At 42.4% G+C, this 168,319-nt stretch carries 131 protein-coding genes, 2 tRNA genes, 3 rRNA genes and 1 pseudogene; 58 read left to right on the top strand and 79 right to left on the bottom strand.

Features of this window, described 5'->3' with window-relative positions:
• Positions 1 to 249 precede the first annotated feature (249 nt).
• From nadD to AC1DO4_RS14945, 3 genes are all read right to left on the bottom strand, one after another.
• On the bottom strand, positions 250 to 822 hold the full coding sequence (gene nadD, locus AC1DO4_RS14935; protein ID WP_477417139.1) for a nicotinate (nicotinamide) nucleotide adenylyltransferase: 573 nt from the start codon (positions 820 to 822) through the stop codon (positions 250 to 252).
• A gap of 93 nt (positions 823 to 915) precedes the next feature.
• A complete protein-coding gene (gene gmk, locus AC1DO4_RS14940) occupies positions 916 to 1,497 on the bottom strand; it encodes a guanylate kinase (protein ID WP_477417141.1) in 582 nt (193 codons plus the stop codon).
• Between the two features lie 90 nt (positions 1,498 to 1,587).
• Complete coding sequence (locus AC1DO4_RS14945) at positions 1,588 to 2,463, bottom strand: YicC/YloC family endoribonuclease (protein ID WP_477417143.1); 876 nt, start codon at positions 2,461 to 2,463, stop codon at positions 1,588 to 1,590.
• A 923-nt stretch (positions 2,464 to 3,386) separates the two neighbouring features.
• Between AC1DO4_RS14945 and AC1DO4_RS14950 the strand changes: the two genes are divergently transcribed.
• The 7 genes from AC1DO4_RS14950 (at position 3,387) to AC1DO4_RS14980 (ending at position 15,036) form a co-directional block, all read left to right on the top strand.
• Entirely contained in the window at positions 3,387 to 6,653 is a 3,267-nt protein-coding gene (locus AC1DO4_RS14950) for a SusC/RagA family TonB-linked outer membrane protein (RefSeq protein ID WP_477417145.1), read from the top strand.
• A gap of 50 nt (positions 6,654 to 6,703) precedes the next feature.
• Positions 6,704 to 8,587 carry a RagB/SusD family nutrient uptake outer membrane protein gene (locus tag AC1DO4_RS14955; protein ID WP_477417148.1) on the top strand — a complete coding sequence of 628 codons (1,884 nt, stop codon included), beginning with the start codon at positions 6,704 to 6,706 and terminating at the stop codon, positions 8,585 to 8,587.
• A 34-nt stretch (positions 8,588 to 8,621) separates the two neighbouring features.
• Positions 8,622 to 9,863: a DUF4959 domain-containing protein gene (locus AC1DO4_RS14960; protein ID WP_477417150.1), complete on the top strand. Its 1,242-nt coding sequence runs from the start codon at positions 8,622 to 8,624 to the stop codon at positions 9,861 to 9,863.
• A gap of 26 nt (positions 9,864 to 9,889) precedes the next feature.
• Positions 9,890 to 11,110 (top strand): DUF4998 domain-containing protein, encoded by a 1,221-nt coding sequence (locus tag AC1DO4_RS14965; protein ID WP_477417152.1) that lies wholly within the window; start codon positions 9,890 to 9,892, stop codon positions 11,108 to 11,110.
• Positions 11,111 to 11,197: 87 nt separating this feature from the next.
• The gene (locus AC1DO4_RS14970; RefSeq protein ID WP_477417154.1) at positions 11,198 to 12,361 is read left to right on the top strand and encodes a family 20 glycosylhydrolase; all 1,164 of its coding nucleotides are present in this window, start codon (positions 11,198 to 11,200) and stop codon (positions 12,359 to 12,361) included.
• A gap of 75 nt (positions 12,362 to 12,436) precedes the next feature.
• Complete coding sequence (locus AC1DO4_RS14975) at positions 12,437 to 13,810, top strand: alpha-L-fucosidase (RefSeq protein WP_477417156.1); 1,374 nt, start codon at positions 12,437 to 12,439, stop codon at positions 13,808 to 13,810.
• A gap of 449 nt (positions 13,811 to 14,259) precedes the next feature.
• Entirely contained in the window at positions 14,260 to 15,036 is a 777-nt protein-coding gene (locus tag AC1DO4_RS14980) for a hypothetical protein (RefSeq protein WP_477417158.1), read from the top strand.
• Between the two features lie 14 nt (positions 15,037 to 15,050).
• Here the strand turns inward: AC1DO4_RS14980 and rnc are convergent, their stop codons facing one another.
• The 3 genes from rnc to AC1DO4_RS14995 are packed head-to-tail and all read right to left on the bottom strand — an operon-like array spanning position 15,051 to position 17,296.
• On the bottom strand, positions 15,051 to 15,776 hold the full coding sequence (gene rnc, locus AC1DO4_RS14985; protein ID WP_477401985.1) for a ribonuclease III: 726 nt from the start codon (positions 15,774 to 15,776) through the stop codon (positions 15,051 to 15,053).
• A 10-nt stretch (positions 15,777 to 15,786) separates the two neighbouring features.
• Entirely contained in the window at positions 15,787 to 17,040 is a 1,254-nt protein-coding gene (gene fabF, locus AC1DO4_RS14990) for a beta-ketoacyl-ACP synthase II (RefSeq protein WP_477401986.1), read from the bottom strand.
• Positions 17,041 to 17,059: 19 nt separating this feature from the next.
• Entirely contained in the window at positions 17,060 to 17,296 is a 237-nt protein-coding gene (locus AC1DO4_RS14995) for an acyl carrier protein (protein ID WP_031266521.1), read from the bottom strand.
• A 147-nt stretch (positions 17,297 to 17,443) separates the two neighbouring features.
• Between AC1DO4_RS14995 and AC1DO4_RS15000 the strand changes: the two genes are divergently transcribed.
• Positions 17,444 to 17,869: an IPExxxVDY family protein gene (locus tag AC1DO4_RS15000; RefSeq protein WP_477417160.1), complete on the top strand. Its 426-nt coding sequence runs from the start codon at positions 17,444 to 17,446 to the stop codon at positions 17,867 to 17,869.
• Positions 17,870 to 17,935: 66 nt separating this feature from the next.
• The gene (pyk, locus tag AC1DO4_RS15005) at positions 17,936 to 19,372 is read left to right on the top strand and encodes a pyruvate kinase (protein WP_477417162.1); all 1,437 of its coding nucleotides are present in this window, start codon (positions 17,936 to 17,938) and stop codon (positions 19,370 to 19,372) included.
• Positions 19,373 to 19,468: 96 nt separating this feature from the next.
• Here pyk and AC1DO4_RS15010 read toward each other — a convergent pair whose 3' ends face one another.
• The 3 genes from AC1DO4_RS15010 to AC1DO4_RS15020 form a co-directional block, all read right to left on the bottom strand.
• A complete protein-coding gene (locus AC1DO4_RS15010; protein ID WP_477417163.1) occupies positions 19,469 to 19,942 on the bottom strand; it encodes a CAP domain-containing protein in 474 nt (157 codons plus the stop codon).
• 14 nt (positions 19,943 to 19,956) lie between these two features.
• Positions 19,957 to 20,814, bottom strand: coding sequence for a response regulator transcription factor (locus tag AC1DO4_RS15015; RefSeq protein ID WP_477417165.1), 858 nt, complete (start codon positions 20,812 to 20,814; stop codon positions 19,957 to 19,959).
• 250 nt (positions 20,815 to 21,064) lie between these two features.
• The gene (locus AC1DO4_RS15020; RefSeq protein ID WP_477417167.1) at positions 21,065 to 21,937 is read right to left on the bottom strand and encodes a hypothetical protein; all 873 of its coding nucleotides are present in this window, start codon (positions 21,935 to 21,937) and stop codon (positions 21,065 to 21,067) included.
• 324 nt (positions 21,938 to 22,261) lie between these two features.
• Between AC1DO4_RS15020 and AC1DO4_RS15025 the strand changes: the two genes are divergently transcribed.
• The gene (locus tag AC1DO4_RS15025) at positions 22,262 to 22,948 is read left to right on the top strand and encodes a hypothetical protein (RefSeq protein ID WP_477417169.1); all 687 of its coding nucleotides are present in this window, start codon (positions 22,262 to 22,264) and stop codon (positions 22,946 to 22,948) included.
• Positions 22,949 to 23,071: 123 nt separating this feature from the next.
• Here the strand turns inward: AC1DO4_RS15025 and cysS are convergent, their stop codons facing one another.
• From cysS to mutL, 5 genes are all read right to left on the bottom strand, one after another.
• A complete protein-coding gene (gene cysS, locus AC1DO4_RS15030; protein ID WP_477417171.1) occupies positions 23,072 to 24,535 on the bottom strand; it encodes a cysteine--tRNA ligase in 1,464 nt (487 codons plus the stop codon).
• A 199-nt stretch (positions 24,536 to 24,734) separates the two neighbouring features.
• Entirely contained in the window at positions 24,735 to 25,850 is a 1,116-nt protein-coding gene (locus AC1DO4_RS15035) for an endonuclease/exonuclease/phosphatase family protein (protein WP_477417173.1), read from the bottom strand.
• Positions 25,840 to 26,715, bottom strand: coding sequence for a rhomboid family intramembrane serine protease (locus AC1DO4_RS15040; RefSeq protein WP_477417175.1), 876 nt, complete (start codon positions 26,713 to 26,715; stop codon positions 25,840 to 25,842). Before AC1DO4_RS15040 ends, AC1DO4_RS15035 begins: the two co-directional genes overlap by 11 nt.
• 35 nt (positions 26,716 to 26,750) lie before the next feature.
• Positions 26,751 to 27,467: a rhomboid family intramembrane serine protease gene (locus AC1DO4_RS15045; RefSeq protein ID WP_477417178.1), complete on the bottom strand. Its 717-nt coding sequence runs from the start codon at positions 27,465 to 27,467 to the stop codon at positions 26,751 to 26,753.
• Between the two features lie 21 nt (positions 27,468 to 27,488).
• A complete protein-coding gene (gene mutL, locus AC1DO4_RS15050) occupies positions 27,489 to 29,348 on the bottom strand; it encodes a DNA mismatch repair endonuclease MutL (protein WP_477417180.1) in 1,860 nt (619 codons plus the stop codon).
• Positions 29,349 to 29,582: 234 nt separating this feature from the next.
• Between mutL and AC1DO4_RS15055 the strand changes: the two genes are divergently transcribed.
• The 5 genes from AC1DO4_RS15055 to AC1DO4_RS15075 all read left to right on the top strand — a co-directional run bounded on the left by AC1DO4_RS15055 (position 29,583) and on the right by AC1DO4_RS15075 (position 37,694).
• Positions 29,583 to 31,214 carry an amidohydrolase gene (locus AC1DO4_RS15055; RefSeq protein ID WP_477417182.1) on the top strand — a complete coding sequence of 544 codons (1,632 nt, stop codon included), beginning with the start codon at positions 29,583 to 29,585 and terminating at the stop codon, positions 31,212 to 31,214.
• Complete coding sequence (locus AC1DO4_RS15060; RefSeq protein ID WP_477417184.1) at positions 31,201 to 33,018, top strand: serine hydrolase domain-containing protein; 1,818 nt, start codon at positions 31,201 to 31,203, stop codon at positions 33,016 to 33,018. Before AC1DO4_RS15055 ends, AC1DO4_RS15060 begins: the two co-directional genes overlap by 14 nt.
• Before the next feature lie 602 nt (positions 33,019 to 33,620).
• Positions 33,621 to 34,187, top strand: coding sequence for a peroxiredoxin family protein (locus AC1DO4_RS15065; RefSeq protein WP_477417186.1), 567 nt, complete (start codon positions 33,621 to 33,623; stop codon positions 34,185 to 34,187).
• 13 nt (positions 34,188 to 34,200) lie between these two features.
• Positions 34,201 to 36,387 (top strand): response regulator, encoded by a 2,187-nt coding sequence (locus tag AC1DO4_RS15070; RefSeq protein ID WP_477417188.1) that lies wholly within the window; start codon positions 34,201 to 34,203, stop codon positions 36,385 to 36,387.
• Between the two features lie 506 nt (positions 36,388 to 36,893).
• Positions 36,894 to 37,694 carry a helix-turn-helix domain-containing protein gene (locus tag AC1DO4_RS15075; protein ID WP_477417190.1) on the top strand — a complete coding sequence of 267 codons (801 nt, stop codon included), beginning with the start codon at positions 36,894 to 36,896 and terminating at the stop codon, positions 37,692 to 37,694.
• 163 nt (positions 37,695 to 37,857) lie between these two features.
• Here AC1DO4_RS15075 and AC1DO4_RS15080 read toward each other — a convergent pair whose 3' ends face one another.
• The 3 genes and pseudogenes from AC1DO4_RS15080 to AC1DO4_RS15090 all read right to left on the bottom strand — a co-directional run bounded on the left by AC1DO4_RS15080 (position 37,858) and on the right by AC1DO4_RS15090 (position 40,693).
• Entirely contained in the window at positions 37,858 to 38,784 is a 927-nt protein-coding gene (locus AC1DO4_RS15080; protein ID WP_477417192.1) for a KilA-N domain-containing protein, read from the bottom strand.
• A gap of 157 nt (positions 38,785 to 38,941) precedes the next feature.
• Positions 38,942 to 39,891: pseudogene (locus AC1DO4_RS15085) on the bottom strand (IS1595 family transposase).
• Between the two features lie 388 nt (positions 39,892 to 40,279).
• Positions 40,280 to 40,693, bottom strand: coding sequence for a hypothetical protein (locus AC1DO4_RS15090; RefSeq protein ID WP_477417195.1), 414 nt, complete (start codon positions 40,691 to 40,693; stop codon positions 40,280 to 40,282).
• A gap of 275 nt (positions 40,694 to 40,968) precedes the next feature.
• Between AC1DO4_RS15090 and AC1DO4_RS15095 the strand changes: the two genes are divergently transcribed.
• Positions 40,969 to 41,352, top strand: a complete 384-nt coding sequence (locus tag AC1DO4_RS15095) for a VOC family protein (protein ID WP_477417197.1) — start codon at positions 40,969 to 40,971, stop codon at positions 41,350 to 41,352.
• 75 nt (positions 41,353 to 41,427) lie between these two features.
• Positions 41,428 to 41,994: a hypothetical protein gene (locus tag AC1DO4_RS15100; protein WP_477417199.1), complete on the top strand. Its 567-nt coding sequence runs from the start codon at positions 41,428 to 41,430 to the stop codon at positions 41,992 to 41,994.
• 5 nt (positions 41,995 to 41,999) lie between these two features.
• On the opposite strand, the gene AC1DO4_RS15105 is transcribed toward AC1DO4_RS15100, so the two are convergent.
• Positions 42,000 to 42,422, bottom strand: coding sequence for a VOC family protein (locus AC1DO4_RS15105; protein WP_477417201.1), 423 nt, complete (start codon positions 42,420 to 42,422; stop codon positions 42,000 to 42,002).
• A gap of 122 nt (positions 42,423 to 42,544) precedes the next feature.
• Here AC1DO4_RS15105 and bshA point away from each other — a divergent pair, with 122 nt between their 5' ends.
• Complete coding sequence (gene bshA, locus AC1DO4_RS15110) at positions 42,545 to 43,684, top strand: N-acetyl-alpha-D-glucosaminyl L-malate synthase BshA (RefSeq protein ID WP_477417203.1); 1,140 nt, start codon at positions 42,545 to 42,547, stop codon at positions 43,682 to 43,684.
• A 260-nt stretch (positions 43,685 to 43,944) separates the two neighbouring features.
• Here the strand turns inward: bshA and AC1DO4_RS15115 are convergent, their stop codons facing one another.
• From AC1DO4_RS15115 to AC1DO4_RS15125, 3 genes are read right to left on the bottom strand one after another with little or no spacing between them, the layout of a single operon-like run.
• Positions 43,945 to 44,169 carry a hypothetical protein gene (locus AC1DO4_RS15115; protein ID WP_477417205.1) on the bottom strand — a complete coding sequence of 75 codons (225 nt, stop codon included), beginning with the start codon at positions 44,167 to 44,169 and terminating at the stop codon, positions 43,945 to 43,947.
• Positions 44,170 to 44,183: 14 nt separating this feature from the next.
• Positions 44,184 to 44,579, bottom strand: coding sequence for a DUF5615 family PIN-like protein (locus AC1DO4_RS15120; protein WP_477417207.1), 396 nt, complete (start codon positions 44,577 to 44,579; stop codon positions 44,184 to 44,186).
• Positions 44,579 to 45,226, bottom strand: a complete 648-nt coding sequence (locus tag AC1DO4_RS15125; RefSeq protein WP_477417209.1) for a DUF433 domain-containing protein — start codon at positions 45,224 to 45,226, stop codon at positions 44,579 to 44,581. Before AC1DO4_RS15125 ends, AC1DO4_RS15120 begins: the two co-directional genes overlap by 1 nt.
• A gap of 631 nt (positions 45,227 to 45,857) precedes the next feature.
• Here AC1DO4_RS15125 and rpiB point away from each other — a divergent pair.
• From rpiB to AC1DO4_RS15145, 4 genes are all read left to right on the top strand, one after another.
• Entirely contained in the window at positions 45,858 to 46,292 is a 435-nt protein-coding gene (rpiB, locus tag AC1DO4_RS15130) for a ribose 5-phosphate isomerase B (protein ID WP_477417211.1), read from the top strand.
• A 172-nt stretch (positions 46,293 to 46,464) separates the two neighbouring features.
• The gene (locus AC1DO4_RS15135) at positions 46,465 to 48,015 is read left to right on the top strand and encodes a M28 family peptidase (RefSeq protein WP_477417213.1); all 1,551 of its coding nucleotides are present in this window, start codon (positions 46,465 to 46,467) and stop codon (positions 48,013 to 48,015) included.
• A 129-nt stretch (positions 48,016 to 48,144) separates the two neighbouring features.
• A complete protein-coding gene (locus tag AC1DO4_RS15140) occupies positions 48,145 to 49,530 on the top strand; it encodes a LutB/LldF family L-lactate oxidation iron-sulfur protein (protein ID WP_477417215.1) in 1,386 nt (461 codons plus the stop codon).
• Between the two features lie 18 nt (positions 49,531 to 49,548).
• Complete coding sequence (locus AC1DO4_RS15145; RefSeq protein ID WP_477417217.1) at positions 49,549 to 50,070, top strand: dihydrofolate reductase family protein; 522 nt, start codon at positions 49,549 to 49,551, stop codon at positions 50,068 to 50,070.
• A 52-nt stretch (positions 50,071 to 50,122) separates the two neighbouring features.
• On the opposite strand, the gene AC1DO4_RS15150 is transcribed toward AC1DO4_RS15145, so the two are convergent.
• A complete protein-coding gene (locus AC1DO4_RS15150) occupies positions 50,123 to 50,728 on the bottom strand; it encodes an HAD family hydrolase (protein WP_477417219.1) in 606 nt (201 codons plus the stop codon).
• A gap of 72 nt (positions 50,729 to 50,800) precedes the next feature.
• On the opposite strand from AC1DO4_RS15150, the gene AC1DO4_RS15155 reads away from it, so the two are divergent.
• Entirely contained in the window at positions 50,801 to 50,983 is a 183-nt protein-coding gene (locus AC1DO4_RS15155) for a hypothetical protein (protein WP_477417221.1), read from the top strand.
• A gap of 82 nt (positions 50,984 to 51,065) precedes the next feature.
• On the opposite strand, the gene AC1DO4_RS15160 is transcribed toward AC1DO4_RS15155, so the two are convergent.
• From AC1DO4_RS15160 to thrA, 4 genes are all read right to left on the bottom strand, one after another.
• Complete coding sequence (locus tag AC1DO4_RS15160; RefSeq protein WP_477417223.1) at positions 51,066 to 51,437, bottom strand: hypothetical protein; 372 nt, start codon at positions 51,435 to 51,437, stop codon at positions 51,066 to 51,068.
• A gap of 100 nt (positions 51,438 to 51,537) precedes the next feature.
• Positions 51,538 to 52,848: a threonine synthase gene (gene thrC, locus AC1DO4_RS15165; protein ID WP_477417225.1), complete on the bottom strand. Its 1,311-nt coding sequence runs from the start codon at positions 52,846 to 52,848 to the stop codon at positions 51,538 to 51,540.
• A gap of 146 nt (positions 52,849 to 52,994) precedes the next feature.
• Positions 52,995 to 53,984, bottom strand: a complete 990-nt coding sequence (locus AC1DO4_RS15170) for a homoserine kinase (RefSeq protein ID WP_477417227.1) — start codon at positions 53,982 to 53,984, stop codon at positions 52,995 to 52,997.
• An 82-nt stretch (positions 53,985 to 54,066) separates the two neighbouring features.
• Positions 54,067 to 56,517, bottom strand: a complete 2,451-nt coding sequence (gene thrA, locus AC1DO4_RS15175; RefSeq protein WP_477417381.1) for a bifunctional aspartate kinase/homoserine dehydrogenase I — start codon at positions 56,515 to 56,517, stop codon at positions 54,067 to 54,069.
• Positions 56,518 to 56,772: 255 nt separating this feature from the next.
• On the opposite strand from thrA, the gene rsgA reads away from it, so the two are divergent.
• Positions 56,773 to 57,693, top strand: a complete 921-nt coding sequence (gene rsgA, locus AC1DO4_RS15180; RefSeq protein ID WP_477417229.1) for a ribosome small subunit-dependent GTPase A — start codon at positions 56,773 to 56,775, stop codon at positions 57,691 to 57,693.
• A gap of 21 nt (positions 57,694 to 57,714) precedes the next feature.
• Here rsgA and AC1DO4_RS15185 read toward each other — a convergent pair whose 3' ends face one another.
• The 7 genes from AC1DO4_RS15185 to dtd form a co-directional block, all read right to left on the bottom strand.
• Positions 57,715 to 58,923 carry a serine hydrolase domain-containing protein gene (locus AC1DO4_RS15185; protein ID WP_477417231.1) on the bottom strand — a complete coding sequence of 403 codons (1,209 nt, stop codon included), beginning with the start codon at positions 58,921 to 58,923 and terminating at the stop codon, positions 57,715 to 57,717.
• 81 nt (positions 58,924 to 59,004) lie between these two features.
• On the bottom strand, positions 59,005 to 59,805 hold the full coding sequence (locus AC1DO4_RS15190; protein ID WP_477417233.1) for a helix-turn-helix domain-containing protein: 801 nt from the start codon (positions 59,803 to 59,805) through the stop codon (positions 59,005 to 59,007).
• Positions 59,806 to 59,906: 101 nt separating this feature from the next.
• Positions 59,907 to 62,297: a hypothetical protein gene (locus AC1DO4_RS15195; RefSeq protein WP_477417235.1), complete on the bottom strand. Its 2,391-nt coding sequence runs from the start codon at positions 62,295 to 62,297 to the stop codon at positions 59,907 to 59,909.
• Positions 62,260 to 63,303, bottom strand: a complete 1,044-nt coding sequence (locus tag AC1DO4_RS15200; protein ID WP_477417237.1) for a hypothetical protein — start codon at positions 63,301 to 63,303, stop codon at positions 62,260 to 62,262. The genes AC1DO4_RS15195 and AC1DO4_RS15200 overlap by 38 nt, the downstream gene beginning before the upstream one ends.
• Positions 63,304 to 63,352: 49 nt before the next feature.
• Positions 63,353 to 64,588, bottom strand: a complete 1,236-nt coding sequence (locus tag AC1DO4_RS15205; RefSeq protein ID WP_477417239.1) for a cystathionine gamma-synthase family protein — start codon at positions 64,586 to 64,588, stop codon at positions 63,353 to 63,355.
• A 187-nt stretch (positions 64,589 to 64,775) separates the two neighbouring features.
• A complete protein-coding gene (locus tag AC1DO4_RS15210) occupies positions 64,776 to 65,150 on the bottom strand; it encodes a GxxExxY protein (protein WP_477417241.1) in 375 nt (124 codons plus the stop codon).
• 138 nt (positions 65,151 to 65,288) lie between these two features.
• Entirely contained in the window at positions 65,289 to 65,741 is a 453-nt protein-coding gene (dtd, locus tag AC1DO4_RS15215; protein WP_477417243.1) for a D-aminoacyl-tRNA deacylase, read from the bottom strand.
• Positions 65,742 to 66,119: 378 nt separating this feature from the next.
• On the opposite strand from dtd, the gene AC1DO4_RS15220 reads away from it, so the two are divergent.
• Positions 66,120 to 66,446 carry a nucleotide pyrophosphohydrolase gene (locus AC1DO4_RS15220; RefSeq protein WP_091156906.1) on the top strand — a complete coding sequence of 109 codons (327 nt, stop codon included), beginning with the start codon at positions 66,120 to 66,122 and terminating at the stop codon, positions 66,444 to 66,446.
• 120 nt (positions 66,447 to 66,566) lie between these two features.
• Positions 66,567 to 67,421 (top strand): DUF4349 domain-containing protein, encoded by an 855-nt coding sequence (locus AC1DO4_RS15225; protein ID WP_477417245.1) that lies wholly within the window; start codon positions 66,567 to 66,569, stop codon positions 67,419 to 67,421.
• A gap of 47 nt (positions 67,422 to 67,468) precedes the next feature.
• Here the strand turns inward: AC1DO4_RS15225 and AC1DO4_RS15230 are convergent, their stop codons facing one another.
• The 10 genes from AC1DO4_RS15230 to AC1DO4_RS15275 all read right to left on the bottom strand — a co-directional run bounded on the left by AC1DO4_RS15230 (position 67,469) and on the right by AC1DO4_RS15275 (position 79,017).
• Positions 67,469 to 68,221, bottom strand: coding sequence for a 2-phosphosulfolactate phosphatase (locus tag AC1DO4_RS15230; protein ID WP_477417247.1), 753 nt, complete (start codon positions 68,219 to 68,221; stop codon positions 67,469 to 67,471).
• A 67-nt stretch (positions 68,222 to 68,288) separates the two neighbouring features.
• Positions 68,289 to 69,371 (bottom strand): glycine cleavage system aminomethyltransferase GcvT, encoded by a 1,083-nt coding sequence (gene gcvT / locus AC1DO4_RS15235; protein WP_477417249.1) that lies wholly within the window; start codon positions 69,369 to 69,371, stop codon positions 68,289 to 68,291.
• 59 nt (positions 69,372 to 69,430) lie between these two features.
• Positions 69,431 to 70,678: a glycosyltransferase family 4 protein gene (locus AC1DO4_RS15240; protein ID WP_477417251.1), complete on the bottom strand. Its 1,248-nt coding sequence runs from the start codon at positions 70,676 to 70,678 to the stop codon at positions 69,431 to 69,433.
• A gap of 55 nt (positions 70,679 to 70,733) precedes the next feature.
• Positions 70,734 to 71,330, bottom strand: coding sequence for a ribonuclease HII (locus tag AC1DO4_RS15245; RefSeq protein ID WP_477417383.1), 597 nt, complete (start codon positions 71,328 to 71,330; stop codon positions 70,734 to 70,736).
• Between the two features lie 288 nt (positions 71,331 to 71,618).
• Complete coding sequence (locus AC1DO4_RS15250; RefSeq protein WP_477417253.1) at positions 71,619 to 72,857, bottom strand: PP2C family protein-serine/threonine phosphatase; 1,239 nt, start codon at positions 72,855 to 72,857, stop codon at positions 71,619 to 71,621.
• 38 nt (positions 72,858 to 72,895) lie between these two features.
• The gene (locus tag AC1DO4_RS15255; protein ID WP_477417255.1) at positions 72,896 to 74,095 is read right to left on the bottom strand and encodes an ABC transporter permease; all 1,200 of its coding nucleotides are present in this window, start codon (positions 74,093 to 74,095) and stop codon (positions 72,896 to 72,898) included.
• Between the two features lie 91 nt (positions 74,096 to 74,186).
• Complete coding sequence (locus tag AC1DO4_RS15260) at positions 74,187 to 75,317, bottom strand: glycosyltransferase family 2 protein (RefSeq protein WP_477417257.1); 1,131 nt, start codon at positions 75,315 to 75,317, stop codon at positions 74,187 to 74,189.
• A complete protein-coding gene (locus AC1DO4_RS15265) occupies positions 75,301 to 76,275 on the bottom strand; it encodes a hypothetical protein (RefSeq protein WP_477417259.1) in 975 nt (324 codons plus the stop codon). The genes AC1DO4_RS15260 and AC1DO4_RS15265 overlap by 17 nt, the downstream gene beginning before the upstream one ends.
• A 79-nt stretch (positions 76,276 to 76,354) precedes the next feature.
• A complete protein-coding gene (locus tag AC1DO4_RS15270) occupies positions 76,355 to 77,200 on the bottom strand; it encodes a dienelactone hydrolase family protein (RefSeq protein ID WP_477417261.1) in 846 nt (281 codons plus the stop codon).
• A gap of 221 nt (positions 77,201 to 77,421) precedes the next feature.
• Positions 77,422 to 79,017 (bottom strand): alpha-amylase family glycosyl hydrolase, encoded by a 1,596-nt coding sequence (locus AC1DO4_RS15275; RefSeq protein WP_477417263.1) that lies wholly within the window; start codon positions 79,015 to 79,017, stop codon positions 77,422 to 77,424.
• A 286-nt stretch (positions 79,018 to 79,303) separates the two neighbouring features.
• Here AC1DO4_RS15275 and AC1DO4_RS15280 point away from each other — a divergent pair, with 286 nt between their 5' ends.
• The 5 genes from AC1DO4_RS15280 to AC1DO4_RS15300 all read left to right on the top strand — a co-directional run bounded on the left by AC1DO4_RS15280 (position 79,304) and on the right by AC1DO4_RS15300 (position 85,037).
• The gene (locus AC1DO4_RS15280; protein ID WP_477417265.1) at positions 79,304 to 80,422 is read left to right on the top strand and encodes an alcohol dehydrogenase catalytic domain-containing protein; all 1,119 of its coding nucleotides are present in this window, start codon (positions 79,304 to 79,306) and stop codon (positions 80,420 to 80,422) included.
• 4 nt (positions 80,423 to 80,426) lie between these two features.
• Positions 80,427 to 81,224 (top strand): alpha/beta hydrolase, encoded by a 798-nt coding sequence (locus tag AC1DO4_RS15285; RefSeq protein ID WP_477417267.1) that lies wholly within the window; start codon positions 80,427 to 80,429, stop codon positions 81,222 to 81,224.
• Positions 81,225 to 81,651: 427 nt separating this feature from the next.
• Positions 81,652 to 82,104 (top strand): GreA/GreB family elongation factor, encoded by a 453-nt coding sequence (locus AC1DO4_RS15290; protein WP_477417269.1) that lies wholly within the window; start codon positions 81,652 to 81,654, stop codon positions 82,102 to 82,104.
• Positions 82,105 to 82,368: 264 nt separating this feature from the next.
• Positions 82,369 to 83,700, top strand: a complete 1,332-nt coding sequence (locus tag AC1DO4_RS15295; RefSeq protein WP_477417271.1) for a serine hydrolase domain-containing protein — start codon at positions 82,369 to 82,371, stop codon at positions 83,698 to 83,700.
• A gap of 947 nt (positions 83,701 to 84,647) precedes the next feature.
• Positions 84,648 to 85,037, top strand: coding sequence for an RNA recognition motif domain-containing protein (locus AC1DO4_RS15300; RefSeq protein ID WP_477401358.1), 390 nt, complete (start codon positions 84,648 to 84,650; stop codon positions 85,035 to 85,037).
• Positions 85,038 to 85,134: 97 nt separating this feature from the next.
• Here AC1DO4_RS15300 and AC1DO4_RS15305 read toward each other — a convergent pair whose 3' ends face one another.
• Positions 85,135 to 86,340, bottom strand: a complete 1,206-nt coding sequence (locus AC1DO4_RS15305) for a GAF domain-containing sensor histidine kinase (RefSeq protein ID WP_477417273.1) — start codon at positions 86,338 to 86,340, stop codon at positions 85,135 to 85,137.
• A gap of 206 nt (positions 86,341 to 86,546) precedes the next feature.
• Between AC1DO4_RS15305 and AC1DO4_RS15310 the strand changes: the two genes are divergently transcribed.
• The 3 genes from AC1DO4_RS15310 to AC1DO4_RS15320 are packed head-to-tail and all read left to right on the top strand — an operon-like array spanning position 86,547 to position 90,325.
• Positions 86,547 to 87,191, top strand: coding sequence for a (2Fe-2S)-binding protein (locus AC1DO4_RS15310; protein ID WP_477417275.1), 645 nt, complete (start codon positions 86,547 to 86,549; stop codon positions 87,189 to 87,191).
• Positions 87,188 to 88,168: an FAD binding domain-containing protein gene (locus AC1DO4_RS15315; RefSeq protein ID WP_477417277.1), complete on the top strand. Its 981-nt coding sequence runs from the start codon at positions 87,188 to 87,190 to the stop codon at positions 88,166 to 88,168. The genes AC1DO4_RS15310 and AC1DO4_RS15315 overlap by 4 nt, the downstream gene beginning before the upstream one ends.
• Before the next feature lie 6 nt (positions 88,169 to 88,174).
• Complete coding sequence (locus tag AC1DO4_RS15320) at positions 88,175 to 90,325, top strand: xanthine dehydrogenase family protein molybdopterin-binding subunit (protein WP_477417279.1); 2,151 nt, start codon at positions 88,175 to 88,177, stop codon at positions 90,323 to 90,325.
• A gap of 186 nt (positions 90,326 to 90,511) precedes the next feature.
• Here the strand turns inward: AC1DO4_RS15320 and AC1DO4_RS15325 are convergent, their stop codons facing one another.
• The 3 genes from AC1DO4_RS15325 to AC1DO4_RS15335 form a co-directional block, all read right to left on the bottom strand.
• Entirely contained in the window at positions 90,512 to 91,504 is a 993-nt protein-coding gene (locus AC1DO4_RS15325; RefSeq protein ID WP_477417281.1) for a glycoside hydrolase family 43 protein, read from the bottom strand.
• A 9-nt stretch (positions 91,505 to 91,513) separates the two neighbouring features.
• Entirely contained in the window at positions 91,514 to 92,740 is a 1,227-nt protein-coding gene (locus tag AC1DO4_RS15330; RefSeq protein WP_477401349.1) for a DEAD/DEAH box helicase, read from the bottom strand.
• Positions 92,741 to 92,946: 206 nt separating this feature from the next.
• The gene (locus AC1DO4_RS15335) at positions 92,947 to 93,375 is read right to left on the bottom strand and encodes a CBS domain-containing protein (protein ID WP_477417283.1); all 429 of its coding nucleotides are present in this window, start codon (positions 93,373 to 93,375) and stop codon (positions 92,947 to 92,949) included.
• Between the two features lie 504 nt (positions 93,376 to 93,879).
• Between AC1DO4_RS15335 and AC1DO4_RS15340 the strand changes: the two genes are divergently transcribed.
• The 7 genes from AC1DO4_RS15340 to AC1DO4_RS15370 all read left to right on the top strand — a co-directional run bounded on the left by AC1DO4_RS15340 (position 93,880) and on the right by AC1DO4_RS15370 (position 101,780).
• Positions 93,880 to 94,842: a hypothetical protein gene (locus AC1DO4_RS15340; RefSeq protein ID WP_477417285.1), complete on the top strand. Its 963-nt coding sequence runs from the start codon at positions 93,880 to 93,882 to the stop codon at positions 94,840 to 94,842.
• Positions 94,843 to 95,064: 222 nt separating this feature from the next.
• Positions 95,065 to 95,727, top strand: coding sequence for a 3-keto-disaccharide hydrolase (locus AC1DO4_RS15345; protein ID WP_477417287.1), 663 nt, complete (start codon positions 95,065 to 95,067; stop codon positions 95,725 to 95,727).
• 126 nt (positions 95,728 to 95,853) lie between these two features.
• Positions 95,854 to 97,590: a GMC family oxidoreductase gene (locus AC1DO4_RS15350; protein ID WP_477401343.1), complete on the top strand. Its 1,737-nt coding sequence runs from the start codon at positions 95,854 to 95,856 to the stop codon at positions 97,588 to 97,590.
• 21 nt (positions 97,591 to 97,611) lie between these two features.
• Positions 97,612 to 98,250 (top strand): gluconate 2-dehydrogenase subunit 3 family protein, encoded by a 639-nt coding sequence (locus AC1DO4_RS15355; protein WP_477417289.1) that lies wholly within the window; start codon positions 97,612 to 97,614, stop codon positions 98,248 to 98,250.
• A gap of 173 nt (positions 98,251 to 98,423) precedes the next feature.
• Positions 98,424 to 99,233, top strand: a complete 810-nt coding sequence (locus tag AC1DO4_RS15360) for a serine hydrolase domain-containing protein (RefSeq protein WP_477417291.1) — start codon at positions 98,424 to 98,426, stop codon at positions 99,231 to 99,233.
• A complete protein-coding gene (locus AC1DO4_RS15365) occupies positions 99,230 to 100,120 on the top strand; it encodes a hypothetical protein (RefSeq protein WP_477417293.1) in 891 nt (296 codons plus the stop codon). Before AC1DO4_RS15360 ends, AC1DO4_RS15365 begins: the two co-directional genes overlap by 4 nt.
• Positions 100,121 to 100,319: 199 nt before the next feature.
• Complete coding sequence (locus AC1DO4_RS15370; protein ID WP_477417295.1) at positions 100,320 to 101,780, top strand: serine hydrolase; 1,461 nt, start codon at positions 100,320 to 100,322, stop codon at positions 101,778 to 101,780.
• A gap of 62 nt (positions 101,781 to 101,842) precedes the next feature.
• On the opposite strand, the gene AC1DO4_RS15375 is transcribed toward AC1DO4_RS15370, so the two are convergent.
• The gene (locus tag AC1DO4_RS15375) at positions 101,843 to 104,341 is read right to left on the bottom strand and encodes a M1 family aminopeptidase (RefSeq protein ID WP_477417297.1); all 2,499 of its coding nucleotides are present in this window, start codon (positions 104,339 to 104,341) and stop codon (positions 101,843 to 101,845) included.
• A gap of 494 nt (positions 104,342 to 104,835) precedes the next feature.
• On the opposite strand from AC1DO4_RS15375, the gene AC1DO4_RS15380 reads away from it, so the two are divergent.
• Positions 104,836 to 105,639: a carbon-nitrogen hydrolase family protein gene (locus tag AC1DO4_RS15380; RefSeq protein WP_477417299.1), complete on the top strand. Its 804-nt coding sequence runs from the start codon at positions 104,836 to 104,838 to the stop codon at positions 105,637 to 105,639.
• Here the strand turns inward: AC1DO4_RS15380 and AC1DO4_RS15385 are convergent.
• Positions 105,617 to 107,482, bottom strand: coding sequence for an LTA synthase family protein (locus AC1DO4_RS15385; RefSeq protein ID WP_477417301.1), 1,866 nt, complete (start codon positions 107,480 to 107,482; stop codon positions 105,617 to 105,619). The two genes, AC1DO4_RS15380 and AC1DO4_RS15385, sit on opposite strands and share 23 nt — an antisense overlap.
• 212 nt (positions 107,483 to 107,694) lie before the next feature.
• On the opposite strand from AC1DO4_RS15385, the gene AC1DO4_RS15390 reads away from it, so the two are divergent.
• Entirely contained in the window at positions 107,695 to 109,497 is a 1,803-nt protein-coding gene (locus AC1DO4_RS15390; protein ID WP_477417303.1) for a M61 family metallopeptidase, read from the top strand.
• A gap of 90 nt (positions 109,498 to 109,587) precedes the next feature.
• Here the strand turns inward: AC1DO4_RS15390 and AC1DO4_RS15395 are convergent, their stop codons facing one another.
• Together AC1DO4_RS15395 and AC1DO4_RS15400 are read right to left on the bottom strand one after the other, a co-directional pair.
• Positions 109,588 to 110,793: an aminotransferase class V-fold PLP-dependent enzyme gene (locus AC1DO4_RS15395; RefSeq protein ID WP_477417305.1), complete on the bottom strand. Its 1,206-nt coding sequence runs from the start codon at positions 110,791 to 110,793 to the stop codon at positions 109,588 to 109,590.
• A gap of 96 nt (positions 110,794 to 110,889) precedes the next feature.
• On the bottom strand, positions 110,890 to 111,351 hold the full coding sequence (locus AC1DO4_RS15400; RefSeq protein WP_477417307.1) for a GNAT family N-acetyltransferase: 462 nt from the start codon (positions 111,349 to 111,351) through the stop codon (positions 110,890 to 110,892).
• A gap of 92 nt (positions 111,352 to 111,443) precedes the next feature.
• Here AC1DO4_RS15400 and AC1DO4_RS15405 point away from each other — a divergent pair, with 92 nt between their 5' ends.
• Positions 111,444 to 112,886 (top strand): aminotransferase-like domain-containing protein, encoded by a 1,443-nt coding sequence (locus AC1DO4_RS15405; protein ID WP_477417309.1) that lies wholly within the window; start codon positions 111,444 to 111,446, stop codon positions 112,884 to 112,886.
• A gap of 152 nt (positions 112,887 to 113,038) precedes the next feature.
• Positions 113,039 to 114,262 carry an MFS transporter gene (locus tag AC1DO4_RS15410; RefSeq protein ID WP_477417311.1) on the top strand — a complete coding sequence of 408 codons (1,224 nt, stop codon included), beginning with the start codon at positions 113,039 to 113,041 and terminating at the stop codon, positions 114,260 to 114,262.
• A 540-nt stretch (positions 114,263 to 114,802) separates the two neighbouring features.
• Here the strand turns inward: AC1DO4_RS15410 and AC1DO4_RS15415 are convergent.
• The 4 genes from AC1DO4_RS15415 to AC1DO4_RS15430 all read right to left on the bottom strand — a co-directional run bounded on the left by AC1DO4_RS15415 (position 114,803) and on the right by AC1DO4_RS15430 (position 119,593).
• A complete protein-coding gene (locus AC1DO4_RS15415) occupies positions 114,803 to 115,405 on the bottom strand; it encodes a PepSY domain-containing protein (protein ID WP_477417313.1) in 603 nt (200 codons plus the stop codon).
• On the bottom strand, positions 115,299 to 116,006 hold the full coding sequence (locus AC1DO4_RS15420) for a PepSY-associated TM helix domain-containing protein (RefSeq protein WP_477417315.1): 708 nt from the start codon (positions 116,004 to 116,006) through the stop codon (positions 115,299 to 115,301). The genes AC1DO4_RS15415 and AC1DO4_RS15420 overlap by 107 nt, the downstream gene beginning before the upstream one ends.
• A complete protein-coding gene (locus AC1DO4_RS15425) occupies positions 116,006 to 118,468 on the bottom strand; it encodes a TonB-dependent siderophore receptor (protein ID WP_477417317.1) in 2,463 nt (820 codons plus the stop codon). The genes AC1DO4_RS15420 and AC1DO4_RS15425 overlap by 1 nt, the downstream gene beginning before the upstream one ends.
• A 324-nt stretch (positions 118,469 to 118,792) precedes the next feature.
• Positions 118,793 to 119,593 carry an MBL fold metallo-hydrolase gene (locus tag AC1DO4_RS15430; protein WP_477417319.1) on the bottom strand — a complete coding sequence of 267 codons (801 nt, stop codon included), beginning with the start codon at positions 119,591 to 119,593 and terminating at the stop codon, positions 118,793 to 118,795.
• Between the two features lie 9 nt (positions 119,594 to 119,602).
• Here AC1DO4_RS15430 and AC1DO4_RS15435 point away from each other — a divergent pair, with 9 nt between their 5' ends.
• Positions 119,603 to 119,842 carry a hypothetical protein gene (locus tag AC1DO4_RS15435; RefSeq protein ID WP_477417321.1) on the top strand — a complete coding sequence of 80 codons (240 nt, stop codon included), beginning with the start codon at positions 119,603 to 119,605 and terminating at the stop codon, positions 119,840 to 119,842.
• On the opposite strand, the gene hmpA is transcribed toward AC1DO4_RS15435, so the two are convergent.
• Positions 119,834 to 121,045 carry an NO-inducible flavohemoprotein gene (gene hmpA / locus AC1DO4_RS15440; RefSeq protein WP_477417323.1) on the bottom strand — a complete coding sequence of 404 codons (1,212 nt, stop codon included), beginning with the start codon at positions 121,043 to 121,045 and terminating at the stop codon, positions 119,834 to 119,836. The two genes, AC1DO4_RS15435 and hmpA, sit on opposite strands and share 9 nt — an antisense overlap.
• Before the next feature lie 542 nt (positions 121,046 to 121,587).
• On the opposite strand from hmpA, the gene AC1DO4_RS15445 reads away from it, so the two are divergent.
• The gene (locus AC1DO4_RS15445; RefSeq protein WP_477417325.1) at positions 121,588 to 122,025 is read left to right on the top strand and encodes an RrF2 family transcriptional regulator; all 438 of its coding nucleotides are present in this window, start codon (positions 121,588 to 121,590) and stop codon (positions 122,023 to 122,025) included.
• A gap of 166 nt (positions 122,026 to 122,191) precedes the next feature.
• Here AC1DO4_RS15445 and AC1DO4_RS15450 read toward each other — a convergent pair whose 3' ends face one another.
• The 4 genes from AC1DO4_RS15450 to AC1DO4_RS15465 all read right to left on the bottom strand — a co-directional run bounded on the left by AC1DO4_RS15450 (position 122,192) and on the right by AC1DO4_RS15465 (position 125,321).
• Complete coding sequence (locus AC1DO4_RS15450) at positions 122,192 to 122,914, bottom strand: hypothetical protein (protein ID WP_477417327.1); 723 nt, start codon at positions 122,912 to 122,914, stop codon at positions 122,192 to 122,194.
• Between the two features lie 71 nt (positions 122,915 to 122,985).
• Positions 122,986 to 123,294 (bottom strand): 2Fe-2S iron-sulfur cluster-binding protein, encoded by a 309-nt coding sequence (locus AC1DO4_RS15455; RefSeq protein ID WP_477417329.1) that lies wholly within the window; start codon positions 123,292 to 123,294, stop codon positions 122,986 to 122,988.
• 2 nt (positions 123,295 to 123,296) lie between these two features.
• Positions 123,297 to 124,349 carry an NAD(P)/FAD-dependent oxidoreductase gene (locus AC1DO4_RS15460; protein ID WP_477417331.1) on the bottom strand — a complete coding sequence of 351 codons (1,053 nt, stop codon included), beginning with the start codon at positions 124,347 to 124,349 and terminating at the stop codon, positions 123,297 to 123,299.
• A gap of 72 nt (positions 124,350 to 124,421) precedes the next feature.
• Entirely contained in the window at positions 124,422 to 125,321 is a 900-nt protein-coding gene (locus AC1DO4_RS15465) for a LysR substrate-binding domain-containing protein (RefSeq protein WP_477417333.1), read from the bottom strand.
• A 176-nt stretch (positions 125,322 to 125,497) separates the two neighbouring features.
• On the opposite strand from AC1DO4_RS15465, the gene AC1DO4_RS15470 reads away from it, so the two are divergent.
• From AC1DO4_RS15470 to AC1DO4_RS15480, 3 genes are read left to right on the top strand one after another with little or no spacing between them, the layout of a single operon-like run.
• The gene (locus AC1DO4_RS15470) at positions 125,498 to 127,048 is read left to right on the top strand and encodes an NAD(P)/FAD-dependent oxidoreductase (protein WP_477417335.1); all 1,551 of its coding nucleotides are present in this window, start codon (positions 125,498 to 125,500) and stop codon (positions 127,046 to 127,048) included.
• The gene (locus tag AC1DO4_RS15475; protein WP_477417337.1) at positions 127,045 to 127,533 is read left to right on the top strand and encodes a DinB family protein; all 489 of its coding nucleotides are present in this window, start codon (positions 127,045 to 127,047) and stop codon (positions 127,531 to 127,533) included. Before AC1DO4_RS15470 ends, AC1DO4_RS15475 begins: the two co-directional genes overlap by 4 nt.
• A 30-nt stretch (positions 127,534 to 127,563) precedes the next feature.
• Positions 127,564 to 127,926, top strand: coding sequence for a CoA-binding protein (locus tag AC1DO4_RS15480; RefSeq protein WP_477407640.1), 363 nt, complete (start codon positions 127,564 to 127,566; stop codon positions 127,924 to 127,926).
• Between the two features lie 58 nt (positions 127,927 to 127,984).
• On the opposite strand, the gene AC1DO4_RS15485 is transcribed toward AC1DO4_RS15480, so the two are convergent.
• Positions 127,985 to 129,364 (bottom strand): methyltransferase RsmF C-terminal domain-like protein, encoded by a 1,380-nt coding sequence (locus AC1DO4_RS15485; protein ID WP_477417339.1) that lies wholly within the window; start codon positions 129,362 to 129,364, stop codon positions 127,985 to 127,987.
• Between the two features lie 128 nt (positions 129,365 to 129,492).
• Between AC1DO4_RS15485 and AC1DO4_RS15490 the strand changes: the two genes are divergently transcribed.
• The 7 genes from AC1DO4_RS15490 to AC1DO4_RS15520 all read left to right on the top strand — a co-directional run bounded on the left by AC1DO4_RS15490 (position 129,493) and on the right by AC1DO4_RS15520 (position 137,084).
• On the top strand, positions 129,493 to 129,759 hold the full coding sequence (locus AC1DO4_RS15490; protein WP_477417341.1) for a hypothetical protein: 267 nt from the start codon (positions 129,493 to 129,495) through the stop codon (positions 129,757 to 129,759).
• Positions 129,760 to 130,117: 358 nt separating this feature from the next.
• A 16S ribosomal RNA gene (locus AC1DO4_RS15495) occupies positions 130,118 to 131,639 on the top strand.
• Positions 131,640 to 131,957: 318 nt separating this feature from the next.
• Positions 131,958 to 132,032: transfer RNA gene (locus tag AC1DO4_RS15500), tRNA-Ile, on the top strand.
• Positions 132,033 to 132,145: 113 nt separating this feature from the next.
• Positions 132,146 to 132,222 (top strand) — tRNA-Ala (locus tag AC1DO4_RS15505).
• 278 nt (positions 132,223 to 132,500) lie between these two features.
• Positions 132,501 to 135,380 (top strand): 23S ribosomal RNA (locus tag AC1DO4_RS15510).
• A 241-nt stretch (positions 135,381 to 135,621) separates the two neighbouring features.
• A 5S ribosomal RNA gene (rrf, locus tag AC1DO4_RS15515) occupies positions 135,622 to 135,733 on the top strand.
• Together the 16S, 23S and 5S rRNA genes with 2 tRNA genes alongside form the textbook arrangement of a ribosomal RNA operon.
• Before the next feature lie 559 nt (positions 135,734 to 136,292).
• Complete coding sequence (locus tag AC1DO4_RS15520; protein ID WP_477417343.1) at positions 136,293 to 137,084, top strand: glycine-rich domain-containing protein; 792 nt, start codon at positions 136,293 to 136,295, stop codon at positions 137,082 to 137,084.
• 516 nt (positions 137,085 to 137,600) lie between these two features.
• On the opposite strand, the gene kwaB is transcribed toward AC1DO4_RS15520, so the two are convergent.
• The 8 genes from kwaB to AC1DO4_RS15560 form a co-directional block, all read right to left on the bottom strand.
• Positions 137,601 to 138,566, bottom strand: a complete 966-nt coding sequence (gene kwaB / locus AC1DO4_RS15525; protein ID WP_477417345.1) for an anti-phage protein KwaB — start codon at positions 138,564 to 138,566, stop codon at positions 137,601 to 137,603.
• A 14-nt stretch (positions 138,567 to 138,580) separates the two neighbouring features.
• Entirely contained in the window at positions 138,581 to 139,132 is a 552-nt protein-coding gene (gene kwaA / locus AC1DO4_RS15530) for an anti-phage protein KwaA (RefSeq protein ID WP_477417347.1), read from the bottom strand.
• Between the two features lie 75 nt (positions 139,133 to 139,207).
• Positions 139,208 to 142,060, bottom strand: coding sequence for a type I restriction endonuclease subunit R (locus AC1DO4_RS15535; RefSeq protein WP_477417349.1), 2,853 nt, complete (start codon positions 142,058 to 142,060; stop codon positions 139,208 to 139,210).
• Between the two features lie 8 nt (positions 142,061 to 142,068).
• Complete coding sequence (locus AC1DO4_RS15540) at positions 142,069 to 142,794, bottom strand: hypothetical protein (RefSeq protein WP_477417351.1); 726 nt, start codon at positions 142,792 to 142,794, stop codon at positions 142,069 to 142,071.
• Between the two features lie 19 nt (positions 142,795 to 142,813).
• Positions 142,814 to 144,064, bottom strand: coding sequence for a restriction endonuclease subunit S (locus tag AC1DO4_RS15545; RefSeq protein ID WP_477417353.1), 1,251 nt, complete (start codon positions 144,062 to 144,064; stop codon positions 142,814 to 142,816).
• The gene (locus tag AC1DO4_RS15550; protein WP_477417355.1) at positions 144,064 to 145,650 is read right to left on the bottom strand and encodes a type I restriction-modification system subunit M; all 1,587 of its coding nucleotides are present in this window, start codon (positions 145,648 to 145,650) and stop codon (positions 144,064 to 144,066) included. Before AC1DO4_RS15550 ends, AC1DO4_RS15545 begins: the two co-directional genes overlap by 1 nt.
• Positions 145,651 to 146,213: 563 nt before the next feature.
• Positions 146,214 to 148,055 (bottom strand): DNA topoisomerase 3, encoded by a 1,842-nt coding sequence (locus AC1DO4_RS15555; RefSeq protein WP_477406149.1) that lies wholly within the window; start codon positions 148,053 to 148,055, stop codon positions 146,214 to 146,216.
• 45 nt (positions 148,056 to 148,100) lie between these two features.
• Positions 148,101 to 148,298, bottom strand: a complete 198-nt coding sequence (locus AC1DO4_RS15560; protein ID WP_477417357.1) for a hypothetical protein — start codon at positions 148,296 to 148,298, stop codon at positions 148,101 to 148,103.
• Positions 148,299 to 148,857: 559 nt separating this feature from the next.
• On the opposite strand from AC1DO4_RS15560, the gene AC1DO4_RS15565 reads away from it, so the two are divergent.
• Positions 148,858 to 149,742: a universal stress protein gene (locus AC1DO4_RS15565; RefSeq protein WP_477417359.1), complete on the top strand. Its 885-nt coding sequence runs from the start codon at positions 148,858 to 148,860 to the stop codon at positions 149,740 to 149,742.
• Between the two features lie 15 nt (positions 149,743 to 149,757).
• Here the strand turns inward: AC1DO4_RS15565 and AC1DO4_RS15570 are convergent, their stop codons facing one another.
• From AC1DO4_RS15570 to AC1DO4_RS15615, 10 genes are all read right to left on the bottom strand, one after another.
• The gene (locus tag AC1DO4_RS15570; protein ID WP_477417361.1) at positions 149,758 to 150,621 is read right to left on the bottom strand and encodes a universal stress protein; all 864 of its coding nucleotides are present in this window, start codon (positions 150,619 to 150,621) and stop codon (positions 149,758 to 149,760) included.
• A gap of 190 nt (positions 150,622 to 150,811) precedes the next feature.
• Positions 150,812 to 151,186, bottom strand: coding sequence for a response regulator (locus AC1DO4_RS15575; RefSeq protein WP_477417364.1), 375 nt, complete (start codon positions 151,184 to 151,186; stop codon positions 150,812 to 150,814).
• Positions 151,187 to 151,311: 125 nt separating this feature from the next.
• A complete protein-coding gene (locus AC1DO4_RS15580; RefSeq protein WP_477417366.1) occupies positions 151,312 to 154,740 on the bottom strand; it encodes a GH92 family glycosyl hydrolase in 3,429 nt (1,142 codons plus the stop codon).
• A gap of 2 nt (positions 154,741 to 154,742) precedes the next feature.
• Positions 154,743 to 155,870: an acyltransferase family protein gene (locus AC1DO4_RS15585; protein ID WP_477417368.1), complete on the bottom strand. Its 1,128-nt coding sequence runs from the start codon at positions 155,868 to 155,870 to the stop codon at positions 154,743 to 154,745.
• 9 nt (positions 155,871 to 155,879) lie between these two features.
• Positions 155,880 to 158,801 carry a beta-galactosidase gene (locus AC1DO4_RS15590; RefSeq protein WP_477417370.1) on the bottom strand — a complete coding sequence of 974 codons (2,922 nt, stop codon included), beginning with the start codon at positions 158,799 to 158,801 and terminating at the stop codon, positions 155,880 to 155,882.
• A 219-nt stretch (positions 158,802 to 159,020) separates the two neighbouring features.
• Positions 159,021 to 161,219, bottom strand: coding sequence for an alpha-N-acetylglucosaminidase (locus AC1DO4_RS15595; RefSeq protein WP_477417372.1), 2,199 nt, complete (start codon positions 161,217 to 161,219; stop codon positions 159,021 to 159,023).
• 113 nt (positions 161,220 to 161,332) lie between these two features.
• Positions 161,333 to 162,808 carry a RagB/SusD family nutrient uptake outer membrane protein gene (locus AC1DO4_RS15600; protein ID WP_477417374.1) on the bottom strand — a complete coding sequence of 492 codons (1,476 nt, stop codon included), beginning with the start codon at positions 162,806 to 162,808 and terminating at the stop codon, positions 161,333 to 161,335.
• Between the two features lie 4 nt (positions 162,809 to 162,812).
• Positions 162,813 to 166,181, bottom strand: a complete 3,369-nt coding sequence (locus tag AC1DO4_RS15605) for a TonB-dependent receptor (RefSeq protein WP_477417376.1) — start codon at positions 166,179 to 166,181, stop codon at positions 162,813 to 162,815.
• 189 nt (positions 166,182 to 166,370) lie between these two features.
• A complete protein-coding gene (locus AC1DO4_RS15610) occupies positions 166,371 to 167,462 on the bottom strand; it encodes a FecR family protein (RefSeq protein WP_477417378.1) in 1,092 nt (363 codons plus the stop codon).
• A gap of 116 nt (positions 167,463 to 167,578) precedes the next feature.
• On the bottom strand, positions 167,579 to 168,112 hold the full coding sequence (locus AC1DO4_RS15615) for an RNA polymerase sigma-70 factor (RefSeq protein WP_477417380.1): 534 nt from the start codon (positions 168,110 to 168,112) through the stop codon (positions 167,579 to 167,581).
• Positions 168,113 to 168,319 lie beyond the last annotated feature (207 nt).

Below are 168,319 nucleotides of genomic sequence, written 5' to 3' on the forward strand. Positions count from 1 at the left end.
AGGTGAAAAGGTGAAAGGTGAAAGGTGAAAGGTGAAAGGTGAAAGGTGAAAGGTGAAAGGTGAAAGGTGAAAGGTGAAAGGTGAAAGGTGAAAGGTGAAAGGTGAAAGGTGAAAGGTGAAAGGTGAAAGGTGAAAGGTGAAAGGTGAAAGGTGAAAGGTGAAAGGTGAAAGGGCATTATGTTAAGTTGGCTTTCCAATCCAAGTGACTGGTGAAGTTTAAGGAAAGCCTTTTACCCTTAACCTTTCGCCTTACCTATACAAACTCTTGCTCTCAATAAATTTCAAAACCGGGTCTGGTACAAAATATTGAACGTTCTTTTTTTCGGCGATGGATTTGCGAATGAAGGTAGCGGATAACTCCATGAGCGGGGTCATGGTTATGGTTACGGATGGGTGATTGGCCAGCTCGGCGTTTTCATAACCGGGACGGGGGTAAACAAAGATGCGGTAATCGCGCAGGATGAGCTTATAATTTTTCCACTTGTGCAGGGTGCCCAGGTTATCGGATCCCATGATGAGGGCAAACTCATGTTCAGGATATTTTTCTTTCAGGTGGGTTAGCGTATCAATTGTATATGATGGCTGCGGTAGTCTCAATTCTACATCGCTTACAGTAATATTGGTAGCATTATCAGTAGCCAGGCGTGCCATCTCAAGCCTGTCGTAAGTGTTAATCAGGTCGCCATATTTTTTTAGCGGGTTTTGCGGCGATACCACAAGCCAAACCTTGTCTAAGGTTGTATGGTTGGCCATGTAATTAGCAATGATAAGATGCCCTATATGTATGGGATTAAATGAACCGAACAGTAAGCCTATCTTCATTTCAGTTTGCCCCCTACCCCCTAAAGGGGAATGAATAAATTATAATTTTTATGACTATGTAAACCCTGACTAAATAAACTTTAGTACTCCCCTTTAGGGGGTTGGGGGGCTAATAAAATCCTTAACTAACATCTCAGCTTCTTTACAAGCCGTTTCAAGATCGTAATTTTTGAGGATAATATCAAATAGGGGGGCGTATTTTAGTTCTTTTTCGGCTTTTGCAAAACGTTCTCGCAGTTTTTCTTCACTATCGGTGCCACGACTCGTTAATCGCTCTATCAAAACCTCTAATGATGGGGGTTGCACAAATATGGCAAGTGCCTGCCCGTCATATTTACGTTTAAGGTGAAGGCCGCCTTCAACGTCTATATCAAAAATAACAGTTTTGCCCTTTGCCCAGATGCGTTCAATTTCGGCACGCAGGGTGCCATAAAACGTGGCTGTGTAAACTTCTTCAAATTCCACAAATTGCTTTTTGGCAATACGGTGTGTAAACTCTGCCAGGCTAATAAAGTAATAATCTTTACCGTCTTCTTCATCGCCGCGCGCCTGGCGTGTAGTTGCCGAAATAGAAAACTCCAGTTGGGGAATTATACTGAGCAAATGATGTACTATAGTAGTTTTACCTGCACCGGATGGGGCCGAAAATATGATGAGTTTACCTTCTTGGGTCATTAGTTTATTAGTTCATTAGTTCATTGGTGTTTGGCGGTGCACAGTCACCAGCTTGCTACTAATGAACTAATGAACCAGTGAACCAATAAACTATAATACGTTTAACAGTTGTTCTTTAATCTTTTCCAATTCTTCTTTCATGCCTACAACCAGTTTCTGGATATTGGCATCATTGGCTTTTGAGCCAAGTGTATTAATCTCTCTACCTATTTCCTGAGAGATGAAACCCAGCTTTTTGCCATTGGCATCGGCGTTTTTAAGTGTTTCGATAAAGTATTCGCAATGGGTTTTAAGCCTTATTTTTTCTTCGGTAATATCCAGCTTATCAATGTAATAGATCAGTTCCTGCTCAAAACGGTTTTGGTCAATCGCTTCGCGGCTGGCAGCTTCGGCTAAAAATGTGTTCAGCCTTTCGCGGATCAACGGGATACGTTTTGGGTCTTCTAACTCAACAAGCTCCAGGTTTTTAAGAATGATATTGATACGGTACTTTACATCATTCTCCAATACATTTCCCTCATCGGCCCTAAATTGCTGGAAAGCAGCCAGGGCCTGCTGAAATGTTTTTTCTACCAGTTTCCATTCATCTTCTGATACTGTTTCTTCATCATATTTTACAACTTCGGGCAGGCCCAAAGCAAGCTGTAACAGATTTGAAGTTGGCTCGTTAAGTTCCTGGCTTACATCTTTAAGCTGCTGATAATAGTGTTTTAACAAAACCTTATCAATACCGGCTGCTTTAACAGAAGCATTTACCTGCTCAACATTAATAGATAGGTTTACTTTGCCGCGCTCTATCATTTTGCTGCAATCATTACGCAGCTGAAATTCTTTTTCTGAAAATATTTTGGGCAAACGGAGTGAAAGTTCAAGAAACTTGCTATTCAGGGATTTGATCTCAACGGTATATTTTGTATTACCCGAATCAAAACTGGCAATTCCATACCCTGTCATGGATTTTATCATGCGCAAAGATAGGGTTTTAGTCGGAAAGTTGGAAAGTGGAAATCGTGGGAGTATTTTAAATCCAGGCTATAAGCTGGGATTTTTAATAGGCAATTTTCGAGAGAAGGGCATGCTTATGGCGAACTCATCCACGCCGAACCACAACGGCTGACTATGGAAAAGGTTTCCTGGCGCCAAGTAAAGAGGATTTTAACAAGCCGCCCCGTGTGTAAAAGTTATCAAACAAAAATAATCGGCAAGGACCGGCAAAGGGCCCCTAAAGACAAAAAGCGAAATGATATAATTTCGCTGCCCCCAAGGCCTATGTGGCATGTAACAGATAGTAGCCATTAGTTAGTGCACAAATTATAAAAAGTCGTTTCGGGCACCAAAGCGTTTGCTGAAGTTGAAATTAGGTTGACTTTTCAAAGATCTAAATAAGACGAAGTTATGTCAAAAATTGGCATAATGCGATGAAAAATCACCGTTGTGGCCTTGTAATTCACAAAAAATTCACAATAGCTTATTCTCTATTTGATTTTTTAAAAACATTAATTATGTTTGTGTGCGAACACGCAAATATATAAACTATTAAAGCACTTAAAACCGAATTACATTTGGCCTTAGGTCAGTAACGCGGGCTAATGTATTGCAACTACTTAAACGTGGCTGTACTGTGTTATTTCGATCTAATCATAGGTAATTTACAGCCTGCAGGGCACATTTGTACGTGATAGCAAGCCTGATAACGGTGCAGCAGTCGATTCAAACGGATTTTGAACGCTTATTTTATATTAAATAAGCGGCTTGGGAAGCTAATTTTTTTACTTTTTTGTGTGTGCGGACACATTTAATACTTTGGCATACTCCGCTAAAAAGCTTGGTATAAGCAGGGCCTTTAAATTATAAAACAATAAAAACAATCAACTATAAAACTATTTTTTATGAGAAAATTCTACGATGCATGCAGACGCCTTTGGGTGTTAAAAATTCCTAACTGTACATTGACGGCCATTGGTGCGCTGTTTTTTGTTTTTGTAGGATTAGGATCTGTTAACCGTGCGGCCGCGCAAACTAAGGTAACCGTTATTGGTACCGTTGTTGATTCATTAGGCGTGCCTGTTATTGGCGCCAACATAGCGCCGGTTAACACAAAAGGTAACAGCACAGTAACAGATGGCAATGGTAAATTCTTGCTTGATGCGGCAGCAGGTACAATTTTAAAGATCAGCTATGTGGGTTTTGTAAGTAAGCAGGTCACGGTATCAGCTAATCAAAAGGTAATCAGAATAGTATTATCTGAAACTAAAAGCCAGTTTGATGATGTGGTTGTAACCGCTTATAACCGCAAGCAAACACGCGAAGCGGTTGTAGGTTCTGTTACTACAGTTAAACCGGGCAATTTAAAAATACCGGCAAGTAACCTTACCAATGCGCTGGCGGGGCAGGTAGCGGGGGTTATCGCTTATACACCGAGCGGGCAGCCGGGGCAGGATAACGCCCAGTTCTTTATAAGAGGGGTAACAACCTTTGGCTATAAACAAGATCCACTTATCCTGATAGATAATGTTGAGCTTACATCAAATGATCTGGCAAGGTTAAATGTCGACGATATTGAAAGCTTCTCGGTATTGAAAGACGCCAGTGCTACCGCTTTATACGGCGCACGCGGTGGTAATGGCGTAATTTTAGTTAAAACAAAAGAAGGTAAAGCCGGAAAGGCACAAATTAATTTCAGGCTCGAAAACTCCGCCTCACAATCTGTAAAAACGCTTGAACTTGCAGACCCGATTACCTATATGCGGCTTTATAACGAGGCCACCCAAACCCGCGATCCGTTAAGCCCGCTGCTGTATAGTGAAAATAAAATCATTAATACCCAGGCCACTATTAACCATACGCCAGGCAGCAACCAATATGTATACCCCGCAGTAAACTGGGTGGATATGCTGTTTAAAAAACGTGCCAGTACCCAACGCGGGAATTTAAGTATCCAGGGCGGGGGCGGTGTTGCCCGCTATTACGTGGCCGGATCATTTAGCAACGATGGCGGTATATTAAGAACCGACATCAGAAACAATAACAACAACAACGTTAACTTTAAAAATTACCAGTTACGGTCAAACGTAAACATCAACGTTTCTGATAAAACGGAACTCATCGTTCGTTTATCAGGTACATTTAATGATTACAACGGCCCCTTAACCAGCGATGGTAGTTTACAAACGCAGCTTTTTAACCTGGCATCACATACAAGTCCTGTTGATTTTCCGGCATATTATCCGCCCGACTCTGCCAATGTACATACCCAGCATATTTTATTCGGCAATGTAGCATCTGCATCAAACGGGGACGGCGCCAGCAAGTATCTTAACCCTTATGCAGAGCTGCTTAAAGGGCACCAAAGGTATTCGGAGTCAAGAATGCTGGCGCAGCTGGAGCTAAATCAAAACCTGGATTTTGTTACCCAGGGTTTAAACTTTCACGCCATTATGAGTACCAACAGGTATGCCTACTTCAGGTCGTACCTAAACTACGCTCCCTTTTATTATACAGCAACAAATTACGATAAAACAAGTAACACCTATCAGCTGCAATGGATCAATAACTTGCCTACCGGTAATAATGTTGCGCGCGAATATCTTGCCTATTCGCCACTCGAAAGTTTGAATTCCAGCTTTATGTACCTACAGGGCGTGCTTGATTATTCGCATACATTTGCCAAAAACCACAATGTAAGCGCCGCTTTAATAGGCACCGAGCAACAAACAATTAATGGCAATGCCAGCAGTTCAACGTTGCTTACTTCTTTGCCTTTCCGCAACCAAACGCTGGCAGGCAGGGCAACCTATTCATTCAAAAGCAGGTACTTTCTTGAATTTAACTTTGGCTACAACGGATCGGAGCGTTTTTCTGAAAACCACCGGTTTGGATTTTTCCCAACTGTTGGCGGTTCATGGATCGTTTCTGACGAAAAATTCTGGGGCGACTTATACAATGTTGTCGACCGCTTTAAATTGCGTGCAAGCTATGGTTTAGTAGGTAATGATGCAATAAGCAACAGGCGCTTCTTTTATTTATCCGATGTAAATTTAAACGGTGGTAACCCAGGCTCTTTTGGTTTAACCAATAGCTATTATCGTCCTGGTGTAAGCATTAACAATTACGAGAATGATGATGTAACCTGGGAAACATCAAAGCAAATAAACCTGGGTGTGGAGTTTACACTGCTCAAAAAAATTAATGTTATTACCGAGGTTTATAAAAACAACAAAGACAATATTCTGCAAAACCGCGCCTCAATTCCGGCAACAATGGGGCTTGAAGCCGGCATAGCAGCTAATATAGGTAAGGTAGAGTCAAAAGGGATTGATATTTCATTAGATGGAAAACAATATCTCGGAAAAGATTTGTCTATACAGATGAGAGGGAACTTTACTTATTCTGCCAACAGGTATACACAATTTGAGCAGCCCGATTATAAAGAAGCATACAGGTTTGAAGTTGGCCAACCGGTTAACCGCTATTATGGCCTTGTTGCCGAAAGGTTGTTTGTTGATGACAAAGAGGCCGCAAATTCTCCTTCACAGCTTTTTGCCTCTGGCGGAGTGCAGCCTAAGGGCGGGGATATTAAATACCGCGACCTGAACCGTGATGGAAAAATTGACTATGCCGACGTAGCGTTTATCGGCAACCCGGTAATACCACAAATTGTATACGGGTTTGGTTTATCGGCTACCTATAAAAACTTTGATCTTTCGGGATTTTTCCAGGGGCAGGCTAAAGTATCTTTTTTTATTAACCCGGCTACAACATCACCCTTTGTAAAAAGCCCCGAAACACAATACACCGGGAATACCCAACTGCTTAAAGCCTATGCAGACGATCACTGGTCTGAGGACAATCAAAACCTTTATGCTTTATATCCAAGGCTTGGGGCCGATGCCAACTCCATCCAAAACAACCTGCAAACCAGCACCTGGTGGATGCGCGACGGCAGTTTCCTGCGACTTAAATCGGTTGAGTTTGGCTACACCATGCCCAAACGGATAGCAAAAGCGTTGCGTGTTAAAAATGCCAGGATATATTTCAATGGATTGAACCTGTTAACCTGGAGCCCATTCAAATTATGGGATCCTGAGCTTGGCGGCAATGGCTTTGCCTACCCTATACAAAAGGTTTTTAACCTTGGGATAAACGTCAATTTATAACATTAACTGAATATACTTCAAATATGAGATCATATTATAAATATCTGTTCATGGCAATTTTAGCAATATCTTGCGTGTCATGTAAAAAGTACCTTGATGTTACGCCTGATAACGTTGGTACCATAGATTACGCTTTCAGGAATCGTAATGAGGCCGAAAACTATCTGTTTACCTGTTACTCCACATTACAAAATATGGTATACCCTCAAAACAATCCGGGTTTTACCACTTCTTCAGAAATTATTTTCCCCAACGATCTTTCAGATTATTATGGCATCGACCCTGTAGGTTTTAACCTGATAAGAGGATCGCAGAGCAGTCAAAATGTAGGTCTCAATTACTGGAATGGTTATAATGGCGGCCAGCCAATGTTTGTAGCATTAAGAAGGTGTAACATTATGCTGGAGAATATTGACAAGCCGGTTGATTTAACAGCAGGTGAAAAGAAGAGATGGATAGCCGAAATAAAATTTTTAAAAGCCTATTATCACTTTGTTTTATTCAGGTTATACGGTGCCGTACCTATAATAGATGTAAACCTGCCGATAAACAGTTCGGCAGAAGAGGTAAAAGTTAAACGGGCCCCTGCTGACTCGGTGGTGAACTATATGGTAAGATTACTTGACCAGGCTGCACCGGATTTGCCGGTGATAATACAAAACCAGGAAAAAGAACTGGGGCGTATTACCCAGCCAATAGCGCTTGCCGTAAAGGCGCAGATACTTACCACCGCCGCAAGCCCGCTGTTTAACGGCAACCCCGACTATGTGAACATAAAAAATAAAGATGGCCAAAAGCTTTTTTCCGCTTCATATGATGCTGCCAAGTGGGATAAAGCCGCAGCCGCAACGCTTGCCGCTATTACGGCTTGCGAAGCAAATGGTAGCGCTTTGCATAAGTTTATACCGCCTGCCAATGTAGGCACACTGTCCGATTCGTTAAAAACAGTGCTCGACCTGCAAACTACTATCACCGAAAAATGGGACCTGAATACAGAGGTGATCTGGGCGTTGAACCCGTATTTTCCGAGCCAAACCTATTGCTTTCCACGGTTAACGGCTAAAGCCGCCGCCAGCCCTGACCTGCCGGGAACATTCGCGGTGCCTATTTCTGAACAGGAGTTGTTTTACACCAATAAAGGTATCCCTATAAATGAAGATAATACCTGGGATTATGCCAATCGTTATGAGTTAAGGACCGGCGATGACGCCAACAGGTTTTATATAGGTAACGGGTACGAAACAGTTAAAGCACACTTTAATCGCGAGCCCAGGTTTTATTCGTCAATAGGTTTTGATGGCGGTATTTGGTTTGGCAATGGCCAGGTAAATCAGGAAAGCCTGTACTATATCCAGGATCGTGGCAGCAGTTCGTTTGCAGGGCCAACCGATAATATCAGGATAAATATAACCGGTTACTTCCCCAAAAAACTGGTGAATTATTTATCTGTTTATGACGAAGGCTACAACATGGTTAATTACAGGATGCCATTGATCAGGTTGGCGGGCCTATACCTGCAATATGCCGAGGTTTTAAACGAACAGGGCAAATCGTACACACAAGTTGTTCCATATCTTGATAAGGTTAGGGCCAGGGCAGGTTTGCCGGGCGTTGTTGAGGCCTGGAGCAAGTATTCAAAAAATCCTTCAAAATTTACTACCCAGGACGGTTTAAGGCAAATTATACACCAGGAAACAAGGATAGAACTGGCATTTGAATGTGAACCGGGCTGGGACCTGCGCCGCTGGAAAGAACTGCAAAGCATATTAAGTAAACCGCTGCAGGGGTGGAACATATTTGAATCGTCGTCAATAAACTATTACCGCCCAAGAAACCTGGTTATCCCTGTTTTCAATGTCAGGAATTATTTGTGGCCAATTGCCGGCGACGACTTAATCGTCAACAGTAATCTTGTTCAAAATTTAAACTGGTAATTACAAAAATATAACGATCATATAATTAAACAATATGAAAAATATTAAAAATCGTTCATTCCTGCTTCTCATAGGTATGGTAATGATAAGCATAATTTCGTGTAAAAGGAGCGATGGTGACCGGGTGCCGGTTTCTACTGATAAAACGAAGCCGGGTGTAATCACCAATTTAAAAGTTGATAATTACAATGGTGGTGCATACATCACATATACTTTGCCTAAATCAGAAAACATACTTTACGTGCTGGCTAAGTATCAGATCAGGAATGGGGTATCAAGAGAAACAAAATCATCGTATTATTCCGATACAGTTACTGTAGAGGGCTTTGCCAAAGAGGCAGATTATGAGGTTACTTTATATACGGTAAGCCGGGCAAATGTTTCGTCAGACCCGGTGAAGGTTACTGTTCATCCCAAAATTCCGCCCTACATATCAATTAAGGCCGCTACCACCATTGGCGCCGACTTTGGGGGGGTTAACGTTAAGGCCTTAAATCCCTTAAAAAAGGACATAGGAATAATAGTTACCGCTTATGACAAATCTACCAATTCAATGGAGATTCAGGACCAGCACTATACCAGGTCTGATACCATTAACTATTCCGTAAGGGGGTTCAGTACCGATCCCCGTAATTTCGGAGTTTACATTACTGATAAATACGGTAATATATCAGATACCATTAAGCAAAGTATTAGCCCCTTGTTTGAGGCGTTGTTAGACAAAAGCAAGTTCAGCCCATATAATTTATCATCAGATACCCCTATTGGTTATGGCTGGGCGCTTCCAAACCTATGGAATGGCGTTACTGATGGCAGCGCAGCCGGCTGGCATACCGAACCGGGCCATAATCCGCCCTTTATATGTACGTTTAATGTTGGGGTTTCCTATAAGTTAAGCCGTTTTATTTTATGGGAAAGACCGGATGCCGGATCTGATCTGTATGCTTTTGGCCATGGTAACCCCAAAATATTTACTTTGTGGGGTTCAAATGTGGCGCAGCCAAAAGATGCACAGCTTCCTCTTTCATCAGCGGTTGGTACCGTTGTAGGCGATTGGATTAACATCGGAAACTTTACCTATCCTAACCCTCCTTCGGGTTTGCCCCCACAGGCCCACAACGCTGCTGATAATGCATTTGTAATGGAAGGTGTAAATTTTAACATTTCGCTGGCCGCGCCCCCGGTTCATTTTATACGCCTGGCTGTAGGGCTTACCTGGTCGGGCGGTAACATTGCCCACGCAATGGAAATTTCACTTTACGGAAACCAGCAATAGCTATTTAATTATTGAAAATAGAAAACATGAAAAAGCTTATACATATATTATTGGGCTGTTTACTGGTAGCCGGATTTGGATGCCGGAAAAGTAATTACGCCACCGATTACAAGGATTTTTACGATGGTCACGAAATTGTATACACCGGCGCCGTTGGATTTGCCATTGTGCAGCCGGGTAACTTAGAACTGGGACTTAAATGGAAAGCCAGCCCCGACCCGAGCATAACCAGGTACGTGGTTTATTATAACAGCGGGGCCGACTCGCAGGTTGTAAACATTACCGGCAAGCAGGATACCATCAGGACCGTTATTAAAAACTTAGCTGAATATACCTACTCGTTTACCATTTACTCGTATGATGCCCGGGGTAATAAGTCCATCCCCTATGAGGTTAATAACGCTAAGGTTTATGGGCCGCTTTATGCAGCAACACTGTTAAACAGGGGGTATGATGCTGTAACCCCTTATGTGCTAAATGATAATGGATCCTTAACCCTAAACTTTATTACGCCCGATACCATCAACATTAAAACAGTAATTAACTACACAAACGGCGCAGGGCTTGCCGCCGCCGCCGTGCTTAAGCCAGATCAAAGCGCCATAACCCTGCCCAGCTACAAAGCCGGAACGGAGATTAACTACAAATCATATTACATTCCCCAGCGTACTTCGATAGATACATTCGCTGTAGCGCAGTTTGATGTTTTTCCGAAAATATACACTTATGTGGAGTGCGATAAATCGTTATTTAAAGATGACGCTTCGCTGCCAAATGATGTTTATGCCGCTTATGGCACCAGTTTAAGTAAACTATGGGACGGAAGCGTAGGGCCACAGGCATATCCAAATATTTTCCATACCGATGAAGACCACGGCATACCCCATACATTTACTTTTGACATGGGGAAAGTATATAACAACCTGGCGAGAGTGGAAGAAACCGGGCGCGCCGGATACCATAACCCGGCAGATTTTGAGGTGTGGGGCATTGCTGATATTGCAAACGCCGCTACAACTTTGCAGGCAAATAATTCGGGATGGAAAGCAGAAATGATTTCAAAAGGGTGGACTTTGCTTAAAGAATGCGTGCGTAGCGATGACGGAAATAATCCGGTTCGGTTTGATTTGAACAGTAATCCGCCAGCTGTGCGCTATATACGGATAAGGGTTGTTAAAACTGTTGATTTTGCCGATAACCCACAGGGTAGTAACTGGAGCGAGCTAACTTTTTGGAATAAACAATAAAAGCATACCGGGCAAAATGACTTCGCTTTTATTTTAGTGGAGCATTTGGCCTGGTCTCTTTCACATTTTGCTAATCATATCTGCTTCATGAAATACAATTTAAACGCGCGACAGCCGGTAAAGGCAGTCTTAGTTATTGCTATGCTATTACTGGGCCTCAACGTTACAGCTCAGCAAAAAAAACAAACGGATTATAATCAGCTGCCGGTGAAGGCGCTGCTTTTAACAGTGCCTGACGCTAAGGATGTACCTATGTTTTGTGATTTTATCCGCGACGCGCTGCCTAAGGAAGGCGTTAATACGCTGGTATTACGAATAAGGTATAAATATAAATTTAAAAGCCATCCGGAGCTTGCAGATCAGGGTGCATTATCTGAGCCGGAGCTAAAAGCTATTGTAAAGGCTTGCCGGGATGTGGGCATACGCTTTATTCCTAAAATGAACCTGCTTGGCCACCAGTCCGAGGATGAAAAAATTCTTCCATTGCTTGCTGCATATCCCCAGTTTGATGAGTCCCCGCAGCTAAATCCGCCCCATCCCTGGAAACCCGTTTATACCATGTATGATTTTTATACCAAAAGTGTGTGCCCAAATCATCCCGACCTGTTAAAGGTAGTATTTTCTTTAATGGACGAACTCATAGATGTGTGTGGGGCCGATTCTTTTCATGTGGGCCTTGATGAAGTATGGATAATAGGCGATGACAGGTGCCCCCGGTGTGCCGGACTTGATAAAGCGGAGATTTTTGCCGCCTATGTAAACAAATTACACGATCACCTGAAAAGCAGGGGCTGCCAGATGTGGATGTGGAGCGACAGGTTAATAGACGGAAAGACCACCGGTTTACTTGCCTGGCAGGCAAGCATGAACAATACCTTCAGGGCCATTGATCTGATTGCTAAGGATATTATGATCTGCGATTGGAAATATGAAGACGCCCCGCCAACCCCTGCTTATTTTTCTATTAAGGGGTTTAATGTTTTGCCATCCTCATGCAATAAGCCAGAGGTGGCCATAGCCCAGCTTAACCAGGTATTGGATATACGCAAAAATGGCTCACGTGCCGAATATTCGCATGTACTGTCAAACAGGATGCAGGGTATGTTCCATACCATGTGGGGAAACTCCAGGGATTTTATACAGGCTTATTACGGGAAAGATAAAGACAGGGACGGAAGTGTAACAACATTCAAAACGCTTTTTAAAGAAATAAGGACGCGGGATAACAATACCGGCTTAAACAATAATTAAATACTTTTTATCATATCGCTTTTTATCTAACTAGGCAATTAATCAGTTTAATAAACGAACTAAAAACTAAAATTCATGCTCAGGAAACCACATGCGCGTAAAGTGCAATTAATGTTATTAAGTTTACTCTTAACGGCTTCTGTTACCTACGGACAGAAGTCAATAAGTAATGAAACGCCAGCTCATAAAACGAAAAGAATGGAATGGTGGACGGATGCCCGTTTTGGGATGTTTATTCACTGGGGCTTGTATGCTTTACCTTCAAGGCACGAATGGATGAAAAGCAACGAACATTTGACCAATGAGCAATATCAAAAATACTTTGATGCTTTTAATCCCGATCAGTTTAATCCGAAAGCCTGGGCCAGGCAAGCTAAAGCCGCCGGTATGAAATATGTCGTGCTAACAACCAAGCATCACGAGGGCTTTTGCTTGTTTGATAGTAAATATACCGATTATAAAGCCACCAATACCGCCGCAAAACGCGACCTGGTAAAGGAATATGTGGACGCTTTCAGAGCGGAGGGGTTAAAAGTTGGATTTTACTATTCACTGCTTGATTGGCATAGCCCCGACTATGCAATTGATAACTGGCACCCCCTTAAGCCGGCAACAGGCGGCGATACCGCTTTTAACAGGCTGAATAAAAACCGTGATATGGCAAATTACAGGCAGTATTTACGCAACCAGGTTACCGAGCTGCTTACCAACTATGGTAAAATAGATATATTATGGTTTGATTTCTCCGACGGGACAAAGGAAGTTCATGGCAAGAGCAAAGATGATTGGGGATCTGTTGAATTGCTTAAACTGGTCAAAAAGCTGCAACCCGGTATTTTAATTAACAACCGTTTAGGATTGGACGAGTACAAAGACGGAGCAGATTTTGTAACGCCGGAGCAGGTAAGTGCAAGCGAATTAGTGAAGTACAAAAATCAGTTATGGGAAACCTGTCAAACATTCTCAGGTTCATGGGGATATTTCAGGGACGAGAATACCTGGAAAACAAACCGGCAGCTGCTTGATCTATTAATTACATCGGTAAGCAATGGTGGTAATCTTATTTTAAATGTAGGGCCAACAGCCCGTGGTGAATTTGATTACCGGGCTACTAAAGCCCTGGATAGTTTAGCCCTGTGGATGCATGCAAACAATAAGGCTATTTATGGTTGCACATCTGCACCCGAGGTGTTCAAAGTTCCGGCGGATACCAAACTCACTTACAATGCGGCTGCAAAAAAGCTATATGTACATTTATATAAATATCCGTCAGATGGTTTTTTATCCCTGCCCGGTTATAAGGACAAAGTGAAATACGCGCAGTTTTTGCATGATAATTCCGAACTGATATGCAGACAATCGGGCAGTAACCCCAACGACCTGGAACTAAAGGTTCCGGCAAAAAAACCTTTAATGGAAATACCGGTGATAGAACTGTTTCTTGAGTAAACTTTGTTGAAAGAGACCTCAATCAACGCTAAATGTTACTAATGATTGTAACCGGACATGAAGGTAAAAGCTTCCGCGATGAATAGGTAAAATTCATTATCGGGTATTATCTTCTTTATTCCCGCCCTTGCAGGTGTATCATCACAGGCTAAGTTTAACAAAACCACAAGGCCAGGCCCTGCGCCGGGCTTGTGGTTTTACAGCAGGGTAACCAAAACTTTCGCTGTTCAAAAGCGCCCGGCTCCGAATTATTAAGTATATTGCAGGAAGCAGAGCGGCCGCTGACAGCGGGCACTACGCTTAATCGAAGCATCAATGTAATAATTCCTTTTGGCGTCCGCAGCCTTCGGCTGTTCTAAGGTCGGCTACATCTGACTACTACTACCTTTAACACTTTTTCACATTTAGTTTAAAATACTCTGGCTATCTTTGCGTTTACAATAGTATTAATGCGTATTCGTTTTTCCCTGCAGTTACTCGTTTGCTTTTGCTTTGTTTTAAATGCATCAGCCCAGGAATTTACCCTTAAGGGTGTTACCTCTAAAAAGAACACACCCGAACGTGTGGGCCAGGTAATGATCAAAAATTTAAAAACCAATGCTTTGATCATGAGCGATGATCTGGGTTGGTTCACGATAAAGGCGTCGGCAGGGGATACACTGCTTTTTTCGAAAGAAAAATATACTCCGCAAAAAATAGAGGTGTTGAATAACAGCGATATGCCGGTGTATATGCAACCCCAGATTGTTTTGAACGAGGTTAAAATTACCGGCCAAACCAAACGGCAGGAGGTGAATGAAATTATGAGCGATTATCGTAAACAGGGTACATTTTACAATGGCAAGCCCCCGGTAACTTCGTTTATAACCAATCCCTTGACAGGCATCTATGAACTTTTTGGCAAAACCCCTAACCGGGCAAAGCGTTTTGCCCAGTTTTCAAAAGGCGAAGTGGAACAGGCAGAAATTAACAGGCGATATAATGTTGCTTTTGTAAGGCAAATTACCAAATTGCAATCGGATACACTGGCGCAGCGGTTCATGAATTATTATACGCCAACATTTGATGACCTGAAGGGCTGGAATGATTACGACCTGATAAAACACACCCAGAAATCATTTGAATACTACAATAATAGTAGCGAGAAAGATAAATTGGAGCTGCTTAATTCGCCAACATTCATCAAGCCCGATTCAACAAAGCTGTCCGCACCAGGGAAACATTAACAAATAGGTTGTTTTTAGATACTCAAGGCTTCGCAGGCTTTTTCGGCCGCGAGTTTTTCGGCATTCTTTTTACTAAATTCTTTGCCAGATCCCATTACATCGCCATCAACCAGCGCTTGCACTGTAAAAAGTTTGGCGTTTTCGCCTTCCTGATTGGTTACCAGTTCAAAAGTAATATCGCGGCCATGGCGCTGGCACCATTCGATTAATTTACTTTTAAAGTTAGTTTCGGTTTGCTCCAGCTTATGAATATCAATATGCGATTTGATGATGTGGTTTATCAGGAAGCGCTTGGTAAAATCATAGCCCTTATCCAAATAAACAGCACCAATTAAGGCTTCAAAAGCATCACCAAGTAATGATCCCTGCCTGCTGGAGTTCAGCATGCGGTTATCATACTCTATTAGTTTATCAAAGCCCAGCTTGCGGCCAAGCTGGTTAAGGTTATTACGGCTCACAATTTTTGAGCGCAGCTCCGTTAAAAAGCCCTCATCTTCATAAGGGTAAAGTTTAAAAAGCACTTCTGCAACAACGCTGCCCAGCACTGCATCGCCCAAAAACTCCAGGCGCTCGTTACTGTTCTTTACACCCTTTTTTACGTTTTGAGCTACGGATTTATGCCGGAATGCCAAACGGTATAACGACAAATTGCCCGGCACAAAACCGAGCAAATTATTTAAAACCTTAACGTATTTTCTATTGGGCGATATATAAAGCTTGTAAAACCGACTTATAGGCATTAAACCACAATTAATCTTCGTATTTCTTAAATATAACAGAAGCATTATGGCCCCCGAAACCAAACCCATTGCTTTGAACTATATTAATTTCACGGTGTTGTGCTTTATTAAAGGTGAAATTAATTTTAGGATCAAAAGAAGGATCATCGGCAAAATGGTTAATAGTAGGGGGTATTATACCATTCTTTAAAGCCAGTATAGAGGCAATAGCTTCAACTGCACCGGCAGCGCCAAGTAAGTGGCCTGTCATTGATTTGGTTGAGCTGATATTTATACGATAAATATCATCGCCAAAAACATCTTGTATAGCCTTAATTTCCTGCGGATCGCCAATAGGTGTTGATGTTCCGTGAACATTTACATAGTCAATATCTGCAGGAGTAAGGTTAGCATCTTCCAGGGCTGCACGCATAACAAGCGCTGCGCCAAGCCCATCCGGATGTGGAGCAGTCATATGGTAGGCATCAGCACTCATGCCGCCGCCTATCATTTCGGCATAAATTTTAGCGCCACGGGCCTTTGCATGCTCCAGTTCTTCTAAAATTATGGTACCTGCGCCTTCGCCGGCTACAAAACCGTCTCTGTCCAGATCAAACGGACGCGATGCCGTTGCCGGATCGTCGTTACGGGTTGATAAGGCATGCATGGCGTTAAAGCCGCCGATACCTGCTTCGTTGATAATGGCTTCAGAACCTCCGCTTATAAACATATTAGCTTTACCCAAACGGATATAGTTGAATGAATCAATAAGCGAATTATTTGATGATGCACAGGCAGAAACAGTTGAAAAATTTGGCCCGCGCAATCCGTATTTGATAGAAATATGGCCAGGGGCAATATCAGCAATCATTTTAGGGATAAAGAAGGGGTTGAAACGTGGTGTTCCATCGCCTTTGGCAAAGTTTACAACTTCATCCAAAAACGTTTTTAAACCGCCAATACCTGATCCCCAGATAACCCCGATGCGGCTGGTATCTAATTTGCTAAAATCCAACCCGGCATCTTTTACAGCTTCTTCTGTTGAGAAAAGCGCGTATTGAACAAACGGATCTAATTTACGGGCATCTTTACGACCCAAAAAACCATCCGCATCAAAGCCCTTCACTTCGCATGCGAACTTAGTTTTGAAATGTGTGGTATCAAAACTTTTGATAAAGGCAGCGCCACTTACCCCATTGATCAAACCATTCCAATATTCAGAAACGGTATTACCAATTGGAGTAAGTGCTCCAAGCCCGGTTACTACAACTCTTTTGAACTCCATTTAATCCAGTTAGGGAGTCTTATTTAACGTTTTTTTCAAGGTAAGCAACAGCCTGACCTACAGTACCGATAGTTTCAGCCTGATCGTCAGGAATAGCCACGTTAAATTCTTTTTCAAACTCCATGATCAATTCCACGGTGTCTAACGAGTCGGCACCAAGGTCATTGGTGAAACTCGCTTCTGGTGTAACTTCACTTTCGTCAACACCCAGTTTTTCTACGATAATAGCTTTTACTCTTGAAGCGATATCAGACATAGTCTTTATAGTTTAATGATTAATAAAAATTCAGTGCAAAGAAAAATAAATTCTGTCAATAATCAAATCTAAAACTTTTACAATATAATTCGATAACAAAATTTTATTCGAACGGTTTCGATTTGTATTTTTGACGGTGTAAAAGTAATGATTTTGAACAGGAAATTTTTAAAGTTTGAGATCGATTTTGATTTTGTACTGATTGCGGTAACAACTTCATTAAAAGATTACCGTGCATGTTATCTTATCAATAAGTTTTTAAATTTTAATTTTATTAAAACGGAGGATCTGGCTGTTGATATTCATCAGGGAAGCGAGCCTGTTTTATTTTCAAAATACCATTATAGCTGGGAAACTACCGAAACTGATTTTTATTTTATTGCGAATAAAGGCTCTGAGGGCTATTTAGTGCCCGAAATTAAGAGTGCCGATTATTTTTTAATGATCAGGAATTATATTGATGATAATGACCTTGACAACCTGATATCAACCTTAAATAAAATCCCTGAAATTGTTGCCGCCGTAAAGATTGATCCGAAAAAAATAAAATCACGGGAAAATCTGTTATTTTAGCGCAAAATTTTAAAAGTGTTGGTATTACACCTAATGTGAATACGTAGCCAGTTTAAACAGAACAATATGAAATTATATTATAATCGTACTAAGATTGTTGCCACCATGGGCCCGGCATCAGCTAAAAAAGAAGTTTTATTAGCCATGATAAAAGCCGGAGTAAACGTTTGTCGCCTTAATTTTTCGCACGGACGCCCGGAAGACCACAAAGCTGTTATTGATACCATACGAGAGATTAACGAAGAATATAAAACCAATGTTGGCATATTGGCCGATTTACAAGGCCCCAAAATTCGTATTGGTTTGGTAAAAGATGGCGGTATTCACTTAGTTAACGGAACACATATTAAAATTACTACCCAGGAATGTATTGGTAATGATGAGCAGATCTACATTACTTATGATACCTTCCCGCAGGATGTACAGGCAGACGAAATTATTTTGCTTGATGATGGCAAGTTGCAGTTAAGGGTTCTTGAAACCAACAGACTGGATACAGTTATATGCGAAGTTGTACACGGCGGTATTTTAACATCACGTAAAGGCGTTAACCTGCCAAACACCAAAGTATCTATCCCAAGCTTAACCGAAGAAGATTTGATCAACCTGCAGTTTGCATTAAAATATGATGTGGAATGGATAGGCTTATCGTTTGTGCGCACCGGCCAGGATATTATTGAACTAAAACAGATTATTGCCCAAAGCGGGAAAGCCGCAAGGGTTATAGCCAAGGTTGAAAAACCCGAAGCCATTGATAATATAGATGAAATTATTGCCGCAACAGATGGTGTAATGGTAGCCCGTGGCGATCTTGGAGTTGAAATGCCTTTGGAAGAAGTTCCATTGCTTCAAAAAATGATTGCCCGTAAATGCCGTGCAGCCTCAAAACCGGTAATTGTTGCAACCCAGATGCTGGAGTCAATGATAACTACCCCCCGCCCTACGCGTGCCGAGGTTAACGATGTAGCCAACTCTGTACTGGATGGAGCTGATGCAGTGATGCTAAGCGGTGAAACATCTGTTGGCGAGTTCCCGGTGATAGTTATTGAAACAATGGCCAAAATTGTGCGTAACGTTGAAGAATTGGGTTATAACTTTAATTCATCTAAAGAAGTAAATTCTGATCCTGCCTCACCTGATTACCTGAGCAATACGGTTTGCGAGTCGGCAGTGCATCTTGCACAAAATAGTAACGCGGTAGGTATTGTATCTATGACAACTTCCGGGTACACCGCATTCCAGATCTCGAGTCACAGGCCCAAAGCAAGTACTTACATATTTACCGCCAACAAGCAATTGTTAAACGCGCTTAGCCTGGTGTGGGGTGTTCGGTCTTTCTATTATGATAAGCTGGAAAGTACTGATAATACTATAAGCGATGTAAACAACATTCTTAAAGCGGCAGAACTGATTAAAATAGGCGATGTGGTAATAAACACGGCTGCAGTGCCTATTATTAAACAAGGTAAAACCAATATGCTTAAAGTGAGCGTTATTGAATAATTAATAAGCTTTTAGCTTAATATAAAAAGCGGGTTATGCTAAGGCATGATCCGCTTTTTTGCTCTTTTCAAAAGCAACAGTTAGCCCGGCACCTGGTTACCTGCCAAACTCCTGCACCCAAATAGTATTATATCTTGCTGCTCCAAAATCTACGTATATGCTATCCATCATGGCTTTGCAATGATCTTCGCTTTTTTTCCAGGCATCCATCACCTGCTTTACGTTGTTGTAGCCGGTGCCAATATTCTCGCCTGTATACGTACCCGTGTAGCCTGCCTCAATAGCCCTTTGTATGGGCGATGATCCGCTGGGTGATATGTGGTTAAAATAATTATTAACAAACATATCCTTTGCGTGTGCAGCAGCGGCGGCTTCCAGATTATTGTTCCATTTAACCGGAGGGACGGGCGACATATAAACAGTACCACAGGTGCAGCCTGTGCTTCTTAGTTCATTAACAGCTGCCAGCATTTCGGCATGTACATCGTCAATAGCTATGTTGTCTTTTTTGCAGCTACCCAAAGCAAGGCAAAGCAAAATGTAAAATGCAATGTTTTTTTTTGCAGGCATACTTCTACCAGTAGTTAAAAATCAAAATTGTAAGATGTTTTGCCCTTGTTTAAAAGAACATATTTACTTGGAGAAATTTTGAAGTAGCTGCTAAAGGAGGATGAAAAGTAGGCGCATGAACTAAACCCTACCTGGTAAGCAATTTCAGAAATATTATGATCGGTGCTGATTAGCAAACCGGCGGCTTTCCTGAGGCGTGTAACGCGAATAAATTCCTTAACGGACAGGCCGGTTATTGCTTTTATTTTACGATAAGTTTGAGCCCGGCTCATGCCAATTGCTCTTGCAAAATCGTCGGCTTCAAAGGCCGTATTGCTAATGTTTTGTTCAATAACCTCATATGTTGTTTTTAAAAGCACTTCATCATTATCTTTTAGTCCGGATTTGTTTTGCAGCGCGTAATGCTCATTTGTAAATTTATTTAATAATATCTTTCTTGTTTTTATCAGGTTACTAACCCGGGCTTTTAAAATGTTAAAACTAAAAGGCTTTACCATGTAATCATCTGCCCCGTTCTCCAGTCCGTTAATTAAACCTTCATCATGATCACCGAACCCGGTTATTAATACAATAGGTATGTGAGATGTACGCAGGTCTTCCTTTAACAGCTTGCACAGATTAACGCCGTTAATCCCGGGCAACTGTATATCACTTATTATTACATCTGGTATGTTCCTGATGGTTTTTTCGAACCCGATTACACCATTTTGTGAATCAATAGTACGGTAATCATTCTTAAATTCATCTTTTATTACCATTCGCATATCATAGTTGTCTTCAATAATATGCACCAGGGGTTTTACCTCGTTGCAAGGTGTATTCCCACAAGGATCGTAACGCAATTGTGTCCGCGTGTTAATTTGATGAAACATAAATAGGTTTTACAAAGCAGAACGCTTTTATATTTTATAAAGCTAATCATAATTTTTTATAGGTATTACAGCAGCTTTCGTGAAATTTATTATTTAAATGGCCGTTGGCTTGCTATGATATGCAGAACTTTAGGGATAAAATAAAGTTTTACCTGCTTGGCATAGTTGCATCAATGAGGGTAAAAAAAAGGCAAAAAAAACAGCGATAGAGTTTACTCATCGCTGTTTTTAATATAATTAAGCTTAGTCCTTATTCGTTTTCAATAGCCGAAAACACTTCAAGCAGAATATTCCATTTTTTTGATTGATCAATTTCCCATATGCGCACATAGTTGTAGTTACTCACTACATTGCCTTTTGTAATGCGTGCATGGCCATAGCTGTAGGCCAGGTCATTGCTTGTAGAACGACCCGCGTCAATGGTTTCGGCAGATATGCTGATGGCCTGGTTATTTATAAATTTCATGATCACATCTGGTCCGGTCATTGGTTCAAACCCAGGGAAATAGTAACGGCCTTCGGGACTCAAAAACTCTTTATAACTGGCCAATGCCGATAGCGTTAGCGAGTGATTGAATATTTTATCGGTATTTACTATAACACTTTTTGCTGTGAAGGGATCTTTGCTCGGCTCAGATTTTGAGGAGGCATCAGGGTCTTTAAAATCAGTAATGGCCTTTTCTTCCGGTTCGGGGTGTTGTATCCCAAGGTCAATTAATAGTTTTAATTTATTATTATCATCAACATCGGCACGCCAGATGGAAACATAATCACCATAAACCTTATCGTCATCAGTTTTCCCATTTTGGTAAATATATGGCCCGGCTGTAAACGCAAGATCGCCATTGGCAGATATGCGGGCAAATTTTGGAAGCCAACTCAGTTTGCCGGGCTGCTTATCAATGCTATTATAAAAATCGACGATTTTCACAGCATCCGGTTTAAATACAATACCGTCGGAAGCGGCAACTGCCAAAAAACCATCCTTTATTCCTTTACGCTCAACTAATTTATTAAAGTCTTCTTCGGCAGTAACAACCTTACTTACTTTAACCGGTGACGACTGCGCTAAAGCAAAAAAGCTATAGCTCATAAATGTGGCGGCTAATAATATTTTCTTCATGTTTTAATAAGATTTTGGTAGGGCAATTTAGTAATAAATTTTAAGTCGGTAATGCAATGTAAATTGCCGCAAAATATGAATAGTTTTATACTATTACCTGTTTTTGTGTTTAATATGAAACGAAAACGATTATATTTAATTGTGGCCGGATGAGTTTAATAAAATAAAATTCGTGTTCATCATGTTGATTTGTTGTGTAGTTTTACAGGTGTTTAGCCACGTAAAGCAGCCGGTTGTTGCCCGTTGAAGTATACAAGCCAATAATATGCATAATGTTTTGTTTAAAAAATGCGATATGCTATTAGCGTATAAAATTACCTTATTATGAAGATATCCCTTTTTAGTTTTTGTGTAGCAGGCTTGTTGGTGAATTGTTTTTTTGCAAATGCACAAACGCAGATGTTAAACGATAACCAGGGCAAGCCCGTTATGGAACAACTTTATATTGATGTTGAAGGTAGCCCATACCTCGCCGCAAACTGGTTTCCGGGTACCGTTAGCCTGGTTAGCGGCAAAACTATGCTGGCAAAACTCAAATATGACCTGATAAAGGATGAACTTTTATTTCAAAGCCCCAGGGATTCATTGGCCCTGGCCTTTGTTGAGCCTGTTAAAAGTTTCCGGTTTGATACGTTTGGAATACCGGAAAGCAATCTTTTGCCTTTAATATTCAGTAATGGCTACCCGGCTGTTGATGAGCAAACACCAGCATCATTTTACCAGGTAATTGCTGATGGTAAGGTCAAAGTGTTAAAACGTTACAAAAAGGTGATTCACTCAGACCAGGTTTTTAACTCAGCAACAGTAACAAAAACTTTTGCGTTAAAGGATGCTGTTTATTACTTGTTAAAGGATAATAAACTTGCTAAGTTTAAGCCAGTGCAAAAAAATGTAATGGCTGCCTTAAGTGATAAAGGGGAGAATGTTCGGGCGTTTATTATAAGTAATAAAATTGATTTCAAAAGTGATAGAGACCTGGCTCGGCTGTTTAATTATTACAACTCTTTGTAGGTAGCGTTAGGGGTTAAGAAAATATTCCTTTTGTTCCTTGCTTCACTATGTCGCAAACAGCAATCAAAAGTAGAGGCGAAGACAAATATTTATCCTCGCCTCTTAATCCCTTGGTTCTATGTATCAGCTTTTGCTCCAGAGTGTGCCATCTTTACTATCCTTTAGCTGAAATCCAACTTTTGATAACCCCTCGCGGATCTTGTCGCTTGTGGCATAGTCTTTACTGGCTTTAGCTTCATTCCTGAGTTCAACTATCAGGTTCAATACCTTTGGCAGATCATCGTTATCGGCCTGCTCATCCTTTAAGCCCAATACATCCAATACAAAGGTGTGCATGAGGTTTTTTAGCAGCTGCAGGTTTGCTTCATTTATCTTCATTTTACCATCATTTACCGAATTGATGATCCGCGATGCCTCAAATAGTTCGGCAATTAATACCGGGCTATTAAAATCATCATTCATGGCCGCGTAGCAGCGTTGCAATAGCGGTTCAATTTCAATTTCGGTACCGGCAGATACCTTTAAGCCATTTAGCAGGGCATAGGCATTCATCAAGCGCCTGAAACCTTTTTCAGAGGCCTCCATAGCCTCATTTCCAAAATCAAGCGTGCTGCGATAATGAGCCTGCAGCATAAAAAACCTAACGGTCATGGGGCTATAGCCTTTATTCAGGATAGAGTTTTCGCCGCTAAAAAGTTCATGCGGTAAAAAACTATTGCCTAATGATTTTGACATTTTTTGGCCGTTAACGGTAAGCATATTGGTATGCACCCAGTAATTGGCCGGGTTTTTACCACAGCAGGCTACGTGCTGAGCTATCTCGTTGGTATGGTGAGTGGGTACAAGGTCAAGGCCGCCCCCATGGATATCAAACTGATCTCCTAAATATTTCTGGCTCATGGCCGAGCATTCTAAATGCCAGCCCGGGAAGCCTACACCCCATGGCGAAGGCCACTTCATCAGGTGCTCGGGTTTGGCTTTTATCCACAGGGCAAAATCAAGCTTGCCATGTTTTTCCTGTTGACCGCCCAGTGTACGGGTGTTGTTCATCAGATCTTCTAAATTGCGGCCGCTTAATACACCATAATCCCTGGTTTTGTTATACTTTTCAACGTCGAAATAAACTGAGCCATCCACCTCGTAGGCATATCCTTTTTCAAGTATCACCTTTACCATCTCAATCTGCTCAACAATATGGCCGGTAGCTGTTGGCTCAATACTTGGCGGCAGTGTATTGAGTATCTGCATTACTTCATGAAAACCTACTGTGTACTTTTGTACAATTTCCATAGGCTCCAGTTGGGCAAGTTTTGCCTTTTTTGATATTTTATCTTCTCCTTCGTCTCCGGCATCCCCCTCCAAGTGGCCGGCATCGGTTACATTACGCACATAACGTACCTTGTAGCCCAGGTGATTGAGGTAACGGAACATCAGATCGAAAGATATATAGGTACGGCAGTTACCCAAATGTACATCGCTGTATACAGTGGGACCACACACGTACATGCCCACATGTGGGGCATTAAGTGCTTTAAATTCTTCTTTTTTGCGGGATAAAGTGTTGTAAACAAACAAATTTTGTTTCATGAGGGCAAACTTACGATTTTTTCAATTTTAAGCTAATGTCGGCCATCTGAATATTAAAGCTTACAACTATATGATAGTTGCCGAAAAAGAGAATTACCGGTGCAGCAAATGCGTAAAAGTATACTGAGGCTGATAGCCGATGCACGGTTTGGGCTAATCGCAAACATAAACCCGGTCGATGCTTTTTTGCATACTTTTACTAATTCAATATTAAATCGCTACGAAGCGGAAAATGGTCTGATAATTTTTTTTCTATGATCTGGTATGATGCCACATCAAATTGTGGGCTTACCATAATATAATCTATCTGGTAGTTAGGAAAATCGCCATTATAGGTGCGCCCAAAACCCGATCCCTTTTCGCGGAAAGCATTTTTGAGCCCTTTTGCCATTTGGTTTACAGCGAAGGATGTGGGCGTATCATTAAAATCGCCGGATATAATGTAGGGGTAAGGGCACAGTGCGGCATGGGCTTTAACTTTAAAAACCTGCTCACTGCGTTTTATAAATGCTATTTTTAATTTACCACCCAGCCTTCTGGTTGATTGCATATCCGTTTTTCCTTTTTTTGATACACTATCCAGGTATTTATAATCCGAGGGGTTAAATTTTATGGATTGCAAATGAACACTGTAAACTCTGAAAATCTTTTCGCCTTTTTTTACATCGATATATAAACATTGGTTTGATGAGGTTTTATCGTTAGACAAGCGGATCATTCCCTTAGCTATTATAGGGAATTTTGAAAAAATGGCCATGCCAATGCTTTCCTGGTTACTAATAGTGAACGGCTCAAAATAAAAGTTGTTAACCCCTAAAATTTTAACAATAGAATCGCGCATATCATATTGGCCCTTGTTGCGGGTAAAAAACTCCTGGAAGCCGATAACATCAGGCTGCTGACTGGTAATGAGGGCTAATATTTCATGCTTGGTAGAGGCATCGTTTTTTGCCCCATATCGTTTAAAATTATGAACATTATAGGTCATGATACGCACAGCATTAGACCCGGGCACAGGCGTATAGGATGAGCCGGAATGGAAGCCAATATTGTTGTTTAGTGTACCCCAGCCAATTAGTATAGTTGCCAGCGAAAATGCTAACTGCAAGCGCCTGCGCAGCAGCCAGTAAACCATAAGGATAACATTAAGTAACAGCAGAGGTGGATAGGCCAACCCGAAAAAGGCAATTATCCAGATTTTTTGAGGGTTGACGTATGGCGCAAAATAGCTGATAACTAAAGCAAAACAAAGAAGCAGGTTTATCCATAAAATAACTTTATCAATAAAACTTAACCTGCTTTTTTTATTTTTCATTCTTGCTTGCGCGAGCTAAAGTTTCTTTCTCCTGTCTGCTCAGGCTATCAACACCCGATTGTGAAATTTTATCTAATATACGGTCAATTTCGTCCTGACGGGGATACTCTATGCTGTTTTTTCCGGTAATATTATGTACTACCTTTAATTTTGACTTTGATTTGAATAAACTGGCTATCCATGTAATCCAATCATGCCCCTTTTGAAGCTGTTTAACGTAGATGAACCCAAACAATGCCCCGCCCAGGTGAGCTATTTCGCCGCCCGCGTTTGGACCAACGGTGCCCAAAAAGTCAATCACCAGGATAACGAATACCAGCCATTTTAATTTTACCGGGCCAATAAACATTAATGATATAGCGTAGTTAGGTAATAAAGTAGCTGTAGCTACAACAATGGCCATAACGCTGGCCGATGCACCAACTATTGTACTGCCTACGGCCGCATGTATATTGGTAAACGCTGGTAAAAAATTTAAGCATAGTAGATAGGCCAAGGCGCCGGCCAGGCCCCCCATAATATATAACCCTATAGTACGTTTGTTGCCCAGGTACTCTTCAAATATTTGGCCCATCCAATATAGCCACAACATATTAAACAGGATATGCAATATGCCGGCATGCATGAACATGTAGGTTAAGGGTGTCCAAAAATGGGTTAATAGTTTTGGGAAATAGGCAGGAAGCAGCAGGTATTCATTACTGTAAAAAAGTATTAGGCTATTACCAAATCCCGCAAAAAGCTGCTCAACAACAGCTGTTGCATATACAGCCAGGAAAACAATTACATTGATGCCAATGAGCAGGTTGAGCTTATTGCCCGACCGCAGCATTTTATAGTGGAGATTTTGCCAAAGGGTGCTCATAAAAATGTACCGTTATTTATTGATAACTCTTGTTGTTAATATAAATTGTTGGGTCGTTCCATTCGCCAAACTTTTAATATAATATAGCCAAATAATGCCCCACCAAGGTGCGCGAAATGAGCAACAGAGTCCCCTGCAAACTGCCCAAACCCGCTAAATAATTCTATTAGTATATAGCCTGTAACCAAATATTTGGCTTTAACCGGTACGGGAATAAATAGTATCATCATTTCCACATTGGGGAATAGGAACCCAAAGGCAAGTAATAGTCCAAATATTGAGCCAGATGCACCTAAAGTTGCCCCAGTGTATATTTCTTTTAACTTGTTAAAACCCTCCATGTTAACATATGGCGAAAGATCGCCGTTGGCAATAGTAAAAGTGCCTATTACTCCGTGTACTTCAATGGCCTGTACCAGCATTTGTAAGGCCAAAGCACCAATACCTGTTATAAAATAGTATTGCAAAAAGCGCTTGGAACCCATGGTATACTCCAGGGTTGGGCCAAAAATGTACAAGGCAAACATATTGAAAAAAATATGTGAAATATTGAAATGCATAAACATGTAAGTAATAATTTGCCATGGATGAAATAAAGGCGAATTAAAATAAAACGCCGATAGTAATGTAACCAGGTCTATTCCGAGTCTGGCAAATACAAACGTTCCTATAAAAAATAAAACATTAATGATCAACAGGTTTTTTACAACCGGCGTAATATTTGAAAATGGTGATTGACTGTATTGGTTCATAGTATAATTAAAGCCCCTGAGCTATTTTTCAAAGCGTTCCATTAATTCGGTCATTGTAAAGGTACTGATTACGGGCTTACCGTTCAATGCCTGGTTGGGCATTTGGCAGGCAAAAAGCTGGTCAATCAGCTGGTTCATTTCCTCTAATGATAATTTGGTTCCTGTTTTAATAGCAGCGTTGCGTGCTAATGACCTTGCCAGGTTATCCCGCTTATCTACTTTTAAAATGGCCAAATTGTTTTTAAAGCCTTCTAACAAATGCTCAAGCAGTTCATGCTCGTCTACATTGTTTAGTTCGGCGGGTACACCTTCAACAACCACCGTGTTTTTACCAAACTCGCGGATATCGAACCCAAGCGCTTTTATGTCGGGCAAAAGTTCCCTTAATAACTCAAAATCGCTTCCGTTTAATGTTACCGATTGCGGAAACAGGCTTTGCTGGCTCACCCCGGAGTGATTTTGCAATTGCTGTAAAAAACGCTCGTACAAAATGCGCTCATGTGCTGCCTGCTGCCCTATCAGCATAAAGCCCGATTTAATTTGTGAAAGGATGAACCTGTTATGGATCTGAAACAATTGCCGCTCGCTTGGCTTACTTACTTCCTGCTCATCAACTGCAATACTTTTTTCTTCGTGCATCTGTTGTTGCAGGCTGGTTTCCTTTTTGCTGATTTCGTACAGCGTATCCCAATTGCCTGGAATAGGGCTGCTCTTGTAATTGCCACTATCTCGTAAAAACGGGTRCTGCTCGCGGGATGTTTTTTTCTCGGCAGCAAAAGGGTTAAAATCAGGGTTGAAAGATATGGTAGGTGCAACTATCTCCTCAAATGGTTTTAGGGTGATGAGGTGCTCGATGCTGTTCTCCTGGTCAAAATCCAAACTGGGGGTAATATTGTATCTGCCCAAAGAACGTTTTACTGCTGAGCGGATAATGGCGTAAATGGCCTTTTCGTCCTGGTATTTAACCTCGGTTTTAGTAGGGTGTACATTAATATCAATTTTTGATGGATCAATATCGATGAACAACACGTAAAAAGGGTAACAATCATCAGGCAATAACTCCTCGAATGCTGTAAGCACGGCATGGTTTAGGTAAGCATCGCGGATAAAACGGTAGTTCACAAAAAAGAACTGCTCGCCCCTTGTTTTGCGCGCAAACTCGGGCTTGCCCACAAAACCGCGTAAATTGATGATGGTAGTATCCTCTTCAACCGGTACCAGTCTTTGGTTATAATTATTTCCGAATAAATGAACAATGCGTTGTTTAAGCGCGGCGCCCGGCAAATGATAAACTTCCTGCCCGTCATGATGCAGGGTAAAAAATATCTTAGGATTGGCTAAGGCTACCCGTTGAAATTCGTCGATGATATGGCGCATCTCTACCGGGTTGCTTTTTAAAAAGTTACGGCGGGCCGGGGTATTATAAAATAAGTTTTTTATAGAGATGGATGTACCGGTATCAGCAGAGCATGCTTCCTGGCTTATCACTTCTGATCCTTCAATAAAAATGCAAGTACCCAGCTCATCCTCGTGGCGGCGGGTTTTTAGTTCAACCTGGGCAATGGCGGCTATGGATGCCATCGCCTCGCCTCTGAAACCCATGGTGCGGATGGCGAACAAATCTTCGGCCTTACGTATTTTTGAGGTTGCATGGCGCTCAAAGCACATACGGGCATCGGTAATGCTCATGCCGCAGCCATCATCAATTACCTGTATCAATGATTTTCCGGCATCTTTTATAATGAGCTGTATTTTGCCGGCCCCGGCATCGATGGCGTTTTCAACTAATTCTTTTACCGCAGATGCAGGTCGTTGCACCACCTCGCCGGCGGCAATCTGGTTGGCAACGGCGTCTGGTAAAAGCTGTATAATATCTGACATTTAAAAAAATTCCCTTCAATTTCGTTTTCGATGCTAAATTAAATATTTGAAGGCATAACTTTATGATTTGATAATTGTATATGTATAGTATCGAGTAGTTAGTATCAAGTATCAAGATTTTGGTTCATGGAAAGCCTTAGCTTTGCAAAATAACTGAAATTTAATTTGGGCCCTGTAGCGTAGTGCAATTTGCTGCGTTTGAATTTTACTACTTGATACTAAAAGCTAAAATCTATGAAGAAATTATTGCCGGCGCTGCTACTTTTGGTCGCAGCCTGCAAACAAAAAGAGTACAATGCCGATCTTTTAATAAAAAATGCCGTTGTTTATACCGTCGACAGCGCCTTTACCACTGCTAATGCATTTGTGGTAAACCATGGTAAAATTGTAGCCGTTGGCAATGCCGATACACTGGAACAAAAATACCTGGCCCATGAGGTGATTGATGTTCAGGGGGCTGCCATTTACCCCGGTTTTATTGATGCACATGCCCACTTTTATGAATATGGCGTTGGCTTACAGGAAGTGAACCTTGATGGAACCAAAAGCTGGAACGAGGTTGTGGATTCGGTGGGAGCTTACTCCGCCCGTAACACCGATGGTTGGATCATTGGTCGTGGCTGGGATCAAAACGATTGGACAAAAAAACAATTTCCGGATAAAGCCAGGCTCGATAGCATGTTCCCGGTAAGGCCGGTGATACTTAGCCGTGTTGACGGGCATGCGATAATTGCCAACCAGGCAGCTTTAAATATTGCCGGGGTAAAACCCGGCCAAACCATTAATGGCGGCGAAATTGAAACCATCAATGGTAAACTTACGGGTATATTGGTTGATAATGCTATGGGTATTGTTACGCGCAAAATACCCGAACCAACCGCCCCTATTGTGGAGAACGCGTTGTTATCGGCACAGAAAAACTGTTTCGCGGTTGGACTGACAACGGTTGATGATTGTGGATTGCCCTATACCATGATCAGCACCATTGCCGATCTGCAGCATAAGGGATTATTAAAAATGCGTATGTACGTAATGCTTGCCGACAGGCAGGAGAATTACGACTATCTATTTAAACGGGGCGTGTTTAAAACCCCCGGCCTTAATGTAAGGGGATTTAAGGTTTATGCGGATGGCGCTTTGGGCTCAAGAGGCGCATGCCTGTTAAAACCTTATGCGGATAAAAAAAACTGGATCGGCTTTTTGTTGAGCAGCCAGACCCACTTCGGGGAGGTGGCCAAAAAGATTGCTGCAAAAGGTTTCCAGATGTCTACCCATGCTATTGGCGACTCGGCCAACCGGGTGATCCTGAAAATTTACGCCTCGGTTTTGAAAGGGAAAAATGACTTGAGGTGGAGGGTTGAACACGCGCAGGTAATAGCCCCCGAAGATGTTAAATACTTTGGCGATAATAACATTATCCCATCTGTACAGCCTACACATGCTACATCAGATATGTATTGGGCGGGTAAACGTTTAGGTGCCGAAAGGCTAAAATCTGCCTATGCTTACAAAACATTATTAAAGCAGAACGGCTGGATCCCTTTAGGAACAGATTTCCCGGTAGAGAATATTAACCCCATGTATACGTTTTATGCTGCGGTGGAGCGGAAGGATCTGAAGGGTTTCCCTGCGGGCGGCTTTCAGTCAGAGAATGCTTTAAGCAGGACAGAAGCTTTAAAAGGTATGACCATTTGGGCCGCTAAAGCCAATTTCGAAGAAAAGGAAAAGGGCAGTATCGAACCTGGTAAATATGCCGACTTTGTGATATTGGATAAGGATATCATGAAAGTAAGGGGAGCCGAACTGCCAACTGTTAAAGTGATTAAAACCTATATAAACGGAGTAAAAGTATATGATAAAAAATAAATGGGGTTGTGTTTCCTTAGTGTTGTTGGGGTTTGCATTATTTAATACGGCTTGTGCGCAAAACCCGCCCCTTACTGGTAAAAATTATGTTGCAGAGGAAAGATTGGTTCAAAATTCTACCGTTCTGCTCAACAATGCCCAATACATCATTCCACTGCAAAAACTGGAAGACCTTAAAATAGCCAGCGTTCATTTTACCAACCAATATGCTGCAACCTTTGATAGCCTGTTAAATAAATATACCAGGGTACAGGCTTTTGACGGTAACGGCTACACAGGGAATAAAACATTTAATGACCTGGCTGCCGATCTTAAATGGTACAATACCATTATACTACAGGTAAATGACGCCGATTTGAGCAACCAGCAGCTGATAGATTTTATCAACACCAATCAAAAAATAAAGAACGTAATAGTGGCCGCATTTGGCTATGGCCCAATGTTGACCAGGCTGAATAATGTTACTGTACCCGTGATATGGGCAGAGCGGGTAACATCTGTTTCGGCGTCCTATGCGGCCCAGGCAATATTTGGAGGAGTCCCCATTACCCAAAAGTTAACCAAAACATATTCGCCGGTTTATAGCAAGGGGATGGGATTTGTTTCCGATAAAATAAGGCTGCAATACAGCGTGCCCGAGGATGCCGGCATTAATTCTGATAATTTACTGGAGATTGACCGGATAGCGCGGGAGGCCATGACCCAGCGCGCTACACCTGGTTGCGTGGTGTTGGTTGCCAAAGATGGCAAGGTAATATTTAACAAAGCTTATGGTTACCATACCTATGAAAATGCCGTGCCCGATAAGCTGACGGATATATTCGACCTGGCATCCATGACCAAGGTTTCGGCTACTACGGTTGAAGCTATGCAACTGGTTGATCAGGGTAAATTAAGTATAGAAAGTACATTAGGCGATTATATTCCGCTTGCCCGCAGGAGTAATAAAAACAACATCAAGGTACGCGAGATCCTGCTGCACCAGGCAGGACTGATACCGGATATTCAGTCTTTTGAAAGGGTGCAGCCATCAGATCATAGTACCGATTCGTCAGCGGCTTATCCAACCAAAGTATCAGAGCATTACTTTTTGCGGAAAGACTACTATAAGGATGTTATGCTGCCTGAGATGCTAAACTCCCCAATAAAAACACCTGGGCAATATGTATATAGTGATGTAAGCATGCTGTTTATGCAGGAAGTGGTAGAAAGCATTACTTCCATCCCCGAAAATGTTTATGTGCAGCAGCAGTTTTACACACCCCTGGGAATGCAAACCGCGGGTTTTTTACCCTTGTACAGGTTCAGCCCGGGGCAGATAGTGCCTACTGAAAACGACCAGGAGTATCGTCAAAGCCTGCTGGATGGTTATGTGCATGACCCTACCGCGGCCCTTAAAGGCGGGGTGGCCGGGCATGCGGGTTTATTTGCCAGCGCCAATGACGTAGCCATACTGTACCAGATGCTGCTGAACAAGGGTGCCTATGGCGGAGTGCAATACTTTAAGCCCGAGGTGGTTGACCTGTTCACTTCAAAACAATCGCCGGTTAGCAGGCGGGGGTTGGGTTTTGACAGGTGGGACCCGATTGCCGACAGGCATTACCCTTCAAAACTGGCATCGCCGCAGGCCTATGGCCATACCGGTTTTACAGGCACCTGTGTTTGGGTTGATCCTAAGTACAACCTGGTTTATATATTCCTGAGTAACAGGGTACATCCAAACGTGAGCAGTAAATTGGGCAGCCTCAACATACGGCCAAGGATCCAGGATGTGGTTTATGAGGCGATAGGAAAGGGGATGTAGGGATTTCGATTTTTAATTTGGACCCCGGCAAGATCTTGTCAGCACCATGCAAAAAGGACGTGAAAAACATATCCTTATAAATACCCTCGGGGCTGCTTGTGAAGTTATTTCCATATCCGTTCATTCCCCTTTCCACTACCTTTAACGCCCATACCGGGAGAATAGTAAAAGATTGGATAAGTTTTGTAAAGCCACAGCTTATTATTATACACTTTTATACAACATTTATACAACAAGTTTACAGTTTTGTAATAGGTATTGACGGGTAAAGAGTTAAATTACATATTTGACAAGCTTTAGTTAATAGTGAGGGGGATTAGGTGCAGATCTAATTCCTCTCCTTATCCACTTTTATCCCCTCCAGAGCGAAGGCCAACAATTTCGCATAGACTCAACCCTTATTTCCTAATCTGAAATTGAACATTCCAATTCCAAAATGAAGGATTGTTTTGTACCTCCCGATGCTGCTCAGAGTAATATCTAAATCTGAATATCATAATTCCAAAATGAAGAATTTAATGATTACAACCTTTTAATAATATATCCGTACTAATACGGAAAGAAAGGCTGAGATGAAGAAGTGGATAGTCATAATTTGGTTAATGATCCTTCTTTCCGCGGTGGGTGTATTGTTTTGGTATAACGAATGGGTGTACCAATTACCCACTCCTGTACCTAAAAACTACAAAGCGGTTAGTCAGGGTAAGTTTATTAAATTAAGCGGGCCATTAAACAGTTACCATAGTAAACCTCTTTTTCTCCATTTCTTTAATCCGGAGTGCCCCTGCTCAAGATTTAATATTAAAACGTTCAGATCGCTGGTAAAGCAATATGGCAGCGAGGTAGATTTTGTAGTGATTGTGATGAGCAAAAAAACCTTTACTGTTGAAGCTATACAGGATAAATTTAATTTAAATATACCTGTTTTGTCCGATACGACTATAGCCACTACCTGCGGGGTTTATTCTACGCCGCAGGCGGTCCTGTTAGATGCACAGCACAAATTATATTACAGAGGAAATTATAACAGCAGCCGATATTGTACCGACGAAAAAACAAGTTACGCCAAAATAGCAATAAAAGGCCTGCTGCATGATAACGCTAAAATGCTTTTCGACCAGCTGGCATTACGGGCTTATGGCTGTCAGCTGCCGCATTGCACCAATTAATAAGTATTTAATTATGAACAACTATCCTGAGGCTGCTAATAACCCGGTTCATGATTTTCTTTTTGAAGTAAAAGAAAGATCAGATGGTTTAATGAATTACTTTCTGATAAGTTATTTTTTAGGAGGACTGGTATTTGCCTGGTACTATGATACCTGGCTGATAGCAATTGGGGTGGGCGGGCTTTCGCTACTTGCCTATTATTCTGTAAAAATAGCCTTGCCGGATTCCAGCCTGTACCAGTACGTATTAAGTGTGGTATTAGGTATTTTTATGGCCCAGTTTATTTACCAGATGCATGGGCTGTTTGAGATGCATTTTGTTGCTTTTATCAGCAGCGCCATACTTATTACCTACCAAAAGTGGCGACTGCAGATTCCCATTGTAATTGTAGTGGTTTTGCATCATGCAATCTTCAGTTACCTGCAGAACACCGGCTTTACCAAAATTTATTTCAGCCGGCTGGATTATTTTGATTTACAGACTTTTATTATCCATATTCTGCTGGCCGCTGTGATATTTTTTATTTGCGGATTGTGGGCATATCAACTCAAAAAATATAACGAAATACAGAAACGGAATGAAGAAGCCCTTGAAGATTCCAATCATCAATTAAGAAAATTTAACCTGGAGCTTGAAAAGGCCCGCAATGATGCCGACCAGGCCAACCAGGCTAAGAGCATATTCCTGGCTACCATGAGTCATGAAATTCGCACCCCTATGAACGGGGTGATAGGGATGTCGGCCCTGTTGGGAGAAACCCCCTTAACAGAAGAGCAGCGGATGTTTAACGAAACCATTAGTACCTGTGGTGAAACATTGATAAATGTGATTAATGACATTTTAGATTTTTCCAAAATCGAATCCGGTAAACTGGAGCTCGAAACAGATGATTTTGATTTGCGGAAATGCATCGAAGACGCGCTCGATATTTTTGGCACCAAAGCCGCCAAAACCGGACTAAACCTTGTTTATCAAATACGGGATAATGTACCCTTGCAAATTGTGGGAGATAATTTACGGTTAAGGCAAATTTTAACCAACCTGGTGGGCAACGCCATGAAGTTTACAGAGCGGGGCCAAGTTTGTTTATTTGTTCATTTGGAAAAAACGGGGTTAGATGGACAAATGGAATTAAGGTTTGATATACAGGATACCGGCATTGGTATACCGCAAGATAAATTAAACCGCTTGTTTAAAGCATTTTCGCAGGTGGATTCATCCACTACACGTAAGTATGGTGGCACGGGCTTAGGCCTGGCTATCTCCGAAAAACTGGTTGGTTTAATGGGCGGACAGATCAGCGTAATAAGTAAGCCTGGCCATGGGTCTACTTTTTCGTTTACGCTTAATACCCGTGCCGCAACACGGGTACAGATACCTTATACCCTGTATAGCATGGCCGAGCAGGAAGGTAAGACGATACTGGTGGTTGATGATAACGAGACCAACTTAACCATTTTGAAACACCAGTTTGAACATTGGAAGTTAAAGCCGCTATTAGCCGGCAGCGGCGAAGAGGCCCTGGCTATCTTATCAGCAAACGCGGATACCGACCTGGTTATTACCAATATGCAAATGCCCGGTATGGATGGGGCGATGCTGGCAGCGCGCATCCGCGAAAAATATCAGCACATTCCCATTATCCTGTTGAGCTCTATTGGCGAAGAATTTAAAAACGATTTGCGTAAACGTTTTGTTTCAATTTTAACCAAGCCGATTAAACAACATATATTAAGCAAACAGATTCTTAATGCATTACAGCATTACACTCCGCTGCAGGAGGAAACGTTTGTACATAATAAACTGTCGCCTGATTTTTGCGAACAGTTTCCGTTTACTATACTGATTGCAGAAGATAACCAAATGAATCAGCATGTGATTATGTATATTTTGCATAAAATGGGCTACCAACCCGACCTGGTTAAAAACGGGCAAGAGGCTGTTGAAGCTGCCAATCAAAAGGATTATAGCTTGATTTTGATGGATATGCAAATGCCGGTTATGGATGGGCTGGAGGCAACCCGGATTATTCGCCGGACAGTGGTAAAGCAGCCTGTTATTATTGCCCTGACGGCCAATGCGCTGGAGGGAGAAAAAGAAAGATGTTTGAAAGCGGGAATGGATGATTATATCAGTAAGCCTGTTAAACCGGAAGAGCTGATGAATAAGTTTGAAAAATGGTATGTAACCGCGAATTGAACGAAATGTGCGATGTGCAGGTAGGTGCTGTTGAGGGCTTCACCGTTTAGAAATTTAAATGTATATATAATTTTAGATGTACGGGAGCTTGACTCAATCTTACAGTGAATTGTAAAATTTTGCGAAACTGAAATGATGTTTCAGCATGGCGGCGAGCCGACTCACCCCGACATCGCTGCGCTTGTCACCCCTCTCTCCGCTTCGCGCATAGAGGGGATTTGAAAAATCAATAAAAATGTTTTAAACCCTCTTTCCAACGAAGTTGAAGAGAGGGTCGGCCAGCGAAGCGTAGCCGGGGTGAGTCGTTGCCAACCTGCAAAGCCGGTTGCCTGGTTTAAACCCGACACGTCATCACTGTTTTTTTCAGGTATTACCCTGTTAGCAATAACCCGTGAGAAGGGATGCTAAAAGACAATTGTCAATCTAAAAATCAAAAATTAACCTTAATTTTAAAGTAATAAAGCTGAACAGACGAAGCCCTCAACGAAGTTAATCCGAAATCAAAAATGCGCTACTACACCATCCCTCCACCCGATATGTTAAAACCTTATGTGAGGTTTTTTTGGGTGCTGGAGCATGAGCTTACAGCGGATGAGCCGGAATATGTTTACCGGTCTATAGCCGATGGCTGTACCGAGATGGTGTTTCATTACCGCGCCACCTTTGATGAGCTAACGGATAGGGGCCAGAATGCAGGTCCATCGGGTATTCAATTTCAATCAAGCAGGTACAGGAGGTTTGTAACCAGGCAGAGTTTTGGCATTTTTGGCGCCTATATTTATCCATTCGCTGTACCCCGCTTTTTCCGCATTCCCAGTAGTGATACCAGTAACCTTGCCCTGGATTATGATACATTTTTAGGCAGGCCCGGCCGCGAACTGGAGGAGCAGATGATGCTTGCCCGGGATAACTATCAACGGGTACGGATTTTAAGCGATTTTTTAACAGACAGGTTGCAACGCAACACCCCGAAAGACGACCGCGTAGTTACCGCTATAAGGCAGATAATCCATTCCAATCAAAACAAAACTGTTGCACAGCTGGCTGATGCATTTAACCTATCGGTAAGGCAGTTCGACAGGCGGTTTAAGGAATATGCCGGTTTTAGCCCCAAAACTTACCTGCGCCTGGTGCGCCTGCATGATGCTATACAACAATACAGCAGCAACAAATCATTAACACAAATAGCGCTCGACTGCGGATACTATGATCAATCGCATTTTATACATGATGTAAAGGCTTTTACCGGCTATCATCCCGGCTTTTATTTTTCGGGGAAAGCGGAAGGGTTTATAAGTTTAAAGTGAAAATTAAAAAGGGGGCATCCTCAGCCTGTCGACATAACACTTGCAATAAATCCGAAAAGGCGAAGCTTTCTTTAATACCCCTCAAAAATAATGGTAACTATATATGAGTTGGGACAAAGGTTTTAGAGTAATAAAAAATCCATTTTTCTAAATGGATAGAATGTTATTTATCAGGTAAAGAGCCATCGTCTAATGATGGACTAATTTTATCAGTGTCAATTTTTTTTATATCGATATTTTTATACTTATCTATATTGGGGCTATCAACTAAAATATCTTGAATGGCCTTGCTCTTTGATAGGGATTTTATTTGCTCTATTGCCGCTTGTTTAAGCATCTGTATCCTATCATACTGGCTTATCTTATTTCTAATAAGTTCAGCATTCAACGGTTCTAAATTGGCTATTAATATTAATTGGTGCGTAGTCGCATAGTCTCGTATGTTATGAGATTTTTTCACAAGTTCAGGATTTTTTGCATTCCATTCCTTTGCCGTTGTATTGAATACTACCTTATTTAGTACCTCTGCTTCATTGGCATAAAGTATACCCATTTTTGCTGGTGGCAAGTTACTTAGAGGAACTAACACATCGAGTATCGCATCGGTTTGTATTCGCCAATTTGCCTTTGATAGAAATCTTCTAAAATCCCAAACCTGTTCTATTCCGCTTGCTTCTCGTTTTTTTAGATTTTTAAATTCTGTAATCAACAGCAATTTAAACTCCGGGCTTATATAAGTACCAAATTCAAAAGCTATATCTACATGAGCCCATGTCCCACTACCATACCTACCAGTTTTAGCGTAAACACCGGTTGCGTTAGTAGCTTCAACCCATTTTTTTATGGATAAAAAATAATTACCAGATCCAACGTTTTCTTTAATTCCCCGGAATTCCGGGGAATTAAAATTTGGGTTGTTATATTGCTCCCAAACACCTAAAAAGTCAACTGTGGTTTTACTATTTAACCATCTTTCTAAAAGTTTATTCCCATCTTCAATATTAGAAACCATTTCCGTTAAGCTAATATAATCCTCGTCGTTTTGATTGACTATGGTAATGGTTGTGCCGTTTATATTAATTTTACTCATTATTTTTTGTTTAGGTTATTTTCGTCTTTTTTAGTAGGAATTTTAGTATTCACTGCAATATTTATCATCTGTTCGAGCGTTCAGTCAAACTTTACTTTTTCTTCATATTTTTCAGCCCTGGGTTTAGGGCTTTTTTCTTTTTTATCCTTTGCCATATTTATTTTTTTGTTGGTTTATCGATTAGTTTAGCATATGTTAAACGTGTGTTACTAACGTTTTTAACCGCATCTTCAAAGCGTGTAACGTCTTTAATTTGGCGGGTGTTATACCTGTATCCAAATTCATCACAATAGCGGTGCAAGTGTTTAGGAGATACTTGATAATAGATACCATAAATACCCCTTTTTTGCTGGCTGAAGAAACACTCTATTGTGTTAGTGTGCATTGCACCCCTTACGTATTTTTTTGCACGTGGTTAAGTGTTTCGTGGTTATAAGAATGTTTCAGGCTACCATACATAGTTGAACTATCGGTTATGATTAATGACTGCTCGGTAACGTTTGATTGTATCAATGGTAACACATCTGCAAACTTCACGCTATTGGCTTTTAAAACCGCTGTACGTACATTTCTGCTTTCACGACCTACCAAAGCCACAACACTTGCTTTGCTGAAATATTGCCCACCTGTAGCCCTTAATTCTTTACGCTTTGCATTGCTTTTGTTTTTAGTAGCACCGCCAACATAAGTTTCATCGATCTCAACTGTGCCATCTAATTGCTCTTGATTGTTATTGTGAACATTCAGCATTTCACGAATACGGTGTAAAACAAACCATGCAGTTTTTTGAGTAATGTTTAAATCACGTGATAACTGTAAAGATGAAATACCTTTTTTTTGAGCAGTACATAAATACATTGCGGCAAACCATGTACGTAAAGAAATCTTTGTGTTTTCAAAGATAGTGCCGGTTGTAACAGTGAATTTTTTATGGCATTCTTTTGCTTTGCATTTGAAACCCCTGTTAGTTACATAAGCACCAACATTGCCACAGTGAGGACAAGCAGGAGTTTCACCCCAACGTGAAGCGGCCAAATAATTTACGCATGTTTCTTCCTCTTTGAAGAAATCTAACACTTGTAACAGGCTTTTGAATTGAGTTTGCATTGCTTTATCGTTTTGTTATACAAATATACATGTCCCAATATCTACCTAATTTATTTGAAAATAGTTTTGCATTTTTTTAAATAAAAAACGCTTAATCCTTGCAAAAATGATAGATTAAGCGTATATTAGTATGAATAAAAAAACAGGATGGACAGTACTTTGCCTGAACGCTTCTCTGTCCTAATCAATGCCCTCACAGCAAGTTTACCTGTCTTTTTATTAACATCGGTGCGTTGTAGTCCGTTACACTACTGCTAAGCTTGAAAGCGCCAACTTTCAATTTTTTAGACTAATGAGATCCGCTTCGCCCGCACTAACATTAACATCTTTTTTATTAGGATAGCGATTTCGCTATCCTTTTTTGTTTTACATTTAAATGCATTTCAATTTACAATATATATTTTTCCCTTAGTTTAAAAGTTGCAAATTGACCGTCTATTTTTGTTCTTTCAAATTCTCCATTTTCACCACATGCGCCATTTAAAGCCGGTGACAAAGAGCCCATTAGGTTTGATGAAGTATCCAATTCAGGATATTCAGCAATAACTCTCTTTAGTATTTCTGAACTGGTTAATGGTTCGTCGGAGTTTGATAAAATGTGTTTTATTTTCGCAATCCAGCCATTATCCTTTGACCTTGTTTTCTTAAAAGTAAAGTCAAATCGACCCTTTGAGCCATCCTCCGTTACTGTATACTGCTTAATAATAGCCTGTATATCAGATATTTTTTTCTTATATCCATCTATTTCATTTTGTAAGGCTGCTATTACCATTCTTTTTTGCTCATCCGATAAGCTTTGCATATCCTATTGCGTTTTGTTAATCAAATATAGCGCAATCCGATTGTAAAAACAATAGCGCAACAAATTAATTTTCAATAAAAAACAAAAAAGGCAGGTACCACGATGGTACCTGCCAAAATAAATTTTTCAAGGGCTAATTTAGGGGCTGTCCCAAGTGGTATATAGTTACCAAAATAATTGACAGTTAAAAATCGAAAATCCTAAATTAAAAGATGTCCGGTTTTTACAATTTTGCTTATACCCGGCGCCCTACATTTGTTTAAAAACAAACCGAAATGGAAACAGTAAAAAACCTCCCCGAAAATTACCAGCGTATTATGCCTTACCTTATTATAAAGGATGGGGCTAAATTTATTGAGTTTATGCAAAATGTTTTTGATGCCACCGAGCAGCATAAACACATGCGCGATGAAACAACCATTATGCATGCCGAGGTAAATATCAAGGGCAGCACCATTATGTTTGCCGATTGTACCGATACCTATGCCCAACAAAATGCCGGACTGTTTATTTACGTAGATAGCTGCGACGAAACCTACCAAAAAGCCCTTGATAACGGTGCCGAAAGTGTTATGCCACCAGCCGATCAGCCCTATGGTCGTAGCGCCGGGGTTAAAGACCCGTTTGGAAATACCTGGTGGGTTACTAATGTGCTGTAGTTGGCATAAATTAATTGAACAAAATATTTTTATGGAAATTAAGGCATAACTGCATCTTGTATTAAATTTAATTTTATGATGATGAAATTTAGCTACCCTATATTTAAAAAAGGGCTTGCATCTATACTGCTTTGCTTAAGTACTGTGCTTGCTATAGCGCAAACAGATACGGTTTACCGGCACTTACCGGATGCAAGGGAGCGAACCCCCTTGTATGTAATAAATAACCATATTATTGGCAGCGGCCTAAACATTAACCCTAATGATATTGAGGCCATCAGCGTTTTTAAGGGCACGGAAAATATTCCGCCGCAGTTCAGGAACCTTTCTAAAGATGGAATTTTATTCATAAACCTTAAAAAAGGAATTGAAATAAAAACGCGATCGTTTAAAGAAATTAAGGAATGGCTGGATATAAAGGAAGACGTTAGGTTTGCTGTAGATGGTTTTTATGTAGATGACATGAACCTGGTGGTAGCCACATCAGCCATTTGCCAGTTGGAAGTGATCAAAAAGCAGCAGCAAAACAAATCAGTCCCCGATGTGATCAACATCTGGACGCTTGAACCCGGTGCAAGAAAAGGTCCTGTGCCGGGAGCGCCGCATCCTACAGGTAAACCGGGCGAGATCTTTATCAGGTAAACAAACTACAATACCTGGTTAAACTCCAGTCGTTCGCCATCCGGCCCGGTGATGTTAAAATATTTGCAGCCGTTTTTCCAGAATTGAAGAAAAACCGGAGCCGGTTCTATCACATTAAAACCGGCTTCGGATATTATTTTAAAAGCCTCGTCGATATCGCTTACATCAAAAGCCACATGATCTATATGGCCGTTGCCGCGGGCTTTTATCCCGGCCAGGTCTGCTTGGGGTAGTTGGTACAGTTCCATGATCATATTGCCGCGCTGCATCATAACGCAGGTGCCGGTACCGCCCTTATCTTTAAATGGGGCCTCCATTACATTGCCGAAGCCGAGCCTGCTGTAAAATTGTTGCGAGGCGGATAGATCCGTTACCGGTATGCCTATGTGCTGTATGGCGTTGATGGTTAAATTAATAGCGTTATTCATAGTAGGTAGCATTTGCTGATAATTAGTTTATAGAAGTAACCTAACGAAGTTAAATGATTTTACACAGTGTTAACACATTTGCCATAAATTGCTGTTAAACTTGCATCGAAAATCAACTATAAATGAAGATCGGAATTGTTTGTTACCCAACCTTTGGCGGAAGCGGGGTTGTTGCTACTGAACTTGGTAAAGCCCTTGCAGATCGCGGTCACCAGGTACATTTTGTTACCTATAACCAGCCGGCAAGGTTAGATCTCTTTTCCGAAAACCTGTTTTACCACGAGGTATCGGTAAATAACTATCCCTTGTTTGATTTTCCACCCTATGAGCTGGCGCTGGCCAGCAGGCTGGTTGATGTGGTACGCTTTGAAAAGCTGGATGTGCTGCACGTACACTATGCTATTCCGCATGCTTCGGCGGCGTTTATGGCCAAGCAGATCCTCATGACTTACGGCATATATATCCCTGTAGTTACCACCCTGCACGGTACGGATATTACGCTGGTTGGTAAAGACCATACCTTTAAACCGGTGGTTACCTTCTCTATCAATAAATCCGACGGTGTAACCGCTGTATCCGAAAACCTGCGTGAAGACACCTATAAGTTTTTTGAGATCGAGAACGATATTAAGGTGATCCCTAACTTTATCGATCTGAACCGTTTCAGTCTTAAAGCCAAAGATCATTTCAAAAGAGCAATAGCGCCGTTCGGCGAAAAAATATTGGTACATACCTCCAACTTCCGCAAGGTAAAACGTACCGAGGATGTGGTGAAAATATTTGCCAAGGTTATTAAAACTATCCCATCAAAGCTCCTCATGGTAGGCGATGGACCGGAACGCTCTGGCTGCGAGCAATTGTGCCGCGACCTTGGTGTTACCGATAATGTACGCTTTTTGGGTAAACAGGATGCCATTGAAGAGATCCTGTCGGTAGCCGACCTGTTCCTGATGCCATCGCAATCAGAAAGTTTTGGTTTGGCAGCCTTAGAGGCTATGGCCTGCAAGGTACCCGTAATAAGCAGTAACGCCGGCGGTTTGCCCGAGCTGAATGTTGACGGTGAAACCGGTTTCCTGCGGGATGTGGGCGATGTAGAAGGTATGGGCGAAAGAGCGATCTATATCCTCGAAGATGAAGCCCGCCTGGAAACTTTTAAAGAAAACGCCCTTGCCCGCGCCAAACTGTTCGACCTGGCTACTATACTTCCGCTTTACGAAAACTACTACATGGAAGTGATTGAAAAATGTAAGGATAAGGTATAACCTCCCAAGGTATTAATGTAACCCTCATTGAGAATATATGCCAGTCCATCTGGAAAAAAAGTAATGAAATGTATGGATGCTGCAACCGCCTCATGACCGTCACGAGGTACGAAGCAATCGCGAACGGTATAGAGCCTCTATTTGGGACTAAATTTACTTTGTGGTAACTGATAACATTGGCCCGCTCTTGGCCGCGGGAGGCCAGACACTTTTGCCTTGATAGGAGACTATATACCTGTTAGATCATGGGGATATCAAGATTACTTCTTAATCATTACGTATTTTGAATATTCGTGACCATTAGGGCATTTAAAATGCACTACCAAATTTCTACCGTCATTAGCAGTAGGGGGCACGAAGTCGCCAAGCAAGCCACATTTAGGACATGGTTCCGCATCAAAGCTTTTCGGCTTTACAGAGGCTTTCATTATTGAATGAAAGATGTTAGATGCCTCTTGCGGTGTTTTTTTATCTTGCTTTGCCATTGATTACAAGGTTATTAAAACTCTTTTCTTTCTACACCTTGTTTGTTTATCTCGTAAAGAAACGGTCGTTCTTCTTCATCGCAAATTTCTAACACTTTGTGCCAATGTTGAATCATTAGTTGAACAAGTGACCAAAGGGTAGTTTTTTTGCCTTGTTTTATCCAAAACAACCCTATATTATATTCTTTAATAGCATTATAAAGGTGTCGTTGAGTCCTAAAATCGGCATCATAAGTTATAAGTATTCCATTACTTTGAACAAACTCTAAAACCGTTGCGTCAGCTATGCCGGTTTTACCGAGCAAGCTAATAGAAGTGATTTCAAATTGAACGTTCGATGCAATTGGAGCAAGAATTTTTAACCCCTCTACTATTTTATTAGGTACATTCTCGTCAAAAACGATATACATTAAGCGCTTCGTTTAAAGTAAAGAATGGCATCTTCCACCTGATCGATATGTAAATTATACAACATACATATCGTTTCCTTACTTTCACCGCCTTCTATAAATCCGTTTATAATTTCAGCTTTTATACTTGTTCCTATTATTGTTGGTTGGCCAAACTGCAACTTAGGGTCAATAACTACTTTTTTTGCCTCTGTTGGAAAATATTTAGCAGCAATATCATCTCCATTAAATTCTATTTTTGAAAGAAATGGTGCAAGAATAGGTTTTAAGGAAAATTGTTTTTTGTTGTCTGCCTTAATTAAGTTTTCTAAATACTCATACCATATCCCCTTTTTTCCGTCAGTATGAATTTTCCTTGCGAAAGGATAAAGAGTTTTTAAGTCATTAGATATTTTTGCATGAGCTTTTTTTATTTCTTGAGCACTTACCGAAAGCTCCCTTAAATGATAAAAGGTGTAAAACTCAATAAGTGTGTAAAAATTTATAGCCTTATTGCCTTTTATACCAAAAGTGTACCCATCCCAAAACTCTCTCATCCAATAACTAACTTTCGAGTATGGTAAATTTAAAATATTGGATATATCACGAGCGGTATAAATACCTTCGCCCACTTTTGGCAATATGTTAATGATTTTTTTATCGGTCATGGCTAAACAAATATATATTTAAACGTTGATTTCTCACATAAAGGTACAAAATTGCAACAATTTGATTATCAATTATTTGTACATGATTGTTTCAAATAATTTTGGTTTGACACAAAATTTACATCTTTGTTATAACAAATAAATGGAGGATGAAAACATTCAAAAACATATTCGACTTTCAAGTGGAGCAACAGCGTTGGGGCAATACGCCCGCTTGCTCTTGCCGTGGAAATGACTTTGATGTTTTTTAGTTTTCAACGTCACCTCCCAACATGATCTAACACGTATATAGTCTCCTCTTGTTACAAAAGTGTCCAAAGACAAGCCCTGCAGTCGCACAACCCCGCATTGTTTTGCCCGTTTTCGCCCGAAGCTGCTCTGCTGATACATTAGGGAAAATGAAAGCCTTTGATTCCTAATAAATAAACAGACGGTCATTGCAATGATGGATAGTTTATATGAATTTTAAAATCTTTTTATTTAAAATAATCTGCATATCTGCACATTTGAAATCTGCACATCTGCATCATTGTAACAATCTTCTTATTTAAAATAATCTGCACACCTGCATAGCTGAAACCTGCGCATCTGTCATCCTAATTTTGCACATTTGCAAAAACTATTTTGTACAATGAAAGAAGGGCTTAAAATTGCCATTGGTGCCGATCATGCCGGCTTTGATTATAAACAGGCTTTATCAGCAGATATTCCTGCAGATCAGCTAACAGATTTTGGGACTTATTCAAACACCTCTGTTGATTATCCCGATTTTGCACACCCCGTAGCATCGGCAGTGGAAAGCGGTGAGTGCGACCTGGGCGTATTGGTTTGCGGCAGCGCCAACGGTGTTGCTATAACCGCCAACAAGCACCAGGGAATCCGCGCTGCCATTTGCTGGAACGAGGAACTGGCTGTACTGGCCCGGAGCCATAATAATGCCAACATAGTATGTATCCCGGCCCGTTTTATCAGCATTGATGAAGCCAAAAAAATAATAAATGCATTTTTTAACACCAGCTTTGAAGGCGGCAGGCACGGCACAAGGGTAGGGAAGATGGCTTGTTGATTTCGGACAAAGGAATAAGGAGCAAGGAATAAGGACAGGAGAAAAAGCTAAGGCAGAAGACCTAAAGACGACATACCCCCTCCCCAATGACTACTGACTAATGACCATTGACCGTTGACCACTCACCATTGACCGTTGACTAAAAAGAAACTGACTAAATTAATTATCATACATGAAGAAAATTACATTACTTACGTTTTCTGCAGCTATTGCGGTAAGTGCCTGTGCACAGCAAAACCCTACTGCAATGAAGTACGCGAAGCTGATCAGCGCCGAGGATGCTAAAAGGCACCTGAGCATTTTAGCATCAGATGAATTTGAAGGCCGCGAAACCGGGAAACCCGGTGCCGAAAAGGCAGCCAATTACATTGCCGCCGAGTTTAAAAAATTAGGCTTACAGGCACCTGTAAAAGGCTCGTACTTTTATGATGTACCGTTAGAGCAAAGTGTTTTAAAAGTATCGGCATTTACTGTTAATGGAAAATCATTTGTATTAGGACAGGATTTCTTTCCGAATGGAACAGTTCCGGATAATAGCATCAAAGCCGGTGATGTTGTATTTGTTGGTTTTGGTACCGATAGCGAACTGGGAACTACTGATTTGACAGGCAAAGTTGTGCTATGGATCAACGAGGATAAACCAGTGGCGGGTAAGGCTGCAAATACAGCTGTACGCATGAGTACGGCACGCCTGCAGGTGTTAAAAAACCTGCAAAGCAAAAATCCTTCAATTATTTTGGCGGCTAATGGCGAACTGTCGAGTTTACTTAAGCGTTTTGGTAAAAGTATTGCAAGCCCGCGCTTAACCATTAAGGAAGGTCCTGCCGCTTCTAAAGCTGTGGGTGTATTACATATAAGCACCGCTATTGCTGATGAGTTAGTAAAATCAACCGGTAAAACTTATGCTGATTTAAAAGCTGCAGCTGCAACTACTCCGGTGGTAACCGCTAAAGCAGATTTTGTAGCTGATTACGCCAATGACCATACCGATGTTAAAGCGGTTGATGTATTAGGATATATGCCCGGTACCGATTTGAAAGATGAAGTACTGGTATTTTCGGCCCATTATGATCACATCGGTTTAGAAACCGACCCCAATGCAAAAGACAAAATAAATAACGGCGCCGATGACGATGGATCTGGTACTACCGGGATTCTTGAAATTGCCCGTGCATTTTCACAGGCCAAAAAAGATGGTCACGGTCCGCGCCGCAGTGTTTTATTTTTAGGCAATGTGGGCGAAGAAAAAGGCCTGTTAGGTTCTGAATACTATACCGATCATCCGGTGTATCCATTGGCTAATACAATTACCGACCTGAATGTTGACATGATAGGTCGTGTGGGTGAAGAGTATGTTGGCAAACCCGATTCTGCAAATTATGTATATTCAATAGGTTCGGCCATGTTGAGCAAAGACCTGCATGATATTGGCGAAAAAGCGAATGATACCTACACTAAACTTAAACTGGATTACAAATATGATGACCCTAATGATCCTAACAGGTTTTACTATCGCAGCGATCATTACAACTTTGCTAAACACGGTGTACCAATTATATTTTACTTCAACGGTGTGCATGCGGATTACCATCAGCCAGGCGATGAGGTAAGTAAGATCAACTTCCCGTTATTGGCAAAACGTGCGCAGCTTGTATTTTATACTGGCTGGGAATTAGCCAACAGGGATAAAAAACCAGCGCTCGACGTGGTGCCTTCTAAATAAGGTGAATGGTTGATTGAGTTTGACCAAAAGACGAATATTAATGCAGGGGGCGCAAATTTGCGCCCCTTTTTTGTAGTATATAAGATGCAGATATGCGTCTCCTACAAAAAAAAGCCTAAATTCGCATATATGGGTAGCACTGCCGAAGAGTTCTTGGTTGCCTCGGAAGAAAAGGCATTTGATGTTGATCACCGCCGTATTATCAATAACAGTATTGATAAGTACAGCGCGGCTGCGGSAAGCGGGCTTTCACGCATAGTCAACCTTGACAATGCCAAAAAGAAGGGTCATGTGATCAAATGGAAAGTGATGGAGACCCTGGATAAATTTTTACCGGAGTTTGAAGCTAATTTCCAACGCAGGGGCGGCAAGGTGATCTGGGCCAATGATGCCGAAGAAGCCAACCGCGAGATCCTGAATATCATCCAAAAAGCAAAAGCCAAAACGGTAGTAAAATCAAAATCAATGGTTACCGAAGAAATTCATCTGAATGAATTTCTGAAAGAAAATAACATTGAGTCGTTAGAGACCGATCTTGGCGAATACATTGTACAGTTGCTGGGGCAGGCGCCGTACCATATTGTAACACCAGCCATGCACCTCAGCAAAGAGGATATTGCCAAATTGTTTCATGAACGCTTTGGCACACCCACTGATGCTACTCCCGAGCAGCTAACCCTGAAGGCAAGGGAATTGCTTCGCGACAAATATTTACAGGCCGATGTAGGCATAACGGGAGCCAACTTCCTGCTGGCCGATACCGGCAGTATAGCCATCAGCGAGAACGAAGGGAACGCGCGCTTATGTACTACCTTCCCAAAAATTCATATTGCCGTGGTGGGGATCGAAAAGATCATCCCGTCTATTAACGACCTCGACCTGTTTTGGCCAATGCTGTCTACGCATGGTACAGGCCAAAATCTTACGGTATATAACACTATTCTGAGCGGTCCGCGCCAGCCAGATGAAACCGACGGGCCAGAAGAAATGTACGTGGTATTACTTGATAATGGCCGCACCAACCTGCTTGCCCAAAAAGAGCAGCGCCAGGGATTATATTGTATCCGTTGCGGGGCCTGCCTTAATGTATGCCCGGTGTTTCAAAACATAGGTGGCCATGCTTATAATATTACCTATAGCGGACCAATTGGCTCAATCATAACCCCGCATACCAGTGGCATGCAGGAGTTTAAACACCTCAGCTATGCATCGAGCCTTTGCGGCAGCTGTACCGAGGTTTGCCCGGTGAAGATAGATATCCATAAAATGCTGCTCCTGAACCGCCGGGATTCAGTTAACCAGGGTTTAGTAACCAATAAAGAACGCTGGGGCTGGGCTATCTGGAAAAAAGGGATGTTGAAACGTAAACTGACCGATTTTTTTGGCGGTAAAATGAAAAACTTTTTCCTCCGTTTCTTCTTTAAGCGCACCTGGGGACACCTAAGGGAAATGCCGGAAGTGGCCGAAAAATCATTCAGTAAACAGTGGCAGGAAAAACACCAGGGCGAAGAATAAATACACCTATATATGTATATGCGGAAAATAATTTTGAACCTTGCCGTGAGCCTCGACGGTTTTATTGAAGGGCCTAACGGCGAATATGATTGGTGTTTTGCTGATCAGGATTACGGGATGACTGATTTTTTGAACAACGCCGATGCCATTTTTCTTGGCCGTAAAAGTTATGAAGTGCTCATGAGCGCGGGGCCGGGATTGTTTGCGGCGCTTAAAATGTATGTTTTTTCGGATACGCTGGCAACAGTTGAAGGCAATTCGGAAATTATCCGTTCGGCAGATTTTAAGCAGCGGGTGGATGAGATCAGGCATCAGCCGGGCAGTAATATCTGGCTGTTTGGTGGTGCAGAACTGGTTTCGGCATTTATAGAGCAGCGGCAGATCGATGAGTTTATGCTGGCTGTTCACCCCGTAATTTTAGGCGCAGGGAAACCGTTGTTTAAGGTTAAAGATCGTACCAACCTGTTGTTTCTTGGCAGCGAACAGTTTTCGAGCGGGTTGGTTCAGTTAAGGTATGCTTTTAAGCCGGAGGTTGATTGAAAAACGGGTTATCCCTGCTTATTTAAATTCTGAAATACAACACCTGTAGCAATCACAAAATCCCAAGCTCATTCAGTTTTGCCGATAACTCCTCTGCCGATTTAAAGTGAATGCTTTTAATACCCATTTTTTCTGCAGCTAAAACATTGCGGTAATTATCATCGATAAACAAAGCCTCGGCGGGGTTAACATTGTAACGATCAAGCAGTACCTGGTAAAACTCGGGGGCAGGCTTGCGCATTTTTTCGGTACCGGATACCACAACCCCGTCAAACCACTCCAGGAAATTAAAACGGGCCACAGCAAAGGGGAAGGTTTCTGCCGACCAGTTGGTAAGCGCGTAGATATTATACTTATTGCTCTCTTTTAATTGTTTAAATATTTCAACAGTACCATGAAATGGGTCGCCCAGCATTTCAACCCAGCGGCCGTAAAACGCCCGGATGTTGGCCTCATGTTCAGGGAATTGGGCAACAAGCAGGTTAGTACCTTCCTGTAAAGAGCGGCCTGCATCCTGTTCTTCATTCCAGTCGGATGTGCAAACAGTAGCCAGGAAATTCTTCATTTCCTGTTCATCATCAAAAATGGTACGGTATACGTAATGTGGGTTCCAGTCAATCAAAACTGCACCGAGGTCGAATATAATAGTGTTGATCATGTTATTAAAAGCTTTGAGCAAATAAACACTTTAAAAATTATTTAGTAAATTAGATTGTTAAATAAGTTTATCATGCTGACAAAGGAAGACGTATTAAAAACAGTAAATGATTTGCCGGGTGAATTTAGCTTTGAAGATATACTGGACAGATTAATGCTGCTAAATAAAATTGATATTGGTTTGGAACAATCAGATAAGGACGAAACATTATCAACAAAAGAAGCTGAAGAAAGCCTGGCCAAATGGTTGAAATAATAAATCAAAAATTGATGTACTAACAGTGCATCATAGTAAAAGATTGCTTTCAAATAACCCTCAGTTTAATAAATAAAGAGCATTATTTATTAGCAGTATGCTCATAAATCTTAGCATCGGTTACTACAGAATCCTTTAGCGATAGGATAAGCTGTTTTACATAGCGCGGTTTTCCGGGCTTGTTTAATTCTTCAATTTCATAAACCATCTGGCTTTGATTGCTCTGCTGCGGGCGGTGCAGCAGGTGAATAACCTCCTGGTATTTTAAACCTTTTAGTTTGTAGTTTTGCAACAGATCGTCAAGCATATTGGCTCGATAGCTAAAGCTCAGGCCATCCCCATCATTCCAGTTTTCACTGTCGAATTTTTGGTGCCGTTTACAAGCAGCAAATGACAGGATAATAAAGCCAAGCAGAACGATAGTATTTTTATTAAGCATTAAAGTAGGTTTCACACATCAAATATAACTACGAATAGCAAAATTGACGAATGAATAACAAGACTTCCGAAGTTTTTAAAGCTTCGGAAGTCTAAGCCAAACATCAAGCAGCTTATTACTTAGCGTTCAGCAAATACCCTTTAAAATCTTTAAAATCCTTGGTTAAAGCAATTGCGAGTTTGGTTTTTGATTCCAACTCCTTCACTTGTGCCGGTACGTCAATTTTGGCGGCTATTTCATCACTAAAAACATCGGGGAATTTGCAGGGATGGGCGGTTGCTAAAAATACGCCAGCGGTATCTGCACTGCCATGATCGTGCTGATAGTCTGTTAAGGCCTGCCAGGCAATAGCAGTATGCGGGCAAACCACGTAATCATAAGTATCAAATACCCAGTTGATGGCTTTTACGGTTTCTTCATCGTTATAGGTAAAACCCACCACTAATTTCTTCAACTCTTCCATGTCTGCCTTAAACAGGTCGGCAATACGCACCCAATTGCTCGGGTTGCCAACATCCATGGCATTTGATAGCGTTGCTACCGATGGTTTAGGCTGATAAATGCCTGTTTTCAAAAACGAGGGTACGGTGTCATTTGCGTTGGTGGCGGCTATGAATTTCTCTACTGGCAAACCCATTTTCCAGGCTAGTAAACCCGCGCCGATGTTGCCAAAATTACCACTGGGTACAGAGAACACTACTTTTTTAACGCCCTGCCTTAACAGCTGCGCGTAGGCATTAAAGTAATAGAAAGTTTGAGGCACTAAACGGGCTATATTAATAGAGTTGGCCGATGTTAAACGGAACTTTTCATTCAGTTCGGCATCGGTAAAGGCTTGTTTAACCAGGGCCTGGCAATCGTCAAAAGTACCGTCAATCTCCAGCGCACGAATGTTTTGACCATTGGTTGTCAACTGCTGCTCCTGTACGCCGCTTACCTTGCCTTTTGGATATAAAATAGTAACCCTTGTATTAGGTACACCTAAAAAGCCCAAAGCAACGGCGCCGCCGGTATCACCACTTGTAGCAACCAAAACGTCAAGTTGTTTTTCGCCATCCTCTAAAAAATAGCTCATTACCCGGCTCATGAAACGGGCGCCAAAATCTTTAAACGCCAGCGATGGTCCGTGAAAAAGTTCCAGTACATGTACGTTATCATCCAGTTTTATAACAGGCGCATCAAAGTTGATGGCATCATCAATCAAAGCCTTTAAGTCATCAATGGGCATAGAATCGCCTAAGAGGTTTTTAGCTACTTCAAAAGCAATTTCTGGCAGGGTATATTTATCCAGATTGCTGATAAAATCAGCACTTAAGCGCGGGATGCTGATAGGCATGTATAAACCTTTGTCCTGCGGCATGCTGTTAAACACCGCGTCTTTAAAAGATACTTCTGATTGAATGTTGTTGGTACTGTAGAGTTTCATTTTGATTTTGGAATTCGGAATTTCGATTTCGGATTTGTTGGGGATGTCATGCTGAGCTTGTCGAAGCATGGTGGCAGGCCTCTGCGCGCGTCCTTCGACAGGCTCAGGATGACACCCTTTTTGACTTTTGAATTTTCACTTTTGACTTAAAGAACCCTTGGTCCCGCATCATTTATAGTTGATACATAACCATTCGAACCAATTTTAAGACCGGTTAAATGCTTTTGCAGTTTTTGAGTGATGCGCCTGGCTGTATCTTCATCTTTTGTAAAAGCGAAAACGGATGGCCCCGAGCCGGAGATGCCGAAGCTTACCGCGCCAAGCTCCATGGCCATTTCGCGCATTTTGTAAAAATCTGGAATCAGCATCGAGCGTACGGGTTCAACCAAAACGTCCTTCATGCTGCGGCCTATCAGGTCAATGTCGTTCATAAACAAGCCGCTTACCAGGCCTGCAATATTGCCCCACTGGGTAACGGCATCCTTCATCTGAATGTTTTTACGGATAATCTGGCGGGCCTCCCTTGTTGGCACATCCACATCGGGAAACACAATGGCGCACCATAAACCCGCCGGATGCGGCAAACGCACAACATCCAAAGGCTCGTAACTGCGGATGAGTACAAAACCGCCCAAAAGCGCCGGCGCTACGTTATCGGCATGGCCGTGACCGCAGGCCATTTCTTCACCCTTCATCGCGAAAGGTAACAGTTTAGCCGGATCACTATCATCGCCCAATAAGGTTTTGATAGCGAACAGACCTGCTACCGTACTTGCCGAGCTTGAACCAAGCCCGCTACCTATTGGCATTTTTTTATGCAGTTCAATGTCCAGCCCTATATCGGTACGGCCAACACTTTGTAAATAATGCTGCACGCTCACGCTCACCGTGTTTTTTGCCGGATCCATCGGCAAACGTCCGTCGTCGCCGGTAATTTTGCTAATGGTAATGCCCGGTTTATTGGTCATCCGCATAATCACTTCGTCGCCTGGTTCATTAACTGCGAAACCGAGCACATCAAAACCACATACTACATTGGCAACGGTAGCCGGGGCAAAAACGTGAACGCCCCCCCCGCCCCCTGAAGGGGGAGCCAAAGAGGGTTTAGTTGTTTCTAATGTCTTATTATCTTCCATATAATATTTATCAAAGTATTCCTCCCCTTTAGGGGCCGGGGGCTCAAACTATAGTTCTCCCTTCAGGGGGGGTAGGGGGCTTCTAATTCGCTCCCAGGTTAATCAGATCAGCAAATACACCGGCAGCGGTTACTTCGGCACCTGCGCCCGGGCCTTTTACTACCAGTGGGCGTTCTTTGTACCTGTCGGTTGTAAAAGATATAATGTTATCACTGCCCGATAGCATGTAGAAAGGGTGGTTTTCATCAACCATTTGCAGGGTGATGGTTACTTTACCATCCTCCAGCTTGCCTATGTAGCGCAATACTTTACCATCTTTTTCGGCCTGGTCTTTTAGTTTTGCAAAATGGGCATCCTCGGTTTTAAGGGTAGCGTAAAAATCATCAACCGTTTTGGCTTCCAGGCTGGCTTTTGGTAATACGCTTTCAATTTCAACGTCTGCTTCTTCCATTGCGTAGCCTGCATCGCGGGCAAGAATGAGCATTTTGCGCATAAAATCTTTCCCGCTCAGGTCGTCGCGCGGATCTGGTTCAGTATAGCCTTTTTCCTGGGCCTCTTTTACCACATCATGAAAATTGGCATCGCCTTTAAAGTTATTAAAGATGAAGGATATGGTTCCGGATAGGATGGCCTCTATGCGTTGTACCCTATCGCCGCTATTCATCAGGTTTTTCAGTGTATTAATGATAGGTAAGCCTGCACCCACATTGGTTTCGTAAAAGAAATCGACACCATGGCGGCGGGCGGTATCTTTAAATGTACGGTATTGTTTATAGCTGGCCGAGTTACCTATTTTATTACAGGTGATAACCGAGATATTGGCTTTAAAAACTTCTTCATAAAAACCTACCGGTACAGGGCTGGCGGTGTTATCAATAAACACGCAGTTTGGCAGGTTCATGTCTTTCATTTTATCAATGAACTCTTTAATGTCGGCGGCGTATGGTGAAGCTTCGATATCATTTTGCCAGGTATCCAAAGAGATACCATCGCTGTTAAAAGTCATTTTGCGGGTATTGCTGATACCGGCTATTTTAACCTGGATGCCATTATTATCTTTTAAATACTCGCTGTGGGCATTCAGCTGGTTAAACAGTGTTTTACCAATGTTGCCGGTACCCAGGCAGAAAGCATGTAGTGTTTTGGTTAGCTGCACAAAAAAAGCATCGTGTACCGCGTTCAGCGCCTTAGCCAGGTCATGGGCAGATATAATTACCGAGATATTATACTCGGATGAACCCTGGGCTATAGCCCTCACGTTAACCCCATTACGGCCCAGTGCATGGAACAGCTTGCCCGACATGCCCGGCGTTTGCTTCATGTTTTCGCCTACTACAGCAAGGATAGCCAGGTTTTTTTCGATAACCAGGTGCTCCAGTTTTTTGGCCAGGAGTTCCAGTTCAAACTCCTGCTCTATCAGCTGTTTAGCCTTTTCGGTATCCTGTGGCTGTACCGCGAAGGTGATGCTGTGTTCTGACGACGATTGGGTAATTAAGATAATATTGATTTGCTCCCTGGCCAACAGCGAGAATAAACGACCGCTAAAACCTGATTTTCCTACCATGCCGCTACCTTCTAAATTAAGGATGCTGATATTATTGATAGAGGAGATCCCTTTGATAGGCAGGCTTGATGCTTTACAATCATGGCGGATCACCGTACCTTCAAACTCCGGCTCAAAAGTGTTTTTGATAACAATGGGGATCTTTTTCAGGAATGCCGGGATCATGGTCGGCGGATAAATCACCTTGGCGCCGAAGTAAGAAAGCTCCATGGCTTCGGTATAGGTAAGCTCGGTTAAGGAGAACGCTTTTTTAACCATACGCGGGTCGGCGGTCATCATACCGTTTACATCAGTCCAAATCTGGATTTCTTTGGCGTTTAGCGCCGCGCCGAAGATAGCAGCGGTATAATCAGAGCCACCGCGGCCTAAAGTGGTGGTTTGGCCGGCATCGTTACCTGCTATAAAACCGGTAACAAACAATATTTTATCTTTATTTTCCTGGTGTAAACCGCGGATCAGTTGTTCCGTAAGCTCGGTGTTCACTTTGGCATTGCCAAAAGCACTGTCGGTTTTAATTACGTCGGCAGCATCAACATACAATACTTCTTTAAAATACTGGGCGGCAATTTTGCTTACCATTATGGTTGAGCAGCGTTCGCCGTAGCTTAACACCTGGTCGCGGGTTTTGGGTGTAAGTTCTCTTAGGGTTAGTACACCCTGCAATAATTCCTCTAACTGGTTAAAGTGAATTTTTAAGCGGGTAAAGGCCGGGTTTTGATTTTGCACATCAAGCAGGCTTTTTACCACTTCAAAATGGCGTCTTTCCAGCTCGGCTAATGATGCGGTAAACTCTTTACCATTGGCGGCGTCTTCGGCCATTGCAGCAAGCAGGTTGGTTACCCCGCCCATGGCCGATAATACAACTACCGGCTTGTCTTCATTTTTAACTTCATCTTTTAGTATGTTTAAAAGAGTTTGGATGCTTGCAACTGATCCTACGGATGTGCCACCGAATTTTAGAACTTTCATTGTTGGGTTAGTATCAATATTAATAAGAAAGCCCTCCTCTTTGCGGAGGAAGGCTTTCATTTGGTTTCTTTTATGTTTTACACCATACGATTATCTTCCCCCGGTAATTTTGCCGATGGTAATAATTGATGTAATAATGGTGTTGTTAACTATCATATTTAATGTCGACAAAGTAAATAGATATTTTCCTAATTCGCAAGCTAAAAATGTTTTATTTTTTCAATGCCTGTTATGTTTCCTAAATTGCACCCCTAAATGCAGGGATTAATAACAAAATCGACCGGAAGCTGGTACCAGGTGCAAACACCCGACGGGCAAAAAATAGACTGCCGGATAAAAGGAAAGTTTAGGATGCAGGGTATCACTACCACCAACCCGGTGGCAGTAGGCGACGTGGTGGATTTTGATATGGAGCCCGAGCAGGAAAACGGCGTGATAATAAAGCTGCACCAACGTAAAAATTATATTATTCGCAAAGCCATTAACCTGAGCAAGCAGGCCCAGATCATTGCTGCTAACCTCGACCAGGCGCTATTGGTAGTTACTTTGGCCTCGCCACGTACCTCATTAGGGTTTATAGACCGCTTTTTGGTTACAGCCGAAGCCTATGATATCCCTGCCAGGCTGATCTTCAATAAACTCGACCTGTTTAGCGACGAAGGACTGGAGATACTGGCCGACCTGAAAGCCGTGTACGAAAAAATTGGCTACCCTTGCTTTGAAGTATCGGCGTTGGAGGGCACCAACATTGATAAAGTACAGGAACTTTTAAAAGATAAAGTAACCCTTTTTTCGGGCCATTCGGGCGTAGGTAAATCAAGCCTGATTAACGCCCTGTTACCCAGCCTGGACCTGCGCACCCATATGGTATCCGAATGGAGCGATAAGGGAATGCACACCACTACCTTTGCCGAAATGTTTGAACTGCCCCAGGGCGGGTTTATCATTGATACACCCGGCATCCGCGAACTGGGTGTTATCGATATAGAAAAAAATGAACTGAGCCACTTTTTTCCCGAGATGCGCTCGCGTATGAACCAATGCCGATTCAACAATTGCCGCCATATTAACGAACCCGGCTGCGCTGTGCTGGAGGCATTGGAAGAGGGCGATATTGAACTATCGCGCTATGAAAGCTATTTGAGTATTTATCATGGAAATGATACGAGGGCGTAAAGAAGGGTCAAGAAAAAGGAATTACGGCGTACCACTTGCTGCTTTCACCAGTATATCAACTATCAATTGTTTATTGGGTAAATATTTATTGGTTAAAAACAAGCCTCCCATACCCGTGCTTGGATTAAAGAACAGGAACGTGCCAACGCCGGGGTCGTCACCATCATGGCCAATAGTACCGTTGGTATACAAATTCCAAAAGATGCCTTTATTCCGGTAGGTTAAATTGATGTATTTGGGTGGATGTTCTTTGGAAAATTGAGGCGTGAACATCGTTTTAAAAGAAAGAGGATTTAATAAAGCTTTATCACCGTGGTATCCCCTGATCATCGCCATCAGGTATTTGCTTAAATCGGCGGCCGATGTTTTTAGCCCCCCGTCAGGATAAGTAAGCAAGTCGTACAAAGGGAAGCACCGGGTTTGATCGTAATAAAGCCTGGCATGGTCTTTTAAATTTACCGAACTTACCGACCACCCCGAATGCGACATTTTTAGCGGCACTAAAATATATTTGCGGGTGAAATCGGCATAAGATAATCCCGACTTAATTTCGATGAGATAAGCCGCTAATGCCGACCCAATGTTACTATAAGTGGAAGCACTACCAGCCAGCCCCTGGCCAAAATTTGCCTTGTTATAATATTTACCCTCCTGCGCCAGGTAGTTATAAAAAAAGCTTTTCAAGGTGGTATCCTCCACCTTATCCCCAAAACCTAATTGCTGCAACAGGCCGAACGCCGTGCTATCATAGGAACGTAACTTAGGATAGAATTTGTAGGCGTAGGGGTAAATTTCGGGGTTATCAATAATACCCGACGTATGGTTGGCCAATTCTCTTATGGTTATTTTACTATCCGGCTGGTTGGGGTTAGTCACTTTAAAAGGTAAAATTTGGTTGATATCAGTTTCGAGTGTAAAATATTTTAGTTCGATAGCCTTCATCAAGGCAACCGCAATTACCGTTTTACTTACCGACCCTATATTTTGAACGGTGCTTGTAGTATAGGGAATTTTGTTGCCCACATCGGCGTAGCCGAAGTTTTTTTGATAGATAACTTTATGCGCATCAACCAAAACCACACTTAGCCCCGGTAGGCTGTCTTTTAAAAAAGCCTGGTTTAATTTATAGGTAAGCGAGTCGGAGTTAATTTGGGCCGTAGTTCTATTATAAACAAATAGTAACAGGCAGCAGGCTAATAAGCAACGCCTGATTATTATACTTTTTAACATGGAGATAAATTAAATTACCTTAAATAAGGCGATTCAAAAATAATAAGATAAGATGCCTGAAAATAGTATAAAAGCGAACGCCTAAAATTTAAATGGTAAAATATAGTCGGTTTTATTAAACTTAGCCGGGGAGCTTTCCATTATCGTAGTGTAACTTTTAATAAAGTGCGACTGATCATAATAGCCATATCYAAATGCCAGGTTGGTTAGTGATTGCTTTGCACCCAATTCATTTATTAAAGACCTGATCTTTAATATAGAATAAGTCTCCTTGGGCGACAGACCCACATATAGTTTAAACTTTTTTTCGATATGTCTTTTAGAAAAGCCAACCTGCGCGGATAAATCAATCATTTTTAATGGCGAATGAGTTAAACTGCTATTAAAAAGGTTAAAAACAGTTTTAATCATAGCTGTATCGTAACTGCCTGATAAATCCTTTTCAATTACGCTGTATATGGCTTTGATTAATACGGTACCATCTGTAATATCCAGGTTATTTAATACCTCATACAGCTTTTTGTTAAGCAGTTTAACTTCAGTAATCTGATCTGTTAATTCATTTTGCGGGCATTGCGTAAATAACGAAGCAGCCCACGGAGATACCTGGGCCATTATAGCTTTTGAAAACGGATTGATACTTAATTTTATTCTTTGTGTTATCTGTCCAACAAAGTAAATGCCTGGTTTTAAATTAACTTCATTGCTGCCTGTTTCTATAAAGGCCCCGTTTCCGCTAATAAAAGCCAATGTGAAGCTGCCGTTTGGTAATGCGTATAACCCATCTGTAAAAAGAGGGTTATGCAGGTTATTAACTATCCAGAATTTACGGATATATGATTTAACGCTGATATCTGTTGCTATTTCTGCGTAGTTAAACATTATAGCAATGTAGTAATTAAAACTATCTACTCCAACGTTCCTAAAATCTTCCACCTACATCCGGGCAAGTCATGCATTCGGTTAGCATCTATCAGCTCATCTTACTTTTTACTTCCCCTTATAAAATCTCTGAAATAACTACACTCATTTATGGCTATTTTATAAAAAGAAGTTTTTTGATAGTGCTTTTGTAACTCTCTAAAATAAGGATCGTGCCGCATGCCGGGACCATCGGCAAAGTCATTAGTTTGTTTTTGATGACACTTGGCTGCCATAAAGGTACATCGGGCTCTAAACTCTTTATTATTGCTTAACGCACGGGCTTTTAAAAAATAATTTTGAGCATTGGAGGTGCTTAAAAAATCGGCATCGTAATATTCGCCGGGTTTACGGTCGCGGTCATAGGAGGTGTTGGTATAAGAGATGTAATACCAGGCATTGCCGTAAAAAGATGTGCTGTATAAACCTGTAGCCATTATGTAATAATACCGCGACGCGTTTTTAGGATCGGCACGTACTAACTTTTGCAGTTTGGCCATTCGCTTTGCAAATTGCAATTTGGTATACCCCTTTGCCGAGATAGAATCATATTTTTTAGGAAAGTCATGCAGGCGGTCAAGAAACGGGTTTGAACGTAACTCAGTATCCCAGTTGTGCGGCGCCAGTTTTAATTTTTTTTCGGGGATTTTTTTAAATGCTTTTATCGCGGCGTTGTAGCGGTGTTCACGAAGGTAAGTTGTCCCCAAAAGGTCATAAAGATTATGAGTTATATCCCGGTCAATATCGGAAGTAAGCAGCTTGATATAAAAGGTTTTGGCAGTGTTTTTACTCCAGTTAATCACTTTAACCACATCATAGGAGTGGATTTTGCGCTGTAAAAGATCGGGCAGGTTAAAGCCCAATGCCATTCGCCTATACTCGGGAGCGGTAGGGATAATAGTTAACTTGCTTTTAAGCATAGCAAGCGCGGCCATGGCCGTATCTTTTTGCTTTAAATAAGCCGGGGCTAACACCATGGCATAAAAATCACGGGACGATGCTGAGTAGTTTCTTTCGTCGTAGTCATCCCAATAATAGTTTTCATATTTGGGTTTGATTGTTCGGGCTTCATATTTAACCTTCTTGTTTAGCCAGGTTAATGAGGATACCAGTTCGGGCTCATTTATTTGATTTAGTTTTTTTATTTTTTGAGATAGCAGCAAAAGCTTAATTATTTGCCTTTGATCTTCCAGTTCCGGCTTAAGTTTTCTATTACCAATTTCTGCCAATGTTTTAAATCCACTGCTATTGTCATCTTGTATCCATGACAGGTAGGCCAAAGTTAGCTTGCTTAAAACCGGTTGTGTTGAAACAAGTTTATTGCAAAAAAGTCTTAGTTTAGGAATATAGGCTCTTTGTTTTCTTATTGTGCTGTCTTCGCCTACATAAGGTTGCAGATAACTATATGGATTTTGCCAGTTTGTTTTATTCAACCTGCCCGATAAGTAGCTTTCCTCAATTTTATTAATCTCCCTTACCAGCAGCACTTTTATTAACGGCGATCTGGGCTGGCATCGGTAAATATTTTCTAAGGCCGAAAGGCTAACCCGGGGTACATGAAAACCTCTTATGGCATAAACAAATGCCTTTTCATCGCCCGTTTTGGCATACTTCAGGATATTTTCAAGTTTTTCATGAATGCTGCTAAAGTCGTGAAATGCCTGGATCCGTCGCTCGGGATAATTGGCAAACACTTTCGAAAACAGGTATGCCGATTTTGCCAGATTATTTTCGGCTCCGGCCCTTAATGAAAGGGCCCAGCCCATTACATGACTTTTCGATTTTGCATTCGCTATATATTTATCATAAATGGCATTTGCCTCCCTGGGTTTACCGGCATAGCGCATTAAACGCTGGGCCTGGTAATAGTAACGCAGCTTTATAAAACTATCTTTTTCGGTAGCCGCTTTTTGCAAAGCCTCTTTTTGTTTATTAATCAACAATCCGGCATCCGGTTGTTTGGGGTTCCACCTATCACCGTAAAATTGGTTTACAAAGGGTTCGCTGCTTTTTGCAAAGCGATAGTATTGCAGAGCGCTGTTATGCCTGCCAGATACCATTGCCCTCAAAAATGTGTTCTTACGCAGGCTATCTGGCAGCATGCCGCCTGGTTTTAAATAGTTTAATAATAAGGCCGAGTCGGTTTTGTGTGGCAAATCATACATCGCCAGCCTTACATCCTTCGTCAACACCTCCTTGCCTAAATATATGGCCCATTCTTTACTGTTGATGTCGCCCTCGTCTGCCGGGTTTTTATCGTCATTTAGGTATAATAACCCATTGAAGTAAAAAGGTCTGTACCCCTGATTATCCTGTATGGTGTTATGAAAAAACGACGAGTAATAATCATACGGATCGGGTTCCGGGCCACAAGCCAGGTCAATAATTATCCCGATAAAAAAGCAGGCGGTAAGGCTAACGAAAAATATGATCAGTTTTTTCAAGATCGGCATAGGTATAGGTTTTTATTACAGGCTCATCCAGATGAAAATAAATAACATTTACGGTATCGGCCTTTATCAATGGTGATAAATAAGCGGCTGTGGCCTGTAAATCCCCGGCCGGAATTGTTTCCCAACGCACTTCGTCATTGGCTTTTAAACCATGATCGGGTAACTCTGTTTTGGCTCGGTAAATATTATTTTCTATAAATATAAACTGATTTTTGTTAAGCAAATCGTTAATTGATAATCTTTTTGCAATGCCAATATATTGCTGGTTACGGAACGCCACAGCCCAGCTAAAAAGTGGTAAACCAATATCAACCGGGAGCGGATAAGCGGTAATATTTTCGTTTATGTATTTCTTTATTTCGCTTATCTCCAATATAGAATTTTGATGCCCGTATTTACGCAGGTTACCCATATTATAACACATGAGCATTACGCGGTCAACCGGGGGAATGCCACTGCCTTTTTGATTTTTTATTTGATGCAGTCTTAAAGTAACCGAGAATTGCCTGCTTTTGAGATAGGGTACCTGTTGCAGCTTTTTGAGCAGGTAAAAGTAATTCTCGCGGGTTGATGTTGTCCAGTCGCAATCAAACTGGATCTCATCAAATGTGTATTTGCCGGCCTGGTGAATTTTGCCATCTACAAAGTTGCCGATCTTGCCGGCAAGGTCGTCAAGTTGTAAATGGCTGATATTTTTAAGGATGCTGTTGACAATAAAAACCACCGGCACAATGGCAACGGTATCGGGCAACTTAGATGGAAAAGTAACCGGGGAAATAGGTACAGGTAATTTGCTGTTCTCATCGGTATCCACATCCATTATCCGCACATATAGTTTTTGCGTTTTAAAATGATGCAGATAGTTTTGCTCGGTTTTGTTGGTTTTGTAAACGGTTTTCCAATAGTAAAAGGAAGTGTTTACAACCCGATCATGATGGCAAGAACAAAAGAAACAAAGAGCAAAGATCAAAAGAAAGAGGAATGAAGTTTTTTCTCGATTTTTCATCCCCTTTTCTCAATTTTTGAAAGTTTTATCTTAATTTTTATTCTTTTTTTTACTCCAAAGCCGTCTTAAAATCTTCTACCAGATCATCCAAATCTTCAATACCAATCGACAGGCGAATCATGGTTTCGGGAATACCCATTTCGGCCCGTCTTTCGGCGCCGAGCTCAAAAAATATGGTTTGCGCTACCGGGATGGCAAGCGTACGGGTATCGCCCAGGTTACTTGATTTTACTACAAGCTGCAGCTTGTTTAAAAAAGCAAGGCAATCAATGCTTTCATCCAGTTCGATGCTCATCAATCCGCCAAATTTGCTAAATAGTTTTGCGGCCCTATCATGCTGCGGATGGTTTTCCAATCCGGGATAGAACACCTTTTTTATTTTTGGATGGCTTTCAAAATAAGTAGCCAATGCCAGCGCGTTGTTGCAGGCCCGTTCTAAACGTAAGGCCAGGGTTTCTGATCCTACAGAGATAGAGTGAGCAGCTTCTGGCGATAATGTACCGCCGGCATCACGTAAACCTTTCTTACGTACCTGTGTCATGCCCAGGGCTTCGGGTTTTACCTGGGTTTTAAAGCCGGGGAAAATATTGGGGTATACACTCCAGTCAAATAAACCGGTATCGGTAACACTGCCGCCCAGGGCATCGCCATGGCCGCCAATGTATTTGGTTAATGAGTTGATAACCAGGCTGGCTTTAACATCAATGGGATTAAACAGGTAAGGCGAGGTCATGGTATTATCAACCACATATAAAATGCCTTTTTGCTGGCAAATTTCGCCAATGCTTTCCAGATCGGCTATTTGTGTAGCTGGGTTGGCTATTGTTTCAACAAAAACAAGCTTGGTGTTATCTTTAATTTCGCCGCGCACATTTTCAGCATCGGTAGCATCAACAAAAGTGATATCCAAACCCATATCGATATAAGTTTGAAAGATGCTGCGGCTGTTTCCGAACAGGAATGAGCTGGCAACAATATGGTCCCCATGCTTAATAAGCGCCATTATGGTAGCCGAAATAGCTGCCATGCCGGTTGAAAACGCAACAGAGGATAAGCCTTTTTCCATCTGGGTTACTTTATGCTCCAGCGCGGTAACTGTAGGGTTGCCCTGGCGTGAGTATGCGTAACCTTTCTTTTTGTTCTGGAAAATATCTACCAGGTCCTGCACATCCTCATGCCCGTAAGTAACCGAAGTATGAACGGGTTTATGTAAAGAACCGTGCTCAGGCTTGCCTAAGCGGTCGGAGTGTAGCAGGATAGTTGTAAAGCCTCTTTTAGTCGTCATTGTGAACCTATTAGTAAAATAAAATAATAGCGGTTGCGAACTTAAGGATTTTTATGCACACGAATTTCACGAATTGGATCGAATTGACACAAATCTTATGGATACGAATTTTATGGACACGAATTTCACGAATGGGAACGAATTGACACAAATCAATTCGGATGGATTTTTCGAATTAAAGGGGATATTATATGATTACTCTTTGATATTCTACCGAGGGGGAGCCGAAATTTATTACAATACCTAATCTTAAGCCCGAGGCTTTTAAATAGTTGAGAGTTTGTTTAATATGGGGATCACCGATATAGTTTCCTGTTTTAATTTCAAGGATGATCGTGTTATATAATACAAAATCTGCAACAAAAAAGTGTTTGAGTTTTTGCTCTTTGTAGATAATGGAATATGGTTTCTCTTTCTCGAATGGGAGACCTAATCGTTTAAACTCAAACTCCAGGGCATCTTTATAAACAGCTTCCTTAAATCCATGACCCAATATCTTATGAACTTCAAAACAAGCGCCAATTATTTTAAAAGATTCATTCTTGAATAGTATTTCAGCCATATAATTATACACGAATTTACTATTATACACGAATTTCACTAATTGAATCTAATTTTCACTAACCCAGCGATAAATAAATTCGTGAAATTCGCCTAAATCAGTGAAAATTCGTGTTTATTCCATTCGTGAAATTCGTGTCTATTCTTTATCCTTTGTATCCATTACAATAGTCACCGGCCCATCATTCACTAAACTAATCTTCATATCGGCCCCAAAAATCCCGGTAGCTACTTTTTTACCCGTGATAATTTCCAGTGTTTTTATCATCTGTTCATACATAGGTATTGCCTTATCGGGTTTGGCGGCGCGAATAAATGATGGGCGGTTTCCTTTTTTGGTTTGAGCAAACAGCGTGAACTGCGATATTAGCAGGATATCCCCATTAATATCAGCCAATGCTTTATTCATCAAATCATTCTCATCACCAAAAACACGCATACCGGCAATTTTATTGGCCAGCCAGTTTAGGTCGTCTTCGGCATCTGCATCCTCAATCCCCAGCAATACCAAAAAACCGGCGCCTATTTGCCCGGTAACCCGGCCATCAACTTTGCAACTTGCTTCGATAACCCGTTGTAATACTGCTCTCATATAGACATGAATTTTATGGACACGAATTTCACAAATTGGATCGAATTTCACGAATTCAAGCGGATTAGTAGCGAATAAAAACCACCCCCCATTTTACCTGAAGCCCTGAACTCAGAACCGTACCAATTCGCCCAATAATTAAAATTCGTGTCAGTAAAGCCTTTTACCAATCAGATTTGTGTCAATTCGAATTAATTCGTGACATTCGTCTTTATTTAAAATTCGTGTAATCTCCCCCTTTAATTCGAAAAATCCATCCGAATTGATTCGTGGCAATTCGCTCCATTTGTGAAATTTGTGTTTATAGCATTCGTGTTTCATAACGTTCGGGACAATTCGATTTAATTTGTGAAATTCGTGTTTATTTAAATACGTGTTATGGAAATTAAAGAAGCGCAGCATCTTGTAGATAAGTGGATAAATACCATGGGTATCAGGTATTTTAATGAGCTTACCAATACGGCTATTTTGATGGAGGAAGTGGGCGAGGTGGCCCGCATTATGGCAAGGCAGTATGGTGAGCAGTCATTCAAAAAATCGGATACGGAGGTTAACCTGGCTGATGAAATGGCAGATGTGCTGTTTGTGCTCATATGCCTGGCTAACCAAACCGGTATCGACCTTACGGATGCGCTGGAAAAAAATATGGAAAAGAAAAGCATCCGTGATGCCGACCGGCACAAAAATAATGAGAAGCTGAAATGATGTTTTTTGAAATTATGCATGGGTTTTTTAAAATAAACAAAATTAAATTTTGTTTATTTTAAATTTGCATAATATAATAAGGCGGGTTTCGTTTATTCTCAATAACTAAATTACCTTATTATGAAAATTTATCTCATTTCATTTACTTTATTATTGGCTTTTTCTGCCTGTGGACATAAAGATGTAAAACTGAAAGAAGTGGCAGTGGATATGATGATGGCCCCCAAACCATCAGTAAACCAAAGCAAAACCGCTTATGAAAATGCCTATGACAAAAAAGCGCCTGATAGCAAAGAAACCGTTGACACATCTAAAAAGATAATTAAGGAGGGCGAGATCCGTTTCCAGGCGGGGAATCTGAAAGCCACCAGGGAAAAAATAGTTAGTTCATTAAAAAGCTTTGGCGGGTATGTTGCCGAAGAAAATGAAACTACAAATAGTGATAACAATCAGAAAGAATATGATCTGAAAATTCGGATCCCCTCCAAAAATTTCGACACGTTCCTGGAGGCATTATCTGCCGATGCAGACCATATCGACACCAAAAGTATTCGCAGGAGAGATGTTACTACTGAGTTTATTGATATTGCTACCCAGCTTAAAAACAAGCAACTGCTTGAAGGCCGTTACCTGGAGTTACTAAAGAAATCGACCAAAACAAGCGACCTTTTACAGATAGAAGATAAGCTTTCCGAGATCCGTACCGATATAGAATCGACCCAGGGACAATTGAATTATTTGAGCAGGCAGGTTGCCTATAGTTCGCTGGATATTGTTTTTTACAATAAACAAACAGCTCAAATTGCCGATGAGGCATTTAGTTATAAATTTAAAACCGCTGTTTATGATGGTTGGAACATACTGCAAAGCCTGTTTTTTAGCACAGTGATGTTTTGGCCCATTATATTTATAGCTATTATTTTTTATTGGATATTTATAAGGTGGAGAAGGAAAAAGGCGAAGAAGGCAGCGTAAGTTCTGCCTTCTTCTGCAACTGCCATGATGTTTTCATTGAATATAACTTACTTTAATTTCACCAATCGTTCACCATCCAAAACCGGGATAGCGGTGGTAATATCAACCTGCAGGCAAAACTCAATATCTTTTTCGATGCCTAATTTTTTCATTCGCTCGCCGTGGGATGTTTTTTTAAGGTAATCGTTAATGTTGTGCCTGCCTAACTGGTAAAGGTCGTTTGCGGCGATGGCGGCATCGTCCAGCTCAAAGCCGTTTAATTTTAATTGTTCAATAACGGCACCGGCAAACAGGGTATCCTCCAGGTTGAAATTGTTTTTCCAGCCCGCGCATACCAGCAATATGTTTTCGTCCTGCGTTTTTAACCAGTTGCTAAGCGCGGTAAGGTTAAGGAACGAGCCAATTACAATTCTTTTGGCCGCGCGCGATAAATGCAGCGCATGGGTACCGTTGGTGGTAGTAAGCACTATGGTTTTTCCGGCTACTTTTTCGGCAGCGTAGGAGAATGGCGAATTACCAAAATCAAAACCATCAACTACTTTTCCGTCGCGTTCTGCTGCCAAAAGGTAATCCAGCCCTTTCTCTCTATACGCGGAACACTCCTCAACCTGTGATACCGGGATAATAGCCTCAGCACCATTTTCAATACCATAACATATAGATGATGTTGCCCTGAAAATATCAATAACCACTACAATGTGCTCTTCAACTTTGAAGAGCGGTATTAAAGCAGGGGTAAGGCAAACGTGTGCCCCCCGGACCCCTGAAGGGGGAGTTTGGGTATCGGTATTATTTGACATAGTTTTTAAATTAATGATTGAAAGAGAAACTATTGTTTATAGTTCCCCCTTCAGGGGGTTAGGGGGCTTAAGCTTTATAAAAAGGCGGTTTTACAACCTTTGCTTTTACCTTGTTATCCCTTATGCTGATGTAAATTTCGGTGTCTTCTTTGGCAAATTCGGTTTTTACATAGCCCAGGCCTATGGCTTTTTGCAGCGAGTAGGATTGTGTGCCTGATGTTACCTTGCCTATGTTATTTCCATCAGCATCAACAATAGGGTAATCATGACGAGGGATACCACGATCTATCATTTCAAAACCTACCAGCTTTTTGCTTACACCTGTTTGTTTTTGCTCTTGCAGCGCCCCGGCATTGGTAAAATCTTTATTGAATTTGGTTACCCAGCCCAGGCCGGCCTCTAAAGGCGAAGTAGTATCATCAATATCGTTACCGTACAGGCAAAAACCCATTTCTAAACGTAAGGTATCGCGGGCGCCCAAACCAATTGGTTTTATGCCCAATGGTTCGCCTGCCTTGAAAATTGCATCCCAGATCTGCTCTGCATATTGATTTTCGAAATAAATTTCAAAGCCGCCTGCGCCTGTATAACCTGTGGCCGAGATCAGCACATTATCAACACCGGCAAATGTTCCTTTTTTAAAAGTGTAGTATTCCATCGATACCAGGTCAATATCGGTAAGGCTTTGCAGGGCCTCGGCAGCTTTAGGGCCCTGAATGGCCAGCAGCGAGGTACGATCGGATATGTTTTTCATATCAACGTCCGTGGTATTAAATTTTGAGATCCAGTTCCAGTCCTTATCAATATTTGATGCGTTAACCACCAGCATGTAGGTTTTCTCGTCAATACGATAAACCAGCAAATCGTCAACTATACCACCATCCTCATTTGGCAGGCATGAGTATTGTACTTTGCCATCGTACAGTTTTGAAGCGTCGTTACTGGTAACCCTTTGTATCAGGTCGAGCGCGTTATCGCCTTTCAAAATAAATTCGCCCATATGGCTCACGTCAAACACACCAACAGCCTTGCGTACGGTTTCGTGTTCGGCATTTATGCCTGCATATTGTACGGGCATGTTGTAGCCGGCAAAGGGTACCATTTTGGCGCCCGTTTTTATATGGATATCGGTTAAAGCAGTATTCTTCATGCAAACTGTATAATAAGCCGCAAAAGTAATTATTTCCCGGGGGAAATAAGCGGTAGCCGTTAAATCTCTCCTGGCTGGGGAGACTTTTTTGCAACCATTTTTTCCGGGGATGCGCCCAAATTCTGATAAAACTTAACCAGCCCCCTGGTTACTTTGTTTACATCATGTTGCTGCTCTACCAGTTTACGGGCGTTTAAACCTATATTACAGCAAAAGTCCTCATCGGTAATACAGCGTTCAATCGCTTCGTAAAACTCCTGTTGGTTATTAGCAATCATAATATTGGCTCCATTGGTAAAGTTGATGCCCTCGGCCCCTAACGAGGTAGATATGATGCATTTTTGCATAGCCATGCCTTCTACAATCTTCACCCGCATCCCCCCGCTTGACAAAAGCGGAACTATCATTATGGCTTTACTGTTTACAAACTCAAAGGCATCATCAACTTCGCCCTGGATAAATATTTTGCCCATCACCTCATAGTCATCATAACGCTCGGGGATATTATGGCCTGCCACGTAAAATTTAACGCGCAGATCGCCTTCGGTCAGGTCCTTATAAAAATTATCAATAAACCACTCTATTCCTTCACGGTTGGGCAGCCAATCCAATGATCCGAGGAAAAAAAGGCTCGGGAATTCGGTTTTACTTAAATCAGGGTTGTAACGGGTTAAATCGATACCAACCGGGAAGATCTCTACCGGGATGGTGGTTCCATAGGATAGGATGGTGATCTTATCTTCGGATGTAAATACCGCTATGGCATCAAATTTATTAAGCTGCTCTAGTTCGTAATCTTTAATGCGTTTGGCCAGCATGCGCAGGTACCATTTTTTAAACAGATCGCTTTTTTGCTGGGCCAGCCTTTGCCAAACCTGGTGTTCAATATTATGCGAGCGATAAATAAGCTTCGCTTTAGAAAACCTGCGTATAGATGCCAGGTAGGGGGTAACAAATAGACCTTCGAACTGAATAACATCATATGCAGTGTTCTTCAATTCGCGGATCAGTAGCTTTTCAAATTCGGCATCATAAAAGCGATCAACATTATTTGATTTTTTATTAAACAGGTTCACTACCGCATCAACCATAGATATGTTGATGTTGATTTTGTACGAGGTATAATTTATTTTATCCTGCAGCTCATCTTTTGGGTGGGAGTTGCCATTGTAGTTTTGCGCATTTAATGATACCAGCGATACACTGTGCCCTAACGCAATCAATCCTTTAATGGTATTGCACACCACTATGGCATACCCGCCATTTTGCGGAAATGGGACACGATGTGTTAAAATAAGAATTTTCAAATGATTGATGGTTTGTCACAAAAATACCATCCAGAAAGTGGTTATCAAAGTATCTTTAAAAAATACTTAGCTGCGGATCGCTTACCCTGAAAGTTTTACGATGATATGGCGTAAAGCCAATTTTCAAGACCGTTTCGCGGTGTTTTATGGTTGGATAGCCTTTGTTGCTATGCCAATCATACTCCGGGTGCTCGGCAGCAATTTGCAGCATATAGTCATCACGGTAGGTTTTAGCTAATATAGATGCCGCAGCAATGCTGAAATACTTGCCATCGCCCTTAATGATACATTCATGCGGGGTGTTTGGATATTTTTTAAACCTGTTGCCATCAATGATTAAAAACTGCGGGGCGATATGCAATTTTTTGATGGCGCGGTGCATAGCCAGGAAAGATGCATTGAGGATATTGATCTCGTCTATCTCAAAATTATCGGCCGATGCAATAGCAAAAGCTATAGCTTTTTTCTCAATCTCTGCACGTAACTGATACCTTATTTCCTCTGGTACCTGCTTCGAGTCGTTCAATATATGGTGGTCGAAATCATGGGGAAGTATAACGGCTGCAGCAAATACAGGCCCGGCAAGGCAACCGCGACCAGCTTCGTCGCATCCTGCTTCAATCAATTCATATTGGTACCTGGCTGCTAACATCTGTGCAAATATAAGAAGAAGTATCAGGTAGTTAGTATCAGGTATCAAGACAGTAGAAGTACCGGGCTTACCCTCTTTTCTCCCGCGGGCTTGCAGTCCGAAGGTTTGGCATGATTGCATCTTTTAGCCGCCCTTTAATTTTACGTAAGCTTACGCGGTATCAAGTAGTTAGTGTCGGGCAACAAGACAAAAGAACGCCAGCATTTAAACGTTTAGCAAAAGGTTTAAATGAGAATTTAACCCTAAAATTCGTGCAATTCGAAAAAATTAGCGGGAATTAGTGTGTATTTAAAAGATCCTTAAGGTAAGCAGGGTGATGTCATCTATCGGTTTGCTTTTGTGCACCAGGTTCAAATGATCTAAAAGGGCGCCGTTAAAATTATCGGGCGATAGGTTGCCGTGGGCTTTTACAAAATCAAGCAGTTTTTCCTCGTTCCAAACCTTATGGCTGGTAGATTCAAAATCCATCAGGCCATCGGTGTAATTTACAATAAGGCTGCCCGGCTCCATATCAATTTCACCTTCATTTAAAAAAGGGAGTTCTTCAAAAACACCTATCATGGTAGTGCCCAGTTTTAATGGTATGGCCTCTCCATCGGAGTACAGGATGGTTGGATTATGGCCTGCATTAATATAATTAAGCTTGCGTTTCTTTTGATTATAACGGGCCAGGAAAAGCGTTATAAAGCGCTCGCCTTTGGTATTATTGAGTACTATTTTATTAAGGCGGTCGATAATATTGGTCAGGTCGCCCTCCACCGCTGCCCAGGCATGTAAGCTCGCCTGGAAGTTGGCCATCAGCAACGCGGCCGAGATTCCTTTGCCAGATACATCGGCGATGCACCACAAAAATTCATTTTCGTTCAGGCGGATAAAATCAAAATAATCGCCGCCGATGTTTTGATGTGGTAAATACTTTGCACCAATTTCCACACTATCATCCTTTTGGAATTTTAGTGGAATCAACATGTTTTGCACCTCAACCGCCAGCTCCATTTCGCGCTGAAAACGTTCGGACTGTAAGCGTTCGCGAAATAGCTTTTTATTCTCCAGGGCCACAACTATCACATTCATCAGGGTTTGAATGAAGTTAAGATCGTTGCCCAACATCTCGCCGGATGTATCAAAATCGCCTATAAGGGCATAGGCCAATGCCCGGCTTTTATGGTATATAGGGATAAAATAATTGTACTTGCGTAAGAGAAGATCTATATGGTCGGCTATCGCGATAGGTGATTTTACCCGACTTAATTTATTGCATGCCTTGCTCAAAGCCATTGACGATTCCAAATCGCCGCCATATTTTGAGATACACACAAACTTACCCTCTTTTTCAATAAGGAAACGCAATTTGCCCACCTGCAGGTAATTTTGCAGGATAACCTCAAGCATTTGAATAAGTATGGGAGTGGCGGTGTTTTTATTAATGGCCCTGGTTATCTCCAATAATGAGTTTAACTCTGATTGTCGCTTCAGCAACAGCCTGATTAATTCGTCTTCGCCAGAACTATCGTCTATATATTGCATTTGTTGTTAGTACGCTGACTAAAATAGAAAAAATATTTTCAAATGCGTGTACTTTGTGATTTTATATCGAAGGCATCGCGTAGCCCAACGGTAACCAGGTTAAAGGCATATACTAAAAGCATAATAGCAAGGCCCGGAATAATAGCCAGGTAAGCCGAGTTCATCACTATATAACCATAATGCTCTTTAATCATACCTCCCCAGGTGGGCATAGGTGGCTGTGCGCCAAAGCCMAGGAAACTTAGCCCGGCTTCGAGTAATATAGCCGATGCAAAGTTTGATGAAGCCAATACCAGCATAGGGCCGGTTATATTAGGTAAAATATGTTTGGTGATAATACGGGTATTGCTAAAGCCCAATGCACGGGCGGCTTCAATATATTCAACCTGCTTAAGGCTCATTACCTGTCCGCGTACCAGTCGTGCTACCTCAACCCACATTGACATACCAACCGCTATAAATATTTGCCATAACCCTTTACCAAGGGCAAACGATATGGCAATAACCAGCAGCAAGGCCGGTAACGACCATAATATATTCATCAGCCAGCTAAGCGCGGCATCCACCCAGCCGCCAAAGTAGCCTGCTATGGCCCCAATGGTTACCCCCAACAGCATACTAATAATAACCGACATTAAGCCAACTGCCAGCGAAATACGGGTGCCAAGCAGTAACCTGCTCAGCATATCGCGGCCATAAATATCGGTGCCAAGCCAATAGGTCCTGGTGGTTATTTGTTCGTTTTTTATTTTATCACTAAAGTGCTTATATATCTCGGCGGTTTTTTTTAGGGAGATGGCAGGGTTTAATAATACCATGCCGTAACGATAGCGGGGTTTAATCCCATTCACTACTTCAAAAATATTATACGCCTTTTTATCTGGCTTATCCTCGTCGCCAATATATTCGTTTACGTAAATAGAATCCTGTTTAAAATAGTATCCGGTAACAGGCAGCTCCCTATAAAATGACGACTGTCCAAAAAGCATCCTGCCGAAGAAGCCCGCCGTATCAACCTGTTCGCTTTTGCGGATCCGCAGCATCATAAACTTTGCTCCCGGCTTTTTAATGCTCAGCTGAATGGTCATATTATTTGCATGCGGGGTTTTATCGGGCAGCACCAGGTATCCCAATAAGGCTACAAGAAGCGTAACCGCTATAAAAGCGAGCCCGCCCATAGCGATTTTATTACGCTTAAAGGCAATCCACGTTTGTTTTGAGGGAGTAAGCTGGGCCAATAGTTAATAGTTCTTTTTGGCTAAATATCGTTTAAATAGGTGCAATAAGCAATTAGCTTTATACAAATTACATTGATATTAAAAACGGGCGTTATTTTACCTCCCTGCCTTTCCACTGGTACTTTTTGTTGCTGCCTATTAAGCCCATCATAATCAGGTAAATTACATGTGCGGGTATTGTTATAATAAGCAGGCTAACCAGGTATCCGCGTTTAAAAAAAGAAGTAACCGGCAGCAGGTAAATAGCCTCAAACAGATATTTTAATAAAAACTGCACCAGAAAAAGTTTAAAGTAATAAATATCATAAAAACCCAGGCAGGCGTTTAGTAATATTGATACATTAAAAAGCCAGAAGCACAAACCAATGGCTACTATTTTTTTATCCTTATACTTTGTAAATTTTGATGCCCATCGCTTTCGCTGCTGTAAAAACTCCTTTAAGGTGGGCTTTGCATGGGTATATACAACAGCATCTGTTTGTTTCAAAAAGCCAATTCGGCCAGGGTAGCGCGCCGCTATCTTTTGTAGCAGTAATTCATCATCGCCCGATGCTACGTCGTCAATCCCCATAAAGCCCCCTACTTCATTAAATATGTCCTTACGGTAGGCCAAATTAGCGCCATTACAGGTTGATGCCTTGTTATTGCCAATAAATGCGGCCCCAATGCCAATAAGAAAAGAAAACTCAAGGGTTTGCATCAGTTCAAATACCGATTTTTCTTCAAAAAAAGTTACCGGTGACGAAACCATTACCAGGTTCTGACTCTCATAATAAGCAACTATGGATGACAGCCATTTGCTGCCCATGCGGCAATCGGCATCGGTAGCTACCATTAAATCGCCCGTTGATAGTTGTATGGCCTCGGTTATTGCCTTCTTTTTATAGGAGTTAAGGGGCTTATCCTCGTTTAGTTTAAGCAAGGTTATTCCATGGGCTGCATAGCTGCTGATGATAGCTGCGGTATCATCAGTAGAGTGGTCATCAACAATAATAACCTCTAACAAGTGTTTTGGATATTCCTGTGCCAAAATATCCTCAATGGTTAAATGGATCCTTTCGGCCTCGTTGCGTGCTGCAATGAGTATGGTAACCTTTGTGTTAAAATTGGCAATTGTAAACGGAACTACCTTAATATTAAACCAACCTTTAATTAAATAAATAACAAGTAACAGGTACAGTCCTGTTAAAAATAACGAAATTATACTAAGCGTTGCGATCAAAGAATTTGAGTTTAAATACAAATAAAGAGCCTAAAATAGCAGGAATAAATAAATTTATTAGCCATATAGAAGATACACCGGCTATTATGGCGAATTTTTGATCGGTTATATAAACAAACAGGTGCGATGCTGTAAAACCACGCACACCAATGTCAAAAAGATCAAGAGAGGGCACCATTGATGATATAAAAAAAAACAGCATCAACATCATAAACATAGAGAAAACAGGGATCTGCGGTATCAGCATCTGGAATACCAAATAATACTGCAACGAGAAGGTAGCATACCGGGCAGCACTGAAACTTATAATTTTAATGAGCTGATGGGTTTTATACTGACCCATGATTGCAAAAAAGCGATGATATTTTTTAACCAGCGGGATATGATCAAACAAGTCAACCACCCACTTTATATGGAAATAAATGATTAACTGAATGGTTGCTAAAATTGCACCCAAAGCCATGATACTTGCAGGCAGCCACGAATTAGCATGTATATAAGTAAATATAAACCATATAATGGATACTGCGCCTAAAACATTGGTAACGGTACCCTGGCTAAATGAGCCCACGCTCATAGCAAAAATGCCCGGGATTCGTTTTCGGTTTGGTAAAAACATTACCCGGCCACCATATTCGCCAATCCTGTTTGGTGTTGTTACTGCCCAGGTAAGGCCGCAAAAAACAGCTTCTATTGCTTCCCACAGCGTTATATCTATAAGTGTTTTGGTAACATAACGCCATTTTAAAGCCTCCAAAAACCAGTTAACAAACATTAGCATAACAATTATGCCCATGGTTATTATTACCCTGGTGATGCTTAAATGCGATGCTAAAAGTTCAAATGCTTTTAAGTCATCACTTTTTTTGGAGAACTGCCTGTAAATAAACAATGCAGCTGCAATTACTATACTGGCCTTAAGTAAATAGGAAACTATTTTTTTTGTAGAACTAGTCAAAAAGATAAATTTTTACAATGTTACGAAAAATGGGGTGAGGATTACCTCGCCCCATACAACACAACATAAATACTTTTGTTTATTTTAATCGGGCTTTTAAAAACGCAATGGTATTGGTATACGCATCCCGGGTGGCATCGCTGTTATAAGCGGGGTTGCTGGGGTTGGCAAAACCGTGGTCGGCATCATATTGGTGCAGGTATAGCTTTTTGCCGGCCGCCTTCATATCTGCGCTAAATTTAGTAACTACTTTGGGGTTTATCCATTGATCTTTATTTGCAAAGTTGCCCAGTACGTCGGCATTTAAAGTTTTTAAGCGCGCTATATTCTGCTCGGGCATGCCATAATACATTACGCAGCCGGCCAGTTTTTTACCAGCCAGTAAGCTGGTTTGCAGGCTCCAGCCACCGCCAAAACACCAGCCAATGGTGGCAATATGTGCACCTGTACCGGCATAAGTTAATGCCCCGTTAATAATGGCTTTGGCCCTGTTTTCGTTTACCGCCTGCAAGTATTTGCCCGCATCCTGCTGGGTTGTGGCAACTTTGCCATCATAAAGGTCAAGGTCAATAATGTTCACATTTCCAAGATCGTTATAGATCTTTTCAGATTCGCGCTTTACATAATCATTCAATCCCCACCATTCGTGAATCACCAGTATGTAGTTATTGCTTGGTGCTTTAGCTTTTAACATATACGCCGTCGATTCCTTGCCATCGGGTGTTTTATAGGTAATATTCGTGCCTATGCTGCTTTGGAAACGGACAGGTAATGGTTTTAAATGCGCCGCCCTGAATTTTGAATCAGACGCCAGCGAAGCAAACCGTTGTGTTGCCGATGGGTTACTGCAGCAAACTACTTTGCGCTGTGCAAATGCATAGGTGCAAAAGCCGGTTAATAAAACAATAAGAGTTAGCTTTTTCATAGTTGGATATTTTTCTGGTAAGCCGTTAGGGGCTACATAGCAATACGTTTATCGATTGATTTGCATTGCCTGAAACTTAAACGGTATTAGTAGGTTTACCTCAATGTTTTTACATAACATTCAGTTTGATCCATTAAAATTACGGTTTAATATAATTTATCCAACATCATTTTCTGCCCGGATAAAAAGCGTAGAACGTGCAGCGTTGTAAGCGGCGTTAATTATTCAACCGTCCAGGCAGCAACCTCATACGCGCCTAAGTCAACAGCAATTTTACCATCAATTAGATTAGCCGTGCTCCTCCCAATAAAACTACCTGTCTTTTTCCCAGGTAATCCACTCGCCTCAACACTTGCCGCCTGATTTTTATCCGATAGATTAACAACCACAATAACCGCTTTATTCCCATCCTGCCTGATAAATGAAAACACCTGGTCGTTATTATTGGGGAGGGTTTTGTAAGTCCCTTTAACTATAGCCGCATTGGATTTGCGTAGGCTGATCATCTTTTTATAATAATTAAAAAGCGAATTGGGTTTTTTTCTTTCTTCCTCAAGGGATATTCCGTCGTTGGGTTTATCATCATTAAACTGGTCCTTATATGGACCTGTTTGTTTGTACCAGTAGGCCATTCCTTTACCTTTAGCTGATGCGTACCATTCAAAGGCTTGTCTGTCCGGAATTTCATTGGCATCGGTTCCGCCAAAGTTGGCGGAGGTGCCGGTCATGCCCAATTCCTGGCCGTAGTAAATAGATGGTATGCCGCCCATCAGCAAGTTAAGTGCGCAGCCTGCTTTTAATTTACCCATATCGCCTTTAACAGCGGTACTAAAGCGGGGTACATCATGGTTTTCAATAAACACTACCTGTTGCTTACCGGCCGGGTTCATAGCCAGGGTTGAATCGGCATTGGCTAACAACAGATCTTTCCTGAACGACCGGATGGCAAACGCCAGCCTTAAGCCAAATACGCGGTCAACGCCGCCCTTTTCCAAATATTCCAAACCTAAGCCGAACCAGTTGGCTTGCTCGGCAACTATTTTTATTTGGGGGTTAATGGCTCTTAGTTTGCTCAATAAAGGGTTCCAGAAAGTATCAAACAAATGGGGGAGTGTACCTTTATTATCCAGGTTATCCATCATATGGTCAAGCCGGAAACCGTCCACACCATCGTCAAACTTGCCGTCCTTATTAGGGTCCAGCCAGTAGCTGAATAGTTTAAAATTGTACTCCTTTGATTTTTCGCTGTTTAAATTGGCCGTGGTAATTTTATGGGTTACACCGTCGTAGCCTTTTAATTCGGTTAAATTATATACTATGGTTGATGGCTTTTTATTCTCCTTGTCGTCCCAGATAATATAATCAGTATACTCGGATTTTGGGTTGCCGAATGCATCCTTCCACCATTTGGAATCCTCGGTAACGTATTGGGTTTCCATATCCATATAAAATTTCATGCCCCTTTTATGCAGTTCTTTAATCAGCGCCAGGTAATCCTGCAGCGTGCCGTATTTAGGATCGATCTTTTGAAAATCAATAGCAAAATAATTGTGGTAATAAATCGACTCATAAAGTGGGGTGCACAAAATGGAAGTTACACCCAGTTCCTGCAGGTAATCCAGTTTCTGGCGAATACCGTTCAGGTCGCCATGACTATCGCCATTACTATCAAAAAAACTCCGTTGAAAAACATGGTATATAATCTCGTCGTCGTTGCCATTTTTATTCCCCTTTTGTTTAGGATGGGGCAGTGTAGCGCTTGCAGATAGTGTAACGCAAAGCAGGCAGGCAAGCACAACGGTTTTTTTTATTTTCATAGATGTTATAATTGGACCCTAAAACAACTGAAATGATCACTAAAATACAATGAGTAAATAGTATATTAAATGGCTTATCTTATCCCTAAAAACTGCATTTATTACCAACATACGGATTATATACGCCATATATTGGCCAGTTTTGCTGTGTTTTGACTTAAGTTGTAGTCCTATTTTTGTACGTTAATAATACTTTAATTGTTTGTACAATTTACAGGCTTGATTTAATGTAAATTAATAGTTTAATTAGGCCGAAAAAGCGCCTGCTAAAACAATAAACCCATACATGGCTATTACCTGCAAAGCAGCCATTACCAATGGCCACGGAAGTTTTACTATTGAGGATATTGAAGTTCATGATCCGCAGCCCGATGAGGTGCTGGTAAAAATAATGGCCGCCGGGCTTTGCCATACCGATCACGACTCGCTGAACTGGGGCAGGCAGCTTATAATAGGGCATGAGGGTGCAGGTATTGTTGTAAAAACAGGTAGTGAAGTAAGGGATTTGGCCCCAGGTGATAAAGTGATATTAAACTGGGCCATGCACTGCGGGCATTGCTTTCAATGTTTAGAAGGCAACCAGCACCTTTGCGAGATAGCTTCGCCGGTAGCAGCCGGAGGGAATGGTTATACGCCCGGCCATGCAGATCCATCGGGCACAACTTTAAATGCGCAACCCGTTTTACGTTCATTCAATATAGGTACCATTGCCCAATACACATTGGTAAAAGCATCCGCATTAGTAAAAAATGTATCTATAAATATGTCGTTTCCGGCGGCAAGCATCATAAGCTGCGGAGTAATGACAGGTTATGGCTCGGTACTGAATGCCGCTAAAGTAAAAATAGGGGCATCGGTGGTGGTGCTTGGTACCGGTGGTGTTGGGCTTAGCGTGATCCAGGGCGCTAAAATAGCCGGGGCCGGCATGATCATAGCCATAGATATTAACCCAAACCGTTTAAAAATGGCTGTCGAATTTGGAGCAACCCATACCCTTTTGGCCGACAAAGCTGATACAGGGCTGTTACTGGCGGCCCAACAGGTAAAAAGCATGACCAATAACCGCGGCGCTGATTACGCTTTTGAATGCACTGCTGTCCCTGAGTTAGGTGCTGCGCCGCTGGCGATGGTGCGCAATGCGGGTACTGCCGTACAGGTGAGCGGAATTGAGCAGGATATTACTATTGATATGCGCCTTTTTGAATGGGATAAAATTTACATCAATCCGCTATACGGCAAATGCCGCCCGCAGATTGATTTTATGCAGATTGTACAACATTACGAAAATGGGGATCTGATGCTGGAAGAAATGATTACACGCACTTATAAAATAAATGAACTTGATAAAGCTTTTGATGACATGCTAAACGGCAGAAACGCCAAAGGAGTTATTGTTTTCGACTAAAAATATGCCTTTTAAAACAACAAAATTATCAAACCTGCAGTTTGAAAATAATAATTTACGTTTTATCACTGTAAAAACCCCGAACCTTAAAGGCCGGGGTGATATTTGCGTATACGTTCCGCCGGGGACAAAACCAACTGCTACCTTACCCATTGTAATATTGTTACATGGCGTTTACAGCAGCGCCTGGAGCTGGGCCTATAATGCGGGAGTGCATTTAAAATTGAATGAATTGATAAATGCGGGTGAGCTGCCACCTATGATATTGGCCATGCCATCTGATGGGCTTTGGGGTGACGGATCTGGTTTTTTACAGCACAGTTTATATAATTTCGAAAAATGGATAGCGGAGGATGTGCCCGCTGTTGTAAGGGAGAATATTAATGGGGCAAAAGAAGATTCGCCCCTGTTTATATCGGGCCTGTCTATGGGTGGTTTTGGCGCTTTGCGTATCGGTGCCAAATACGGGCAACAGTTTAGGGCAATATCCGGTATGTCGTCAATTACCAGCCTGCCCCAGATCAAGCTTTTTGTTGAAGAGCCTTTAAAATATTACGCGCAGGATAATGCGGTTGACGAAGATGTTTTTGCAACTTTTAAATATTACAGGCAGCAATTACCGCCTGTGAGGTTTGATTGCGGCACAAACGACCTGTTGCTAAGGTACAACCGCGATTTGCATAAAAAAATGGAGCAGGAGGGTATGCCGCATATTTATGAGGAATACACTGGCGGGCATGAATGGTCGTACTGGTCAAAGCATGTTATAACTGCCTTAAAGTTTTTTGCAAGCCACCTATAACCGGCCAGGTTGCCCGAGACCATGTAGTTGATGTAATTTACCTTTTTGCACCTGCCAGGTGATAAAAATGGCTGATATTTTAACAACAATTATTGATGTTTTAATAACAAAATAAAAAGCGAAATAAAATTAATGAAAATATAAAATGCTGATATATAATGTATTGCGATGTGTTTGTATTTGGAATTATCATTTTTTTGTCAATTAGACATCGGGCCATATACCAATGTTGCTATTTTGAACGTTTAACTACTTTGTAGGTTCTAACCTGCAAATAGTGATAAGGTTTAGGTTTAAAGTCCCCAAGCAGCGAGTGCAAGGGGACTTTTATTTTTAAGCCTGTATATAAAGAGAACCTGCGCTGATATCCTCATCAATTATTGCTTTATTTGCAGCCTGCAAAAAAAACTGCACTGGTTAACCCTCAATGAGCGATCTGAAAAAGGAATTATATGATTTATGTGTAGCTCATGTGCGCAGGAGCATGGATGCTGCCGAGCTGGCTATCCAGGAAGCTCAAAAAGCATCAAACGATGATACCAAAAGCAGCGCCGGCGATAAATATGAAACGGGGCGCGCCATGATGCAGCAGGAAACCAACCGCAACCTGGCCCAGTTAAATGAAGCTAATAAACTTATGGTTGCCTTAAACCGTATCAGCACCACCGGCACATCTGCTATTGCCGGGCCGGGTAGTGTGATAACTACTAATAATGGAAATTTTTACCTGGCCATCAGTGCCGGTAGTTTACCCTTTGCAGGTAAAACTTATTTTGCTGTTTCTCCCGGCTCACCTGTAGGCCTTAAACTTAATGGCAAAAAAAAGGGCGACAGCTTTACATTGAATGGTAAATTATATACTATTGAATCGGTAAGCTAAGTATCATGAGCTTAAAGCGTATAAAATGTTTTTATGTAAAGCCTGGCATTATGTAAATCCAGCGTCTAAATGTATGATCTTTTCTTCGGTTTGAGTTAGATAGCCGTAACCTTTTAAGTCAGAAGTCTAAAGACTTGACGCTTTTTTCAATATAAGGCGTGAATAACACCGTTGTTTATTAAAGTTCGGCACTTCAAATTCAGACTAACACCGGTAGTTATCACGTAATTAAATTCTATCTTTAATCGTCTAAATACTTTCGCAATGATTCAAAAAAGAGCCTACTTTTTCTTGCTGTTTCTTATTTTACAAAGTTGCACTCATGCACAAACTTTCAATAAAGCCAAGTTAGACAGCTTTTTTGTCGCGCTGAATACGAAAGACCAAAGCATGGGCAGTATCGCCATATCTGCGAATGGAGTGTTAGTTTATCAAAACGCCATCGGTTATAGTCAAATGAATAAAGGGTTAAAAACACCAGCGACCATTGAAACAAAATATAGGATAGGCTCAATCAGTAAGATGTTTACTGCAGCTATGATCTTTCAGCTGATCGATGAAGGTAAGCTTAGCTTTGAAACGCCTTTGGCCGGTTATTTCCCACAACTCCCTAATGCCGGGAAGATCACTATAAGAGAAATGCTTGACCACCGTAGCGGGCTTCACAACTTTACGAGCGACTCGCTTTATGCCACCTATATGGGCGACCCTAAGTCAGAAGCTGAAATGATCGCCATCTTTACCGGACAGAAATCCGATTTTGAACCGGATACGAAGGCAGAGTATAGCAACACCAACTTTGTGCTGCTAGGCTATATTATTGAAAAATTGACTGGTAAAACCTATGCTGAAGAATTAAAAAAACGCATCACTTCCAAAATAGGCCTGGCACAAACTTATTACGGTACCAAAGCCAATTCGACCAAAAACGAAGCATACTCCTACAATTACCAAGGGCAATGGACACAAATGCCCGAAACAGATATGAGTATTCCGGGCGGCGCTGGTGCTATTGTTTCTACGCCCGCTGATCTGGTTAAATTTATAAATGCGCTTTTTGAAGGCAAACTCATTAGCCCAGCCAGCTTAGAGTTGATGAAAACGATGAGGGACAATTACGGTATGGCCATGTTTACTATGCCGTTTGATGATAAAAAAGGTTATGGACATTCCGGAGGCATCGATGGATTTTTCAGTTTACTTATTTATTTACCACAAGAGAAGTTAGCGATAGCTTACACTTCCAATGGGACACGATATTCATATAATGATGTGGTCATGGGGGCATTGAGTATTTATTTTAACAAGCCGTTTACAATTCAGGAGTTTAAAACGATTACACTAAACACAACTGACCTCGATAAATATATCGGGAAATACTCCAGCACACAAATACCCCTAAAGGTTACTATAACTAAAAAAAACACTACGCTGTTTGCGCAAGCTACTGGTCAGAGCGCATTTCCAATGGAAGCCAAAGGTGACAATAAATTTGTTTATGCTTCTGCTGGTGCTACTTTGCAATTTGAACCAGCTAAAAAAACTTTCACTTTAATCCAAGGGGGGACTACCTATCTATTTACTAAAATTGACTAATAGGGTCAAATTGCAATTTCGAGATCGGTAGCTGATCTTTTATGTTTATACATCATGGACATTCAAGCATTAGGGGAATCAGATCCGGCAAAACCAAGTTGATTCGTCCTAAAATCCGTAATCCTTCTATTACATGGTTCGACCTTAGCCCGACCAGAGCTCCTCAGCTTATAATTACTTTACATAACGTTCGTATAAGTGGCCCAACGTACAAAAGAAACCTGATTTTGTATTCTCCGGTAAATTGGGTGCTTTATTCAATGAGTTTCTGGTGTATAAATCGGAAACCTGTGGACCGCCTACGTTGCGCTTATACCGGTAACTGAAATTTATGCCAAAGTGAGTACTTAAATGAAAGACGAAGCCCTGAAAAAAATGAATCCAACCATTGTTACTGAGCGAAAATCGTCGTGACAGAAAAACGGTGAACTGCTTGGTTGGCTAAAAGAATTGCAGCATAAATATTGAAAAGTTATGTAAAACTAAATATGCGGAATGGGCTTTGAAAAATGCCTTAAAGCTCATCCCTTTACATAACGTGAGGGTTTACATAAATAGATCCCCATAAAAGTTGCCACGCTCACTCTTATTTCTACCTGCCCTGCCGCAAAATTTATAGAATATTATTTTAGCAACCGTAGTCGGGCTATTAACTGCAGAAATATAAAAACTTATTTATTTACATGTTTTTAATGGAATAAATGGCGTCGGTTTTGTAAATGGATTTAATTATTAAACCCTTAATTAAATGTTAACCTGTTTAAATCCTTTATTTTATCGCCAAATCGAACACGTTTTTAACCTAAAATCAATAAAAATTAACTTTTTTTGAAAATAAAACCATCCATTCATCAAATCATGCAGTAATCATCAAATATCTATTACTATATTTGATGTTAACAAAACTGGGCAATTAAATAACCTTGCCTTTTATAAATTAAAGATTGATGAACATATTTGTAGGAAGCCTTCCTTTTCAATTAGAGGAAGCCGATTTAAAAGAACTTTTTGAAGCGTACGGTGAAGTAAGCACTGTAAAAATTATTATTGACAGGGAATCTGGTAGAAGCAAAGGTTTCGGATTTGTTGAAATGGCTGACGATGAAGCTGCACAAACAGCTATCACTGCCTTAAATGGATCAGATGTTAAAGGCAGGTCAATTGCTGTTAGCCAGGCTGAAGATAAAAAACCAAGTGATCGCAGAAGCGGCGGTGGTGGCGGTTATGGTGGCAATCGCGGCGGCGGTGGCGGCTATGGCGGCGGCGGTAACCGTGGCGGCGGTGGCGGTGGCTACTCAAAAGATAACAGAGGCGGCGGCGGCGGTAGCCGTTGGTAAATTATAATTAAAGTAAAACGCCGGGTAGTTTTACCTGGCGCTTTACTTTAAATAATATATCGGCTTGCGCGTTTTTTTGGAAATAATTTAGTGGGTTTTATACCTGCTGTGTGGTTATTTTATCCAAAATACTGTTTACTTGCCCTATTTTTGCTGTTTTGGAAGGCTGCGGTAACTTTACCTCAAAAGTGGCGCCATCGCCCTGCGTTGATATAATATTAAACGTTCCGTTGAGGCTTTCTACCAGGTGCTTCACCATGGCCAGGCCAAAACCATAGCCGTTTTCGCCGCTTGTGCCATTGCTTGATGTGGCATTGCCCTGCAGTATAGTCGCAATTACATTGGTATTCACACCCACTCCCGAATCTTTCACTTTTATCTGCAGTACGTTCGCGTCTTCATCTTCTACAAGGTTCAAATCAACGGTTACAGTACCATGATCAGGCGTGAACTTTATAGCGTTAGAAATCAGGTTGCCAGTTATCTGAAGTAATTTGTTTTTCGAAAAAGGAATAGTTTCCGATTCAGACGAAGTGTTTACCGTAAAGCTGATATGTTTGTTCATGGCCTGGGGCACATAAAGTTTTTCCAGCTTATCTTTAAATACCAGCAGGTTAAATTCATGCCCTTTTAATTCGGGCAGACTTTTATCCTTTTTATCGGCACTCAATATCTCATCGGCAAGTTCAAGTATTGATCTTCCGCTTTTATGAATCAGGTTCATAAACTCCATGATCTCCTCTATCTGGTTATCTTCACCCTGTTCCTGTATTAATTTGGCCAGTCCTATAATTCCGCTTGATGGTCCGCGGATGTCGTGGGCTACTTTCTTTTGTGTTTGCCGGGCTTCTGATAAATTGCTTTTTAGGTTGTTAATAACTTTCATATAGTTAAACCTGTTCACAATTTCACCGGCAATTATTTTCAACAGTTCTATTTTCTCTGGGTTGAGTGTTTTTACGGCGTGCTGATCAACTACACAAAGTGCCCCGATATTGTGGTTGTTTACGTTTAGGGGGATGCCATAATAATAACGCAGGTGTGGCCCGCCGGTAACGTATGGCCTGTTTTTAAAGCGTTCGTCAGCACTTAGGTCTGCCACCTCCATGTTTTCATTTCCTATAAGCAGGTACTGGCAGACCGATTCTTCGCGGGGCATTTGCTCAAGTTCCATGTTGTGGGTTGATATTGTCCATTGGGTATAAGAGTCTATCAGGTTTACCAGCGACATTTCTGTACCGGCAACCTTGGCTGACAGTTTGGTGAGGTCTTTAAAATTATCCTGTTGCGCGGAGTAATCCAAATCAAATTCCGACAGGTCATTAGCTATCCATTTCGTTTTCGGGGATTGGGGGAGTTAGCATATAATTAATTGGTTAGGTGTTTATGCGGCATTGAGGATTTTAAAGTTATGCAAAACGGGAACATGCCATCTGTAAAACATTTATGACGTACTAATGCTTTTTACCAAAAATGCTTAACTTGACAATTCCAAAAAGCCAATTATTTATGGAAAGCAAAAAACCTTGTACCGCGCCCGATGAGGGGCAGGATGTAAAGGACAGTTCGCGAAGGAATTTTCTGAAACAATCTACCCTGCTTACCGCGATTGCCCTTACCCCCGGAACCGCTATTAAAGCAGCGGCCGATCATGTGGACGAGCAGTTTGCCGGAGTTTTTGAAAAAATGCCCTTGAAGATGGAGGTAAACGGAAAGCTGCAAAGTTTATCTGTTGAACCAAGATCAACCTTGCTTGATATTTTACGTGAGCAGCTTGACCTTACCGGCACCAAAAAAGGCTGCGATCATGGCCAGTGCGGCGCATGCACCGTTCATGTGGATGGACATAGGGTAAATTCATGCTTAACATTGGGCATAATGATGAACGGTAAAAAGATCACTACTATTGAAGGGCTTGCCAAGGGCGATCAGCTGCACCCCATGCAGGAAGCTTTTATAAAACACGATGGTTTTCAATGCGGGTATTGTACACCGGGGCAAATCATGTCGGCTGTAGCATGCATCCGCGAGGGGCATGCCAATTCGGAGCATGAAATACGGGAATACATGAGCGGTAATATTTGTCGTTGCGGCGCTTATCCTAATATAGTAAATGCCATACAGGAAGTGAAAGATGGAGGGATGAAAGTATGAAACAGTTTCAATACGTTCGCCCGGCCACACAACAAGGGGTGTTGGACGTTATCAGCAAACCCGGCACAAAGATTATAGCAGGCGGAACTAATTTAGTTGACCTGATGAAACGGGGTGTTACCGCTCCTGATAAACTGGTGGATATTAATCATTTGCCCTTAAAAGGTATAGCAGCTACAAAAACAGCATTACATATAGGTGCCCTGGCACTCAACAGTGTTGTATCAGAAAATGGCCTGGTTGCCGAAAAGCATCCTCTTTTGGCCATGGCACTTAAAGCAGGCGCGTCGCCGCAGCTCCGCAATATGGCAACTGTGGGTGGTAATATGATGCAGCGTACCCGCTGCGGTTACTTTTATGATGTAACTATGCCCTGCAATAAACGCACACCCGGCACAGGATGTGGCGCTATGGAAGGCATTAACCGGATGCATGCCATTTTTGGCGCAAGCCCGCAATGCATAGCTGTGCATCCAAGCGATATGTGCGTTGCCCTTGCCGCGCTTGACGCAACCGTGATAATTACCGGTAAAAAAGGTGAGCGGCGCTTGCCATTTACCGAATTTCACCGCCTGCCGGGAGATCATCCCGAACTGGATAATCATTTGGATAAAGATGAATTGATTACGGGTATAGAGATCCCCGATAACAACCTCGCCCAAAATAGCTACTATTTAAAGATACGCGACAGGCAGTCATACGCCTTTGCATTGGTTTCGGTAGCTGCCGCCCTTGATATCGAAAATGGCGTTATTAAAGATGCCCGTTTAGCTATGGGCGGTGTTGCGCACAAACCATGGCGCTTGTTTGATGCCGAAAAATCACTTATAGGCAAAAAAGCAACCGAAGAAAGCTTTGAGCAGGCGGCGCAGTTGGCTATGCAAGGGGCCAAAGGTTATGGCAATAATTCGTTTAAATTAAAACTTGCCCCGGCTACCATAACCGAGGCTTTAAAACATGCAGCAGGCTTAGTTTAACATCCTATGAAAAAAGCGATCAACTCAACTATGCCATCATCAGCAGAAGGCATGAGCCGGATAGACGGACGGTTAAAAGTAACCGGCGCGGCTAAATACTCGGCAGAATATACGCCGGCAGGCTTAACTTACGGGGTTTTGGTGGGTAGCACCATCACCAAGGGCTCTATAACTTCAATTGACATCAAGGCTGCCGGGAGTGCGCCGGGAGTGCTTGCCGTAATTACCCATTTAAACGCGCCAAAGGTACCCGGCGATCAGCCGGAAAGTGGCAAGCCTGCCCGTCCGAAAGGTGCATTTAAGGTTTTTTATGACGATAAGATCTATTTCAATGGTCAACCCATTGCCCTGGTTATTGCCGATACTTTTGAGCGTGCTTTGTTTGGCGCGGGATTAGTAAAAGCACAATATAATGTTGATAAACACAGCACCAGCCTGCCCGATAATATCAATAAAGGTTTCGCGCCGCATGGCGATGGCACCTATAAACGCGGCACCGAAGATGCCTGGAAATCGGCACCGTTTAAGCTGGAGCAGGAATATATTGTACCTACTGTAACCCATAACCCAATGGAGCTGCATGCCATTATAGCCAGCTGGGATGCCAATAATAAACTATCTGTTTGGGATAAAACCCAGGGAGTTAAAGGAACCCAGGAGGATATGGCCCGTTTGTTTAAGATCCCGGTTGAAAACGTAAAGGTACACTCGCCATTTGTGGGTGGCGCATTTGGCAGCGCCCTGCGTACCTGGCCGCACGAGGTTGCTGCAGTTATAGGTTCAAAAGTGGTAAAAAAACCGGTTAAATTGGTTTTAAGCCGGGCAGATATGTTTACTTCGGTAGGGTACCGGCCATTTACCTGGCAAAAAATAGGTATAGGCGCTACAGCCGATGGTAAGTTGACAGGCATTACCCATGAGGCGGCAGGGCAAACATCATCCTACGAAAACTTTACGGAAGGATCTGTGCGGGTGAGCCAGAATTTATATGATTGCCCCAACGTGAACACTAAGTATCATTTAGTATCGCTGGATATTGCCACGCCAACCTGGATGCGCGGACCCGGCGAGGCTACAGGTTCTTTTGCGCTGGAATCGGCGCTGGATGAGCTATCTTATAGCTTAAAGATAGATCCGGTTGAGCTACGACTGCGCAACTATGCCGAAAAGGACCCGGAAAGCGGCAAGCCATTCTCCAGCAAGTTCCTGAATGAGGCCTACCAGTTAGGTGCCGACCATATTGGATGGAGCGAGCGTAAACAGGAGCCTGCATCTGTTAAAAAAGATGGCTGGTATGTTGGTTACGGCATGGCAGGTGGTATGTTTGGAGCCTATCGTGATGGAGCCACCATTAAGGCAAAAATGAATGCTGATGGTATTTTGCTGTTGCAGAGCGCCGTTACCGATATTGGGCCCGGAACGGGAACAGCGATGGTTTTGATAGCATCCGAACAAATGGGCATACCAGCCGAAAAGATCCGGTTTGAGCTGGGGGATTCGTCATTGCCAAATGCGCCAACCCAGGGGGGGTCGGCAACTACGGCAAGCGTTGGGTCGGCTGTGTATCAGGCCTGTGCCGATCTGAAAGAGAAATTCCAAAAACTTATTGGCAACGGCGGTACTGACAACCCGGATTACGCTAAAATATTGAAAGAACACAACCTGCCTTCGCTTGAAGTTGTTACAATAACAGGCGGCGGTAGCGGCAGGGAAAAATACGCCATGAACTCATGGTCGGTTCATTTTGTAAAGGTTTTGGTAAACCCGGCAACAGGTGTGGTTAAAATTGATAAAGTAGCAGCTGTGGCCGATTCGGGCCATATCATCAGCCCAAAAACAGCTCGCAGCCAGGTAGTGGGTGGTGCTATCGGGGGCATTGGTATGGCTTTGATGGAAGAATCGGTTATCGATCACCGCTATGGCCGTTATATCAACAATAACTTTGCTGATTATCATGTACCTGTAAATGCCGATATCCCGCAGATTGATGCCCTTTTTGTTAATAAACCCGATCCGATCATTAACCCAATGGGTGCAAAAGGTATGGCCGAGATAGCCCTTATTGGCATGGCCGCCGCAGTTGCCAACGCGGTTTACAATGCCAGTGGTAAACGGGTAAGGGATTTGCCTATTACACCCGATAAGGTGATGGCATGAAGCTTTGTTGTTGCGGGAGATGACCATGATTGAGCTGCGAATGTGCAGATATGCAGATTATATGCAGATGATTGAGCCGCGGATATGCAGATTACAGATGATTGAGCTGTGAATGTGCAGATTTCAAATGTGCAGATGATTATCGAAAGGCTTCATTTGCACATCTGAAATTTGAAATCCGCACATCTATAATTTCCTCGCCGCCACACCTTCATTAGTGATCTTAACAGGCTGTATCATTCCGTTCTTATCAAAATACATTTTATCAATGCACATTACGCGGTGGTTTGCATCAGTTTCTGTTAAGGGCCTGCGGTGGTAAACTATGTACCATTCATCAGTACCCGGTACGTTGATCACCGAATGGTGACCTGCTCCTGTTGCAATACGGGCATCTTGTTTTAGCACCGTGGCTATACGTTTAAACGGACCGAAAGGTGTATCGCCTACGGCATATGCAACGCGGTAATCCGGACCTGTCCAGCCGCCTTCGCTCCACATAAAGTAGTATTTGCCTTTGCGTTTGAACATCACCGGGCCTTCAACATAGCCTTCGGGAGTTATTTTTTTATAGGTTACGCCATCCTCAAACGGAACAACGCCTGTGAAATCATTTTTTAGTTTAACAATATTACACTGACCCCAGCCACCATATATAATATAATATTGGCCGTTATCATCCTTAAAAACAAACTGATCAATTGGCTGTGCTTTGTTGATGATCTGGTCTATCAGCGGCTTGCCTAAATAATCTTTGAACGGGCCGGCAGGGTTATCGCTTACGGCAACTCCTATGCCGCCTTTTTCGTTATTGTTCTGGATATCGTTGGCACCGAAGAAGATATAATATTTGCCATCCTTTTCGGCTACAGCCGGGGCCCATAAAGCGCGGCGAACCCATTTTATGCCACTGGTATCAACAATGTGGGGGTGTTTGGTCCAATGCACCAGGTCGGGCGATGAAAAGGCATCCATGTATACCTGCTCATCATATTTAGCCGAATAGGTGGGGTACAACCAGTATTGGTTATTGAAAATTTTAGCTTCGGGGTCGGCATACCAGCCTTCAACAACCGGGTTACCCGATGTTTTCTTGTCCTGCGCAAAAGCGTAATAAGCAGGTGCAGCCATTGCCACACCCAGTATCATGTTTAAAAGCACCTTTTTATACATGCTCATAAGCTGTATTTAACTGTTTTTTTTCGGCTTGTTCTTGTTCCAGCGCCTGTTGGGCCTTTGTGGGTTCCTTTTGTCGTCTCCGTGAGCGGCCTGTGGGGCCTGCTGTATTGAGGCCAGTTCATCAGGCAAACCAACCACACGGATAGGTCGCTCTATCAGGTGCTCTATATTTTTAAGCTTGCGCTCATCGCGATGGTTTACAAAGGTGATGGCGGTACCGGTTGTAGCAGCACGGGCCGTACGACCAATACGGTGAATATAATCTTCCGGATCGCCGGGCACATCATAGTTGATCACCAGATCGATACCCTCCACATCAATACCGCGCGAAAGTGCATCGGTGCCAATAATAACCGGCAGTTGTTTGTTTTTAAATTTCAGCAGGATTTCTTCGCGCTCCTTCTGCTCCAGGTCGGAGTGAAAGGCCATAGCGTCGATCTTGATGGCTTTCAATTCTTTGTATAATGATTTTACGATCTCCTTGCGGGAGGCGAAAATAATAGTGCTTGCATAAGCAGAATCGCGCAGGATGAGCTGTAGTAAAGGTGTTTTTTGCTGATCATGCAGGCGATAGATCTGCTGATCGATACCAACGGCGGGCTGCGAAATAGCAATATTGATCTGTTGGGGCTCTTTCAGGATAGCCTTAGCCAATGAGCGGATCCGCCCCGGCATAGTGGCCGAAAATAAAAGCGTTTGCCTGGTTTTTGGCAGATAGCTGATGATCTTCATGATATCATCCGAGAAACCCATATCCAGCATACGGTCGGCCTCGTCCAAAATCAAATGCGTTAAGTGGTTAAGCTTTAATACACCCGATGTAAGGTGGGCAATTAAGCGACCGGGAGTAGCTATAATAATGTTTACATTATTCTGGATGCCACGGCGCTGCTGCTCGTAAGCCATGCCATCGCCGCCACCAAAAACCGCTAAAGAGCTAACGCCGGTAAAGTAGGCCAGGCCTTCAACCTGCTGGTCAATTTGCTGGGCCAGTTCGCGGGTTGGCGCCAAAATGAGGGCGCTGGTTTGGTGTTTAGCGGTACCGGTAATATGATTAAGTATCGGCAGTAAGTATGCGCCTGTTTTACCTGTACCGGTTTGGGCGCAGGCAATAAGGTCTTGTCCGGCTAAAACAACCGGGATGGCCATTTCCTGTATCGGGGTAGGGGTGGTAAAACCCATACTCTCTATGCCTTCGAATAATTGTTCGTTGAAGTTAAAATCCTGAAAAGTCACTGTTTCTTATAAGTAAATTATGCAAGATATAAAAATTTAATGGGATAAGGGGTATTTACACAGCAGGACAGGGAAATCGCTTAAAAGGTCAAACCAGAAAAATCTGTTAAATGAAACTGTTTGGCACAGAAACTTTCACCACAGCGATGGGTTTCAAACCCATTGCTGTGGTGAAAGCTAACTTGTTTTTTACAATGTATTCTTACTCAGGAGTGTATATACTCCCTCAATTGCTCAATAGTTTCCTGCTGACTTAGGATTGTTTCCTTTACCAGGTCGTTACTGGAAATGATGCCGCAGAGTTTATCGTTTATAAAAACAGGCAGGTAACGGATATTGCTTTCGCTCATGATGTGCATGCAGGTATCTATGGAGTTTTCGGGCAGTATACGCGGCAGGCCGGTGCTCATGATCTCGCGTACCAGGGTTTCGTGCGATGATTTTCCTTTCAGGATCACCTTACGGGCGTAATCGCGTTCGGTTAGCAAACCGAGGTATTCATCATCTTCGGTTACAACTACAGAACCGATGTGTTTTTGGGCCATTAACTCTAAGGCTTCTAAAACAGATGCATCTGCATCAATACTAATAGCACCGCCACCCTTACGGGCCAGAATGTTTGAAACTGTTATCATGATACAAAGGTTATAATGAGGGAATTGGCTTTAACCAAATATAATAAAACAGAATTAAACCCCAATGTTTTTATTCATTATAAAATATCAACAATCGGGGCAGGCTGATATTGGGTTACGCCAGGTATTGTACCGGTTTATCCGGGCCGGCGCAGACCAATGATAATGATAACCGTCGCCAATTAGCGGTCAACTGTAATCCTACTGTAAAACCTCGGGTAGCAATGTGTTTTAATCTGGTTAAATACGCCCTTTTTTTTCAAGGTTTACGTTAAACTGACAGTGGTCCGGTTACACAAAAACGATTAATATTTAATATTGCGGCATCAAATTTAACAGCGCAGCATATTGCATTGTTAAGTATTTTTTATCTTAATTCTACTTCTATATATACAAATAACACCTACTAAATTGGCTACTTTTTTACCTTTTAAGGCATCATTTAAAAATACTGCCTTATTATTTCAACATACCTTTAATCCAGCTTTAAAATTGGTTTGCTGCATGGCATTGCTGATTTTGCAAGGCAGTTTTGCAGCAAACGCTGATACTTTAAATATTGATACCAACAAATCCGACTCGGCCCGCTTAAGTCAGCATATTATTAATCATGCATTTGATAATATTTTTGAAGAAAACATGAGGCTTTCGGTGGCCGGGAACGATTATTTCAACAAAGTAAAAACTCAGCTTACCACCGATCTGTCGCCCAATTTTATCCTGTTCAGTACGCCAAAATCACGTTTCTTTTTTGTGTTTAGCTCAAGGGTAAAAATTCGCCTGCTGAATAGCCGGGGAGCGCCGGTAAAATCGCCAAGCTATATGCCCAACGGGACCGTGTTTTACCGGCTTAATGAGGATACCTTTAAGCCAAAGTTTTTGTCGTTGGCTTATTCGCATCATTCAAACGGCGCCAGGGGGCCATCATTAAATAAAGATGGCAGCTTTAACGTTGATAGCGGTAAATTTACTACTAACTTTTACACGCTTACCTATTTTACAGGCAAACGGGTTGATAAACCCGGCCTTACCATTAACCGCTATGATAATGTAGGCCTTGAAGTACACTCGGGGCTGTTTAACCTTGGCCTTTCAGAAAATTTAAAAAACCATTATGGGTTTATCCGCATTAATGGCAGTCGCATGTATAATATTGTGAAAGCTTATGACGATCCCCTGGAGCAAGGAAGAACTACCTACCAAAACTGGCAACGCATCCAGTTTGATTTTACCTACATTGCTGATAAGTACGATAATTACTCGGCCATCGATATCAAAAAAAGGTTAAACGTAAGCCTTAGATATTATTACTCATTCCCCTTTATGCAGGGTACGGCTTTTATGCTTGGCGGCGGCTACCGCGGCCAGGACGATTATAACCAAAGTTTCCAGGATAGCTATGGCTATGTTACCGTTGGTATAGCGGCCGGTTTATCTTTTGGTTTCCATAAGCATGCCAGGGATTAAGTTTTGAGTTCTAAGTCTGGAGTTCGAAGTCGTAAGTCTAAAGTCAGAATTATTCCGGACTTACGACGTTAAACTTACAGTTAATTTGTATATCCATATTTTTACAAAGCCAATCGCGCTTGTTTGTAATTTATTTTTCCGATAATCGTTTTAGCATTAACAAAAAGCAGATATATTTAACCAACCTAAAGGTATATCTCCATTAATTATAAAACAAAACCGATGAAAAAAATCTTACTGAGCCTGATGGCTATCCCTGCACTGCATTTTGCTGTATTGGCCCAAACCAAGCCATTGTTTGATGGTAAAACAACCACCGGCTGGCATACTTATTTAAAAACCGGCGCAGGCGCATGGAAAGTTGTAGACGGCGCTTTACAGCTTGACCCCAAAGCCGAACAACAGGGCGACCTGGTTACCGATGCTGAATATGAAAACTATGAGCTAACCCTGGAGTGGAACATCACCAAAGAAGGTAACAGCGGAATTATTTTTGGCGTTCATGAAGATCCTAAATTTAGTGAGACTTATGTTACCGGTGTTGAGATGCAGGTGCTTGATAATAAAGATGCCAGCGACAATAAAAAAGCCAATCATCTTGCCGGTTCGCTATATGACATGAAAGCCCCGTCAAAGGATGTTGCAAAACCTGCCGGCGAGTGGAATAAAGTTAAGCTGCGTAAAAAAGACGGTCACCTTACTTTTTGGCTAAACGGAACCAAGATAGTTGAAACCCAGATAGGCAGCGATGAGTGGAAACAACTTATTGCCAACAGCAAATTTAAAACCTGGACAGATTTTGCCGCATACCCTAAAGGCCATATCGCTTTGCAGGATCATGGGCATGTGGTATCATTCCGCGATATATCAATTAAGCAATTATAAATTTTTTAACATAGATATACTTTACGCATAGCGTTCAATATATTTATACCAATAATTCCATTCAATGAATGCATATATAAACCGTGCATTTTTCCTGTATTACACAAAGGATATTTTTGAGATAATATGAACGATCTACAAATTAAAAAGTCATCGGAAACCTACGATGTGGTAATTGTTGGTTCGGGTGCCGGCGGGGGCATGGCCGGTTATGTTTTGGCCAACGCCGGCATTAAGGTGCTGATGCTTGAGGCGGGCGCCTACTTCGATCCGCAGAAGGATTCACAACAATTGAAATGGCCCTGGGAATCGCCGCGCCGCGGTGCGGGTACAACCCGTCCGTTTGGCGATTTTGATGCTGCTTATGGCGGCTGGCAAATTGATGGCGAGCCATACACCACAAAAGATAAAACCGAGTTTTACTGGTTCCGTTCGCGGATGCTGGGCGGACGTACCAATCACTGGGGGCGGATTTCGTTGCGTATGGGCCCGCGCGATTTCCAGGCCAAAGATGGCCTTACCGACGATTGGCCAATAACCTATGATGACGTAAAGCCTTATTATGATAAGGTTGACCGCATGATTGGTATTTATGGAACCAAAGAAGGTTTGGAGAACGAACCGGATGGTATTTACCTGCCACCGCCCAAACCAAGGCTTAACGAGCTGTATATTGTAAAGGGTGCTAAAAAGGCCGGGGTAACTATTATCCCGGGTCGTGGTTCGGTTTTAACCGAGGCCTTACCGGGCAATAAAGACCGTGGCGCATGTTTTTTCTGCGGGCAATGCGGTCGTAGCTGTAAGGTTTACGGCGATTTTTCGGCCTCGTCATGCCTGGTTATTCCGGCTGTAAAAACCGGGAATTTAAAAGTGATCACCAATGCCATGGTGCGCGAAGTGATCACCAATAAAGAGGGATTGGCTACCGGTGTATCCTATGTAAACAGGGAAGACCTGCAGGAGTACCAGGTAAATGCCAAAACGGTTATTCTTGGTGCAAGCGCGGGTGAATCGGCCAGGATCCTGCTCAACTCAAAATCAGCAGAACATCCGGGTGGGCTGGCCAATAGCAGTGGTGTTGTGGGGCGTTACCTGCATGATTCAACCGGCTCAAGCGCCGGAGGTTTCCTGCCACAGTTAATGGATCGTAAACGATATAATGAGGACGGCGTGGGCAGTGTTCACATTTACTCGCCATGGTGGCTTGATAATAAAAAACTGGACTTTCCGCGTGGTTATCATATTGAATATGGTGGTGGCATGCACATGCCATCATATGGCTTTGGCAGCGGCATTCACAATATGAACGGAGCTGTACCCGGCCGCGATGGTAAAATGAAAGAAGCCGGTGGTTACGGAGCATCATTAAAAGACGATTACCGCCGTTTTTACGGTACCCAGTTTGGTATGGCGGGCCGTGGTACTGCTATAGCACGTTATGATAACTATTGTGAAATAGATCCTAATGTGGTTGATAAATATGGCATCCCGGTATTGCGCTTCCATTACAAATGGGCCGATGATGAGATTAAGCAAGCAAAGCACATGCAGGAAACCTTTCAGGAAATTATGCACAATATGGGTGGTGCCATTTATGGTGGTCCGCAAGGCCCCGAAACTAATTACGGTTTAGAGGCTCCCGGCAAGATCATCCATGAAGTGGGTACCATACGCATGGGTAACGATCCTAAAAAATCGGCCTTGAATAAATGGTGCCAGGCGCATGATTGTAAAAACCTTTTTGTGGTTGATGCCGCGCCGTTTGTACAACAGGGCGATAAAAACGCTACCTGGACCATCCTGGCCATGTCTATGCGTACCGCGGAATATATATTACAGCAAAGAAAAGCACTAAACGTTTAACAAGCAAATCCATAAAATATCATGAACAGACGTGACTCCCTTAAAGCATTAGGCTTTACCACACTTTCGGCAGGATTATTACTGGAAGCCTGTAAACCCGGTACCCCCAAAACAGAAGAAGCAGCCCCGGCAGCGGCCGAAGCAGAAGCCGGGCGCCAGCCTTACGAGCTTGAACGCGATAAAAAACTACATGCCGACAAGTTTTTCACTGCGGCAGAAATGGCAACTATTACGGTGTTGGGCGATATTATTATCCCTAAAGACGCAAAATCGGGCAGCGCATCTGATGCCAAAGTGCCCGACTTTATCGAGTTTATTGTGAAGGATATCCCGGATCATCAAACCCCCATGCGAGGCGGCCTGCGCTGGCTTGATCTGCAATGCCTTAACCGCTATGGTAAGGTTTTTACCGATTGCAGCAAAGCCCAGCAAATTGAGCTGGTAGATATGATTGCCTACCCCAAGAAAGCCAAACCCGAAATGGCGCAGGGTGTAGAATTTTTTAACCGGATGCGCGATTTAACCGCATCGGGTTTTTATACCACAAAAATGGGTATTGACGATGTTGGTTTTGTTGGTAATAATATCAACAAATGGACAGGCGTACCTGATGATGTATTAAAGCATTACAACATGCAGGATGTAAAAGCCGGTGTTTAATACTAACAAAAAAAGGCCGTCTCATAAGTGATTATGAGGCGGTTTTTTGTTGGGTTAGTTTTTCTCCGGCTACCTGCTCAAGCCAAAAAGGGGAAGGTTTTTTTTATTAAATTTATCCCAGCCCGTAGTGCGGCAATTATACTAACCAGAAAATAAACCTAATTATCACGCAAATGCTTAAAACACGTGTATTTTGCCTTTTGCTTTGTTTTTTATTAATAGCCGAGGCCAAAGTATGGGCCCAGGCATTACCTGATCAGGTTGTTAAAAAAGTCAATTCTATTTTTGAATACTGGAACAAAACTCAAAGTCCCGGTTGCGTAGTAGGCATTGTCAGAAACGACACGCTTATTTTCTCCAAAGGATATGGTATGGCAAATTTGGAATACGCTATACCCAACTCACCAGAAACTTTATATCATCTGGCATCTGTATCTAAACAATTCACGGCCTATGCTATTGTTTTGCTGGCACAACAGGGTAAGCTTAACCTGGACGACGATATCCGTAAATATCTGCCATGGTTCCCAAATCTAAAGCAAAAAATAACTATCCGTAACCTGCTAAATCATACAAGCGGAATAAGGGACCAGTGGCAACTGCTCGGCATTTCGGGAACCAGGATTGATGATGTGATCACCCAGGAACATATCATTAAAATTTTGAGCAAGCAGCAGGCACTTAATTTTAACCCCGGCGACAAATTCATGTACTCCAATAGCGGATACACCTTACTGGCAGAAATTGTGAAGTCAATATCCGGCCAGTCACTAAGAAAATTTACAGACTCGGCGATATTTAAACCTTTGGGAATGGCTGGCACTCATTTTCATGATAATTATACCGAGATAGAAAAGAACAGGGCATACGCTTACGACAGAAAAGACAATACCAGTTTTAGTAATAATATTTTAAGCTACTCTACCGTAGGCCCCACCAGTCTTTTTTCTACACTATTAATGACCTGGCCAAATGGGTTATGAATTTTTACGATACCAGGGCAGGCAATCAACAATCCATATTACAGCTTACCCAAAAAACCAAACTAAATGATGGAACTGTACTGGATTATGCTGCGGGAATTATTTCTGCAAATTATAAAGGGTGGAAACAATACCAGCACGATGGGGCAGATGCCGGTTACCGTACCTATATTACCGTTTTCCCCGAACTGAAAACAGGTATTATTGTTTTAAGTAATTTGAGTGAAATATATGCACGGGAAAAAGCCGGCCAGATTGCAGATCTTTTGATTCCGGAAAAAACAGCCGTACCAAAGTCGGAAGAAAAGAAAAGGGATGTCAAAATACCTGTTGCGGAGCTGCCTTTTGTAGAAAAACAACAAGGGGACTATTTTAGTAACGAGGTGAACATGACAATGAGTTTAACTCTTAAAAATGATAGTCTGTATCAACGTATGGGAACAAATACGAGTGATTACCTGCTGACAAGAGAAGCGAAAAACACTTATTCTATTTTTTATGTTCCCGGTATTAAATTCAACTTCAATCAACAACCCGGAGATTACGATTTGACCATGAATACGCCGGGGGATGCGTACCGTTTTACAAGATTACCAAGCAAGATACAAGCTGACGATAAAAGCTTGTTGGGCTACACCGGCATTTATTATAGCCCCGAATTAGATTGTACTTATAAAATAACACTAAAAGACCACCAGCTTTATTTAACCAACAGCAAATATAACGACACGAAGCTGACGCTATTTGGACCAGACCATTTGCTTAATGACACGTGGTACATGAAACACCTTTTAGTCACCCGGAATAAAGCAAAGCAAATTACGGGTTTTGAGGTAGATAGCTGGCGGGTAATGCATTTGAAGTTTGTTAAAATTAAAGCGCCGTGATTATTACGTAGCCGAAAGTTTTTTTACACAGTTTAAGTACCTGCCTTTTTTGCTTACAATGTTCAATATCGCACAACACTGTCCACATGCGAACATATTTGCAATAGAAAATCTATATAATTTATTGATTGTTAATTAGTTAAATGTTGGCTTTGTAATTGAGGCAGGATTAATTATACACCTATATTTAATCAATCATATGAAGACTTTACGTTTATTTTTTGCGTTAATGGCATTGGCTTTAAGCCAGGCATGTGTTTATGGACAGGATGATATCAATGATAAAATAAAGCAGGTTGAATCTAATTTAATCAGCACCATACAATTCAAAGATGAAACACCCAAAACTTTACAGGAGCGAATGGCTTATTACAAAGTACACGGATTAAGCCTGGCCGTGATTCAAAATTACCATGTACTTTGGGCAAAGGGCTACGGCTTGGCCGACGATAGTTTAAAAACACCCGTTACCCCGCAAACACTTTTTCAGGCCGCTTCTATCAGTAAATCTATCAATGCCGTAGGCGTTCTGAAACTGGTTCAGGAAAAAAAAATAGACTTATATGCAGATATTAATACCTATTTAAAAAGCTGGAAATTTCCTTATGACAGCCTTGCTAAAGGTAAAAAAATAAATATGGCAAACCTGTTAAGCCATACAGGCGGATTAACGGTTCATGGTTTTGGAGGTTATGAACAAGGCCAGCCATTGCCATCAGTTGTTCAGATATTAAATGGACAAAAGCCGGCAAATTCCGACCCGATTCGTTCAATGTATGAACCTGGTTTAAGGTCGGAATATTCTGGTGGGGGTATTACCATTTCTCAAATGATAGTTATGGATGTTACCAACCAGCCATATACAGATTATATGAAAGAAAATGTACTGCAGCCTTTGGGTATGACCTCCAGTACTTATGCGCAACCCCCGGCTGATGTAACGCCCTCTTTGTTATCTACGGGGTATGATACAAATGGAAAGGCAATTCCCGGTAAATACCATATTTATCCCGAGCAGGCAGCTGCCAGTTTGTGGACAAATCCAACAGATTTGGCTAAGTATATTATTGAAACACAATTGGCTTATGAGGGTAAGTCGGCCAGGGTATTGGATCAGCAAACTACAAAGCTCAGGTTAACTCCCTTCCAAAATGCCAATGCGGCTTTGGGCGTATTTATTACCACCACTAATGTAGATAGTACAAAATACTTTGAGCACGGGGGTGCAAATGAGGGTTTCAGGTGCCAGTATTACGGAAGCCTTAAGGATGGTAATGGCATTGTTGTTATGGTTAACTCGGATAATAGTGAAATTATGCAGGAGGTGGTTAATAGCGTAGCCAAAGTTTACGATTTTAAAGGCTTGCTTTTAAATACCGTAAAAACATTGGTTAAGGTTAGTGATTCGGACCTGGAGAGCTATACAGGTCAATACGCGCTTAAACCCGACTTTATAATAACCTTAAGTAGGGATGGAAACCAATTGTATGCACAAGCCACAGGGCAGCCTAAATTTCCTATCTATCCCGAAGCGCAGAATAAATTCTTCCCTAAAAATTTCCTTGCCGATTTAGAAGTAATTAAAGATGCTACAGGAAAAGTAACTTCGGTTGTCCTCTATCAAAACGGGCGTAAGAACGAGGCAAAAAAAATTAAATAAAAGATGTTATTAAAGCCATATGAAGTTTCGCAAACTTCATATGGCTTGTTTTATTCATCAATCTATTTAGCGTCTGTTATCAGCTTTATCGCCTCATCAGCGGCTTTTATGGAGGTATCATCCTGCAGTTTTTCGCTGTGTGCTTTAATATCGGTAATCAGCTTTATGGTAAGGTCGCCGGCGCCGATGGATTTGTATTTTATGCCAAGGTCTTTAAGTTCGTTAATACCTTCGCGGGCGTGCTCTGGTTTATCCACGCGGGCAGCCATAGCTCCAAATTTTCTTACGGTATTAAATTTTCCCTGTGGGGTAGCATCTTCAAACTGTTTCAATACAAAAGGCCAATGTGTATCGTTTCCGCTGGTGCTGTAAATATTCATGATAGCAACCGTAAGATCGCCTTTGTTGTCTTTTTCAAACCCTTTAGCCAATGTCATGGCCTGTGCAGGATCTAACAAGCCAATAGCATTTAATGCCGCGCCCTGTATGGCGTACGACTGGCTGCTTAGCGCCTGTTTAAATATATTCATATTACCGGGAGTCTTTAAACTACCCAAGGCGGTAATAGCCGCAGCACGCACTAAAGTGTTATCATCAGTTTGGGCCAATGATACCAGTATAGGCAAGGCCGCATTGCGAATAGCATCATTATCAAGTTTTACTGTTCTGATGGCTTTGTTACGTAATCCATAATATTTATCCTTTAAAGCTGCAATCAAAATTTTCTGTGCATCCTTTTCTCCTTGTTTATTGGCGGCAGCATTAATGGCCTCCTGCCTGTCTAAATAAAGCGGTGCATTAAAGTATTGGAAAGCAAATTCTTCCAGGGATTTGTGGTCGGTTTTTTTGGTCAATAGTATTTTATCGCCATCAACATTCACCAGGTCGGGTTTTGATGCCAGCTTAAAGGTAAGGGTATCATTCTGATCGTTCATCCATACTTTGTGGCGTGTTTTTTTGCCCCCTGTGTATATATCAATGGCCATTGGCAATTTAAAGATCTGTCCGTCCTGGCTTTGCTGCAGGTAAACGGTTTGGGTTTTGGTTGCATCATCCCATTTGTAGCTGATATCAAGTATTGGGTGACCGGCGCCATAATACCATTGGTTAAAATACCAGTTAAGGTCGAGCCCGCTGGCTTGTTCAAAAGCTAAACGTAATTGCTGGGCTTCGCCATTTTTAAAGGCGTTGGTTGTAAGGTATATATTTAACCCTTTAAAAAAAGCGGCATCACCAAGATAGTTGCGCAGCATGTTTAAAATCCGGCCGCCTTTTTGGTAGGTAACTGCATCAAAAACATCTTCCTTATCGGCATAATGAAAACGTACCAGGTTTTTTGTGCGGCCATCGGGCGATCTTAAATAGGTTTGCATATCAATATAGTTATGCTCGTCGGCCACATCTTTACCGTATTTATGCTCGGCCCAAATGGTTTCACTAAAGTTGGCAAACGATTCGTTAACCGTAAGATTGCTCCAGCTTTCGGCAGTAACATAATCGCCAAACCACTGGTGAAAAAGCTCATGCACTATCGTGCTGCGGCCATCGTTGTAATAAGCATCCAACAGCTCGCGTGCTGTACCCTGTACATAAGCACCATGTAGGGTAGCGGTGGTGTTTTCCATAGCGCCGCTCACATAATCGCGCACTACAATTTGCGAATACTTGTTCCATGGATAATCCACCCCTAAAGTTTTGGAATAAAACTCAATGGCTTCGGGCGTAAAGCCAAAAATTTTTTTTGCATATGGCGCGTATGTAGGTTCCAGGTAATAACTCACTTCTTTATTGCGCCATTTATCTTTATAGATCTTAAAATCACCAACTGCCATCATAAACAGGTATGGCGAGTGGGGCAGCTCCATTTTCCAGGTATCGGTACGGGTGCCATCAGCATTTTTCTTTTGCGATGCCAGCCTGCCGTTTGATAGGGTGACGTATTTGGCCGGTACGGTCATGCTGATCTCTTCGGTAGTTTTCTGGCTGGGTTTATCAATGGTAGGGAACCAGGCCGATGAGCTTTCGGTTTCGCCTTGTGTCCATATCTGGGTTGGCTTATCCTTTTCGGTGCCATCGGGGTTTATAAAATACAGGCCCCGGGCATCATTTATGGCAGCGCTGCCTTTTGCTTTAAGTTCGTTTGGTTTTGATGTGTAATCTATATAAATGGTGTAGCTTTCATTGTTATGATAAACCTTATCCAGTTTAATGGCTACGCTCAGGCTATCCTCATAGGTAAATTTAAGCGGGATGTTTTTACCGTTTTTTACTACCGAGATATTTTTGAGGTCCATACCCTTGGCATCAAGTCTAAGGCTGTCGGTTGGGTAAAAATGAGGTTTTAAAGTAACCCATTCTTTGCCATACATATAGCGTTTTTCGTAGTCGAAACGTACATCGAGTTTGGTGTGCACCAGGTCGTTAACCTTTTTTGGTGTCTCGCGGTAAATTTTTAGGGCAGGGTCTTCGGGTTGGGTCGCTTGCTGCGCTTGTGATGAGGTGAAAGCTGCTGTAAGCATACAGGATAGCAGCAATGTTGAAATTGGTTTCAGATCAGTCATATATTAGTTGATAGTAAGGCCGGTTGGGATGGAATTTAACAATTATACATCCACCGGGGCCAAAAAGTTTTTAGTCCTTAAAGTATGTAAGACGCTCCTGAACAATTTATGTTACCCCCGATGTAAATTATTATTTGCTATAGTTGAATGCCTCTTTCGCCAGGCGCTAATGCCGAAGAGTATCTCTGCCATTTTTACTGCTTTTAAATAAAATGTAACTTGTTGATTATCAGGTGTAGTGGTGTTCCGCAAGAGGCTGTGTACGACAAAGCTTGTCGTAGATAAATTCATTTAATGTATTGATAATTAATGGTTTATACGGATTTTTGAAAATAACCTGCAAGGTTATACTTAAACGCGAAACACCATAAACGCCAGTACATCGGTTTAAAAAAACGGATAATTAAATAATTAGCTCGATATTTATTTATAAATATTATACATAAACGTATTTAAGAAGACGAGCTTTTAAGACAAGCACATAAAATCAATATATGAAGATAGCATTAGCCTCGCCGCCATTTCCCAAATCAATAAATGATGGCTTATCCTGGGTAGAAAAACTTGCAGGGGAAGCTGCACTGGAACAAGCAGAAATTATCTGTTTTCCAGAGTCATACATCCCTGGGTACCCCGCAAAGGAATTTGAAGTAGAAGAGCGCTCGCCCGAAAAGTTGCAGGAGGCCCTGAAAAAAGTTTGCGAAATAGCCGCTGAACATGCCATAGCGATTATTATACCTATGGATTGGTACTTGGGGGATGAGCTTTTTAATTTGGCCTACGTTGTATCAAACACCGGCGCGATATTGGGATACCAGACAAAAAACCAGCTGGATCCAACAGAAGATAATATTTGGATCCCCGGAACGGAGCGCAATATTTTTGAGGTGAATGGTGTAAAATTTGGCATTACCATTTGCCATGAAGGCTTCAGGTACCCCGAATTGGTACGATGGGCGGCTATGCGTGGCGCCAAAATAGTTTTTCATCCGCATTTTTCTGGAAGCGATACCCAGGGCGTGCAGCTTGTAGAATGGGGAAGTAAAAATAATCCTTATTATGAAAAGGCCATGATGATGCGGGCAATGGAAAATACCATTTATTTTGCAAGCTCCAATTATGCTACCAGGTATCCCGAGTCAGCCACATCTTTGATAGCTCCCGACGGGCATTGTATTGCCTATCAGCCATACGGAAAAGCAGGCGTATTAGTAGCCGAAATTGATATTGTCAAGGCAACCGGTTTACTGGCAAAAAGATTTAAGCCGGAATTAGTTAATACGCCAGGTATTCTGTAAACACCTGCTGCATAAAAGCTTTGCCGTAAAGCAGGGTTTTATCCGTGTAGCTTTGCGGGATATTTTTGTTTTGGATAAAACTTATCCTTGAGCCGGCATTATCAAAGGTAACCGATTGTTTGGGTAGCATAAAGCCCAGGCCATTATCCCAGTCAAAAAACGCGAAATCCTGTGAATACGGATTCAATAGGTTTTTCGACCATTTAAATTGCCGGTGGGGTAGGCTTAGTTGTGCCAGCAGGGTGGCGGCTATATCTGTTTGATTGCCTAACTTATTTATTTTCAGGTCCCTGTATTCGGGTTTTATGGCATCGCCAAAAAACAATAAGGGGATATGATATTTTTTGGGTTCATAGGGTTCGGAGGCATTGAGCGGTAACCTGTGCCCGTGATCGGCCACTAAAATAAATAAGGTGTTTTTGTACCAGCTGTGTTTTTTTGCCTCCTCAAAATACTGTTTCAGGCTGGCATCTGTATAGTATGCCGTACTCCTGAACTTATTGCCCAGGTCGTTACCGGGGAAATGCGGTGCAACCGGTAACTCAAAGGGCTCGTGATTGCTTAAGGTTTGTACGTAGCTAAAAAATGGTTCCCGCTGCCTGTTGAGGTAGTTGATATTCTTCTTTAGCAAAATATCATCGTGGGCGCCCCATTTTGAATTCATTTCTTTAGCCTCAAAGTTTTTTTTATCAATAAGGTGGGCAATTTTATGGCTTAATAAATAGGCTTTAAAATTCATGAACTCGCTTTCGCCGCCATAAAAGTAGGAGGTATTATAACCCTGATCTGCAAAAATATTGCTCAGTGTTGACAGGCGTTCCTGTTTCTCGTTATCTATCACGATGGTTCTGGTAGCCTGTGATGGGAACGCGCTTAAAATAGCGATGATCCCTTTATCAGTGCGGTCGCTGGCTGCATAAACATTATCAAATAAAACGCCCTGTTTTATAAAATCCTCAAAGTTTGGTGCATCGCCTTTTTCTCCTCCCAGCGATGCTATCAGGTCGGCTGTAAAGCTTTCCAGCTGAAAGATCACAATATTAGGCCGGCTGGTGGTTAGGATATGTATAGTACTGTCTTTTTTTACAGCATACATGCTATCAACCAAAGCCGAAGCTTTTTGCGCTGGCATAAACAGGTAGGGGTTACCCGGTGACTGTACGTTCTCCACCACATTTTGAATCAGGTTCCATTGGGTGTTCAGGGCACATTGGTTGAGGATGGGCTTTGCAGAAAAATAGGCATTACTCTGGCTTATAGGCGCAAGCTGTAATCCGCCGCGGATTATCAATAGGTTTAAGCCCAAGAGCAGTATAATGATAAATGGCTTAGCTATCACAGGGGCTTTGGGCTTTTTAAATTCAAAGTGGATGATATATTTTGACAGGAAAACGCCGGTAATGAACACCGCCACCATGATAATAAAGCTCAAAAAAATGGGTGACGAACTGGCTGCTGCAAAAGCTTCAGATGGGGCATTAAAAAAAACGTCAAAAGCCCTGAAATTTACTTTGGTACCCCATTCCCGGAATATATTGAGGTCTACAACCGTAACAAACGAAATTATAAAAATGCACAGGTAAACATAAAACCTTAGCCATTTTGTTTTGATGTTATGTTTACTGAACCAGTTAGCGCTAAAAACAAGCAGGGGGATTACACTAATATACGCCGCCACAGATGCATCCATACGGATGCCATATAAAAAGGTATGCCAGATCTCGTAAAAGCTGGTGCCGCTCAGCTTGTTCTGGAAATATATTTCAAATACTATGCGGGTTAGTATGGATAATAGGATCCAAAAGAAAAAGAAACGGCAAAAACTAAAAAGACTTCTTAACATTGGGTTTCAAAAATAGTTATTTAAACCTGATGTTAAGATGTATTTAATGCAAGGTTAATGAAATATTAAATTGTGCTGACATTCAATGCTTTAAGTGTATTACGCATCCCGTTTATCTCCTCTTTGATATTATAATATAGCCCCGTCTGTGTTAGGTTTCCTGTTAAAATCTATAAGGGCTTTTTCTATATTTGGGAAACTCATCCTACATAATGAAAATACTACACAGATCCCTGTTGATTATTGGCCTGTTTTTAAGTGTTAGCACGTTTGCACAGCATCAACCGGTAAATATGCAATATGTTGTTTCAATGGAAAAGGCGGCTGATCAGCTTTATCATGTTGAGCTAACAAATAAAATACCGGGTAAGGTGCTTGATTTTAAAATGTGCGCCTGGACGCCTGGTTACTACCAGCTCATTGATTTTGCCGCTGCCGTACAAAACTTTAAAGTAACCGATAACAAAGGCACAAACTTAAAGTGGATAAAAGCTTCACAAAATACCTGGCGCGTTTATAATAACAATGCCGGCGCGGTTAAAATTTTATACGATGTAAAAGCTACCGTACCCTTTGTTGGCAATATTTACCTGGATGAAACCAGGGGATATATTACCCCCGGCGGGTTGTTTATGTACCTGGATAAAGAATTACACCATCCGGTTACTATAAAAATGAACCCGTACAGCAAATGGAATGCTATGGTTGCAACTGGATTGGATACTGTACCAGGTAAGTATCACTTGTATAAGGCCGATAATTTCGACGTATTGTATGATAGTCCCTTTTTGATGGGGCAACTTGAAGTATTGCCACAGTTTACCGTTAAAAACAAACCCCATAGCTTTATTGGTTACCAGCTGCCCGAATTTGACAGGCAGGTATTTATGGATGATTTAAAAAAAATAGTTGTTGCAGGCAGCAACATCATTGGCGAAATACCTTATACGCATTATTCCTTTTTATCAATAGGAGCCGGTGGCGGCGGTATCGAACATTTGAACTCATCGTCGTTGAGCTTTAGCGGGGGCGAGGGATTTAATTCGCCCGAGGCAAAAAAAAGGCTGTACAACTTTATTGCCCACGAGTATTTTCACCATTATAACGTTAAGCGCATAAGGCCAATTGAACTGGGGCCGTTTGATTATTCAAAAGAGAACCATACCAACATGCTTTGGGTATCTGAAGGGTTTACCGTTTATTATGAATACCTGATAGTGAGGCGCGCCGGTTTAATGACCGGGGAAGATATGCTGAACGATTTTCAAAACAACATTAAAAACTACGAGAATAAGCCGGGGCATTTTTACCAGTCGGCTACACAGGCCAGCTACAACACGTGGAACGACGGGCCAAACGGGCGCGTAAATGAAGACATTAATAAAACGATATCTTATTACGACAAAGGCCCCGTACTTGGCTTAATGCTTGATTTTAATATTCGCCATGCTACCAAAAACAAGAAAACGCTTGATGATGTAATGCGCCTGCTTTATTACAAATATTACAAAAAGCTTAAACGCGGCTTTACCGAACAGGAATTCAGGAACGAATGCGAAAAGATGGCCGGTGCACCAATGCCCCAGCTATTTGAATATGCCTCGACTGTTAAACCCCCCGATTATCCCAAATACTTCGCTTATGGCGGCTTGTTAATAGATACCAATGCCACCACCACCTATAATTCCTGGGCGGGTATTAACGTGAGGGAGCAGCGCGATACACTAAAGATAACCACGGTTGAACCCAATTCGCCTGCATGGAATAAAAATGTAAGAGGAGGAACATCCATATTAGCGATTGATGGTAAACCGGCAACGCAGCAATTGCTTTACCAAACGTTTGAAGCGAAGAACACCGGAGATACAATAGCACTTACATTACAAAAAGGCGGAGTAAAACAAGATGTAACCATTGTGTTAGGCTCCAAAAAAGAGAAAACCTTTAAAATAAGCCCCCTCCCCAATCCCGATTCATTGCAGGCTGCTATTTATAAGAGCTGGATTGGTAAGTAAGGACGTTAACGGCTGGCCACCGTGGTTCATAAGTAATAGTATGAACCACGGTTCGTCAGCCATGGCCGAAGATACGGCAAACCTTTTTGATCAGGTTGTGCTTACATACACTGCTTTAAGTGTATCACACATTATCTTTATCTCCTCTTCGGTATTGTAATAATGTACCGATGCCCTCACATTACTGGCCAGGTGGTTTTTATCCATATAAATGAGTGTTGATATGGCTTTACCTACAGATACGTTAATGTTGTTTTCGGCCAGTGTGCTTTTTACTAAACCACTATCCATTCCCTTTACCGAAAAGGTTACAATACCAGATTGCTGATCACCAAAATCATGAACTGTTAGGCCATCAATACCTGCAAGTTGCTTGCGCATTAAATTAGCCAGGTATTGCACGCGCTGCCAGATCCTGTCGACCCCGATGTTCAGGGCATATTCAACGGCTTTACCCAGGCCCAGCGTAATGGCGCGGTTCTTTTCGTACAATTCAAAACGCCGGGCATCGTTTCTTAGCTGAAAATTATCACGGCTAACCGATGGGGCACTAAAACCATCCATAAACAGGGTATTCAGTTTGTCCTGTACCTGTTTGCGTACAAATAAAAAACCGGTTCCCCTTGGTGCCCGCAGGTATTTACGCCCGGTTACTGCTAACATATCGCAGCCAATCTCCTCAACGTTTAAGGGGATTTGCCCGGCGCTTTGGCAGGCATCAACAAGGTATAATACCTGGTGTTTGCGGGCTATTTTGCCAATCTCCACAATCGGGATCATCCCTCCTGCGGTTGAAGGGATCTGCGTCATGGCAATGAGTTTGGTTTTTGGCGAAATTGCCTGTTCAAAAACATCCAGCGGAAAATTGCCCTGCGCATCGTTGGGTATTATTTTAAGGCTTACACCCAACTTTTTTTGAGCATTTAAAAAACCGATGATATTGGTTACATATTCCATTTCGCAGGTAATGATCTCATCGCCGGGCTTGAAGTCTATCCCGTTAAAAGCTATTCCCCATGCTGTGCTTGCATTTTCAACAATGGCAATTTCGTCGGCGTTGGCATTGATGAGTTTAGCAATCAACTCATAGGTGTTATTTAGTTCATGCCGGTATTTATCTTCAATTTCATAGCCGCCCAGGGTCGCTTCTTCCCGCAGGTAACTGATAACAGTATCTACCACTACATCGGGGTTTAAAGATGACCCCGCGTTGTTGAAATGTATTTTTTGGGATGTACCTCTGGTTTCGGCACGTAACTGTATTATTTCCTGATCTGTTAATGGGGTAATTTTCATTGTGTATATGCTAAAGAGTTGAAGGATCGTAGCGCAAAGCCGTTAAGCCGCTATTGATTTATTTTTCTTAGCGCCTTTGCGTCTTAGCGCGAATTATTATTGAAAATTAATCTCCATCATAATATCGGCGCGGCCATAAGTGCCTGGCGTAACCGGTATTTCTGTGAAGCCTAACTTGTGATAAATGTGGATAGCGTTTTTTAGTATGCGACACGAAAACAGGATGAGTTTTTTAACACCCATTTCCCTCGCTTTATCAATACCCGACTGGCATAAAAACTGACCGGCGCCACCACCATGATAAGCCTTATCAACAGCCATTTTGGTAAGCTCATAAACACCATCTTCAATAAAGCGCAAACCTACTGTGCCAATAATAGTATCGCCTGCTGCTGCAAAATAAATTTTACCACCTTGCTTTAACATGGCCTCGTCGGGGTTTTCTAAAACCCATTTGTCCAGTGCTTCAACCACAAAAAATTCTTCGAGCCATGCTTTGTTGAATTTTTCAAAGTACGACTGATACTTTGGCTGATAATCAATTAATTGAAGTTCCATTTTTGATAAATTTTAATCATTACAAAGTAAAAGCATCTGCGTATAGCAAAACAGATTCAGATTTGTTAATTTTGACCATAACAGATTTTAAAATGGAGAAATTGATTGCCAGTGTTAATGACGATTTTTTATATGCGCAGATTGCTGCCCGTATTGAAAAGCAGATAAAACAGAACTTGTTAAAACCGGGTGATAAGCTGCCATCAGTAAGGGCATTAAGCCATGAGCAGGGTATCAGCATCAGCACATCATACAAAGCTTATGTAGAACTGGAAAACATGGGCATGATAGAGGCCAGGCCCAAATCGGGCTATTACGTTAAGTTTTCGCCGGCAAGACTGACCAATGCACCCGAAACCAAACCTCCGCTGAAAAAGATTGAGCAGGCCACGGTTACCCAGATGATAGCTATGGTTTACCAAAACATGAGCGAGGAAAGTGTTATACGTTTGTCGCGCTCATCGCCGCCGCTAAGCCTTATCCCAATGGCTAAGCTCAGTAAATCCATGATGGAATCTATCCGTAAAAGCCCTACGGGTAATATCAATTATGAAAATTTGCAGGGTAATATTTCACTGCGCAACCATGTGGCCAAAAACGCTTTTAACTGGGGCGGCAACATTACCGGCGACGATGTGGTAACCACGCAGGGTTGTCTTGAAGCCCTGATATTTTGCCTGCGGGCGCTTACCAAACCGGGCGATACCGTTGCCATTGAAAGCCCTACCTTTTTCGGGATCTTTAATATAATGCTTAGTCTTGATCTGAAAGTGCTGGAGATCCCGGTTAATCCTGATACGGGTATTGATATTGATTACCTGGCCGAGGCTATGGATAAAGTGGATATTAAAGTATGCCTGTTTGTAACCAACTTTAGTAACCCGGTAGGCAGTTGCATGCCCGATGATAGTAAACAGCGATTGGTTAAATTAATAACAGAAAGGCAGATCCCTTTAATTGAGGATGATATTTACGGCGAAATTTATTTTGGTAAAAGCCGCCCGCGTACCTGTAAGAGTTATGATACCGAAGGCTGGGTGCTGTTATGCTCATCAGTTTCCAAATCAATTGCGCCGGGCTACCGGGTAGGCTGGTGTATACCGGGCAGGTTTAAAGAGCAGGTAATCAATTTCAAAATGATGCATACCATCAGCTCGGCCACGCCAACCCAGGCCGCCGTTGCGCATTTTTTCGAGACAGGCCGATATGATTTGCATATGCGCAACCTGCGTAAAACATTGTATACCCAAAGCCTGCGTTATACCCAGGCCATTGCTACCCATTTTCCGCCGGGCACCAAAATAAGCCAGCCCCAGGGAGGCTATGCCCTGTGGATTGAGTTGGATAAAAACATTGATGCATTTGAGCTTTACCAGCTTGCCATTGCCCAAAACATCAGCATTGCCCCCGGACAAATTTTTAGCACCGATGCCCGCTTCACCAATTTTATCCGCATTAGTTTTGGTTTAACCTTTGACGATGTGGTGGAGCATAGCTTTAAAGTTTTAGGGGATTTGATAAGACAATTGGGATGAAACAGCTGGTTTCAACTGTCGTCAAAAGATCATAAAAACGGTAATTATATAACCGCTTACACAAACGGGGTATCTTTGCGGCTTATTTAATAATTGACCGGAAAAAAGAGCTTTGGATAGCCCTTTCCAGCCGGTCGGTAAATTTAATTAATATGTACTCAACGCTTTCTGTGCCAAAAACAATTAAAGAACGGCACCAGGGTATTGCCAATTTACTGGCTTTTGCATTAATACCACTTTCGGGCTTCGCAACTGATATATACATTCCGTCGTTACCTACCATGGCTGCCGAATTGCATGTGAGCAGTATCCAGGTGCAGCTTACTTTAACTTTATTTTTAATAAGTTATGGCGTTACGCAGCTATTTATTGGCAGCGTACTGGATAGTTTTGGCCGGTACAATATAAGCCTGGCATGCCTGGCGCTTTTTGCCGTTGCCAGCATTGTTATAGCCACCTCTACCAATATTTATGTAATATACCTCATGCGGATAGTACACGGTATTACCGTAGCTGGTGTAATTGTTTCCAAGCGAGCTTATTTTATCGATCTGTTTTCGGGCGAAAAACTGAAGCATTACCTTAGCCTGTTTTCCATCATCTGGTCTACCGGACCAATTGTTGCGCCTTTTATTGGCGGATACCTGCAAACCGGTTACGGGTGGAAATCAAACTTTTACCTCCTGGCCATATTTGCGGCTGTATTTGTGGTTTTGGAGTTGATCTTCAGCGGTGAAACTTTGAAAAACTTCTCGGCATTCCATATCAAAAAGATCGGTGACATTTATGCGGAGATGATCAAAACCACCAGTTTTACCCTCGGCCTTATTATGTTGGGGCTTGCGTACTGTATGGTGATGATCTATAACATGACGGGCCCTTTTATCATAGAGCATACTTTGCATCTGTCGCCTGTTGTGGCGGGTTACAGTTCGTTGGTGCTGGGCATAGCCTGGCTTATAGGGGGGCTTATCGGTAAAGCTACTATCAACAAACCGTTTTTTAACCGCATGGTGGTTAACCTTACCCTGCAGGTAATATTTGTAATCGCAATGCTGATAAGCATGAGGTATATAGCCAATTTATATACCATCATATTTTTCGCTTTTATAATCCATATAGCGGCCGGATATACTTTTAATAACTTTTTTACCTATTGCTTAAGCCGCTTCCCTAAAAACGCCGGTATAGCCAGCGGACTTTCGGGCGGGATAAATTATGTTATCGTATCGTTTTTTAGTTATGGCATTGTTTTTCTGCTGCCCGCTAAAGATGAACATAACCTGGGTTATAGTTATTTTGTATTGATAATGCTCTCGGTTATAGTGATGCTGATCTTAAAACTGAAAAAGGAGCTGCTGAGCGAAGGAGTATAAGCGAGAGTCATGGTATCAGAGATTAAACCCGCCTGCACAACAATCTGGACTGTTTCAAATCAATCAAGACTGGTGTAGGAAGTATAGCTGTTCGGAAGATTATAAAAAGCTGAGGATGTGCGATTCCTTCCTCGGGGAAGGAGGAGGAAGGGGTTTGTGAACTGTGGGACCGCTGCTAATCAAATGTAAAAGCCTGATGTAGAAACCCCTCTCTGCACCCTCCTGTTGGGTTGCTGTGTACACATATTTTAGGAAAAACCCCAGAGGGGTTGAATGTCGGTAGAAAAAAGATCAAAAATAGTTTTACGTGCCGTAGGTACGTCACTATGGAACTTTTCGGGTCAAATGAGCTTGATAAATGGCCAAATCTGGTGGTTAATTTCGTACCTACGGCACGAAAAGGGAGGGGTACTTAATTATTCTACCGACATTTCACTCCTAACGGAGTGGCTTTTCAAAATTACTATCTCATATAAACTTATGTACACGCACTAGGCCACCCTTTTTTAAATTTCGGAACACCTGTGGTGTAGGAAGCCATCAGGTGTTTACCATTGCCAGCACAGCCGGTCCTGTATCCGGCCTTTTCTTTTTAGGTTTTTTGTTGCGTTTGCCCCACCATATTAAAAAGCCGGTAACAGGGAGGGATGCACATACCAGGCTTGCCAAAAAAGCCAGTATTTGCGTACCCGGCCCATATAGGCGGCCGGCATGGATGTACAGGTTAGAGTTGCGCCATTTCATGCCCAGCGTTTTTTTGCTGTGCGGCATAGCTGTTACCAGTTTGCCGGTGCGGCCATCAAAAAAATAGTAACTGATGCCATTCCAACCATCGCTGCTGTGTTTTAAGTATACAAATGCCATTACCATCTTATCTTTCCTGTTGGGTATATCCAGCCCAATTTGGGTCCAGTCGCCATTTAATTGTTTGAGCAGGTTGTGATGGATGATGTCCATTTTATTCAGGGTTGAATCGCCTGTGCTGATAACCGGCAATACACGCGAAAACTGCGGTTTTTCCTTTGTGCCAAGCATATTATAAATGCCCTTTTCCCACCATTTGAATGACCATACCAAACCGGTTACAGCAATAAGTATAGCAATGGGCAAAAACATAAAATCCCAGGCTGTTATGCACATCATAATTTACCCGTTTAAACCTGGCATTCCATTTTATGGTAATGCTTTGTTTAAACTGCCTGTAATTTTTAGGCAGCCAGAGTATAAAGCCGATGATCATCATCAACAGAAAAAGCAGCACACTGCTGCCAACAATAACACTGCCCACCGGCTTTACCAGTAAAAGTTGACGGTGCAGCTGTTCAACAACGTTAAAAAACTCGTACCTGAAATCGATAATGCCTAAAACTTTGCCGGTGTATTGGTTTACATAAACATAATCATAGTACTCAAACTGGCTGAAATACCACAGCGTGATCTTTTTTTTATCGTTCACTTTAAAACCCGAAAACACAAAGCTTTTATCATCTTCGGTTATTTTAATACTGCTGAGCTTTTTATGGGGGCCAACTGCTTTTTGTGCAATAGCAAGTAATTCAGAAACCGGCCTTGCGGGGCCGGTTTTCTGAACGTTTACTATATCCTTGTGTATAAAATCAAATATTTCTTTATCAAACACGTAGATGCAGCCCGTTACCGAGACGATAACTACTACTACGCCGGTCACCAGGCCAACCCACAAATGCAGCCAGCCGGTTATCTTTTTAAATTTTGATTTTGCCATTACAAGGTGTATCCAAGCGTAAGCAAATAGTTCCTGGGCGCACCTGGGAACAGCCTTATATAATCATATCCGCCCACCCAATACTTTTTACCGGTAATGTTGTTGGCATTAAATTGTAGCTGAACTTTACCAATATTATAGAATAGCGCTGCATCAACCAATATGTAATCAGGAATGCTTTGGGTAAGGTTGATGGATAGTGTGCGTTTATCAATGTAGTTGGCGCCCAAACCTATGCCCAGTCCGCTAAATGCGCCGCGTATAATATTATACCTCGTCCAGATGTTGGCCATGTTTTTAGGGGCGTTCGGTTTTTGCAGACCTACCTCGGCAGCAACACCACTTTCGGTAATTTTAGCATCATTATACGCATATGAGGCCAGCATGCTCCAGTTTGGCAGTATGCGCCCGGTAATATCAAACTCAAACCCTCGTGAACGTTCTTTACCAACCGGCCTTAACAGGTCTGGCTGATTGGCCACACCTGCGTTGTAAAGGGTGTTTTTTTGCTCAATCTGGTAAACAGATGTTGTGATGGATAGTCTGTCGTCAAACCAGCTGCTTTTGGCGCCCAGCTCAATCATGTTGCTGGTAACCGGGGCAAATGGTCCGCCGGCATTGGGGTTGGCAATGGTTGCCGCGGTTTGCGGGTTATACCCCATTACATAAGTACTGTAAATATTGATGTTTTTAGTAGCTGTATACACCAGGCCAAAGCGGGGCAGCCATGCGCTGGAGCGCGTTTTTTGTTGTGTTGAAGTGGCATAATTTGCAAAATCGGTATAATACTCGTAGCGGATGCCGGCAAGCGCCTGCAACCTGCCCAGCTTTAACTGATCCTGTACATACCCGGCATTAAGGTAGTAATAGGTTGGGTTAAGCACGTTTTGCGAAAAAAGCGCCTTGCTGTCGTCCTGTAAACGTTGCGAGTTGATGGCATTATTTAAATCAAAAGAGCGTACGTTGGCAACCGGGTTACCCTTGGTATCTTGTAAATACTTTAAACTGTCTTTTACCACATAGTTGGCAATAGTACCGGTGTTGGATGCATTGCGATAGCCCGAAGCGGTGAGTTGTGACGCGCCTACCGGCATTTTTTCGCTGCCATAATCATAGCCTGCTACAATTTTATGTTCTATAGGGCCTGTTTTGGCGTTGTAATTAAAGTAACCGCTAAAATTGTCAATGTAGCGTTTTCGCTTGCGCTGAAATATCTGCATAGCTACCAGGTTGGGAATATCATTGCCCAGCTTGTCTTTGGCATAGGCATTAGCGCTGCGGTGTTCAAGCAGGTCCTCGCTGTACCCGGTTTTTGAGTAAGCGGCATTAAAGCTCAGGTTGTTATTAAACTGGTGATTTACCGATAAGGTAACAATATATGTCTGCTCGTTCAAAAAATCATTGGCGGCACTTAATGCCAGTGATTGCGGAGTTGAGTACAGGTCGTTGCCGATTACGGATTGACCCCGGTCGAGCCTGCTGCGCGAGCTGTTGTAAACCATATCGAAATTAATGTGTGTTTTTGGCGACGCGATGAACGATAAAGAAGGTGCAATGATCACGTTTTTATCAAACTGCAGATCGCGGAAAGAGTTGGCATCTTCATACCCTAAATTAAGGCGGTATAGTAAGGTGCTATCTTTGTTTGCAGGACCTGTAAAATCGGCCAATCCTCTGAATGTATTAAAACTGCCTAACGAGAAACTCAGGGTTCTGCGGGTTTCGTTCAGCGGTTTTTTGGTTACGCGGTTAACCACACCTCCGGGACTTGCATTGCCATACAGTGCAGATGATGGGCCTTTCAGCACTTCAACACGCTCCAGGTAATTGGTTAAGGGCTGTTTCCAAAAGCCGGTGCTGGTGCGCAAACCGTTTAAAAGCTGGGTATTGCTTTGACCGTTAACACGAAAGCCCCTGATGGTAAGGTCATCATAAAAAGTGAACTGCGAAACACCGCTAAAGTTTTTAACCACATCGCCAACACGTACTGCGCCCTGGTCGGCCATCAGTTCTTTACTGGCGTAGGATACAGATTGCGGCAGATCTTTAATATCAGTTTCGGTTTTGTTGCCGATAAACGTGGCTTTGGTTTTATAGGTTTTTTCTTTACGCCCAATTATTTCTACCTGCTGCAGCGAAGCGGCATCTTCGTGCAGAACAACATTTTCATCAATAACAGCTCCCGGGGCAATTACAATTTGTTTGCTGATCTCTCTGAAGCCCACAAAGTTGTAATGTATAGTATACTTGCCGGCGGCTACATCCAGTTTAAAATCGCCTTTATTACCGGCTGATGTAATATAGTTAGTACCGTCAATTGATATAGTTGTACCTGGCAGTGGCTTATTCTCCCCGTCTTTTACATGGCCCTGTATCGATGCTTTTTGCTGGGCTTGTGTTATAAAAGGAGAGATTAGAAAGAGTGCGAAGGAAGCAAGAAGTGTAGTAAGGTTAATCTTCATTGTTATTTTTATTTAGACTTATTATAAACAATGGCAAAAATATGTTTTATTTAACTAAATGCAAATCCAAAAGGAGCCTTTTGGTAATAATTAAGAAAATGGGTGCAGTGACGATAGCTTTTTGCCTTCCAACCGTCATTGTCATAAAAGGTTTGTCATCCTGAACGCAGTGAAGGATCTATTCGCAGACTGTACAGGGCGAAGAAGCATGGCGAATAACAGATGCTTCACTGCGTTCAGCATGACAAAGGACTTTTTTTACAAACACGTCATGTGTAGGTACGAAGCAATGACGACCTGTTTTTAAACAGCTTCTATGAAGCCCTACTCAAAGATTCTCAAATACCTCTCTACCGAAAAATCCATCGCGGCCCTGGCGTTCTTTAAAATATAACGCCCAAAAGCGCCGTACATGGCTTCATAAACTTTTCCGCTTATCGCATTTTGAACCTGTAGTATATCCTTCTTGGGAAGCGGGATAAGATTTGGATAGCTATACATAAACGAAACAGTTTTAAGGTCCGGACTTACCTGTATCACATCACCAACCAATAACAAGCCATCATTTTGCGGACTATACAGCACACTTGCACCAGGAAAATGCCCGCCGCAACGGATCAGCTGGATGCCATCCCATAAAGCAATTTCCTCCTCAGTCCATAAGTGGATAGGCGCGTCCCTGCGTCCCAGCCATTCTTCGTCAAGTGCGTTTATGTATACGGTGGCATCGCCAAAAGCTTTGCTCCACACTGTAATGGTCGAAAAATAATGCGGGTGCGAAAGGGCGATGGCTTTTATGCCGCCAAGCTTATTCACCGCTGCGATGGTTGCCTCATCAATATTGCTGATACAATCCCATAAAATATTGCCCCCGGGTGTTACCAGTAAATGTGCCCGCTGGTTAATGCCAAATGCGGGTTCGGTGTAAATAGCATATAAGTTTGGGGCTACTTTTTCAATAATGTTTTTATGTTGATGGTTTAACTCATTAAGCGTAATCCAGCTCTGGCCTTTAGGATTCACGTATTGGCGGTCATCCTCGCAAATTTTACAATGCAAAGGAGGGGTTTCCGATGGCGGGTATTGTACGCCGCAGGTAGTGCAGATATAAGGAATTAATGGCATGGTAAAGTTATGATGGTAGAAATAAACGGATTGCTATTGATTATGTTTCCCCAAGGTCTCCTCAATGCTATTAAGTTAAGTCGTTTTTCACGCAAAGAGGCAGAGACGCAAATTGATTTGTTTATTTTTTCTTTGCGCCTTAACGTGAAATTGGCTTACGCTGTTGGGGGGACCCGAAACAATAAACCCCGCCTCAAATTTAATTTTGTGGCGGGGTTTTTACAAGATAAGAGATGGAATTTAATTTAGCTGTAACAGCTGCGGGCCAAACTCTTCAAAGAAGATCTTGTCGGCATTTATTCCTGATTCCTTCAAATCATTAAACTGTTTCTGAATAAAAAATGAGGGCCCGCATACATAATAACGGGTTTCGGGATGGTGATGCAGGTTGTTAATCCTGTTTATATTTAAATGGCCATCATAAATGTTTTCGGCAATATTTTCTTTAGATGTTACATCATAAAAAATATGCTGGTTAAAATTTGCATTGTTAATTGCCAGCTCATTGATATTGTCTTTAAAGGCATGTACCGATTCGTTACGGCAACCATGAAGCCAGGTAATGGGCTGTTTTGTTCCCTTTTGGGTTAAGTGCTGCACCATACTCATCAAAGGAGTTAAACCAACTCCACCACTAATAAACATTACGGGCGTATCTAAATTATCGGGCAGGATAAAATTGCCTGCCGGCGAGGTAAGCTCTACCTGTTTACCTTCAGTAATTTCGTCATGCAGTAAATTGCTTATCATGCCATTAACATCAACGTTTACGCCTGCTTCCCGTTTAACAGAAATACGGTAATAATCATTATTTGGCGCACTTGAAATACTGTATTGGCGTACCTGGCTTATGTTTAGCTGCGGAAGAAAGAGTTTGATACTGATGTACTGCCCCGGTTTGTGACGCGGGACCTTCCCGCCATCGGCTGGGTATAAATAAAAGGAACATATTTCTGCCGATTCCATTTCTCTACGTCCTACTTTAAACAAGCGCCAGCCTGTCCAGCCGTTTGGTTTTAAAACCTGGTCCTGGTATAAGTTTGCCTCATGACCGCTCATTAATGCGGCTAACTGGTTATAAGCTACTTTCCAGGCTTCTAAAATTTCGGGTGTAGCGGCATCACCTAAAACCTCGCTGATAGATGCCAGCAGGTGGTTGCCAACTATGGCGTAATGCTCCGGGCGGATATCTAAACTGACATGTTTTTGGCCAATCCTGTCAACCACGGGTAACAGTACAGATGGATTGGCAATGTTTTCTGCATAAGCAAGTACAGCCATAGCCAGGGCGGTTTGTTGTTTACCTGTTTGCTGGTTTCCCATGTTAAACATGTTTTTTAATTCGGGATTGTGTTTAAACATCCTGCCATAAAAATGAGTGGTTAGCAATACGCCGTGTTCTTTCAAAATCGGAACGGTGGCAAGGATGAGCGCTTTTTGATCGTTTGTCATAATAAATATATTAATACCTTTTTATCTTAAATAAGGTTACTTGTTTAAGATGTCTGGTTGTTCAACAGGGCAAATCTAAGCTTTAATTAATAAAAGACAAAAATATCTTTTATTAATTCTTATCTTTGCTTTACAGGATGGCTAAAAATAAAAAAACAGACCGTCATTGCCGAGTTGTAAAAGTTCGCGAAAATATGAAGGGGAAATGAGGAATATTGCATGGCTGCGAGTCGACTCACCCCGACGATCCGTTAGCTAACGGACGTCTGCCCCTCCTCCGACTGCGTCGCATAGAGGGGCAATAAAACAAAAATTGAGCTTCACCCTCTTTGCGGCACAGCCGGAGAGAGGGTCGGCCAGCATAGCGTAGCCGGGGTGAGTCGTTGCCAGCATGCAAAGCCAATTGCTTGGTTTAAAGCCAGCACGTCATCCCCATTTTTTCCAGGATTATCCTGGTGGTTACTCGCAATGACGCATGGATATGTGCTGCATTAGAAGAATAAAAACATTAATAAAATCAAATTTAGACAGCTTCTTACAGGATGGCAATTTTTTCAAAAACATGCGAGTATGCTATAAGGGCGGTGTTTTATATAGCTCATAAAACAGCTGCAGGTGGCAGGGTTAGTATAAAGGATATTGCAACCGGCATCGATTCGCCAGAGTTATACCTGGCTAAAATATTACAGGATTTAAGCAGAAAGGGGCTCATCAGTTCGTTTAAAGGTCCTCATGGTGGTTTTTTTATAGAGCCGCCTTCGTTAAGCAGGCCATTAAGTGATATTGTAGAGGCCGTTGATGGCGACAGCTTGTTTTATGGTTGTGCTTTAGGGCTTAAACAATGCTCGGAAGTGAACCCTTGCCCTCTACACAACGAGTTTAAAGATATCAGGGACCGGATTCACATTTTATTAAATACAACCACCATAGGCGAGTTTAACACCGAGCTGATTGATGGTTTGTTGTCATTAAAAAAATAGGGAAATGCTAACCCTGTAGCCTCAAAACACTTCTGTCCCCTCAATCAAAAGCTTTGGGCTTTCTGCATTCAGCTTTTAGCTTAAATATTATTTTTCATCCTTCGCAAATTCAAGCGGGGTAAGGTCGGCAATTTGTTCGTAGCCCTGAGGAGACAAAAGTGCAAGCTCATTTTCTCGCTTTCCATATAGCCAACTTACCCCAAAATGATTTCTTAACCTCATATTGGTCGTTAACGGCACTATAATACAATTTGGAGTTACGCTCTAATTCTTCCTGCACAACATTAAGTATTTTGCTCGTTTTATCAGAACAAAAAGGCTCCGAATTCAGCTCTGTAATCCCGGGCTTGATAAACAATTCCTTTATGGAATCGTATCTGCTACTTATAAACTCGTTTGATGGCCATGCGAAGTTATCCATACATGCAACCTTCATTGCACAATTGGCATAAAAATAATGTGAATTAGGCACCCAGGCTATCAAAAAAGTAGCGTTGATATCATGACCAGGTTTATAAAAATGTATATGGTTTAATTGCCCTCCAATTGCCAGCCAGGTATCCCATGGCGGGGTGTCTCCTATATCAACATAACATGCGCTTCCCGCTTCAGGTGCACCATCGACCACTGTTGAATCCGGATCAAATACCATAATCCGGCCATAATGGTGCAATTCAGAAACGGGAATTAAGTCTATCCCCGATTCATCTAACAAGGCCGACCGTGTTGAAATAACCCGGTCAATGACGGAAAGCTTTTCAGCATCCGGAATTTCATAATAATAGTAACGAGGTGATAATTCTGAAGACCGGAACAGGTTGGTATTAAAGTCATTGTTGACTTTTTCTATCCAGGTAGCGGTTTCCTGTATTACCTTAATTATATTCATGGATAAGGTTTGTATTAGAATGTATAATGCGAGTTTTTCAGTCTTACTACTTGATACTAACTACTTGCTACTCATTTTAGCCTCACCACCAAACCATCCATCTCCTCCGTAACCCGCATCTGGCAGGCCAGGCGGCTATGTTCATCTGCATTGGGCAAGGTATCCAGCATGTCGAGTTCGTTATCAGTTGCATTAAAATATTGTTCGGGGCCTTCCAATACCTGTATGTGGCAGGTGGCGCACAAGGCCATACCGCCGCAGGTAGCCAGCACATCATATTCGGATGCTTTTAAAACTTCCATCAGGCTCAGGTTAATCCCTTCGGGGATCTCTACAGGCAGCCGATCGCCTTTGCGGTCTTCAATAATTAAGTTTATCATAGCTAAAAGGCGGTTACGCCGTAAACGGTGGTGTATTTAAAACTCAGTTTTTGTTCGGGGTAAACGTATTTGAATGCGCTTTGGGCCATCAGCGCCGCTTCGTGGAAACCACAAAGTATCAGCTTTAATTTACCCGGATAGGTGTTGATATCGCCAATGGCATAAATGCGGTCAACATTGGTGCTGTAATCAAGGGTGTTTACCACAATGGCAGATCTGTCGATATTTAAACCCCAGTCGGCAATTGGTCCCAGTTTGGGGCTGAGGCCAAACAGCGGGATTAAATGATCTGCGGCTATATGGCTCACCTCGTTGTTCTTGTCCAGCAGGGTGATCTCCTGTAAGTGCCCTTCGCCGGTTAAGGCTACCACGTTGGATTTCAGGATCAGGTCTATCTTGCCTTCCTTAGCCAGTTCAAAAACCTTTTCGGCAGAATCCGGAACACCACGGAAAGTATCGCCCCGGTGAACCAGTGTAACCCTTTCGGCAACATTAGCCAGGAAAATGGCCCAGTCTAATGCAGAATCGCCACCACCCGCCAAAACCACTTTACGGTTGCGGAATAGTTCGGGGTTTTTAACCATATAGGCTACGCCTCTGCCTTCAAAATCAGTAAGGCGGTCAATCTCGGGCTTGCGTGGCTCAAAGCAGCCAAGTCCACCGGCAATTACCACCACCTGGCAGTGCACGGTAGTGTTATCATTGGTTTGGATGGTATATGATCCGTCGTCATGGCGGTTAAGGGTTTCTACCCGTTCGCCCAAACTAAAAGTGGGATGGAATGGAGCAATTTGTTCCATTAACTTATCCACTAATTCCTGGGCGGTAACTTCGGGGTAGCCGGGAATATCATAAATAGGTTTGTGCGGGTAGATCTCGGAAAGCTGACCGCCCACCTGGGGCAGCACATCAATCAAATGGCAGCGCATTTTTAGCAGCCCCGCCTCAAAAACTGCGAACAATCCAACCGGCCCTGCGCCGATGATACAGATATCTGTATAAATATCGTTATTTGTTAGATTTTTCTCGACAAAAGTTGGATTTTTTGTGTCCATAACTGAATTTTTTTGGTACACAAAGATGTCTTCAAAAAAAACGACAACCAAATGATATAAAGTAATGCATGATTACTTTAAGTTATAATTGGCCAGGCAAAAACGTTTAAAAAGTTCAACAAGTTTGCTGTTTTTACCATGCAGCTGGATGAACTGGAAGGTGCGGAAGATCTCCAATCCTTTAATCGCTATAATGCTAAGTTCATTATATTTCAGCTCACTTACTACCGACTGGATAGACAGGAAAGTAGCTGTATCTGAGTATAAAAGGTACTGTTTTATGGCGATGCTGCTTTCCAGCTGGATCTCGATATTGAGGTCTTTAGGACTGATATTCACACCCGCCAGTGCATCATAAATAACATCCAGCGTACCCGAACCTGCCTCGCGAAGCACGAGTGGGATCTCCAATAATTGTTTCGGGCTGATCTCTGGCTTTTTTGATAACTTATTGTTTGCCTTGGTAACCAACACTATTTCGTCTTTGGCAAAGGGCGAATAGGCCAGCTGAGGTAAGTGGGATGAGCCTTCGATGATCGCTATATCCAATTTTTCGTCAAGGATCATTTGTGAAATATGATCGGTATTAGCCTGTATAAAATTGAAGGTAACCTCGGGATAGGTTTTCTTAAATAACGCCAGTATTTTGGGTAATATGGTTTGGGCCACTGTAGTGCTGGCGCCTATATGCAGTGTGCCGGCTTCAATGTTATTTAACTGTGCCAGTTCGGTTTCAAGGGCGGTATAAGTCTGGAATATCTTATCGGCATATTGTAACAGCACCTTACCCGCCGTAGTAAGCGCTATATTGTTGCCATTGCGTTTAAATAGCTGTACATTAAGCTGTTGCTCCAGCTCTTTAATGTGCTTGGTAACAGCTGGCTGGGTAATATACAGCTCATTAGCCGCCTTAGTAAAACTCAGGCGCTGTGCAACCGTATAAAATACCTTTAACCTGAAATCGAAGATCATCGGGTTAAATTTAGAGCTTTTAATTATTACACACAGGAACAGTTTGAATTTATTATCTGGTTTATAATTAGCGGATTAGGTTAGTTTATTGTGAGACAGGGACTCGATATGGAACCTTTGCGTGTTCTTTTTTCTTTACCTTTGTTCTCAATCCGGGATAAAAACCCGGCATCAGCATGACAAAAGAAATTGAGATAGTATGCCCTCCCGGGCAACATGAAGACGAAGCGGTGATTAAACGCCTCGTGGCGGCGGCTTTAAGTATGCAGCCTCAAAAAATATCGGCAGTTAAAGTTTTAAAACGGTCCATAGATGCGCGCGGTCGTAAAGTGGTTTACCGCATGATGGTGCAGGTATATATCGATCAGCCATATCAGCCCGAAAGCCATATCGTACATTACCCCAATGTACAATTTGGCCGGCCGGTCATCATTGTGGGTGCTGGTCCCGCAGGGATTTTTGCTGCATTGCAATGTATCGAATCTGGACTAAAGCCGGTTATTTTGGAGCGGGGCAAGGATGTTAAACAACGTCGTCGTGATCTGGCCAATATCAATAAACAAGGCTTGGTAAATCCCGAATCTAACTATTGCTTTGGTGAGGGCGGGGCAGGTACCTACTCGGATGGTAAATTGTATACCCGGTCTACCAAGCGGGGAGACGTGAACCAGGTGCTCAAAATGTTTGTGGCCCACGGTGCCGACGAGGACATACTAATAGATGCCCGCCCGCACATCGGTACCAATAAGCTGCCCCAGATCATCACTGCTATGCGAGAAACCATATTGAACGCCGGTGGTGAATTTTATTTCGATACCAAAGTTACCGCGCTGTTGGTAGAGTTTAACAAGATAAAAGGAGTAAAGCTGACATCCGGCGAAAAAATGACCGCAGATGCCGTAATCCTGGCAACCGGTCACTCGGCAAGGGATGTGTTTGAAATGCTCCATCATCAAAATATATTAATAGAAGCTAAACCTTTCGCTTTAGGTGTCAGGATAGAGCATCCGCAGGAAATTATCGATCGTGCACAGTATCACTGTGAATACCGCGGGCCTGATCTGCCACCATCTTATTATAACCTGGTTGAGCAGGTAGATGACCGGGGAGTATTTTCATTTTGCATGTGCCCGGGCGGCATCATCGCCCCATGTGCAACCGGGGAAAACGAAATTGTAGTGAACGGCTGGAGCCCATCTAAACGGAACAACCCTTTTGCCAATTCGGGCACGGTGGTGCAGATCAATATGGAAGATGTTACAGGGGATGATAGCGACCCGTTTAAAATGCTGGGTTTTCAACAAGCGGTGGAACGTGCCGCGTTTAAAGCAGGCGGAGGCAATTTGGTTGCTCCAGGCCAGCGCATGGTTGATTTTGTTGAAGGTCGGTTATCCAATGATCTTCCACTAAATTCTTATCTGCCTGGCACTAAGAGCACCGAACTCAAAGAAGTATTACCCGGATGGATCCATAAACGGCTGCAAAAAGCATTGCCGGCTTTTGGCAAAAAAATGAAGGGATACTATACTAATGAGGCTATTTTGGTTGGGGTAGAGTCGCGTACGTCATCGCCGGTAAAAATTCCGAGAGATAAGGAAACCTTACAGCATCCCCAGGTAAAGGGATTATTTCCTTGCGGGGAGGGCGCCGGTTATGCGGGTGGCATTATTTCTGCTGCGATTGATGGTATCAATTGTGCATTGGCAACTTTAAAAATATTAGCATGACCATTTCTGAAAAATTAAGTGGCGAATTACAAAAAATATTATCGGGCGATGCCTGGTATGGCTCGCCGGTTTATGAGATTGTTGAAGGTATCAGTTTCGAAGCAGCCTATGAAAAACCACCTGGATCGGTACACAATATCGCCGAGATTGTTTTGCATATGATAGCCTGGACGGAGGAAGTAATGGACAGGATGAATGGCTTGCCATCAGGTATTCCCACGAGCGGCGATTGGCCCGAGACCGGCGCTCCCGACGAACAAAAATGGCAAAACTATGTTGAAGATTTAAAGCTGGTGAACGTAAATTTGATTGGCATTATCCAAAACTTCCCGCAGGAACAATGGGATGAACCAACAACAGACGAACGAAACCGCGAAGAGGGCAGTGGTGTTAGTTATGAAGAACTGATTAATGGATTAATTCAGCATCATATATATCACTCCGGCCAAATAGCATTGTTAAACAGGATATTAGGATTTCACTGATTTAATAATTGGTGAAATCACCAAAAAAATATGAATAAAAAAACACTCATATTAGGGGCAACACCCAATACCAGCAGGTACGCCAACTTTGCTGCCAACCGTTTGGTGGGCAACGGGCATACCATAGTTAATGTAGGTATAAAAACCGGTGAAATAGCCGGTGTACCTATTGAGAAGGCGGAAACTATTTATAATGATATTGACACAGTTACCTTATATATAGGCCCCCAAAATCAACCGCCGCTTTACGATTATATATTAAACACCAAACCCAAACGTATAATCTTCAATCCCGGTACCGAAAATTCAGAACTGCGCCGCATGGCCAACGAAAAGGGGATTGAAACGGAGAATGCGTGTACACTGGTGCTCTTGTCAACAGGGCAGTATTAACATGCCTCTCCCGAAAGGGTATAAAATTTGCTCAGCTACACTAATTGGAGTTCTCCCTTCAGAGGGTTGGCGGGCTTGCTAATATCCTTATTTCCTTCGGATAATAATTGTTGATCCGGTTAGGTAGCAGCTTAGCCCAGCCCAAAACATGTCCATCAAAGTTCATCAGGCTCCAGCCTTTTTCGGTAGAATTGAGATTGATGTTGTCACGGCGCAGGTATTGGATGGCCTGGTCATAAGTTAGTTCGGTTTGCAAAACAGCGTGCTTATTAATAATGGTACTTAAAGCAAGTTCATGATCGGGTATTAGGTCTTTACCCATCAGTTTGCCCACACGTACCCCCGATTTTTTGAGGTACAGATGTCGCTGTAAGATATTCAGACTTTCCTTATGTACGCGATTAATAGCGAGCCAATCCTCATTCACTTTAAAGTAATAGAAATCATCCGGATTGTTGATGTAGGTTTTTACCAGGTCAATTTCTGTACTGCTTATTTTTTGATGCATATTGTTTTTAAAGGTACCCAGTTCGCCGGTGTTGGAGTTCTTTTTAAGGCAACTGGCAAATAAGCCTTCACCTTTAACCTGCCCCGGGTAAAAGCGGTAACCCCATGCTTTTTGCCGGGCTGATTGCGTTTCAACAATTCCCCACTCCTTATATATAGGTATACGTACGCTTTCCATGTCAAATTCCTGGCAAAGCCAATCCAGTATATCTTCGTTTTCCTGGTGCGAATAGGAGCAGGTGCTATATATAAGGTATCCATCTTCGTTTAAGGCGGGCAACACATCAGCCAGGATCCTTTCCTGCCGCTGATGACAAAGCTCTACGTTAGCTTCCGACCATTCGTTCATTGCCTGTGGGTCTTTCCGGAACATTCCCGAGCCGGAGCAAGGGGCATCAACCAGGATAATATCAAAAAAGCTTTTAAGTCGGCCAATATCTTTAGGGTCGTTATTGCTGACGATAACATTGGCTTGTCCCCAACGACTAAGGTTATCAGTTAATATAGGTACGCGGGTTTTAATAATTTCGTTAGCCACTAACAAGTCATCGGCATTGATGGCCGAGTTTAGCAGTGTGCTTTTGCCTCCGGGAGCAGCGCAAAGGTCAAGTACTTTTACTGCTTCGTCGATGTTTGGGCGGATATTTTTAAATATATGATCGATAAACATCGAGGATGCCTCCTGTACATAATAACAACCCGCATGAAAAAGCGGATCGAAAGTGAAGGATGGACGGGTGTTTAAATAAAAACCATCGGTACACCAGGGCACCTGTTGGCCTGTTTTTAATGCCGAAGGCTTAAAAGGGTTCAACCTTATAGAGGTAGGCGCATCAGCAAGTTGATGTGCATTGATGAAATTTTCTTCGTCAAATCCATTTTCTGCGCTCAATGATTGCAGGAAATTATCGGGAAACCGGTAGTTGCTCATATACCTTGTAAATATACAAATTCAATAAATGCTATTCTTTATAAGGTAATACTGTACAGATTAGGCGAATTTGAGGTTAGTTTACAGGCACTTGGAAGATTGTTTTAATTATTTGAAAATTTCTCTTGGTGCGTAACTGGTTTTCTGTGTACATTTGTGGCCGCTCAAGAAAAAGGGCGTTGTTTTTTGAAGAGTTAGCGAATAAAAAAAAGATTAAAATAAGTGAATATATCACTTGCCAAATCGGAAAAGAATTCGCACTTTTGCAACCCGCAATCGAAGAGGAAGACTTAGTGAAAATGATCGATTTAGGGCCAAAACAAAATAAAAAAAATAAGTTTTGGAAAATAGGAAAAGGTTTCTACCTTTGCAGACCCAAACGGAAGGGTGCTTGAGAGAGCGAAAGAAGTTGAGTCTGAGCAATTCTGGCGATAAGAAAAGAGGGAAGAAAGTTAGCATTGGTTAACGAGTAATCGAAAGGGTTTGAGAGCGATTCTTGGCCTTACAAAAATGACAAATCAGACAAGGCAACTTGTAAAGATTATATAGCGGAACCGGGACGGGGAAGCGAAAAAGTTCTTTTAAGAAATAGAAAATCATGTAGAGTAACACAGAAGCTGAAAGCGGAATGCGTAAAGCAGGAAGCAAAAGGCGGATGAGTTATGATAACAAAGAGTTTAGATACTGTATAAAGATACATAATTATACAGATTCTATTATTAATAATAGGGTCAGTGGTTAAACACACATTTTACAATGGAGAGTTTGATCCTGGCTCAGGATGAACGCTAGCGGCAGGCCTAATACATGCAAGTCGGACGGGATAGGAGAGCTTGCTTTCCTTGAGAGTGGCGCACGGGTGCGTAACACGTATGTAACCTACCTTAATCAGGGGGATAGCCTCTCGAAAGAGAGATTAAGACCGCATAACATCACGATGCAGCATTGCAATGTGATCAAATATTTATAGGATTAAGATGGGCATGCGGAACATTAGCTAGTTGGTAAGGTAACGGCTTACCAAGGCTACGATGTTTAGGGGATCTGAGAGGATGACCCCCCACACTGGTACTGAGACACGGACCAGACTCCTACGGGAGGCAGCAGTAAGGAATATTGGTCAATGGGCGGAAGCCTGAACCAGCCATGCCGCGTGCAGGAAGACTGCCCTACGGGTTGTAAACTGCTTTTGTACCGGAATAAACCTTTGGTCGTGACCAGAGCTGAATGTACGGTAAGAATAAGGATCGGCTAACTCCGTGCCAGCAGCCGCGGTAATACGGAGGATCCAAGCGTTATCCGGATTTATTGGGTTTAAAGGGTGCGTAGGTGGCTTATTAAGTCAGGGGTGAAAGACGGTAGCTTAACTATCGCAGTGCCTTTGATACTGATGAGCTTGAATGAACTAGAGGTAGGCGGAATGTGACAAGTAGCGGTGAAATGCATAGATATGTCACAGAACACCAATTGCGAAGGCAGCTTACTATGGTTTGATTGACACTGAGGCACGAAAGCGTGGGGATCAAACAGGATTAGATACCCTGGTAGTCCACGCCCTAAACGATGAATACTCGATGTTGGCGATATACGGTCAGCGTCTAAGCGAAAGCGTTAAGTATTCCACCTGGGGAGTACGCCCGCAAGGGTGAAACTCAAAGGAATTGACGGGGGCCCGCACAAGCGGAGGAGCATGTGGTTTAATTCGATGATACGCGAGGAACCTTACCCGGGCTTGAAAGTTAGTGAATTGAGCAGAGACGCTCAAGTCCTTCGGGACACGAAACTAGGTGCTGCATGGCTGTCGTCAGCTCGTGCCGTGAGGTGTTGGGTTAAGTCCCGCAACGAGCGCAACCCCTATGTTTAGTTGCCAGCACGTTAAGGTGGGGACTCTAAACAGACTGCCTATGCAAATAGAGAGGAAGGAGGGGACGACGTCAAGTCATCATGGCCCTTACGTCCGGGGCTACACACGTGCTACAATGGATGGTACAGAGGGCAGCTACCTGGCAACAGGATGCCAATCTCMWAAAGCCATTCACAGTTCGGATCGGGGTCTGCAACTCGACCCCGTGAAGTTGGATTCGCTAGTAATCGCGTATCAGCAATGACGCGGTGAATACGTTCCCGGGCCTTGTACACACCGCCCGTCAAGCCATGGAAGCTGGAAGTGCCTGAAGTGCGTAACCGCAAGGAGCGTCCTAGGGTAAAGTCGGTAACTGGGGCTAAGTCGTAACAAGGTAGCCGTACCGGAAGGTGTGGCTGGAATACCTCCTTTCTGGAGCAGTATCAGTAACGAAGMTATCGTAACAAGTTACCTACATGATTATTTCTTAAAATAGATATGAGACGTCAGATATGAGATGTGAGATAAAAGCCAAATGCAAATGAAGCTGCTCTCAATACTCAAATCTAATATCTCACATCTATAATTAAACACAAAAAGGAAACCCAAAAGATGAAGCCATCAGTGGTGCAGCCGAAAGGAAGCGAAAGGACACGGTTGGCAGGATGCAGTCCGGAAGTCGRAGGTCATGAGTCAAAAAAGACTTAAGACTCAGAACTTAAGACTCAGAACTGCGAACTAAAAATAAAKAGTCCTGTAGCTCAGCTTGGTTAGAGCACTACACTGATAATGTAGGGGTCAGCAGTTCAAATCTGCTCGGGACTACGATAGGAGCGGAAAGCAGAAAGCCACAGGCAGCAAGCAGGAAACTTCAGGCTAAGAAAGAGAGCAAGGAAAAAGCTTTATGCTTTACACCTTCAGCTTTCGGCACATCTTAAGGGGGATTAGCTCAGCTGGCTAGAGCACCTGCCTTGCACGCAGGGGGTCAACGGTTCGAATCCGTTATTCTCCACCAGATCAGACATGAGATGTTAGATATGAGATATGAGACAAGACGCAAGTCAAATCTCAATACTCAAATCTCAATACTCAAATCTAATCGAACGTTCTTTGACATATTGGAAGAAGTAATTGAAAAAGAGAAGACAACAGTATAGAGACGGTTGTTGGCTTTAAAGGATTACRAGGACAAAGGTAAAGAGGTAGCAATACCAATGAACTAATGAACGAGTGAACCAATGAACGGCAATCTGATCAAAAAGCATACATACCGAGCAAAAGGCGGTATAGTAGAAGAAAGTAAGAAAGGGTACACGGGGGATGCCTTGGCTCTCAGAGGCGATGAAAGACGTGATAAGCTGCGATAAGCTACGGGGATCTGCAAATAAGACTTGATCCGTAGATTTCTGAATGGGGAAACCTAATTAGTTGAAGACTAATTGCATAAATGCGCAAACCTGCTGAACTGAAACATCTAAGTAAGCAGAGGAAGAGAAAATAATAATGATTTCCTGAGTAGTGGCGAGCGAAAGGGAAGAAGCCCAAACCAATTATGTTACGGCATAATTGGGGTTGTAGGACCACAACATGARAATTAAACAAAACCGGAACGGGGTGGGAAACCCGGCCATAGAGCATGAGAGCTGCGTACGGGTAATGAATAATTGGATAGTGGTATCCTGAGTACCGCGAGGTCGGAGACGCCTTGTGGGAATCTGCCGGCACCATCCGGTAAGGCTAAATACTCCTGAGAGACCGATAGTGAACCAGTACCGTGAGGGAAAGGTGAAAAGAACCCCGAACAGGGGAGTGAAATAGAACCTGAAACCGTGTACTTACAAGCGGTCGGAGCGGACTTGTTCCGTGACGGCGTGCCTTTTGCATAATGAGCCTACGAGTTACTCTTTCCTGGCAAGGTTAAGTGTTTAAGACACGGATCCGAAGCGAAAGCGAGTCTGAATAGGGCGTATAGTCAGGGGAGGTAGACGCGAAACCTTGTGATCTACCCATGGACAGGTTGAAGGTGCCGTAACAGGTACTGGAGGACCGAACCGATAAACGTTGAAAAGTTTCCGGATGATTTGTGGGTAGGGGTGAAAGGCTAATCAAACTGGGAAATAGCTCGTACTCCCCGAAATGTTTTTAGGAACAGCCTGGCGGTTGAGTTAATAAGAGGTAGAGCTACTAATTGGGTGCGGGGGAGTCAAATCCTACCAAATCCAGATAAACTCCGAATGCTTATTAATATACGCTGGAGTGAGGCTCTGGGTGCTAAGGTCCAGGGCCGAGAGGGAAAGAACCCAGACCATCAGCTAAGGTCCCCAAATTACTGCTAAGTTGAACTAACGAGGTCCGATTGCACAGACAGCTAGGATGTTGGCTTGGAAGCAGCCATTCATTTAAAGAGTGCGTAACAGCTCACTAGTCGAGCGATCGGGCATGGATAATAAACGGGCATCAAGCAGTATACCGAAGCTATGGATTTACATTAATGTATCTGGTAGGGGAGCATTCTATATACCGGCGAAGCAGGAGGGACAACCGACTGTGGAGGTTATAGAAAAGCAAATGTAGGCATAAGTAACGATAAGGCGGGAGAGAAACCCGCCCACCGAAAGACTAAGGTTTCCTGATCAACGCTAATCGGATCAGGGTTAGTCGGGGCCTAAGGTGAAGCCGAAGGGCGTAGCCGATGGACAACTGGTTAATATTCCAGTACTTTTTATAACTGCGATGCGGTGACGGAGTAGTGACACTGACGCGAACTGACGGAATAGTTCGTTAAAGGCCGTAGGTATATGGACTGTAGTTAAGTACGCAGACCATGCTGAAAGCTGATAGTATACCAAATCTTCGGAGGCGGTAATAGTTCAGGTAATCAGACTTCCAAGAAAACCCGCTAAGCTTCAGGTTATAAAAACCCGTACCGTAAACCGACACAGGTAGTCGAGGAGAGAATCCTAAGGTGCTCGAGTGAATCATGGCTAAGGAACTCGGCAAAATGGCCCTGTAACTTCGGGAGAAGGGGCGCTTTCAGCAATGGAAGCCGCAGTGAAAAGGCCCAGGCGACTGTTTAACAAAAACACATGGCTATGCAAAATCGAAAGATGACGTATATGGCCTGACACCTGCCCGGTGCCGGAAGGTTAAGAGGGGATGTTAGGAGCAATTCGAAGCATTGAATCGAAGCCCCGGTAAACGGCGGCCGTAACTATAACGGTCCTAAGGTAGCGAAATTCCTTGTCGGGTAAGTTCCGACCTGCACGAATGGTGTAACGATCTGGGCGCTGTCTCAGCCATGAGCTCGGTGAAATTGTGGTATCGGTGAAGACGCCGGTTACCCGCAACGGGACGGAAAGACCCCATGCACCTTCACTACAACTTAACATTGATATCGGATACAGGATGTGTAGGATAGGTGGGAGACTGTGATCTGGCTTCGCTAGGAGTCAGTTAGTCAACGTTGAAATACCACCCTTTCTGTATTTGGTGTCTAACTCTGCATTGCGGAGGACATTGTTTGGCGGGTAGTTTGACTGGGGTGGTCGCCTCCAAAAAGGTAACGGAGGCTTTCAAAGGTAAGCTCAGTACGCTTGGTAACCGTACGTGGAGTGCAATAGCATAAGCTTGCTTGACTGTGAGGCAGACAAGCCGAGCAGGGTCGAAAGACGGATATAGTGATCCGGTGGTTCTGCATGGAAGGGCCATCGCTCAAAGGATAAAAGGTACGCTGGGGATAACAGGCTGATCTCCCCCAAGAGCTCATATCGACGGGGAGGTTTGGCACCTCGATGTCGGCTCGTCACATCCTGGGGCTGGAGAAGGTCCCAAGGGTTGAGCTGTTCGCTCATTAAAGTGGCACGCGAGCTGGGTTCAGAACGTCGCGAGACAGTTCGGTCCCTATCTGTTGTGGGCGCAGGAAGTTTGAGTGGGGCTGACCTTAGTACGAGAGGACCGGGTTGGACTAACCTCTGGTGAATCTGTTATGGCGCCAGCTGTATTGCAGAGTAGCTACGTTGGGAATAGATAAGCGCTGAAAGCATCTAAGTGCGAAACTAGCCACAAGATGAGACTTCCATTGAGGGTCGTAGGAGACTACTACGTTGATAGGTCATAGGTATAAAGGTGGTGACATCATAGCCGAGTGATACTAATTGCCCGAAGCTTTCTCATAGCAGGTAATAATGGTGAGGGGTGAGTAGTGAATGGTGAGTAGCAATACTGATCATACATGAATCCCCTCACTGACAAAAACTAATACTGTTGTTTTCTTTAATCAAGAACTTCTTTCAATAATATGTCATTGTTAGCTGAAAGCTAAAGGCGTAAAGCCAAAAGCGAAGCAGCAAACAAACTAATGAATTGGCGAAAAAGCTTTATGCTTTGAGCCTTGAGCTTTCCGCTCAAAAGAAATTCAGGTGCCTATATCGGCGGTGTCTACCTCTTCCCATTCCGAACAGAGAAGTCAAGCCCGCCAGAGCCGATGGTACTGCGGTAAAACGTGGGAGAGTAGGTCGGTGCCCAATCTTAAATCAAGCCCTTGTCCGGAAACGGTCAAGGGCTTTTTTGTGCACCTTTATTTCCAGGGTACACCCTTAATTCAAAATTCAAAATTCAAAAGTCAAAATTCAAAAAGAAGGCGATTAGCTTACAACAAGCAGTTTCGTGCTATAAATGATCAGAAAAGGGGGACTTTTAGGGTTATTTTAAAGAGAAAAAGTGCAGAAAAGTGCAGAAATATCGAGGTTTATGTGAGGATTATTAAAGACTCCCTTTTTGGAACCTTAATCCACCATCCCGGCTGCCTGCCGGGACGTCGAAATGCTCCGCCGGTTACCTTTTGGAACACCTTCCAGGTACTGACAAAGTAGTGTCACCACTTTGTTGGATGGCGGGTGCTATATTTGTAGGGTTGGGGCGCATGCAGATGTGCAGATTTCAAATTTCAGATGTGCAGATGATTTTTGGAATTTATAGATTAGCATTTAAATATTTCCTCTCCCAAATCCTTCGTCTAAAAATCCTTTGTCTTTTGTCCATCTATCCGTTCCTTTTATTACTTTTAGCACATATAACCTTAAACCAATGACACTGCAACAGGCACAACTTTGGCAGAGTATCCAAAATTTTCAATTGGATGACCCCGGGGCTGATTTCACTTTTTCGGAAAGACTGGCCCGCGAAAATGGCTGGACCGCCGCCTATACGGCTCGCGTTATCACCGAATATAAAAAGTTTATCTTTCTTTGCTGTATAAGCCCGGGCGGGGTAACCCCTTCCGACGCTGTTGACCAGGCCTGGCACCTGCATTTAACCTTTACCCAATCGTACTGGACCGGTTTGTGCCAAAACGTCCTCGGCCGCCAAATTCACCATAACCCAACCAGGGGCGGCAAGGCCGAAGCGGCAAAATATAACCACTACTATACCGATGCCAGCCGCCTGTATACCCAAACATTTAACACAGCACCCCCGGCCGACATTTGGCCCGATAACCAAACACGCTTTACCGATATCCATTTCCGGCGTGTAAACACCAGCAGGTATTGGCTGCTGCCAAAGCCACGCATCGGCAGCCGGCAGGCAATCCAGCTCATGCTTATTATTGCCGCGGCATTTTTTATCCGGGCATCAGAAGCCTCTGTATTCCAGGCGCTTCTTATTGGGGCTATCATTGTTATTGTAATAGCGGGTTACCGCAGCAATGGCAAAAATAATAAAAATGGCGACAGCACCGACGGCGATGACGGCGGCTGCGGTACCGGCAATGACAGCCACACCGGGCATCACGCCGATGGTGGCGGCCACAGCGGATGCGGTAGCGGCTGTTCGGGCTGTTCGGCTTCGGGATGCAGCGGTTGCGGCGGCGGAGATTGATTTTTGGTCGGAAAGTCCGGAGTTCGAAGTCTGGAGTCCGAAGTCCAAAGCCCGAGGTCCGGAGTCTGAAAATCCGAACATCCAAAAGTCCGAAAGTCCAAAAAACGGCGTAAGCCCTCAACCATGTTAATCCTTCGTCCAAAAGTCCTTTGTCTTTTGTCCATCTATCTTAGCGTTTAGCATTTAAATAGCCCTTATCCCAAAATCCTTCGTCCAAAAGTCCTTTGTCCATCTTATCTTGCTACTTGATACTAACTACTTGCTACTTCCCCATGGGCGTTTCCCCGTTGATAGAAACGGGGCCGGGCTTTACATTCATACGCCTGCAGGCCTTAGGCTCGTGGGCCGGTACCCATTTCAATCCCTAACGCGAACGCAGGGAAATAAACAGGCTTAACGCTATAGAACAACATCGTGATTTGCATGCGGGCACACAGGCCTGGAGGCCTGCGGCAGCGGGAAGTGCTTGCGGGAGCGGGGACGGCACTTGCGGTGGCCGAAGAAAATTAAATAACACTATTCCTCTTCAACCTCCATTTTGTCCTTTGCCAAACCTGCATAGTATAGTCTTGTAAGTTCCGAAGTTAAAAGGTCATCATTCATCAAAGCCAGGAATAGTTTTTTAGAAACAGCTGTGTCCAATTTTAATCTAGTTCCATCATCGGATAATCTAAATTTACGCATAATAGGTCTATGTGACTGAACAAAATGAATCACTGTTTCAATAGGCAATTGCATTACGGGAGAATCTCTTTTAATACGCATTATATGTTTGGCTTGACGCAAATCAGTAGCCATTTCAATTAGTGGATTAATATCATCTAATAGTCCGATAGCTTCTATAGCTTGTATATTTGCTGCTGCTTGGCTTCTAATAACTTCTTCATAACCAAAACCATCCTCTAATGCTTTTAAATTTGCAACAACTAATTCTGCTCCAATTTGTAAGAAATCTATGGTTTTAGAAAGCTTGATAATATCTTCATCCATTTTAACAAAACGATGATCGGATTTAAACATTCCAAATGTCCTATCTGCTTTTAGAGTGCTTAGGTGGTGATGACGTTTATAAAGCGCTATCGTATTTCCATCGTTGCCGATAGTTATAACGAACCCTTTAATTTTACTTAAATCATCTTCATTAAAGGAAAATTCAGGCTGGTCTTCATTTGCTAAAACCAAATCTAAAACTTTTAAACCAACTGGTTTTTCATTTAGATCGTAAAAGAAAGCCGTGTTTCTTCGTTCATCGGCATCGGTAATATTTGTGAAATGAAGATCTTGGTTAGCGATAAATTTTTCTTGAAGATATTCCAATATCATTGATTTTAGCTCTTCAGCTGCTTCTGGTGCGATATCCGCCAATCTTATAATATCAATATCATCGTCATTTGATAAAACAGGATAAAGAACTAATCCTGAATCCGCAGGATTATTCAATAATTCTTGGATTTGTTGGCGTACTTCGATTAATGTGATCATTTTTGTGGTTAAGGTTAGTGGGTGGCTAAGAAAATCTTTTCATCAATCTTTTTCAACCGAATACCATCACCTACTTGAACTTTTCCGCGTATGATAATTGTGATATCCGACCGATTTCTGGTTGATATTTTATATATCTGATAACCCCAGATTGCTAATGTTGGGTTTGTATAAAAGAGATTTGTTTTAATATAAATCCATCCTATCAATATTAGAATAGTAATGAGCATTAATGAACTTCTGTCTTTATCTAAGTCGATGCAGGCTAAAGGAACAATGTAAGTAGMTAAAAAAGTAACAGATTCGAAATTGATATTTTCAACTGTAGTGACAATAACGGGTAATAAACTCGCACCTTCTGCAAATTTGTATTTAAAACGACGGTAGAAAACAATTCCTAATATCATAAATACAGCACAAATGACCAATAAAAAATAATTAACTAAAAGCGTTGTCCAACCTATAAACTCGCAGGATTTTCCGAAGCAATAAGGAATTTTATTAATGAAAAGAAGAAAAAAGAGTAAGAATAACGATGTTATATAGAACTCAAATTTTTGCCACATGAGAAATTGATAAGTATTAGGTTTAGAAGGCAATTATACACAATAATTAATCATATTATGAAAGTATAATTATTATTAATTAACATCCCCCTCCGGCAGCCCATTTATATATGTATCAATAAACCTAAGCACTTTATCAATTACGCGCTCTAACACGGTTTTGCGTTCCAGTAGCTTTGGTTTTTCTATAAGTATATCAAATACGTCATCCCGCAATGGTTTTCTCTCGGTAAACAAATAATTGCCAATGATGGCATTCAACTTTTCGGGTATTAGTCCTTCTTGTTCGCAAAGGTCGGCCAGTGCTTTTTGCTTTTCGGCTTCCACAAAGCTGTCAAATGCTGCGGGTATTTCCTCCGCTTCTTCAATTAATGGCAGGTTCTCGTTGATAAACTTTTCTATCAGTTCTTTCTTAGACCTTAACTGTATTTCGCCGGTAAGCATATCAAGTATGGACTTACGCAAATTGGCTTGCTCGTCTGGCGTGCCAAACTTCAATTTAGCCAGCAGCTTTAAAATGTACAATACGTTGATCTCGTCGCGATGGATAAGTTCAAGTTCAAAATCTACGTCCTCTAAAATAGATACCTTTTCCTTTGAATTATCTTGTTTTACCTTGTCGTACAGGTCGAGGTATTTACTGCGGTAGTCATTATAGGTTTGTTCATCTATATCAAGGTTTTCAAAACTGAAATCGGCAAATGTCGTTAGGATGTTCATTACCCGCATCAGGTTACGGAAAGCCTTTACAAAGGCTAATTCCTGTTGTTCATCTGTCAGGTCGTTTACGCTGTCAACTGTTGGCGCTATTTCTTTGAGCAGATCAACACCTTCGTTAAATTCCGTTACGTAGTCTTCAACGGGTTTCATGATGATTACATCAATCGCGTCCTTATTTGAAAATAGTGTGATAGCTTCGTCGGTGGCCTCCTTTAGGTTGCGGAACACTACTATGTTACCCTGCGATTTTTGTTCGTTCAATATCCGGTTGGTGCGGGAGTATGCCTGTATTAAACCGTGGTATTTCAGATTTTTGTCAACGTACAAGGTATTCAGCGTTTTGCTGTCAAACCCGGTTAAAAACATGTTCACCACTAATAAAATATCAATCTCCCGGTTCTTTACCTTTTTGGCTATATCATTATAGTAATTGTAAAACGACTGGCTATCCTTAGTGGAGAACTTAGTGTTAAACATGATATTATAATCGGCAATAAACTCGTCCAGCTTTTCGCGGGTATGTTTATTGATAGGGGCGTTGTCGTCAATTTCCAGTTCGGCATCGGGGATAAAGCCGTTGGCGTCTTTATCATCTTCGTTGGTGCCGTATGAAAATATGGTTGCTACTTTTAAATGATGCTCGCCCGCTATTTTCTTGCCTTTAAAAAGTTCATAGTACTTTATCAAAGTATCAACACTGCTCACGCAAAACATAGCGGTAAAAGCTTTGCTATGTGTTTTACGGTCGTGGTTTTGCAGTATATAATTGCTGATCTTGTTTAACCTATCGGGCGACTCAAACAGTTCCTTTGTATCAATATCTTCAACCTTAATATCAATATTGTTATTGCTCCCATCTTTTTGTTTGTACCGGCCAACATACTCAACCGAAAACTTGAGCACGTTCTCGTCCTTTATGGCATCGGTAATAACGTATTTGTGCAGGCAATCATCAAACAACTCTTTGGTGGTACGTTTGCCTAATTCATTTTTTATCGCATTATCCGCAAAAATAGGTGTGCCGGTGAAGCCAAATAACTGGTGATTGTTAAAGAATGCCTTAATGCGGTTATGCGTTTCGCCAAACTGGCTGCGGTGGCATTCATCGAAAATAAAAACGATGCGCTTATCCTGTAGCTTTTCCATCCGGCTTAAATAAGCCTGTTTTTGAATAGCGGTATTTAATTTTTGAATGGTGGTAACAATCAGTTTGGTATCATCAGATAATTGCTTTACTAAAGCCTGCGTATTATCGGTACCATCAATGCTGCCTTTGCTAAAGCTGTTAAACTCCTTGGTAGTTTGGTAATCCAAATCCTTACGGTCGACAACGAAAACTACTTTATAAACCTGCGGTAGCTTGATGATAAGCTGGCTTGCTTTAAATGAGGTAAGTGTTTTGCCCGAGCCTGTGGTATGCCATATATACCCGTTTTTGGCGGTGGTTTTAACCCTGTCAATAATAGCCTCGCTGGCGTAATACTGATAAGGGCGTAACACCATCAGCATTTTTTGAGCCTCGTTGAGTACCGTGTAACGGGTAATCATTTTAGAGATATGGCAGGGCTCTAAAAAGTCTTTGGTAAATTGCTCTAACTGGCTAATGATCTTATTTTCTTTATCAGACCAGTAGAACGTTTGTTTAAATGACTGGTGCGGGTTATTGGCGTAATACTTAGTATTTACTCCGTTGCTGATCACAAACAGCTGAATGTATAAAAACAAGCCGTTGGATGAACCGTAGGAGTGGCGATGGTAACGACCGGTTTGGTTAAAGGCTTCTTTTAATTCCAGCCCCCGGCGCTTTAGCTCAATTTGTACCAACGGTAAGCCGTTGATTAATATAGTTACATCGTACCGGTTTTTATAAATGCCCTCCATACTTACCTGGCTGCAAACCTGGAACTGGTTTTGGCACCAATACTCCTGGTTTATAAACTCAATGTAAGCGCTTTCTCCATTATCTTTAGTGTATTGTACTTTGTCTCTTAATATTTTGGCTCGCTCAAACAGGCTGCCTTTGTTTAAGTGGTTCAGGATCTTGTCAAACTCGGTATCCGAAATTTCGACATTGTTGTGTTTGGCTAACTGGGCTTTTAAATTACTGAGCAAATCCCGCTCGTCTTTTATATTCACCACGGCATACCCCAGTGCATTTAACTGGATTATTAAATTGTCTTCTAAAACCTGTTCGGGTTGTGTAGCCATGTTAATTGTTATACAGCTTCTGCCAGTTGCAAATCGAGCTTTTTAATAATATTGATGAATTTTACCTTGCCGGTAATACCACCATGCGCGTTGCTTGGCTTGTTCCACCATGCGCTTGCCGGGTGCGGTACAGAGTATAATGCGATACCATCAAAAACGCCATCATTTTCCTGCCTGCGCCAAAGGCAAAAACTGTTATGTGCTTTTTTGCTTACAAATACTAATGCTGTTGGCTTGGCAATTTGAGTAATTGCTTTTAGCGTTTCATAAGCAACGCGGTAATCGTTACCGGACGTAATGATGGATTTACCGCTGGCCTCTGCCGGGCGCTGAAAGTAATTGTAGTAACCAAAGTTTTGGAAAACGCGTTGATCATGTTTGGTTATTTGCCTCGCCGCAAAAATGGCGTTTTTCATATTGTAAAAAATAGAGTGGCCTTTGGCATGATGCTCCTTGTAAATAGAATAATCATCGGCAACCCGTATTACGCCGCGGGTATCAGTCCAATCCTTTTCATCCTTGCTTAAAAGGGAGGCATCACCATCGTACCAGGTTTGGCTGTCACATGTGCGGCCCTTGGGCAAGTAATGGCTTTCGGCAATAAGCAAAATTCTATCGCTATGGCTATCCCATGCGTGGCCAATAAAGGGTAATAGTTGCGGGTAACTAACTAAATGTTTAAGCGCAGCTTGTAATTGGGCATCGTAATTTGTAATGTGTAATTGAAATTTCATTTCGTGATAAGGTATTTGGTTATATAAACATTTGTTGTAAAAGACCTTTTTTGAAGGTTTGGGTTTCTTGGAGTTGCTCATTTACAAGTGCTATTTTTTTTTCGATTGACGATAAAAAATCAGCAATTTTGTTTTGCTCTTCAACTGAAGTGGGAACTTGGAAATAGAAGTTATTTAAATGAGCAGTTGTAATTTGATTTATCCTTGCCCCTAAATTGACTTGCACTTGACTTTTAAAGGCATCAGTTTTAAATAAGTGAGATATGAAGGTATTTATTGAACTTCTGAAGACTGACATAAATGCCCCAAAAGTAAAATTTTCACTGTCAGCAATGTTTAACAAAACATTTTTACCAATGAGTCTTTGACTACCATTTCTTGTACAAATAAGTATGTCGTTTTTTTGCACCTTTAGCTTGTCATTAAGTTTAACATTAACCCTCACAATATCTTTAAGGTCCAAACAGTCGTCTTGGATATTTGATGATCTTAGAACTATAACCCCATTACTACCACCGACAATGTCTTTTGGTGAATAGGTCAGACCTATTATATTTTGACCAATATCGCCTAATTTTATTTGTTCCCAATCTGGGAAATAATTACCATCATCATCTTTAAAGCGTATCTTCTGGTTAAATATTTGCTGGCTAACGCCTTTTTTATATTTTTCTAAAAGTGCTTTTTTGCGAGTGAGTTGTTGGATTTTGGTATCTACTGCTGTTAGGAAATTGGCGATTTTTTGTTGCTCACCAATAGTAGGTAATAGGACATTCAGACCAAGAATTATTTTATTTGAACTATGTCTTACCGTTGATCCTGTTGCTGTTTCTTTAATAATCTTATGGTAAGTATCAGTTAAAAAGAAATTTGAAAGAAATTTTTTCTCAACTTCTTTATTGGTTGTAATTTTTATGATTCGTTGATTTAACCATACTTCACCATCTTCTTTTAAAATTATCATTGGCTTACCAAGCAATTCACAAGACGGGGTAAGGTCAGTCAATAGCACTAATAGATCACCTTCTTTACAGATGTATTTTTCATCGGGCTTTTCTAGTGTATATTTAGAATTATTTTTTGAAAAAAAACCATAACCATTTTTTGTGAAGTTTTTCGGAATTACTAACTTATTCCCGTTTTCACTAAAAAGATCGCTTTTAAAAGCAAATCCAGAGGTGACATTTATTAATTGGCTTATTGGTTTTTCTTCCCACTTTTTAATAAAACCAGGAAACCTCAGCCTTGGCAATTTAATATCTGTCATCATCAAAACGGCGATTTAATACCCAATTGTTCACAAAAATCGGCGATAATTATGTCGGTGTCTTGCATTTTAATTTCAAGGGCTTTTAACTCGTCCGCAATTGCGTTAACATCAATTACTTCTCCATCCTCAAAAGTATCCACGTAGCGCGGGATATTTAGGTTGTGGTCATTATCTTTAATTTGGGATAGTGAAGCAACAAAACTGTACCGGTCCTCGGATTTTCTTTCGCGATAGTTGATTATGATATGGTCAATATACTCATCGCGCAAAACGTTTTGATTACCTACTTTTTCGAAACCTTTGCTGGCATCAATAAATAGTACGTCTTCCGGGTTTTCGCGACATTTTTTAAAAACCAAAATGGCTGTCGGTATGGATGTGCCGTAAAACATGTTTGGCGGCAAGCCTATAACAGCATCTAAATAATTACGGTCTTCAATTAAATACTGCCGTATATGTGCCTCGGCACCACCTCTGAACAATACGCCATGAGCCACTACTACAGCCATAATGCCATTATCGGCAAGGTGATGTACCATGTGTTGTACAAAAGCGAAATCGGCGGTTGATTTTGGGGCCAACTTGCCGTACTGGCTAAAACGGTCATCGCTCATATGCAACGAGCTGGCAGTCCAATTTGCAGAGAATGGCGGATTGGCTACTATGGCTTCAAAACGTTCGTCGATATGTTGCGGAAATTCCAATGTATCTTCCTGCCTGATATCGAAGCGGCGGTAATGCACATCATGTAAAATCATGTTCATGCGCGCCAAATTGTACGTGGTGCGGTTAAGTTCCTGCCCGTAAAATTTGCCCACTTCGGTAACTTCCTTGGCCACCCGCAACAATAAAGAACCCGATCCGCAGGTGGGATCGTAGACAGATTTTAATTTGCCTTTACCGGTGGTAACTAATTTTGATAATACCACAGATACCGGCTGCGGCGTGTAAAATTCCCCTGCCGATTTACCTGCCCCACTGGCAAACTTGCCAATCAGATATTCGTAAGCATCGCCCAAAACATCGGAGTTTATATCCTGCAGATTAAAATCTATCTTATCCAGGTGTGCCAATACCTTTGATATTAATATATTTTTTGCCGATTCGCTACGGCCTAATTTGGTACTGGTAAGGTCGAGGTCTTCAAACAGGTTATCAAACTCGTCCTGGCTATCGGTACCCATGGTACTCTGCTCAATATTGGTGAGTATTTTAGCGAGGTCGCCCAGTATAAAATTGCTTTTAAGTTCGGCTTCTTCATCTTCGGCATCAGCATTGCCACGTTTGGCAATTTCACTAAAGAGTTCCGATGGTTTTAAAAAGTAGCCTAATTTAATAAGCGCTTCTTCTTTAATGGCTTCCAAATAGGCATCGCCATCGGCTGTGCCTTCTTTAATGGCTTCGTATTTTAAACCGTCCTGTTTTAATATCTCATTGGCATACATGTACATTTTTTCGGACAGGTATTTATAAAATATAAAACCCAATATATAATCGCGAAACTCATCGGCATCCATTTTACCCCGCAGGGTATTTGCGATGTTCCACAATTGTTGTTCAAGTAGTTTCTTTTGATCTTCAGACATTAGTAGATTAACCAGTTTGGTATGTTGACGAAGATAATAAAAGTGAAATCAATTATAATGGCTATCGCGAACGAAAATAGGTAGTGTTTTGAGGGAAAGGACTATATAATTGTGTTCAAATTCTTCGCGTTAGTGATGGCAGTGGATACCGGCCCCGCGCCTAACGCCCTGTGCACGTATGAACGTACAGCACGGCCCGCAGGGAACGCCATAGTTGTTCATTGGTTCACTGGTTCATTAGTTTATTGGTAGAATTGTTCAATACTTGTCAACGGAGTAAACACTACCTGCTTCAGGCAATCTTACTGCTATAAAACCGTATATTTCCTCCAAAAACGGCCGGTCACCCTGAGCCTGTCGAAGGGTTGCGCGGAGAGGCCTTCGCCCGCTATGGTTCGACAGGCTCACCATGACAGGCCTTTTTTGTTATATTATTTTTCTAATCAAGATACTTTCCGGAAAAACGGCCGGTCACCCTGAGCCTGTCGAAGGGTTGCGCGGAGAGGCCTTTGCCCACTATGGTTCGACAGGCTCACCATGACAGTCCCGCAATAACATCAATCTTACTTCGCTACCACTGCCTGCTGTATCTTCAACGTTTTGCCTTCGCGCAGGAGTTCCTGGGTGATGGCTCGGGTGTAGGTTTTTATCTCTTCCTGGAAAGTGGCTACCGAGGCGCCGGTGCGGATCTCTTCCAGTCGTTTTTCCCAGGTGCCGGTGAGCTCGGCCTGGGCTATCTGCTGGTTTTTTACTACGTGGTAAACCGATAGACCGGTTTCGGTAGGTACCAGGTTCTTTTTTTCGCGCAATATGTAGTTGCGTTTCAGCAGGGTTTCTATGATTGATGCGCGGGTGGCGGGGGTGCCAAGGCCGCTTTCTTTCATGGCGTAGCGCAGTTCTTCGTCGTCAATTTCCTTGCCGGCGGTTTCCAGTGCTTTGAGCAGGCTGGCTTCGTTGTACAGGGGCTTGGGTTTGGTTTGTTTCTCTAACAAAGCCTTATCGGTAACGGGCAGGTTTTCGCCTTGCTGCACTTTGGGGAGGGTGGGGTTTTCTTCTTCCTTTTTTTCCTCGTCGGTATCGTTAAACACGGCGCGCCAGCCCGCGGTTTGTATCACCGTTCCGCTGGCCATAAAGTTGGCGCCCGATTGTACGGTTATTTTGGTGATCTCTTTGATACAGTCCTGGTGAAAGGCTTCCAGCATGCGGCCGGCAACCATATCGTACACGGCCTGTTTATCGGGCGTTAACTGGTAGGGCGTTTCGCCGGTGGGCAGTACGGCATGGTGATCGGTTACCTTTTTGGCGTTCACACTGCGCTTGTTCAACTTGGCGGTTGATAACAGGGTGGCCTGTTTGCCAAAGTCGGGATGATCTTTCAGCTTATCAATTAAACCGGGTACGCCGGCAAATACATCATCGCCTATATACCTGCTGCCGGTACGCGGGTAGGTTACCAGCTTACTTTCGTACAGGTTTTGCAGTATGGTAAGGGTTTGGTCGGCAGTGAAGCCTTTGCGTTTATTGGCTTCCTGCTGCAGGCTGCTGAGGTCGTGCAGCAAGGGCGGCGGTTCTTTACGGGGTTTGGCCTCTACACTGAGTATATGACCGCCATTGGGGAAGCCGCCATTTACATCCTGCACCTGGTCTACAACGGCCTGTGCTTCTTCTTTGGTTTTATAGCTCTCGGTAGAAATTGCTTTAAATACCTGTCCGTCTTTATCGGGCTGGATGCTTACCTGGTAGTATATTTGGGGTACAAAGTTTTTATTTTCGAGGTAGCGCGAGCAGATCATGGCAAGGGTAGGGGTTTGCACCCGCCCGAGCGACAGCACGGCCCTGTTGCCCGACGACAGGCTGAGCGCCTGGGTAGCGTTCATGCCCACCAACCAATCTGACTGTGAACGGCAGTGCGCCGAATTGAACAGGGTATCGTAATCGCTCCCCGGCTTTAAATTGCGAAAGCCTTCTTTAATAGCCTCATCTGTTTGCGACGAGATCCATAATCTTTTAAAGGGCTTTTTGCATTTGAGGTAATAGTATATATACCGGAAGATGAGTTCGCCCTCGCGCCCGGCATCGGTAGCTACGATGATCTCGGTAGCTTCATCGAACAATCCTTTGATGATATCCAGCTGTTTTTTAACGGATGGATCATCAACCATACCCTCCTTTGTTTTTACCTTGCGGATGGAGAGCTTAAATTTTGGCGGCAGCATGGGCAGGTTTTGAACGTTCCAGCCGTAATACCCATACTCCTGCGGGGCGGCTAACTGCAGCAGGTGCCCAAATGCCCAGGTAAATGTGTAGCCTTTGCCTTCCATATAGCCATCCTTTTTTGTGGTAGCGCCAAATACTTTGGCAATTTCGCGCGCAACGGATGGTTTTTCGGCTATGATGACTTTCATAAAGTTTTGTTATTAAGTAAAATAGCCTTAAGCAACAGCATTTATTTACAGGTGGTGAATGTATATAAATAGTGAGGGGTGTGCAATGGGTGTTGAAAAATGTGAGTGGTGAGTGGTGAGTGGTGAGTGGTGAGTGGTGAGTGGTGAGTGGTGAGTGGTGAGTGGGTGAGTGGTGAGGAGTGAATGGTGAGTGGTGAGGGGTGAGGGGTGAGGGGTGAGGAAGGCACCGCTCCCCACCGTCATTGCGAGGTACGAAGCAATCCCCGACTGTACAGAGTCGCTATTTGGGTGCTAACTTTACTTTGTGGTAATGGACAACATCGGCCCGCTCAGTTGCCGCGGGAGGGCTGTTACTTTTGTCTTGAAACAAAAGTAACCAAGACCGAACGCAGTGAGATAATGAGCACCTATAAAAAACAAATAACAGCGAGTAAATTCAAGTCAGCAGAAATGCTTCTTTGCCGCACGGGCCTTTGCCCTGCAAAACGGGCAGAACCACGGGTGGCGAATTTTGCTCCGCCCGCTCTTGCCTCCTACGCAAAATTAGCTAATTCCCTCTGCCAACCCGCAGCCCCGCATCGTTCTGCCCGTTTTCGCCCGAAGCTGTTCTGCTGACACTTTGGGGGAAATGAAAGCTTTTGGTTGCTGATAAATAAGCCCTCCCTTCCGGGGAGGGTTGGGTGGGGCTAATTCCTTAATATTTTATTAACAATTATAGCGTCATTTGATAACGGTCATTTGTTTTTTGGATTACAATTCCAAACTTTGCTACCCCCTCCCTAATCTTCAAAGAAATGTAGTCATGAAAGCCATTATAGTACCTACCGATTTTTCTGATCAGGCTGATAATGCAGCCCGTTACGCCGTATGCCTGGCGAAGGATTTGAAACGGGATGTTAGTTTATACCATGCCCTGTTTGTGCCGATGGAGGTACCCATTGCCGATGCGGGTTTATGGCCTTTGGAGGATTTTTCTTCTTTAAAAGAAGTTGCAATAAAACAACTACGGCACCTGGCCGGCTGGCTGGAACGTACTATTGATGATAAGGAGGAAGGCGCTACCGATACATTTAAACCGGCTATTGACTATCATAGTGTGATAGGGCCGGTAACGGATGTTATCATGAACGTTATGGCTGATTCAAAATCGAGTTTAGTGGTTATGGGGATGTCGGGATCAAATGGGCTGAGTCGTTTTTTTATGGGGAGCAGGAGTAAGGACCTGGTTGATCACGCTAATTTCCCGGTGTTGCTTGTGCCGGGTTGTGCTGTTTTTAAAGGGATAAAAAAGCTCATTTTTGCTACAGACCTTAACAATGGCGATATCTCGGTAATCCGCATGCTTGCCGGTATGGCCAAAAGATGTAAGGCGGAGATAAGGATTTATCATATAACCGGCGAAAACTATGATAAAAAGGGGAGACTTGGCAAGGTTGAGGCCTTTAATCAAAAATTAACCGAAACGGTGCATTATCCCCATATATCGTACCATCACCTGAGGGGCATGAACGTTGATGATGGCCTCGACTGGCTTTGCGAGCACGGGCAAATTGATTTACTGGCTATGGTTCACCGGCCGCATACTTTGCTGTTCAGGCTTTTAAGCAACAGCCATACGCACCAGCTGGCCGGGCATATTAAAATACCCTTATTGGTTTTTCCGCCCGAGTATAACGTAACAATATGAAAACGTCCGTCTTCACTAATTCATCATTACAGAAGGGATGAGCATTACGGGTAACTGTTGTTGTTTTAACAGCTCGTCGGTATTGGTGCTTTTAAAAATACGGTTTAAAAGGCTATACCTGTCGTGCACCAGCGCAAGCATATCGGTTTTGGTATCCTTACAAAGGCGGTTAAGGCGGTTAATCAATTCTTTGCCCACGATGCTTCGATAAGATATGTCCGGATATTCAAACCGGGCTACCTGGGTAATAAAGTTACTTTTCTTTTGGTGGTTGTGGTCGTAGTTATGTTCCCAGAGTGATACGTATACAATTTCGAGCTCAAAATGAAAAATCCGGCCCAACTGAAYCAGGTAATGCACCGCATCCAGGTCGCTGTCGTTAAAATCGCAGGCAAGGGTTACTTTTTTAAATTGCCCCAAACCGGTACCTTCCGGGATGATGATAACAGGCCGGTTAGCCCTATTGAGTACAACGCTGGTATCACCGCCAATCAGCAAATGCTCCATGGTGCTGCCTTTGCGGGCGCCTATCATAATAAGTTCGATATCCTTTTTTCCCGCAAAAAAATCCAACCGGTATTTAAGGCTCCCTTCCTCGTGCCGGCAATCAATACCGGGGTGATGCTGGTCGGCCGGCAGCGTTGCAATAAGCTCCTCTAAATCTTCTTTCAGGAAAGTTAATTTTTTATGACTTTCATTTTCCCATAACATCTCTTCGATGGCACATGGCGGGTCTCCAAATCCGGCCAACACAGGGTGGCTGATGAAAGTGTTCAACAAAATAATGTTTGAATATAGCTGAGCGCAAAGCGAAACGGCAATTGTTGCAGCATGATTGGCGTTATCGGTAAAATTGGTGAGCACCAGGATTTTTTTCACGATAATTTTTATTAAAAGTAATAAATATTAATTTAAATGACAAATATTATAAACTATAACGCAAATATGATTAAATAGTAAACCTGCGCAGGTGATACCCATCATACACAAAAATGATCTGCAACACATTTTAAGCGTACAAAAAGAGGAGAAAGAAAGATGTTACCAGGAATTGATTTTAGAAGGGGAATTACAAGGTAGGTGTAAGCAGTTTTGCAATTATGGCAAAAAGCTCCTTATCATCATAGGGTTTGATAAGGTAATGGCAGCCGCCTATGGAAAATGCTTTTTTCTTATTGGCGCTTTCGGACATGGCAGATGTGAAAATGACTGGAATAAGCCGCGTACTTTCGTCCTGAAGTAGTATTTCAAAAACCTGGTACCCATTAATACCTATCATAATAACATCACAGATGATGAGATTTGGGTGGTTAGCCCTGGCGATATTAATCCCATCATGGCCATTATCGGCTACCAATACATCATAGCCTTCCAATTCAAGAAGCTCTGCAGTATTTTCCCTGATCTCTTGATTATCCTCGATACACAGGATTGTTTTAGGCATTGGATGTAAACAATAATTAATTGATTATTAATGTTTAACTTTTTTATTTTATGCCATAAATATAAATATAATATTCCCGCGACTTGTATCTGGTTTAATTTAAAGTTAAAATACTTACTTGCTGGTCATTTTACACTGCTACGCTCGTTACCGGCGATGGAGCGAATCTCTTCGGCGGTTAGGGGTTCTTTAAATACTTTTACCTTATCCATGTAACCATGGTAGATCCTTTCGGAGGGGAACTCTTCATTTCTGCCCAGTGTCCATTTACTACCGTTTGAGAGGTTGGCATCGCTTTCTGTTACCGTTTTCCCGGCCAATTCGCCGTCAATGTATAAATAAAGCGTTTTGCCGGTGCATACGCCTGCTATATGGTGCCAGTTATCATTCCAGTTTTTGGGAAGGTTTACTGTGCAATCTCCGCGTCCCCAGCCGCCGGCAAAAAAAGTAAGGGTGGTATGGGCGGTTACCTGCAAAACATGGCTGTCTCCCTTGGTTATCATGTCAACAAGTCCGGGTTCGTTTCCTGTTGGGTATACCCAGCCCATCATGGTGATGGTGTTATCCATACTATCCAGGCTTGCCGAGTTGGGTACTTCAACAAATGTATTCTCATCAAATCCTAATTTCCCGGTTTTGTTACCAGGATTAGTACGCACGATATGACCATCGTTGTGGTATCCCGACTTATCCCTGGTTAAATTATCCGGCACATAACTTACCGGCGAAATATCAAGCAACAGGGACTCTTTATTATCTGCGTATACTTTATAGCCTGCCTCCGCATCATCAACCTTAACATGTTGAAACCCTTTTATTTTACATGGTACAATATGCGTAATGGTTTTTTTGTCGCCTGGTGTAAGGGTTACGGTATCTGTAAAAAGTAAGGAATCATTTTTCATTACCGGGAGTTGGAAGGTTCGTTTTAAACCGTCGATATTTTGAATGATATAGGTAAGCTGCTGGGGCTCATTTAGCTTAACCATAGGCTTTGCCGCCAGGCCTGTTATTTTAAACGGATGGGCAAATGGTGTTTTTGGCGCGTTTACAATAACCGTAACCGGGGCCATACCTTCCAGTTTAAGTTCTGTTTTTCCTTCGGGATAAAGGCGGCATACCAGGGAGTCGTTTTTAACACGTCCCGAAACCACCATACAGTTTTTATATCCATACTGCTTTCCATTCACTAACAGCCTCACGGTTTTCACCCCGATGCTTCCCTTATTGGCAATGGAAAAATGTACAGTAAAGGGCTCATTAGGTTCCACACTATTTTTTGAAACCGAGTAATTCAGGATCTTAAAATCCGGGCTTTGCCTGGTTTCTGATAATTCAACAGGGTTTTTATTAACCGGCCAGTTGCTTTCGGTACTACCCGTATTAAACGTCATCGAGCCGCCTTTCAGCAATAAGGAATGCGGTATAGTTAACTGCTGCCAGGAAATTCCGTTAACACTTAATCCTTGTACATAATTATTGTTTAATGCAGTATTGCTACTGTTGATGGTGAAATTTTTACCATTTGAAAGATGAAGCGTTACCGATTGAAACAAAGGCGAACCTATTGCATAAACAGGCCTGCCGGGACAAGCCGGGTAAATCCCCATAGCGCTAAAAAGGTACCAGCTGGAAGTTGACCCAAGATCATCATTACCCGGCAAACCACCGGGTTTGGTACTAAACCGGTTGAGCATAATCTGCCTTACCCATTTTTGGGTTAATACAGGCTTACCGGCCTGGTTAAACAGGTAGGGCAAATGAAATACGGTTTCGTTATCAAAGGGGATAACGTTGTTTGTTATTGCCGAATCAAGTCTGCCGGCAAATTGTTCGTTGCCGCCGGTAAGGTTGATCAGGTCTTTTGCGTTATGGGGAACAAAGTAGGAGTATACCCACTTATCGCCTTCTTTATAGCCAGACATACCCGGTTGTAGTTTAAACTCATTGTTGTTACGGGGTAATAATAACAATTCATCGTTGTTCAGGAGGTTCCTGTAGCTATAACTGCGGTTTAACAGAAGCTGGTAGTCTTTATCATTGTGGATAATGTTGTTGGCAAACTGAGATAAGGCCCAGTCGTCATAAGCGTATTCAACGGTACGGGTAACAGATTCTGATCGGGTAAAAGGAATATATCCGTTTTTTTGATAGATTTCCACATCCGACTGGATAAAAGGCGGCTCAACGATGCTTTTTTTCATGGCTGTATAGGCCAATTGTTTATCAAAACCCGTAACTCCTTTCAAATAGGTATCTACAATAATCGGGATGGCATGGTTACCTGTCATCGATTCGGTGGGCAGGTGGCCGGTTTGTTTGTATATATCCAGCATAGATAAAACCACATCTTTTTGTTTATCCGGGTAAAGCAGTGTAAGCAAAGGGTGCAGAGAGCGAAAGGTATCCCATGGAGAGAAAGCGCCATATTGATTTGTGCCTGTTTTCTGGTAGATTTTACCATCTTCGCCTTTATAACGGCCATCCGCATCGTCAATAACCCAGGGCAGTAAAAGCGAATGATAAAGGGCAGTATAAAAAACAGTTTTATTTTGCTCGTTACTATCTTTTACATCAACAACAGCCAGTTTTTTAAGCCATTCGTCCCTTGTTTGTTTGTGTACCTGGTTAAAGGTTAAAGCGCCAATTTCCTTATCGATATTGTTTTGAGCGCTTGCATAACTAATAAACGAAGTGCTCAATTTAAGTCCGATAACTTTATTAGGTGCTTTAGCTGATTTAAAAATAAAGATCCAGCCGCCTTTAACCTGTTTTTTTGATGTATAATCTTCGGTGAAATGGATAACGGCATTCCCCATTGAAGCATGCAATATTCTTTTAGAAATTACACTGATATCACCGGCAATAAATACTTCAGGGGTGATATTCGCAGCAAACGTGAAACGGAACATCCCGGTTCTTGCTGTTGTTGTTGCTTCGGTAATTGTGTGGTCGTCGTCAAAAATTACTTTATAATATCCGGGGCTTGCAGTTTCATTGACATGAGAAAACTTCTTGCTGTATTTACCGGCTTCAAATTCTGAACCCGAACTAACCGGCATAATATAGAACAGGCCAGAAGAGCCTCCGGGGAAGCCACTCATATGCCTTAAACAGCTGAAGTAATAAATGCTGCTGTCGTTATAATTATATCCCATGGCAACCCTGGTTTCGGGACTTAATTGTATAAAACCCGATGGTGCAACAGCTCCCGGATATGTGCCGCCTTCGCTTCCCCATAAGGTAAATACATCGCTTTTTGCAGTGCCAATAAATGGATTTACATATTGCAGGTGGTTTGTGTGTTGGGCGGAGGCGGAAGACTTTAGTAGGATTAAAATAACTGTTAAAGCAAAGAAAGACTTACAAAGCTGTTTAAAGTTAAACAAACCACCCGTCATTGCGAGGTACGAAGCAATCCCCGATGTGCTAAGCAGATTTGCAGGCCAGCCCTGTAAAGTTCGGGATTGCTTCGTGCCTCGCAATGACGGTAGAATAGACACTTTATCTACGTATAATACCATTCTCCAATAAGACCCTAATACCTTCAACATTATTATATTTTAATATATATCTTCCTTTTATCCAGCATATAAGCCACCAGCCAGCAAAGCATCATATAACAAATGGCAAATACCAGTGTGCCAAATGCGCCGGGGAACAACCGCTGGTAAAATACCTGGTTTATCCAATCGTAAAAACTTAATTTGGGGCCTACCCATACGGTTTGTAAAACGGTAAGCAGTAATTCCGACAGCAGGTAGATTGCCAATGAGTTACGGCCAAGGATAAGAAAGAAATTGGTGCCTCGTTTTACTTTTTCTATTTCGATAGCAAATATCAGCAGGCCCAGGATGGCCAGATCGATACCTATGGTCAGTAAAGAAAAAGTACTTGTCCATAGCTTTTTGGCTATCGGGAAAAACTGGCCCAAAAACAAAGCAGCAACTATAAGCAAGCCGCCGTACATGAACAGCTTAGCAACAGTTTCATAGTTTTTTCCTTTTCGCTGGATAAATGCGCCTGCTAAAAACCCGCCGATAACATTCACTATGCCCGTTAATGTGCTTAATAAACCTTCGGGATCAAAAGCTATGGGGCCGCCTTTATCGTGGTATAAATGATCGTTGCCTAATAATACAATATCAAGACGGGTACCCGCATTGCCCAACATAGTAAATTCTTTACCGGGTTCGCCAAAAAAAATTAAAAATGCCCAATATCCAATTAATAGTAATGCTGATATGATAACAGCTGTTTTTTGGGAGCAATAATGAACTATTAAAGCGCCGAAAAAATAACACAAAGCAATACGCTGCAGCACGCCCATAATACGGGTATGGCTAAGCGGATTAAAAGCCCAGCCATCATTAACACGATGGAAGAACGGGAACCAGTACATAAGGTACCCTAATAGAAATATAATAACCGTTCTTTTAAATATCTTGCCTATAAATGCGGTATCCGACTCAAACTTCTTTTTAGAGAAGCTAAGCGCGTTACCAACCGCGAACAGGAAGGACGGAAACACAAGGTCGGTTGGTGTGAAACCTATCCATGGAGCATGGTCAAGCGGTGTCCATACGTTTGCGCCCGAACCCGGTGCGTTCACAATGATCATGAAGCAGATGGTCATTCCACGGAATATATCGAGTGCGGTAAATCTTTCAGTAGTTAAAGCCATTTTTATTGATTATTTAATATCGGTATTTATTTGTGTTATGGTTCTTCCGGCTTCCTGCTCGGCCACAATAAGCGTATGATCGGGCTGCTTACCATCCTCGTCATAAATTACCAATTGGTTTAAGCCTGTTTGTAGCCAGCATTCGGGAATGTATAAACTGGAGATGGCTATCTTTTCCGGATATCTCCCAATATTATGACCGTTAACCCATACCGAGCCATGGCCCAGGCCCGTAGGTTCAAACCGCCAGATAAAGGTTTTTCCTTTTGCCTGCGGAACGGTAAAAGACGAACGGAAAAAGCAAGGCGCATTGGTTTTAACTTTACCTGTAATTTTTTGCCAGCCTTTTGCTGCCAGCGCATCACCGGGACCGCCTTTCATTTTCCAGCCGGTTACCGCCGGCGCATCGCCAATGGCATTAATTTTTACGGGCTGATCGATACCTCCTTCGTTAGAGTAGTTTTCTATAAATACAGCAAGCCGTATAGGTGCGTTTAATGTAGCTGCATCGGCAATATTAACTTCAAAAGGCTGGTTCCAGCCGTCATGTTTAAATACCTGTTTACCGTTAATAAATACGGTTGCGTTTTCATCAACGCTTTTAAACAGCAGCTTTATTTTTGTAGTGCCCGGTGCCTGTTGCGGTATAATGGTATGAAACCAGGCAAATCCCTCCTTTTGGTTAAATACATCATTGCCTATTTTATATTTATTATATACCGATGTATCAAAGGCCGGAGGCCCGTTTTTAACATCGTCTTTTTTGCCGGCTTTGGTAAAATACCAGTTGCCCAGTTCCGTAATAAACGGACCGCCTCTTTTGATCAGCGCATCGCCAAAAATCCCTTTACTATCAACTTTGTCTATCGGGCCGAGGTAAGCTGCTAATTTATCCCTGCCATCATGCGCGGCAAAAACCGTTAACGTGTGCCTGCCTTTTTTAAGATTGAAGGATACTTCGTTATTGTTAAGCTGCCATTTTACGGCCGGTTTACCATCTACATAAGCCTGTCCCCTGCCGCCGCCATTTACCTGCAAGGTGTATTTACCTGTCAATGGGATATGCAACATCGTTTTATACCATGCATCGGGCGTTACATCACCATCGGCACCTATGGGCTGCGGGTTGGTTGACGCGAGCCAGCCTGTAGTGTTATAATTGTTATTAGCGGCGTTGGAGGCCGTTTTCGCTTCCCATTTACTTAATTTAATCGCATCGGGCTGTTTCGCTTTCGGCCAATCTGTGGCTTTTAAAACAATACTACTTGTATCTGTATACAACCATACGTCGTCCTGTTTTGTCCCGGTTAAAGGCATTTCTGTTTGCACCTGTAGCTGCCGACCGACTTTGGTTATACCAGCGATATATGGAGCTCCTGTAATAATATATTGTTTTCCATCCGCATCGGTAATAAAGGTATTATCTATAAGTTGCTTATTCATGGCCAAAACACGGATGGTTTGGTTGGCCATTGTAAAACGGTATTCCAGGGGCTTATCAGTTACAGGCATTAGTCCGTCCACGTCCTCCTCATAGATATTAATATCATACGATGTTGAGGACTTTTCGACAGTAGAAAAAAGAAGCGACAATGGCTTGTTTTTTTCGGCATCCACAATAATAGTAGTAACATTGTACTGCTTTGTGATTGCAATTACACGGGTATTGGCACTTTCAAGCACTACGTTGTCAGCAAGTAAGAAGTGACGAATTAGGGGATAGATTTCACCAGGGGCTATAGTTATTGCGATATTGCTACCCCTGGGTTTAACTTTTACAGGCACCGATCCGGGGTTTTCTAAAAACACAAGGTCGCCTACCGGGCTTTTACGCGCGGATATTTTTATAGCCGTATCACTTACTATACCCCTATATTCTACCGTCGCATCGGTACTGTTTTCCAACACTTCCTGAAAGCTTCGCGCAAACCAGGCCGCCCGCTTAAAGGCATAGTAAATAGGCCTTAAATCACCTGCCTGACCAATGGCAGCACCATAATCATAGGAGGCTGCATCCTCATCATTATTGGTATATCCAAAGTTCGATCCGCCATGCGCCATATAATAATTATACCCGTTGCCGCCGTTGGCTATAATTTTCCAGGTGCGCCTGTCATAAAGCGCGGCATCACCAGGCTTAGCGCCGTATTGCGAATACCATACGCTCCAAAACTCTGTAGAGAACCATGGATTGGGCCTTGTGGCATCGTCCAGTTTCCCATCTCCCGCCGGATCGCTGGCATGATGCAGGCCGCTAAAAAAGTAAGGCACCTGCATCCCCATAGCCAATGCCTTGGTTTGCAAATGTTTAAAATAACCATCTGGCATTACCGTGCCCCATCCTTTAGGGTGTTCGTTCTCTAACTGAACCAATACCACCGAACCACCTTTGTTTACCTGGTTATTAAATACAATGGGTAAAAGATGATCAAAAAAACGATCGACATATTTTTCAAACAATGGATTATCTTCCCGTACCCGCAATCCCTTTTTAAACTTGAGCCAGATAGGGTAGCCTCCATTATCCCATTCGGCACAGTAGTACGGACCTACGCGAACGATGGAGTACATGCCAAGGTCTTTAACCTCTTTTAAAAACTGGTTGAGATCATGGTCGCCGGTAAAATCAAATTTGCCTTCCTGTGCTTCATGAAAATTCCAGATGGTGTAAATCTCAATACAATTAAATCCGGCCTGCTTGATGCGCAGCAACCTATCACGCCAAAGCTGGTGCGGGATTCTTGCATATTCTAACCCTGCAGAAACAAGGAAGGTACGCTTGCCTGCTATCAAAAAACCTTTGCTGTCAAAATCAATATAAGGTTTGGCCGCTGCCGATGGAGGGAAAATGTGGTCGTTATTTTCCTGGCCGCGAACAGCGGTAATTGTTATCGATAGTAAGATGGCTAAAAGGATGTGATGTTTCATCATTGTTGCGAAAACATGATTGTTGTTATAAATTGTAAAACTACCATGTCATTTCGACGAAGGAGAAATCTTATACGAGCCGTATTATACAAACATCGTCGGCTTGCAGGGTTTATAAGATTTCTCCTCGTACCTCGTTCGAAATGACATGGTTGTATGTTAAACAAAAAGTGCAAAACGAGGGTAGTATGAGATTGGGGATTTAACCCAATGATATTTTTATTAATATGCTGCCTGCAACACCAAACTGTTATACTTTGCAAACAAAGCCTTGGCTTTTTCTACACCATCGCCTTTGGCAACATCGGTATAAGCATTATCATGCTTATTAACCCATTGCCATTCCCAATTTTTTACCTGCGCATCAAATGCTTTGTCGTTAAAAGGGGTGCCTGTTGTCATTGCTTTGGTAAGCTGCGCAAAATACAGTTCCCAGCGGGGTTTATAATAACCCTTTATTAAACCGGCCCATTGCCTGTTTGAGTATTCGCGTAGGCCGCTTTCCTTATCGCCCCAAAGCGTAACCAGATCGCGGGCATTAAATTCGTAAAGGTTCTTTTCCCTTTCGGTGATGCCGTTTGCCCTTGCCTCGTTGATCCATTTACCCAATAAAAAGTCTTTACGGGTGCTTAGCAGGGCATCCATATCATCCATTAACTGTAAAAACGTGGTGCTATATTCTTTAAACGCTTCCTTATCACCGCTTTTATAGGCCGATGCCATTTTTTGTTGCAATGGCGTTGCATAATTTGCCAATACCTGCCGGGTTACATCAATAAGGTCGTACTGAAAGCCATCACTTTGTTTCAGGCTATCTGCCGCGTTTACTAATAGCTCCCACGCTTTAGCCAATTGCTTAGGGTCATAATTTAGTTTTGTTAAAACCCTGTCGATAGTTTTTTGCATGGTTGGCCGGGCCACTATAATAGATTCGGGGCCGCCTTCGGTAAGGCCGCCGCTGTAAACGGTATTCAATAATATATGCCATGCATTATCTGCATTAGCATTTGTTTGTCCATAACGCCTGCGGGCATAATTGCTTACCCAGGCATCCGCGTCAATAGGGGTATCGCGCCAAACGTTTTCAAGCATCAAGGTAAACAGCGCCGGGTTTTGCTCTATCCCTTCGGGTGTTATGCCTATACCTGTCATGTTTTTTGATTCGGGGTCGTGCAAAGCAATCGCGGGATCGGCGGCTACATGGCGCATCCGGCCAAACAGGCTAATGTTACCGCCAAAATTTTGCAGCATACTCCAGATCCATGGTTTGCCGTAATAAGCTTCGGTACGATTCCATACCGGGTGAGCATCGCTGTACAGGTCCAGAACAATCATTTGATCATCCGGTACAGCATTTAATAATGCCTTGATCTGCTGCGGCTGCCAAAACTTGTTGTTATAATGAAACATCCAACCCTGCATTACCCATACCGCTTTGGGATCGGCAGCGGTCATAGACCTGAAAACCTTTTTACTCATCCCATCCAGGTAGGTAGAATCATTGGTAGGAGGGACGTTTTCATTAAAAGTATCTGCAGAATAAAGATGATCTGTGCCAAACTCTTTGGTTTGTGCTTCTATATATTTTTTGCCTATGGATTCAAATAATTCATCATCCGGGTCAAGAATGTATACATCCGGGAAACCGGCATCCCAGTTGGTTTTTTTTACTTTTGCCTTCGGGAACCTATCTTTAAAAGAAGGCGGCACGTGGCCCGTAAATGACGACAAAACAGGTTTCATCCCAAATAAACGTTCGCGCTCCAATATCTTTTTTTGCAATGCTTTGTGGGTATCCATCCAATGCTGTGGCAGGGGGCCGCCCCATGCATCAATATTACCCATCCAAAACCAGGAGAAATAGGCCGGCCCGCAAAAAAACGCGTCCAGTTCTTTATCTGTAAAGCCCATGCTTTTGTATACATCTTGCCAAACGGCTTCTTCGCCGGTAATAGCCAGTGGCATGTTAATACCGTTGAGGGCCATCCAGTCAATTTCTTTTTGCCAGCGTTCCCAATCCCACCAGGCCATGGTATAATTAAAGGTGCAATAATTAAGGTAATAACGGTATTTGTATGGGGTGGTTTTATGAACCTTAACGCTAACTGCAGGCAAATTTGCAGGCAGGTTTAAGTTGGTACCATTCCAGCCTATATCACAAAAGCAGTAATTTTTAAGGTAGTAATTTAAGGCAGCGGCTACAGATAAGCCATTGCTACCACGTAAAACTATTTTACCATTACGGTTATCAAGCTCAAAAGCATCCTTGCCATTATCCTGGGCGATGGACTCGATTAAAAAAGTACCCGATTTGCCCGGAATAACCCGTTCAATAAAATCAAGGGCGGCTTTTTGATCAACCTGGGCGTAGGTATTTAAACTAAATGCGGTAACAATAAATATCAATAAACCTTTTTTCATTATTTAAGCTGGTTCTTTTTTGTACAGGGTATTATTAAAATAAAAATGCCGGTAACCAACACAAATTGATTTATCAAATCATTGCTGGCTACCGGCATTTAATGGATCATTACTTAAAAGTTTGGATTTTGTTTTAAAACGCCTTTACTCTTATCAATTTCTACCTGTGGTAATGGGAAATAATAATTTTTAGGGCGAACAAATGTCACCGTTTTGGATTGGTCAATTGGCGCTTTTGAAACCGCCTTGTTGTATATGGCTGCTATATCAACAATGTTTTTCTTATCCCAACGCATTAAATCCTGGTGGCGCTGGTCTTCGCCCGCAAGTTCAACACGGCGCTCGTGAATCAGCTGTGTCATACCTGCACCTACAACCGGCGGCAACAATGTTGATGCCCGGCGGCGCACCTGGTTTATCAACGCGTCGCCCGCGCCTGCACCCTGCGTACGGATAAGCGCTTCGGCAACTAATAGGTAAATATCGGCCGACCGCATTAACGGCACCGCGAAGGTATGATCAACTCCACCACCATCGGCTGCGGTATTAAATACAGCATACTTTTTAAAAGCAAACCCGGTTGCCGACAGATCGGCAGTAAAAGTAGTTAAACCATTGCCATCGCCCAGATCAACCTTATCGCCAACAGTTAATAAAGTGGCCGCCTTACGTGGATCATTAGGCTCAAACTCGTTTGCAAGCCCCTGTAAAGGCTGGCTAAAGCCATAACCACCCCAAGGCCGTGGGATGTAGTAAACCGTAAAATCGTTTTGTACCACGTTTTGTACCGCCTGGATGGAGAAAAGGATCTCGGTACTGCTTTCATTTGCACGGGTAAAGTTATCGGTATAATTAGCAGCTAATGCATAGTGCGAATTGGAGATTACTTTTTGACCTGTTGCAATTGCTTCGGGAAGTTTTTCCCAATACATATAAAGCTTGGTTAAAAGGCCCAACGCTGTTCCTTTGCTCACACGGCCACGGTCGGCTGCGCCGTAGCTTTCGGGTAACATGTCAACCGCTTTCAGCAAATCGCTTTCTATTTGTTTACGTACTTCTTCAATCGGCGATTTGGGAACGTTAAAATTCAGTTTGGTATAATCATCTTCGGTGATGATAGGTACATCGCCATGAATAATCATTAACCGCCAGTAACCAAAAGCCCTTAAAAAATAAGCTTCGCCCATGCTACGGCTTTTAACATCCGCAGATATGGCTGTTATTTTGGGGATATTGATTATGCAATTGGTGGCACGGTTAATTTCCTCATATCTCCACTTCCACGGGTACCTGATAGCCGCGTTTGATGCATCATACGTAAGGTTTTCAATACCTTCATCCTCGCCGTGGTCGCCCGAGCGCCAGTAATCGTCAGATGGCGTGTCAAATGTAGCTTCCGCGTGACCGATATAATCTTCTTCAGGTAAAATGCTGTAGATACCGGTTACGGCGTTAACGGCATCGGTTTCGTTACGAAAATAGTTTGTAGAGCTGTAAACGCCGGTTTGCTTTAAATCAAGTGCCTTTTTACAGCCGGTGCCTAATACGGCAAGTACTGTAAGTGTATATAATATCTTGTTCGATTTCATGATTTTATAATTTAACTGTTAAACCGAATGTAATTGTTCTTACTGACGGATACTGGGCTACGTCGACCCCTCTTTGATRGTTCCCGTTGGTATAACCTAACTCGGGCGTATAGCCTTTGTACTTAGTTATAAAAAACAGGTTCTGGCCCGATGCATAAAGCCTAACACCTTTCAAAGTAGCCTTTTTAGTCCAGCTGACCGGGAGGGTATAACCTAAGGTTGCGTTTTTAAGGCTTACATAGTTTCCGCTTTCTACAAAGAGGTCAGATGTGCGATAGTTATCATTGGCGCGGTCAAGCGACATTCTTGGAATGGTATTGCTTGTACCGGGAGCAGTCCAGCGTCCTAAGTCTTCGGCATACAGGTTAAACGGATAGGTAGGATCTATTCCCTGCATCCTATCAGCGTTATATAGTTTTACACCAAATACACCGGTGAAGTTTGCCGAAAAATCAAACCCTTTATAAGATATGCTGCCTTGCAGGCCCGCTGTAACATTTGGATTAGGATTACCTAAAATTGTACGGTCGTTACCATCAATCTGGCCATCGCCGTTTAGGTCAAGAAAACGTACGTCGCCGGGTTTGATGTTCGCCTTCCGCGAATCATTTTTAAGAGCAGGATCGTTATCAATGTCGGCCTGGGTTTGGTACAAGCCATTGGTTTTCCAGCCATAAAATGAAGCTATCGGCTGTCCCTGGTAAGTTCTGGCAATTTCCTGGCTCGAGCGGCCATATACGGTTGAACCAACAAATGTTCCTTCACCGTTTAGTTTGGTTACCTTGTTTTTGATGAATGAGGCGTTGGCACCGAAAGAATATTTTACCTTGTCACCACCCTGATAGTTAAATTCAAACTCTACTCCGTGGTTGTTCATGGTACCAATGTTTTGGTAAGGAATAACTACTGATCCTGCTGTACCTACAACAGGTGGCGGTAGAAGCATATCCTTTGTGTTTTTATTAAACCAGGTTAATGTTGTGCTTAACTGGTTGTTTAAAAAGCCTGCATCCAAACTGATATTGGTCATGGCTGTGCGCTCCCAGGCTACCACCTGGTTGGCCAGGGTGGCAACTGCAGCACCTGTATAACCAACGCCGCCAAACGTATAGCCATTGTTTTCGTAGGTACTGCCAAGCTTAATTAAACTGGCATATTGAAATGAGGGAATGTTTTGATTACCCAGTTCGCCGTAGCCGCCGGATAATTTAAGGTTGCTTATCCAGGATATATTTTTGATAAAAGCTTCGTTTGATAACCTCCAGCCCAAAGAGAATGCCGGGAAGTAACCCCATCTTTTATTCGGCGCAAATTTTGAAGATCCATCCGCGCGGAAGGTTAGTGTAGCCAGAAAACGGGCATCGTAGTCATAAAACAACCTGCCAAAACCCGATTGAAGGGAAGTTGGGTCGGGGATTAAGCTTGTGTTAAACTGGCTGTTACCTGTTCCAAGCAATCGTTGATCTTCAGATGTATCGTCATACCCTAACCTTGATGCGCCAAAACCGTAAGTGTTAGATCTTTGGTAAGAGTAACCACCTGTAAACGTTACATGGCTTTTGCCAAAAACTTTATCATAGGTAATAAACGACTCCAGCAACTGTGACGATAATTCGCTCTCTGCCTGGGATAATGACGAGGTGGTATTTTGCCTTGCCTGGTTAACATCCGCAATATTAAAATTATACGCGCGGTTTAAGGTCCCATCATACGCGTAGTTTACACGCAGTTTTAATTCTTTTAAAAACGTGATCTCGGCAAAAGCGTTGGCCAGGGCGCGGTATTTTTTGTTAAACCTATCGGCCTGCTGTATGGTTGCATATGGGCTGTTGATATCGCCCAACTGGTTGGCAAAAGCTTTTGATGTACCGTATGATCCGTCGGCATTAACCAACGGTATGGCTGGATTAAAGCGTAATGCCGAAAAGATTAAACCGGTTTGCGAATTGTTATTATCAAACCCGTTGTTATTAGCATAGTTTAACTGAATATTTTCGCCCAGCTTTAACCAATTTGTCACTTTATGTTCTGAATTAATACGGGTGCTAAAGCGCTTGAAGTTGGTTTTGTCAATGATACCATCTTCATTATAAATAGAAGTTGAAAAATAATAAATAGATCCATCATTGCCACCGGTAATGTTTACATCACCATTGGTTACGTGGCCGGTTTTCATGATAGCCCGTTGCCAATCCGTTCTTTGTGTGGCATAATAGGCATCCGTCCATGGCGCATCAATAGCAACACCATCGTTGGTATAACGCTCCCTTTTCAATTTGTAAAGATCGGGCGCGGTTAGCAGGTTCAAATACTTGGTTGTATTTGAAAAACCATTGTAAAAGTTAACATTGGTAGCTAACTTTTGGTTGTAAGTACCTTTTTTTGTAGTAACCAGCACAACGCCGTTTGCAGCACGTGTACCGTAAATAGCAGCAGCCGAAGCATCCTTCAATATATCTACCGAAGCGATATCATTAGGGTTGATATCACTTAAAGCATCAGGGTTATTGGTAGGTACGCCATCAATAACCACCAATGGGTTAGCATCATTCACAGTACCGGTGCCACGAATGCGGATACTTGGCGCGGCACCCGGCGAGCCATCGTTACGTACGATGTTTACACCACTGGCACGGCCATCTAAAGCCTGGGCGGCAGATGCCACCGGCAGGTTTTGAATATCGGCGCCTTTAACACTGGCTACCGAGCCGGTAACGTCCATTTTTTTACTGGTACCGTAACCCACAACCACAACTTCGGTTAAAGCAGATGGCAAGGCAACTAAAGTGATAGACAAAGTTTGATCACCGGTTATGGTTACTATCTTTTTCTCGAAACCGATATAGCTAAACTCCAATACACCATTAACCGGGGCATTTATAACGAAGTTACCGTTAATATCAGTTGTGACACCCAGGTTGGTGCCTTGCAGCCTGATGTTTACGCCAATCAGCGGTTCGCCTTTGGCATCAACCACTTTTCCTTTCACAAACAACAATGCATTGGTAGTTTCGGGGGTTGATATAATAACTACATGGTCATCCGCTACTTTGTAGGGCAGTTTATTATCAATGAGCGCTCCTAATACCTGCTCAATAGTTGCATCCTGCACATTAATATCAACCTTGCCTAATTTTTTCAGGGATGCATAGTTGTAAAAAAAGCGGTAATCGCTCTGTTTTTGAATTTTAGTAAGTATACTACTTACCTCAGTTTGCTTAATGCTGAGTGTGAATTTCTGTTGCGAGTATACACTGGCCGAAACCTGCATACATGTAGCCAGAATTAGAAAGAATACTGCTTTCATTAGCAAAATAACTTTAAGGCATACGGGGGCATATGGACTTGCAAATGCCCTTGTTGTTTTTTTCATTACATTTGTTTTGAAAATTAATGGATAGAGTAAGCGCCGTCATAACACTCTTACTCTTAATAATAAATCCCAGATTTTTGCAGGGAAGAGTTGCACCTCTTCCCTTGTTTATTTATGGGGTTTTCAGGAATCTGATAAGTAAATATTTCTCTTCATGTTGCGGGGTTAAGTTAATATTAGTTGAATTGTTTATTTTTTAATCTTGTAGGCCAGGTAAACAGTGTTTCCGTCAATCTTTGTTTGTAATGGCATTATTTGCTTCAGAAAATTCAGCGCGGTATCCAGGCTTTCATTTTCAAGTATGCCACTAATCTGTTCTTTCTTTAAAGCCTCATTTTCAAATATGATGTGCACATTATATTTACGTTCCATTTGCCGGGCTACATCTTCAAAATCATTATTAACAAACATGATTTTATGCTCCGTCCAGGCATTTTCCTGGTAGGTATCATTGCTGATGTTGGGCAGCGAAGCCACTTCATATTTTATTTTGGCCACATTCACCTTATTTGATTGATGATCGGCAATTAATAACTGGTTATTTATAGTAAGCTTTTCGTGTGGCGATAAAATGATCTTCTTTTCCGGATCGTCGGTTAGTTCTACCTGTACTTTACCTTTTAATAAGGTTGTCTCGGTCGATTTATCGTCTCGGTAAGCTCTTACATTAAACACGGTACCTAAAACCTTCACCGTAAACCCGGTTGTGTGTACCAAAAATGGTTTCTTTGGGTTTTTAGTTACTTCAAAAAAACCTTCCCCCTCTAAATTAACTTCCCGTTGCGCATCCGAAAAAGCAGATGGATATGTAAAATGGCTCCCTGCATTAAGTTTAACTTTGGTGCCATCTGATAAAGTAACCTGCATCATTTCACCAAAGGGCACATCAATTCTTTTTATAGATGCCGCGGTAACCTGCTGATTTGGATGCCGATTATTATAAAATAAAAAGCTTAATACAGCAAGCGCAGCTATTGCCGCCGCTGCACTTATCCATCTCCGGTAATTAAACGGTTTTATATTGTCATTTAAACTTTCAGTTTCTGATCCTTCCGAGCTTTTAATCTTTACCCATAACGCATCAAGCCTGCTGTTTACATCTTTTTCCTGTAAAATAGTATTCTCCTGTTTAAGTGTACCCGTTAAGGCATCTGTTACGTGCTGTATCTTTTTGTATCCTGGATACTGTTTTAAAAACAGTTCGAGTTCATTTAATTCATTTTTACTGGCCGACCCATCCATGCTTTTGGCCATCAGCTCAATAAACCTTGATTTTCCCATACTTATAGCTAATCTGATTATAAAGACACCAAACAATTACGATTTTCCTAAAAGATTTTAAAATAAAATTAAAATCTGTTTCGCATTAAATTATACACGGTAAATTTGGAGGAAGCTTACCTGATGATGCTTTCGAGTTTTTTTATCGCGATGGATAACTGGGCAAATACGGTTTTGTTAGACAATTCGAGTATAGCAGCCACTTCGTTGCAGGTTAGCCCGTCTTCTTTTACCATTTTAAAGATGAGTTTGCAGCGTGGAGGAAGGCTGTTAACGGCGTTGACAATCTCGGTATGAAGCTCCTTGCTGATAAGTAATTGTGCAGGATCCGCATTGAGGTGAAAATAAAAAGATTCGGCAATACTCAATTCACGGGTCATTCTTGATGAATTACTCCGGATATGATTCAGGCATGCGTTTTTTACAACCACATATAAATATACCTGTGGATTCCTGATCTTATCCAGGGTGTTGCGGTCAAGCCAGATCTTTACAAACACATCATTCACTATCTCTTCGCTGGCTTCATTATCTCCTAGGAAAGAGTTTGCAAATTGGCAAAGTTTAACCACCTGTGCTTTGTAAAGCTCGTTAAATGCCGACTCATCATTGTTAAATCGGATTAAGTGAACAAGCTCATGTGTATTCAAAGTGACAGCTAATTAAAAACAATTTCTTGTAATGCATTGCCTCCGGGCGCACAGTAAAAGTAACGAAATTATCACATACAGATAAAACGATAACTGAAGAAGGGGCGATCTTTACAGGATAATTATTCGATTATTTGAAATTTACCACCATTTTAAAGGAAAAATTATCTTATCTACCGAGCTTGCAATCATATCTGGTTTGAAAGC

It is taken from the genome of Mucilaginibacter sp. P5_A6 (assembly GCF_056400585.1).

Coding starts and splice junctions, on each gene's coding strand:
- nadD (WP_477417139.1), bottom strand. CDS start 822: ATGAAGATAGGCTTACTGTTCGGTTCATTTAATCCCATACATATAGGG.
- gmk (WP_477417141.1), bottom strand. CDS start 1,497: ATGACCCAAGAAGGTAAACTCATCATATTTTCGGCCCCATCCGGTGCA.
- AC1DO4_RS14945 (WP_477417143.1), bottom strand. CDS start 2,463: ATGATAAAATCCATGACAGGGTATGGAATTGCCAGTTTTGATTCGGGT.
- AC1DO4_RS14950 (WP_477417145.1), top strand. CDS start 3,387: ATGAGAAAATTCTACGATGCATGCAGACGCCTTTGGGTGTTAAAAATT.
- AC1DO4_RS14955 (WP_477417148.1), top strand. CDS start 6,704: ATGGCAATTTTAGCAATATCTTGCGTGTCATGTAAAAAGTACCTTGAT.
- AC1DO4_RS14960 (WP_477417150.1), top strand. CDS start 8,622: ATGAAAAATATTAAAAATCGTTCATTCCTGCTTCTCATAGGTATGGTA.
- AC1DO4_RS14965 (WP_477417152.1), top strand. CDS start 9,890: ATGAAAAAGCTTATACATATATTATTGGGCTGTTTACTGGTAGCCGGA.
- AC1DO4_RS14970 (WP_477417154.1), top strand. CDS start 11,198: ATGAAATACAATTTAAACGCGCGACAGCCGGTAAAGGCAGTCTTAGTT.
- AC1DO4_RS14975 (WP_477417156.1), top strand. CDS start 12,437: ATGCTCAGGAAACCACATGCGCGTAAAGTGCAATTAATGTTATTAAGT.
- AC1DO4_RS14980 (WP_477417158.1), top strand. CDS start 14,260: ATGCGTATTCGTTTTTCCCTGCAGTTACTCGTTTGCTTTTGCTTTGTT.
- rnc (WP_477401985.1), bottom strand. CDS start 15,776: ATGCCTATAAGTCGGTTTTACAAGCTTTATATATCGCCCAATAGAAAA.
- fabF (WP_477401986.1), bottom strand. CDS start 17,040: ATGGAGTTCAAAAGAGTTGTAGTAACCGGGCTTGGAGCACTTACTCCA.
- AC1DO4_RS14995 (WP_031266521.1), bottom strand. CDS start 17,296: ATGTCTGATATCGCTTCAAGAGTAAAAGCTATTATCGTAGAAAAACTG.
- AC1DO4_RS15000 (WP_477417160.1), top strand. CDS start 17,444: ATGATTTTGAACAGGAAATTTTTAAAGTTTGAGATCGATTTTGATTTT.
- pyk (WP_477417162.1), top strand. CDS start 17,936: ATGAAATTATATTATAATCGTACTAAGATTGTTGCCACCATGGGCCCG.
- AC1DO4_RS15010 (WP_477417163.1), bottom strand. CDS start 19,942: ATGCCTGCAAAAAAAAACATTGCATTTTACATTTTGCTTTGCCTTGCT.
- AC1DO4_RS15015 (WP_477417165.1), bottom strand. CDS start 20,814: ATGTTTCATCAAATTAACACGCGGACACAATTGCGTTACGATCCTTGT.
- AC1DO4_RS15020 (WP_477417167.1), bottom strand. CDS start 21,937: ATGAAGAAAATATTATTAGCCGCCACATTTATGAGCTATAGCTTTTTT.
- AC1DO4_RS15025 (WP_477417169.1), top strand. CDS start 22,262: ATGAAGATATCCCTTTTTAGTTTTTGTGTAGCAGGCTTGTTGGTGAAT.
- cysS (WP_477417171.1), bottom strand. CDS start 24,535: ATGAAACAAAATTTGTTTGTTTACAACACTTTATCCCGCAAAAAAGAA.
- AC1DO4_RS15035 (WP_477417173.1), bottom strand. CDS start 25,850: ATGAAAAATAAAAAAAGCAGGTTAAGTTTTATTGATAAAGTTATTTTA.
- AC1DO4_RS15040 (WP_477417175.1), bottom strand. CDS start 26,715: ATGAGCACCCTTTGGCAAAATCTCCACTATAAAATGCTGCGGTCGGGC.
- AC1DO4_RS15045 (WP_477417178.1), bottom strand. CDS start 27,467: ATGAACCAATACAGTCAATCACCATTTTCAAATATTACGCCGGTTGTA.
- AC1DO4_RS15055 (WP_477417182.1), top strand. CDS start 29,583: ATGAAGAAATTATTGCCGGCGCTGCTACTTTTGGTCGCAGCCTGCAAA.
- AC1DO4_RS15060 (WP_477417184.1), top strand. CDS start 31,201: ATGATAAAAAATAAATGGGGTTGTGTTTCCTTAGTGTTGTTGGGGTTT.
- AC1DO4_RS15065 (WP_477417186.1), top strand. CDS start 33,621: ATGATCCTTCTTTCCGCGGTGGGTGTATTGTTTTGGTATAACGAATGG.
- AC1DO4_RS15070 (WP_477417188.1), top strand. CDS start 34,201: ATGAACAACTATCCTGAGGCTGCTAATAACCCGGTTCATGATTTTCTT.
- AC1DO4_RS15075 (WP_477417190.1), top strand. CDS start 36,894: ATGCGCTACTACACCATCCCTCCACCCGATATGTTAAAACCTTATGTG.
- AC1DO4_RS15080 (WP_477417192.1), bottom strand. CDS start 38,784: ATGAGTAAAATTAATATAAACGGCACAACCATTACCATAGTCAATCAA.
- AC1DO4_RS15090 (WP_477417195.1), bottom strand. CDS start 40,693: ATGCAAAGCTTATCGGATGAGCAAAAAAGAATGGTAATAGCAGCCTTA.
- AC1DO4_RS15095 (WP_477417197.1), top strand. CDS start 40,969: ATGGAAACAGTAAAAAACCTCCCCGAAAATTACCAGCGTATTATGCCT.
- AC1DO4_RS15100 (WP_477417199.1), top strand. CDS start 41,428: ATGATGATGAAATTTAGCTACCCTATATTTAAAAAAGGGCTTGCATCT.
- AC1DO4_RS15105 (WP_477417201.1), bottom strand. CDS start 42,422: ATGAATAACGCTATTAATTTAACCATCAACGCCATACAGCACATAGGC.
- bshA (WP_477417203.1), top strand. CDS start 42,545: ATGAAGATCGGAATTGTTTGTTACCCAACCTTTGGCGGAAGCGGGGTT.
- AC1DO4_RS15115 (WP_477417205.1), bottom strand. CDS start 44,169: ATGGCAAAGCAAGATAAAAAAACACCGCAAGAGGCATCTAACATCTTT.
- AC1DO4_RS15120 (WP_477417207.1), bottom strand. CDS start 44,579: ATGTATATCGTTTTTGACGAGAATGTACCTAATAAAATAGTAGAGGGG.
- AC1DO4_RS15125 (WP_477417209.1), bottom strand. CDS start 45,226: ATGACCGATAAAAAAATCATTAACATATTGCCAAAAGTGGGCGAAGGT.
- rpiB (WP_477417211.1), top strand. CDS start 45,858: ATGAAAGAAGGGCTTAAAATTGCCATTGGTGCCGATCATGCCGGCTTT.
- AC1DO4_RS15135 (WP_477417213.1), top strand. CDS start 46,465: ATGAAGAAAATTACATTACTTACGTTTTCTGCAGCTATTGCGGTAAGT.
- AC1DO4_RS15145 (WP_477417217.1), top strand. CDS start 49,549: ATGCGGAAAATAATTTTGAACCTTGCCGTGAGCCTCGACGGTTTTATT.
- AC1DO4_RS15150 (WP_477417219.1), bottom strand. CDS start 50,728: ATGATCAACACTATTATATTCGACCTCGGTGCAGTTTTGATTGACTGG.
- AC1DO4_RS15155 (WP_477417221.1), top strand. CDS start 50,801: ATGCTGACAAAGGAAGACGTATTAAAAACAGTAAATGATTTGCCGGGT.
- thrC (WP_477417225.1), bottom strand. CDS start 52,848: ATGAAACTCTACAGTACCAACAACATTCAATCAGAAGTATCTTTTAAA.
- AC1DO4_RS15170 (WP_477417227.1), bottom strand. CDS start 53,984: ATGGAAGATAATAAGACATTAGAAACAACTAAACCCTCTTTGGCTCCC.
- thrA (WP_477417381.1), bottom strand. CDS start 56,517: ATGAAAGTTCTAAAATTCGGTGGCACATCCGTAGGATCAGTTGCAAGC.
- rsgA (WP_477417229.1), top strand. CDS start 56,773: ATGCAGGGATTAATAACAAAATCGACCGGAAGCTGGTACCAGGTGCAA.
- AC1DO4_RS15185 (WP_477417231.1), bottom strand. CDS start 58,923: ATGTTAAAAAGTATAATAATCAGGCGTTGCTTATTAGCCTGCTGCCTG.
- AC1DO4_RS15195 (WP_477417235.1), bottom strand. CDS start 62,297: ATGCCGATCTTGAAAAAACTGATCATATTTTTCGTTAGCCTTACCGCC.
- AC1DO4_RS15200 (WP_477417237.1), bottom strand. CDS start 63,303: ATGAAAAATCGAGAAAAAACTTCATTCCTCTTTCTTTTGATCTTTGCT.
- AC1DO4_RS15205 (WP_477417239.1), bottom strand. CDS start 64,588: ATGACGACTAAAAGAGGCTTTACAACTATCCTGCTACACTCCGACCGC.
- AC1DO4_RS15210 (WP_477417241.1), bottom strand. CDS start 65,150: ATGGCTGAAATACTATTCAAGAATGAATCTTTTAAAATAATTGGCGCT.
- dtd (WP_477417243.1), bottom strand. CDS start 65,741: ATGAGAGCAGTATTACAACGGGTTATCGAAGCAAGTTGCAAAGTTGAT.
- AC1DO4_RS15220 (WP_091156906.1), top strand. CDS start 66,120: ATGGAAATTAAAGAAGCGCAGCATCTTGTAGATAAGTGGATAAATACC.
- AC1DO4_RS15225 (WP_477417245.1), top strand. CDS start 66,567: ATGAAAATTTATCTCATTTCATTTACTTTATTATTGGCTTTTTCTGCC.
- AC1DO4_RS15230 (WP_477417247.1), bottom strand. CDS start 68,221: ATGTCAAATAATACCGATACCCAAACTCCCCCTTCAGGGGTCCGGGGG.
- gcvT (WP_477417249.1), bottom strand. CDS start 69,371: ATGAAGAATACTGCTTTAACCGATATCCATATAAAAACGGGCGCCAAA.
- AC1DO4_RS15245 (WP_477417383.1), bottom strand. CDS start 71,330: ATGTTAGCAGCCAGGTACCAATATGAATTGATTGAAGCAGGATGCGAC.
- AC1DO4_RS15250 (WP_477417253.1), bottom strand. CDS start 72,857: ATGCAATATATAGACGATAGTTCTGGCGAAGACGAATTAATCAGGCTG.
- AC1DO4_RS15270 (WP_477417261.1), bottom strand. CDS start 77,200: ATGAAAAAGCTAACTCTTATTGTTTTATTAACCGGCTTTTGCACCTAT.
- AC1DO4_RS15275 (WP_477417263.1), bottom strand. CDS start 79,017: ATGAAAATAAAAAAAACCGTTGTGCTTGCCTGCCTGCTTTGCGTTACA.
- AC1DO4_RS15280 (WP_477417265.1), top strand. CDS start 79,304: ATGGCTATTACCTGCAAAGCAGCCATTACCAATGGCCACGGAAGTTTT.
- AC1DO4_RS15285 (WP_477417267.1), top strand. CDS start 80,427: ATGCCTTTTAAAACAACAAAATTATCAAACCTGCAGTTTGAAAATAAT.
- AC1DO4_RS15290 (WP_477417269.1), top strand. CDS start 81,652: ATGAGCGATCTGAAAAAGGAATTATATGATTTATGTGTAGCTCATGTG.
- AC1DO4_RS15295 (WP_477417271.1), top strand. CDS start 82,369: ATGATTCAAAAAAGAGCCTACTTTTTCTTGCTGTTTCTTATTTTACAA.
- AC1DO4_RS15300 (WP_477401358.1), top strand. CDS start 84,648: ATGAACATATTTGTAGGAAGCCTTCCTTTTCAATTAGAGGAAGCCGAT.
- AC1DO4_RS15310 (WP_477417275.1), top strand. CDS start 86,547: ATGGAAAGCAAAAAACCTTGTACCGCGCCCGATGAGGGGCAGGATGTA.
- AC1DO4_RS15315 (WP_477417277.1), top strand. CDS start 87,188: ATGAAACAGTTTCAATACGTTCGCCCGGCCACACAACAAGGGGTGTTG.
- AC1DO4_RS15320 (WP_477417279.1), top strand. CDS start 88,175: ATGAAAAAAGCGATCAACTCAACTATGCCATCATCAGCAGAAGGCATG.
- AC1DO4_RS15325 (WP_477417281.1), bottom strand. CDS start 91,504: ATGAGCATGTATAAAAAGGTGCTTTTAAACATGATACTGGGTGTGGCA.
- AC1DO4_RS15335 (WP_477417283.1), bottom strand. CDS start 93,375: ATGATAACAGTTTCAAACATTCTGGCCCGTAAGGGTGGCGGTGCTATT.
- AC1DO4_RS15340 (WP_477417285.1), top strand. CDS start 93,880: ATGGCATTGCTGATTTTGCAAGGCAGTTTTGCAGCAAACGCTGATACT.
- AC1DO4_RS15345 (WP_477417287.1), top strand. CDS start 95,065: ATGAAAAAAATCTTACTGAGCCTGATGGCTATCCCTGCACTGCATTTT.
- AC1DO4_RS15350 (WP_477401343.1), top strand. CDS start 95,854: ATGAACGATCTACAAATTAAAAAGTCATCGGAAACCTACGATGTGGTA.
- AC1DO4_RS15355 (WP_477417289.1), top strand. CDS start 97,612: ATGAACAGACGTGACTCCCTTAAAGCATTAGGCTTTACCACACTTTCG.
- AC1DO4_RS15360 (WP_477417291.1), top strand. CDS start 98,424: ATGCTTAAAACACGTGTATTTTGCCTTTTGCTTTGTTTTTTATTAATA.
- AC1DO4_RS15365 (WP_477417293.1), top strand. CDS start 99,230: ATGAATTTTTACGATACCAGGGCAGGCAATCAACAATCCATATTACAG.
- AC1DO4_RS15370 (WP_477417295.1), top strand. CDS start 100,320: ATGAAGACTTTACGTTTATTTTTTGCGTTAATGGCATTGGCTTTAAGC.
- AC1DO4_RS15375 (WP_477417297.1), bottom strand. CDS start 104,341: ATGACTGATCTGAAACCAATTTCAACATTGCTGCTATCCTGTATGCTT.
- AC1DO4_RS15380 (WP_477417299.1), top strand. CDS start 104,836: ATGAAGATAGCATTAGCCTCGCCGCCATTTCCCAAATCAATAAATGAT.
- AC1DO4_RS15385 (WP_477417301.1), bottom strand. CDS start 107,482: ATGTTAAGAAGTCTTTTTAGTTTTTGCCGTTTCTTTTTCTTTTGGATC.
- AC1DO4_RS15390 (WP_477417303.1), top strand. CDS start 107,695: ATGAAAATACTACACAGATCCCTGTTGATTATTGGCCTGTTTTTAAGT.
- AC1DO4_RS15395 (WP_477417305.1), bottom strand. CDS start 110,793: ATGAAAATTACCCCATTAACAGATCAGGAAATAATACAGTTACGTGCC.
- AC1DO4_RS15400 (WP_477417307.1), bottom strand. CDS start 111,351: ATGGAACTTCAATTAATTGATTATCAGCCAAAGTATCAGTCGTACTTT.
- AC1DO4_RS15405 (WP_477417309.1), top strand. CDS start 111,444: ATGGAGAAATTGATTGCCAGTGTTAATGACGATTTTTTATATGCGCAG.
- AC1DO4_RS15410 (WP_477417311.1), top strand. CDS start 113,039: ATGTACTCAACGCTTTCTGTGCCAAAAACAATTAAAGAACGGCACCAG.
- AC1DO4_RS15415 (WP_477417313.1), bottom strand. CDS start 115,405: ATGATGTGCATAACAGCCTGGGATTTTATGTTTTTGCCCATTGCTATA.
- AC1DO4_RS15420 (WP_477417315.1), bottom strand. CDS start 116,006: ATGGCAAAATCAAAATTTAAAAAGATAACCGGCTGGCTGCATTTGTGG.
- AC1DO4_RS15425 (WP_477417317.1), bottom strand. CDS start 118,468: ATGAAGATTAACCTTACTACACTTCTTGCTTCCTTCGCACTCTTTCTA.
- AC1DO4_RS15430 (WP_477417319.1), bottom strand. CDS start 119,593: ATGCCATTAATTCCTTATATCTGCACTACCTGCGGCGTACAATACCCG.
- AC1DO4_RS15435 (WP_477417321.1), top strand. CDS start 119,603: ATGATGGTAGAAATAAACGGATTGCTATTGATTATGTTTCCCCAAGGT.
- hmpA (WP_477417323.1), bottom strand. CDS start 121,045: ATGACAAACGATCAAAAAGCGCTCATCCTTGCCACCGTTCCGATTTTG.
- AC1DO4_RS15445 (WP_477417325.1), top strand. CDS start 121,588: ATGGCAATTTTTTCAAAAACATGCGAGTATGCTATAAGGGCGGTGTTT.
- AC1DO4_RS15450 (WP_477417327.1), bottom strand. CDS start 122,914: ATGAATATAATTAAGGTAATACAGGAAACCGCTACCTGGATAGAAAAA.
- AC1DO4_RS15455 (WP_477417329.1), bottom strand. CDS start 123,294: ATGATAAACTTAATTATTGAAGACCGCAAAGGCGATCGGCTGCCTGTA.
- AC1DO4_RS15460 (WP_477417331.1), bottom strand. CDS start 124,349: ATGGACACAAAAAATCCAACTTTTGTCGAGAAAAATCTAACAAATAAC.
- AC1DO4_RS15465 (WP_477417333.1), bottom strand. CDS start 125,321: ATGATCTTCGATTTCAGGTTAAAGGTATTTTATACGGTTGCACAGCGC.
- AC1DO4_RS15470 (WP_477417335.1), top strand. CDS start 125,498: ATGACAAAAGAAATTGAGATAGTATGCCCTCCCGGGCAACATGAAGAC.
- AC1DO4_RS15475 (WP_477417337.1), top strand. CDS start 127,045: ATGACCATTTCTGAAAAATTAAGTGGCGAATTACAAAAAATATTATCG.
- AC1DO4_RS15480 (WP_477407640.1), top strand. CDS start 127,564: ATGAATAAAAAAACACTCATATTAGGGGCAACACCCAATACCAGCAGG.
- AC1DO4_RS15485 (WP_477417339.1), bottom strand. CDS start 129,364: ATGAGCAACTACCGGTTTCCCGATAATTTCCTGCAATCATTGAGCGCA.
- AC1DO4_RS15520 (WP_477417343.1), top strand. CDS start 136,293: ATGACACTGCAACAGGCACAACTTTGGCAGAGTATCCAAAATTTTCAA.
- kwaB (WP_477417345.1), bottom strand. CDS start 138,566: ATGATCACATTAATCGAAGTACGCCAACAAATCCAAGAATTATTGAAT.
- AC1DO4_RS15535 (WP_477417349.1), bottom strand. CDS start 142,060: ATGGCTACACAACCCGAACAGGTTTTAGAAGACAATTTAATAATCCAG.
- AC1DO4_RS15540 (WP_477417351.1), bottom strand. CDS start 142,794: ATGAAATTTCAATTACACATTACAAATTACGATGCCCAATTACAAGCT.
- AC1DO4_RS15545 (WP_477417353.1), bottom strand. CDS start 144,064: ATGATGACAGATATTAAATTGCCAAGGCTGAGGTTTCCTGGTTTTATT.
- AC1DO4_RS15550 (WP_477417355.1), bottom strand. CDS start 145,650: ATGTCTGAAGATCAAAAGAAACTACTTGAACAACAATTGTGGAACATC.
- AC1DO4_RS15555 (WP_477406149.1), bottom strand. CDS start 148,055: ATGAAAGTCATCATAGCCGAAAAACCATCCGTTGCGCGCGAAATTGCC.
- AC1DO4_RS15560 (WP_477417357.1), bottom strand. CDS start 148,298: ATGACGGTGGGGAGCGGTGCCTTCCTCACCCCTCACCCCTCACCCCTC.
- AC1DO4_RS15565 (WP_477417359.1), top strand. CDS start 148,858: ATGAAAGCCATTATAGTACCTACCGATTTTTCTGATCAGGCTGATAAT.
- AC1DO4_RS15575 (WP_477417364.1), bottom strand. CDS start 151,186: ATGCCTAAAACAATCCTGTGTATCGAGGATAATCAAGAGATCAGGGAA.
- AC1DO4_RS15580 (WP_477417366.1), bottom strand. CDS start 154,740: ATGTTGAAGGTATTAGGGTCTTATTGGAGAATGGTATTATACGTAGAT.
- AC1DO4_RS15585 (WP_477417368.1), bottom strand. CDS start 155,870: ATGGCTTTAACTACTGAAAGATTTACCGCACTCGATATATTCCGTGGA.
- AC1DO4_RS15590 (WP_477417370.1), bottom strand. CDS start 158,801: ATGATGAAACATCACATCCTTTTAGCCATCTTACTATCGATAACAATT.
- AC1DO4_RS15595 (WP_477417372.1), bottom strand. CDS start 161,219: ATGAAAAAAGGTTTATTGATATTTATTGTTACCGCATTTAGTTTAAAT.
- AC1DO4_RS15600 (WP_477417374.1), bottom strand. CDS start 162,808: ATGAAATCGAACAAGATATTATATACACTTACAGTACTTGCCGTATTA.
- AC1DO4_RS15610 (WP_477417378.1), bottom strand. CDS start 167,462: ATGGGAAAATCAAGGTTTATTGAGCTGATGGCCAAAAGCATGGATGGG.